The following is a 200,426-nucleotide window of genomic DNA, read 5'->3' as shown; positions in this document are numbered from 1 at the left end:
ACACCTTCCCGTCGGTGACAGCGCGCGCGATCGGCGCGTGCCAGGGAATCTGCGGCGCGGGGAGTTCGGGGTGCTCGCGCTGTAGGGTCTCGACCGCATCGGTCTCGGCGAGCATCTTGCCCACCTCCACGATCGACACCGCCCCACCCTTCGTGGTGCCGGTGACCACCTCCACCATCGCCTGCGGGGTGCGGTAGCCCTCCTCTTGCGCGAGGCCGGCGGAGCCGAGGTCGGTGCTGGAGCGGCGGTTCAGCTCGCCCGCGATCCAGGCGGAGAAGGTGTCGCAGGACTGGCGCAGGTCGGCGATAGCGTGCAGCGCGTTCAGAAGGTCCTGCTTGGGCAGGAGCGTGAATGCGGCGGCAGAGTCGCCCAGGCGCGCGACCGTGTGCGCCGTGCGGAGGAGCGTCGTCGCCGGGGTTGCCATAGCACACATTCTACCACATCGAAGGTTTCTTCGATGAAGAACTTTTGACCCTGTGGAGAACTTCGGCGGGCCCGATAGAGGGAAGCGTGCGTCCCTTGGACAAGCTCAGGGACCGTGGTCGACCTATTCCGCGGTGGGAGGCGTCCCTTCGACCGTGGAACGCGCTCCGGGCGCGCGTTTTCTCAACGGATGCGGCGAGGCGGGGCCGCGAGCCAGTTCTTCAGGCGGGCCGTGACGAACGGGAGGATCCAGTAGGTCATCAGCGGCGTCAGCGCGGTCGTGGTCAGCAGCACCTTGAGGGCCGTCGGCAGGTCGTTCCAGCCCGGCACGACGGTCGTGACCAGCAGCGTGAACGCGAGGTTGACCGGGAAGAAGCCCAGCCAGATGCTCACCGCCTGCTTCCAGCGCGGCGGGGCCGTCCGCGGCACCTCCGCCACCGCATCGCCGGCACCACCCGCACCGCCACCACCGCGGGCACCCGCACCCCCGGCACCCGCAACACCCGCACCATCGAGATCCTTCGTGCTCACCGGGGCGTCGAACCAGCCCTCGATCCCCGTCACTCGGTGCACGCGCCGCTCCTCGACGAGACCACGGCCGCCCTCGAGCCAGCGCGTGCGCTCCGGCGAGTTCTGCCACGCGTCGAGCGTGTCCGCGTCCGCGAAGCGGTACAGCATGTGCCAGTCGGTCGAGTCCGCGGCCGACCGAACCCAGCCCGAGCCGAGGAAGCCGGGCCAGGTGTTCGCGAGGTTCACCCCCGCCTGCACCCATCGGGTGACCTCGGGAAGGCGGGAGGGGTCGACGCTTCGAGTGATCGATACCGTGACGGGTTGCGGTGTCGATACGAAGCCTGCTTGTGGCGAGCTCATGCGTCCCAGTATCCGGGCCCGGCGATTCCGGATTGGACCGGGCACGTTTCGGCGCCGTAAATTCTCCCTTTCGCCCCCGCGACGGGGGCGCGCGCACAGGCCTAGTATCTGCACCACCTCTGCCACACTTCACGACGATCCGAATTCGGGGACCAGATCATGACGGAACTGCACAACCCTCCGGGGCACGAGGACCACGACCCGGGACAGGAGCTCGAGAACGAGAGGGAGCTGACCGGCGACGCCATGATGGCGGCGCAGGACTTCTCCCACGAGCAGGAGGGCTACCACAAGACCCTCAAGCCGAGACAGCTGCAGATGATCGCCATCGGCGGCGCCATCGGCACCGGCCTGTTCCTCGGCGCGGGCGGCCGGCTCGCGTCGGCCGGCCCGTCCCTCGTGTTCGTCTACGCCGTCTGCGGATTCTTCGCGTTCCTCATCCTGCGCGCCCTGGGCGAGCTCGTGCTGCACCGCCCGTCGTCCGGCTCCTTCGTCTCCTACGCCCGCGAGTTCTACGGCGAGAAGGCGGCATTCGTTGCCGGCTGGATGTACTTCCTCAACTGGGCCATGACCGCGATCGTCGACGTCACCGCCGTCGCCCTGTACGTGAAGTTCTGGGACGCCTTCACCGACGTGCCGCAGTGGATCCTCGCGCTCATCGCGCTCGCGGTCGTGCTCGCCCTGAACCTCGTCTCGGTGAAGGTGTTCGGCGAGATGGAGTTCTGGTTCGCGATCATCAAGGTGCTGGCCCTCGTGGCCTTCCTCATCATCGGTACCGTGTTCCTCGCCTTCTCGTTCCCGACCCAGTTCGGGGACGGCAACACCGGCATCTCGATCCTCGCCGACAACGGCGGCTTCTTCCCGAACGGCCTCATCCCCACCGTCCTGGTGGTGCAGGGCGTCGTGTTCGCCTACGCGGCGATCGAGCTCGTCGGCACCGCCGCGGGCGAGACCGCGGACCCGAAGCGCATCATGCCGCGCGCCGTGAACACAGTCATCATCCGCATCGCCGTGTTCTACGTCGGGTCGGTGCTGCTGCTCTCGCTGCTCCTGCCCTACACGGCCTACAAGGCGGGCGAGAGCCCGTTCGTCACGTTCTTCTCGAGCATCGGCTCCCCCGCGGTCGGCGCGATCGCCGGCAACATCATGAACCTCGTGGTGCTCACGGCGGCGCTGTCCAGCCTGAACGCGGGCCTGTACTCCACCGGGCGCATCCTGCGGTCCATGTCCGCCGCCGGCGGGGCCCCCGCCTTCACGGGCCGAATGAGCTCGCACGGCGTCCCCTACGGCGGCATCCTGCTGACGGCCGCCATCACGCTGCTGGGCGTCGCGCTCAACGCGGTGGTGCCGGAGCAGGCCTTCGAGATCGTGCTCAACGTGTCGGCGCTCGGCATCGTGGCCGGCTGGGGCACCATCATCCTCTGCCAGATGAAGCTGCTGCGGTGGGTCAAGGAGGGGAAGGCCGAGCGGCCGTCGTTCCGGCTGTTCGGGGCGCCCTTCACCTCGTACCTGACGCTCGCGTTCCTGGTCGTCGTGCTGCTGCTCATGGCCATCGACTACCCGGTCGGCACGCTGACCATCGGCTCGCTGGCCATCATCATCCCGCTGCTGATCCTCGGCTGGTTCGCGTCCCGCGACCGGATCGCGGCCATCGCCAAGGAGCGCGAGGGCTACACGGGGCCGTTCCCGGTCGTACCCGAGCGCCCCGGGCTCGACGGGCGCCGCGACACCCCGTCCCACTGACGGCAGCGGGTCCCGTTGACGGCAGCGGATCCCGTTGACGCTGCGGGTCCGCGCTACCCCGCGCGGACCCGCAGCCACCGGAAGGTGTGCGCGGGCAGGACGAGCCCGCCGGACAGGTCGACGGGCGTCCCGCCGGCCAGGATGTCCACGGCGCTGGCCGGCAGCCCGGACAGCGTGCGGGGCGCGACCGTCTGCGGGTCGTCGGCGAAGTTGGCGAATACGACGATCGCGGTGCCGGCGTCGCCCGGCCGCTGGTAGCCGAGCACGTGCCGGTTGTTCGTGGCGAACGGCACCAGCCGCCCGCCGGCGAACTCCGGGGTTGCGGCCCGCGCCGCGATGAGCGCTCGCAGCCCCTGGAAGACCGCTCCCGCATCCGTCGAGGGATCCTCGCGCTGGGCGTACCGGTCGGCGGGGTACGGGGGCCGGCCCACCCACCGGCTGTCCTCGGCGTGCCCGGGCACGTCGAGGTAGCCGTAGTCGTTGAGCTGCCCCACCTCGTCGCCGAGGTAGAGCAGCGGAACGCCTCCGGTGCTGAGCGCGATCGAGTGCGCGAGCAGGATGCGGCCGATGGCGCCGTCGTCGCCCGCCTCGAGCCCGGCGAGCGAGGCCGTCGTACCCGAGATGCGGCAGTCCCCCGTGCGCGGGTTGTCCTGGAACGGCACCCCGCGGGCGTAGCTCCCGGGGAAGCGGTTGACGAAGAAGCTGTTGAGGAAGCGTCGATGCGCGTGCCCGTCGAGGCCGAGCTCCGCCGCGTCCTCGTCCGCGAAGGTCCAGCCGATGTCGTCGTGGCTGCGCACGTAGTTCACCCAGGCGGTGCCCTCGGGCAGCGCGTGCCGCCGCTCGAGGGCCTGCGACAGCAGCCCGACGTCGCGGGTCGCGAGCGAGCTCCAGATCAGCGCCATCTGCAGCGGGTTGTAGCTCAGCTGGCACTCGTGCGGATCTATGTACTGGATCACCTCGTCCGGATGCACGATGGCCTCGGACTTGAACAGCAGGGACGGCGCCGCGATGCGGCACACCGCGTTGAACGCCTGCAGGAGCCAGTGCGCCTGGGGCAGGCTCTCGCAGGTCGTGCCGAGCTCCTTCCAGATGAATGCGACGGCGTCCATGCGCAGCACGTCGACGCCCTGGTTGGCGAGGAACAGCATCTCCCGCGCCATGGCGCGGAAGACGGCGGGGTTGCGGTAGTTGAGGTCCCACTGGAAGGAGTGGAACGTCGCCCAGACCCAGCGCCCGTCGTCGAGCTGCACGAAAGAGCCCGGGTGGTCGTCGGGGAAGATCTCGCGCACCGTGCGCTCGTACGCGTCCGGCCCCTCCCGGTCGGGGAAGATCCAGTAGAAGCCCTCGAACTCCGGGTCCCCCGCCCGCGCCCGTCGCGCCCACTCGTGCTCGTTCGAGGTGTGGTTGAAGATGAAGTCGACGACGAGGGAGATGCCGCTCTCCCGCAGCTCCCCGGCGAGCCGCCGCAGGTCGGCCATGGTGCCGAGGGCGGGATTCACGTCGCGGTAGCTCGACACCGCGTAGCCGCCGTCGGAGTTCTCCTCGGGCGCCAGGAACAGGGGCATGAGGTGCAGGTAGGTGAGCCCCAGCTCGCGGAAGTAGGGGATGCGCGCCCGCAGCCGCTCCAGGTCGCCCGCGTACAGGTCGACGTAGCAGACGCCGCCCAGCATGCGGTTCGACTGGAACCAGTCGGGCTGCTCCGCGCGGTCCGCGTCCAGGGCCCGCAGCTCGGCGGGACGGTCCTGCCAGGACACGGCCGCGTCGTCGAGCAGCAGCTCAAGCTCACGCCCCGCCTCCGGCCCGTCGCCGTAGATGTCCCGGAACAGACCCGTGAGCCGGGGCAGCTCGGCCTCCGCCCTGAGCAGGAAGCCCGCCCAGTCGTCCTCGCTGGTGTCCGGGCGCCGGAGCGCGTCGAGCCGGGTGCCGAGAGACATCGCGGGTCCCCTTCGTCGGTGACGGGATGGTGGTCGGCATCGGCGTCGACACCGCTGCCGCCAGTGTAGGAGCGCGGGACGCCCGGGAATGGGAGACTGACCCGATGTCCTCCCCCGTGATCAGCGAGAGCCGCTCGGCGCGGCTCGACCGACTGCCTTTCACCCGCCGGCATGGCACGCTCCTCACCGGATCCGGCATCGGCTGGGCGCTCGACGCCCTCGACGTCGGGCTCATCTCCTTCGTCATCGCTCAGCTCGCCGTCACCTGGAGCGCCGACGCCGCGGCGCTCTCCTGGGTCGCGTCGGCCGGTTTCGCCGGCATGGCCGTCGGCGCCGCGGTCGGCGGTCTGCTGGCCGACCGCATCGGCCGCCGCAACGTCTTCGCCCTTACCCTGCTCGTCTACGGGCTCGCCACCGGCCTGTCCGCGCTGTCCTGGTCGGTCGGCGTCCTGCTCGTGCTCCGCTTCGTCGTGGGTCTCGGCCTGGGAGCCGAGCTGCCCGTCGCCTCGACCCTCGTCAGCGAGTTCGCGCCCGCGCGCATCCGCGGCCGCATCGTCGTGCTCCTCGAGGCGTTCTGGGCGGTGGGCTGGATCGGCGCCGCGGTCATTGGCTACCTGGTGATCCCCGCGAGCCCGGACGGCTGGCGCTGGGCGCTCCTCATCGGGGCGGTCCCCGCCGTGTGGGCGGTGATCGTGCGGCTGCGCCTGCCGGAGTCGGTGCGGTTCCTCGAGTCGAAGGGCAGGCACGACGAGGCGGAGCGGGTCGTGCGCGTGTTCGAGGACGCCGCGCGGGCGAAGGATCCATCCGGCGCGGCCATCGCGCAGCGGGCCGCCGGGACGGGGCCTGCCGTGGCGGCGCCCGCCGCGGCACACGGGTCGGCGCTCCCCGTGCCCGCGGACCCCGCCGCCGACGCGGTGCGCACCCGTGTCGCCGACCTGTTCGCGCCGAGCCTCCGCCGCCGCACGCGCGCCATCTGGCTCGTCTGGTTCGCGGTCAACTTCTCCTACTACGGCGCGTTCATCTGGCTGCCGAGCCTGCTCGTGGCCGCGGGCTTCCCGCTCGTGCGCTCCTTCGAGTACACGCTGATCATCACGCTCGCCCAGCTGCCCGGCTACCTCGCCTCCGCCTACCTCGTGGAGAAGTGGGGGCGGCGGGTCACGCTCGCGACCTTCCTCGCCGGGTCCGCCGTGTCCGCCGCGCTTTTCGGCTTCGGGGCCGTGAGTGGCTCGGAGGCGCAGATCATCGCGTTCGGGATGTTGCTCTCCTTCTTCAACCTCGGCGCCTGGGGCGCGCTCTACGCCGTCACCCCGGAGCTGTACCCGACGGCCCTGCGCGGCACGGGCGCCGGCTGGGCGGCGGGCGTCGGCCGCATCGCCTCGATCGTCGCCCCGCTCGCCGTGCCACCGCTGCTGGCGTTCGGCGGCGCGCCTGTGCTGTTCGTCGTGTTCTCGGCGGTGTTCGTGGTCGCCGCGCTCGGCGCCCTCGCCCTGCCCGAGCTGAAAGGCGTGCCGCTGGACTGACCCCGGGCGGGAATAGCCCGAACCGTGCAGACATTGCATCTTTCTGTGGTCGGCGGCAGGGCGCCTCTCGTCGGCCGCAGGCATCCACCCCGACCCCGGCCGGCACACCGCACGTGAGGACATCAGTGAGCAGCGACACCCTGAACGTCGGCTTCCGCTCGGAGCGCGGCCCCATCCTCATCGCCCTGATGGTGACCACCGGGCTCGTGGCCATCGACGCCACGATCCTCGCGACCGCGGTGCCGTCCATCGTCAAGGACATCGGCGGCTTCTCCCAGTTCCCCTGGCTCTTCTCGATCTACCTCCTCGCCCAGGCCGTATCCGTGCCGATTTACGCGAAGCTCTCCGACGTGGTCGGGCGGAAACCGATCATCCTCATCGGGGTCGGCCTCTTCCTGCTGGGCTCCGTGCTGTGCGGCCTCGCCTGGAGCATGCCCGCCCTCATCGCCTTCCGCGTCGTGCAGGGCCTCGGCGCCGGCGCCGTGCAGCCCATGGCCATCACGATCGCCGGGGACATCTACACCGTCGCCGAGCGCGCGAAGACGCAGGGCTACCTGGCGAGCGTCTGGGCCATCTCGTCCGTGGTCGGCCCGACCCTCGGCGGACTGTTCTCCCAGTTCCTGTCCTGGCGCTGGATCTTCTTCGTGAACGTGCCGCTCTGCATCCTCGCCATGGTGCTGCTCGTGCGGGTGTTCCACGAGGACATCGAGCACCGCAGGCACCGGGTCGACTACCTCGGCGCCGCCCTGCTCACCGTCTCGCTGAGCCTGCTCATCCTCGCGGTGCTCGAGGGCGGCCAGGCGTGGGCCTGGGACTCCTGGCAGAGCATCGGGGCCTTCGCACTCGGCGCCGTGCTGCTCGTCGCGTTCCTGTTCGCGGAGCGCCGCGCCGAGGAGCCCGTGCTCCCCCTCTGGGTGTTCTCGCGCCGGCTCCTGCTCACCACCGCGTTCGTGTCGCTCGGCGTCGGTGCCGTGCTGATCGGGCTGACGTCCTACGTGCCCACCTACCTCGAGGGCTCGCTCGGCACGACCCCCCTCGTGGCCGGCCTCGCCCTCGCGATGCTCACGATCGGCTGGCCGATCTCGGCGTCCCTCTCCGGGCGCCTCTACCTGCGCATCGGGTTCCGCAGCACGGTGCTGATCGGCACCGCGCTCGTGGTGGCGGGCACGATCGTGCTCGCGACGTTCGCCTCGACGCCGGGCCTCGTCGTCGTGTCGCTCAGCTGCTTCCTGGTGGGCCTCGGCCTCGGGCTGGTCGCGACCCCGAGCCTCATCGCCGCCCAGGCCAGCGTCGAGTGGAACGAGCGCGGCGTCGTCACCGGCGCGAACCTGTTCTCCCGCTCCATCGGCAGCGCGGTCGGCGTGGCCATCTACGGCGCCATCGCGAACGCCATCTTCGCGGCGACGCCGTCCGGCGAGGACTCCCCCGCCGTCGTGGAGGCCGCGTCCGGCAGCGTGTTCCTCGCCGTCGCGATCACCGCCGTCATCGTCGTCGGCGCGGCGCTCGCGATGCCGAGGCGCCGGCACGCGACGGAGCCGTCGTCCGACGTCGCGCCGGAGCCCGCGGCCGGCTAGCCGCGCCCCGCGCTCCGCGCTCCGCGCTGCGACCTCACGGCAGGCTCCCGCCGCTCTACCCCTCGGGCGTCCGCCGCGCGACAATACCGGTACGCGAGACAAGCGAGCGCTTGCCCAATGGAGGGAGAAGCCGATCATGCACGCTGCCATCGGAGACCTGATCGTCGTCCGCAGTCCCCACGAGGGAGGCGCACGCGACGGGACCATCGTCGAGGTCCACGGCCCGGACGGCTCGCCGCCCTACATGGTGCGCTGGTCCGGGGACGAGCACACGTCGCTGGTCTTCCCGGGCCCCGACGCCACGGTCCACTCCGGGGCCGGGCACACCGCCACCAACGCGTGAGGTGCCCGATTCGGCTCTCCTTCGCGGGAAGGAAGAGCCGAACCGGGCACCTCAGGTGAGAAACGCGGGGGCGCGCGGGGGCGCTACGCCGTGAGGCGCGGGTAGTCCGTGTAGCCCTCGGCGCCCTCCGCGTAGAACGTCGCCGGGTTCGGCTCGTTCTCGGGGTGCTCGCCCTGCCAGCGCTCGACGAGGTCGGGGTTGGCGATGGCGGCACGGCCGACCGCGACCGCATCCGCGTGGGACTGCTCGATGAGCGTCACGGCCTCGTCCCGCGAGGTGACCCGGCCGAATCCACTGTTGATCACGAGCGGACCGCCGAAGCGGGTGCGCAGGTCCTGCACGAGCTCACCGGTGGGGTTGCTGTGCAGGATGCTCAGGTAGGCCAGGCCCAGCGGGGCGATGCCGTCGACGAGGGCGTCGTAGGTCGCCTTCACGTCGTCGATGTCGGTCTCGACCACGTCCTGGATGTTGTGCATGGGCGAGAGACGGATGCCCACGCGCCCGGCGCCGACGGCCTCCGCCACCGCGCGGGTCACCTCGACCACGAAGCGCGCGCGGTTCTCCGGCGATCCGCCGTACGCGTCCTCGCGCTGGTTCGACACGGGCGACAGGAACTCGTGCAGCAGGTAGCCGTTCGCGCCGTGCACCTCGACGCCGTCGAGGCCGGCCTCGTTGACGGCGCGCTTCGCGGCGACGACGAACTCGTCGCGCACCGTCGCCAGCTCCTCGGTCGTGAGGGCGTGCGGCACCGGGAAGGGCACCTTGCCGCTGGGGGTGTGCGCCTCGCCCTCGATGGCGATGGCGCTCGGCGCGACGATGCGGTCGGTGCCGGTGATCTCGGTGTGCGAGACCCGCCCGCCGTTCATGATCTGCATGACGATGCGGCCACCGCGCGCGTGCACGGCTTCGGCCACACGACGCCAGCCCTCGACCTGGGCGTCCGTGACGATGCCGGGCTGCCCGGGGTACGCGCGCGACTCCGCGCTCGGGAACGTGCCCTCGCTGATGATGAGCCCAAGGCTCGCGCGCTGCGCGTAGTGCTCGGCCACGAGGTCGCCCGGCACGCCGTCGGCGCTGGAGCGCAGGCGGGTGAGGGGCGCCATCACGACGCGGTTGGGCAGGTGCAGGTCCCCGAGGGAGACGGGTGAGAACAGATCCATGAAGGCAGCCTTTCAACATTCGCTTGTGCGCCACCTGCGTGGCGGCACCCCCTGGCCAACCCGCTCCCCCGAGGCGCTATTCCGGCTCCCGGAAATCTCCGGGCGGGTCCGGAGGCGTCCGGAGCCGGTCCACCGTTATCGTGAACGAGTGCCCCGCCTCGACGTCCCACCCGCGCTGGATGCTGAACGAGAAGGGGCCGCGCAGTGACCGACGTGACCGTCCGGCCTGTCTCGGACGATGACGTCGAGGAGTGGTCGGCTCTCTTCCGCGCGTACCGGGACTTCTACCGCCTCCCCCCCGACCCGCATGTGGTCGATCGCGTCTGGGGTTGGCTCGTCGACCAGGATCATGAGGTCAACGCATTCGTGGCAGAGGTGGAGGGAAGGGTGGTCGGCTTCGCCCACTACCGGCCGTTCTCCCGGCCCTCGACAGGAACGGTGGGGCTCTACCTCGACGACCTCTTCGCCTCCCCGGACGTGCGCGGCACCGGAGTGGGCAGGGCCCTCGTCGACGAGGTCACCGCGGTGGCACGGAGGGACGGCCGAAGCGTCGTCCGGTGGATCACCGCGGAGGACAACGTGCAGGCGCGTCGCCTGTACGACGGTCTCGCTCACGCCACTCACTGGGTCACCTACGACCGCATCCCGAACCCCGCCTAGCGCCCGAAGGACCGGTTCGCCACCGGGACCCGGCCACGCCGACTCACGCGCCGCGGGGCCTGCCTAGCATGGAGGGATGCGGTGCGTCAGCGCCGATGACGACGACGACAGGGAGCAGCCCATGGGCCACGACGACAGCATGAGTTCGGGAAGCCGCGGCGAGGGCAAGGTCAACGACCACCACGGCGAAGGCGTTCCCATCGACTCGATCGAGGCCGCGGCTCAGGGCGCGGTCGCCGACGACACCAGCCGCAACGGGGACGAGAACGAGGAGACCTCGGGCGACGCCCACACAATGGGCGGCCCGGTGACGGCGGGCGGGGACGACTACACGGCGGTCAACCCCGGGGGCGTCTCCCCGTAGTACTCCGCTAGCTAGGCCGTACTCCGCTAGCTAGGCCGCCATGGCGACGAGCGGGCGGCAGTCGGCGCAGAGCGGGTGGTCCGCGTCACGCTCGATGTCGAGGTCGCCGCTGCAGTCCGCGCACGTGGCGTGGTCCGCGCAGCGGCCGCACAGGCCGTCCCAGCTGTCGCCGTTCGTGTTCGTGTCGCCGCACTCGCGGCACAGGTCCTCGTTCATGCCCACAGGTTAGGTCCGCCCGCCGACATTCCCGGGGAGGCGCGGCCGAACGTCGTCGTTCGTCGTGCGCGAACGCCGTCGGCGCGAGCTGAGGATGACGAGCGCGGACAGCGAGGTGATGAGCGCGGAGATCGCGACGACGTAGAGGGACGTCGTGCCGTACCCGCCGGGCGAGGTGTCCGGGTTCAGGAACGGATAGGGGTACCAGTTCGTGTCCGTGCGGGTGTCGAGCGCGATCGGGCCGCGCGCGAACGTGTACGCGGCCCAGGCCAGCGGTATCGCCACGGCGATCCACAGCATGCGCCAGCCGAGCGGCCGGCGGTCGGGGGCGAGCACCCAATCGAGCACGAGGCAGATCGGCCCGTAGAGATGCAGCCATTCGTTGGACCACGGCACGACGGATCCGTCGTCGGTCTCGATGGGCCGCAGCAGCAGGTTGTAGGCGATCGCGGTCGTCGCCGTGTACACGACGATCAGCGCACGGGCGACGAGGAACCACGACGGAGGATCCGGCCGGGTCAGCAGGAACGCGGCCCCCGCGGCGAGCACGACCACCGCGGCGATGCCCGACTGCATGGTGAAGTAGCTGAAGAACCCCAGCACCAGGAACGGGATGTCCGCGCCCTCCTGGGTCTGCCAGAAGCCGATGCTGTGGGCGAGCTGCATCGCGACGGCGAGGGCGTACGTGGCGGCGAAGGCCACCCGCAGCAGCGCGAAGGAGCGGCGCGCGCTCCCCACGACGGCGAGACGAGGCACGAGGACAGGCTAATCCCGCTAGGCCAGGCGGACGAGCTCCGCGACGTCGTCGGCCGGGAGCTCGTCGACGACGCAGAGGACCTCCATCGACACGAGGGTCGCGAAGCCGCGGCGCGTGGTCAGGAACGCCGTGTCTGCGGCGTCGCGCCCGGTCGCGATGCGCATCATGCTCCTGCGGGGAGCGAGGCCGGTCGCGTCGACGATCTGCCAGGCGCCGTCGACGTAGGCCTCGGCCACGGCATGGAAGTCCATGGGGTAGAGCCCCGGGGCGTACACGGACACGAGGCGGGCCGGCACGTCGAGAGCGCGGAGCAGGGCGACCACGAGGTGGGCGTAGTCGCGGCAGACGCCGCTGCGCATCAGCAGCGTGCGCACGGCGCCGTCGGTGGGCGACGTGAACTGGGGCTGGTACGACAGCTCCCCCCGCACCCAGGTGCTCACGGCCGCGAGGAGGTCGGCCCCGGCGAGGCCCGAGAACTGCGAGCGGGCGGTGGGGCCGAGGGTGTCGGACTCGCAGTACCTGCTGGGCCGCAGGTAGCGGATCTCGTTCAGCTCGCTCCAGTCCGCGCCGGGCAGCGCTCCGTGCACCTCGACGCGGTAGTCGACGACGACGCGGCCGCCGGGGCTGTCGACCAGGTGCAGGCGGGTGCCGTGCTCGTCCAGGGTCTCGCGGATCTCGAGCTCGGTGCCGTCGCTGACGGCGGTGAGCGACTCCGACACGGTCGGTCCGTTGACCGCGACGGAAAGGATCAGCTGCACGCCGGGGTCGGTGTCCAGTTCGAGATGCGCGTAAGCCTGTCGTTCCACCGCCTGATGATCGCACGTCCGGGGTCCCCGGACGTCATCGCGAGTCCTCGCCGGGCGCGTCCACCCGGTGGGCGTCTCAGCGGGACGGCTCAGCCAGTGACGCCTCGAGCGCCGCGAGCATCGGCAGCTGTCCCGACACGATGGCCTCCCGCGCCTCGGCGAGCGGAAACCATCGGGCCTCGTCGATCTCCGGGTACTCCCGGATCACGCCCGATCCCCTCGGCCACTCCAGCGTGAAGGTGTTGCTGCGCACCTCGTCGACGGTGAAGTCGGTCATGCCCGCGAAGGCGACCACGACCTTGCCCGACGACTGCCGGAACTCTCCCAGCCGTCGGTAGTCCGCCGGGGGCGCCGGCGCGCCGATCTCCTCCGCGAACTCGCGGAGCGCCGCCTCGCGCTCGTCCTCACCGGGCTCCAGCAGCCCCTTCGGGATGCCCCAGGCCCGCGGGCGTCGCCGCCAGAAGGGCCCGCCCATGTGGCCGAGCCAGACCTGCACGTCCCCGTCCCCCGCCGCGTCCCCGTCCCCGTCCGTGCGGTACAGCAGAATCCCCGCGCTTCTCTCCGGCATGCCCGCTCCCGCCTCTGCGCCGGCCGAGAGGCGAGGCCGCCGCGCCGGGTGTCCATTCTGACCGGTGCCGCCGTGCGACGGGGACCGGGGGTCCGCCCCCTGGCATCGGCGGCTCAGGCCTCGCTACCATCGGGCCAGACATCGGATTCGAGGCACAGCATGACCGCATCGCCGCAGTTCCCGGAGCCGTCCCGCCGCCAGGGCGGAGGGCTGTCGACCGGCACGAAGCTCCTCCTGTTCGTGGGGCTCCCGCTCCTCGCCCTCGCGCTGCTCGTCGGGGGCCTCAGCGTTCTCGTCCCCGCGCTCCGCGCGACGCCCGTCGCCCTCGCGGAAAGCGCCGAGGCGGGGTCGTCGGTGCTCGTCGAGGTGCCCAGCGCGGCGCTCGACTTCCGCCCCGGCACGGGGAACGAGGTCCGTGCCGAGGCCGTCGGTCGCTACACGGGCCCGGCTCCGACGCTGACCGTGAGCACCGAGGGCGACGAGACCGTGATCCGCGGCGGCTGCGCCGAGCGCTGGCTCACCCTGTGCCGGGTGCGGATCACGGTGACGCTCCCCGCATCCGCGGACCTCCGGGTGGTGAGCCAGAACGGCAAGGTGACCGCGGAGGGCCTGAGCGGTGACGTCGCCGTCACCACATCGAACGGCGGGCTGGAGCTCACCCAACTCAGCGGCAGGCTCGACCTGAGCACGACCAACGGGGCGATCGAGGTCGAGGACGCGACCTCCTCCGAGGTGACGGCGCGGACGACGAACGGGGGCGTCGAGGTCGAGCTGCAGGACGCTCCGCGCTCGGTGGACGTCTCGACCACGAACGGCGGCATCACGGTGCGCGTCCCGCCGGACGAGGACTACTACGTCGACGCCCGCACCACGAACGGCAACGTGCGCACCGAGGGGGTGCCCATCGATCGCCGGGCCGACCGGGAGATCGTGGCGCGGACCGTGAACGGCGGCATCACCGTCGAGCCGAGCGACGACTAGCGAGCCGGCCGTGGCCACCCGGCCCAGCTCGACGGGGGAACGCCGGGGCGGAGCCGTTCGCCGGTTCCCGGGTGTGAAGGCTCACATCCGTCGTGAAGCGCCCGGGCGGTGGTTATCCGACCGTTACCAACCGCGCCCGGCGCGCTCTTGTGCCGCGCAAATTGTGAACGCTAACATCGCGCTCATGGTCAGAACGGACTGACCGCCCCGGCCTTCTCGCTCCACGCAGCGACGCCGCCGGGCAACTGAACGAGGAGGTTTGGTTCGCATGAGAAGAGTCAACGGGGCACGATCCGGCACGACACGGAAGCACGCGGCGCGGGTCGCCGGAATCGCGGCGGTCGCCGCGCTCGCGGTCACCCTCAGCGGTTGCGCGGGAGGCGGCGGCGACCAGGCCGCGAGCGGCCCGAAGGACGCGGGCGACATCGTCGTCGGCTTCGCCCAGGTCGGTGCGGAGAGCGGATGGCGCACCGCGAACACGAAGGACATCCAGCGGGCGTTCAAGGACGCCGGCATCGAGCTCAAGTTCTCCGACGCCCAGCAGAAGCAGGAGAACCAGATCAAGGCGATCCGCTCCTACATCACGCAGCAGGTCGACGTGATCGCCTTCTCCCCCGTCGTCGAGACGGGCTGGGACGCGGTGCTCAAGGAGGCGAAGGACGCCGGCATCCCCGTCGTGCTCACCGACCGCGCCGTCGACTCCGAGGACGAGACGCTGTACGAGAGCTTCCTCGGCTCCGACTTCATCGAGGAGGGCAAGAAGGCCGGCCAGTGGGTCGTCGAGGAGTACGCCGACCAGACCGAGCCGGTGGAGATCATCCAGCTCGAGGGCACAACGGGGGCGGCGCCGGCCATCGACCGCGCCGAAGGCTTCGCGGAGGTCATCGGCGCGGACGAGAAGTTCCAGGTCGTCGCGTCGCAGACCGGCGACTTCACCCGCGCGGGCGGCAAGCAGGTCGCCGAGGCGCTGCTCAAGTCGAACCCGGGCGTCGACCTGATCTACGCCCACAACGACGACATGGGACTCGGCGCGATCGAGGCCATCGAGGCCGCCGGAATGGTGCCGGGGCAGGACATCAAGATCGTCACGGTGGACGCGGTGAAGGACGGCATGACCGCCCTGGCCGAGGGCAAGATCAACTTCATCGTCGAGTGCTCCCCGCTGCTCGGCGACCAGCTGGTCGACATCGTGAAGAAGGTCGTCGCCGGTGAGGACGTGGAGAAGCGCATCATCACCGAGGAGACCACCTTCACGCAGGAGCAGGCCGTCGAGGCGCTGCCCGAGCGCCAGTACTGATCCGACGGGAGCGGGTGCGGGCCGGTCGACGGCCCGCACCCGCACCGGCACCCCCGGCGTCCGCACCGGCATCCCCGGCATCCGCACCCCCAGCCCGCACTCGCCCCACCCAGCCTCGATGAAGAGAGCACCATGACCGCGCAGAATCCCGTCGTCTCCATGACGGACATCTCGATCTCGTTCCCGGGCGTCAAAGCCCTCGATGGCGTCGACTTCCGGCTGTTCCCCGGTGAGGTGCACTCCCTCATGGGCGAGAACGGCGCGGGCAAGTCGACGCTCATCAAAGCGCTGACCGGGGTCTACTCCGTCGACAGCGGCAGGATGACGCTCGCCGGCGCCGACGTGGCCTTCTCGGGTCCCGCCGACGCGCTGCGCGCCGGCATCAGCACCGTGTACCAGGAGGTGAACCTCCTGCCCAACCTCACGGTGGCCGAGAACATCCTGCTCGGGCGCGAGCCCCGGCGGTTCGGCGGCATCGACTGGCGGGCCATGCGGAAGCGTGCGAAGGAGCTGCTCACCGGGCTTCACCTCGATGTCGATCCCGGCTCCCTGCTCGGCGACCACTCGCTCGCCGTGCAGCAGCTCGTCGCCATCGGCCGGGCCATCGACGTCGAGGCCAAGGTCGTCATCCTCGACGAGCCGACGTCGAGCCTCGACGCGGACGAGGTCGCCGAGTTGTTCCGGGTCATCCGGGACCTCAAGAGCTCCGGCGTCGCGATCCTGTTCGTGTCGCACTTCCTCGACCAGGTGTACGAGATCTCCGACCGGCTCACCGTCCTGCGCAACGGCAAGCTCGTCGGCGAGTACCGCCCCGAGGAGCTGCTGCGCATCGATCTGGTGCAGAAGATGATCGGCAAGGACATCGCGGTGCTCGACGATCTGGAGCGCCGCACGCACAGCGCGCAGTCCGGCGGCGACCTCGACGGCGAGCGCCCGATCGTGAGCGCGATCGGCCTAGGCCGCAAGGGCGCGATCGAGCCGCTGGACCTCGACGTGTACGAGGGCGAGGTGGTGGGCATCGCCGGGCTGCTCGGCTCCGGGCGCACGGAGCTCGCCCGCATCCTCTCCGGCGTGGACCGGCCGGACGCCGGCGAGCTGCGCGTCGACGGCGTCAGCCGAAGGTTCCGCACCCCGCGCGCCGCCCTCAGCGCCCGCATCGCCTACTCGTCCGAGAACCGGCGCGCAGAGGGCATCGTCGACGAGTTGAGCATCCGCGACAACATCGCGCTCGCGCTGCAGGCGGACAAGGGCTGGTTCCGGCGGATCCCGAAGAAGCGCCAGGACGAGCTCGCGGCCAGTTACATCTCCGCCCTCAACATCCGCCCGGCCAACCCGGATGCGCTCGTGCGCAATCTCTCCGGCGGCAATCAGCAGAAGGTGCTGCTCGCGCGCTGGCTCGCCGTCGCGCCGCGCCTGCTCATCCTCGACGAGCCGACGCGAGGGATCGACGTCGGCGCGAAGGCGGAGATCCAGAAGCTCGTGGCCAACCTCGCCGAGAACGGGATGTCCGTCGTGTTCATCTCCGCCGAGCTCGAGGAGGTGCTGCGGCTCAGCAACCGCATCGCGATCATGCGCGACCGCCGCCTCGTGGCGGACATCGACAACGACGACCTCTCGGTCGACAGCCTCCTCGCCGTCATCGCCGACGGCTCCGTCACGTCAGGAGCAACCTCATGAGCTCGATCCTCACCCACCGCCTGTTCTGGCCGGTCGTCATGCTGCTCGTGCTGTTCGCCATCAACCTCGTGGCGTTCCCCGGCTTCTTCGTGATCGAGGTCAAGGACGGGCACCTGTTCGGCAGCCTCGTCGACATCGTGCGCAACGGCGCCCCGACGCTGATCATCGCGGTCGGCATGACCCTCGTGATCGCGACGCGGGGCATCGACCTCTCCGTCGGCGCCATCTGCGCCATCTCGGGCGCTGTCGCCTGCTCCATCCTGCTCGGCTCGCCGAACCCCGGCAGCGTCGGGACGGTGGTCACGGCCGTGGTCGTGGCGGTCGTGATCTCGCTCGTGCTCGGCGTGTGGAACGGCTTCCTCGTCGCGGTCTTCGGGGTGCAGCCGATCATCGCGACCCTCATCCTCATGACCGCGGGCCGCGGCGTCGCGATGCTGATCACGGAGGGGCAGATCCTCACGGTCAACAGCCCGCCGTTCAAGGTCATCGGCTCGGGCTTCCTGTTCGGCATCCCGGTCGCCGTGCTGATCGCCGCGCTCATCTTCACCGCGGCGGCCGTGCTCACCCGGCGCACCGCCCTCGGCATGCTGATCGAGTCCGTCGGCATCAACCCCGAGGCCAGCAGGCAGGCGGGCGTGCGCTCTCGCGGGCTGCTCTTCACCGTCTACACGTTCTCCGCGCTCTGCGCCGCCATCGCCGGGCTCGTGCTCACCTCGAACCAGACCGCCGCGGACGCGAACAACACGGGCCTCTTCATCGAGCTCGACGCGATCCTCGCCGTCGTCATCGGCGGCACGTCGCTCGCCGGCGGCCGCTACTCGCTGGCCGGCACGCTGGTCGGCGCCCTCGTCATCCAGACCCTCGTCACCACCGTCTACACGGTCGGCATCCCGCCCATCGCGACCATGGTGTTCAAGGCCGCCGTCGTGACCGCGGTCTGCCTGCTGCAGTCGCCCACCACGAACGCGGTCATCGCGTCGTGGCGGAAACCCATCGCCGCTCGATTCCGGAAGGCGACCGTCTGATGGCCATCGCAACCGCCCCCGTCGTCAGCCCCACCCGTCGTGCCATCGACCGCACGCGCGGGGTGTTCACCAGCCCGAAGTACGGTCCGGTGCTCGTCACCCTGCTGCTGCTCGTCGCGATCTACGCGATCGGCGGCGCCCGGTACCGCGGGTTCCTGTCCGGCCCCGTGATCCTCAACCTGTTCGTGGACAACGCCTACCTCATCGTGCTCGCCGTGGGCATGACCTTCGTGATCCTCACCGGCGGCATCGACCTGTCCGTCGGCGCCGTCGTCGCCCTGTCCACGATGATCGCCGCGAGCCTGCTGCAGTCCGGCACGTCGCCCGGCGTCGTGATCCCGGTGATCCTCGCGCTCACGTCCGTGCTCGGCCTGCTCGTCGGCCTCATGATCCACGTGTTCGCGATCCAGCCGTTCATCGCGACGCTCGCCGCCATGTTCCTCGCCCGCGGCCTCTGCTACGTGATCAGCAGCAACTCCATCTCCATTACCGACCCGTTCTTCGTTGCGTTCGCGCAGACCCGCATTCCGCTGGGCGGCGGCATGAGCATCACGCCGAGCGTGATCATCGCCCTGCTCGTAGTGATCGTGGGCCTCGTCGTGCTGCAGTTCACCCGATTCGGCCGCACGGTCTACGCGATCGGCGGCAGCGAGCAGTCCGGGATGCTGATGGGTCTGCCCGTCGCGCGCACGAAGGTGCTCGTCTACGTCATCAGCGGGTTCTGCTCGGGGCTCGCCGGAGTGCTGTTCACCTTCTACACGCTGTCGGGCTACAGCCTCACGGCCATCGGCACCGAGCTGGACGCGATCGCCGCCGTCGTGATCGGCGGAACGCTGCTCACGGGCGGCTACGGCTTCGTGATCGGGTCGGTGCTCGGGGTGCTCGTGCTCGGCACGATTCAGACCATCATCACGTTCGAAGGTACGCTCAGTTCCTGGTGGACCAGGATCTTCATCGGAGTGCTGCTCCTCGTGTTCATCGTCCTGCAGAAGGTGCTCACGGCTCGGCGACGGTGATCGACCGGCCCGAGCTGCGCGGAACGGTGAGAGACGGATGACGACGGACGCCGCCCCGGCCTCGACCGGGACGACGGGTGGAACGGGCTCTGAGGGCGCTGTGGGCACTGCTGGCAAGGACGACGAGAGGGCGCGCGCCGCCAACATCTTCGACGTCGCACGGCTGGCCGGGGTGTCCCATCAGACCGTCTCCCGCGTACTCAACGACCTGCCCAATGTGCGTCCCGCCACGCGCCAGCGGGTCGAACAGGCCATCAAGCAGCTGCGCTACCGGCCGTCGCCCGCGGCGCGCGCCCTGGTGACCAGGCGCTCCCGCACCATCGGGTTGATCACCACCGGGAGCCCGGACTACGGGCCGTCCTCGACCGTGCTGCACTTCAACGAGGCCGCCCGCGATGCCCGGTACGCCGTCAGCATGGCGAGCATGCTCGACTCGGACCCGCCGTCCCTGCGGTCGGCCGCGGAGCTGCTGCTGCGGCAGAACGTCGAGGCGATCGTGCTCGCCTCCGCACACCGGGGCGCGTTCGAAGCCATCACGACGATGGAGCTCGGGGTGCCGCTCATCGTGGTGGAGGCCGGCGACCGGCCCGGGGTGCGCACGGTCGCCATCGACCAGTACCGCGGCGCGAGGCGGGCCGTGCGGCACCTGGTCGAGCTCGGCCACACGAGCATCCTGCATCTCGCGGGTCCGGCCGACTCCGCCGACGCGAACGAGCGCGAGCGCGGCTGGCGCGACGAGCTGGCCGACAACGGGCTCGTGGCACGGGAGCCGGGGACCGGCGACTGGTCCCCGGGGAGCGGGTACCGGTTCGGGCGGGCCCTCGGCACGTCCGTGCCGTTCACGGCCATCTTCGTGGCCAACGACCAGATGGCGCTCGGCGTCATCCATGCGCTGGGCCAGCGCGGCATCGACGTGCCGGGGGACGTAAGCCTCGTCGGATTCGACGACATCCCGGAGGCGGAGCACTTCGCCCCGCCGCTCACGACCATGCGGCAGGACTTCGACGGCCTCGGCCGCGACGTGATGGCCACCCTCCTGTCGGTGCTGAGCGACGACGACGCCGCCCCGCTTCCGCCCGCGGTGCCGGAGCTCGTGGTCCGCGAGTCGACGGCGCATCCGCCCTCCTGACCCGCCCTTCTGACCCGCCCTTCTGATCCGCCCTGCTGACCTGCCCACCTGTCCGCGGCCGGCGCTGCAGCACCGCTGGGCTCACGGTCTCCCCTGCCGGCTCAGCGCGGTCCGACCGTTCCCCCCGGGCTTCCTGTCGTGCCTCGGTTCCTGGGAGTTCGCCGTGCCGGGACATCCATCCAATCCCTTTCCCCGGTCCGCCGCGAAGAACCCTCGAACCCAAAGCGGGGTTCGAATCAATCCCCGGAGAAGGACTCATGAAGAAGACAACCCAGTTCCTGCTCGTTCCCACCCTCGCCCTCGGAGCGGCCGTCGCTCTCGCGGCACCCGCCTCCGCCGCGACCGCGGCCACCGAGGACGGCTCCTACCAGGCCACCCTCTCCGCCATCAACGGCAGCAACGCGAGCGGCACCCTCATGATCAGCGTCTCCGGCGACCAGGCCACCGTGACGCAGAAGGTGTCCGGCCTCGCTGCGACGTTCAACGGCGCCCCCTACCCGCACGTGCAGCACATTCACGTCGGCGCGGCGGGCACCTGCCCCACCTCGGCGGCCGACACCAACGGTGACGGCGTCATCAGCACCACCGAGGGCGCCCCGTCCTACGGCGGCATCGGCACGACGCTCTCCTCCAGCGGTGACACCAGCGCTGCGGCCGGGACCGACCTCACCGTCGCCGGAATGGGCGCCGAGTACAGCTACGACCGCACCTTCACGCTGAACGCGGAGACCGCCTCGGCCCTGAAGGCCGGCACCGCGGTCGTCGTCGTCCACGGTCTCGACCCGGCGACGCTCTCGCAGGCCGCTCAGGACGCCCCGAGCGACCTCGTGCCCTCGCTGCCCCTGGCCGCGACCTCGCCCGCGCTGTGCGGCACCCTGACGGCATCGCAGATGGACATGCCTGAGGGCGGCGCCCAGACCGGTGCCGGCGGCACCTCCACGGGCAACGACATCGGCATGCTCGCCCTCGGTGGCGGCCTCGTGCTCGCCGCGGGTGGCGTCGTCGTCGCTCGTCGTCGCGCAGCCGTAGCCGGCCGCTAGCGGACAGCGGCGTCGGGTCGGTGCGGAACATGACAGGAAAGAACCGTCGCGGGGGTCTCGCGACCGCCGCAGTGGCAGCCATCCTGGTCGCCGCCGGTGGCGTAGCCATCGGCGTCGGCGTGACCCGCCCCGGCCCGCCGCCGCAGCCGGCGGAGGTGGTGGCCTCGGCCACCGCCTCCCCCACCCCCTCCGAATCGGCAGCGTCGGACTCCGACGGGCCTCCCGTTCCGGCGGGAACCACTCCCCCCGCGCAGGCACAGCCGGCGGCCCCGGCCCAGGCCCAGCCCGCGTCGCTCACCCTTCCCGAGTCGCTGCCCACCCGGCTGACCGTGCCGTCCATCGGCGTGGACACCGACCTGATGCAGCTGGGCAAGAACCCGGACGGCACGGTCGAGGTCCCGCCCCTCGGCGTGGACTCCCCCGCCGGCTGGTACCGCAACTCCCCGACGCCCGGCGAGCTCGGCCCGTCCGTGCTGCTCGGCCACGTCGACGCGGCGGCCGGACCCTCCGTCTTCTATCGGCTCGGTGAGCTGACCGCCGGCGCCGAGGTCACCGTCACCCGCGAGGACGGCACGACCGCCGTCTTCGCCGTCGACCGGACCGAGCGCTACCCCAAGGCCGACTTCCCGACCCTCGAGGTCTACGGCAACACCGACGACTCGCAGCTCCGGCTCATCACCTGCGGCGGCGCGTTCGACCGGTCGATCGGGCACTACGTCGACAACATCGTCGTCTACGCGACGCTCGTCTCCAGCCGACCGGCCTGATCCCGCCGGGCAGCCGCACTCCACAGCTTCTCTTCCTCGCCTGTTCGCTTCCCCGAAAGGAAGACCATGCCTGCATCCCCTGCCTCCCGCGCCACCGCCGTGCGGACCGCGCTGACCGGCCTGCTCCTCGCGTCCGCGCTCGGCCTCACCGGCTGTGCCGGTGCCGGGGCGGCCGCGTCCCCGCCCGAGTCCTCCATGGACGCCGGGATGGACCACAGCGACATGAGCGACGGCGACATGAGCGGCGGCGACATGGCCCACGACATGAGCGACGGCGACGCGGCCCACGGCGACGCCGCCGCCGCGGGCACCCAGGGCGAGCCCTCCGAGGCGGCCGCGATGATCTGCAGCCCCGAGATCCGCGACGCCATCGCCTCCGTGCTCGCGCTTCCCGCACCCGTCGAGGGTGACGACTCCTACATGCACGGCCACTACGCCTGCGACTACGACCTCGACGGCGGGCCGCTCGAGCTGTCCGTGCACGAGGCCGCAGACGCGAACGAGGCTCAGGCCTACGCCGACTCCGTCCGTTCCGACTACGGCACCGCCGAGGACATCGAGGGACTCGCCAACCTCGGCTTCCCCGCCTACCGCACCGCCGAGGGCGCCGTGGTGTTCGTGAAGGACAGCATGGTGCTGGTCGTCGATGCCCGCGAGATCACCGTTCCCGAGGCCGGAGACGCGCCGACCCGCACCGATGCCGCGTACCAGATCGCGACGAACGTCCTCGCCTGCTGGAAGGCGCACCACTCGGAGTAGTTCACGCTCGGATCAGTCGCGCGCCCGCCCCACGTTCATCGTCGGGGCGGGCGCAGCTGCGTGTTCGAGGGACGCGCTGAACGCCAGCCGGTGCCGGCGCGCCTCAGGCCCGGCGGAGCTCCCGGCCGCCCACGTCGAGCTGGCCGTCGTCGATGAGCCACTGCAGGCCCTCGGCGATCGCCTCGAGCGAGGTGTAGTTCGGCGCGTAGCCGAGGTCGCGCTTCGCGCTCTCGATGCTCATGGACGGGCTGCGGGCGATGTGCTCCCAGGTCGCGTCCGCATGCTCGGCGGGGGTGGCGGCGCGGAACTCGTCGAAGGGCAGGAATGTGAGGTTGGCCTCCTGGCCGAACCAGCCGGCCGCCGCCTCTGCTATGCCGCGCAGCGTCACCGCGCGCTCCGAGACCACGTGGTACCCGTTGCCGACCGCGGCCTCGGGCTTCTCGAGCGCGAGCTGGAACGCCTGTGCCACGTCATCCGCGTGCACGTGGTGCACGGTCTCGAGGCCGAAGTTGGGGAGGACGAGCGGCTCACCGGCGGCCAGCGTCCGCCAGACGCCGAGGTCGAGGTTGCCTGCCGCGTTGATCATGTGCCAGCCCGGTCCGGTGATGTGTCCCGGGTGCAGCACGGACGTGGGCACCCCGCCGTCGCGGGACTGCGTGAGCAGGTACTCCTCGATCTCGGCCTTCTGTGTGCCGTAGTCACCGAAGGCGTTGCGCGCCTCGTGCTCCTCCACCGGCACGGCGGACGCCGGGCCGTGGATCCAGATGGTGCCGCAGCTGAGCAGCAGGTCGACCCGTCCACGGATTGCGTCCACGAGCTTCTCCGCGGAGTCGCGGGTGAAGCAGACCATGTCGATGACGACGTCCGGGTTCAGGTCGGCGATGGCGGCGCCGAACGTGCCGTCCGCATCCCCCGCCTCGCGGTCGAGGGCGATGCGCTCGACGTTCTCCCACGCCGGGTCGTCGCGGTAGGGGGTGCTCACCCCGCGGCTGATCGCGACGACCTCGTGGCCGGCGGCGACGAGGCGCGGCACCAGGTACCCGCCGACATGACCCGTTGCTCCAATGACGACGACTCGTGACACGGGTGGTCCCTTCGCTTGCGGCCCCCGGTCCCCATCGGCTCGGGCGTGCCCCTAGCAAGTATGTCGACGAGCACCGCCGCCTGCGGCGGAGCCGTCTGCGGCGGAGCCGTCTGCGGCGGAGCCGTCTGCGGGACCCGGAATCGCTCGCTGCCTTGCTTCGAAGCACGCGTTGCCGCGCCCCGAAGAGGGCGCTCCTGACGGTCCCTGAGCCCGTCGAAGGGACGGAACCAGCGCGCCTTGCGTCCCTTCGACAAGCTCAGGGACCGTGGTGGAGCTCAGGGACCGTGGTGGCTCACGCTAGTCGCGAGTGCGGTTCGGCTCTTCGTTGCCGGGCGCCATCGGCGGGTGTGATCCAACCATGGCGGTGCTTGTACCTCGGGCGCTCCAGCGCGCATGCGGATGGCCCATCCCGAGGTGTCGATGGTGCGGTGGTGAAACCAGCACAGCAGCACCCCGTTGTCCGGATGCGTGGGTCCGCCCTCGGCCGCGGGGATCACGTGGTGCACCTCGCACCAGCCCGCCGGGATGCTGCAGCCGGGGATCAGGCAGCCACCGTCCCTCGCGGTGATCGCCCTGCGCTGCGGAGCGGTGAAGCACCGCTCCGCCGACGCGAGTCTGAGGATGCGGCCGTTTCTGCCGATGAGCACCTTCTGGGTGCCCCCGCTGCACACCATCTGCTGAACCGTGGTGGGCGATAGCGGCGACTCGACGCCGTCCGCGTATCCCGCGCCGCCGGTGTCCAGGTCCTCCGCACGCACGGTGACCAGCACGGTCGGGGCGGCCCCGCCGACGGTCGGAGTGTTCCCGCTCCTGGCCATTGCGTCCAGAACCCCGATGAGGATGTCGTGGCGCTGCTGATCCTTCGTCCGCGGGTCCTTGACTGCGTTCTTGTCCGCGAGCTCCTCATCTTTGAGGAACGCCGGCGCCGTCGTCGGGGTCAGGTAGGCGTCGAACAGTCGCTTCACCCGGCCCGCCGCCTCCGGCAGCAACCCCCCGGACACGGGCACGAGCCCGTTGCGCTCCGGTCCGAAGCGAAAGCTCCGCTTGGCCATCGTGTGCGCCTCATCCGGCTCGAGACCGTCCGGGTCGAGGGTGGCCCGCCAGACGGAGGCCTGGATGCGGATCTCGTCTGCGGACGCCGGAACGCTGCTGTCGGGCGACGAACCGGTCGCCGCGGCCACGAGCTCCCGCTCCGCCGCGTCGAGCGCGTCCGGGTGCACCCCGTTCTGCAGGGGTGCGAGGTTCTTCGTCAGTGCGATCGCGGCGTCGACGCCGAGCTCGCCCGCTTCCAGGGCGGCGCGGACGTGGTCGAACTTCGCCGGCGTCGCCGCACCGGAGAGCGCCGTGTCCGGCCGCGTCAGTGCGGCGAGCCCCAGGCGCGCGGCTCCCGTCGCGCTCGACACCTGCGTCAGGCGCTGCAGGAGCTCGTTCGCGCTGCGGCAGCCCTTCCGAGCCGCCAGCCCGGCGGGACCGACCTCTGTGCGGGAGCGGGCGGCAATCTCCCCCGCGGTCGCGACGCGCAGTGCGTCGATCAAGCGGCCCAGGGCCTCGACCTGACGGCTGACGGCGCAAAGCGCGTCGTCGTTCAGCCCGCCCAGCGACGCCACCGGCAGTGCGGTCGGGACCGCCTCCGTGAGGTTCGCGAGGGTCAGGAAGTTCATGGAAACAGTATCCCACGCGCCACTGACAATGCGCCTTTGACCAGCATAATCTGTGGAGAACAAGTCGAATACTGAGCATGCGGAGGAAAAGAAGGGCGGGCACCGCAAGTCCCTTCGACAGGCTCAGGGACCGTAGGGACCGTCGCGCGCCACGTGTCCTTTCGACAGGCTCAGGGACCGTGGACCCCCACCTTCCCCGCATCCTCAGCCGGGGAACACCGAGAACACGACGAAGACCGAGAGCGGGTACGCGATCGCCCCCGCCACCACGCCTCCCACGACGCCGAGCACGCGCGCCATGCCCTCCAGGCGCCGCCATGCCCACGCCACGAGCGGCACCCCCACCGCGATCGGCGTGCCGAGGATGACCACGGCCGCCATCTCCTGGGTCAGCGGGTACTGCTGGAAGTTGAGAAAGCCGTCACGCACCGGCCGCACGACGTCCACCTGAGCGCCGATGCCGATCCAGATCCCCGCCCCCAGCGCCGCAAGCACGAAGACGAGCGGGGCCAGCACCAGGGCGCGGTGGTCGATCCCGGCGAGAAGCGACCCGCCCCGGCCGGCGCGTCGCCGACGGATCACCAGCGCGATCCACGCCACGAGGGCGGGGAGTAGAAGGCCGACCGGGACGGCGGCGAGCAGCCAGCCCAGCGACGATCCGAGTTCCATGATCGGACGCTATCGCAGCGCCGCATCGTGAGCCCAACGGAGGGGGAGCGACTCGCCGGTCGCTCCCCCTTCCCCTCACAGGGCGGCGGCGATCGCTCTCGCGTAGGCCCGGTGCCCTTCGGCGGTCGGATGGAAGGCGTCCGGGCCCGCTGCCACGAACCAGGGGTCGGAGCTGTCGAGCCCGTGACCCGCGAAGGCGGCCGTCACATCGACGTAGCGGATGCGCGCCCCGCCGGCGGCGGCTGCCTGCACAGCCTGCTGGATAACCGCGTTGAGGGCGATCGTTCCATCGAAGACCGGACCCGTGGACACGAGCGGCGGGTATCCGGTGACGATGATCGTCGCTTTCGGCGCTGCCGCGGCGATGGCTGCGTACGTGGTGACCAACGACGGCGCGAGGGCGGCCACGGCGCCCTGTCGCTGCACGAGCGCGGTGAGGCAGGCGACGGATTCTGCATCGGGGGCGCAGATAGCTGCGAGACCGACGACGTCCAGGTCGTTGCCGCCCGCCGTGACGGTGACGAGCCGCACCCCACGGTTCAGGGCGGGCACCTGCAGGTTCCGCACGTCCGTGGTCGTCGCTCCCGCACAGGTCAGATTCTTGACCAGCTTGATGCGGCGCTTCTCGTCGAGCTGTCTGGGGTAACCGGCCCTCGTCTGCTTGCAATCGTTCCGATATGTCCCGCCCCCCTGGCCGGCGGCGTACGAGTCACCGAGAGCGACGTAGGTACTGACAAACCTGTCGTTGTGAGCGGGATCGCCGTGCGTGGGGATGGGGGCACCGGCAGTGAGGCCTGTGGTGGCGAGCAGGGCCGTGATGATGACTGTCATCATCCGGGAGCGTTCACTTCGTTGGGTTCGCATCTCCGCAATCTAGCGCTCGGCATGCTCGGTTAGCCGCTCCGGTGGGAAGAAAGCTGATGAATCCTCGAAACGGCCATCCACGGCAACGGCCGGTGTACGGGCCGCGATGTGCGGCGCGGACACCGGCCGCGTCGTCGGTCGGTCGGTCGGTCGGTCGGTCGGTCGGTCGGACTCCCCTAGAGGATGCTCTTCGGCACCTTGTGAATCGTGACCGCACCCCTCGCCGACAGCGGGTGCAGGGGATCCGGGTCGCCGGACCCCGTCGGCCCGCCGAGTCGCGAGTGGCCGACGGCGCTGAGCACCGCGTAGGCGTCGCCGATGGTCCAGCCGTTGTCGTCGACGAGGAAGCGGAACGCGTCCTCGTAGCCGCGCTGGATGCTCTCCTGCACAGGGTCGCCGAGGCCGACGAAGACCCATTCGTCCTCGGTCTCAACGCGCGGGGCACGGAGAGCCAGGTCCTTCACGACCTCGACGGACACCACGGCGGTACCCTCCGCCTCGATCGCGACGAAGGAGGACTCGCCCTCGGCCATGATGGCGTGGATGTCACCGATGGCGAGGTACGCACCTTCGACCATCACGGGGAGGTAGACGACGGATCCGGGGCGGCACTCGGTCAGGTCCATGTTGCCGCCCTGCGGGTACGACGGCATGACGGTGGAGTTAACCCCTTCGGCCGGCGCCGTGCCGATGCAGCCGATCATGGGCTTCGCGTCGAAGACGTGGCGATCGGTCACGTGCACGCCGGCCTCGTCGATGGGCACCTGGCGGGTGAACATCTCCTCCCCCATCACGTCCTGCAGCGCGCCCGCTCCGGGCAGGCTCACGGACCAGCCGTAGTCCTTCAGCCGGATCTCGTGGATCGTCACCTTGAGGGCGTCGCCCGGCGTCGCGCCCTCGACGTAGACCGGACCCGTGATGGGGTTGATCTGTGCCGTGAGCTTCGCCATGTCGTGCGTCTCGTGCAGCTGCGCGTACACCTCGTCACTCGTCTCGAACGCGATCGTGTCGCCGGTCCCCGGCTGGATGCGCAGCACGGGCTCGTCGGCGGCGGAGAAGCCCGGCTTGCCGAGCTCCTTGCCAAGGAAGTGCTCTGTCATGCGGGTCAGGCGTCCTTTCCGGTGCGGTGCGTCGTGTGGTCGGTCGGATTCTCCGGCGTGGTGGCCGCGGCGCCCGACGTGCTGCGCAGCGCGGCCGCGGCCGCCGGATCCGTCGCCTGGTCGCCACCCTCGCCGAGCACGGCGCCCTCACCCGAGAGCTCGATCGTCCTTCCCGAGCGACGGTAGTAGAAGAAGACCGCAGCGCCGAGCACGAGCCAGACCAGGCCGCCGATCTTCGCCTCGGGCGCGGCGTTGAGCAGCACGTAGCCGATGATCAGGAAGCCGACCACGGGCACGATCGCGTGCAGCACGATGTTCCGCGACCTGTTCTTCACGAGGTAGTACCAGAACACGGACAGGTGCAGCAGCATGAAGCCGAAGAGGGCGCCGAAGTTCACGAGGGCGGAGATCAAATTGATCTGGCCGACGAAGAACAGCACGAGGATGGCCGACAGCACCGAGACCGAGATGATCGCGGCCTTCGGCACCTGGTGCACGCTGACCTTGCTGAGGAAGCGCGGCAGCTGGCGGTCGCGGCTCATCGAGTAGAGCAGGCGCGACGTGGCGGCCTGCGCGGCCATGGCGTTCGCGATGCCGACGGCCAGCACGTTGACCACGAAGAAGGCGTTCATCCAGCCGCTGTTCGACGCGGCCTCGACGAGGGTGAAGAAGGCGTTGCCCGCCTCGTCGTCGGAGAAGGCGTCACGGCCGCCGGCGAGGGCGCTGGCGAGCCAGGTCTGCAGGATGAAGAGGAACGCGACGATGAACAGGGCGATGATCATGGCCTTGCCCGCGCCGCCGCGCTTGCCCGTGGACTCCTCCGCCATCGTCGAGATGCCGTCGAAGCCGAGGAAGCTGAGCACCGCGATGGACAGGGCGGACGCGATGAGCGGACCGCTCACCTCGCTGGGCGTCCAGATCGGGTCGGTGGTGAACTCGGCGCCGGGGATCGTGCCGCCGTTCAGCGCGGTGACCGCGATGACGACGAAGATCACGACGAAGACCAGCTCGATGGCCAGGAAGACGCGGTTGGCGAGCTTGATCGAGGTGATGCCGAACAGGTTGATCGCCGTGTTGATGGCCACGAAGATCAGGGCCCACATCCAGCGGGCGCTGCCCGGGAAGAGGCCGACCATCGACTCCGCCGCGAACACGTAGAGCAGTGTGGGCACGAGCAGGTAGTCGAGCAGGATCGCCCAGCCGGCGAAAAAGCCGACCCAGGGCCGGATGCCGCGGCCGACGTACGAGAACACCGAGCCCGCCAGCGGAATGGCCTTCGCCATCTGCGCGTAGGCGAGGGCCGTGAAGACCATGGCGATGAGGCCGATGAGGTAGACCAGCGGCACCATGCCGGAGGCCGCGTTGTACACGGTGCCGAAGATGGCCCACGGAGCGATGGGCACCATGAAGATCAGGCCGTAGATGAGCAGGTCGGTGGTGGAGACGGAGCGCTTGAGCTCCTGCTTGTAGCCGAGGGCCTCGAGCTCCTGCTGCGGAGTGCGCTCGAGGTGACCCGGCGCGGCCGGATGCGCCGAGCCGTGGTGAGGTGCGGTCATGAGGGGGTTCTTCCTGTTGAGGGTGCTGGGGTCGGGGAAAGAGCGGGTTGGAGTGGCGGGTTCTAGGCGGCCGAGACGCCGTCGTGGTCGTCGAACTCCGCGAGCCAGACGCCGATCACGCGGCGGAACTCCTCCGGCTGCTCGAGGTGCGAGCAGTGGCTCGCCCCCTCGAACACGTGGGTGCGGGCGCCGGGGATGTTCTCCGCGAACGGAGCCCACGTCTTGGGCGTCGCCTCGTCGTGCTCGCCGGCGACGACGAGGGTCGGCACGGTGATGCCCCTGACCTCCTCGACGACGGACCACGGCTGGAGCGTGCCGATGACGAAGAACTCGTTCGGCCCGTTCATCGTGTGGTACACCGTCGGCTCGGCCTCCATCTGAGCCTCGCTCTCGTGGAAGTCCTCCGGCATCGGCACGACCCGGCACACGTGCCGCTCGTAGAACACGGCGACGGCTCGCAGGTACTCCGGGTCCGTGATCGTGCCCGCCGCCTCGTGCGTGTCGAGGGCCCGCTGCACGTCCTCGGGCAGCTCTGCGCGCAGGTCAGCCGCAGCCTCCATCCACAGGGCCATGGATGCGGGCGAGTTGCAGATGGCAAGTGAACGCAGTCCCTGGGGCTTGCGGATCGCGATCTCGGCGCCGAGCATCCCTCCCCAGGACTGACCGAGCAGGTGGTACTCCGACAGGTCCAGCGCCTCGACGAGGTTCAGGAACTCGTCGACGAACAGCTGCGGCGTCCAGAAGTCGGCGGGCGCATCCGGGCGGTGCCCGCTGTTGCCGCAGCCGTACTGGTCGTAGTGGATGACCGCGCGGCCAGTCTCGGCGGCGAGGTGCTCGAGGTTCTTCAGGTAGTTGTGCGCCATGCCGGGTCCGCCGTGCAGCACCACGAGCGGCAGTGCCCCCGGGCGCTTCTCCGCGGGCTCGGTGATGCGCACCCACGTGTGTGCGTCGAGGAACGGCACGTTCCGTTCGGTGACGGTGGAACCGGCCGCGGCACTCGCCGCGCCGTCCTCGGTGCTTCCTGTGCTCTCGGTGCCGACGACTTCGGTGCTCGACATTGCTCTCCCTGCGGTGATCCTGGGGTTCGGCGGCGGAAGGTTCGCGCCGGAGGTCATCCTTGCCCTCTGCCCACGACGCGCCTACCGCGACATCCGTGAGTTAACGCAGGTGTAACACTGCAACCAGGTTTCGACTACCCGAACAAGCCGTAACGGGACAAACAAGCGCCTCCACGGGGGCTCGTTCCGAGAACCGACACGACCTGTGCCTTACCGCTCGGAACATCGCGGTTGGGTGCTCGGGAGGCTGACCGACCGGGCAGGATCGACGAGCGGACCCACCCGGCCGGCCGTCCCTCTATCGTCCGGGCCTCGACTCCGTCCCTGTAATGGCGAACGACTCGTCGAGCTTGACGGTGAGCTGGGATCCGTCCGCGAGCACGATGTGCGCCTCGTAGGCCGACCCCTCCGCATCCGTCTCGACGCGCTGGACCGTCGCATCCGGATACTCCGCCTCGACGGCGGCGGTGACCTTCTCGGCCTCGTCGCCGGTGAGCAGCGTTTCGACCGTCCCGTTCTCACCGACGTGACCGCCCTGGGATGGATCGCGGTCGCCGCCGCCCCGGTGGCCGCCCGCGTCGTCGCACTTCCCGTCCGTGGCCTCCGTGCTGTCCGTGCCCTCGGGGGTCGGCTCCGCGGTGGCCGTGGGGCTCGGCGTTCCGGTCGCCGCCGAGGCGACTCCGGTCATCGCCGCGCCGAAGGCCCCACCGGCCAGCACGGACGCGAGGATCGTTCCTCCCATCAGCACTCTCTGCGTGTTCTTCACTGTTCCTCCCTCTCTTCGCGTCGCCGGGCGACGGCGCGTGCAGGAACAGTGGGGTGAGCCGGTATGAGGACCATTGGGAGGACCTTGCAACGAGATAAGAAGCCTGGGCCGGAGCAACGGGAAAGGACGGTTGAGGGGGAACCCTCAACCGTCCTCGTCGGCCGGTCGTCGCGCCTCTCGGCTATGTCGACGTCGTCGCCCAGACCGATGCTCCTTGCCAGTCGATCGCGACCACGGGTTCGTCTCCCAGCACCCAGGCGTCGTGGCCGGCCGGCAGGGACGTGATGGTGCCGGCCTCCGCCTCGAGTTCCTGGCCGTCCGCCATCTGGACGTGCAAGCGACCCGACAGGTGATACTGCTGATGCGGCGCCTCGCACAGGTCCGTGCCGGCGACGGGCTTGACGTCGGTGGTCCATCGCCACCCGGGTTGCAGGGTGATCCGTCCGATGACGGCCCCTCCGGCCAGGTTTCATGAGCTCGAGCCGCCAGTTGTCGCCCTCCCGGACCTCGTCTGGCGTGTCGAACGACACGTGTTGCAGTGGCTGATCCATCACTCCTCCTCATTGAGGCGCACTCGGATGAGCGCGTAGGCGCCATAAGCTACTCGGCGGCCGCGCCGGAGCGGGGGTTGCCGCTACTGCTTACTCAGCAACGCTGCCACCGAGATTCATGCACGGGCGGCGCGCATAGACCCACGGCCTCTCGCCAGGCGAGCCCCTACAGACCCATCTCCCGTACCAGGGCCGCCGCGCGCTCCGACCGCAGCACGTCCTCCAGGAGCACGGGCTTCTCGTCCGGGCCGGAGAGCGGGATGCGCCAGTTCGGGTACTCGTCCAGCGTTCCCGGCTGGTTCTGGGTGCGACGGTCGCCGACCGCATCGGTCAGCGCGACATTGAGGAGGCGGGCAGGGGACAGGGTCAGGTAACGGTGCAGGGCCGTGATCGTCTCCTCGACCGACGGGTCCTCGCCGAGCAGGTCCCGCCAGCGGAGCTCGTCGAGCCAGCTGCCCCGCTCCTCCTCGTCAGCGGCGGCCTCCTCCTCGACGGGACGGGTGAGCAGACCGAGCCGATCACGAAGCTTCACGTGCTCGCCCACGAGGTAGCCGGCGCTCGGCGGCAGGTCATGGGTGGTGACGGACGCGAGGCACAGCTCGCGCCACTTCTCCGCGGGCAGCGGGTCGCCGTCCTCGTCGCGCTCGAACCAGAGGATGGACGTGCCGAGCACCCCGCGCTCGAGCAGGTACTCGCGGGCGGACGCCTCGACGACGCCGAGGTCCTCCCCCACAACGACGGCGCCCGCGCGCTGCGCCTCGAGGGCGAGCACGCCGATCATCGCCTCGTGGTCGTAGCGCACGTAGGTGCCCTCGGCGGGTGTGCGGCCCTCCGGCACCCACCACAGCCGGAAGAGGCCGATGATGTGGTCGATCCGCACCCCGCCGGCGTGCCGCAGCACGTTGGCGATCAGGTCGCGGAACGGCGCGTACGCCAGCTCGGCCAGGCGGTCCGGGCGCCACGGCGGCTGCTGCCAGTCCTGCCCCATCTGGTTGAAGGCGTCCGGCGGCGCGCCAACGCGGATCCCCGTGGCGTAGGCGTCGCGCAGCCGCCAGGCGTCCGCACCGCCGGGGTGCACCCCCACGGCGAGGTCGTGCATGATGCCGAGCGTCATGCCCGCGTTCACGGCCCGACCCTGCGCCCGCTGCAGCTGCTCGTCGAGCACCCACTGCAGCCACATCTCGAAGTCGATCTCGCCCTCGTTCTCGGCGGCGAACGACGCGACCTCGTGCCCCGTCGCGTTCCGCAGCGGCTCGGGCCACTCGCGGGCGTCGTTGCCGTGGTGGATCGCGAGCACGTTCCAGGTGGCGAACTGGCGGAGCGCGGCGCCGTGTCGCTCGCGGTAGGCGCGGAACTCGAGGTCGCGTCCAGGGCGGCGCGGCGCGGCGTGCAGCAGTTGCAGGGCCTCCCGCTTCGCCGTCCAGGAGGTGTCGCGGTCGATGAGGTCGAGGTCGTCGACCCGCTCGTGCACGCCCTCACCGAGCGCGTCGATGCGGGAGCGGGTCTCCGCGTCGAGCCAGGCGTACTCCGGCACGTCCTCGACGCGCAGGTAGAGCGGATTGAAGAAGCGGCGCGAGGACGGCAGGTACGGCGACGGCTGCACGGGCGCGACCGGTTCCGCCGCGTGCAGCGGGTTCACGAGCACGTAGTCTGCGCCGAGGTCCGCGGCGGACCAGACGGCGAGGTCGGTCAGGTCGGAGAGGTCGCCGACTCCCCAGGACTGCCGTGACCGCACGCTGTAGAGCTGGGTGGCGAAGCCCCAGGACGCGCCCGCACCGAGCGACGCGGGCAGGCCGAGCCAGCGGGGCGTGACGATGAGGGTCGTCTCGGCGCCGTGATCCCCCGACGTGACCCGGGCGACGTGGTAGCCGAGCGGAAGGTCGCCGGGAAGCGGCACGGAGACGGAGTCCACCGCCTCGCCGTCGACCTCGCGCGACTGGCGGGCCGCGCCGCCCGCCGCGAGCTCGCGATCGGTGCCGGACTCGAGGTGCAGCACGACCTCGAGGTCGGCCCCGTGCGGCACGTGCACGACGAGGGCGGCGTCGTCGCCCTCGCGGACCACGACCGAGGGCGGCAGCATCCGGCGCCACGCGTCCAGCTCGCGCTTCTCGAGGGCAGTCGCGGGGTCGGAGGCGTCGACGCCCATGGCGGCGAGCACCTCGGCGATCGCGTCGTCGGGCACCTCCACCACCTCGTCCTGCCAGTTCTCGAAGGACGTGGACACGCCGTACGCGCCGGCGAGCTCGTGAAGCGGGGAGGGCGAATCGGTCATCCTTCGATCATTACCGGATCGATCGGGACGTGCGAGGAAAGCGCTGCCACGATGGGTCGATGATGCGGCACGGACGGAACGGGAGGCTCGCATGACGTGGGATGCCGTCCATACGGTGCGGCTCCCGTCCGGGGTGTCGCTGGCCTATCGCACGAGCGCCCCGTCGTCTGCTGATGCCCCGACTCGGGCACCGCTCCTGCTGCTGCACGCGTGGGCCGAATCCTCGCGGTCCTTCGGCCGGCTCCTGCCGCTCCTGCCCGCGGGCGCGCCGGTCCTGGCGCCTGACCTGCCCGGCCATGGGGCATCGGACAAGCCGCGGGCGGGGTACGCGCTCGCCCAGGTGTCCGACGACGTGGTCGCCCTCCTCGACGCACTCGACGTGCCGTCGGCTCTGCTCGTCGGATCATCGAGCGGGGGCTACGTCGCCCAGCAGGTCGCGGTGGATCATCCGGATCGCGTCGACGGGCTGGTGCTGGTCGGCGCGCCCCGCAGCCTGCACGGGCGGCCGCCTTTCGCCGACGACGTCGACGCGCTGCGCGATCCGGTCGACCCCGCCTGGGTGCGGGCGTCGCTCGACTGGTTCCCCCGGCACGTCCACGTGCCGGAGGAGTACATCGAGGACCGGGTCCGGGATGGCACCGCCATGCCTGCGGCGGTCTGGGCGGCGACCCTCGCCGGGCTGTCGGAAGCGCGACCGCCCACGGAGACGGGCGTCATCCGGGCCCCCGCCCTCATCATCCGGGGCTCCCGGGACCAGCTCGTCCTCCGGCAGGAGCACGACGCGCTCGCCGCGGCGATCCCCGGATCGCGCCTCGTCGCGTACGCGGACACGGGGCATCTTGTGCTCTGGGAGCGGCCGGAGAGGATTGCGGCCGACATCGCGCGGTTCCTCGCCGACCTCTCGTGACCGACGCGTGTCCCCTTTTTTGGGGGACCGCCCGTGTCCTCCCTTTTGCGGACACCGCCGCTACAGTGATGACAGCGCCGAGAACCCCGACTCGGCATCACAACCGGAGAAAGCCCGCGCATCCCCCGTGCCCCGGCTTCTCCGGTCGGAGCGCTCGACGACCCGTCCCTTTCGTCGCGCTCCGTCGGCCCGGCCACACGCTCCCCCCGTGCGGCCGGGCCGCCCTTCTTTCCGCCGCCATTCCGAGGCGGGCGCTCGCGTCGGCCGGCTCCGCCCCGTCCTCCGGCCACTCCGCTACAGCGGCCGCGGAGAAGATCGCTCTATCGCGGCGTCGAACCCTGCTGTTAGCCTTCGGCACACCTGTTTCCGCGATGACGAATCTCGGCACCGCGGCGTCGACAACTCTCTCAAGGGGAACCATGACGAAACGATCCACCGCCGGCGCCGTCGCGGTGATTGCCGCCCTGGCGATCACCGGCACCGCCCTTCCCGCATCCGCCGCGCCTCTGCCCACCGCCGGCGACGACATCATCACCCTCTCCGTGGGTGACGACCTCGCGGGCGGCAGCTACGAGCTCCAGTTCGAGAAGGTGTACGACCAGGCGGCGGATGCCGACACGGATGTTCTCCTGTACGCACCGGTGGGCTGGAACGTCAACGGCGGAGCCGGTGTCGTAGGCCTCGATCCCAGCGCCGATCCCAATCCGGACGACACCTTCGTCCCCTGCGGCGGGGATGCCGCAGTGCACTCCCTCACCCAGGAGAAGATCGACGCGCTGGGCGACGAGCTCGCGACCCATGTCGTTCCGGTGGACGAGGCCCACTTCGGCGAGATCGGGGACGCCGGCCAGAGCGGAGAGGATCTCGTCACCCTCCTCTACAACGTCTTCGACGACGCCTTCTACGACTGCGAGGCCGGTTCGTACACGGCGGGGTACTTCGCCCCCCAGTTCATCGACGAGTACCAGATGAACACCATCGTCATCGACACGAACGAGTTCACGACGATGACGGGCAACCCGGAGACGAGCACCGACCTCACCAACGAGGGCGTGATCGCGCACGAGCTCGAGCACCTCATCCACAGCTACAGCGACGCCGGCGAGATCTCGTGGGTGGACGAGGGCCTCGCGGACTTCGCCATCTTCCTCAACGGCTACCCCGTCGGAGGGTCCCACGTCACCTACTCGCAGGTGTTCCACCGCGAGACGTCGCTGACCCGCTGGGCCGGCGGACTGGAGAACTACGGCGCCGCATACACGTTCTTCCAGTACCTGTGGGAGCGCGCGGGCGGGAACGGCACGGCCGCGGGCGACCAGCAGTTCCGACCGGACGGCACCTACAGCGCCACCGCCGGCGATCTGCTGATCAAGACGATCTTCGCCGAGCAGGGCGACGGCATGGCCGGCGTAGCGAACGCGATCACGACCTACAACGCGACGAACGGCATCGCGGCCGACGTGCCCTCCGTCGAGCAGCTCTTCAAGGACTGGTCACTCGCCGTCTACCTCGACGACGAGACCGACAGCATCTACGACATCAAGTCCGTGGACATCGGCTCGATCGACTCCCAGGGCTGGACGATCGACATCGCGAACGACGAGTTCTACGGCAAGCGCGGTCAGTACACCGGCGCGACGCCCGAGGGCCGCTTCGCCCATTCGCCGAAGGTGCCCGCTCAGAATGCGCTGCCGTTCGGCGCCTCCTACGAGACCTTCCGCAACCCGGGCAAGACCTTCTCCGTGGACTTCACCGGCCCGGAGACCGTCCAGGTGGTTCCGCACACGGGTGACACCCACTGGTACGGCGGCGCCACGAGCCAGAGCGACAACATCCTCGACGTGAGCACTGCGGTGACCGGCGGCGAGACGCTCGACTTCTGGACCTGGTACTTCATCGAGGAGGGCTGGGACTACGGCTTCGTGGAGGCCCTCGTCGACGGCGTCTGGACGACGGTGCCGGTGACCGAGGTCGGCGGCGGGGAGATCACGACCGATGAGAACCCGCAGGGCGCGAACGACGAGGGCAACGGGATCACCGGCACGTCGGGTGGAGCGTACTTCGTGGACGAGCCCGAGTACATCCACGTGCAGTCGACGCTTCCGGTCGGCGCCACGGACGTGCGCTTCCGCTACTCCACGGACGCCGCGTACCTCGACACCGGGTGGTTCATCGACGACGTCCTGATCGACGGCACCGCGGCGGACGTCGCGAACGGGTCCGGCTGGAAGCTCTCCGACGGCGCCCAGTACAACGACTGGTCGGTCCAGGTCGTTTCGACCTGCGATCTCACGCCGGGCGCGACGATCGCGGGCGAGACGACCGAGCCCGGGCGCTGGGTCTACCAGCTCTCCGGCTCGTCGATCCACCAGCGGTTCACGCAGTGCTCGACCAAGGAGTCCTTCACCGTCGTGATCTCCAACCTCACCTCCGGCGACATCGACTCGCTCGACGCGCCCTACACGTTCCGCGTCAACAAGGTGAGGTAGCCCAAGCGGATACGGAAGAAGAGTGGCCGAGGCTTCGTCCTCGGCCACTCTTCGCTCATTTCCCCGCTGACACACCACTACAAATGTAGTATCGTGTGCAGCAGAAGCCCCACTCCTCTCGGGGGAACCGGTGCGGGACTCCTGGCCGGCGGCGTCGTCCGCCGACGAAGCCGGAGGAGGACACCATGACCGAAACGCTCATCGCTCCCGAACTTCCGCGAGTCGACGGCATGCGGCACCGCATGCTCGATCTGCCCGGCCTGCGGATGCACGTGGCCGAGGCGGGAACCGGGGAACCCGTTCTGCTGCTGCACGGCTTCCCGCAGCACTGGTGGGAGTGGCGCGACGTTGCTCCGCGCCTAGCCGAGCGGCATCGCGTGATCTGTCCCGACCTCCGGGGTGCCGGCTGGACGGACGCGCCCCGCCGTGGGTACTCGCGGCGGAACCTCACCTCCGACCTCGTGGCGCTGCTCGACGCCCTCGGCATCGACCGGGTGCGGCTGCTCAGTCACGACGTGGGGTCGATCCTCGCCTTCGCGCTGTGCATGGAGCATCCCGACCGGGTTGTGAGCCACGTCGCGCTCAGCGTGCCGCCGCCCGTCTCCACCGTAAGCGCGAGCATGATTCCGGCCATGCGGCACCTCTGGTTCCAGGAGGCGCTCGCCATGCCGGGGCTCGGCCCCCGCCTGCTCGGGTCGCGCAGGGCGCGGCTGCCGCGCTACCTCTTCTCGCACTTCACGGCGTCCCCGCTGGACCCCGCCGCGATAGAGGTGTTCATCCGGCCGCTGCGGCAGCGGGAAATCGCGCGAGCCGGTTCCGCGACGTGCCGGCATCTCGTGCTCCCCGAGCTCGGCCGCCTGATGACCGGACGCTACAGGCGGGTCGGGCTGCGGACGCCGACGCTCATCCTCTTCGGCACCGGCGAGACGGCGCTCACCCCGGACATCGTTCGGGCGTCGATGCGGAACGTCGACGCCTACGCCGACGACATCCGTCTCGAGTTCATCGACGGCCCGGGACACTTCCTCGCCGACGAGGCGCCGGACGAGGTGGCGCACGGCGCGCTTCGGTTCTTCGCCGAGCACTGATCCCGGCGCAGCGCGCACTCGAACCGACGCAACCTCCATCGTTCGCACCGTTCGCAATTCAGGTTCAGCTGCGACACGCCGCATCTCGGAGGCTCGAAACGCGGCGTGTCGCAGCACAGCCTGAATTCGGAACACGGGATCGCGTGCCCGGTAGGGGCTACTCCGTGTAGTCCTCCGGCGAGACCGGCAGCCGCAGGCCCTCTCCCATTCCCGCGGTGCCGCGGGAGCGGAGGAGGGCGTCGATCTCCCGGCCGCGCTCCACGGCCCGCGTGGCCAGGTCGCTCAGCGCGCGCAGGTGATCCGTGAAGATCTCGCCCCACGGGCCCGGCGGTGCGTACCGGGGCAGGGTGGCGAGGGTGAGGCCGGGAAGCACCACCCACTCGTCGGCCAGGGCGACGATCTCGATGTCCCGGCTCAGCACGACCGGGCGGAGCCGCCCGAGCGCCCCCTCGCGCGCCGCCAGCGCCGCATCGATGCGGCGTCGGTCCGACCCGCGCAGCGCATCGGCGAGCTCGTGCTGGCGCTCGAGCACCACCTCCAACGCCTCACGCTCGCGCCAAAGGAGCGCAGTGAGCTCGATCGCTCCCACGTTCCTCCAACCCGAGCGTCGCAGTCAGTGTCACTGCAAGCCACGCGCGACGCAACCGCGGCGCGACCTCCGCGCCCCGATCCTTCAGCCGTCGGCCGCCGCGAGCTGCCCGCAGACGAAACGGCTCCGGCCGGGATCGACGGGACGATCCCGGCCGGAGCCGTGAAGGAGGGCGAACCCGCTAGACGAGCGCGGGCTCCGCGGCCGAGACCGTGAGAACGCCGTCGGCGACGGCGACCCGGGCCGTCGCGCCCGGCTCGAGCTCGGAGCGCACCAGCAGCTCGGCGATCCGGTCCTCCAGCTCGCGCTGCACCAGGCGGCGCAGCGGTCGCGCGCCGTACTCGGGCTCGTACCCGTGCTCGCCGAGCCAGTCCACGGCCTCCTCGCTGACCTCGAGCGCGATGCCCTGAGCCTTAAGGCGGGCGCGCGTGGCGTCCAGCATCAGGTTCACGATCTGCCGCAGCTGACCGCGGTCGAGCCGGCGGAACAGCACGATCTCGTCGATGCGGTTCAGGAACTCCGGTCGCATGGCCTCACGCAGCTTGCCCATGACGCGGTCGCGGAGCTCCTTCTCGGAGCCGAACCCGCTCGCGTCCGACTGGGCGACGAAGCCCATCGCGCCGCCGCGGCTGGCCAGGAACTCGGATCCCAGGTTCGAGGTCATGATGACCACGGTGTTCCGGAAGTCGACGGTGCGGCCCTGGCCGTCGGTCAGGCGACCGTCGTCGAGCACCTGGAGAAGCAGGTTGAACACGTCGGGGTGCGCCTTCTCGATCTCGTCGAGCAGCACGATCGAGTACGGGTTGCGCCGCACGCGCTCGGTCAGCTGACCGGCCTCGTCGTACCCGACGTATCCGGGAGGGGCGCCGACGAGACGGCTCACGGTGTGACGCTCGCCGAACTCGCTCATGTCGAACCGCAGCACCGCCTTCTCGTCGCCGAACAGGGACGAGCCGAGGGCCTTGGCGAGCTCGGTCTTCCCGACGCCGGTGGGGCCGAGGAAGAGGAAGCTGCCGATCGGGCGGTTCGGGTCGGACATCCCGGTGCGGCTGCGGCGGACCGCCTTGGCGATCGCCGTGACCGCGTCGTCCTGTCCGATGACGCGCGTGTGCAGCGTCTCCTCGAGCTCGGCGAGCCGCACGCGGTCGTCTTGGCTGATCTGCGCGGCGGGGATGCCCGTCGCGCGGGCCAGGATCTCGGCGATGTCGGCGACCCCGATCACGGTGTCGGCGGACGGCACCGAGGCGGGCTCGGCGGACTCGGCCTGAGCGACGCGCTGGCGCAGGTCCTCGATCTCGTCGCGCAGGCGAGACGCCTCCTCGTAGCGCTCCTCGCTGACCGCGTGGTTCTTCGCCGACTCGAGATCGCCGAGGCGCGCGCGCAGGGCGGCGACACTCACGGACGAGCCGAGCGACAGACGGCGCCGGGCACCGGCCTGATCGATCAGGTCGATCGCCTTGTCCGGCAGCATGCGGTCTGAGACGTACCGGGCGGACAGCTCCACCGCGGCGCGGATCGCATCACCGGTGTAGGTCACGCCGTGGTGCTCCTCGTACCGCGCCTGCAGGCCCGCAAGGATCTGCACGGCGTCCTCGACGCTCGGCTCCGGCACGAGGACGGGCTGGAAGCGGCGCTCCAGGGCGGCGTCCTTCTCGATGCGGCGGTACTCCGCGAGGGTCGTCGCGCCGATGAGGTGCAGCTCGCCCCGGGCAAGGCGCGGCTTCAGGGTGTTGGCGGCGTCCATCCCGCCCTCACCTGCGCCCGCCCCGATCACGGTGTGCAGCTCGTCCAGGAAGACGATGAGCTCGTCGCTGTGCTCGGCGATCTCCGCCATCAGCTTGGTGAGCCGCTCCTCGAACTCGCCGCGGAACTTGGTGCCGGCGACCATGCCCGGAAGGTCGAGCGCGACCACCCGCTTGCCGCGCAGCAGCTCGGGAACGTCGCCGTCGGCGATGCGCTGGGCGAGCCCCTCGACGATGGCGGTCTTGCCGACGCCCGGCTCGCCGATCAGCACCGGATTGTTCTTGGTGCGGCGGAGCAGGATCTCGACGGTCTGCGCGATCTCGTCGGCGCGCCCGATGACCGGGTCGATGCCGCCCTCACGGGCGCGCGCCGTGAGGTCCGTGCCGTACTGGTCGAGCGTCGGGGTGTCGGACTCGGGAGCGGCCTGCGCCTGCGCGGCCTGGCCGCCCGAACGGGCGGCCCCGAAAGCGGCCTGCTGGAGCGACTGCGGGGAGACCCCGGCGCCCGCAAGCAGCTGGCCCGAGACGGCATCCTGATTGAGCGCGAACGCGAACAGCAGGTGCTCGGGATCGATGTAGGTGGAGCCGGACGCCCGCGCGACCTGTGCCGCGTCGAAGAGCGCCCGCTGGGCCGACGGCGTGAGCTCGCGCGGCGGCTCCTGCGGCTCGGTCGAGGAGGCGGGGAGCCGATCCTCGATAGCCGTCAGCAGCGCGGCGCGGTCAGCGCCCGCGCCCTCGACCAGATCGGCTGCCGGGGACTCGCTGAGCAGCACGTGCAGCAGGTGCAGCGCGTCGACGACCGAGTGGCCGAGCGAACCGGCGTACTCAATGGAACGACCGAGGATCTCATTGCTGCGGCGGCTGAGCAGCCTGCTGATGTCGACGGACCGCTGCTGGCCCGCCCGCTGGTTCTGCAGCAGCCGGGCAAGGAACGCGTCGAATGATCCGTCTTGGGCGACGGGACCGAAATACTGAGGCAACGTACCTCCTGTGGAAACTTGAGTGCCTTCGACTCAAGTCAACGCCACCGGGTCCGGTTCATTCCCGCCCCGGGATTCGCCCAGGGAGAACATCCGCCTCATCGAGGAACAGGTTCCGACACAAGGAATACGAGCCTGACCTGCGACGTTGCATCCGATGACGGACAGAGGAGGCACCGTGAAGGGTGATCGGGTCGAGGTCGTCGTCGATGCTGGCGACGCAACCCGTACGTATGAGATCGAGGCGACCCGGGCAGGACGACGGGTCGACATCACGCATGGCCGAGGCCTGGTCGCGGTCACCGAGGTGACCCGCGGCGGCACGGCGATGCGCACGGCGCGATTCATGGCCAACCGCGTGATCGCCGTGGTCGAGCACCCGGCGGCGCAGGAGAAGGGCGCGGGTGAGGTCGTGACGCTCCGTCGCTCGGCGTGAGCTCGAGGACCCTGCAGGCCGGTCGATCGGGGCGGGACCGGTAGAAGACGTCCCTTCGACAAGCTCAGCGACCGTGAGGGTCACCCCCCACGGTCGCTGAGTCTGTCGAAGCGACGCGCGTCGTCGTGCGTCGGGCTAGACGCCCGCGGGAACCCGCGGCGGCACGGCGTCAACGGGCTCGCCGGCCAGGCGGGCAAGGGCCGCCGACCGGAAGCCTTTTGCGATCAGGTACACCGCGAGGCAGATCTCCCAGGCGAAGATCGGGATCACGCAGAGGCCCGTCCAGGGCGACACCTGGTCGAAGACCCCGAACATCACGCCCGTGTTCGCGGCGAAGATGAGCGGTCCGCCCACCAGTCCCAGCACCGCGATGAAGCGGGGCACGAGCCCGGATCGGTACATGAGGTAGGCCGCGAGCACGGTGTTCGTGCCGCAGATCAGGCCGGGCCCGACCAGGAAGGTCCAGTTGTGCGCGGCAACGAGCGCGCCGGTCGCCGCGACGAGCGACGCGTCACCGGATGCCGCAGCCGTCTCCTGCAGTGACAGGACTCCGAGGATGGTGACGACGCCCACCAGGATGACGCCCGCCTCGAGAGTGCGCAGGGCGACGTAGCCGAGCGCGATGCCCTCGCTCTGCCTGCGGAGCACGGGGTACAGGGCGACGCTCGTGCCGACGACGGCGAGCGCGAGCACAACGTCGAGCAGTCCGCCGAGGAGGATGCCGCCGCCGCCCGCGTCGCCGAGGACGTACTCCGGATCCCCGAACACCGGGGCGTACAGGGCGACGGCCGCGATCGCCGTGACGTGGGTGAGGAGGAACAGCACGCCGATGACGATGGCGGTTCTTCGTGATTCCCGCATGTTCGGGTCCTTTCGGGAGGGATTGTAGGTGTACGACGTACACCTCGTAATCCACAAAGTAGGCGTACGCTGTACACGTGTCAAGGGTCAACGGGACGGGGTCGTCCGAGGAGTCCGGCGGTGCGCGGCGCCCTCGGCTGAGCCGCGAGCGCGTGATGCGCGCTGCCGTTGCGCTGGCGGACCGGGTCGGCATCGAGGCGCTGAGCATGCGCAAGCTCGCCGACGAGCTCGGCGTCGTGCCCATGGCCCTGTACAAGCACGTGGCCAACCGGGAGGAGCTGCTCGACGGCATGGTCGAGGCCATCGTGGGCGAGATCGACCCGCCGACGGCGGGGGCCGACTGGAAGAGCGCGGTGCGCGGGCGCGTGCTGTCGGCCCGTCGCGCGCTCCAGCGGCACCCCTGGGCCCGCCAGGCAATGGAGACGCGCACGACCAAGACGCCCGCGGTGCTCGACTACATGGACTCGTTCATCGGGATGTTCCGGGCCGGCGGGTTCTCGATCGACCTCACCCACCACGTGATGCACGCCATCGGCGGGCGGATGTGGGGCTTCACCCAGGAACTGTTCGACGATGCACCGAGGCCGGGCACAGCCCCGCGTGCCCCGATGCCCCCCGAGGCACAGGCGGCGATGATGCAGCAGATGGCCGCCCGGTATCCCAACATCCTCGCCGTCGCCATGGCGAGCGCGCACGAGGACTCTGCCGTCGGCCAGGGCTGCGACGACCAGTTCGAGTTCGAGTTCGCCCTCGACACGCTCCTCGACGGCTTCGAGCGCCTGCACCAGCAGGGGTGGACATCGGCGCGGGCGCGAGGGCAGGCGACCGGGAGCTAGCCCTTCGTCAGGCTCAGGAACCACCCTTCGTCGAGCTCAAGAACCTCCCGTATAGCGGGATCGCCCCTTCGACAGACCAGGAACCGTGCCGGGCAGGGACGCAGCCACCTCAGGGACCGCGCCGGTCAGACCCTGGTGGCGCGGAGGTCGAGCGCCTCGACCGCGCGGGTGACGGAGCGGCCGAGCCCCCAGCGGGTCTGCAGCTCAGCGATCGCCTCCCGCCCGGCCTCCGGGATGCCGATGCGCGCATTCACGTCGGGCAGGTCGAGGTCCCGCGCGACGTTCACGACGGCGGGCGCGCGGGTGAGGTAGTCGGCGGCGGCCCGGAGCTTCGTCTTGACGCCGACCGACAGGGGTGACCGCGACCCCTCGGCCGCGGCGGCGAGGATCCCGTCGAGGTCGCCGAACTGGCCGAGGAGGGTCGCCGCCGTCTTCTCCCCCACGCCGGCGACGCCGGGGAGGCCGTCCGAGGCGTCGCCCCGCATCACCGCGAAGTCGGCGTACTGGCGGGCCGAGATGCCGTACTTCGCGCGGAGCACCTCCTCGGTCACGATCTCGAGCTTGCTCATGCCGCGCGCGGTGTAGATGACGCGCACGGCGCGCTCGTCGTCGACCACCTGGAAGAGGTCGCGGTCCCCGGTCACGACGTCGACGGGCACCATCGCCGTTGCCGCGAGCGTGCCGATGATGTCGTCCGCCTCGTACTCCGCCTTCCCCACGATGGGGATGCCGAGCGCGGTGAGCGCGTCGACGATGATGGGCACCTGCGGGGTGAGCGTGTCCGGCACGACCTCGGTGTCCGGGCCCACCGGGACCGCCTCGGCCACCCGGTGCGCCTTGTACGTCGGCAGCAGGTCGACCCGCCACTGCGGGCGCCAGTCCTCGTCCCAGCAGGCGATCAGCTCGGTGGGGGTGAACTCCGTGACCAGTCGCCCGATCATGTCGAGCAGCCCGCGGATCGCATTGACGGGCACGCCGTCCGGCGATTTCACCGTGTCCGGCATGCCGTAATAGGCGCGGAAGTACAGGGCGGCCGTGTCCAGCAGCATCAACCGGCGGTCAGTCACCCGTTCAGTGTGGCCTACGGGCGGCGCGCGCCGCGAGGATGCGCCAAGACGCCGACCTAATCAGGCGCGACGGCCCTTGGCGAAGTAGACGATGGGGCCGACCCAGTTGATGGCGATGATCGCCGCCCAGGTGCGCTTGCTCCCGTTCACCTCGGCTGCGGAGCGCTTCGCCAGGTCGCGCCACGCCGCCACGGCGAGCCCGACCTGCACCACCCCGAGGATGGCGACCGCGATCCGCCGACCCGGGCTGAGCTCGCTCCATCGGACGTCCTTGCGCATCGCCGCCTCCTCGCCGCTCGTCGTGCGGCTCATGTTCGCCCGGTCGGCGGGGACTGTCAAGGCCGCTGCCAGGCCGGCCGGTTCTCGAAGACGAAGCGGTAGTAGTCGGTGAGGGTGAGCCGGGAGGCGGCCTCCTCGTCGAGGAGGATCGTGGCGTCGGGGTGCAGCTGCAGCACCGAACCCGGGCACATGCTGCTCAGCGGGCCCTCGACAGCCTGGGCCACGGCCCGCGCCTTGCCCTCGCCCTGCGCCACGAGGAGCACGCGGCGGGCGTCCATGATGGTGCCGAGCCCCTGGGTGACGCAGTGCAGCGGCACGTCGTCGAGCGAGGGGAAGAAGCGGGCGTTGTCGCGCCGCGTCTCCGGGGTCAGGGTCTTGATGCGCGTGCGTGAGCTCAGCGAGGAGGACGGCTCGTTGAAGCCGATGTGTCCCGTGCTGCCGATGCCGAGGATCTGCAGATCCACGCCTCCCGCCTCCGCGATCGCCCGCTCGTAGTCGACGCACGCCCTCTCCGGGTCCTCAGCGGCCCCGTTCGGCACGTGCACGCGAGCCGGGTCCAGGCGGAGCGGCCGGGTCACCTCGCGGTCGATGACCGAGTGGTAGCTCTCGGGGTGCTCGGGGGCGAGCCCGACGTATTCGTCGAGGGCGAACGCCGTCAGCTCGGCCACCTGCGGCACCCACCGGCTCTCGAGGGCACGGTAGACGGGCAACGGCGAGGAACCCGTGGCGACACCGAGTACCGAGATGGATCCGTCCGTCACCCCCGAGAGGATGATGTCCGCGGCATACTGCCCGATCTCGTCCGCGTTCTTGAGGATGATTACCTGCATCGCGTTCCTTCCCGGTGTCCGGTCGTTGCTGCGTCGATTCTGGGCCCCGGCTCGCCGGGGTCAGCGGTCCCCGGCGGGGACCATGTCGAGCTCCCGCGCGAGGCGGTCGATGCGGTGCGGGGCGAGCACCTCTTCGAGGATGAGCTGGCAGGCGCCGCGCACGCCGGCGTCGCTCGGCCTGCGGGCAGCACGCACCTCGAGATCCTCCGTGACGAGCGGCAGGCAGCGCTGGAACAGCTCCGCCCGGATCGCGGCGACCAGCGGCGACGACGCCGACATGGTGCCGCCGAGCACGACATCCCGGGGGTTGAAGAAGTTGACGATGGTTGCGAGCACCCCGCCGATGCGGGTGCCCGCCTTCCTCAGCTCCTCCACCACCTCCGGGTTCCCGGCGCGGCCGAGCTCCACGACGTCGGCCGCGGTGCGCACGTCGAAGCCGCGCGCGGCGAGGCGGGCGGCGATCGCTCCCCCGCTCGCCACGGACTCGAGGCAGTGCGGCGTGCCGCAGACGCAGGCGATCGTCGAGTCGCCGTCCACCGACGTGTGGCTGATCTCGCCCGCCGCGCCGCCGACGCCGCGGTGCAGCCGGCCGGCCGAGAGGATGCCGCAGCCGATGCGGGTGCCGAGCTTGACGGCGAGGAGCTGATCGAGCTCGGGACTGGTCTCCGAGCGCTCGGCAAGCGCGAGCAGGTTCGCGTCGTTCTCGATCAGCACGGGGATGTCGGTGTAGCGCGCGAAGAGGCCGGGCAGGTCGGCGTTGTGCCAGCTCGGCATGAAGGACGGGAGCACGACGCGCCCGGTCGGATACTCGATCGGGGCGGGGAGGCCGACCGCGAGCCCGAGCAGCAGCACGGGGTCGAGGTCGTTCCGCACCATCAGGTCGGTGAGGGCGCCCCACAGGTGCTCCGTCGCCGCATCCGGGCCCCGCTCGATGGCGACCGGGATGCTCTCGACGACCTGCAGCGCGCCGGTGAGGTCCGCGAGCGCCAGCTGCACGTGGTTCGCCCCGACGTCCATCCCGGCCACGAAACCCGCCGATCGCGCGACCTCGAGCAGGCGCGCCCGCCGGCCGCCCCGCGAGCGCTCGTCGCCGCCCTCGCTGACGAGGCCCAGCCGCACCAGGGCGTCGACGCGCAGGGAGATCGTGGACGGGGCAAGACCGGACACCCGTGCGAGACTCGAACGCGACGTGGCGACGCCGCCGCGGATCAGGCGGAACACATCGCCCACGGATCCGGGGGCGAAGTCGCCGTCGTTCCTGGCTGGTCGGGTCATGAGCGTCACTCTAACTGCAGCGATCGAACAAAGTTATTCGGAATGAAAAAAACTTCAGGCTGGAATCAAACGGTAATCACGGCGTAACATCCGAAATCTAGCGTGTCGGTCAGTGGAGTCCATGGTGCTGGTGGACCTCACGTGTCCCAGAGCAGCCATCGAGTCGCACCACTGAAGGAGTCGAACAATGAGCACGAAGAACCGGATCCGATCCGGCACCCTCGCGGCAACCGCCCTGATGGCGCTCACCCTGACCGCCTGCGCGCCGGGCGGGTCCGCCCCCGCCGAGTCGTCCTCGGAGCCGGTGTCCGACGACATCTCCGGCGCCGGCGAGGTGACCCTGAGCGTCTGGGACCAGAACACCGACGAGGGCATCAACGAGGCGCAGGAGTCGCTGAACGCCGCCTTCACGGAGAAGTACCCCAACGTCACGATCGAGCGCGAGGTCCAGTCCTTCGCGGACCTGAAGACGACCCTGCGCCTCGCCCTGTCGGGCGACAACCCACCGGACGTCATCCAGGCCAACCAGGGCTACCCGGACATGGGCGCCTTCGTCGAGGGCGGGCTCATCCGTTCGCTCAACGACTACGACGAGCTCTACGAGTGGAGCTCCTACTACCCGGAGTCGCTGCTCAAGATCAACTCCTTCAGCTCCGACGGCTCCGAATGGCAGGGCGACAATCTCTACGGCATCTCGCAGGCCGGCGAGGTCGTGGGCGTCTACTACAACCGCGACATCCTCGAGCAGCTCGGGATCGAGCCCCCGACGTCGCTCGACGAGCTGGAGGCCGCGATGGCGGCGGCCCAGGCGGCGGGCATCCAGCCCATGGCCTACGGCGACGTCGACAAGAGCCCCGGCATCCACCTGTACGGCGTCGTGCAGGCGGCGCTCGCCGGCGCGGACGTCGTCAACGAGCTCGCGACCGGACAGGGCGGCGCCTGGACCGACGAGACCAGTGTGCAGGCGGCGGAGGTCGTGCAGTCCTGGGCCGAGAAGAAGTACCTGACGGAGGGCGCGAACGGCATCTCCCGCGACGAGGCCATCGCCGACTTCGAGGCGGGCAGCGCGGCGTTCACCATCAGCGGTTCCTGGCTGCAGGCGCAGTTCACCGAGTCGATGGGCGACAGCGCCGGCTTCACGACGCTGATCCCCGAGGGCGAGGAGACGCCGGCCACGACGGGCGGCGAGAGCCTGGCCTGGGCCATCACCACCGGCTCCGAGAACCCGGACGTCGCCGCGGCGTACATCGACTTCATCAACGTCGACAACGCGGCGCAGGTCTTCCTCGAGCAGAACAGCCTCCCGGCCGTGCTGCCCGACGACTACAAGCCGGAGGAGGGCACCCTGACCGCGGACGTGGTCAACGCCTACCAGACGGTGAGCGAGTCCGGCGGCATGGTGCCGTACCTCGACTACTCGACCCCGACGTTCTACGACACCCTGTCGAGCGCCGTGCAGCAGCTCACAGACGGGCAGGTCACGCCGGAGCAGTTCGCCGAGATCCTGCAGGACGACTACTCCGCCTTCCTCGAGAGCAAGTAGAAGAGGCGTGAGCGCGGCTCCCCTGCTGACCACCGCGGCGGGTGCCCGGAAGGCGGGTGCGACCTCGGGTCGCACCCGCCGCCGGGCGGGCGGCTGGAAGGCGTACCTCTACATCCTTCCCGCGGTCCTCTTCTCGGTGACGTTCCTCATCGTGCCCACGCTGCAGACCGGCTGGTACTCGCTCTTCGAGTGGAACGGGCTCAGCGCGGCGACGTGGGTCGGCTTCGAGAACTACCTGGACGTCTTCCGCGACGAGGATCTGCGCGACTCATTCGGTCACGTGGGCACGCTCATCGTCTTCTACTCCTTCGTCCCCATCACGGTGGCCCTGCTGCTGACCATGGTCATCTCGCGGGCCAACGCGCTTCGCGGGATGTCGTTCTTCCGCACGGTCCTGTTCCTCCCCCAGGTCATCGCCTCGGTCGTCGTCGCCACGACCTGGCTGTCGATCTACTCCCCCAACGGTCTCCTGAACACGATCCTCCGCGCCGTGGGCCTGGACTCGCTCGCGCGCGTCTGGCTCGGCGACACCAGCTCCGCACTCATCGCGGTCGGCCTCATCGGCACCTGGCTGAACGTCGGCCTCTGCCTCGTCCTGTTCCTGAGCGGCGTCGGCAACGTGCAGCCCGAGCTGTTCGAGGCCGCGCGGCTCGACGGGGCGAACGGGCTGCAGGAGTTCTTCGGCATCACCCTGCCCGCCCTGCGCGGTCAGATCGTGGTTGCGCTCACGCTGAGCGTCGTGTCCGCGCTGAAGACCTTCGACCTCGTCTACGTCACAACGCGCGGCGGGCCGGGCAACGCCACGAGCGTGCCCGCCTACGAGGCCTACAGCCGTGCATTCGTCTCCGGGCAGGTCGGCTCCGCCGCGAGCGTCGCCGTCGTGCTCACCATCGTGATCCTGCTCGTCACGGCACTCATCTCCCGCATGCAGCCGAAGGAAGCAGAATGAGAATCTCCCTTCGCGAGAAGACGCTCAGCTACATCGTCCTCACCGCGTTCGCCGCGATCGCCCTCGTGCCGCTCCTCGGCGTGATCCTGCAGGCCGTCACCCCCTCCGGAAGCGGGTCCGGCTTCGTCATCCCGGACAGCGTCGCCCTGCAGAACTTCGCGGAGGCGTGGGAGCGCGGGCACTTCTCCCGCTACATGCTGTCGAGCATCCTGGTGACCGTCGCGGTCGTGGTGCTGTCGACCGTCCTCAGCGTGCTCGCCGGGTTCGCCTTCGCGCGGCTCAAATTCTTCGGCTCGAAGGTCATCTTCTTCGTGCTCCTGGCGGGGCTGCTCCTGCCGGCCGAGGCGTTCATCATCCCGCTCTACTTCAATCTGCGGTCGGCGCACGTCACCGACAGCTACTGGGCGCTGATCCTGCCGCAGACCGCCCAGTCGCTCGCGTTCGGCATCTTCTGGATGCGCAACCAGTTCCTCTCGTTCCCGGGCGAGGTGATCGAGGCCGCCAGGATCGACGGGGCCACCGACCTGCGGACCCTGTGGCAGGTGGTCGTGCCTCCCTCGGCGCCGTCGATCATGACGATGTGCCTGCTCGTGACGATGTGGACCTGGAACGAGTTCCTGATGCCGCTCGTCATGGTCACCCGCGACGAGCTCCGGACGGCGCCGCTCGGGCTCGCGTTCTTCCAGGGCCAGCACCTCACCGACTACTCGCTGCTCGCGGCGGCGGGCATCATCGTGGCCCTGCCCATCGTGGTGCTCTACTTCTTCCTTCAGCGTCAGTTCATCAGCGGGATGCTCAACGGCATCTCGTCGCGCTGACGCCGTGCACCCCCTCGAGAGGATCCCGTGAACACCGACGAGCTTCTGACCCTCCTCGCCATCGCCGAGGAGGACCGCGACGACTGCCTCGCCCTTCTGCGAGGCGACCGCGATCGCACCACCGTGAACGAGGTTCTCGACGCCCTCGCGCGGAGCTTCGGCACCTTCGACGAGGTGCCCCTGGACGAGCCGACGAAGGACGAGCTCACCTGGCTGCACGCCTTCCTGCTGTTCACGCCCACGCTGGTCGAGTGGCACCGCGCCCGCGGGATCCCGGAGGACGTGACCCGGGACACGCTCGCCGACGTCGGCAGGCACGTCGCGATCAGCCGCCGTGTCACCGGCGAGTTCGGCCTGCAGACGTGGCGCTGGCTTACCCACCACCTCACCGCGCGAATCTTCGCGCTCGGCCGGCTGCAGTTCGCGCTGCAGCGCACGAAGGTCGCGTACGCCGGGGCGTTCGAGGAGGGCGACTGGGTGCTCGCGCTGCACATCCCCGAGTCCGGTCCGCTGCGACCGGACCTCGTCGACGAGAGCCTCTCCCTCGCATCCGGCTTCTTCGCCGAGCACTTTCCCGACAAGCCGGTCACCGTGGCGACCTGCGACTCCTGGATGCTCGATCCCTACCTGGTCGAGCGGATGCCCGCCGAGACCAACGTCGGCTCCTTCATCCGTCGCTTCACGCCGCTCGGCGTCACGAAGGACGCGCCGGCCGAGGCGCTCTACTTCGTCTTCCGCACGCGCGACCTCAGCCGGGTGCCGGAGCTGCCCCGCGAGACGTCGCTGCAGCGCGCGGTGCTCGAGCGGGCTGACCGAGGTGAGACCTGGCAGCTCGCCTGGGGCTACCTCGACCTCCCCGCAGGGACCGCGGCGCCGTCACGCGAGGCGGTCTCCTCGCTCGCCTGAGCGCATCCCCCGGTCGACGGCGCCGGCCTCGGCAGCATTTGTGCCCGGCTCGGCGCGGCGCGCCCGGCGGCCGCGCGCGAGCTCGGTCTCCAGCGCGTCCAGCGGCTGAGCGAACGGGGCGAGCGGGTCCACGAAGCGCCCGAGCCACGTCCTGGCCGCGGCCAGGCCCTCCGGGTCCACCGCGTAGAGGCGCCGCGTCCCCTCCGCGCGCACCCGCACGAGGCCCGCCTCTCGCAGCACCCGGAGGTGCTGCGAGACGGCGGGCTGCGAGATGGGCGCGCGTGACCGGACGGCGTCGAGCACCCGCCCGGCGGGCTGCTCCCCGTCGGCGAGCGCCTCGAGGATCTGCCGGCGCACCGGGTCGCCGAGGGCCTCGAAGACGCCGTCCACTAGCTCCCGGCCGCGTCGTCGTGCCGGGACTGCGGCTCGGATACGGACTCGGGCTGGGACTCTGGCTCGCTCTCGGTCTCCGGTACGGCGGTGTAGGCGGCGACGGTGCGCTCCGCCGCCTCCCGGGCCTGTAGGGGGTCGTCGCCGTCCGCGGCGGCCGCGTCCGCCCAGCCCGAGGCGGACGCCCGCGCAAACGCGATGCCCTCGGGCCAGGTGAGGAAGTTGGCCGCGAGGTCGGGGTCGACGGACTCGCCGCTGGCCAGATGCATCCCGAGGCCCAGCAGACCGAGGTCCCAGCCGATGCCCACCGCCGACGGGCCGAACTGCCCCCACAGGTCGGGATCGACGAACGCCTCGTGCACGAGCTCGAGGGTGGTGCCCTCATCAGCCGGCGTCAGCGTCACCTCGAGCCACGACACCATGTCGCCCATCTCCCACGTCGCCGCGAAGGAGCTCGGGCGGTCGCACCGCTCGACGACGCCACCGGCGTTGCCGATCAGCTGGTAGCGCCCGCCCACCCGGAGGTCGCCCTCGACGGGGAGGAACCAGCGCGGGATGCGCTCGGGGTTCGTCAGAGCGTCCCACAGGTCCTGCCGGTCGGCGGGGTACGTGCGGCGCGCGACGGCGATCTTCGTCGATCGTCCGTCCCGTGATCCGGTACGCACCTCGCGCCCGATCAGGGCGGCCTCGGTGTTCGTGGTGTCGGTCATGTGCACTCCTTTTATAAGTTGCTGCTTATATTCCGGCACGCTACCGCCGCGGGGCGGCGGGCACAAGAGGCCCGCCTCATCCCGCCGTCGGGGCGCTCCTCGGCACCTCACAAGAAGCACGGCCAAGCTGAGGGTGACGCGATCGACGCGACGACCAGGAGGACGCCATGCCCACTCGCCCGGACCACTACGACGTCGCCGTGATCGGCGCCGGCCCCGCGGGCACCGCGGCGGCCCTCCGCGCGGCGGAACTCGGCGCATCCGTCGTGGTGCTCGAGGCCGGCCGCGTTGGGGGCACCTGCGTGAACACCGGGTGCGTGCCCACACGCGTGCTCGCGAAGACGGCTCGGCTCATCCGGGAGACCCGCGCGGCGGACGACTACGGCGTCACCGTCGGCGCGCCGGAGATCGATTGGTCCGCCATGGTGCGCCGCGTAGGCGAGCGGGTGGACGCCGTGCGGTCGATCAAGCGGGAGGCCGAGCGCTTCGAGGCGGCGGGCGTCGCCCTTGTGCAGGAGGGTCGGGCCCGCTTCGAGGACGACCGCACGCTCGTGCTCGACAGCGGCCGCCGCGTCACCGCGGAGTCGATCATCGTGTGCGTCGGCGGTCACTCCCGTCGCCTGCCGATTCCGGGCGCCGAGCTCGCGACGGTGCCGGAGGACGTGCTGTCCCTTCCCGAGCTGCCCCGCCGGGTCGCGGTGATCGGCGCCGGGAACACGGGAGCGCAGCTCGTGACCGTGTTCAGCTCGTTCGGCTCCGAGGTGACGCTGCTCGACGTGGCGCCCCGCGTGCTCATGGCCTCCGACGCCTCGATCTCGGAGCTCGTGGCGACCGCGTTCGGCGACCAGGGCATCCGCGTGCACACCGGCATCGAGACGGTCGAGGCGCTGGAGCGGAACGCGGACGGCTCGATCGCGCTGAGCTGGCGGGACGGCGGCGACCGGGAGTCCGCCGACGTGGACGCCGTCATCATGGCGACGGGGTGGCCCGCGGACGTGGAGGACCTCGGCCTGGAGCACGCGGGCGTCGAGGTGAAGCGCTCCGCCATCCCCGCCGACCAGTACTTCCGCACGGTCGTGCCGCACATCTTTGCGGTCGGCGACGCCAACGGCCGCGACATGCTGGTGCAGGCCGCCCAGTTCGAGGGCGAGGCGGCGGCCGAGAACGCCGTGCTCGGCGCGAACCGCCGCACGCCGCACCACCTCCTGCCCGCCGGCGGATTCACCGACCCGGACTACGCCGGCGTCGGCCTCACCGAGGAGCAGGCGCGCGAGCGGGACGAGCTCTGCGTCGTTGCGACGGTGCCCTACGACGGCCTCGACCGCGCCGTCATCGACGACCGGCAGCGGGGCTTCCTCAAGCTCATCGCGGACCGCCGCCGCGAGCTGATCCTGGGTGCCCATGGCGTGGGCGAGAACGCGGTGGAGGTCATCCAGTCCGTCACGACGGCGATGGCCGCCGGGGTGGATGTGGCGACGCTCGCGAACGTGCGGTTCGCCTATCCCACCTACAGCGCGGTGATCGGCCTGGCCGCACGCGCCCTGCTCGCGGAGCACTCCCGGGAGGCGGAGCTCCAGTAGCGCGAGGGGACGCCGGGACGCCGCCCGGGTGCTCCTTGCCCACAACTGGGGACGAGACGGCGCAGAGCGCCGCTGGCATGCTGACCCCGTGCAGAGCGTCGCCACTCCCGGACTCGCTACAGTCCCCGTCGTCTTCTCCCCCGGATCGGATGTCAGCGAGGTGTCCCTGGTTTTCGGCGTGGGTCACCGAGACGAGCCGCCGTACCTCGCCGGCATCACCCACCTCGCCGAACACCTCCTTATCCGGCTCGCCGGTGCCGATGCCCTCCTGAAGGACGGAACGACCGACGTCACCACCGTGACGTTCTCCGCGTGGGCGGATCAGGAGGGCGGCGTCGATTTCCTGAGCCGCCTCGCCGAGGCCATTCGACGGATCGACGAACTCGACGACCGGCAGGTCGCCCTGGAGTTGTCGATCATCGAGTCCGAGGATTCCGTCCGCTTCAACGAGAGCGTGCCGTCGGCGTCGACGCTCCGTTTCGGTCTCGGCGGTGTTGGTCTCGTCGGTGCCGGAACCCCCGCTCTCGCAAGTGTCAGCCGCGCCGAGGTGATCGCGTGGGTCCGGCGGTGGTTCACCGCGGACAACGCCGCGATCGTCCTGTCCGGTCCGTGGCCCGTCGATACGGACCCCGGACTCCTGTTGCCGGTGGGTGAGGCCCCCCGGGCACGTGCCAGTCACGCCCTGGCCACGCTGTCCTCACCGGTTGCCGCGCCCACTCCGCTCGGCGGTGTGGTTCTGTCGGTCACGGTGCCCGCGGTGATGGAGGCCGCTCTCCGGTCCGCGCTGTCGCACGAGTTCTTCGTCGCTCTGCGACACGACCGCGGTCTCTGCTACGTAGTGGAGGTCTCGGGGAACCGTCTGGACGCGGCGACCTCCGAGCTCGTGATCGAGATCGGTGCAGGACCGGCCGCGGCACGGGAAGCCGCGGTGGAGGCCGTCACACTCGCTCGGCGCATCGCCCGGGAGGGATTCTCGGAGTTGTCCCGGGCACGGGTGACGTCGGCTGCCGCGCTCACGATGGTGGACCGTGGCGCGGTGGCCGCCATGCAGGCGGCGAACACGGTGGCTGCGCTCCTTCTCGCCTACCCCGTCGAGGACGCGCAGGAAGAGCTGCGCACCTCGTCCGTCATCCCCGCGGAGGCTCTGCGCGAAGCCTGGTCGGCGTCGCTCGACTCGCTAGTGCTGCTGTTCGACGAGAACGCCGACATCGATGACGCAGCGTCGTTCTCCGCCGACCTCGGTCTGCCGATCGACGACAGGGCTCCGCTCGAAACGCTGACGCCGAGGGAGTTCGCCCGGCTCGCTCGAAGGGCGACGGTGTGGCGAGGGCGCTTCCGACCCGCGTCCATAGGTGACCGGGCAGCCGTCGTCGACGGAATGCTGCTGGTGCGATCCGGGCGCTTGGCCTGGTCGATCGACCTTTCGCGGACCGCCGTCGCCGTGGTGTCCCCCACGCTTCTCGTTCTGGCCTCCGACGACGGGCGCCGCTTCAACACCCCACCGTCGGAGTTCCGGCGCGGGCAGTCCCTGATCGATGCCATCGTCGCCGAAGTGGAGGTCATCGCCCCGGAGCGGGTCCGCAGGATCGCCGGCGCCTGACCGGATCGCGGTGCTCTCGGGAGATAAGGGCACCGGTACCGGTGTGGCGACCGGTACCTTGGGAACATGGCTTCACCTGATACTTCCGAGCACGACACCGCAGAATCCGAAGGGGCGGAGCAGACCTTCTCCGACCTCGGACTCGACGACCGGGTGCTCAAGGCCCTGAAGGACGTCGGCTACGAGACGCCGTCCGCCATCCAGAGCGCGACCATCCCCCTCCTCCTCTCCGGCCGTGACGTCGTCGGACTCGCGCAGACCGGAACGGGCAAGACCGCGGCGTTCGCGCTGCCCATCCTGTCCCGCCTCGACGTGACCCAGAAGACCCCGCAGGCCCTCGTGCTCGCCCCCACCCGCGAGCTCGCGCTGCAGGTGTGCGAGGCCTTCGAGTCGTACGCGGCGCACCTGCGCGGCGTACACGTGCTGCCCGTCTACGGCGGCCAGGCGTACGGCGTGCAACTCTCGGCCCTGCGCCGCGGCGTGCACATCGTGGTCGGCACGCCCGGCCGCATCATGGACCACCTCGAGAAGGGCACGCTCGACCTCACCCAGCTCAAGTACCTCGTGCTCGACGAGGCCGACGAGATGCTGAAGATGGGCTTCGCCGAGGACGTCGAGACGATCCTCGCCGACACCCCCAAGGAGAAGCAGGTCGCCCTGTTCTCCGCCACCATGCCCTCCTCTATCCGCCGGATCTCCGCGCAGTACCTGAACGACCCCGAAGAGATCACGGTCAAGAACAAGACCACGACGTCGGCGAACACGACCCAGCGCTACCTCATGGTGTCGTACCCGCAGAAGGTCGACGCGCTCACCCGCATCCTCGAGGTCGAGAACTTCGAGGCGATGATCGTGTTCGTCCGCACCAAGAACGAGACGGAGACGCTCGCCGAGAAGCTACGCGCACGGGGGTACTCCGCCGCGGCCATCAGCGGTGACGTCGCTCAGGCGCAGCGCGAGCGCACGGTGAACCAGCTGAAGTCGGGCAAGCTCGACATCCTGGTCGCCACCGACGTGGCCGCCCGCGGTCTCGACGTCGAGCGGATCACGCACGTGGTGAACTTCGACCTGCCCATCGACACCGAGTCCTACGTGCACCGCATCGGCCGCACCGGCCGCGCGGGCCGCTCGGGCGACGCGATCAGCTTCGTCACCCCGCGCGAGCGCCGCATGCTCACCTCGATCGAGCGCGCGACCCGTCAGCCGCTCATGCAGATGCAGCTGCCGACCGCGGAGGACGTGAACGCGACCCGCCTCACCCGCTTCGACGACGCCATCAGCGCCGCCCTCGCCCAGAGCGAGCGGATCGCCCGCTTCCGCGACATCATCGGCCACTACGTGGAGCACCACGACGTGCCCGAGGCCGACGTCGCCGCCGCGCTGGCGGTCGTGGCCCAGGGGGACGAGCCCCTGCTGCTCTCCCCCGAGGACGACCGCAGGCAGCGCTTCGATCGCGACGACCGCGGCGCGCGCGACGACGGCGACCGCGGGGATCGGGGCGACCGGCCGGAGCGCCGCGAGCGCCGCTCGAGCGGGTCCTTCGCGACCTACCGCATCGCCGTCGGCAAGCGGCACCGCGTGGAGCCCCGCCAGATCGTGGGCGCCCTCGCGAACGAGGGCGGGTTCAGCCGCGGCGACTTCGGCGCCATCGACATCCGGCCCGACTTCTCGCTCGTGGAGCTGCCCGCCAACCTGCCGGACGACGTGCTGCAGCGGCTCAGCGACACCCGGATCAGCGGCAAGCTCATCGAGCTGCGCCCCGACCGCGGTGGTCCGGGCGCGGCCCGCAGGCGCGAGGGCGGCGACGACCGCCCGCCGCGCAAGCCCCGCGCCCGCTAGGGCCGCGAGGGTCGGAGCGCCGGGGGACCGGCACCGGGGTAGCGACTCGGGTTCAGCGACCGCCCGTTCCACAATTCAGGTTCAGCTGCGACACGCCGTGTTTCGGGCATGCCGAACGCGGCGTGTCGCAGCACAGCCTGAATTCGGAACAGGGACCGATGTGCGGTGCGGGCGGTGCGCGTGCGGGACGCGCGTCAGCGCGGGACCTCGAGCCGCACCGAGACCTCGTCGCCGACCTCGAGGTCGTTGGCGGCCCGCACCGACCGCTTGACCGGGAGCACGTAGGACCCTCCGGTGTGCTGCGGGAAGATCGACGTCTGCCACCGGACCTCGCCGATCCGCGCCTCGACGCGCACGGCACCGAACCCGCGGGCCGAGCCGTCGGTCAGCGCGGCGATCTCGTCGGACGCGTCCTCCGGCAGCGTGACGAAGGTCCACAGGTCGCGCCGCGACTCCCACGGCCACAGCGGCGCGCGGAACTCGTACACGAGGGGAGCGTTCACGCGGACACCGTACCGCAGCGCGCCGGACCCCTCCTCCTCCTCCTCCGCCCCCCTGCTCTCCGCCCGGCCGCGGCCCCGGCCCCGGCCCCAGCCCCGGCCCCGGCGACGTTCACGATTCAGGCTGTGCTGCGACACGCCGCGTTTCGAGGGCTCCGGATGCGGCGTGTCGCAGCTGAGCCTGAATTCGGCACCTGGCGGACACGGCGGCGGCACGGCTAGGGTCAACGCGGACGTGGGGCGCACCCGTACCCGCGGGCGCGCCCGCACAGCACGACCGAGGCGGCGCACAGCACGACCGAGGCGGAACGGATCGGAATGAGTACGAGGCTGTACCGGGGCACCACCCCGTGAGCGTGGCGGTGCTCCCTCCCGCGGCCCGGCGCGTGCAGCGCTCGTATCTCGTCCTCATGCTCGGCAACACCCTGGCCGCGTCGTTCATCTGGGGCATCAACACCCTCTTCCTGCTCGACGCGGGCCTCAGCAACTTCGAGGCCTTCGCCGCCAACGCCTTCTACACCGTGGGGATGGTCGTCTTCGAGATCCCGACGGGCGTCATCGCCGACAGCGTGGGCCGCCGCGCCTCCTACCTCCTCGGCACGGTCACGCTCATGGCCACCACGGCCCTCTATTGGTTCCTCTGGATCTGGTCCGCCCCGTTCTGGGCGTGGGCCGCGGTGTCCGTGCTGCTCGGCCTCGGCTTCACCTTCTTCTCCGGCGCCGTCGAGGCGTGGCTCGTCGACGCGCTCCGCGCCTCGGGATACTCGGGCCAGCTGGAGCCCGTGTTCTCTCGCGGCCTCATCGTGTCCGGAACGGCCATGCTGTTCGGCTCCATCGCGGGCGGCGTCGTGGCCGAGGCGACGGATCTCGGCGTGCCCTTCCTGCTGCGCGCCGCCGTGCTCCTCGCGATGTTCCTTGTGGCGTTCCGGGTGATGCGCGACATCGGCTTCACGCCCGACCGCTCCGAGCGCCCGGCGGCCGCGGTGCGCACGCTGTTCCGCGCCTCCCTCACGCACGGCCTCGGCAACCCCCCGGTCCGGTACATGATGCTCGCGGCACCGTTCTCCGCCGGCATCGGCTTCTACGTCTTCTACGCCCTCCAGCCCTACCTGCTCGGGCTCTGGGGCGACGACGAGGCCTACTCGGTCGCCGGCCTGGCCGCGGCAATCGTCGCCGGCTCCCAGATCGTCGGCGCCCTCCTCGCCCCGCGCGTGCGCCGGCTGTTCCGCAAGCGCACGAGCACCATCCTCGTCGCCGTCGGGGCGGGAGCCGGGCTGCTGCTCTGCCTCGGCCTCACCCGCAACTTCTGGGTCGCCCTCGCACTCGTCACGGTGTGGGGCATCGCCTCGTCGCTGGGCGGGCCGGTGCGGCAGGCGTACCTCAACGACCTCATCCCCTCCCGTCAGCGCGCCACGGTGCTCTCGTTCGACTCGCTGATGGGCAACCTCGGCGGCGTCGTCGTGCAGCCCCCGCTCGGGCGGACCGCCGACGTCTCGGGGTATCCCTTTTCGCTCGTCGTCGCGGGCCTGATCAACGCCGTGGCGTTGCCGTTCCTGCTGCTCAGCCGGCGCCAGAACGCGGCCGCCGACGTCTCCCTCGCGGATGCGCCGGCCGCCGCCGACGAGATCCCCACCCCTCCGGGGCCCGCCGGCACCGCCACGACCGACCCGTGACCGCCTATCGCGGCACCGACCGCTCATCCCTGCACCGACCGCCTATCGCGGCTCGCCGCGGGCGCGCGGTACCCTGATGCGGTCACGCCGACCCCCGCCCGGCATCCCGCCCGCGTGGCCGCGCGCCGGCACAGGGAGCCTCATGGCTGTGCAGATGAGCGAGCTCCTCGCAATCCAGCGGGGCTCGCTGAGGTACGAACCGACTCGGAAGCGCGTGCGGGCACGGCTGGGGGATGCCACCGTCGTGGACTCGGATCGAGCCGTGCTGGTCTGGGAGCCGCGTCGTGTCGTCCCTGGCTACGCCGTGCCCGCCGAGCACATCACCGCGGACATCGTCGACCCGGCGCCGGGTGGCGCCGATGACGAGCATGACCACGGGACGGAGGCGCCCGACACGGCCGACTACGACCGCATCCCGTACTGGGACCCGCGCACCCCTTTCGCGGTGCGGAAGACGCCGGGCCGCACCGTGCTCCTGCGTGCTCAGGACCTGCGCCCGGTCGAGGCGTTCCTGCCCGACGACCCGGACCTCGCGGGGATGGTCATCCTCGACTTCCCGAGCTTCGACACCTGGCTCGAGGACGACGACGTGGTCGTGAGCCACCCGCACGACCCTTTCGCCCGGATCGACATCCGCCGCAGCGGCAAGCGCATCACCATCTCGCTCGACGGCGAGATCGTCGCGGACAGCACGAGCGTGCGCCTCCTGTACGAGACGGGCCTCCCCGAGCGCTACTACCTGCCGCTCGAGGACGTGCGGGTCGAGCTCCAGCCCTCGGCCACGCGGACGGTCTGCTCCTACAAGGGCACGGCGACGTACTTCTCCCCCGTCGTGCACGGCGTACCGGTTCCCGACTTCGCGTGGTCGTACCCGGAGCCGCTCGTCGACGCCCTCGGTGTGAGGGACCGCATCTGCTTCTTCCACGAGCGCATGGATCTGAGCATCGACGGGATCGAGCAGCCTCGGCCGTGGACGCCCTGGTCCTAGCCGCCCTGGTCCTCGCCGCCCTGGTCCTCGCCGCCCTAGTTCTAGCGGCCGGCGCTGGTCGGCCGGTGCTGGTCGGCCGGCGCGCGTACTCCCCCGGGAGTACGCGGCTGCAGCCCGGGAGCCGATGTCCCGGGTCTCGCGGGCGGGCTACCATGCGAGGATGCCGGCTCCCGAGTTCGGCGCCGACGGCGCCCCGTGGGACCGGCCCTGGTCCCACCCCGACCGGCATCCCCGCCCGGCATTGCGGCTCTGGGTCCCCGTTCTCCTCTCGCTATTCATTCAGGTGCCGGCGTCGATCTTCGCGGGGCAGGGCCCCCGCTTCCTCGGGCACGGTCCCGAGGTCCGCGCCGACGTGGGGCCCGCGCTCGCCTTCGCCCTGATCGGCCCGCTCGCCCTGATCGGCGCGCGGCGGTTCCCCGGCCCGGTCGTGGCCGTGGTCGCCGCCGCCGCCGTGGCCGACCTGATGCTCGCGAGCAGCGCTCCGGGCCCGCCGTACATCGCCCTCGCGTTCGCGATCGTCGGCGCCATCGTGCGCGGCGCCCGGCCCTGGGCCTGGGCATCCGTCGGCGTGGTGTGGCTCGGCACGCTGGCCGCGGTGCTGATCCGCGGATCCGACATCGCCCCCGGCCGCGCCGCCTTCACGACCTTCGGCGTGCTCGCCATGGTGGGAATCGGCGAGGCCGTGCGCGCCAGACGGGAGCGGATCGCAGAGTACCGGAGGGCGAACCTGCAGCGCCGCCAGAGCGCGGCCGAGGCCGAGCGCGTGCGCATCGCGCGGGAACTGCACGATGTGCTGGCGCACTCCCTCAGCTCGATCAACGTGCAGGCCGGCGTCGGGCTGCACCTCATGGATCGGGACCCGGCGCAGGCGGCGGCCGCACTCGCCGAGATCAAGGCGACGAGCAAGACTGCGCTCGACGAGGTGCGGTCTGTGCTCGGCGTACTGCGGTCCGACGACGGCGCCGGATCCCCGCTGGCCCCGGAGCCCGACCTGTCGCAGCTCGAGCGGCTCGCCGCCTCCATCACCGCGCGAGGCGTCGCCGTGCGGCTCGACGTCGCGCCGGATGTGCAGCCCGCGGAGGTGCCGAGGCCCCTCCAGCTGGCCCTGTACCGGATCGTGCAGGAGTCGCTCACCAACGTGCTCCGCCATGCGGACGCCGCGGGTGCCATCGTGAGCATCCGCAGGGACGGCGCGTTCTACGTCGCCGAGGTGCTCGACGACGGCCGCGGCACCAAGGGCACCAAGGGCTCCGACGGCGCCGACGATCGGACGGACACGTCAGCCGGTGGCCGCGGTGTCCTGGGGATGCGCGAGCGGGCGGAGCTGCTCGGCGGCACCCTCGAGGCGGGCCCGCGGCCCGGAGGAGGCTACCGAGTGCTCGCGCGCATCCCGGCGCCGAGGAGGGAGAGCGCATGATCACCGTCGCCATCGCCGACGACCAGCAGCTGATTCGCGCGGGCTTCCGGAGCCTGCTCGCGGCGGAGCCGGACCTCGAGGTCGTGGGCGAGGCCGCCACGGGCACGGAGGCCGTGGCGCTCGTCACCCGGACCGTGCCCGACGTGGTGCTCATGGACATCCGGATGCCGGACGGCGACGGGCTGTGGGCCACGGAGCGGATCATCTCCGACGCGAGGCTGGCCCGCACCCACGTCGTGATCCTGACCACGTTCGAGCTCGACGACTACGTCTCCCGCGCCATCCGCGCGGGGGCGAGCGGGTTCCTGGTGAAGGACACTGAGCCGGTCGAGCTGATCCGCGCGATCCGGGTGGTCGCGTCCGGCGACGCCCTGCTCAGCCCGAGCGTCACCCGCAGGCTCCTCGAGCGCGTCGCCGCCGACCTCCGCGATGCCCCGGACGAGAGCCCGCTGGAGGGCCTCACCGAGCGGGAGCGGGACGTGCTCGGCCTCGTCGGGCAGGGCAGGACCAACGCGGAGATCGCGCAGGCCCTGTTCCTGAGTCCGCTCACGGCGAAGACGCACGTCTCGCGCATCATGTCGAAGCTCGGCGCTCGGGATCGCGTGCAGCTGGTTGTCGTCGCCTACGAGACGGGGCTCGTGCGGCCTGGCTGGCGGGAGTAGCCGGGCCGGTCCCCCGCCTCCCCCGGGCGTACGCAACCGACACCCGCCGTCGGATTCGGCCGTGGTTCTGAAAGCCGATGCTGGTGCTCGACGGTTCGACCCCCGAACCGACGACGACGAAAAGGACCCACCCCGTGCTCACTCTCCTCACCACGGCCGCCGAGGCGGCCTCCCCCCTCACCTACTACGGACCCGGCCCGGGGCCCGGCGGCTTCGGCTGGCTGTGGCTGCTGGTGCCGCTGTTCTGGATCGCGTTCTTCGTGCTGCTGGTCGCCTTCGTCGGCCGGCGACTCCGCCGCGGCGGGGCGGCCTGGCAGATGCACGGCCCGTCTCCTGAGCAGACCCTCGGCGACCGCTACGCCCGTGGCGAGATCGATGAGCAGGAGTACCGGTCACGGCTCGAGGTGCTTCGCGCCAACCAGCCCCAGCGACGGCAGCCCCGCCCCTGATCCCGCTGACGGGCGGCGGGACGCGGGTGCACACTGGTGCCGTGACGAGAGGCATCGGGGCCGCGCGAGGGTCGGGCCGGGCCCCGAGCGCCGCCGCATGGCTCGCCCGGGTCCGGAAGCACCCGCTCGTCGTGGTCCTGGCGGCGATCGCCGCAGCCGGCACCGTGGTCGGGATCGTGTTCGGCGTCCTCTCCGGGGTCGCGAGGGCCGCCCGGGAGGACACGGATCCCTATCGCACGGAGTACGCGGCGCTCGCCCCGCTCCGGGTCGGCGTTCCGCCGGAGTACGTGGAGTCTCTCCTGGGCGATCCGGACTCCGTCGGCACCCTCTGCGCCGTGACGAGCTGCCCGGCGGAGACCGAGGCGCCCGCGGCGGTGGCGCTGGGGACTTACGCGCCCACGGCCCCCGCGACCCTGCACGTATACCTCGGCGACCACTCGATCGTGCGGACCGTCTTCCAGGGCCGGCGCCTCGCGGGCTACCTCGTGACGACGACCTCGCGGGACTTCGCCCCGGCGATCACCTGGCTGGGCGTCGACCTCGGGCGGCTCGGCCGAGTCACCTTTGCGGACGTGCTGCCCTCGAACGGCGCGCCGGAGCCGAGCGACGCGTCCGTTCTCATCGGCCGGCGGATGCCGAGCTACGCCGAGGTCCTGATGGGCGGCGGCGCGTCGCGGTACGAGGGCTTCCTGCTCGGCAGCGCTCCGGTCGGCTACACCGGTCCCGGTCTCGAGTGGGACGTCGAGGCGGCCCGAGAGTTCGAGTCGTGGCAGACCGGGAACCCGGACCGCGGTCTCGACTCGGACGTGGCGCGACCGTTCCGCGAGGGCTCCATGCCGAACACGTTCGGCGCGTTCCGCGACGAGGGCCCGCTCGGGGCGTACTTCCGCGACGCCGAGAACGTGCGGGCACTGCTCGACTCCGCCGTCGAGTTCTGAGCTCGGCGCCCCCTCCTGCGAACGCAGCGCACGCCCGCGCGGGGACGGAGTGGCGGCCCCACCCCGGCTCAGCCGCGCAGCAGGCCGCGGAGCGTCTGGATGGTGTCCGCCTCCTCCGGCGGCTTGTCCTCCCGGTAGCGCTTGACCCGTGCGAACCGCAGCGCGACGCCGCCGGGATACCGGCTGGACCGCTGCACCCCGTCGATGGCGATCTCCACGACGGTGGTCGGCGCGACGAAGACGGTGTTCGCCGTGCGGCGAACCTCGATCTCCTGGAACCGCTCCGTCTGCCAGGTCAGCAGCGCGTCGGTGAGCCCCTTGAACGTCTTGCCCACCATCACGTATCCGCCCGGCTCGCCGAACTCGCCCTCGGCGTCGAGCGCGCCCAGGTGCAGGTTCGAGAGCCAGCCCTGGCGACGGCCGGATCCCCACTCGCAGGCCAGCACGACGAGGTCGTAGGTGTGCACCGGCTTGACCTTCACCCAGCTCGATCCGCGTCGGCCCGCCGCGTACGCCGACCCGATCGCCTTCACGACCACGCCCTCCTGGCCCGCGGCCAGCGCGTCCCGGGACACCCGCTCGGCCGCCTCCGGGTCGTCCGTGATCTCCCCGGGGATGCGGTAGGCCGGCGCGATCCGCTCGAGCTCGGCGATGCGCGCGGACAGCGGCTCCTCGAGCAGGTCCCGCCCGTCGACGTGCAGCACGTCGAAGAACCACGGGTGCAGCTTCGTCTCGCGGGCGGCGTCGGCCCCGAACCGCGACATCGTCTCCTGGAACGGCCGGGGCACGCCCTCCTCGTCGAGCGACAGCGTCTCGCCGTCGAGGATGACGTCGCGCACCGGCATGCCGCGCACCACCTCGACGACCTCGGGCAGCCGGTGCGTCACGTCGGCGAGGGTGCGGGTGAAGATGCGCACGTCGTCGCCCGACCGGTGCACCTGGATGCGAGCACCGTCGAGCTTGTACTCGACCGATGCCTTCCCCGTGCCGGCGAGCGCGGCCGTCGGACTCGCGGCGGTGGCGGCGAGCATCGGCATCACCGGACGACCCACGACCAGCCCGACGCCGGCGAGGTCCTCCTCGCTGCCGGTCAGCGCCAGCAGCGCCGTCTCGCCCAGATCACCGGACAGCATGGCCGCCCGACGCACGACCTCACCGGGCCGGTCGGACGCGGCGGCGATCGCGTCGGTGAGCACGCCCTCCAGGGCGCCCGTCCGCACGTCGCCGAGCAGGACGCGCGCGAGGAAGTCCTGCTCGCGTTCCGTCGCGCGGGACATGAGCTCGCCGAGCGCACGCCCGCGCTCGGCCTCCGACCCGCTGCCCGACGTCCCGGCGAGCCGGTCGAGGAGCCGGTCGAACTCCGCGACCGTGAGGGTCGGCTCGTCGGCCGGGTCGCCCATGGCCCCGGAGATCCCGCGCCAGCCGACGCCGACCCTGCCCTGGCGCGGCCTGCCGATCAGGAAGCCCACGGCCGGCGGGATGTCGCCCGGCTCCAGGCGCCGCAGCAGCTGGGCGAGAGCCTCGACCTTCGCCAGCCGCGATCGCGTCGACGCGACGGTCTCCGCCGTCCTCACCAGCTCATCCAGCAGCACGGCCTCAGTCTGACACCGACCGGCGGAGACATTCCTTGACACGGTCGGCAGAGGTGAGGACGCTTAGGTCTACATTGCGGCGAGGGCGAGGCCGCGCGCATCTGCAAGTGCAGGACAGACGTGGGTCACCGCGTCGCGCATAGGTATGAACGAATCGCGGGATGATGGCGCATTCGAGCCGACGGGTGTCGATCGTGGGGGGACTGGGAGTCTTCCCTGCGGTTCGTCTATCCCTGCCGTCGCGTCGCCTGTTCGCCTTCCTCGCCCTGCAGGGTGAACCGGTGTCGCGTGCCCGGGCCGCCGGCTCGCTCTGGCCCGACATGCTCGAGAGCCACAGCCGGGCGAACCTGCGTCGGGCGACCTGGCAGTCCCCCTCGGATTGGATCGCGGCCGATGGGGACAGTCTCGAACTGCACGCCGAGGTCGACCTGACCGCGGCTCGAGCGAGCGCAACGCGCGCCATCGGTGGCGGCATCCTGAGTCTCGACGAGATCACCCGACTGTCACAGGACCTTCTTCCCGGCTGGAATGAGGAGTGGGTGCTTCCGCATCAGGACGCGTTCCGCCTTCTCCGCGTGCAGGCACTGGAGGCCGCGTGCCGCACCATGGCGGCCCGGGGCCTATTCGCGCTCGCGACCCAGGCAGGCACGGCCGCGCTGGCGGCGGAACCGCTGCGTGAATCGGCGGCCGCCGCGCTCATCTACGCGCACCTCGGCGAGGGCAACCGCTACGCCGCCGCGTGCCGGTTCCGAGACTTCTCCCGCACCCTGCACGACGAGCTGGGCGTACATCCCGACCCCGGCCTCACGGCCGCCGTCGTCGCCGCCGTCGGAGGGATCTCGGACACGGAACAGCTCCCGCCGTCATCGTTGCAGCGCCGTTTCCGCTGATCAGCGCCCTCCTCCGCGCCCTACCCCCTACCTAGGTGCTCGACACACCGGTCGGACGCTCGACGGACGCGCCGCGTACGCCGGCAGGACGGGACGAGTGCGCCACAGGTGCGGGTGACGACCGCCGAAGTGTTTCTCTGCGCCCGAGCGGCGAACGGACGCCGGCATTCGGCCCGCATGCACCATGCACGAGCGCCGCACCCTGCCTCAACTCCACGCCGCACGGCCAGGAACGCCTCTCCTGGTGCACTGGGGGGACAGTGCGAGATCGACGAGGACGGAGTTGAGGGATGACCATCATCCAGGGACAGGCGAACGACTACAGTCCGGATGCGCAGCCCTTCTGGGAGGCACCGTTCGCCGAGACGCCCATAGGCGAACAGATGGGCGAAGGCCCGATCGAGCCGCGGACGGAGGCCCTCGGCTTCCTGCCCTGGGCCGAAGACTTCAGCCCCTTCACGGAGGCGGGCAGCAGCGGCCCGGCGAGCGAGGCGGAGACGCTGCTCGACGAGGCGTTCGAGGCGGTGCGGGACGAAGCGTTCGATGAGGCGGTGGGCGAACTGCTCGCCGAGACCGAAGACGTCGTGTCGCAGCGTTTCTCCGACGAGGCTCCCACCCCCGGCGCTCAATTCGAGAAGGAGCGCCTCGCAGAGAACTACCTCGCCCCCGTCCTGCTCGCGTCCGAGCAGTACCTGGACCGGCTCACGGACTCGCTCGGCGGTCAGGACCTGGAATCCCTCGACGAACTGCAACTCGACGAGGTACTCGACCGCCTCGACCCCAGCGGCTCCGAGGTGTCACCCGCCGGTGAGGAGTTCATCCGCGGCATCGTGCGCAAGGCCAAGAAGGCCGTCAAGTTCGTGGTCAACACCGCGAAGAAGGTGGGCAAGGCCGCGGGCGGACTCCTCCTCACCGCGCTCAAGGGCTTGAAGAAGCTCATCAGCCCGCTCCTGAAGCGTGTGCTCTCCTTCGCGATCGGCCGGCTTCCCGCCCCCCTGCAGGCACCGGCGCGACTGCTGTCCCGCAAGCTCTTCGGGGAGAGCGAGTACGAGTACGAGACGTACGAGGAGGATGAGTACGAGGGTGATCGGGAGAACGAGGACTTCGCGTCATCGCCCGCCATCGCGACCGACACCGAAGCGCTCGTCGAGTCCTTCGACGCGGCACTCGCCGAGGCGCTCATCACCGATGAGAGCGTCACGGCGGAGTCGGAATCGTTCGATCTCGAGCAGGAGTACGAGGGTGTGCAGGGAAGCTTGGAGCTCGAGGCTCTCGCGGAGGCGCGCGGTCGGCTGATCGACGCGCTGCAGAACGCGCGCGACGGAGAGGATCTCACCCCGGCGGTCGAGCAGTTCGTGCCTGTGCTTCTCGCGGCCCTGCGAGTCGGGATCCGCATCGTCGGCCGTCCGCGCGTGGTCAACTTTCTCGCGAAGTACCTCGCCCAGCTGATCGGCAAGTGGGTCGGTCCGCAACTCGCGCGCCCGCTCTCGGTGGCGATCGTCGACACCGGGCTGCGGCTCGCGTCGTTCGAGCAGATGGAGCCGGAGAACGAGGCCGAGGCCGTTCCGGTGCTGCTGGCCAGCACCATCGAGGACACCATCCGCGGGCTCGCCGAGAGCGAGGAGTACCAGCTCGAGGACGAGGACCTCATGCAGTTCGCCACCGCGCAGGCGTTCGAGCGAGCGGTCGCGGCGAACTTCCCGGAGCAGTTGGTGCGGCCGGGCCTGCGCAGGGCCCCTGCGCTCGGTGGCCGCTTCGTCGCGCGCCGCCCTCGCAGTCCGCGCCCCTACCGGCGCTACAGCCGCACCCCGGAGATCGAGGTCACCGGCGCCGTCGCCGGCCGGGTGCGCAGCTTCGGCGGCGTGACTCTGGCGGCGAGCCTCAAGGCGGCGGGCGTGACGCTGCCGATGAAGGCACGCGTCCACATCTTCCAGGCGACCGTGGGCACGTCCCTCCGCCGCATCGCGGCGCAGGAGCGGAAGCGTCGCGGGGCGACCTTCTCGAGCCGCTCCCTGCATCCGCTCACTCCGAGCGCGGCGGCCCTGCTGTTGAAGGAACCCGGGCTCGGTGTTGCCGTGTCCCCCGTTTTCCTTCGCAGCCGCCAGCGGGTGGCGGCCGGTCAGCGCTTCTACTACCTCGAGCCCGTCTCCGCCGGGGCCGTCGCACCCACCGGTGGCGCTCGGCGCCGTCCCGCTGCCGGCCAGCCCACGCAGGGTTGGCTCGTTCTCGACACGATCGCGTCCCGCGTCACCGCCGCTCTCTACTTCTCCGAGCCGGACGCCCAGAAGATCGCGGAGGGAGTTCGCGCCGGCCGGGGAAGCGCTGCGGTGGTTCCTGCCGTCTCCGCGGCGATGGACGGCTTGGCGCAATCTTTCGCCACACCGAACGGCCGCGTGCGCATCGTCAAGGAGTACGAGGAGGGCGAGGAGTTCCTCGGGCCGATCCTCAAGCGCCTGATGCCGGTACTGATCTCCGCGCTCCGCAAGGCGATCAAGGCCTGGATCATGCGTGTCGTGGCCGAGTGGGTGCGCACGAAGGGCGCGGAATTCGTCCGAGCCGCAGCGGACCCCCGCAGCGGAGTGACCATTACCGTCAGCCTGGTCAACGTGCCGGGCATGCCGATCGTGCGGCAGGCACTCAACGGGACGCTGGGACGGGACACCATGAGGCTGATCGTGTCAGGGGCCGCCTTCCGCGGCATCCCGAACGGATCCGTCCTCGTGCGGGCAGGGCAGCACCGACCATGAGCACCGTTCTCGCGACGGCTCCCCGGAGCGGTCTCCAGGCAGTGGCCGACGATCTGGAGCGACAGATCGCGCACTGGCTGGCCGCGGCGACTACCTTCCTCGACGCGGAGGAGTTCGCGTCGGAGCAGGCCTGGCGTGCGGTGGAGGGTCAGGTCGGACTGCCGTTGCGCCGGCACCTGTCGGTCATTGTGCGGGAGCTGCTCGACATGGGCAGGGCGGCGCTGGCGCTGGCCCGGTCCGCGCAGCGCGATCCGTCCGAGTTGCCAGCGGCGGGTCACGCCATCCAGCAGTTCCGCCGCCGCTTCAGCCAGGTGGAGGCGACGCTCGACTTCTTCGGTGACGCCGTCAACTCACGCACCAGTCCTCCGCTGCGCGCCGCGTTGCAGTCCCTCGACATGCTCGCAATGCAGAGCATGGATCCCGTACTGGCCCGAGCCGGTCTGCCCTCCATCCCTGTGTTGACCTATCTCGACAAGGGCATGGGCGCCTCGATCATCCGGTCCGGCATCCGGCTGTGGGCGCCCGGCAGCATCAACCCTGTCGCTGCCATCAAGATCGTGCGCCACAATCTCTACCGTCCGACATCCCTGTTCCACGAGTCGGGGCATCAAGTCGCCCACGTCACCGGATGGGTCCCCTCACTGGACCGCTCCCTCGGCACGGCGCTGTCGTCGGATCGCGAGCTGCAGGATATGTGGCGCCCGTGGGCATCGGAGATCGCGGCGGATGTGTTCGCCTTCCTGCACACGGGGTACGCCTCGATCACCGCCCTCTACGACGTCGTGGGCGACGCACGCACGATCCTGCGCTGGCCCGTCGGTGATCCCCATCCCGTCGGCTATCTGCGCACCCTTCTCGGCTGCGCGTTCTGCCGGCTCTCCTTCGGCGCCGGGCCCTGGGACGACCTCGAGACGGCGATGCGCACGTCGTTCCCCACAGACCGAGCGGAGCCTACTGTCCGCCGCCTGCTCGAACGATCCGCTCGGACGCTGCCGGCGATCGCCGACGCGTGCCTCACCTCGCCTGTACCGGCACTCGCCGGTCGCCCGATGACGAGCGTGATCGACCCGTCGCGGGTCGCGCCGAGCGCGCTCGCCCAACTGGAGCGATCCGCCGGGCCTGGCCTGTGGGTGTCGTCGCACTGGCGGCGTACCGAGGGCATCCGCATTGTCGCGCTCGCGGGACTGCGGGAGAGCGAGCGCCCTGCGGACGCGACCTCGTGGATCGAGCGTGCCCGCACCTGGATGACCGCGGGCACCGCGGCCGCATGACGACAACAACGACCCCTTGCGAGATCGGAGAAGACGATGAGCGACACGACAGACGACAGCACTGACGGTGGTGGTGGCAGAAGAGGACCGTCCGGCCGCACCTCGGCAGCCCAGCAGCAGCAGCAGCTGCGCAGCCAGCTCCAGGCGGCCGAGCAGAGGATGGAGATCCTCGTGAGCGAGTTTGGACAGCAGCTCGAGCAGGCCTCGCACGCGATAAGGACCCTCGAGAGCGAGCTGCTGCAGTCCCGGGCCCGCGAGGAGGAATACCGCTCCCGGATGGAGCGGGTGGAGGCCCTCTACGACGCGGACCGGCAGAAGTACGAATCACTCATGCGTGAAGTCCTGCTGAGCAGCGCCCTCGACGGGCTCAGCACCAGCCTGCAGAACCTGGACACCACTCTCGGAGCGAAGCTCGCACCGCTCGCGGTCCTCACTACCCTCACGGACGCGGGAACGCCGGTCGGAGCAGCTGACGTCGGACGCTTCCAGGAGGTCCAGGGCGCGACCGCGCGCTTCGACTCGAACTCCTACGTCGTGCGGCGCGCGACCATCGTCGAGCCCGGCCCGCCGCCCGGGGTACCCGCGGGCACGCCGCACGTGCCGGCCGCCCCCGCCTCCGCATCCTGACCCGCGCCGCATCAGCACAGAAACGGAAAAAATCATGATCCCCCAACTCGCCAGGCGACTCCTCGATCCTGTGGTGGCCGGCGGCGCGCCGCTGCCCGGCTTCCCCGCGGCGCCGCAACCATCGGATGCCGCGACGGCGGTGCTGCAGGCCGACCAGCTCGACCTCGTCCTGTACATGGAACAGGCATGGGACAGCGCCAAGGCCTGGAACGCCTCCATCCCGCAGAGCGGAAAGGCCCGCACCGCGCTTTTCCAGATGGGTGCATTCGCCGGCTACGCCCCGGTCGCGGGCTTCGCCTGGGACCATCTCATGTACTCCTACATCCTCGAGAACACCCGGATGGTGCAGATCATGGGCAGGGTGGTTCGCGAGTTCCGACGCGGCGAGAGTCTCGGAATCCCCTCCATCGACACCCAGCGGTGGCTCGACGTCACCGAGACCCTGGTATACGGGGCGGACTACCCCATGTCGGCATGGCTCTCAACGAGCCGCCTGCGCCCCGACCCTGAAGCGGTGCGCCGCAACGCCTACTGGCGCATGTTCGGGATGGACCTCGCGTTCGGCACGGAGGACAACAAGCCCTACGGGTACGACAAGGCGGTCGCGGCGAACACCTCGTTCGTGCGGCTCTTCGAGGAGCTGCTGTACGAGGTGTGGCAGGCGATCATGAACGTGAAGAATTTCTCCGGCGTGAACTCCTCCGATCAGGACCGCATCTTCGCCATAACCGAGGAACTGAAGTTCATCCTCCGCTCGCGCCGGCAGTCGGCTCAGCTGGCGCGGGAAGAACTGGGAGCCGCGACGGCTCTCAGTTGGCTCTACTTCACCCTGGACACGAACTCGGCGATCGTCGAAGACCTCAGGGCGACGGCGACCAACGCGTCGGACCGGCTGAAGCTGATCGGCGCCAAGGTCGGCCTGCCCGCGCACTCCAAGACGTCGTCCCTCATTTCGATGGCTGATGACCTCTCTCTGCTCCTACGGACCATCGAGAGCAACCTCATCCCGTCGCCCGACTTCGCCTATGTGCTGTACAAGGACGGCTTCTTCCCCGGCAGCACGACGGTGAAGCTGCTCGGCTCCACTAGCCGCCGGGTCATCACGGAGTGGTCCGCGGCGACCGGGCGCGACCTGAAGTCGCGGAAGGCGCCGGCCGAGGTGCGTCCGCGTACCGGCCAGCCGTCTCTGACGCGATAGGACGGGGAGCAGCCGACATGCTGGATGGCGTGCGCTTCGAGTCGCCGTTCGCGGAGACGGCTAGCGCCGAGGAGGAGTCGGAAACCGAGTGGGGGCGGCTCGAGTCCGCCTCGGAGCAGGAAATTTTCACCGAATCCTTCCGGGACGAATCCTTCCGGGACGAATCCTTCCGCGAGGAATCCTTCCGAGACGAATCCTTCCGAGACGAATCCTTCCGAGACGAATCCTTCCGAGACGAATCCTTCCGAGACGAATCCTTCCGAGACGAATCCTTCCGAGACGAATCCTTCCGAGACGAATCGTTCCGGGACCAGGAAGGTCCGCCGCTCACCGAGGACGAGACGTTCCTCTCCGGACTCGTGCTACGCCCTGCCGCCGGAGCGACCGGACCCGGCGAGGAGCACTGGGACCCGACCGGCGCGAACCTCCCGCTCCTTGACACCGGCCCATCCGTTCGGTCGAAGAAGGTGTCCGCCAACTTCACCGTGGCCGAACTCGTGACGAGCGGAGGCAGGCCGGCCGACGTCGCCCGCATCTCCCCCGTGCTCGTGCGCCTGCTGCAGGCGATCCGAACGCGGGTCGGACGGCCGGTGACGATCACCTCCGGGTACCGCTCCTGGAAGCGCAACGGCGTCGTCTACATGGGCTATGGCAAGCCGCCGACGCTGAGCCAGCACTGCGCGGGCAAGGCGGCGGACATCAAGATCGCCGGAATGACCGGTATGGAGATCGCGAAGATCGCCATCGATGTGTGGGGCCCGAAGGTCGCGACCGGCATCGGTCCGGACTACGCCCACGTCGACGTCCGCGGACGTGGCGACACCTGGACGTACCTCGGCGCAGGCACACTGAAGAACTCGGCGGCGCTCGCCGAGCTCGCGCGCTACCGCAAGCAGCACAGGGGCGCGGTGACGCCATCCGTCGTTCCGCCGCCGCCTCCCGTGCCGCCGGCACCCCTCCCCCTGATTCCTGGTACCACTAAGGCGGGCAGCCTCGTCGTGCGCAGCATCCCGCTGCTCGCGAAACACCGCGGCACTCGACCGGATCTCCTGCTGGGCTGGAACGCCATGACGAATCCGTCGGCCATCGACGTCGTCGTGCATCTGCACGGTTTCAGCCCAAGCGCCTCGGGAATGCGCATCGATGCGGAGAAGAAGCCGATCAGCGGTTTGGATCTCGGCTCCCGCACGCGGCCGACTCTCACCGTGCTACCCCGCGGGGACTTTTACGGCGGCACGAGCGGCACGGGCTACGACTTCCCCGCCCTCACGCCTGCGGGCGCCCTCGACGCTCTGACGAAGGACGCGCTGGCCCGCTTCACGCGAGCCACCGGGCTGAACGCACCACGCGGACGACTCATCCTCACAGCGCACTCGGGCGGAGGTAGGGCAATGCTCGCCATCCTCACGAGGAGCGATCCCGATGAGGTCCACGTCTTCGACGCGCTTTACCAGCCGGCAACCGCCCTGGCTCAGTGGGCGGCGAAGCGGATCGCGGCAGGGACCGGAGGAGCGATGCGTGTGTTCTACCGGGCGGGCAGCGCGAAGCACCCCGGCACCCAGCCGGCCAGCGAGGCGCTCGGCCGCACCCTCTGCGCGCTGCTCGCCGCCGCTCCACCGTCCGTGCGGGCTCGTTTCCGCGTTGAACGCACGTCCGTGGCGCACGGCGCCGTGCCCGGACGCTACGGCGGTGCACTCCTGGCGGACGCAGGTTCCGACGTGGCCGACGCCCGACCCTTCGTCTGCCCGCCCGGCGGAGGAGGGAAGGAGAGCCTTGAGACCGAGGCGGCGTCGGGATGGACCGGCTGGACCGAGGCGCTCGCTGGTACCGGGGAGCAGCCGGAGATCGAGGAGCTACCGGCCGCCGAGGATGAGGACGGCGAGGTCGAATCGGCAGAGGTCGCCGCAAGCGAGGCCGAGGGGCGGGATGCCGCCGCGGGAATCACAGAGGACCTCCACACCCTCTCGTCCGAGGAGCTCGCGTGGGAGGCGTTCGATCCGGAGGCCGCGGACTCACGCGCATCCGGGACGGAGGCGTTCGACGCCGAGTCGTTCGCGTCGGAAGCGTCCGAGCCGGAAGCGTCCGAGCCGGAAACGTTCGAGCCGGAGGAGCTCGAGGCCGAGTACCTCACGATCGACGGGGAGGACGCGCGCCCCGAGGAGGTGTGGGCAGAGGAGGTGTGGGCCGAGGACCTCGGCTGGACCGAGCGGTCGGTCTCGGTGAAGGACCTGGCCGGGTCCGCCGATCGGACCGAGGCCACGTTCACCGGCCCCGGCGTCAGCACCGAGGCGGAGACGGAGTCCACCTTCGAGGACCTCGGGTCCTTTGAGTCGTTCGTCCCACCCTCCGGCGCCTCGGTGGTCTTCCCATCCGGCTTGGCGCTTCCGTACGCGTCACCCGGCGCGACCGCGGACCCCGCACATGCGGACCCGCACGGCACCGGCCTGCCTCTGCTCGCGGTTACCTCTGCATCGCTCGGACTGAGGCTCTCGAAGAACTTCACCGTCAAGGAACTCGTTCCGGCGGGCGGATCCTCGTCGACGGTCGCGCGCATCTCCCCCGAGCTGGTGCGCGTGCTCCAGGCCATCAGGGACGGGGCGGGCCGTGCGGTGCGCGTCGATGCGGGATACCGGCCCCGCGGATTCGCTTCGCCCGCGGCAGACACCGAGAGCCGGCACTCCTCGGGTCAGGCGGCGGACATCCGCATCTCGGGTATGAGCGGAGAACAGCTGGCGCGGCTCGCGATCGACGCCGCCGGGCCTGAACTCGCCATCGGTGTCGCGACCGACGGCATCCACCTCGACGTCCGCGGCCGGTGGAAGCTCTGGACGATCATCCCGGGACAGGCCGGTGCTGACGTCAGGAACCGGGTCGCCCTTCACCGCGCGACGTTCGCCCCACCCTCGCCGACGCCACCCGTCCTGGACGCGCGTTTCTCCAGGGTGAGGCGGGGCATCCTCGCCACCGCCGACCCGGCCGTGCGGCTCCGCCTGCTCGAGGCCGGCATCGCCTTCTCCCAGGGTCGCGCGCGCACCGAGCGGACCATCGCGGGCACACCCACAAGCATCACTGCGCGGACGCGGGCGACGATGATGAGCGAGACCGGCATCGGCACACCGGGCAGTCCGCACCCGACCCTCGATGCCAACGTCCTGTTCGGGCGCGTGAACGACGATCGGGTCGAGGACGCGTATCGCGCGTGGTTCGAGAACCCGGCTCAGGCGGCGCCACCCTGGGTTCTCCTCGGCGTCTGGGCGAAGGAGGGACTGACCACAGCACCGGTCGGCCCACGCGTGCGCGCGACCGACGTGGCGGACGCGCGCTCGATCTGGCGCTCCCTGTTCTTCTTCGTGAACATGGGCACCGACCACTTCGTGAAGACCATCGCCGTGCCGGGCAAGGACAACGACATCGCCCGGGGTCCCGGTTCCGGTGCCCAGCACGACGCCGTGTTCCGCTCGGCCGTCGCGGCCCAGGTCGCGGCCGGTCGTCTACCGCGGAACATCGCCGTGGAGATTGACGCCGAACTCTCCGTGAGCGCCGTTCCCGGAGCGCCGGGCGAGTTCAGCGTCGTCGCGTCCCGGCGCTTCGCGGTGCTCTCGCTGATGCTGGTGGACGCGTTCTGGCGGGAGACGCACGCGGCTGTGATGGCCGAGGTGACGCCGAAGCCGAACCCACTCGACCTCCTCTGCATGACCTACATGCGCTGGAACATGCGCGCCAGCAGTTGGCGCGAGCTGCTCCGACGCGACATGAGCCAGAACCGCGACCCCGATGGATCGGTGCCCTCGCTGCCCGTGTGGGCGTTCCACCGGCGCCTGATCACCGGCCAGTTCACTGTCCCCCGCGCCAACGCCCTTCGCGTCCGTCTCAACTTCGTCGTCTTCCGCTCGGTCTACGAGGGGAACTGAGGGGGCTCGCATATATGGACGACCACGGCCGCGAGCCGCAGGCCGCAACGACAACGCACCTTCTCAATGAGGAGGTGGACCAACAAAGGCTGAGCTACAGCACGCGGCAGAGCGGAGCACACGCGCGAGCGACAGTGCTCGTAGGCTCCGCTACCGTCGCATCTGGCCTCCAGGGAAGCGGTGAGGTGACCGATTGGGATGGTCTCGTGCTCTCGACGATCGTCATCGCAGCGCTGCTCGGCCTGCGTGCGCTCTGGCCCCGCACCGGCGAGGAGGTGGATGTACGTAACTTGTTCACCGAAGGCGCCGCTTCCAATGTTGACGCGTTCGAACGGAAGCTCCTCGAGGACAAGATCCGCGTCCTCTACTCGGAGGAAAGAGCACTCATGTATACATCTCGATTGATGAGCGTGGGGTTCTTCTCTCTGTTTCTTGCGATTCTCGCGTCCGCGCTAGAGACGCTCGTCGCAGTGTGAACCTGACGTGACGCGACCGGCCCAAACGGATCTCGCTTCCCTCTCGACCAACCCCAGAATTCGTCTGGCCGGTCGCCGAGAGTGTCGAAGCGACGCCACCCGCCCCCACTCAAACCCCACGTCCCTTCGACGAGCTCAGGAACCGTGTGGCTCGTCACCGCGCCCCCTGTGGTCCGCCGCTGCGCCCCTCCACGGTCGCTGAGCCTGTCGAAGCGACGCCACCCGCCCACGCAAACCTCACGTCCCTCCGACGAACTCAGGGACCGCACGGCGGGTCGGCTGGCACCAGTGCGCGCTAGCGTGGCGCTGTGTCGTCGATGCAGTGGGGCAGCCTGACCCTGGCCGCCGTTCGCCTCGACGCCCCCGCGCGTGAGGACACCCGGGGCGGCGTCACGGCTCTTCACCCCGTCGAGCTCGACAGGGCCGCGAGGATGCCGTCCGGGCGGGAGCGTGACCGATTCCTCGGCGGCAGGACCGCGCTCCGACGCTTCGCGGCAGGACTCCTCGGGACCGAGCCGCAGCATCTCCTCCTCGACTATGCCTGCGCCAACTGCGGGCTGTCCGGCACCGTCGATCACGGGCGCCCCGGATACCGATCGCCGGGTGGAGCCCGCCAGGTTCGGCTGAGCCTCAGTCGCTCGGGACCGTGGGCCCTTCTCGCGGGAACGACCGATCCCGCCATCGGGGCTGTCGGCGTCGACCTGGAGGACGCGGGCCGGGCGGGGTTCGCCGGGTTCGACGCCGTCCTGCTCACGCCGCCCGAGCGGGCAGCGCTCTCCCGTGCGGACACCGCCGACGAGGCCGGGGCGCTGCGGATGCGCGCTCGACTCTGGGCGCGGAAGGAGGCGTTCCTCAAGGCAACGGGCGCCGGGCTCTTCCGTGAGCCGTCCGACGTCGACGCGTCCGGCGACGCCTTCGAGGGCGTCGAGTTCGCGGACATCGACCCCGGGCAACTGGGGCTGCCCGCCGAACTCGTGCTGGCGGCGGCGGTGCGTCGCGTCCCCTGACCGGGCGCTTCGCCCCTCGCCCCCACTGATAGCCCCCGCCAAGCCCCCGCAAAGGAGCCCCCAATATTGGGGAGGGAGTTTCCCCAGGCAGGTCTATTCCTCGGACTGAATGCGAGAGAACATGAGTATTACTCGCAGCAGGAGGCAATGGTGACTACAGCAGCGCGTACGAACGCGGCACATGAGACGGCGCATCGGAGGGCGGCATGACGCCCGCGAAGCAGGGTCAGTGGGACCTCGACCTGCTGGGCCACTGGGAGCTGAGGCTGGGGGGCGAGCTCATCGAGGTGGCCCCACGCCAGCAGCGGATCATCGCCGCGCTCGCGCTGCTCGGAACCCGGCCGCGCGGCGTGCTCGCCGAACTACTCTGGCCCGCGACACCGGAGTCGAAAGCCGCCGGGAACCTGCGCACCGGGATGTGGAAGATCACGCACGACCTTCCCGGCCTGCTCTGCACCTCACACGACTCGCTCGCCCTCGCGCCGAGAGTGAGCGTGGACTGGCAGCGGATGCAGGAGCGGATCTGCTCCATCGAGGCGCCGACGACGGCGCCCGATCCCGCCGACATCGCGTTCCTCGAGAATGCCGTGCTGCTGCCCGGCTGGTACGACGACTGGGTGATCGCCGAGCAGGAGCGGTCGAACACGCGGCGCCTGCGTGCGCTGGAGTCGTTGGCGAGGAAGTTCCTGGCCTCGGGTGACGGCACGCGCTGCGCCGAAGCGGCCGGGGTGGCCGCCTCGATCGAGCCCCTCCGGGAGAGCCCGGTGCAGCTGATCGTGCAGGGGCACATCTCGACCGGGAACTACTACCCCGCACTGCGAGCGTTCGAGGACTTCCGGGCTCTGCTGACGGACGAGCTCGGGGTCGAGCCGTCACCCCGCCTGCAGCACCTGATCGCCGAGATCACGGTCGGTCGGTGAGGGCCGGCAGCGCTCGCCCCCGAAGACGGATCGGCAGGGCCTCGGTCGCCGCGGTGATCGCATTGCTCCTCACGGCATGCACGGCGCCCAGCGTCGACCACATGACCGGGCGGCCGAACTTCCCCGCCGTTCCGGAGGTCGCCGCAGAACCGGAGGTGCCCGGCTTCGAGGCCCGCACGGTGCGGGACGCGTTCGCGCAGCGGGACTTCCTCCGGCACCTGGAGGCGCTCCAGGACATCGCCGACGAGCACGACGGGAACCGCGCCGCGGGCACCGCCGGTTACGAGGCATCCGCCCGGTACGTCGAGAAGCAGCTGCGCGCCGCCGGCTACGAAACCGAGCGGCAGGAGTTCGACTACCGGGAGGATCGGCGCGGCAGCCGCATCGAGACCTTCAGCGTCCTCGCTGACACCGCGGGTGATCCCGACCACACCATCGTCGTTGGTGGCCACCTGGACTCCGTGCGCAGGGGACCGGGGATCAACGACAACGCCAGCGGCGTCGCCGCGATGCTCGAGACCGCCCTGTGGCTGGCCGAGTCGGGTGTCGCACCCGCCAACCGGGTGCGCTTCGCCTTCTGGGGCGGCGAGGAGGACGGCTTCTACGGATCCGACCACTACGTCGAGGAGCTGACCGACGAGGAGCTCGCGGCAACCGCCCTGAATCTCAACGTCGACATGGTGGGATCACCGAACGGCGTGCGCTCCGTGCACGACGGGGACGGGTCGGACTTCGGCAACGGCGGCCCGGACGGGTCCCTCGACATCGAAGAGGTCTTCTTCCGATTCTTCGAGGAGAACTCGCTCGCCGCCGAGACGACGCCTTTCGACGGCGGATCCGACTACGCCCCCTTCCTGGATGCGGGAATCGCCGCGGGCGGCCTTTTCACCGGGGACAGCGCAACCAAGAGCGCGGAGCAGGCGCGCGCCTATGGCGGAGTGGCCGGTCGCGACCTCGACCCCTGTTATCACGAATCCTGCGACACCATCGACAACGTCGACGAGGACCTGCTGGAGGACATGTCCGGCGCCCTTGCCTATGCCACCGCCGCATTCGCCATGACCAGCCAGGAGTGACCCGATCCAGTCGATAGCCGCGTGAGCGATCCCGAGGAAAGCGAGCCCGAGCCGTCCTGTGTCCGGTGATATCGGGCGGGATAGTCCGCGCCCGTTTCTGTGCGCGCACCAGGACGCGAGCGGGCACCCAGCACGCGGCCGCCCGCACGGTCGCGCCCGACAGCGACCCGCGATTCCCCTGATCAGCGACTGAGACGCGGCCGATGTGCGCGCCGCGGGACCGCCGATCCCGCTCGATGTCGACTCGGTGACGCAGCGGTAACGGAACGGTGACGGCGGCCTTCTTAGTGTCGTTATCGGGTGTTGTCCCGTCGAGCTGGTGGCCCGGTTCGATACAGGCATCGTCCCGGTCGACGGACTTCGACGGCACATAGGAGTGCTCGTCTCCCCCGAACGAGCGGGATCGGTATCCGGATGCCCTCGGCGGCGTATTCGTGCTCCGGGAAATCACTCGATCGCACAGTCAGGAAGGGGACCCGACGATGGACATCTTTGACTCTCTCGAATCCGAGGTCCGCAGCTACTCCCGCAATTGGGATGCGGTGTTCGATTCCGCCTCGGGAAGCACGATGCACAGCGAGGACGGGCGCACGTTCCTCGACTTCTTCGCCGGCGCTGGGGCCCTCAACTACGGCCACAACAATCCCGTTCTGCTGCGGCCGCTTCTCGACCACCTGCAGTCCGGAGCGGTCGTGCACTCCCTGGACATGAAGACCCCGGCGAAGCGGCGCTTCCTCGAGACCTTCGAGGAACTGATCCTGAAGCCCCGGGACCTGGACTACAAGGTCATGTTCCCGGGTCCCACGGGCACGAACACCGTCGAGGCCGCGCTGAAGCTCGCCCGGAAGGTCACCGGCCGCACCCAGATCCTCAGCTTCACGAACGCCTTCCACGGCATGACGCTGGGCTCGCTGTCGGTCACGGGCAACTCCATGAAGCGCCACGGCGCGGGCGTGCCGCTGACGAACACCACGAGCATGCCCTACGACGGCTACCTCGAGGGGCAGGTGCCGGACTTCCTGTGGCTGCGGCAGGCGCTCGAGGACTCGGGATCGGGGCTGGACAGGCCCGCGGCGGTCATCGTCGAGACCGTGCAGGGCGAGGGCGGCCTCCGCGCGGCCCGGGCGTCCTGGCTCCGCGGCCTCGCCGACCTCTGCCACCAGCACGGCGTCCTGCTCATCGTCGACGACGTCCAGGCGGGATGCGGGCGCACCGGCACCTTCTTCAGCTTCGAGGAGGCAGGCATCACCCCGGACATCGTCTGCCTGTCGAAGTCCATCTCCGGCTACGGGTTGCCCATGGCACTGACCCTCTTCAAGCCCGAGCACGACCTCTGGTCCCCCGGCGAGCACAACGGCACCTTCCGCGGTCACAACCCGGCATTCATCACGGCCACCGCGGCGCTCGAGCACTACTGGCGGGACGGCCGCTTCGCCGCCGACGTCGCCGGGCTCGCCGCCCAGCTGCGGGAGGGGCTGAGCCGCATCGCGGCCGCCACAGAGGGAAGCGTCGTGCGGGGACGTGGCCTCCTCACGGGCATCTACTACGCCGACCCGGAGGCCGCACGGAAGATCGCGGCCGAATCCTTCGCCCGCGGCCTGCTCGTCGAGACCTCCGGGCCGCGCAGCGAAGTCGTCAAGACCATGCCGGCGCTCACCACGACCGCCGGGGAGCTGCAGACCGGCCTCGACATCCTGGCCGACGCCGCCGAGTACGTGACGGGAGAGCCAGTGACCCTTACCTCCGTCGCCTGATCCATAGCACCACGAGCCCCCGAAGGCTCTGATTTGCACGGGCCCCCGAAGGCCCCGCACCACCCGAGATCAAGAGAAGGCAATGAGTACCGAATTCGCAACACCCGACAGCGATTACCCGATCGGTCCCCCACCAACGACACAGCACCCCCTTTCCGCCACTCCGCTGGCGACGCCCACCCAGGGCGGCGTCATCGTCCAGAAGTTCGGCGGGTCCTCCCTGGCCGACGCCGCGGGCATCATGCGCGCAGCGGAACGGATCGCCAGGACTCTCGACGCCGGCCACCGGGTCGTAGCCGTGGTGTCCGCCATGGGCGACACCACGGACGACCTGTGCGACCTCGCCACCGCCCTGTCCCCCAGGCCCCAGCCGTCCGGCCTCGACGCCCTGCTCAGCATCGGCGAACTGGTCTCGTCGGCCCTGCTCGCCATCGCCCTGTCCGAGCTGGGCCGGTCGCCCCGCACGTTCACAGGCAGCCAGGCGGGTCTGATCACCGACAGCGTGCACGGGAAGGCGCGGATCACCGACGTGCGCCCTCGCCGCGTACGGGCCTCCCTCGACCGGGGCGAGGTGCCCATCGTCGCGGGCTTCCAGGGCAGAACGAAGAAGGGGAAGGTCGTCACCACGCTCGGTCGCGGCGGCTCGGACCTCACGGCCGTCGCCCTGGCCGCGGCCCTCGACGCGCGCGCGTGCGAGATCTACACCGACGTGGACGGCGTCTTCACCGCCGACCCTCGCATCGTGCCGGCGGCGCGGAAGATCGACGTCCTGACGAGCGAGGAGATGCTCGAGCTCGCGGCATCCGGCTGCAAGGTCCTGCACGCCCGCTGCGTCGGCTATGCGCGCCGGTTCGGCGTGCCTATCCGCGTGCGGTCCTCCTTCAGCGAGGACCCCGGCACGCTGATCGTTCCCGACCTCGACCGCGGACGACTCGAGGAGTCCGCCCGGGAGCGGCCCGTCGTCACCGCCGTCGCGAGCGTCAACTCGGCCGTCCGCCTGACCGTCGTCGGCCTCCCCGACCGGCCGGACTGCGCCGCCGGGCTCTTGGAAGCCCTCTCCCGGTCGGGCGTCACGGTGGAGATCGTGCGTCGCACGTCGGGGTCCGGCTCCGGCCGGTCCGACGTCGCCCTCGTCGTTCCCGCCGCCCACTCCGCGGCGGCCCTCGCCGTGCTCCGCTCGGCGCGCAGCGTGCTCGGCTTTGAGAACCTCCGGCACGGCGGCTCCGTCGGCCGGGTGTCCATCTCCGGCGTCGGCATGCGGTCCTCCCCCGAGGTCCTGTGCACCTTCCTCACCGCGCTCTCCGCCGTGGGCATCGACTGCGACCTCGTGGAGATCTCGGAGACCGGCATCGGCGGCATCACGAGGGCGGACCGGCTGGCGGACGCCGAGCGTGCCGTCCGCCTGGCGTTCGCCGCGGCGGACGGGTCCGGGTCGGCCCGCGTCCCCCGCCCGCCTGCCGCGGTGCCCCGTCCGGCGACGGGTCCGGTCGCGGCCTCGGCGAGGCCCCCGGACGTGGCGACGGCGGCGGGCGGATGGCCCGGCGCCCCCGCCCGTGAGCTCCTCCCCACCCCCACCGCCCTTCGCGACCCCGTATCCGTCGCCGGCTCCTGACGCGCGGAGGCACGCGAGCAGCACGGCACCGCCGCCGTCCGCTCGCGCATCGACCGCAGACCGGCAGGTCGAGCCCGACGAACCGCGTGCAGCAGCACCGGGCGTTCCTCCACCGCCCGGGACCTGAACCGCCCGACCCCGAGCCGAACCGAACCGACACCCGAGACAGCCCGATCACTTCAACGAAGAAGGACACTATGAGCACAACGGTGGGTACCCACACCGGCCTCTCCCTCCCTCCCGAGCCACGCAGCCGGAGCATCAGCTACGGCGACCCGGTGCGCGGGACGATTCTGATCTCGGCCGAGGCGGACCAGGCAGTCCGCTGGAGCCCCGGCGAGCGGCTGGATCAACTGTTCGAGGACCGCTGCGACCGGTTGCGCGAGCAGGGGCTGAGCGGGCAGATCGCGGTGGATGCCGGTGAGGTCGTGCTCACCTACGCGCAGCTCGACGCGCGGGCCAACCAGCTGGCGCGCCACCTGCTGAAGCGGGGCGCCCGCCCGGGCGACCGCATCGCGCTGCTCTTCGACCAGCCCTGGCGCTCCTACGTCGCGATGCTCGCCGTCCTGAAGATCCGGGCGGCCTTCGTGCCCCTGGACGCGGGCTTCCCGTCCGACCGGCTCCGCTACATCATCGAGGACGCGGACGTGGAGATGGTCCTCTCGCTCGCGCACCTCGACTCCCTGCTGCCGGAGGTGGCGGCTCCGACCGTGTGCATCGACACCGACGAGCCGGCGGTCGACGCCGAAAGCCCGGCCCGCCTGCGCGGGGAGGCGACGGGCGGGACGATCGACGACCTGGCCTACATCATTTACACCTCGGGATCGACCGGGAGGCCGAAAGGCGTCGCCGTCGAGCACGCGAGCATCTGCAACTTCGTGCGGGTGGCCGCCGAGAGCTACGGCCTCGAGCCGACGGACCGCGTCTACCAGGGCATGACGATCGCCTTCGACTTCTCCGCCGAGGAGTACTGGGTGCCGTGGATGGTGGGGGCGACGGTGGTGCCCAAGCCCGGGCGGTCCGCCCTGCTCGGCGCCGAGCTCGCCCAGTACCTCACCGAGAAGCGCGTCACCGCCATGTGCTGCGTGCCGACCCTCCTGGCCACGATCGAGGAGGACCTGCCGGGCCTCCGCTTCCTCCTGGTCTCGGGCGAGGCGTGCCCCAAGGCGCTGATCACCCGCTGGCACCGCCCCTGGCGACGCTTCCTGAACGTCTACGGGCCGACCGAGGCGACGGTCACGGCGACCTGGGGCGTCGTCGACCCGGACCGCCCCGTGACGCTCGGCGTTCCGCTACCCACGTACTCCGTCGTGATCCTGGACCTCGCCGGGCACCGGGCCCTCGCGCCGGGCGAGGCGGGCGAGATCGGACTGGCGGGGATCGGCCTGGCGCGGGGCTACGTCAACCGCCCCGACCTCACCGAGCGCGCGTTCATCCCGGACTTCCTGGGCATCGAGAACAACCCGTCGGGGCGCATCTACCGCACCGGGGACCTGGGTCGGGTCGCGGAGGACGGCGAGGTCGAGTACCTCGGTCGGATCGACACGCAGGTGAAGATCCGCGGCTACCGCATCGAGCTGACCGAGATCGAGTCCTCGCTGCTGCAGGTCCCCGAGGTCGCGCAGGCGGTGGTGCAGAACTTCGAGCCCGAGGAGGGCAAGGTCGAGCTGGCCGCCTACTACACGCTGCACCAGGACGCGACGGGCATCGATGCCCACGACCTGCACCGGGCGCTCCGCACGCGGCTGCCCTCCTACATGGTGCCCACCTACTACGAGCAGGTGGACTCGATGCCCATGATGGCGAGCGACAAGGTGGACCGGAAGCGGCTGCCGCGACCGACCCACCGGTTGAGCGTCTCGGGCACCGGGCCCTACTCGGCGCCCGCCACCCCGACCGAGGAGGCGCTCGCGGTGCACCTCGCCGCCGTGCTCGGCCTCGAGAGGGTGTCCGCCGAGTCGCACTTCTTCAACGACCTCGGCGCCGACTCCCTGACGATGGCGCACTTCTGCGCCCGGGTCAGGAAGGGCACCGACCTGCCCTGGATGGCGATGCAGGACATCTACGAGCGGCCGACCATCCGGCAGCTCGCGGCGCGTCTCGCGGCCATGCAGAGCGAGCAGGCGCAGGAGGCGCCGGCGTTCGCGGAAGCCGGGTCGACAATCACGCCCGCGGGCACGGGGAAGTTCGTGCTCTGCGGGGTGCTCCAGGTGCTCATCGCCATCGTCTACTCCATGTACGTCATGGCTCTGCCGCTCCTGACGTTCGAGTGGATAGTCGAAGCCCCGAGCCTCGTCGAGTTCTGGGCGCGCGCCGCCGCAGTCGGCGCGGCCGAGTTCACCCTCCTCGCCGTGACGCCGATCCTTCTCAAGTGGGTGCTGGTCGGGCGCTTCAGGCCGGGCGAGATCCAGATCTGGAGCCTGGCGTACCTCCGTTTCTGGGCCGTGAAGTCCGCCGTGCGGGCGAATCCTCTCATGCTCTTCGCCGGCGCGCCGATCCACGTGCTGTACCTGCGGCTGCTCGGAGCGAAGATCGGCAAGGGGGTCGTCATCTTCTCCCGGAGGCTGCCCGCCTGCCCGGACCTCCTCACCATCGGTGATGGCACGGTCATCAACAAGGACTCCGCGTTCACCTGCTACCGAGCGAGGTCGGGCGTGATCGAGTTCGGGACCCTCACGCTGGGCAGGAACGTCTACGTGTCGGAGCGCACCACCCTCGACATCGGCGCGTCGATGGGGGACGACAGCCAGCTCGGGCACGCATCCTCACTGCAGACGGGTCAGGCGGTGCCCGCGGGTGAGGTGTGGCACGGCTCTCCCGCCGCACGCGCAACCACCCAGTACCGGCGCGTTCCCGCGGCGGCCTGCGGCACCGTCCGGAGGGTCGTCTACAGCCTGTTCCAGCTCGCGGGTCGCATCCTCGTCGTGGTCCCCCTCGGCTTCCTGGTGCTGGACATCCTGCTGCCCGCCGGCCTGGACACGGACCACCCGGAGGACCCGGCGTTCATCCTCACCGCGCTCTCGAGCACGTTCGTGTTCTTCGTCGTCGTGTTCGTGGGCGGGCTCATCCTGGTCGTCACCATCCCGCGTGTCCTCGAGAAGCTCGTCAAGCCGGACGTCGTCTACCCGCTGTACGGCTGGCACTACTCGATCCACCGGACGATCGCGTCGATCTCCAACATCCCCACGTACAAGAACTTCTTCGGCGACAGCTCGTACATCGTGTACTACCTGCAGGCGCTGGGCTACAAGCTGGGCACCATTGTGCAGACCGGGTCGAACTTCGGGCCGACGGTGGCTCACGAGTCACCGTTCCTCTGCACCGTGGGAACCGGGACGATGGTCTCGGACGGCCTCAACATGATGACGGCCCAGTTCTCGAGCACCTCGTTCCGTCTCCGCGAGGTCAGGATCGGAGCACGCAACTTCCTGGGGAACAACATCACGTTCCCGAGCGACGCGGCGGTGGGTGACAACGTCCTGCTGGCATCGAAGGTCATGATCCCGATCGATGGACCCGTGCGCACGGACACCGGCCTACTCGGCTCACCCGCGTTCGAGATCCCCCGGTCGGTCCTGCGCGACGCCGCGTTCGATGAGCTGAAGACCGACGAGGAGCGCAGGCGGGTCCTGCCCGCGAAGAACCGGTACAACATCGGGAGCATGGCGCTCTACCTCGTCGAGCAGTGGTTCATGCTCTTCCTCGGCGTCCTCGTGGTCGCCAACGCCGTCTCTGCGCACAGCGAGTTCGGCCTCATCACGGTGGTGCCGGCCCTGTTCGCGTTCTCGCTCTTCCAGTTCGCTTTCAAGGCGCTGGTCGAGTGGTCGGTTCTCGGCTTCCACCGTCTGCAGCCGCAGTACTTCTCAATCTACGACCGGCGCTTCTGGCGACACGAGCGCCTGTGGAAGCTGATGGGCGGGGCGCACTACGCCGGGACCCCGTTCCGGCCGATCGTGTGGCGGATCCTCGGGGTGCACGTCGGCAAGCGGCTCTACGACGCCGGCTGCAACATGCCCGAGAAGTCGCTCGTGACGTTCGGAGATGACTGCGCCCTGAACGAAGGGGTGCACATCCAGGGCCACTCGATGGAGGACGGGGCGTTCAAGACCGACTACATCGTGCTCGGGAACGGCTGCACGGTGGGGGTCGACGGCTGGCTGAACTACGGGGCGGTCATGGAGGACGGCTCGACGCTGGCCGCGGACGGGATGCTCATGAAGGGCGAGGACGTGCCCGAGGGCGCCACCTTCGTGGGCAACCCAGCCCGCGCCGCCGCCGCACCCCACCGGGAGGTCGCCTCGGCGTCGGCGCGGTCCGACGCGGCTCTCGGGCTCGCCCCGCGGGCCACCCGGAAGGCGGCACGGGAGACCGTGACCTTCCGGCGGTTCTCGAAGGCCCGCATCCCCCTGCAGTGACTCCGATCCGGCTCGCGCCGCCTGGATGCACCGGAAGGCCCCCTCCCGACGAATCGGGAGGGGGCCTTCGTTCTCCTACGCGGTGCCGATCAGCCGACCGGCCGGAAGGAGTGCGCGATCACCCAGTCGGACACGCTGTGCCCGAGCTGGTTGGCACCGGTCATCGAGCTCCGGAAGTGGAGCCCGAGCCAGATCCTCGCGTTCATCGCGTCGGTGTCGAGCGCCTCCGCCGAGTCGTACTCCCGGCTGGTGGCGGGATCCGTGAGGGACGGCAAAATCAGATTGAGTTGGCCATCCCCGAAGAGGTGATCGAACGTGTTCGACGCCGCCCCCGTGTAGCAGGCGTGCCCGCTGGAGTACTCGGGGTACGGCGGCGTCACGCCGAGCGGCGACCAGGTGGCGTCGGCCATCGTCGCGTCGTTGCCGTCCGTGTCGGCCTCGCGGATGGCGGTGACGGGCCGCCAGGTCGGATGCTCGTACTTCGCGCGCCAGCAGGAGATGAGGGTGTCGGCGACCGACGTGTTGAGGATCGCAAATGCCCGGGCGCTCTCGACGATGCCGAGGCCGCGCCGCGTCACCTGGTCGCGCATGCCCGCCTGGTACTGCGCACTCACGTTGACGCTGAAGAACATCGCCGTCGCAGTCTCCTCGACGGTGCGCTTGAGTCCCTCGGTACCGTCCGCGCCGCCGTAGGTCCGGGTCTCCTCGAACTCGGTGGCGTAGGCGGCGGAGCCGAGCGGATTCGGATCGGGCTGCGGGAACTGGGTCGCGGACTCGATGACGAGGGGACGAACGAAGCCGAGCCACGGCACGGCGAACGTCGTCTGCGGGGCGGTCGGGCGCCACACCCCCGGCACGGGTTCGGTGTCGAACAGGATGTCCGGATTCCCGATGCCGTCGTTCTGCCGGGCCCGGAGGATGCCGGACGCGGCGGCGGCACCGGCAGCGACGCCGCCCACGAGCGCTCTCCCCTTCCTCCTCTCACCGGACAGCGCCTTCAGGTAGTCCTCCTGCAGAGTCGGCGCCGAGGCGGGGAAGAAGTACGAGAGCACGAGGTAGGCGGCCGTGGCCGCGGCGACCCGCGACGAGGCCCGGCGGTGCGCCGGGGGTTGCGGCGTGTAGGTCGTGTAGCCGCCCTCGATCGCCACGACCGCGTCGTACATGGCGATGGAGACGAAGCCGAAGTACAGGCTCGACGACGGGATCGGGGTGGCGTTCTCGGCGTAGATCGTGCGTTCGGCGATCGTGTTCCACTCCGTGATGACGGATGCGTCCGATCGGGAGGAACGTGATTCCCCTGCCGGCTCGGCGAGCGCGGCTGGGGCGAGGAGACCGACCGTCGCGGCGAGCGCGAGGGCCGGTACAGCGGCGGATTTCGTGAGCATGGGATTGCCTCCAAGGGATAGGAGGGCTTGCACGTCAGTGTGCGCTCGACTCTCGACGGGTGCAGGCTTCTCGGGCAAGCTCTGCTGCCGCCGAGTATGGCCCCGCCGATCGGCGAGGCACAAGGCTCCCCGGGTCGTCCTCGGCCTGCCCTTCACCCCGCTGCTACTGGGATCCGATGGCACGCCCCTGGGTGCGGCACTGAGGAACGGCACCTAGCGGTGGCGCACGAAGGGGCGCCCCCGGCCGGAGCCGGGACACCCCTTCCCTGCCAGGGCGGATCAGCCCGCGAGCCACCCGATCACGAGCGCCCGCCAGGTCCGCGGACCCACGACGCCGTCGACGGCGAACGGCAGCTGAGCCGCCATCGCGGTCTGGAACCCGCGCACCCAGGTCTCCGTCCTCGGCCCGAACACCCCGTCGACCGCGAGGTAATCGGAGCCCTTGAGGTTGCGGTGGTTGATCTGGTCCTGCAGCGCGCGCACGGCCGGACCCGTGCTGCCCCGCTTCACCGTGACGATGACGGACGACCAGGTCGCCCCACCGACCACGCCGTCCACGACGAGGCCGTGGCTTCGCTGGTAGGCACGGACCGCCGCCTCCGTCGCGGGCCCGAAGACGCCGTCGACGGTGATGCGCGCCCCGTGGGCGTTCAGCATGTACTGCAGCGACCGAACCGTGACCGGGGGCCAGACGCTGTTGGGACCCCGGCGCAGCACGGGCCACGGACCGAGGGTGACAGCGGCCTCCTGAACGTCGACGGTGACGCTCGAAGATGCCGGAATGGGCGAGGGAGCCGCCTGCGCGGGCGTGGCGGCAACGAGGAAGACACCGAGAACCGGCACCATTGCCAGGGCTCGCGTTGTGGTCTTCATGGGAGAAGCTCCTTTCGTCGATGGCGCGCACACTAGTCCCCCTCGCCCGCCCCGCTCCAGGCCCCCCGGCGATCGCTCCCGAAACGTAAGACGCGGGCTCGGAAAGCGGGCAACGCGCGCTCCGGGAGAATGAGGCGACGACAACCGATCGGAGTCTGCATGCTCACCGGCCTGAGCGCCTTCCCCCTGACGCCGTTGCGCGACGACCGGGTCGACCTGCCCGCGTTCGAGCGGATCGTGACGCGACTCGTCGCGGCGAGGGTCGACTCCATCACTGTGCTCGGCTCCACGGGCTCCTACGCGTACCTCGATCTGGACGAGCGGCGGCGGGTCGCGCGCGCGGCGATCGAGCACGCCGCGGGCACGCCCGTGGTCGTCGGCATCGGTGCGTTGCGCACGTCGCACGTGCACGCTCTCGCCGACGACGCGCAGGCCGCGGGGGCCGGCGCGGTGCTGCTGGCGCCGGTGTCGTACCAGGCGCTGACCGAGGACGACGTCTTCGGCCTGTACGAGGACGTCGTCGCCCGCCTCTCGGTGCCCCTGATCGTTTACGACAACCCCGGCACGACCCACTTCACCTTCAGCGACGACCTCTATGCCCGGGTCGCGGCCCTGCCGGGCGTCGCGTCCATCAAGATCCCCGGCGTCCCCGCCGAGGCGGCGGCCGCCCGCACGCGGGTCGCACGGATCCGCGAGCTCGTGCCGCCCGGGGTGACGATCGGCATCTCCGGCGACGCGTCGGCGGCCGGGGGGCTCGGCGCCGGGTGCGAGGTCTGGTACTCCGTGATCGGCGGCACCCTGCCCGAACCGGCCCTGCGGATCACCCGCGCGGCGCGAGCCGGCCATGCCGGGGCGGCCGCCGCGGAGTCGCAGCGCCTGCAGCCGCTCTGGGATCTCTTCGCCGCGCACGGCAGCCTCCGCGTCACCGCCGCCATCGCGGAGCAGCTCGGGTTGGCGGAGCGGTCCTCGCTCCCCCTGCCGATCCGCGGGCTTGACGATCCGGCGCGCGAGCGCGTCGCGCGGGTCGTCGAGGAGCTGGAGCTCGCCTAGGCGCGACGGGTCAGCGGGGACAGACTCTCCGCGGTTCCGGCGCCATCACCGCCGCAGGTCGTAGGCCAAGGTGACGTGGCCGCTCGGGAACGCGTCGACGGAATCGAGCGCGAGCGGGGTGAAGGTCCGCAGCCCCGGTGCCAGGGCGAGTCCCGCCCCAATGAGCACGGGGACCACGCGGAGCCGCAGGGAATCGACGGCGTCCGCCGCCAGCAGTGCGGCGGCGAGCTGAAGGCTCCCCCAGACGATCACGTCCCCCTCGTACCGCCGGGCGAGCGCGCGCGCGATCTCGACGCCGTCCCCCCGCTCCACCTGCGCCGGGGGCCACGTCCCCCAGGGCGCTGATTCGAGTGTCGACGACACCACGTGCTTGGGCAGGGCGTTGATCGGCCCCGCCACCGGGTCGGCGCTCTCATCCGCGGTGGGCCAGTAGGCCGCGAACATCCGGTAGGTGTTCGCGCCGAGCAGGATCGCGTCCACGCGCTCCAGCATCGCCATCTGGCCGGGGTCCGTCGAGTCGAAGTCCCCCGGCAACTGGAAGAAGTCCAGGCTGCCGTCGGGCGCGGCGGCGAAGCCGTCGGCGCTGATGATCTGTTCGACGATGATCCGGCCCATGCGAACACTGTATGGAGCGTGATGCGAGCCTCGCCAGGCCCCGGCCCCGGCCAGTAGGAGCCCCGGTCCGAGCCGACCGGGTCCGTGCGACTCCGGCGGGGACGATCAGTCGCGGAGGAGGACCAGCTGGTCGAGGGGCAGCCGGGTGCGGGGGGCGCGCTCGCGCTCGGCGAGGGCCTCGCCCAGCTTGTCCGCCTCGTCCACGACACCGACGGCCGTGACCGTGATCGGCAGGAGGTCGTCGGCCAGGTCGAACGCGCCGACGATCCGGTCGACGTCGAAGCCGCCCATCTGGTGGGTGTGCAGGCCCTCGGCGTGCGCCTGCACCGTCAGGTGGGCGATCGCCTGGCCGAGGTCGTACTCGGCCCAGGAGCGCTCGCCGGCCCGGGCGCCCGAGACCTCGGCGATGGCGACGACGAGGGCCGAGGCGTTCGGCGCCCACGCCGCGTTGAAGCCCACGAGGCTGCTCGCGATCGTGTCGAAGGTCGCGGTGCCGCGACGCCCGACGATGAACCGGCGCAGCTGCTTGTTGGCCGCGGACGGGGCCCATCGGGCCGCCTCGAGAAGGGCGTCGAGCTGCCGGTCGCTGATCGTCGCCTCCGGGTCGAACGAGCGCGGGCTCCAGCGCTCGTCGAGCAGCGGAACGAGGGGGACGCTCGACTCGGCGGCGCGGCGGGTGGAGGGGGCGGAGAGCTCGGAGGTCAGCATGGTGGCACCGTTTCGGTCGAAGGACGGGAAAGCGGCACCCCGTCGAGCCACCGACACGATAACGCCGGACCGCTCCGCTCCTATTCCCGGTCGCGTAACGTCGCGTCACTCCGGATGCCCGGGGCTGCGCGCGCCGACGGGCGCCGCAGCCCCGTCCGCTCATCGCTGGCGCAGTGTGACCTCGTCCACCACCGAGTTGACCGGCGTGCTGTCGCCCGCCCGCTGGCTGCGCACGGTCTTCACCGTGATGGCGTCGTCCGTGACGTCGACCACGGAGTAGTTGCGCACGCGCTCCTGGTTGACGACCGAGGCGAACCAGGCGCTGGGCGTCTGAACGCTGTAGTACTTCGAGCCGCTCGACGAGTTGGCCGTGACGTAGAGCACCTCACCGGGGTCGGCGACCACCTCGCGCTGCCCCTTCTTCTCGGATCCGTCGGCGAGCCGACCGTCCTTCACGAGGAAGCTGCGGGTGTAGCTGTGGTCGTGACCCTGCAGCACGAGGTCGAAGCCCAGCTCGGAGATCATCGCGGGCATGTTCTCTCGACGGTCGAGGATGTCGGAGGCGGTGGTGTGCGCGGCCACGGAGTAGATGGAGTGGTGGAAGGCGAGCACCTTCCACCTGGCCTTCGGCCCCTGCTCGGCGACGACCCGCTGCATGAAGCTGTTGTGCGCGGCGTAGTCGCGGCTGTTCGAGTTGAGGTTCACGAACAGGACGTCCTTGTAGAGGAACCAGTAGTCCCCTCCCGAGCTCGAGCCGGAGCTCGCCGCGCCGGCGGCGGGGTCGTTGTCCGGCACGTTGAAGTGCTGCTCGTACGCCTTCGACCCGACGTCGTGGTTGCCGTTGGTGACCACGAGCGGAACAGAGCGCAGCTGCCGGGGGGCGAGGAACGAGTCGTAGTGGCTCTCGTTCGCGGCCTCCTCCACCTGGTCGCCCGCGGAGAAGATCATCTCGGTGGTGGGGTTGGCCGCCTGGGCCACGTTCAGGGTGTCGATCCAGCCCGCCTCGTCGCGCTTCCTGTCGCCGGAGCCGCCGATCTGCGGATCGCCGACGAAGAGGAAGGTGAAGTCCCCCTCGAACGACCGAGTGCGGAACCGCTGCACGGCGGACCAGCTGTCGCCACCGCCGACCCGGTAGACGTACTCGGTGTTCTCCCGCAGCCCCTGCAGGGTCGCCTTGCGGCTGAACTCCCCGCTCGTGGTTCTGGCCCCGCGGGCCTGGACCGTCGTGACCGAGGTCGGGAATCGGTCGCCGGTCATCGCGGACGCGGGAGCGAACTGCGCGACCTGGGCCGAGTCGGTGTCCGAGTACCAGTTGAGCGTGCGCTTGCTCTCGTCGGCTCCGACGCCGAGCACCAGATCCGTGATGGTGGACGAGGCGCCCTCGCCGCTCTCAGCCCCGGCCGGAACCAGCGAGGCGAGATCGAGGTAGACGTCGCTGCTGCTCGCCCGGTTCTGGTACAAAGCCACGGCGACGGTGTTCGTGCCGGCGACGAGCACCGAGGCCGGCACCTCGAACGTGGACGTCTCGGGGGCGTCACCGGAGCTGCCCGCATAGGTCACGTTCCTGCGGTCCTCCGCTGCCGACTCCACGCGCGCATCGTCCAGACCGGCGACCTTCGTGCCGTTCACGAAGATCTGCACCGCGTCGTCGTAGGTGACCGAGCCGGTCAGGGCGTCGATGTCGGCCAGCTCGGCCTCGGACAGGGACACCTCGGTGCGGAAGTGATAGGTCGGCACGTCGACCCTGGTCGCCGCATCCTCATCGAGCCAGAGCGGCAGGACCGTCTCGACCGGGAACGCCGCCCCGAGGTTGGGCGTCGCGGAGCCGTTCTTGGCGCCGAAGGCACCGGGGGCGCTGCGCCAGGCGGAGTCGTCGTAGTCCTCCGTCGTCCACACCAGCCGGTCGTCAGCCCCGCGCGCCGGGTCGCTGCCGTCGGCCGAGTACCTCCAGACGGTCTCCGAGGAGACCAGGGAGCCGTCGGCCGCGGACGCCACCGCGGGAATCGTGATCACCGCGAACGGCGTCGCGACGATCGCCGACATCATGGACGCGGCGACGATCCGCCGACGATGCCGCACAGGCGCTACAGACATGGTGACCTTCTGCCTTTCGGAAGGAGCGAGGCGACGGACGTCGCCCCACGAGTGTCCGGGGCCGGGGTGAACCGGTGGTGAGCGGGGGGCGAGCATCCGGTTGCGGTCAGGCGGCCGTCTCGACGGCGCCGGGATCGCTCCCGTTCACTCCTGTGCTGTTCACTGTGCTCTGGAGGTTCCCATGCAGGTGCGGAAATACGCAAGAGCGGTGGCGGTGCTGATCGCGGTGCTGCTGTCCTCGACGGCGTGCACCTCCGTCGGCGGTAAGGACACGGCCGCGCACTCCTCCGACCCCGAGGCGAGCGGATCCTTCTGGGAGGGCATCGATCCCGCCCCCGAGTCGACGGTCGCCCCACCGCCCGATGCCGCCGAGGGCGTGGCCGTGCCGGAGGGGTACGAGGTCGTCGTCGTCGCTCGCCGGGACGACCCCCAGGCCTCGGCGCTCGTCGAGGCGGCGCGCGCGTGGGCGGAGGCGCACGGTGTCACCGCGACCGTGCGGGAGGTCGCCGAGGACGAGATCGAGCGGATCCTGGTCGACGAGACCGGTGCCGCGGACGTCGTCGTGGGCGCCGGTCCCGGGGTCGTCGACGTGTTCTCCCTCGTGACCGCGCAGATGCTGGAGCGCCAGTTCCTGGTGCTGGGAGCGCAGCTGCCGGAGCCGACGAAGAACGTCACGGCGGTCGTGTGGCCGGGCGCCTCGTTCCGGGGCACGGGGATCAGCGAGACCGGCTCCGACACCGGCTCGGGGACGACCGCTGAGCGCGCGGAGTCCGGCGTCGCCACCGGAATCGCCGCGATTCTCTCCGGCCGCACCGGCATCGTGCTGCAGCTCGGCTGACCCGCGCCCTCCGCAGGCGGTCGCCCGATCGAGACGTCGCTCTCCGGGCCGTCGCTCCGGGCCGTCGCTCCGGGCCGTCGCTCCGGGCCGTCGCGCTTTCGGCCGTGCTCAGGTGCTGAGCGGGTCCGGCTCCCGGGTGCGGGCCTGCCCGACGACGGCGTCCTGGTGGGACCCCACCGGTTCGGCGGGGGCCACGGCGTCGGTCCGGGACGTCCGCTCGAGCTTGATCGCAATGATGCCGCCCACCACGAGCACGCCGCCGAGCGCCTGCATCAGCGTGGGGACCTCGCCGAGAAGCAGCCAGGACAGCAGGACCGCGAAGAGCACCTCGGTGAGCCCGACGAACGAGGCCACCCGGGAGCCGAGCCGGGACGCGCCGATGAGACCCGTCAGGTAGGCGAAGGAGGTCGAGACCAGCACGACCACCGCGAACGGCACGTACCAGGGAACCCCGTCGGCGCCCAGGAGGGTCACCGTGTCGAGCGTGAGGGTCAGCGGCAGGATGCCGACGGCACCGGCGAGCAGCAGTGCTCCCGAGCCGATGAAGAGCCCCGCGCAGATGAGGACGACCGGGGGCAGCCCCTCGGTGGGCGTCCCCGAGAGGAGGAAGTAACACGCGAGGCACACGGCCGCCCCCGCCGCGAAGACCACGCCGAGCGGATCGAGGTTGCCGACTCCGGTCGGGTCGATCACCAGCACCAGCCCGCCGATGCTCAGGAGCGAGCCCACGATGGCGGTGGCGGCGGGCGCGCGGCGAGTCCGGCCCCAGGCGAGCAGGACGAGCAGCACGGGCGCCGAGTACTCGATGAGGAGGGAGACGCCGACCGGCATCCGCTGGATCGCGGCGAAGTACAGCACCTGCGTGCCGAGCACGGCGATCAGGCCGTAGGCGACGATGAACGCGGCGTGCCTGGCCAGCACCCCATAGCGCCCGTGCAGCGCGATCAGCGCGGGGATCAGCAGCACGAGCCCCGCGATGCCGGCCCGCGCCGCCACGGCCGCCGCGGGCGACCAGCCGGACTCGAGGAGCGGCTTCATGAACGGACCGCTCGCGCCGAACGCCGCGGCCGAGAACAGCGCGATCAGGAGGCCCGAGGAGCGCGGGCCCGAGGAGCGCGGGGATGGGGAGCGTGGGGTCTGCGTTCTCGGTGTCACCGGTTCATCCGTTTCCGTCGGTCTCGGGCTGTCACAACCAAGAAGGCTTACACTAATGACACTAGAGCCGGGCGCTGTAAGGAGTCAACATGCAGTTCACCTATGACACGGAAGAGGTGCTGAGGGTGACCGCCGTCCTGGTGAACACCACGGCGGACTCGTCCCGGTCGCGCACCGACGAGCTCGCCACGGTCCAGGAGCTCCAGGCCCTGCTCGACGAGAACGGGTACACCGGACGGCGGGACCGCGACTCCGCCGAACTCGAGGAGATGCGGTCGCTGCGCCCGGAGCTGCGGCAGCTGTGGAGCGAGGGCCGCGACGAGGCGGTGCAGCACGTGAACCGCATCCTCCGTGAGGCGAGCGCGCTCCCGCAGCTCGTGCGCCACGGCGGCGGGGACTGGCACCTGCACGCGACGGACAGCGAGGCCCCCCTGGTCACCCGCATGCGGGTGGAGGTGGCCATGGCCTTCATCGACGTCATCCGGCTCGACGAGCTCGACCGCCTCCAGCTGTGCGGGGCCGACGACTGCAACGCCGTCTTCGTCGATCTGTCCCGCAACCGGTCGAAGCGCTACTGCGACGTCGGCAACTGCGGCAATCGCATGAACGTGAACGCCTACCGGGCGAGGAGTGCCGCGGCGGGGAAGGACGGGTGACCGCCGCCTAGGACCCGGCGAGCCGGCACAGGCACCGAGCCGGGGGATTACGCTCGGCCGGGTCGGCCCGACAAGCGCGCCGAGACCTCGAGGATGTCGGTGCTGACGTCCCGGATGACGGAGATGCTGTGGACGAGAACGCGGGAAGCGCGAGGAACGCCCTGGACCGGGAACTGGCGCAGGTGGGGCCGGAGACCTTCACGGCCCGCGACTACAGGCCCGGACGCGTTGTCCACATCGTCCTGTTCAAGTTCGCCCCCTCCACGGCCGACGCCGTGCGCACGGACGTGACCGAGCGGTTCCTCGCCCTGAAGGACTCCAGGCGCCAGGACGGCGAGCCCTACATCCTGTCGATCGACGCGGGACCGCAGGCCAGCGGCGAGGAAGCCGTGGGCGCGGACTACGACCTCGCGTTCGTCGTCGTGTTCGCCTCAAGCGGCGACCGCAACTACTACGTCGGGGAGCCCGTGGTGAGCGATCCCCGGTACTTCGACGGCGCGCACGCGGCGTTCAAGGAGTACGTCGGGCCCCTGCTCGACGGGGGCGACGTGCTCGTGTTCGACATCGTTCCCCCGGCGCAGGCCTAGCCTCGGCGGGCAGCGGCTCCGGCATCGCCCGGGGTCGCCGAACCACCGGCGCCCCTGGCGCGGCCGGCAGGTGCTCGAGATGTGGCGAGACCGAGTCCGATGCCGGGGACGCGCTGCCCCTAGGTGCGGGTGCGCGCGGCCAGGGCCTCGCGGAGGCTCGTCGCGGCCGCGGGCGAGCTGTCGAACCGCCAGTCCGTCTCCTTGTTCACGTTGAACCACACGACCGCGGTCACGTCAGGCTGCGACGACAGGTACGCGATGAGGTCGCGGGACCATGCGGCCTTGTCCCCGCCCGCCTCCGCCGAGCTGGTCTCCCCGATCATGATCGGCTTGCCCGGAGCGATGGCGCGCAGCTGCTGGAGGGGACCGCCGAACAGCGCGGACGGGGAGGTCCAGGAGCTCCACGACGTGGTCGTGCCCCAGTTGTAGCCGTCGAGCGCGACGACATCCACGTAGGACGATCCCGGATAGAGGGTCGAAAGAGCGGGCATCTGCGCGTCGGGCACGTTCGGCGACCACACCCACTGGACGTTGCTCGCGCCCGTCGCCGCGACGACGTCGTGGACGTGACGCCAGGCGGCGATGTAGTCACCCGTCCCGTTGCCGTTGACGCCATCGGACCACGGGTACCACGGGCCGTTCATCTCGTGGCCGTAGCGCAGCAGGACCGGCTTCCCCCAGGCGGCAAGGGCGCGACCCCAGGTCGCGATGTGCGCGTCGTAGTCGCCCGCCGTGATGCGGTCACTCGCGTACGCGGGCTGGACGGCGCCGCCTCCCCAGGCCCAGGGCTCCCACGTGACGAGCGGCGTCGCCCCGCGGGCGGCCGTCGCATCGAGCTCCGCGATCGGCGGCGCCTGCTGGAAGTCTGCGTACCACATGAGGATCGACGGGCTCTCGCCGAGCGTCACGGCGGCCGCATCGAGCTCGGCGGACGCGAGCGGCCCGCCCGGCGTCATCAGGCCGAAGCGCAGCGGAGCGGTGCTCGTGACCGGTGGCGTGGTCGGCGTGGGCAGCGGCTCGGTGGGGACCGGTTGTCCCTTGCCGGGTTTCTTGGCCGTGCCGGTCACCTTCATCTTCGTCGTCATGGTCGTGGTCGTGCTGGTCGCGGTCATCGTCGTGGTCGTGCTTGTCGTCGCCGGCCGCGCCTTCGTGGTCATGGCCGGTCCCCGCTCCGACGCGGAGACCGAAGACAGGATGCGCTTGGCGCCGGGCGGCGCGGACGGTGGAGCCGACGGCGCCGCGGCGGCCGGCACCGCCCCGAGCAGAGCCAGCACAACGGCGACAGCGGCGACACGAGCAGAAGTTGTGATCATTTGTTTCCCCCACTCGAAAGTGTGGGGGAACGGGTCCTTCGGCGCACGTCCCCGTCCGGGTGCCTCCCGGAGGGTGTAGGCCGCGGGGGCGGGCGGCCGATGCCACCCGCCCCCGCGGCTCCGCGCGCGCGCTGCCCCTACGGCAGGCGCACCTCGGCCTCGACGGGGCCCGCGGTCGCGAGCGGAAGCGGGGCAGAGCCACCGCGGCCGGTCACCTCGTAGTCACCGGTGAAACCGCTCACCGCGACCCGCCCCTCGGCGTCGGTCCTCAGGGTCGTCGGGCCCAGCCACCACTCCCCCTTGATGAGGTCGCGCATCGCGTCGTAGGACGGCTTGGGCGAGCCGTCGGCGCGGACGAGGCCGATCGGGGCGCCGAGCCATGACCCGCTGTCGGTGAGACCCCAGTAGTTGATCGCCTGCACCGCCGGGTGCGAGACCAGCGAGCGGTAGTGGCGCACGATCTCGTCCGCCTGGCGCTCCTCGCCCTCCGGGGTCGACGGCCACTCCGGGATGACGTAGTCGTTGAGGTCGGTGATCTCCGGCGGCATGATGTGCCCGGACACGAGGCTGGTCTCCGTCATGTGCAGGGGCAGCCCGTAGCGCGCGAACCGGTCGACGGCCGCGAGCACCGCGTCCTCGCCGCGGTAGCCCTTGTGCATGTGCGTCTGCAGGCCGATGGCATCGATGCGGATGCCCGCCTCGAGCACGCCCTCGATGAGGCACTCGTAGGCGGAGCTCAGGTCGAAGTCGTTGATGAGCAGCGTGGCTTTGGGGTTCGTGGCACGGGCCTCCTCGAAGGCGAGGCGGATCGTCGCGATGCGGCCCTTCTCGCGGGCCATGCGGGTGATGCCGTTGTCGCCGTTGGTGAACACCGGCATGATCACGGCCTCGTTGATCGCGTCCCAGGTGTCGATCAGCCCGGCGAAGTCGCCGACATCCCGGCGGATGCGCTCCCGCTGCACCTGCTCGATCTCCTCGACGGGAAGGTCGAGCAGCCACGGGGCGGTGACGGTGTGCCAGACCAGCGGGTGGCCCTTGACGGTGACCCCCTGGTCGGCGAACCACCGGGCCGTCTTCTGCAGCCGCTCCGTGTCGGGCTCACCGCGCCTCGGCTCGAAGCGGCCCCAGTAGAACGGCAGGGTCGCCGTGTTGAAGAGGTCGAGCCAGAGCGGGGCGAGCCGCTCGAGCTGCTCGATGTCGGCACCGCCGAAGGTCTCCACCTCGGTCGCGGAGCCGTGGACCTCGGTCTCCCCGTTCGCGAGCGGGATGAAGTCGAAGCCGATGTTGCCGAAGGAGAACGCGTGCCTGCGCTGCTCGACGGTCACGTCGGTGTCGGCGAGAGGGCTCCCGTCCGGGCCGAGCACGGTGACGGTCGCATCAGCGATCCGGTGTCTCATCGTCGGGTCAACGGGCGGTACTGATGCAGCCACTGGGGTCCTTACGTCGTCGTGGGGAGTGCTCCCACCATGCCATGCGGGAGCCGATTCTCGAAATCTACCGTCGAAAAGCCGTAAAGTTTCGAGGACCACCCCGCCGCATCCCGGTGGGACCCGGACGCCGTCAGAGAGGACCGCCATGCCCCGACCCGATCAGGTCACCGACCGATGCACGTTCCACGGCGAGGGGCCGTTCTGGGACAGCAGGAACTCGCGTCTCCGGTTCGTGGACATGCTCGCGGGCGACGTGGTCACGCTGCTCCCGACCGGCACCGTCACCCGCCGCCACGTCGACGACATCGCCGCGGTGATCCGCGCCCGCGAGCCGGGCGGCTATCTGGTGGCGATCGAGCACGGCTTCGCGCTGCTCGACGAGGACTGGGCCCGAACCGGTACCGTGCGGGCCTTCGACTCGCCGGCCGTGCGGATGAACGAGGGCAACTGCGACCCGCAGGGCCGCTTCTACTGCGGGTCCATGGCCTACGACGTCTCGCCGGGCGCTGGCTCGCTGTACCGGCTGGATCCCGACCTCACGGTCGACACCGTGCTCGAGAGCGTGACCGTCCCCAACGGGCTCCAATGGTCTGCGGACGGCGCGCGCGCGTTCCACGCGGACACCGGCACGGGCCGCATCGACGTCTACGACTTCGACGCCGCGACCGGCCGGCTGCACGACCCCCGGCCGTTCGTCACCATCGACGAGGAGCACGGCGCGCCCGACGGCACGGCGGTGGACGACGAGGGCGGACTGTGGGTGGCGCTCTGGGGCGGAGGGGCCGTGCGGCGCTACGACGCCGACGGGAGACTCACCGAGGTGGTCGACCTGCCCGTGACCAACGTGACCGCGTGCGCGTTCGCCGGTGCCGGCAGTGCCGACCTCTACATCACGACGTCCATGCAGGACGTCGACCCCGACGCCGAGCCGGCGGCCGGAGCGGTGTTCTCGGTCTCGACCGGCGCCCGCGGCGTCGAGCAGGCGATGTTCGCGGGCTGAGCCCGGCAGGTCCAGCACCGGGTGCCGGGGGTCTGGCGACGGATGCCGCCAGCCCCCGAAAACCCGGACCCGCTACTCCAGGCCCGCTTTCAGCTGCTCGAGCAGCGACTGGCGCACGGAGCAGTTCTCGAACGAGAACGAGTCGGCGAGGGCGTCGAGCTCGGAGTCGTCGAGCCCGCGGAACAGGTCCGCGTACTCGTAGGCGAGTGGCTCGGCCAGCGTGATGTTCAGCAGCAGGCGCGCGAGGAAGTGCGAGGTGCCGAAGGGGTAGGGGTCGAAGGCGGGGAACTCGCGGGCGAACAACTCCCGCAGGGGCTCGCTGACCTCGCGCGGACCGATCTCGTCACTCCCCCAGCCGTCCGCCGACAGCCGGAACTTCTTGGCCACGAAGGGGTCGAACCGGGTGCGGTAGGGCGTGTCGGGATTCACCCCGACGAGCCCCTGCCGGCCGAGGTCCTTGTACATCCAGGTGTTCCAGCTCACGCGGTGCCGCGAGTAGATCTCCAGCTGGTCGGCGAGGATCTGGCGCCGCTGCACGTCCTTCGCCTCGTCGTTGAAGTAGATCGGGGCGAACTCGCCGACGTAGATGGGCGTGCCCGTGCGGCGCGCGAACTCGCTGCGCTTCAGGAACTTCTCCTCCACCGCGTCCCGGTCGATGTACTGGCCGTCCGTCACGCCGGGATACGGCCCGCCGCGGCCGAAGCCCGAGGGCACGTAGTCGTGCAACGCGTAGACGATGCCCTCCTCCGGCTCGTCGAAGATCGACCAGTCGACGGAGTAGGTGTTGCCGTCGAGGAAGATGAGGTGATCCGGATCCACCGCTTTGACCGCGGCGACGATGCGGTCGTAGAACGCCGCCACGCGCGTGCCCTCCGCGTCGGCGGGCTCGTTCATCAGGTTGTACCCGCTCACCCACGGGTTGTCGCGATAGCGGTCGGCGATCGCCTCCCAGATGTTCACGGTGCGGTCCTGGAAGTGCGGATGGTCCCAGAAGCCGTCGACGTGCGTGCGGTTGTCCGAGTGCCAGTCCTGGTTCTGGTGTCCCGGGTGCGCGTGCAGGTCGATCATCGAGTAGATGCCGTTCGCGGCGCACAGCTCGATCGCCCGGTCGATGTGCCGGAAGCCGTCCTCGAGGATCTCGAAGGGCCGGGCATCGCTCTCGAGGTGCTTGTAGTTCACGTTGATGCGCACGGAGTTGAAGCCCTCGCGCCCGAGGAACTCGGCGTCCTCGCGACCGAAGAAGTTCGTGAGGAGTCGCTCGAAGAAGCGCTCCGCGCGGTCGTCCCCGATGGCCTCACGCACCGTCCTGCGCATAAAGGACTCGTTCGCGGCGTACCCCGTGATGAAGTTCTCCATCAAAAGCCAGCCGCCGATGTTCACCCCCCGCAGCCGGACGACCTCGCCGGAAGCGTCGATGAAGTCGCTTCCACGGAGGGATAGGGGTCTGGGGGTGTGAGCAGTCGCCATTGTCGTCCTTCGTCAGCGTCGTTGCGGGTGAGGATGGGCTGCAACCTCGAAAGATCAGGCCGAAGTTTCGGGAAATCTCAGTAAGGTTTCGCAGTGAGACCACACCATATCCCGGATGGAGACCCCATGACCGAAATCGACATGCGCGCCAGCCTGCTCCTCGAGCCCGGGGTGGTGAAGGTGCAGGCGAGGCCGATGCCCGAGCCCGAGCACGACGAGGTCGTGGTGCGGATCGCCGCGGTCGGGGTCTGCGGGTCCGACGTGCACTACTACCACGAGGGCCGGATCGGGGACTTCGTCGTGGAGGAACCGATGATCCTCGGCCACGAGGCCTCCGGCGTCATCACCGCCGTCGGCTCCGGCGTCCCCGCCGACCGGATCGGCGAGCGCGTGTCCATCGAACCGCAGCGGGCCTGCCGCGTCTGCGAGCAGTGCAAGCGCGGCGCCTACAACCTCTGCCCGGCCATGGAGTTCTACGCGACGCCACCGATCGACGGCGCATTCGCGGAGTACGCGGTCATCCAGGCGGACTACGCCTTCCCGATCCCCGACTCCATGAGCCTCGAGGCGGCGGCGCTGTGCGAGCCCCTGTCGGTCGGCATCTGGAGCAACCAGAAGGCCGGAACCCGCCCGGGCAGCCGGGTGCTGATCGCCGGCGCCGGCCCGATCGGCATCATCGTGATGCAGGTGGCGTTCGCGTTCGGGGCGTCCGAGGTGATCGTGTCGGACATCGCCCCGACGAGGCGCGAGGCCGCCGAGCGCTTCGGGGCCACCCGCACGCTCGACCCCGCCAATCCGGACGACGCCGACGGGGCTCTCGAGGTGGACATCTTCATCGACGCCTCGGGCGCCGCGCCGGCCGTCACGGCGGGCATCCTCGCACTGAAGCCCGGCGGCCGCGCCGTGCTCGTGGGAATGGGCAAAGACGTGGTCGCGCTGCCGGTGGGACGCATCCAGGCCCGGGAGATCGAGCTCACCGGCGTGTTCCGCTACGCCAACACCTGGCCGCTGGCGATCGAGCTCGCGAGCAGCGGCAGGGTCGACCTCGATTCGCTGGTGACCGCCCGGTTCCCGCTCGACCGCGTCGAGGAGGCGCTGCAGGCCTCGGTGGACCCGCAGGCGCTCAAGGTGATCGTCACGCCGAACGAGTGAGGCGGAGCGCCCGGAGGCGAAGCGTCCGGAGGTGGGCGCGGGCTGGCGGACTCCAGGGCCGAAACGTTTCGGCCCTGGACCGCAAGTTTGCGGCCGCGACGCCCGGGCGATTAGGCTCCCGACCATCACACCCCTGACCGACGATGCTGATGGGCCCTTCATGAACGATCTGCGCAGTTCGCAGTGGTACGGCGGCTCCGACCGCAACACCTACCTCCATCGGGCCTGGATGCGGCGGGGCTTCCCCTCGCACGCCTTCGACGGTCGCCCGCACATCGCGATCGCGAACACCGCCTCGGATCTGAGCCCCTGCAACTCGCACCTCGACGAGGTCGCCGAGAGCGTGAAGCAGGGCGTCTACGAGGCCGGCGGCATCCCGCTCAACCTGCCCGTCCCGTCCCTCGGCGAGACTCAGGTGCGGCCGACCGCGATGCTGTGGCGGAACATGGCCGCGATGGCCATCGAGGAACTGCTGCGGGCGAACCCGGTCGACGGGGTCGTGCTCCTCGGCGGCTGCGACAAGACGATCCCCGCGCTGCTCATGGGCGCCGCCTCCGTCGACATCCCGGCCATCGTCGTGCCGGGCGGCCCGATGCTGAACGGCTACTTCCGCGGCGAGGCGATGGGCTGCGGCACCGACGTGTGGAAGCTCAGCGAGGAGGTGCGGGCCGGGAGGCTCTCGGAGAAGCTCTTCCTCAAGTCGGAGGGGTCGATGATCCGCAGCCGCGGGCACTGCAACACGATGGGCACCGCATCCACCATGGCGTCGATGGCCGAGGCACTCGGCACCACGATCCCCGGGCTCGCGGGGACGCCGGCCCCGGACAGCCGGCTGCTCGAGACCGCCCACGAGACCGGCCGCCTCGCGGTCGAGATGGTGGCCGGCGGACGCAGGCTCAGCGACATCATCACGCGCGAGTCCTTCCACAACGCGATCGTCACCCTGGCCGCCATCGGCGGCTCGACCAACGCCGTCGTGCACCTGCTCGCGATCGCCGGGCGGCTCGGCATCGAGCTGACCCTCGACGACTTCGACCGCATCGGCGCGGGCGTGCCCCTGCTCGTGAACCTGCAGCCCGCCGGCAAGTACCTCATGGAGGACCTGTTCCGCGCGGGCGGCCTGCTGGCCGTGCTGCAGCAGGTGAAGGACCTGCTCGACCCGACCGCGATCACGGTCACGGGGAAGCCGTTCGTCAGCTACCTCGAGGACCAGGAGGTCTGGGACGCCGACGTGATCACGCCGCGGAACCGGCCCCTGCAGGAGGACGCGGGCATCGCCATCCTCCGCGGCAACCTCGCGCCCAACGGCGCGATCATCAAGCCCGCCGCGGCGTCGCCCGAGCTGATGCAGCACCGTGGGAAGGCCGTGGTGTTCGACTCCATCGAGGACTTCCACGCGCGCATCGACGACCCCGACCTCGACGTCGACGTGACCTCCGTGCTCGTGCTGCGCGGGTGCGGCCCGAAGGGCTATCCCGGCATGCCCGAGGTCTCGAACATGCCGCTGCCGAAGAAGATGCTGCAGGCAGGCGTGCGCGACATGGTCCGCGTCTGCGATGGGCGGATGAGCGGTACCGCTTACGGCACGGTCGTGCTGCACGTGAGCCCCGAGGCGGCCGCGGGCGGCCTGCTCGCGCTCGTCGAGAACGGGGACGAGATCGTCCTCGACGTCGAGGGACGGCGGCTCGAGCTGAACGTTCCCGACGAGGTGCTGCGCGAGCGCCACGTCAACGCGGCCACCGTCACGGGGTTCGCCGCGCCCGTCCGCGGCTGGGAGCGGCTCTACGTCGACCACGTGCTCGGGGCCGACACGGGCGCCGACCTCGACTTCCTGGTCGGTTCGAGCGGCCCGGACGTGGCCCGCGAGTCCCACTGACCGCCCGAACCGGCCTCACTGGATCCGACCGCCCCGAATCTCTAAGGATGCGCGCCGCGCCACCCGGCGGCCGCACCGAAGCCCTCACCGACGACAACGGAGAAACCATGTCCATGCGCGCCGCAGTGCTGCGTTCGCCCGGCACCCCCCTCACCATCGAGCAGGTCGACCTTGCTCCGCCGCGGTCGGGCGAGATCGTCGTGCGGATCGAGGCGTCGGGCATCTGCCACAGCGACTACCACTACATGACCGGCGACATCACCTGCCCGCTGCCGGTGGTGCTCGGCCATGAGGGCGCCGGGATCGTCGAGGAGCTCGGCCCGGACACCGCCGGCACGCTCGCGGTGGGCGACCGGGTCGCCCTGATGTGGCGCCCGCGCTGCGGCCGGTGCGTCCCCTGCATCACCGGCAATCCGGTGCTCTGCCAGTCCGGCCCGCGGCAGGCGGCGACCGGCGGCCTGCTCGACGGCACCTCGCGGCTCAGCCGGGAGGGCGAGCAGCTGCACCACTTCCTCGGCGTCTCCTGCTTCGCGGAGCGGGTCGTCGTGTCGGAGACGTCCGTCGTCCGGGTCCCGGACGGGGTCCGGCCCGAGATCGCGGCGATCGCCGGCTGCGCCGTGATCACCGGCGTCGGCGCCGTGCTCAACGCAATCGGCGAGTGCGCGGGCGAGTCGATCCTCGTGCTCGGCGCGGGCGGGGTCGGCCTCTCGAGCGTGATGGGGGCCCGCCTCGCCGGCGCGAACCCGATCGTCGTCGTCGACGTCGACCCGGAGAAGCTCGAGCTCGCGGAACGGCTCGGCGCGACGCACACCATCGACGCCAGCGCGGGGAACACGGTCGAGCAGGTGCTCGCACTGCTCCCGGACGGGGTGACGTGGGCCATCGAGGCCATCGGGCGGCCGGCCACCCTGCAGCAGGCGTTCGACTGCCTGGCGCCCGCGGGCACGCTCGTCGCCGTCGGCCTCGGCCGCGTCGGCGAGACCTTCGCCATCCCGGTCAACGCCCTGGTGCAGCGCCAGAAGCGCGTGATCGGCAGCCTCTACGGCTCGGCGAACCCCCTCGTCGACCTTCCCAAGATCTTCGGCCTCTACCTCGCCGGGCGGCTGCCGCTCGATGAGCTGATCGGCACGACCTACCCGCTCGAGCAGGTCAACGAGGCGTACGACGCGCTCGCCTCCGGGTCGGTCGGCCGGGCGGTGGTGATCCCGTGAGCAACGCGCAGGAAACCCGGTATGCCCGGTACCCGAGCCTCGAGGGCCAGATCGCGTTCGTGAGCGGTGGCGCCACCGGCCTCGGTCGCGAGTTCGTCGAACAGTTGGCCGCGCAGGGCGCGCGGGTCGCGTTCGTCGACATCGCGGTCGACGCGGGCGAGGCCCTCGCGGCCGAGATCGCCGAGCGCGGCCACCCGGCGCCCCTGTTCCTGCCGTGCGACGTGCGGGACGTGCCCGCCGTCCAGGAGGCCATCCGCCGCGCCGGCGAGGAGCTCGGGCCGATCACCGTGCTGGTGAACAACGCCGCGAACGACACCCGGCACGCCGTCGCGGAGATGGACCTCGCCCTGTGGGACGACGCCATGGCGGTCAACCTCCGGCACCACTTCTTCGCGGCGCAGGCCGTCGTGCCCATGATGCGGAGCGCGGGCCGCGGGTCGATCATCAACCTCGGCTCCATCAGCGCCCACATCGACCTCACCGACCTGCCCGGGTACATCACGGCGAAGGCGGGGATCGAGGGGCTGACCCGCACCCTCGCCCGCGAGCTCGGGCCCTTCGGCATCCGGGTGAACTGCATCATCCCCGGCTGGGTCATGACGGAGCGGCAGCTGACCCACTGGGTGACGCCGGAGGCCGAGGCCTCCATCGAGCGCAACCAGTGCCTGCCGCACAAGCTCTACCCGGAGGACGTGGCGCGGATGCTGCTCTGGCTCGCCGCGGACGACTCCCGGTCATGCACGGCCCAGCTCTGGGTCGTCGACGGCGGATGGATGTGAGGACCATGACCACTCTCGAAGAACTCTCCGCGATCACCGCGGCGGCCCGGGCGGCGGAGCACGCCGTCGCGAGCGCGAGCGACACCGTGCGCGCGGGATGGCTGCGGGCCGTCGCCGACTCCCTCGACGCGCACTCCGACGAGCTCGTGCGGATCGCGGACGAGGAGACCCACCTGGGCGCAACGCGGCTCCAGGGCGAGGTCGCGCGCACGACGGGCCAGCTCCGGTTGTTCGCGGACGTGATCACGGAGGGCTCGTACCTCGAGGCCGTGATCGACCACGCCGTTCCCACCGCCACCCCGCCGCGCCCCGACCTGCGCCGCATCCTGCACCCGATCGGGCCCGTCGCGGTCTTCTCCGCGTCGAACTTCCCGTTCGCGTTCTCGGTGGCAGGCGGCGACACCTCCTCCGCGCTCGCCGTGGGGTGCCCGGTGATCGTCAAGGCGCACTCCGGCCACTTGAAGCTCTCCGAGCGCACGGCGGAGCTGATGCTCGAGGCGCTCGAGCGGGCGGGCGCCCCGAAGGGCATCTTCGCCCTCGTCACGGGCCGCGAGGTCGGGCAGGCGCTCGTCGCCGACCCGGTCATCCAGGCCGTGGGGTTCACGGGCTCGGTGTCGGGCGGTCGCGCGCTGTTCGACCTCGCCGTGTCGCGCCCGGACCCGATCCCGTTCTACGGCGAGCTCGGCAGCATCAATCCCGTGGTCCTCACGGCGTCCGCGGTCGCCGCCCGCGGGGCGGAGCTGGCGACCGGGCTCACGGCGTCGTTCACGCTCGGCGCCGGCCAGTTCTGCACTAAGCCGGGCGTCGTGTTCGTGCCCGCGGGCGCGGGCTTCGAGGCCGCGGTCGCCGAGGCCGCATCCGGCGCAAGCGGCGGGAAGCTGCTGACCGACCGGATCGCCGAGGCGTTCCCCGCGGGCGTCGCGGCGATCGCGTCCGACCCCGCCGTCGAGGTGCTCGCCGGCGAGGTGCAGCAGGAGGACGTCACGGCCGGCGCCACCCCCGTCGTGCTCGGGACGACGGCGGCCGCGGTCGCCGAGCGCCCGGAGACGCTGCTCGAGGAGTGCTTCGGTCCCGCGACGCTTCTGGTCTCCTACGACTCGGAGGACGAGCTGCTCGACGCCCTGCGTGTGGTGCCAGGCAGCCTCACCGCGACGATCCACGGTCAGCCCGACGAGGACCTGTCGGCCCTCGTTGCGGTGCTGCGGGGGCGGGCCGGACGGGTGCTGTTCGACGGTTGGCCCACCGGAGTGGCCGTAAACTGGGCGCAACACCACGGCGGGCCATGGCCGGCCACGACCTCCCTGTTCACCTCGGTCGGCGCGACCGCTGCCCGTCGCTTCCAGCGCCCGGTGGCGTACCAGAGCGCCCCGGCGTCCGTGCTCCCCGAGGCGCTGCGCGACGAGAACCCGCTGCGGATCCCGCGCAGGGTCGACGGCCGCATCGAGCTCCCCTAGAACGAACCGCGGGAAGCGATCGCCCACGACGAAGCGCCCGAGCTCCTTCCCAGGAGCTCGGGCGCTTCGTCTCTGCGGCGGCCGGTGGCCTGCCGCGTCGGTTACTTGCCGAAGCCGGCCGTGAGGCCGCTGATCAGCTGCCGGCGCCCCACGACGTACAGCACGACGATCGGCAGCGCGGACAGGGTCACGGCCGCCAGCACGGCGGGGATGTTGACCTGGAACTCGCCCTGATAGGTCCACAGCGACAGCGGCAGCGTGCGGGTGTTCGCGCTCTGGGTGAGCACGAGCGGGAACAGGAAGCTGTTCCACACGTTGAGCGCGTCGTAGATCGCGACCGTGACGATCGCCGGCTTCGCCAGCGGCACTACGAGGCTCCGCAGCATCCGCCAGTCGCTCGCACCGTCCATGCGCATCGACTCGAACAGCTCGCCCGGGATGTCGCGGAGGAAGTTGACGAGGATGAGCACGGTGATGGGCACCGCGAACGCGATCGAGGGCAGGATCAGCGCGATCAGGGTGTCGTACAGCCGCAGCCTCGTGATCATGTAGTAGATCGGGATGATCGTCGCCTGCAGCGGGATCGCGAGGCCGAGCAGGATGAGCGAGAACGACCGCCCCGCCAGCCTGGTCCGGCTGCGCACGATGTAGTACGCCGCCATCACGCAGATCACCAGCACCACCGCGACGGTGGTCACCGACACGATCACGCTGTTCGTGAAGTAGAGCAGGAACTCGTTCTGGAGCACCGTGGCGTACGACTCGAGGGTCGGCTCCGAGGGCGGGAGGAGCGGGTTCTCCTGGTAGAAGGACGACTGCTTCCGCAGGCTCGTGAGCACCACGTAGTAGATCGGCAGGATGATGACGGCCAGCCACACCCAGCCGAAGAAGCCGCCCAGTATGTTGGGGCGCGTGCGTACGGCGGTCATGCGCCCTCCATCTGGCTCTCCATGCGGTTGGCCCCGCTCATCCGGTTCAGCGCGAGCGACAGCCCGAGCCCCACGGCCACCAGGATCACGGCGATGACGCTCGCCCGGCCCATGTCGAAGCTGCGGAAGCCGACCAGGTACATGTCCAGGGGCAGGATGCGCGTCGCCGTGCCGGGACCGCCCGCGGTGAGCACGTAGATCAGGTCGAAGTACGTGAGCGAGCCGACGAGCATGAGGGTCGACGACGTCACCATCGTGTAGCGCAGCTGCGGGATGGTGATCATCCAGAACTGCTTCCACCCGGAGGCGCCGTCGATCATCGCCGCCTCATAGAACATGCGCGGGATCTGCCGCACGCCCGCCTGATACAGCAGGCTGTGGAACGGCACGAAGGACCACGCGATCACGAACAGCACGACGGCGAACGCGAGGTTCGGGTTCCCGAGCCAGTCCTGGCTCAGGACGTCGACGCCGAGCGATGCCCCCATCCCGAAGTTCGGGTCGAGCAGCGACTTGAAGGCGATCGCCGTGGCCGCCGCCGACAGGACGAGCGGGAGGAAGTACAGCAGCGACAGGAACGAGCGATACCGCTGCTGACCCGCGATGAACACGCCGATCAGCAGGCTGAGGGGCGCCTGGATGGCCCAGGTCAGCACCATGAGCACCAGGCTCAGCCACGCGGCGCGCGCCGTGTCGGGCGCCGCGAGGGTCCGGGTCCAGTTGTCGAGGCCGGTCCACTGCGGGGTGCCGAGGCCGTCCCAGGACATGAAGCTCAGGATCACGACGCCGAACAGCGGGAGGATCGCGAACACCGCGAAGAATGCCAGCGCCGGCACCGCCATCCAGAAGGACGGCCCCCGGCTGAAGCCGCGGTTCCTGCCGGCGTCGCCGCGGGGCGAGACGACCCCTCGCGCGCCGAGTCCCGCCGACAGCGTGCGCGACGGCGCCGCGACCAGCGTTCCGGTGGTGCCGGTGCCGCGGTCGTCCGCGGCACCGGCACCCTTCGTGTCGATGGACATCCGGCTAGAGGGTCGCGTTCATGTTGGCGACGAACTCTTCCGGCGTGATCTCGAGCAGGAAGATCCGGTCGATGTTCGTCAGCAGCTCCTGCGCCTGAGCGGCGGGCAGCGCCTGGTCCCAGGAGAGCGTGAAGCTCGGCGCGTCCTCGACGAGGCTGTAGGCGAACGTCAGGAAGTCGCCGTGCTCGGTGTCGGCGAGCCGCTCCTCGATGCCGACCACCGGGGGCACGCCGCCGCCGTCGAGCAGGGTGGTGGTGTACTGCTCGTTGAACACGTACTCGTTCAGGTACGTGGTCATCTGCTCCTGGACCTCCTCGGAGGCGTTGGAGTTCAGCGACCAGTAGTTGGACGGGTTACCCACGACGTTCGCGGGGTCGCCCTTGCCGCCCTCCACCGCGGGGAACGGGAAGAAGCCGATGCGGTCGTTCTCGACCATCTCGGGGGCGTCCTGGGCAAAGCTCGAGAAGACCCAGCTGCCCTGCAGCAGCATGGCGGCCTTGCCGGTGTGCACGAGCGCCGCGTCGGCACGCGTGTCGGCGACGGTGCTGCCGAAGCCCTCCTGGAAGCCGCCCGCCTTCACGAGGTCCTGGATCTTGGTGAGCGCCTCGACGAACGCCGGGTCGGACCAGGAGTCGGGCTCCTGGGCCATGACCTTGCCGAACGCCTCCGGACCGCCGACGCGGTCGGTCATGTACTGCAGCCAGATCAGCTCGGGCCACTTCGACGCCCCGGCCACCGCGAACGGCGCGACCCCGGCCTCCTTGAACTTGGGGATGAGGTCCATCACCTCGCTCCAGGTCGTGGGCACCTCTGCGCCTACCTGGTCGAACAGGTCCTTGTTGTAGTAGACGAGCTCGGGCTGGGTCTGCGAGTTCGGCACCGCGTAGACCTTGCCGTCGACCATGCCGCCCTCCGCCACCGAGGGGAAGACACGGTCGACCAGGTCAGCCGCCCCCTCGGTGAGGTCGACGACCTTGTCGGAGTCGACGTAGTCGCGCAGCGGACCGCCGCCCCAGCTGAAGACGAGCGACGGGCCGGTGCCCGCGCCCATCGAGGTGCGGATCTTCTCCTTGTACGCGTCGTTCGCGAACCACTGGACGTCGACCTTCGCGTCGGCGTTCTCCTCGTTCCACGTCTTGAACGACTCGTCCCACATGACCTCGTGCACGCCGCCGGTGAGCGCCCAGGCCGAGGCGGTGTCGCTTCCGCCGCCTCCACCGCCCCCGCCGGCGGAACCGGGACCGCTCGAGCCGCACGCCGTGAGAACAAGCGCCGACACGGCGGCGAGCGTAAGGGGAATCGCCCGTCGTTTCTTGGTGAGCGTCATCGCCCACTCCTCTCTACGTTGAGATTGCTTCTTGATGCTACGGAACTTTTCAGGATCACCCAAAAACATTTCGGGGAAAGTGGGCCGCCGGGTCACGGTAACAGACGAAATGACGGCTCTCAACACACCGGGTGGGCTTCCTTGCGCGCCGAAACCGCGTGGAAGGAGGCGGGATCGGCCTGGATTCCCCTAGTGTGAGTGCTCCCGAAAGTTTCGAAAGGCGCCAGATGACCATCCCCAACACCTCCCGACCGACCCTGAAACAGGTGGCGCAGCGCGCCGGTGTCTCCCAGGCCACCGCGTCCAAGGTGCTGAACGGCCGGGCCGACGTCTCCACCGAGACCCGGGAACGGGTGCTCCGCGTGCTCGATCAGGAGGGCTACCAGGCCCGCGGAATCCGGCCGTCCGCCGCCGGGCACCGCCGGGTGACGGCACTGTTCGACTCGGTCACGTCGCAGTACGCGTCCCTGATCCTCGAGGGCATGATCGGCGCGGCCGCCGCCGCCGAGATCGACGTGAACGTGCAGCTGACGCCGCCGGGCTTCGCCGACCCCTCCCGCAAGGCCGCCCGCGCGTGGGTGCACGAGAACTCCACCTCCGTCGGGGTGATCGCGGTCACCTCGTCACTGCCGTCCGAGGTCATCCAGACGGCGACCCGGCTGAAGCTGCCCTTCCTGACCATCGACCCCGCCGACGACCACCAGGCCGACCTCGTGAGCATCAGCGTGACCGACTGGACCGGCGCCCGGTCCATGGCGGACCACCTCCTCCACCTGGGTCACCGCCGTATCGGCTGGGTCGGCGGACCGACGCAGTCCACCCCGACTATCGAGCGGTTCCGGGGGTACCGCTCCGCGCTCGAGAAGGCGGGGATCCCCGTCGAGCCGGAGATCTGCCGCAACGGCCCGTACAGTTTCGAGGCCGGGGTCGAGGCCGGCGCCGCACTGCTCGCGCTGCCCGACCGCCCGACCGCCATCATGGCGGCGAACGACGCCATCGCCTTCGGCGTCATGGAGGCCGCACGGCGGGCGGGGCTCTCCCTGCCAGCCGACCTCTCCGTCGGCGGCTTCGACGACATCCCCCAGGCGGAGTGGGTGACCCCGAAGCTCACCTCGGTGCGCGCGCCGCTCGTCGGCATCGGACGCCTGGCCCTCGAGACGATCCTCGCGCTGTCGGAGGGCAAGGAGCCGCCGTCGCACCACATCCAGCTCGCGACCCGGCTGATGCCGCGCGAGTCGACGGCGCCGCCGAGGGACGCGCACAGCTAGTCCAGGCCCTCCTTCGAAAATTTTCGGCATTCGGCCGAAAGGTTGACCGTCATCCGACCCGATGTTAACTTGGGCGCTACAGAGAGCCCCTGTTGCAGCGGACCTGGCTGGACGAGGACGTCGACCCATCGATATGGACAGCCACAGGTCTCCGGGCGTCGCAGACCCCGCGGCCGCAACGCAGTCATCGTCGTGCCTGCGTGGTGAGTCGCGCCTCCGTTCCCGGAGGTCGACGCCGCATCCCCGCCCCCGGCGAGGACGACCCCGCATGCGACACCGGCTCCTCAAACTCCAAGGAGCGACAATGCAGTCAGCACGATTCAGGGGAGCACAGCGCTCCATCGCCGCGGTTGCCATCACGGGCATGGCGGTCGCGGCACTCGCCGGGTGCACCGGCTCCGGCGGTGCGGGTGGCGGCGGGGGCGGCGAGGGCGGCTCGGCCACGTCGGGCACCGTCGACTGGTGGGGCTGGACGCCCGAGCAGGCGGTGGCCGAGGAGTACATCACGGCCTTCAACGAGGAATACCCCGACATCAAGGTCAACTTCCGCCAGCTCACCATCGACGGCTACGAGGCGGCGCTCCGCCCCGCCCTCGCCTCGAACACCGGTCCGGACCTCTTCGACATCGCGCCCGGCGCCCAGTTCGTGCAGTTCGGACCCAACGGCACCGACCTCACCGAGCAGGTGACGGAGGCGCTCGGCGACGACTGGGAGGACCAGCTCGCGCCGATCGGCGTGGCCGGCCTCACCGACGAGGACGGAGCGCTGCGCGGCATCCCCGTCGGCTCCACCTTCGCGGGCCCGGTCTGGATCAACCAGCAGATCTTCGACGAGCAGGGCCTCACCCCGCCGACGACCGTCGACGAGTGGGTGAGCGTCTGCGACAAGCTCGAGGCCGCCGACATCGGCTGCTTCGTGCAGGGCGCGTCCCAGGTCGCGTTCGACCAGGACACCATCCAGGCCATCGCGGACACCATCAATCCCGGCCTCTTCACCAAGGCCACGCGCGGCGAGGCGGAGTGGACGGACCCCGACCTGGTCGAGGCCTTCACCACCTGGCAGCGCCTGTTCGACGAGGGCATCATGCAGGAGGGCGCGCTCGGCGTGCAGCAGTACCCGGACGCCAACAACGCGTTCATGGCGCAGGACTACGCCATGGTCATGATGGGCACCTGGTACATGCAGTTCACCCGCCCCAACAACATGACGCTCGCCATCGAGGCGGCCGGTGTTGGCGGCGCGGAGCCGTTCAACATGACGCCGATCCCCTTCCCCGCCGCCACCGCGGAGGGCACGCCCGGCGCGATGTTCGGTGACGCCAACTACGGTCTCGTCGTGAACGCCAAGGCCGACGCCCGCAACGCCGCGACGACGTTCGCGGTGTGGCTCGGCACCTCCGAGAAGGGCCAGCAGATCGTGGCCAACGCGCTCAACGACATCCCGTCGCTCACCAGCGTGCAGCCCGACTGGGACAGCATCGAGCTGGTCAACCCCGAGGTGCAGCGCCCGAAGCTCGAGGAGCTCTACGAGCGCGCCGCGACGGTGACCGACAACCGCCTGCTGCCGAACAGCGACCTCGCGGACGCGATCGGCAACGCGGCGACCACCCTCGCCGCGGGTGACGTGACCCCGGAGGAGGCGACCGAGACACTGCAGTCGGCCGCCGAGGCCGCGGGCGTCACCTTCAAGTAGCAGCACCCCCATCCGGCGAGGCGGGCCCGCGGCGTTCGCGGGCCCGCCTCGACGGTGCGATTCAGCAGAAACGGATGGACGACGTGGTCATCAACGCACCTGTACTGACGAAGCCGGGCGACGCCTGGGAGCCGAAGTCCCAGCCGAAGCGGAGGCCGAGGCGACTCCGCTCCCCCGGCTACGTCTGGCTCATACCCGCCCTCGCGCTCTCCGTGGGCCTCATCTACTACAGCGTCGGCTACACGGGCTACATGTCGACGCTCGAGTGGGACGGAGTCAGCCCGGTCTCGCGTCCGGTCGGCGCCCAGAACTACGTCGACGCCTTCCAGGACCCGATCTTCTGGAAGGCCATCCGCAACACCGTCGTGTTCTTCGTCTTCTCGTTCGCGGTGCAGACGGCGCTCGGCATCCTGTTCGCGGCGATCATGCACTCGAAGGTCAAGCTGGCCGTGCTCTACAAGGTCGTGATCTTCCTGCCCGTCGTGCTCGCTCCGTCGATCATGGCGCCGGTCTTCCGGCAGATCTTCAGCGCGAACGGCCAGGTCAACCAGTTCCTCGAGGCGATCGGTCTCGGCTTCTTCGCCCACCCCTGGCTCGCCGACCAGGCCACCGCGCTACCGATCCTCATGGTCATCACGATCTGGCACAACACCGGGCTGACGTTCATCCTCTACTTCGCCGCCATGGGCCAGATCGAGCCCGAGGTGATGGAGGCGGCGCGCATCGACGGCGCCGGCAACTTCCGCGCCCTCTGGAGCATCGTGCTGCCGGGTGTGCAGGGCACGACCGTCGCGATCTTCATCCTCAGCATCATCGGCGCACTGAAGACCTTCGACATCCCCTACCTCGTCACCCTGGGCGGGCCGAACTACGCCACCGAGTTCCTCGGAACGCTCATCTACCGCGAGAGCATCCCGCTGGCCAACGCCGGCTACGGTGCCGCGATCTCCATCATCCTTCTCGTCCTCGCGCTCGGCCTCTCGATGATCGTCAACATCCGCTCGCAGCGGAAGGAGCAGTGATGTTCGAAACACGCAGCCGCAGGGCCAAGATCGGCCTGCAGATCCTCATCACCGTGCTGGTCCTGCCGTTCCTGTTCCCCCTCGTCGCCATGGTGCAGGGCTCCCTCGCCGGCATCGGCTGGGGGAACTACGAGGCCGTGCTCTCGCGGCCGGAGCTCCCGCTGTTCTTCCGCAACAGCATCCTCATCTCGGCGGGAACCATCGCCGTCGTCTACGTCTGCACGATGCTGGCGGCGTTCGCGTTCTCGAAGCTGCACCTCCGCGGCCGTGAGGTGTTCTTCTGGCTGATCCTGGCCGCCCTCACCCTCCCCGAGGTCGTGCTGCTCACGCCGCTGTTCTCCACGACGCTGCAGCTGGGCCTCTACAACACCTACTGGTCGGTGATCCTGCCGCTCGCGGCCCTGCAGATCCCGTTCACCGTGCTCATCACGCGCTCGTTCATGAACGGCATCCCCGACGGCCTGCTCGAGGCCGCGCGGATCGACGGCGCCAGCACGATGCGCGCGTTCTGGCACATCATCCTGCCGCTCACCCGCCCGATCGCCGCCGCCATCGTGGTGCTCACGTTCATCGGGGCCTGGAACAACTTCCTCCTGCCGCTGGTGTTCCTGCAGAGCCCGGACACGCAGACGATCACGCTGCTGCCCACCTTCTTCATCGGTCAGTTCAACAACGACCAGACGAAGGTGCTCGCCGCGGCGGTCATCACCGCCCTGCCCATCGTCCTCGCCTACCTGCTGCTCCAGCGGCTGTTCGAGCGCGGGCTGGCCGCGGGCGCGATCAAGTGACGACCGGCGCCACCGCGCTGATCCTCTCCGGAGGACCGGGGTACAGCGACCCGTGGCATCCGTTCGAGCGCACGTCGGAGGCGCTAGCCGGGGTGCTGCGCGGCGCCGGCCACCGGGTCTCGGTCTCGACCTCGGTGGCCGAACGCCTCGCCGACCTCGCCGGCGTGGATCTCCTGGTGGTCACCGCGCCGCTGCCCGACGATCCGCTTCCGCCCGAGGACCTCGACGCCGCCTCGCGTGGCCTGCGCGCATACCTGGACCGGGGCGGCGCGATCCTCGCCGTGCACGTCGGCGTGACGACGCTGCTCGGCCTGCCGGAGTGGGGATCGATCGTCGGGGCCCGCTGGGTCCCGGAGCGGAGCGGCCACCCGCCGCTCGCGCACGCCGAAGTGGCCCGGCTGGACGATCCCCGCACGGGACCGGCCGGCCGGTTCTCCCTCTTCGATGAGCGCTACAGCGACCTCGCCCTCGAGGAGGGGCTGTCCGTCGTGGTGCAGCACGAGCACGACGGGCGCACCCATCCCCTCGTCTGGACGAGGGCGGAGGGGCGCGCCCGGATCATCGCTGACGCGCTCGGCCACGGACCGGAGTCGTTCGACTCGGCCGAGCACCGCGACGTCGTCCTCCAGCTGGTGCAGTGGGCGCTCGCCTCCTGACCTCCGCGCCGTCGTCCCGAAAATTTTCGACTGATCCCCGTAATGTTGCGAGGCCGCCGAGGGCGCGCTTAGCTTGACCCGACGCGCGCCGCCCGGCCCGCGTCCGACAAAGGAGTTGACCTTGCCCCTCATCCAAGTGGACCTGAGCGCCGCGGTGTACGACGAGCTGCACGAGCAGATGAGCACCGAGATCCAGGCGGCGCAGGTGGAGGCGCTGGGCATCACCCCGGACGACCTCTTCCACGTCTTCCGCCCGCACCAGCCGGGCGAGCTGAAGTTCGACCCCGGCTACAACAACGTGGACCGCCGCGAGCTGGTCCTCATCCACATCACGATGGTGCACATGTACCCGGTGGGGAAGAAGCGCGACCTGTTCGAGGCGATCGTCCGTCGGCTCGGTGCGCTCGGCATCCGCTCCGAGGACATCCTCATCAGCGTCGTCGAGAACGGCTTCGAGGATTGGTACGCGGGCCGATGAGCGCACTCGACAGGGCACCCCTCGACGTCCTCTTCATCGGGGGCACCGGAACCATCAGCGCATCCTGCGTTCGGCTCGCCGCCGAGGTGGGCATGACCGTGCACGTGCTCAACCGCGGGCGGAACTCCGCCGGGCGCGAGCTGCCCGACACGGTCGACTGGCTCACGGGCGACGTGACCGACGACGAGAGCCTGCTCGCCGCGCTCGGCGACCTTCGGTTCGACGCCGTGGTCAACTTCCTCTCCTACGACGGACCGGACGCCGAGCGCATGGTGCGGCTGTTCGCGGACCGCACGAAGCACTACGTCCACATCAGCACCGCCTCCCTCTATGGCAAGCCCGTGCTGCAGACGCCGATCACCGAGTCGACCCAGCTGCACAACCGCTTCACCGAGTACTCGAGGAAGAAGCTCGACGCCGAGCACGTGCTGACCCGCGCGTTCGCGGAGCAGGCCTTCCCGGTGACGATCGTCCGCCCCTCCCACACGTACGACGACGCGAACCCGCCGCTCCCCGGCGGCTGGACCATCTTCGACCGCATCGCGCGGGGCGACGAGATCGTCGTGCACGGCGACGGCACGTCGCTCTGGACGCTGACGCACGCCGAGGACTTCGCGCAGGGCCTGATCGGGCTGCTGGGCAACCCGCGCGCGGTCGGCGAGGCATTCCACATCACCGGTGACGAGACCTACACCTGGGACCAGATCTACACGCTGGTGGCGGGCGCTCTCGGCGTCGAGGCGAAGCTCGTGCACATCCCCTCGGAGATGATCTCCGTCGCCGCCCCGGACTGGTTCTGGTCCGAGCTGCTGATCGGCGACCTCGCGCACAGCGCTGTCTTCGACAACTCCAAGCTGCGCCGCTACGTGCCGGGCTACTTCCCCTCGCTGACGTTCCACCGCGCCGTGCTGCGGATGGCCGAGTGGCGGAAGGCCAACCCCGACAGGACGCAGCCCGACGCGGCCACGGACGCGGTCTTCGACCGTCTGGTCGAGGGGTACCACCGCGCGGCGGAGGTCTACGCGTCGCTCGCACCGAAGGGCGAGTGAGCAGCGCGTGAGCACGACGGGTCAGGAGGACGACGAGGGTCGCGGGCGGACGCCGCTCGAGCGACGCCGCCTCGGCTCCACCCCGCTGGAGGTGACCCCGGTGTGCGTCGGCACGAGCCCGCTCGCCGACATGGCGTTCCTCTACGGCTACAGCGTGGACGAGGAGACCGCGGTGGCGACCGTGGAGGCGGCGCTGGACAGCCCGTTCAACTTCCTCGACACCTCGAACGGCTACGGCAGCAACGGCGAGAGCGAGCACCGCATCGGGCTCGCCCTCGCCCGGCGCGGCGGCCTGCCGGAGGGGTATGTGCTCGCGACGAAGGTGGACCCGGCCCCCGGGTCGAGCGACTTCTCTGGTGCGCGCGTGCGCGCGTCGCTCGAGGAGAGCATGACGCGCCTCGGCGTCGACCACATCCCGCTGCTGCACCTGCACGATCCGGAGCGCATCTCCTTCGAGGAGGGCGTCGCCCCCGGCGGACCGCTCGAGACCCTCGTGCGGCTGAAGGAGGAGGGCCTCGTCGACCACCTCGGCGTCGCGGGCGGCACCCTCGACGTGATGCACCGGTACGTGGACACGGGGGCCTTCGACGTCGTGCTGAACCACAACCGCTACACGCTTCTCGACCGTTCGGCCGAGGCGCTGTACGACAAGGCCGTGGCGCGCGGCATGGGCGTGCTCAACGCGGCCCCGTACGGCGGCGGGATGCTGGTGAAAGGACCCCAGGCCCAACCGAAGTACGCGTACGGGCAGCGCGACGACACCATCCCGCAGCGGGCGGCTCAGATGATGGCCGCGTGCGAGCGACACGGCGTGCCCCTCGCCGCGGCAGCGCTGCAGTTCTCGGTGCGGGATGCGCGCATCACCTCCACGGTGGTCGGCATGTCGTCGCCGAAGCGGATCGCGCAAACGCTCGAGCTGCTTGCCGTCGAGATCCCCGAGAGCCTTTGGGAGGAGCTCGACGCGCTCACTCCCCCGCGGGAGCTCTGGCTCGACTGACCCCGGCCCGGCCCGTGGAGCTCCACGGGACCGTGCCCTGCCCCCACCCGATGAGGAGACCGGTTCCATGGCGGAACGCCCACCGACAGCGCTGAGGGTGGATGGCGGACGGTTTGTCGACGGCTTCGGCCACGACATCCGGCTCCGCGGGGTCTGCGTCGGCGGCTGGCTCAACATGGAGAACTTCATCACCGGCTACGCCGGCACCGAGACGCGCATGCGGGCGCGCGTGCGGGCGGTGCTCGGCGACGACCTGTACGGGTACTTCTTCGAGCGCCTGCTCACCGCGTTCTTCGGGGATCGGGACGCCGAGTTCCTCGGCGAGAACGGCTTCACCCTCGTGCGGATCCCGGTGAACTACCACCACCTCGAGCGCGACGACGAGCCTTTCTCGATCAACTCCGACGGGTTCCGGCACCTCGACCGGGCGGTCGAGGCGTGCGGCAGGAACGGGGTCTACTCGATCCTCGACCTGCACGCGCTGCCCGGGTCGCAGAACCAGCACTGGCACTCCGACAACGCCGACGGCCACGCCGCCTTCTGGGACAACCGCCAGTACCAGGATCGGGTGGTGCGCATCTGGGAGGCGATTGCCGAGCGCTACCGCGGCAACACCTGGGTCGCCGGCTACAACCTGATGAACGAGCCGGCCGACGAGTCCCGCGCCGTGGTCGGGCCGTACTACCGACGCCTATTCGACGCGGTGCGCGCCGTCGACCCCGACCACATCGTCTTCCTCGACGGCAACACGTACTCCACCGAGTTCGACATCTTCGAGAGCGAGCCGTGGCCGAACACCGTCTACTCGCTGCACGACTACGTGCCGTCCGGGCTCGGTCGCGGCGGCCCCTATCCCGGCAGGACGATGGACGGAGTCTGGATCGACAGGGACGTCGTGCACGCCAAGTTCCTGACCCGGTCCGAGTACGCGAGGAGCACCGGCACGCCGCTCATGGTCGGCGAGTTCGCGCCCATCTATACCGGGGACCCCGCGACGGACGCCGATCGGCGCGCGATCCTCGCCGACCAGCTCGACATCTACCGGCGGTACGGGGCCAGCTGGACCTCGTGGATGTACAAGGACCTCGGCAGGCAGGGCCTCGTGCACGTCCGCCCCGACTCCGCCTATTTGCGGCGGTTCGGTGACTTCGTGACCAAGAAGAACCGCCTCTCCGCGGACCGCTGGGGCGGCGACGGCGTCGGCGTGCGCGAGGTCTCGCAGCCGCTGCAGGACCTGATCGCCGCGGAGTTCCCGGACTTCGACCCGTACCCGTGGGGCCGGGCGGACTGGGTGCGGCTGATGCTGCTGAACATCACCGTCTCCGAGCCCCTCGCCGCGGAATATGCGGAACTGTTCCGCGGATTGGGCAAGGATGAGCTTGCGGAGCTCGCCGACTCCTTCGCATTCGAGAACTGCGTCGTTCGCGAATCGCTGCTCGAGCAGCTGGCACACGGCTGACCCGCACCGCACCTCCGCACTGCTACACCTCCGCACCTCCGCATCGCTCATCTCTCCGGAAGGCACCCATGAGAACCGATCTCCCCGTCGTCCCCCTCGGACGCTCCGACCTCTCGATCACGCGCGTCGGCTTCGGCGCCTGGGCCATCGGCGGCCCCCGTCAGGGCGACTGGGCCTTCGGCTGGGGCCCGCAGGACGACGACGAGTCGCTGCGGGCGATCCGCCACGCGATCGAGAGCGGAGTGAACTGGATCGACACCGCCGCCATCTACGGACTCGGGCACTCGGAGGAGGTCGTCGGCCGTGCGGTCCGCGACTTCCCCGAGCAGGACCGGCCGTACATCTTCACCAAGGGCGGCGTCGTCTGGGACGACGAGGACCGAGGGAAGCCCTCGCGCCGCATCGCGAACCCCGAGTCCTTGAAGCGCGAGGTCGACGCGTCGCTGCGCCGGCTGGGCGTCGAGCGCATCGACCTGTACCAGGTGCACTGGCCCACCACCGACGGCACGCCGGTGGAGGAGTACTGGCAGGCGATGCTCGACATCCAGGCCTCGGGCAAGGCGCTCGCGGTCGGGCTGTCGAACCACTCGCCCGCCCAGCTGGAGGCCGCCGAGCGGCTCGGTCACGTCGACTCGCTGCAGCCCAAGTTCTCCGCGCTCGCGCCGCAGAGCGCCGAGGACGTGCTGCCCTGGTGCGCCGACCACGGCACCGGCACCATCGTCTACAGCCCGATGGGCTCCGGCCTGCTGAGCGGCGCCTTCACCGCGGAGCGGGTCGAGAGCCTGCCCGACGACGACTGGCGCAAGCACAGCGACGACTTCACGACGAACCTGGCGAAGAACCTGGCGATCGGTGAGGCCCTCGGCCGCGTCGCCGAGCGTCACAACGTGCCGCAGGCGGCCGCCGCGGTCGCCTGGACCCTCGGCTTCCGCGGGGTGACGGGTGCGATCGTGGGCGCCCGCCGCCCTGACCAGATCGACGGCTGGGTTCCCGCCGCGTCCCTGGAGCTCACCGCGGAGGACTACGCGGAGGTCCGCGCCGCGGGGGCGGAGGCCTCCCCCGAGTAGCGCCGCCTCCCGTCCCGCACCGTCGAGGTGCGGGACGGGAGAACGCGCCGCCGACGGGGGCGCGGTCGGTGCGCGCTCGGCCTGCGCCGCAGCGCGGCGTAGAATCCTCTGTGCCCTCCACGCCCCCGCAGACCTCCGAGTCGCGTCCCATCGACCCCACCGACCTCGCGACGACGCTGCGCGTGCTCGCCGAACTGTCCGAGTTCGACGCCGAGCATCCCGACTTCACGGCCGTGCGCCGGGCGACCGCGAAGTTCTTCAAGGAGCACAAGAGGGGGCGCCGCCTGGAGCGACGCGAACGGATCGCCTCGGCCGATCGCGTCGTCGTCGCCGCCACCGCGACGGGCGCGCCGGACCGCATCGACGACGAGACCCGCGGCATCCCGCTCACGAGCCGCTCAGCGGCGCCGACCGCCGGTGAGCTGCTGAAGCCGCGCAACTGCTACATCTGCAAGCAGCCCTACACGACGGTCGACGCCTTCTACCACCAGCTCTGCCCCGGCTGCGCGGCGAAGAGCCACGGCAAGCGCGAGGCGCGAACCGACCTCACCGGCAGGCGGGCGCTGCTCACCGGCGGCCGCGCGAAGATCGGCATGTACATCGCGCTCATGCTGCTGCGGGACGGCGCCCACACGACCATCACGACGCGCTTCCCGCGCGATGCCGTGCGACGCTTCTCGTCGCTGCCCGATTCCGGCGACTGGCTGCACCGCCTGGAGATCGTCGGCATCGACCTGCGGGACCCTGCTCAGGTGATCGCCCTGGCCGATCACGTCGCCGCGCAGGGGCCGCTCGACATCCTCATCAACAACGCCGCGCAGACCGTCCGCCGCTCGCCCGGCGCCTACCGGCCGCTCGTCGAGGCCGAGCTCGCACCGCTGCCCGACGGCCCTCTGCCGGCGCTCGTGACCTTCGGGCACACGAACGACGCGCACCCGCTCGCGCTCGCGCAGTCCGTGAACTCGCACCCCATCCTCGCGGCCGCCGCCCACACGGCCGACCGGTTGACGGCCGAGGCGATGGCGCCGGGATCGAGCTCGCTCGAGCGTCACCTCGCGGGCAGCGCCATCGACGCGGGCGGGCTCATCCCCGACGAGCTGACGGTCAACTCGTGGACGCAGCACGTCGACAAGGTCGAGCCGCTCGAGATGCTCGAGGTGCAGCTGGTGAACGCGACCGCGCCGTTCCTCCTCATCTCGCGGTTGCGCGGTTCTCTTGCCGCGTCGTCCGCCCGGCGCACTTACGTCGTGAACGTCTCGGCGATGGAGGGCGTGTTCTCGCGCGGCTACAAGGGGCCGGGGCATCCCCACACCAACATGGCGAAGGCGGCGCTGAACATGCTCACCCGCACGAGCTCGCGGGAGATGTTCGAGAGCGACCGGATCCTCATGACGGCTGTCGACACGGGCTGGATCACGGACGAGCGACCGCACTTCACGAAGGTGCGCCTGGCCGAGGAGGGCTTCCACGCGCCGCTCGATCTCGTCGACGGCGCCGCCCGCGTCTACGACCCCATCGTGCGAGGCGAGGCGGGCGAGGACCTGTTCGGCGTCTTCCTCAAGGACTTCGAGCCGTCCAACTGGTGACGTGATCGAGCCCGCCCCCCGCAGGACTCCGCCGTGCCGTCCGCTTCGGATGCCAGTATCGTTGCCGGGATGACAGCGACCGGTGCGGGTTCGAAGCACGCGCTCCGCGAGCGCATCCTCGCGGCCGGTGTGCACCTGTTCACGGCGTCCGGCGTGCTGCTCGCGCTCGCCATGGTGCACTTCTCCTACCGCCAGGATGTGCGCACCGTGCTGTGGCTCTTCCTGGCGGCGATGTTCATCGACGGCGTCGACGGGTTCCTCGCTCGCGGGGCCCGAGTGAAGACCGTGCTGCCGACCATCGACGGGGCGTTGCTCGACAACATCGTCGACTTCATCACCTACGCGTTCGCGCCGATGGTGCTGCTCTGGAGTACCGGTTACCTGCCCGACGGCATCGCCGGCGGTGCCGTCGCCGGGGCCGTACTCCTCGCATCCGCCTACCAGTTCTGCCGCACCGACGCGAAGACCGACGACCACTTCTTCCGGGGGTTCCCGAGCTACTGGAACATCGTGGCCTTCTACGCCGTCGTGCTCGGGCTCGGCCAGGTTGCGACCGTCGTGCTGCTCCTCGCGCTCGCGGTCGCCTCGTTCGTGCCGATCGACTACCTCTATCCGTCGCGCACGCGCCAGCTCTGGCGGACCACGATGATCCTCACCGCGCTCTGGTTCGTCGGCTACGCGGCGGCCGTGGCGACCATGCCGGACACGCCGGCCTGGATCATCGCGGCGACCCTCCTCTACGTCGTGTACTACACGGTCGCCTCGGTCGTGCTCACGATCCGCCGCCGCCGAGGAGCGGCGGTCGGGGCCAGGAGCGGAGCCACGAGCCGCGCGGCGGACGGAGCGACGCGGTAGTCCCTGCTGTACCTAACCGGCGGCCCGCGGACGCGGAGTTCCGGAAGCGATCCGCCTAGCCTCTACGGTTCTCTTGACACGTCGAGCCGTGGGGCGGGAGCGTGATCGTCATACCAAGCGGTGCTCGGCAGGCTGCGGAGGCAAGGAAGCCTCCACCCCCGCGTCGACACAGCGAACGCTTCTCCTCCGCGTCCCTTGCGCGAGAAGCGAGTCCCGCGGCGCGGACGCGCCGCACCATCGATCGAGATCCCCGGCCGCAGCGACAGGGCTGTCCTCACGAGGTCCGCTCGTCCCCGCCGGTGCCCGAGGGCATCTCGAGTGCGCCGAGCTATCCCAAGGAGTTCCTTCCATGAAGACCACATTCCGAGTCCTGGCGACGGCGCCGGTGCTCGGCCTCATCCTCGTCACCGCCACGCCCGCGCAGGCGGCTCAGCCGCTGTCCACGGCCGCCACAACCGCCACAACCGCCACCGCGGAGGTTCAGGCCTCCGCTTCAACACTCGGGCCGTGGCCCGTGCTGTGGAGAGGCTCACCCGACGCCTCGTTCCCGGTCACGGTTCGCTCGCTGCAGCACCTGCTCAACGCGCACGGCGCCCGTATCGCTGTAGACGGCATTTTCGGACCGGCAACGGATTCCGCCGTGAGGACCTATCAACGTGCGCGCGGCCTCGTCGTCGACGGCGTGGTGGGCGCCGCGACGTGGTCATCGCTCATCGTCACGGTCAGACGGGGCAGTACAGGCTCGGCGGTCCGGGCCGTTCAGGATCAGCTGACCGATCGGCGATGGGTCATCCTCACCGTCGACGGCGTGTTCGGCGGCAGAACGGACGCGGCCGTCCGTGAGTTCCAGAGATTGCTGTCGCGGCAGATGCCCTTCACTGTCGACGGCGTCGTTGGCCCCAGAACCTGGAAGGCGCTCATCCTGGGGTTGATCGTGGCCGACTGAAGCCACGGGTCGCGGCGGACGGGCCCGGCGGAGCCGCGGGCTCGTCCGCTACCCGGCGGTCCGGGTCAGGATGAGTCGCCAACGCCTCCGTTGCCTGCTCGCTGGCCCGGTGTACGCACAACTGCGTATTCCGGGCCTCCGTCCCCGCTCCTATCGTCCACCCAACCGGAAACAAGAAGGACGGGAGAGGGCTGTGTCAGTCGTGACGACGCGATCCATCATGCAGGGCTACTTCACGGCGATGGTCGAGCGGAGGGACTTCTCGCAGTTCTTCACCGCTGATGTCGTGTGGACCACCATGGAGTCGGGTGAACAGATACGCGGCCGGGGTGCCGTTCGCGACCATATCGGCGACGCTCAGACCCGGATCTTCGACGCCCATCCGGAGGTCATCAATCTCGTCGTCGACGACGGGGTGGTGGCACTCGAGGCGCTGTTCGTCGGCAGGCACATTGGGGAGGTCGCGGGTATGGAGCCGTCCGGCGTGGACATCCGGGTGCCGTACACGATGTTCTACCGGGTGACCGACGAGGGGATCACCGAGCTCCACTCCTACCTGTCCCCCAGCGTGGTGCTCGAAGAGTTGCACCAGGCAACGCTTCGAGCGACGGACGCTCCCACCTCCACTGTCCTGTGATCCCGCCTCGCCTCCTCTACCGAGCGGTGTAGGTCTGCGTCACGGACGAGGCGGAGAACCCGGCCTGCACCCCGCCGCCGGCCACGGTGATGCGGTTGCCCACGAGCACCGGGAAGATGCCGTGCCGGGCGGTGAGCATCGGGGTCCCGAGCCGCCAGGTGCCGGTCTGCGGGTTGTAGATGTCCACCCGGTCGTACACGCGCTGGCTCGTCGCGCCCGCGCCGGTCGCGGTCTCGCCGCCGAGGACGAACATCTCGCCCTTGGAGAACACCGCCTTGCCCATGCCGCCCCGTGCCTGGGGCAGAGGAGCGAGGCCGGAGCCGCTGGTGGCGCTCGAACGCCAGGTGTTCGTCGCGGGGTCGTAGACCTGCAGGGTGTCGAAGCCATTCGCCACGGAGTTGCCGTCCCCGCTGCCGGGTCCGCGGCCGCCAGCCACGTACATGCGGGTGCCGTCGGTGGCGGATGCGGCGTGGTTGCGACCCTGCGGCATCGGCGCGATCTCCGTCCACGTGTTCGCCACGGGGTCGAAGCGGGCCACGCGGGTCGTGGTGGTGCTGCCGACGATGCCGCCCGCCACGTACACCCTCCCGCCGATCAACGCGGACGAGCTGGAGCCCGCCGCGAACGGCATGTCCGCGCCGAGGGTCCAGCGGTTCGTCGCGGGGTCGAAGATCTGCACCTTGCCCGCACCAGAGCCGAGACCGCCGAAGAGGTACAGCTTCCCGCCGATCACCTCCGCGGTGTGGTGGTGGCCCACGAAGGGGCGCACCGGAAGGTCGCTGCGCCACGTGCCGGTGGACACGTTCAGGGCGAGGGTGGCGTTGCTGCTCTCCCCGACGAGGTACAGCGAGGATCCGATAACGCCCCCGGCCACCTCACCGAGGGCGACGGGCAAGGCGGGACCGTTCTCCCACCGCTGCTGGAACCGCCCGGTGTAGGTGCTGGTGGCGTGGCTCCCGCCGGTGAAGTAGACCGTGTCGCCCCACACTCCCGCGACAGCGGTCTTGCGGCCACCCGGGAGGGCCGGCAGCACCGACCAGACGTTGCTTGCGGGGTCGTATGCCGTGACGTCGCGGCTGGCGATGTTCCCGGTATTGGTGCCGCCCATCACGAGCAGCTGCCCGTCGCGCACGGCCGTGGCGATGTGACTGCGGGGCTGGGGCAGGCTGGCGACCTTGGTCCAGACGTTCGTCGCGGGGTCGTAGCGGTGCACGTCGGCCTGCAGCCCCGTGTTCTCGTTCTCGTTGTGCTGTCCGCCGATCGCGTAGATCTTGCCGTCGATGGCGGCGCCGCCCAGGTGGTTGCGCGGGTTGGGGAGGCCCGCCCTCGCCGCCCAGGTCGTGCCGCCGTCGAGGTTGAGCACCCAGTGGTCCGGCTGGTCCGGGTCGGCCGTGGACCCGGCCACGCGGTTCGTCCCGCCGTAGTAGTGCAGTTCCCGACCGACGATCGCGGCGGCGCCGGCCCCGCGCGGTGCGGGAAGCTGCGGTCCCGCGCTGTAGGTGCGGGTCACGGTGTCGAACTTCCAGACGCTGCGCGTCGCGGGGCCGGGGTGGTCGCCGACGTACCCGCCGATGAGCCAGATGGTGGTGCCGTCGACGACGACGGGTGAGTGCGTGAGTTCAACCGGGAAGTCGGGCAGACGGGACCAGCTGTTGCTCGCGATGTCGTACACGTCGCTGCGCGCGGTCGTCGTGGTGCCGACGTCGAAGCCGGAGAACACGTACAGCCGGCCGTTCACGACCGCGCCCTGCGCCTCGGACTTGCCGATCGGGGCATTCGTCTTCGTGTCCCAGCCGAAGGGGGTCGGGTCGCCCGCCGACGGCGTGGGCGTCGTGGTAGTGCCGGACGGGCCAACCACAGAGATGGCAGCGACGCTCGGCTGGTCCACCGTGGCGGTGAAGGCGATGTCCAGGCGGCCGTCGCTCACGGGAACGGTGAACGTCCTCGTCGTCGCGGTCATCGCGCCCACCGCGGCGAAGATGTCGAAGTTGACCAGCTCGGTCGTTCCGCCCTCGAGGTTCGCACTGAAGACCCGCTTGCCTGCGCCGCCGGGGCCGCCGCCGGTCGCTCCGTGGTAGAGCTCGGCGAAGTGCAGGGTCACCGCGTAGTTGCCGGTCGCGCTGACCGGTATCGCGTAGCTGAAGCCGCCGCGATCCACGGTGGCGCTCCGCTCGTTCAGGTACAGGGCGTCGTCCGTGGTGTTGGCGATGGCGGTGACCCTGCTGTTCGAGTAGGTCTTCCCGCCGCTGAAGTACGCGTCGGCGCCCCAGGTGGCGCCGCCCGTGCTGACGGATCCGCCGCCGGCATTCACCCGCACCGTCTGAGCGGGCGTTGGGGTGGGGGTCGGAGTCGGCGTGGGGCTGTCGGGCACGTTGTCCACCGTGAACGTCGTCGCCCCGTTCGCGACGTGGCCGTCGGAGTGCGTGATGCGGGTGCTGATGGTGTGCGACCCCTCACTGATGCCCCGGGTGTCGAACGCGTTGGCGGCGGAGGCGCTGCCGCCCGCGAAGTCGAAGGGGGCCTCCCGCTCGACCTGCCGGGGCGCTCCCGTCATCGCCTCGTTGTCGAGCCAGAACTCCACCATGCGGATCTCGGGCTGCGCGGGCACGAAGGGATAGATCGAGCTCTTCACGGAGGCGCCGCTGAGGAGGCCGGAGGGCGTCCGGCTGGCGGATGTGCTCACCTGCATCGGTGCTCCGTCGACGTCATGAGCGACCGCGGGGGTTGGCACCGCAACGGCGAGCAGCAGCCCCGCCGCCGCGACGGCGAGAGCTCGCAACCCTCTGCCGAAGGATCGACCACCCGTTCCCGCTTTGGAGGAAGAAGGAACCCGCGTGGACGCGCCTTCATGACGGGACGTGGGCGTGGGCAGGGGCATGGGCATGCGGGAGCTCCTCGGGAAGGGCACGGCCTGTCCGGCGTTCGGGGTGAGGTTCTCCGCCGTATTTCACGGGTCCGTAATTCGTGACATTAGTACCTGAGGTTGTCTCATGTCACGTGTTTCGCCAGCCGATTCTTTCGCGTCGGCCCCGGGCGGGCATCCGCGGCTCAAGAAATCCACAAGGCCCGTTCCTCACTCTGATCACGCGCGGCGACGGGGCCGCGCACAGACCAGAGGGAGGCCTGACCTCATGAACGAGCCGAACGTCCACGGTGGCTCGACCGAACACAGCGGCACCATCTCACGCCGCGGCGTGCTGATCGGACTGGCCGCGGGCTGGACCATGCTGTCCGCCTTCAGCAGCACGACGGTCGCGCATGCCGCGCCGGCCGTCCGGAAGGTCGTCAAGATCCTGTCCGGTGCGGCGGGAGCGGGACACGGCGCTGGCAACCCGCGCGGAGCCGACATCGCGGTCACGGTGGGCCGCAACGCCCAGGGCCGATTCGGTCTCATGTTCCCGAAGCTGCCGGCCTTCGCCCCCGATGACGCCCTCCTCGAGGAGCTCGCCAAGCAGATGATCGACCGGACGCCGCCGCTGTCCGACGTGAAGCTCAGCAACGACGGGTTCGACAACGCGAGCATCCCGGCCGGGTTCGTCTACCTGGGGCAGTTCATCGATCACGACATGACGATGGACAAGACGCCGCTCGGCTCGCAGCAGGCGGACAAGCACGGCACCCTCAACTACGACACCCCGTTCTTCGACCTCGGCTCGGTGTACGGCCGAGGGCCGATCCTCGATCCGCAGCTGTACGACCCCGCCGACCGGCGCCTGATGCGCATCGGCGTCACCGCCGAGGGTCACCCGGATCTCCCCCGGCAGGCGGACGGTAAGGCGATCATCGGCGACCCCCGCAACGACGAGAACCTCATCGTCGCTCAGCTGCACCTCGCCTTCCTGCAGCTGCACAACCGGTTCGTCGAGTCCGGGCAGTCGTTCGCCGAGGCGCAGCGGCTCACCCGGTGGCACTTCCAGTGGCTCATCGTGAACGACTTCCTGCCGCGCATCGTCGGGCAGGCGATGGTCGACAGCATCATCAAGAACACCCCCGGCAGGCCGTCGCAGGTGAACCTCCGCTTCTACAGGCCGGGCGACAAGAAGCGCCCGATGATGCCGGTGGAGTACTCGGGGGCCGCGTACCGCTTCGGGCACAGCATGATCCGCGCGGAGTACGAGATGTCGGACGGCATCACGGTGCCGTTCTTCGGGCGCGCGCCCCACGACCTGCGTGGATCCCGGCCCCTGCCGGAGTTCGCCTGGGCGGACTGGAACTACTTCTTCGACATCCCGGGGCTGGGAATGCCGGACGACCGCAATCTCAGCCGGCACATCGACACGAAGCTGGCGCTTCCCCTGGAGAAGCTGCCGCCTACGGTCGTGCAGCACATCGACAACGGGATCCTCTCCCTCGCGGAGCGGAACCTCCTGCGCGGCAAGCAGCTGGGCCTCCCGTCCGGCCAGGACGTGGCGAAGGCGATGGGTCTCGCGCCCCTGTCGAACGGCCAGCTCGGGCTCACGAACACGGCCTGGAACGGCAAGGCGCCCCTGTGGTTCTACATCCTCAAGGAGTCGGAGCTCGCCGGCGGCCTCAGCGTCGGGCCGGTCGGTGGCCGGATCATCGCCGAGGTGATCCTCGGCATCCTGTCGCTCGACCGCGACTCCTACCTCAACGCGGCGACCGGCTGGGCTCCCCCGACGCTGCCCTACGCCTGCGGCGACATGCTCCTGCAGGCCGGCGCCATCACCATCGAGGGTCACCCGGAGGCGGAGGGCGCCGAGGACGAGGGCGTGGAGGCCCCCGAGGAGCCGGAGGCGCCGGAGGACGCCGAGGTCGAGGAGCCGGAGGAGCCGGAGCTCGCGGAGGTGGGAGCGGCCTAGGCCGGCCACCGCCCTCTTCCGATCTCGCTGCTGCTGCTGGGTCGAGATAGGAACAATCGGCGACCCGATGAGCGGCTTAGACGAGCTCGGGTCGACGGATGCTCTCCGCTCCGCCGTCGATGAAGATCACCTGGCCGCCGCGGTCATCGGGGTGAGGATCACGCCCGGTGCGACGGCGTTGAGGGCGATGCCGGCCCCGGCCCAGCTCTCCGTGGGCGCGGTTCGTCGCACCCATCGGGCCACGGACAGCTTCGACGTCGTGTAGAGCACGCTCGAGCCGGTCGCGCTCGCGGTGGCGCCCCGGAGACTCGCAAGTTTCCGGGACTTTTCGATCAGACTGACAGAATTTGAACCTGCGACCCCTTGGAGAATTTAGTCTCCATCGGGTCTTCGCCTGATGTCTCGAGAACTCACCAAATCCCTTGTGATGACGGGGAACCGGGCGGTTCGCTGCCTCCGATCGTACCCGGTTTCTTCCGGTCGTCCGCGGTTGAAAGTGATGGGAAAACGATGGGCGAGGATTCAATTGAAGCAGTCGCGCACAACGGGTCACAGCACTGGCCCACTGGTCAAGGTTCCGCGCGGCCTCATCACACCGGTGGCCGCGGCCGCAGCAGCGCGGAACGGCCAGTCGCCCTGGCAGGCGCCCAAGGCGAGGTGTGGTCCCGAGAAGCGGCTCTGACACTCCTCCCCAGTGGCGCCGCTGATGACACCGGACGAATCGGGCCAGTGCTTCGGGGCTCACTTCGGAGCAACTGGAGGTCATCAGGCGACGCACCGCCGGCCACGAGTTCCACACCCTCAGCCCCCACCTCTTTCGTTACAACCGCGCCGACGTCACCCGTCGAGCGTTGCATCCCGGATGCTCGGTGGTCTTCTCAGCCGTGACTTCAGACAAGGCAACCCACCCGGGAAAAGACGCGCGAGCAGCGGGCAGAAGACATCCCCCTGGGGCGCTCACCGCTCTCGAGTGACATCGACAAGGGCCTCCGCAGCGCACGCGCCACTCCTGCGCAGGCGACATCGAGCAGCAACGACCGCCAAAACTCGCCGTCGCCCGCCGATAGCCCAAAAACAACGGCTACCAGGTCTCCGACCGTGGACGCGTCCCAACAAGCTCGCCGAGCTAAATCGTGCGGCAACTCGCTGACCGGTTCATCAGGCTGCGCCTCGAGCTCGGGCAGCGGTGTTGAACTCTGCGGCCGTCTTAGCGATGACCCCAGCGGTGTGTTCGCGGATTTCCTCAACCCAATCCGAGCAGAGTGATTGCTCAATCAGCGGAACAGAACTTCGGTTCGGAGTGCCATGAAGAGGCACCGTCGACGGTGACGACCAAATGGCCGGCCGCGCATCCTCAGTGATCGAGGACGGCCCGTTCGGCGTTGATCAGACCCTGCCCGTCGAGCGGCGTCCGGCCGGAACCTACCCGGCTGAGCATGGCACCCCAGTGCGAATGTTCGTTCACGGGCTCGACCGTTAACGCCATGCCGCGCGGGACCGGGACCCCCTGGAGCAGGAACGTCGCTCCTCGCTACTAGCCTGCTCCGGTGCCGTCCGCGTGACCTTCCAGCGATCAGGCCCGTGACGGCGGCCCCCGGGTAGGAGATGCCGTACGCGAAGGCGAGCCATCCCGCGCGGTCTTCGGTTGCTGCATGCGGGAGGGTGCGCATGCTACCGCTTGTCGCGATACTCCGGGCGATACCGGCGACGGCCCCGATCGCTATGGAGGCAACGGCCGAATGCACGGAGACCACGATCGCCAGGCGGCGAATGCCGAGCACGATCAAGACATCCTCACGCGCTGAGCGGTTAGAGGTGAGAGGCGAGCGGCAAGCGGTCCGCCGAGCTCGGCTAGCGCAAGCTGCGAGGAGAAAGCGGCTGCGGCCACGAACGCGCGAGCTGCGCACTTCTTTCCGCCTCATCGGCGGCCCAAACGAATGGTGGTAGCCGCCGAGTGCCCGGGTGGCGAGGAGCACGCTGCCCGCGAGGAAGACGGGTCTGCAGGCGGACCGGGAAGGATCAGTCGCGGCTCGAGGGCAGCAAGCACTCCCGCTGTGGCTTTCACCAGTTTCGGAAGCGGTTGCGATCAGGACGGCGGCGACGGGGAGTAGAAGCGGTGCGATCACGAAGAGTAGGACGCGCGGCACGGGTGAGAGGTCCACACTTTGCCCAGACCCGAGTGCACGGAAGTACCATCGGGAAACCGCCAAGCTCCGATTCGCGCTGGAGCGACCCTTCGAAACCGACGCTGGCCTGGAGGTAACTGAAAACGTTCCAGGCTATGTGGATTTATGTGCTTCGAGCCTAAGGTGTGACCATAGCGAAAAGTACGGAGGTCGCGTGACTGCTTTGCCAGAACCATTCATGGATGGAGAGCAACTCGGAAGAGGGGGCTTCGGCACCGTTTGGAAGGCACGAGCAGCCGGAGGCGAGCTTGTCGCTGTGAAGGTTCCGAATGACACGAACGTCGACACCCTGAAGAGATTCTCCAGAGAGGTGCGCTTGCAGGCCGCGCTCGAACATCCCCACATCGCAGGTCTCCTCGACTACGACCTGCAGTCCACCCTACCTTGGTGCGCGATGCCCCTCGCGGACCGGAATTTCGACGAGTTCGTACGAGATGTCAGCATTACGCCGCGTGAGATTCTGGACGCCCTCAAACAAATCATGAGCGGCATGGGGCACGCTCACCAGAAGCACACCCTACACCGCGATCTGAAGCCAACGAACGTCCTCGTGTACCGCGATAACGGCAAAATTCGCTGCGCTGTCGCAGATTTCGGGCTTAGTCGCCTCTTTACCCGGGAAGACATGACGTACCAAACCACGACGGGGCACGGCTTCTTCTCGGATTGGTACAGCGCTCCTGAGCAGCTTTCACAATTCAGCGAAGTAACCGTGACCGCAGACGTGTTCTCGCTCGGGCGGATCATCGAATTCTGCATGCTCGTGCGCACCGACTTCGCCGAGGAGTTTCCGGCGCTACTGGCCTGCGCACAAGTCGCCACTCGGACCGTCGCCGACGAGCGTTTCCCGTCGGTCACGCGGATGCTGGAGGCGGTCGAACTAGCTGGTGTGCCGCGCGCCGCTCTCGCCAGACCTATCGATCAGTTGAGGGCCGCCGCGGCAAGCGCCGTGGACGCGACTGCCGCAGATCGGCTTTCCGAGCTTGCCTTCGTCCTGGAGCAGGCAACGGACACCCCAAACCAGTTGCTCGGCATGTTCGCCACACTCCCGTATGCCCTAGCCGACCGGCTTGCGGCCGAGTTCCCCGGCAGGTGGCGCGCACTACTGCGCGCCTACATCGGGTGCTTCTCGGAGGCGCTCCAGGTGAATGCGGCAATCGGTGCGCGGGACTTCTTGAATCATTGCCTTGATGATCAGGTAGATTCCCGTACCAGGGGGCTTGCTCTCTTCGGCCTACTTGTCCTGGGCGCAATTTATGACATGCCTGAGTTCGAAGACTTGGCCTTGGGTTGGCTGTACGCACCGATGAATACACTGATGACGTCGGCTCTTACCTCGGAGTTGGCACGTAGTAGTGAGACTATCACGTGGCTAGCTTCCTCTGCAGACAGGACTAAGTTGCCCGCTTCGGTTAACGAATTGCTCGCGAATGGCTGACGTGTCGGTCGTGGGTGAGCAGATCGCTCGTCTATTCAGGGCCAGCGGCTGGGACGTCGTAGCGCGGCGCTCCATTCTTCGCGCCACTGAGCCAGCCTACGAGCCTGTGATTCACGACTGGATGGCCGGATCAGCTCGCTCGTTGAGCGACGCCGAGATTTATGTGCATAGCCCCTCCCGCGTGATTGTCGAAGATGGAGCGCCGGAACGTGAAGTCGATCGGATCCGGTCTGCGCTTGAAGCGCTCGGCACCAATGCGCGGGTATTGCCTCAGTCTCGCTTCGTCGATGATTATTGGGGGGCCGCCATTGCCGTTCAGAACGCGATAAGAGACGCCGAAACGTCCGACGTCGACGTTCTCTTCGGAGCGGACGAATTGAGCGTCGACGACCGTCATGTCGGTGCACAATTAAGACTGGGGGCTCTTTCCGTTCCTGATCACCGCGCGATCGAATCCGGACTTCCGCTTAGGGGCGCATGTATGGCGGTGATCGCCGACGCGGGCTTAGGGAAAAGTGAGCTACTTCGATGGCATGCGTGGCGGTCGGCGATGCTGTATCGGGGGTCGCTCGGAAGTCGCCGGTTGGTACCGCTTCCTCCCGTTTACCTTCGCGTACCGCTTCGCGATTTCAAGTCGTTATCGCTGGACTACGTCGCTCATCAGTTGTCACAGCCGGCGCAGTTGAACGGTTTGTTGCCCCTTCCGAGGATTCGCTCCGGAGCGGTGCTTCGCGAGTTACTCATTCAACAGCGACTGACTCTGTTTCTCGATGGACTCGACGAGATGTCGGCTGACTCGCAAACAGTTGATGGCGATATCGTAGAATGGCGCAAGGTCGTCAGGGATGGAGCTTCCTTCGTATTGAGTTGCCGGGAAGGACACGAATCTTCACGCGGGACAATCGCGCGTCGGTTCGATCCCGATGAAATCGCTCGCTTGACTCCGCTTGACCGGAATGTGGCCCATGAGCTCCTTCGCAAACGAGGGGCGACAGAGACGATCGCATCCCAGGTCACTGCCGCGCTGTCCGGACCTTCAGCCGGTATTCCACTCTTCCTCCTACTTGCTCACCGAGTCGGACTGCAGGAGGCGCCATCCGAGGCAGTAGGAGCTTCCCGCACGCTAATGCTCCTCGACCTGTTGAAACTGTTCTGCAAACGAGACGAAGCCCGCGTGGGAGTCACATCAGAAGATCAGATTGACACGCTGACCCAGATCGCGGAACATCTAATGATTGCCGGCCCCCTTCATCAGGAGGAACTCCTGCGGAACCTCGGAGTCGGAGACAGTGATCCGCTCGCTCGCATCGTTCGTAATCCTCACGCCTTGTTGGAGAACGGATCAGACGGCGTTCAATTCAAATTCCCAGAGTTTGAAGCACTGTTCCGCGCGCGCGCGATTTCTGAAGGCTGGCGCAACTATGGCTTCAACTCAATCGCGTCGATTCTCAAATCTGAAGAACTCAGCGAACTGGTCGTCGAGTATCTCGCGCGGTTGCTTCACCCAGCTGCAGTCTCAGGAGCGTGGGTTTCAACCGAGAATCAGGGGGATGCGGCACTGCTCAGGAGGAACCTCCTGGGAGTTGCGCTCGCGCGCGTCGACGACATAGCACATAACGAATCTCCGAATGCGCGAGCAACACAGCTCGCCGGCATTCTCGGAAATCGCAGGCTAATGAACGCAAGCCTTTCCGCTCTCTATCTCAATCGGTACGACTTCGCGGATTGGCAGTTCGCCCATGTTCAAGGGCACGATGGAACGTTAAGTTACTGCGAGAACTTGTGGCGATCTGATCACGACGAGTCGGTGAAAACGATAGCCACTGACGAATGCTCGTTCACACCTCCCGCTGCCTCTGTGATCAACGTTGCGAATGGGATCAACCGCCTTCGTCGAATCGTTCGTCCCATTCGTCGCAAGAACGGCGGTCCCGTGGTGTCGCTCATGGACCGAGACGAGGTGAGCGATATGGATGGCTGGGCATTGCTCACCAAGATGAAGCTCGCTAGCTTTGCGGGAAAGGCATCGAAGGCGCGATGGACTCTGAACTCTGATGGAATCCGAGTTCTGACGGCTTTCTGCATAGCCGACGCTGGTGGTGACGAGACCCTCGCAGCACTAGTCGATTCTGATCAAGATGTTCGTTCGGTGGTAACGGCGCTTGCCCGGAGCTAGGCGGAACGGTACCCAAACCCTGCGACTGCGCGCTCCCGATTGGCCGACCGTTGCCGACATTCATTCGCGGGGCAACAGGATGCGGCCGCCGTCGAAGCCGGGCGGACGAGTGATGTCGCTGTCTTGCCTGGCCGAGGAGCACCGTTTCGACGAATGACGTGGGGCACTCGCTGTACGCGGCCGACACGTGTGTTCCGTTCCTGCGCGTGACTTTGTCTGGACGATCTGCGGGACAATAGGGCGGACTGAACTTGAACCCGTGACCGACGGATTGAGGCACGGCGCCTCGCCGGCTCCGGGAGCCGCACTGACGTCTCGGGCGATCTCGTCTGGACCAGGCGTTTCTTGCGTCACAAGTCGTTCTTGTTCGCGAGCCACGCCCGCATCCGCCAGCCACACTTCCGCCGCGAGGACGACGGCACCTTCACCCCCCTCGAGCCCACCTTCCACGACCTCGTCGCCTACCGCGCCACCGCCGAACGGGCACTCGCCCACTCCGCCAAGGGCGACAACTTCGTGGCCGAGGGCTACGTCCACTCGTTCCATAAGGAGCGCCACGGCGAGCTCGTCGAAGGGAGGAGTTCGTCGCGACGAAGATCGGCCACAACCTCGTCCGGACCGACTACGAGGTGGACCGCTCACGTCCGCAGAGCCGGATCGCCGGGAGGGAACCGGTGGCCGAGCAGCGCAGCATGCCCCTCCGGGCGGCACCATCACGGGTCCGCTCTGCGGCGCTCGGCTTCTGAGCGCAGCATGACCGCGACATTCGTCGAGCCCGCACGAGTTCCAGCGACGACTCCCTCGGCGACGAATTTCTTGCTGAGCTCGACGGTCCGTTGATGGCAGAGCCGCCACACCCGATCAACTGGAACACGCTCACCGCTGAGGAGGCGGAGTACGAGTGGATCGAGCTCAACCGCTGGGTCAACTGGCTGCGACACACCTACGGGCTGCCGGCGTCCGTCGTGCCACCGTTCTGGCACCGCCACCCCGAACTCGTCTGGGAACTCTCCGCACTCCACCTGCACTGGCTCTGCGCCTACGACCCCGACCAACACGGCTCGGCACCCTTCGGCTGGCATCGCGACTTCGTCGATGAAACCGAGTCGGTCCTTCAATCGGCGAACCTTTGCACAACAGGCGGTCCCTAAGAGCACACGCTGCGATACGTCGGCCTGTCGCCGGGGGTCGTGCCTTGCTGATCAAGGTGAGGGGCGACCCCAAGACGGCGGCATGGTCTGCCGCACGGCTGCGGGACAACCCGCTGCCAGCGCCCCGAGGCGAGGGGGCTCGATAGCGTACTCCCCTGTCATCGGCGAGGCGAGGGCACTCGCGCTCGAACACCCGGAACCAAACAACCGCGCGCTGACAGAATCAAGCGCCGCGAAGAAGGAACAGACGCATGCAATCCGGGTTCTATCGGACGCGTTAGGTAGGACGCAGGCGCAGTCCGTCCACTGTTCAACGCGCACAGATTCGTTTTAGTGCGCCGGTGCGGGCAGGTAATGAGGCTGCGTCAGTCCGGGCTTGTACCCCGATAAGTACTCATCGAGGCCAACTATCACGTTATACCAATAGGCTCGTCCCCGGTCATCATATCGATTCAACAGGGCAGTAATTCGGTTCTCGTCCCAGCGCGACAAGAGCACGTCCAGAGCCGACATCCTTAGTTTCGCTTCGTCGTCGTACAAGGCGAACTCCAGATCGTCGTCCGGCGTCGACTCACGCGTCAACTCCCATTCGAGGGCCGCGACACGTAGTGCGGGTATTTCGCTCTCCCGCCAGACACCGGCGACGATCGGACCGATAGGACTAGCGAGCAGTTGCTCGGATAAATCGATTGCCCAGTAGGCGTCAAGCGAGGATAGGCTCTCGCGCAACTGAGCTGTTTCAGCGAACCAGCCGAGGTCCTTCAAACAACTTTCCATTCCGGTAGGCGCAAGAAGCCTTGAGCATATTTTGGATAATGCCGAAATCGCCGGTCCTCGCGTGATGTACGAGTCTCTCTGAAACTCTTCAAGCACCCGGCGTGCGTCCGCAAGGTCGACACTGTTGAGTCCAGCCAACACCGTGCAGGCTGCACGTTTAGCATGATCGACGAGATTTGTCGCCAGTATCTGGTATTGCCCAAGCAGCGGCTCCACTCGCTCGGACACGTGCTGTGACGTCCCGTCAAGAATCGCGCGGGCTGCTTCAGCCTCGAGTTCTGGGTTCTTGATTGCGCGGGCTTCCCAGAGCATCATCGTCATATAGCCAGTGTCGTCGAACGTCATCAACTGCTCCCGAGTTAGTACGGACGCAAGAAGTCGCGCAATCAAGCTTTCTTGGTTGTACTTATCTACCTCCCTGAGCAAGAGCATGAGTTCCATGCCCCATGACGGGTCGTCCTTCGCACGCGTCACCATCGACATTGTTACATCTACAGAGTCCAGCGCCAGGACGGCCTTCAATTCATCTCTAGTAAACTTGTCACGAAGTGCCAATTGGACGGCGGCCGCCGTCGCGATCCGACTGTGGCTTCCCACCACCAAGGCTCGCCAGACATCAGCGGTGCATGCAGGAATGGCCCCCATGACCAATTCAATAAGATACCCCACATCGGTCGCGGATGCATAACGCGACGGCGCGAGAGCCGCAGCCGAAGCAGCATCTCCCCTGCGAGCCGCAACGTATGCGAGTAGAGCCGTCCTCATAGCTTCACTTAGTTCAGCTTTCGCGGCAACAAGTTCCAGCGTTATTCCGTCTCCGTCGATGGCGACGCTGGCGATGTAGTTCAAGCCTGAACTTAACCCGTCGAAGCGGCTGAGTATCGATTGCCAATTAGTGACCAATAGGTCTCCGTCTCTATCCGCGTCCCCGATTACTTCAGCAGTGGCACTACGCGCGACCCAAAGCGATCGCAGTCGAATACGCTTCTCCGTGATGTATCGCAGGCTGCCACGCGCCGCCCGCTCGTCGTCTCCGAGTAGCAAAGTCGTTAGAACCTGATCGAAGGCGGCATCGTAACTACCAGCCTTGAGGGCTCCCCAAATTGGAATTGTTCTGGTGTCGCGATCCTGGTAGCCAAAGTCAGAGAAGTAGGTCCGATACCACAGATTCGCTTCCCCGACCGTGAGCGCTACTTGCTCCCTCTGTTTGTACAACCTGTTTACAAGGTGTGCCCCCAGAAGAACGGGCTCATTCGCGAAGGCAGATCCAACTAGTGCAACGCGATCGCGGTCGCAAACATCGGGGGGCGAACTAGCCGCTTGTTCAAACCAAGATGTGTAGGCGCGTAAAGCCGACGCAATCTGGACCTGAGCCTCGTCGGGCTCTCGCCGAGCGGCGATCTCGAGACTTGCAGTCTCCGAATCTGTGGTTGCCAATTCCTCACCGGATTCGAGTGATGGCATTTGCCCCTTTGTCGGCGTCCCTCCTGCGATTTCTAGAACACCGCTCCGTGCGATCGACTCCTGAAACTCAAGTTCGACAAGAGGAAGCATCTGCAGGGTAAGGAAATCTTGCACCTCGATAGCAAGATGGTCGACGTTCCGGAAGGTTTTGAAGAGCGCCATTCGCTCGGCCTTCACTTTGTTGCGAAATTCGATCACCTTTTCCAATTGGGGCCCAGGATCAGCCATCGCTTCGATGGGTATCTCCGCGAAAAAGATACCGATCGCAGGCACATCACCGACGTCGCGGCGCCGCATGGCGATATTGAACTCTTCTTCGAATCCCGAGGAGAACTCGCCGGTCTTCGATCCCCAGCGACGCCCCATGAGACCGACAAAAAGGTCGCACTCGTGCACGAGGGGATTTATCAGTTCTTGTGGCCGCCCAAGCGCTGGCGGAACATTCTCCCACCCGACAACTCTTACGCGCGCTTGCCTGTTCTCGAATATGGAGTTCAGACGTCGCTCGACCTCGCGCACTGCCGCGCGCTCCGTCTCGAGGTCACCGGGGGAGGCAAGGAAGACAACTAATTCTCGTACCGACTTGGGCATGCAGCGTTGAATCCTTCTTGTAGTAGGCAACTAAACGCGAGTCCATACTATGGGTCGAGCACCGCTCAATATCCCTTCCGGAGCGCGCGATCGAGCAGATCCGCAGTGAGCGGACGCACCATTTCATTACGCCGTATGTAGTGCTGGATGGGCACCTTCGGATCCGTATGACCGAGGAGTTCAGCGGCCAGTACGACGCCGGCATGCTCGTTCACGACGGTTGCCAAGGTGCGACGGAACGTGTGCGGGGTCACTCCGCTGATGTCCGCGAGGCCCGCGACGTGCCGTAACTGGCGGCGCACGTTGATGGTGGTCAACGGGGTGTCGTTACGGCTGCAGAACAGCAGGGCCTCGGGTAACGAGTCATCGCGTTGAGCAAGCCGTCGCCGCACCGCTTCCGCTGTGAAGGACGGGATGGCCCCTGTTCGCCGCGACTTGGCCGTCTTGGGGTGATCCTGCCGCATCGTCGGTTCACCTTGCCTGCTCACGATAGTTCCGGCCAACCGGATGGTTGGGGTCTGTCCAGTCATGTCGACGTCGCGGCGACGGATCGCTAAGACCTCGCCGATACGGGCTGACGTGCCCAGCATGACTTCGACGATCTTACCGAGCTGACCGTCGGGCTTCGGCTCCGACATGTGAAAGCTGCCCGACTCCCACAGTGCGATCGCCTGGCGGATCTCGTTCACCTCGACGTTGGAGAGCGCGTCGGGCACACGCGCCTCCCGGTAGATGCGGGATACGTGATCCATCGGATTCCGAGTCAGCACTTCGTGTCGCACTGCCAATTCGAGCGCAAGGCGCAGCACTACGCGTGACTGCTTTGGCGCGGTTGTACGAAATGTGCGCCTGATCTTTGATGAAGCGATCGCAGCGAGCGACGCCGATCTCGCGCAGGGCGAGGTGCTCGAACGCGGGCAATACGAGGGTGCGCACGTTCCGCTCGTACAGGAGCCGGGTGGTTCTAGATATTCGGCCCTCGAGGTCGAGTTGCTTCAGCCAGTAGGCCACCTTGTCGCCGAACAGGCTGTCTGGCGACAAGTGGGTGTAGGCGGACTGGGTTGGTGGGCGCTCGGTGAGCTTGGCTTTGAGTGCTTGCTCAGCCGCTTTCGCCGTGTCGCCTGTGGCCTGCACGATGCGGGAGCGACCGTCCCAGTCGCGGAACTGCGTGCGCGCCTCGATGCGTCCTGAGGGCATCGAGCGTACGGTGATGTCGCCGAACGTGCCGATCGTCAGTCGTGGCCGCGCCATGTCAATCCGCCCCCCTCGAGTCGCCGGAGTGGCTACGCCGGCTCTCGCTGGCCCGCAACCCAGTCCCGCACGTCCGAGACGGCGAACTTCAGATGCTTGCCGAAGCGGTAGGCCGTGGGTCCCTTGCCGTGGGTGCGCCAGTCGTAGATCGTCGACACCGGCACGCCCAGGTACTTGGCCAACTCGGCGACGTCGATGAGAGGCGGCAGCCCCAGGGCGTCGGCAGGCACGACCGCGGGTACGGATTCCAGGTCCTTGTGCGCATTCATGCCAATCAGGTGCGCACGAAGTTCCGACACAATCGGTGATGATCCAGATCGACGGCGGCCGGTCGGACGGGCGGTCCAACCCGTGGGGGCCAGAGGGGTCAGAGCATGGCGTTCTCACTGGGAGAGTTGGTCCCTTAAACCTTAAAAGTCCCGGGGAACTCGTAAGTTTCCGGGACTTTTCGGTCGGGCTGACAGGATTTGAACCTGCGACCCCTTGACCCCCAGTCAAGTGCGCTACCAAGCTGCGCCACAGCCCGCTACCCTCTCGGGCAACTTGTCCATAGTAGCGGATGCGCGCGGCCTCCGCGCACGCTCTGCCGGTCGGGCTACTCCCCTGGGTCGGCGTCGACGGTCGGTCGCTCCGCCGTGACCTCCTCGAGGAAGTCGACGAAACGGCGCCAGCTGCGCGCATCAGCCAGCGGGCGGTAGTGGTCGGCCTCGGGCAGCGTGAACGCATGCGGGGCGCCGCTGTAGGTGACGACCTCCCAGTCCACGTGGGCGGCCGCCCGCAGCTCGTTCTCGAACGCGACGACCGCTTCGTCGGGGACGACCGGGTCCGAGCCACCGGTGAGGATCAGCAATGACGCGCGGACGGCGTCCGCGTCGCTCGGGTCGTGAGCGATCAACCCGCCGTGGAAGGACACGACGCCGCGGACCTCGGCGCCCGTGCGGGCGAACTCGAGCGCGGCGGATCCGCCGAAGCAGTAGCCGATCACAACGATGCGGTCGGGATCGACGTCCGGGTTCGCCTGCAGCTCCCGGAAACCGGCAGCCACGCGCGCTCGGAGGAGCTCGAGGTTCGAGTAGTACTTGCCGGCCTCCTTGGGGGCGTCGTCGCCCTCGGGCCGGATGCCGGTGCCGTAGACGTCGGCGGCGAACGCCACATACCCGAGGCGAGCGAGCATCTGCGCGCGGACGCGGGTGTAGTCGGCGAGGCCGCCCCAGTCGTGCAGGATCAGGACGCCGGGTCGACGGCCCTCGTGCGTCTCGTCCACCGCGAGGTAGCCCTCCATGGGCTCACCGTCGTGCTCGTACGGCACCTCCAAGGTGACGATGCGGGATGCCGCGCGCAGCGGAACGGTGTTGAGGAGCTTGCGATGTGCCGGTGAGAACGTGTCGGTCATGCTTCCGACCGTACGGATCCACGCCCGGCCGTGCGCCCGAGCCTGTGGAGGAGAAGAGGGGGTGCCGTAGTGCGGGTCGGATCACGTCGCTTCGACGAACTCAGCGACCGTGGTCGTGCCCGTAGCGTTTTACGGTTTCATACGGTCCCTGAGCTTGTCGAAGGGACGCAATGCGCGCTGATCCGGGTGCCAACCATACGGTCCCTGAGCTTGTCGAAGGGACGCACGGGACGCTCGGCGCTATTTCTCCACATTGTCCACAGGAGCGGCTGGGTCGGTGTCGGTGGCCGGGTTTTCCCTGGACGCATGACCGAAGCAACCGCTCCACCCGACCCGATCCCACCCGACGGACTGCCACTGCAGCAGGTGGTAACCGAAACGTTCCTGGCGATGATCGACGCCGTCACGGCCGCCGAGCGCATCATCCGGCTCGGCCACTCCCTTAGAGCCGAGGCCATCGACCGCGCCCGGCTCTGGACGGAAACCACCGACCTCTCCGTCCCCACCACGGGCGGGCCGCGCTGGTCGCCGAAGGTCGCCAGACGCCGCGTGCTGACGACCGAGGTCGCCGCCGCCCTGCGCATCTCCGAACGCGCCGCGGAGCGCCTCATCGCCGAGAGCGAGGCCCTGCTGCACGACCTCCCCGCGACCCAGGAGGCGCTGCGCACCGGTCGGATCGGTTACCGGCACGCGCAGGTCCTCATCGACCACACCGCCACCCTCCCGCCGGCCGGAGTGGCCGCCGTGGAGGAGGCGGTGCTGCCCAAGGCGGAGCACCTCACCGTCCCCAAGCTCGACAAGGCGACCCGGGAGCTGCGCGAGCGTCTGCACCCGGAGTCGATCCAGGAGCGACACGTCGCGTCGGTGGCGGACCGGCACATCGAGACGTGCCCGGCGAAGGACGGTATGGCCTGGCTGAACGCCTACCTCCCGGCACCCGAGGTGCTGGGCATCGCCAACCGGCTGCGCGACATCGCGGAGGGACTGAAAACCGAGCCTGGGGAGGAGAGGACGCGGACGCAGCTCATGGCCGACGCGTTAACCGACCTCCTCGTCGACGGCACCACCACGGCCGCGGCTACCGACGGGGACCTTGTGGAGGAGAAGTCGACGCGGCGCATCGATGCACCGATCGGCGTGGGCATCCGGCCCCGCGTACTCGTGACGGTCCCGGTAATGACGCTCCTCGGCCGCTCGGAGGAGCCCGGCACTCTCGAGGGCTACGGGCCAATCGACACGGACACCGCGAGGAGGATCGCGGCGCGGGCGCCGAGCTTCACCCGCCTCCTCACCCACCCCGAGACCGGCGCCGTGCTCTCGGTTGGCCGCGACCGGTACGCGGTACCGAAGGATCTTCGGACCTGGCTTCAGGTACGAGACGAGACCTGCCGCTTTCCCGGCTGCAACCGCTCGGCAGGGCGGGCCGATGTCGACCACGTGACGGACTGGCAGTACGGCGGGGGAACCGACCACGGCAACCTCGTGCACCTGTGCCGGTCACATCACCGGGTGAAGCACCACACCGGCTGGTCCTCAACCTCCGCCAGTGGCGGCAGGGTGCGCTGGCTCTCCCCGAGCGGACACGAGTACGAGACCGAACCGGCGACGCATATCGCGACCCCGAAGCCGGAGCGACGAGCGGCCCGACCCAAGGCGGTGACCCCGGAGGAACCGCCGTTCTAGAGAGCCCCTGGCCGACCAAGGAACCTCACGTCGCTTCGACAGGCTCAGCGACCGAGATGCCGATCCCGCGAGCAACGTTGCGTCGCTTCGACGGGCTCAGCGACCGTGCGGTCGCTCCCGCGCGCTCGGCACCGCCATACGGTCCCTGAGCTTGTCGAAGGGACGTTCCGGTCAGGTCGGCCGGGCACGTCGCGTCGCTCCGACAAGCTCAGCGACCGTGAGCGCCCGGGCGTGCGCCCGCGGGACCCACGACCGTTTCCGCGAGCGCGCCCTTACCGGTGAAGCTGTCACCTGCATCCGGGTCGGCTTGAGGCGGATGACGCCTGGGGCGGGGGCATCCGGGGATCTGGGGGCGGCGGGGCACGCCGCAGTAGCATGCAGCGCATGGCCATCAAGCTGGAGAACGTCGGCATCGCCGTTCGCGACCTCGAGGCGACGATCGCCTTCTTCACCGACCTCGGACTCACCGTGATCGGCCGCGACACGGTCAGCGGCGAATGGACCGACACCGCCGTCGGCCTCGACGGCAATCACGCCCGGATCGCTATGCTCCAGACTCCCGACGGGCACGGTCGGATCGAGCTGTTCGAGTACATCCACCCGGAGGCGATCGAGACGGAGCCCACGCTCCCCAACGAGATCGGCATGCACCGCGTCGCCTTCTCAGTTGATGATATCGACGAGGCCCTCGCCGTCGCCGCCAAGCACGGCTGCCACCCGCTCCGCGGCGTCGCCACCTACGAGGATCTCTACAAGCTCACCTACGTGCGCGGGCCGAGCGGCATCATCCTGATGCTCGCGGAGTCTCTGAAGAAGGGCTGAGCACCAATTCCGAGCGCCGTCGAGCGCCACCGTCGGACTTCGCGGGTCGACGCACCTCGGCAGGCAGCCGCGACCCGTCAGGGGCCGACGTGCTCGTTGTGGGTCGTCGAGGCGCTGGACAGCGCGGTGAGGAAGGAGGGCCCGTGCGTGCGTGCGCCCAACGACTCAACGCGGGCACGCAACTCCCGATCGGACGTCACGACGCGGACATCCGCCGCCGGGTCCGCGTCCCGTAGGGCCGCCACCTCGTCGACGATCGTGTCGTCGCCCTCGCCGGGCGCGGACACCACGCGCAGAGCGTCGGGCGCGTCCGTCGGGAGGGCCGCGCCGCGGGCCTGCCCCTCGAGCACGACGGTATAGCGGGGCCACCACGCGTGATGCGGCAGGTCGAGCTCCTCCGCCGGGACCCCGGTGGTCGCAAGCTCGGCGAGGGACGCGAGGAGTCGCTCCGCAGCACCGCGGCGATCCTTCCACCAGCCGTCCGGACGGGAGCCGACCACGTTTGCCGCGTCCACCACCACGGTGATGTCGCGACGCAGGTCGGCACGCAGGGTGGGCCAGGCCGCACCGAAGCCCGGGTGCAGCGGCAGGTCGTCGACCTCCTCGACCGGCACCCACCGGAGCTCCAGGCTCTCGCGGTCGGAGATGATCGGCTCGAACGACTCGCGCGCCCTGGCGACCAGGGTCGTGTAGGTCCAGAAGTCGAGGTCGAGAACGTGCGAGAAGCGCGGCAGCACGACACCGTCCGGCAGGCCGGCTTCCTCGGTCGCCTCGCGCACGGCGCCGTCGATCGGCCGCTCGCCCTGCTGTATCGCGCCGCCCGGGATGCCCCAGGTGCCGCCGAAGTGGCTCCACTCGACGCGGTGCTGCAGCAGTATGCCGCGGGCAGGATCGTGCAGCACGAGGCCGGCCGCGCCGAAGCGCCCCCAGAAGCGGGCGCCGTCCGATCCCTCGACCCACGTGTCACCGGGATCGCGGGATGGGGCCATGGTTCGAGGGTACCGGGACGAGGTGAGCGAGTCGTGGGAGCGGCGCGAACCACGATTGCGCAATCCGTTCGGCGGGCGTGCAGGAGCGGCGCCGCCGGGCACGTAATGTGATCGGGTGGAATTGACGCAGAAGACGCTGAGTGGCTCCGGCTTTCGCGGTTTCGTCCGGTTCGCCGACCTCCCCCACGTGGAGGTCCCGAGCACACCCGGCGTGTACGTCGTGTACCGCCCCACCCTCTCCCTCCCCCGGTTCCTCGAGCGGAGCCCGGCCGGCTGGTTCAAGGGCAAGGACCCGTCCGCCGCGCTGTTGAAGCTCGAGGGCGCCTGGGTGCACGGATCCAACGTCCTCTACATCGGCAAGGCGGGAGCCGGCGCCGGCGGCAAGCGGGGCATCCGCAAGCGTCTTGACGAGTTCCGCCGGCATGGCAGGGGCGAGCCGGTGGCCCACTGGGGCGGACGATACCTGTGGCAGCTCGCCGACAGCGACGATCTCCTGGTCGCCTGGAAGGAGACGCCGGACGAGGACCCCGAAGACGTCGAGTCCGCGCTGATCGAGGACTTCTTTGCCACCTACGGCGCGCTCCCCTTCGGCAACCACAAGAAGGGCCGCGTGCTGGCGCTGAGGTGATACCCGAAGGTGCGGGGACTGGGAGTCGGGCTTCGCTGGCGATCGGTCACTACGGTCGCTGAGCCTGTCGAAGCGACGTAACATGCCTGCGGATCCTGGCGTGGTCAGGCCGGAGCGCCTGACACCTACGTCCCTTCGACAAGCTCAGCGACCGTAGGGTTCTCGTCCTGCGGAGAGGACACGGACCGCGGTGGACCTCGCTCGCGATCACGGCACCGTCGAGCGTCAGCGCGCGGGGTCGGCGGTGGAGGGCTCGGGGTTCGGCGGGCATCTTTGGGCGGAGCACTCCGCCGCCCTCCCCGCGCCCCCGCGACTGCAGCGCGATCCTGCTAGCCGAACAGTCACGCGGTCATGACCGTGACGTCCCCTCGACAAGGTCGGGGACCGTAGCGCGTTGCGTCCCTTCGACAGGCTCAAAGACCGTGGGGTACCGGGCCGACCGCGCCTAGCGCTTGCGCTTCTCGCGCACCCGCATGTTCACGTTGATCGGGGATCCCTCGAAGCCGTACGTCTCGCGCAGGCGACGCGTGATGAACCGGCGGTACTGCGGGTCGAGGAACTCGCTCGTGAAGAGCACGAATGTCGGCGGGCGCGTCGACGCTTGGGTACCGAACAGGATGCGCGGCTGCTTGCCGCTGCGCACGGGGTGCGGGTGCTCCGCCACGAGCTCGGCGAGGAACGCGTTGAACTTTCCGGTGGGGATGCGGGTGTCCCACGACTGCAGCGCGAGCTCCAGGGCGGGCACGAGCTTCTCCATGTGGCGTCCCGTGCGGGCCGAGATGTTCACGCGCGGCGCCCACGCCACGTGGGCGAGGTCCTGCTCGATCTCGCGCTCCAGGTAGCGGCGGCGCTCGTCGTCGAGCAGGTCCCACTTGTTGAAGGCGAGCACGAGGGCGCGACCGGACTCGAGCACGAGGTCGATGATGCGCACATCCTGCTCACTGATGACCTCGGACACGTCGATGAGCACGACGGCCACCTCGGCCTTCTCCAGCGCCGCGCTCGTGCGCAGCGAGGAGTAGAACTCGGCGCCGGATGCCTGCCGCACGCGGCGGCGGATGCCGGCGGTGTCGACGAATCGCCACACCTTCCCGGCGATCTCGACCTGCTCGTCGACCGGGTCGCGGGTGGTGCCGGCGAGGTCGTTCACGACCACGCGCTCCTCCCCCACGGCCTTGTTCAGGAGGCTCGACTTGCCGACGTTCGGGCGGCCGAGGATGGCGACGCGGCGGGGGCCGCCGACCTCCTCCTTGGCGACCGCGGAGATCTCGGGCAGCACGCGCAACACCTCGTCGAGGAGGTCGGCGACGCCGCGGCCGTGCAGGGCGGAGACGGGGCGGGGCTCACCGAGACCGAGCGACCACAGGTTGGCCGCGTTCGGCTCCTGGCGGGCGTCGTCGATCTTGTTGGCGGCCAGCAGCACGGGCTTCTTGGTCTTGCGAAGCATCCGCACGACGTGCTCGTCGGTCGAGGTGGCGCCGACGTTGGCGTCGACGACGAACAGCACGGCGTCCGCGAGTTCGACGGCGATCTCGGCCTGCTGGGCGACGGAGGCGTTGATGCCCTTCGCATCCGGCTCCCACCCGCCGGTGTCGACGAGCGTGAAGCGGCGGCCGTTCCACTCCGCCTTGTAGGAGACGCGGTCACGGGTGACGCCGGGGACGTCCTCGACCACGGCCTCGCGGCGGCCGAGGATGCGGTTCACGAGCGCGGACTTGCCGACGTTCGGCCGCCCCACGATCGCGAGCACGGGAAGCGCGGGAAGGTAGGTGATGCCCTCGGGTCCCTCGGCCGCGGCCTCGAGCAGGTCGAGGTCCTCGTCCTCCAGGTCGTAGTCGCGGAGCCCGCGGCGCAGCGTCTCGGCGCGCTGGACGTCGTCCTCGTCGTCCACGTCCGCGATGCGGCCCGCCGTCTGGAAGTCGCGGCCCTCTACGTCCGCCTCCGCCTGGTCCAAGCCGGCGGCGTCGGGCTCGCCGCCGTCCAGATCGGCGTCGAGATCACCGCCCCCGAATTGGAGGTCTTCGATCGCCGCGTCGTTCGACGCGGGGAAGTCGTTCTGCTGCCTGTCAGCCATGGGTTTATGCCGTTCGTAGCCTGACGAGTTCGACCACCGCAGAGACGGTCTGGTCGAAGTCGAGGTGGGTGGAGTCGATGGTGGTCACCCCTTCCGCGGCGTTCAAGAAGTCGACGACCCGCGAATCCTGCCGGTCACGGGAAGCGAGTTGCTCGCCCACCGCTTCGGCGGAGTGCCCGCTCAGTTCAGCCGAGCGTCTAGCCATCCTAACTTCTTCGTCCGCGGTGAGGAGAATGCGCACGGCGGCGTCGGGTGCGACGACGGTGGTGATGTCGCGTCCCTCCACCACGATGCCCGGGCGGTCGGTGTCCGCGATGATCGAGCGGAACAGTGCGACGAGGTAGTGCCGCACCTCGGGGACGCGCGCGATCGCGCTCACGGCGGCGGACACCCGCGGCTCGCGGATCGCGTCCGACACGTCCGTGTCGCCCACCCGGACGAAGTAGTCGTCGGGGTCGGTGCCGATGGCGTAGCCGAAGCCCTCGAGCAGGCCGACCACCATGGCGGAGTCGTGCGGGTCGACGCCGCTCGCGAGCGCGAACCAGGCGAGCGCGCGGTAGGCGGCGCCCGTGTCCTGGTAGTCGAAGCCGAGCTCGCGAGCGGATGCCTTGCTCACGCTCGACTTGCCGCTGCCGGCGGGGCCGTCGATCGCGACCACCACGAGGTTCGCGGCGGCCTGGGTGCTCTCCTCCGGATCCGGTACGGGCGTCAGGATTGGGCCTTCCGCGTCCACGTCATAGGCTGAGTCGGGCTGGCGCCCGACGTCGAGGTGCGCCCCTTCGACAGGCTCAGGGACCGTGCCGTCGGTGCGCATGGCGGGCTCAGGCACCGCGGAGAGCGTCGAGAGGCCCTCCTCCCGTGCGGGGTCGGTCGGGGTGTTCGCGGTCATCCGGCGATTCTCCATCCTCGTGTCGAGAGCTCGTCGGTGAGCCTGTTCTTGGCCTCGGGCACCACGGCGATCTCCGCGAGCCCGATCTGTGCGCCCGGGGAGTGCTCCAGGCGCATGTCCTCGAGGTTCACGCCGATCTCACCGATCTCGGTGAGCAGGCGTGCGAGCTGCCCCGGGGTGTCGTCCACCATGACGGTGACGGACGCGTAGCGGCGGTCCTGGCCATGTTTGCCGGGGATGCGGGCAACGCCCGTGTTGCCGGCGGCGAGGGCCTCGGCGAGGGCGCGCTTCGCGCCCGGCCGCTCCAGCCCGTCGAGCGCCTCGACCACACCGGCGAGATCCGCCTGCAGCTCGCGCAGGATCTCGGCGACGGCGGCCGAGTTCGCGCCCAGGATCTGCACCCACAGCTCCGGCTCGCTCGCGGCGATGCGGGTCACGTCGCGGAGGCCCTGCCCGGCGAGGCCGAGCGCGCGCTCCGGCGCGTCGACCAGGCGTGACGCGAGCAGCGTCGACACGAGCTGCGGCACGTGCGAGACCAGCGCGACGCTGCGGTCGTGCTGCTCCGGCGTCATCTCGATGGGCACGGCCCCGAGGTCGAGGGCGAGGTCGTCGACCTGCGCGCCGGCGCCGTAGCTGATGGCGTCGTGCCCGGCGATCACCCAGGGGCGGCCGAGGAACAGGTCGGCCCGGCCGGAGATCGCCCCGCCGCGCTCGCGACCGGCCATGGGGTGCGACCCCAGGTAGCGGGAGACGTCCGCGCCGAGGGTGACGAGCTCCTCGAGCGGCGCGACCTTGACGCTCGCGACGTCGGTCACGATGGCGTCGGGGTAGGCCTCGAGCTCGGCCGCGACCATGCGCGCGGTGACGTCGGGCGGCACGCACACCACGATGAGCGACGGGCGGTCCCCCGGCTCCGTGGCGCGGCCGGCCCCGTAGTCGATGGCGAGGCCGAGTTGCGCGGGGGACGCGTCCGCGAGCACGACGTCCACACCGCGCGCCCGCAGGCCGAGGCCGACGCTCGTGCCCAGAAGGCCCGTGCCGACCACGCGCACGGTGGTGCCGGCAAGGCGGCTGTCAGTCATGCTCAGCGATCCGATCCACCGCTCGACGGGCGGCCCGGGTTGCGGCGCTGACCGCCCTGGCGCGGTCCGGACGACGGGCCGCGGCGGGCGGCCTGGTCGCGCTCCGAGCGATTCGGCCTCGCATCCCGGCGGGCGTCACCCGCGTCACGGGAGGAGCGTGCGGCGGATCCGCGGGACGCGTCCCGGTCGTCACGGCGGTCGCGCGTGCCACGGCCCTGCGCATCCCGGTCCGGCGCGTTTCGGTCCTCGCGGCGCGGACGGTCGTATCCGCTCCGGTCGCGATCCTGGCCGCGGTCGGTGTTCTCGCGACGCGGACGGTCGTACCCGCCGCGCTCCCGATCTTGGCCGCGATCGGTGTTCTCGCGACGCGGACGGTCATACCCGCCGCGCTCCCGATCCTGGCCGCGGTCCTGGCCGCGGTTCTGGTCCCTGCCCTGATCCTCGCGACGCGGGCGATCGTGACCGCCGCGCTGGGGGCGCTCGTCGCGGTCCGGGCGGTCGGCCCTGGGCGGGCGCTCGGCGCGATCGGGCGTGGCCCGAGGCGGGCGCTCGGCGGCGCCGCCCGGGGCCGCGGACTGCGCGCCCTCGGCCTGCGCCTTCTGGGCCTTCCGGGCGATGGTCAGCAGCGCGCCGAGCTCGTCCTTCGTGAGGTGCCGGGTGCGCCCCGAGGGCAGCGAGCCGAGGTGCAGCGGGCCGAACTGACGACGCACGAGCTCCTGCACGGGGTGGCCGACGGCGTCCAGCATCCGGCGCACGATGCGGTTGCGGCCGGAGTGCAGGGTGATCTCGACCAGGGTCGAGTGGCTGCCGCCGGGCTCCCCGGCGAGGATGCGCGCGGCGTCCGCGGCGATGAAGCCGTCGTCGAGCTCGATGCCGCGGCGGAGCGTGGCGATGGTCTGGGGCGTGACCCGGCCGGCCACCTTTGCGATGTACGTCTTGTCCACGCCGAACGACGGATGCGCGAGCACGTGGGCCAGCTCGCCGTCGTTCGTGAGCAGCAGCAGGCCGGACGTCTCGGCGTCGAGGCGGCCGACGTTGAAGAGCCGGTCCTCGTACTCCTCGGTGAACTGGGTGAGGTCGGGGCGCCCGCGCCCGTCCTTCATGGAGCTGACGACGCCGACCGGCTTGTTCAGCATCACGTAGCGCTTCGTGGTGTCCAGCTGCACGGCGACGTTGTCAACCGCGATCTCGTCGGTCTCGGGATTCACCCGACGGCCGAGCTCGCGCACGACCTCGCCGTTCACGCGCACGCGGCCGGCGGTGATCAGGTCCTCGGAGACGCGACGCGAGCCGACGCCCGCCGCAGCCATCACCTTCTGGAGGCGCACTCCCTCTGTGGAGAGCTCATGCTCATCGGATGTCATCGAATCCTTCCGCCCCGTCGGCGAGCAACGGCGAGATGTGCGGCAACTCCTCGATCGAGTTGATGCCGAGCTGCGTGAGCAGCAGGTCTGTCGTGCCGTAGTGGATGGCCCCGGTCTCTGAGTCCGTGTAGACCTCGCTGATCAGGCCGCGGCCGAGCAGCGTGCGCACGACGGAGTCGACGTTGACCGCGCGGATCGCCGCGACCTGGCCGCGGCTGATCGGCTGCTTGTAGGCGATGACGGCGAGCGTCTCGAGCGCCGCCTGAGAGAGTCTGCTGGGGTTCTGGTTGAGCACGTAGTCGCGCACGACGTCGTCGTACTCGCCACGCACGTAGATGCGCCAGCCGGAGCCGACCTCGCGCAGCTCGAAGCCGCGGCGCACTCCCCCGCTCTCTCCGTCGAAGTCGGCGACCAGGCGGGCGATGGCCTGGCGCACGGCGGCGACCGGACGGCCGACGGCCGTCGCGAGGTTGACGAGGCTTTGCGGCTCGTCCGCCACCATGAGTACGGCCTCGAGCGCCCGGTCCATGTCCGCGGGCACGAGCGGCGCGGCGGTTTCGGTGCCAGTGCCGGTGTCACCGGGGGCGTCGGAATCGGCGACCGCCTCGGCATCGGTGGCGACCTCGGCACCGGTGGCGGCGACGGCACCGGCCTCGGTGCCCGCATCCTCTGCACTCGACGCGTCCGTGGCGTTCCCGGTTGCCGGAGCATAGGGCGCGTCCGGGAACAGGGCGACCGCCTCGGCGGTGCGGTCGGTGTCAGTTGTCATAGTCGGCTCCCAGATTAGCCAGACTCTCGTCGGTCCAGTTCGCCGCGCTCCAGCGCAGGGTGATCTCGCCGAGCGGTTCGAGCTGCTCGAAGGAGATGGCCGCGTGCCGGTACAGCTCGAGCACCGCGAGGAAGCGCGCGACGATGAGTCCCCTCTGGTCGGCACCCGCGACGAGCTCGCGGAACGTGACGAGGTCGCCGGTGCGCAGCCGCGCGACCACGAACGCTGCCTGCTCGCGGATGCTGACCAGCGGGGCATGCAGGTGGTCGAGGCCGACGGTCGGGATCTCGCGCGGCGTGAGCGCGAGCGTGGCGAGGGCGGCGAAGTCGTCGAGGCTCAGCGTCCAGACGAGCTCGGGCGTCGACTTCCGGAACTTCTCCTCGAGGCGCACGGCCCGCGGGTGCCGGCCGCCCTCCGCGTCGAAGTGCTCGCCGAACCATCCGGCCACCTGCTTGAAGGCCCGGTACTGCAGCAGGCGGGCGAAGAGGAGGTCCCGCGCCTCGAGCAGCGCGACGTCCTCGGCGTCCACGAGCTCGCCCTGCGGCAGGAGGCCGACCACCTTGAGGTCGAGCAGGGTCGCGGCGACGACGAGGAACTCGCTCGCCTGGTCGAGGTCCTTCTCGGACTCGATGCGCCGCAGGTAGGCGATGAACTCGTTCGTGACCAGGCTGAGGCTCACCTCGGTAATGTCGAGCTCGTGCTTGGAGATGAGCGACAGCAACAGGTCGAAGGGACCCTCGAAGTTTGCCAGGCTGACGGAGAAGCGGTCGGGCCGAGCGGACGCGGCAGGCTCGGGCTCATGCCCCGCCTCATGCCCGGACTCGTGCCGGGGCAGGTGCTCCAGGGACCCGGTAGGGGACGCGGGCGCGATGCGCGACGCGTCAGGCGACGGCGCCACGCGAGATCAGTTCCCGCGCCACGGTGCGGTACGCCTTCGAGGCGGGGTGCTCGGGCGCGAACTCGATGATGGGCTTGCCCGCCACGCTCGCATCCGGGAACTTCACCGTGCGGCCGATCACCGTCTCCAGCACGCGGTCGCCGAACGCCTCGACGACGCGCTGCAGCACCTCGCGCGAGTGCAAGGTGCGGGAGTCGAACATCGTCGCGAGGATCGCGTCCAGCTCGAGCGCGGGGTTCAGCCGGTCGCGCACCTTGTCGATCGTCTCCACGAGCAGGGCGACGCCGCGCAGGGCGAAGAACTCGCACTCGAGCGGGATGATCACGCCGTGGCTGGCGGTAAGCGCGTTGACGGTGAGGAGGCCGAGCGAGGGCTGGCAGTCGACCAGGATCACGTCGTACTCGCCGCTGACCTTGCGCAGCACGCTGGCCAGGATCTGCTCGCGCGCCACCTCGTTGACGAGGTGCACCTCGGCGGCGGAGAGGTCGATGTTCGCCGGAATGATGTCGAGGTTCTCGACCTCGGTCTTGATGATCGCCTCGTGCGGGTCCTTGACGACGCCGAGCAGGAGGTCGTAGATCGTGACGGCGTCGTGCGTCTGCACGCCGAGGCCGGCCGAGAGGGCGCCCTGCGGGTCGAAGTCGACGGCGAGCACGCGGCGGCCGTACTTCGCGAGGGCGGCACCGAGGTTGATGGTCGTCGTGGTCTTGCCCACGCCGCCCTTCTGGTTGCAGAGCGAGATGATGCGCGCGGGACCCACGCCCTTCAGCGGGGCGGGTTCCGCGAACTCGGTGAAGGGACGTCCCGTCGGGCCGAGGACCGGGGCCTCCAGCCCGGGGAGCTCGGCGACACTTTCACCGCTTCGAGATACACCGCTTCGAGTCACACCGACGCCTTCGCTTGCCTGGCCGACCGTGAGGGGGGGTTGATCGACTCGTTCGATTGTAACGGGGAGGTGACGCCGCACCGGTCTCCCGCGCGGGCGACGGTGATCATGCCGGCCTGAACCCGATCGGTGCCTCCGAAACCGACCCGAGTCCGCGAGCGCGTCACCCACGGTCCCTGAGCTCGTCGAAGGGACGTGGCGTTCCTCGTCCTGTTCCGAATTCAGGTTCAGTTGCGACACGCCGCGTCTCGAGGCGCTCAGATACGGCGTGTCGCAGCACAGCCTGAATTGCGAACGGTGGAAACAGGACAGAGCGAGCGGGCGGGGGCAGGGGCTAGACCCGCTCAGCCCCGGGCACGGGGGTGGGACGTCGTGTACATGTCGCGGAGGGTGTCCGCGGTGACGAGCGTGTAGATCTGCGTGGTCGCGACCGAGGAGTGCCCCAGCAACTCCTGGACGACACGCACGTCGGCCCCGCCGGCGAGCAGATGCGTCGCGAACGAGTGGCGGAACGTGTGCGGCGAGATCTCGACCTCCAGCCCGGCCCGCTCCGCGGCCGCCCGGATGATGAGCCACGCGTTCTGCCGCGACATCCTCGCCCCGCGCCGGCCGAGAAACAGCGCCGGCGTCGGCCTGCCCCTGCCCGAGAGCGCGGGGCGCACGCGCACGAGGTAGGCGTCGAGCGCCGTCCGGGCGAAGCGACCGACGGGTACGAGACGCTGCTTGTCGCCCTTCCCCGTCACGCGGATCATGTCGCCGGGCAGCGTGTCGACCGCATCGCCGTCCGCGCCGCCGTCGGCTCCGCTGTCCTCACCGAGGCTCATCACGTCATCGACGTTCAGCCCGACGACCTCGGAGATGCGCGCGCCGGTCGCGTAGAGCAGCTCGAGCAGGGCGTGGTCGCGGATGGCGAGCGGATCGTCCCCCTCGGTGGCGGCGAGCAGGCGCTCCATCTGCTCGATCGTGATCGCCTTCGGCAGCCTGCTCGCGAGCTTCGGCGGCTTCACCTCGCGGGCGACGTCCTCCCCCACGAGGCCCTCCTCGAGCAGGAAGCGGTGCAGGCTCCGCACGGAGGACAGCATCCGGGCCGTCGAGGACGCGGTGAGCGCCCCCTCCCCGCGGAGCGCGCCGGAGAACGCGGACACGTCCGTCGACCGGACCCCGGCGGGATCCGTGGTGCCGCGCTCCTCGAGGAAGAGCCGGTAGCGGTCGAGGTCGCGCCGGTACGCGGCGACGGTGTTCGCGGAGAGTCCCCGCTCCACGGTGACGTGGCGCAGGTACCGGTCGATGACGGCCGCGAGGGGCGACGCGGTCCCCCGGTCCGTCGCGGTCATGGAACTCCCGCCGGTCAGGATGCGGTGAGCTTGCGGTGCCGCGGCCACGGCTGGTCGGCCGCGCCGAGCGTCGACCAGTTGCGGGAGCGGGCGATCGACGCCTCGAGGATGGCGATGGTCGTCGACGGGTTGTGCAGCCGGCGCGCGAGCACGGCGTCCAGCGCCTCGTCGAGGGGGACCCAGCGCTTCTCCATGTCCGCCTCCTCCTCGGCGCGGTCGAAGACCTCGGTCGCGTCGGTGAGGCCACGGGCGAGGTAGATGCGGATGATCTCGTCGCTTCCGCCTGGCGAGGTGTGGAACTCGCTCAGCAGGTCCCACTCGCTCGCGACCAGGTCGGCCTCCTCGGCGAGCTCGCGCTTGGCGGCGTTCAGGGGATCCTCGCCCTCGACATCGAGCAGCCCCGCCGGGATCTCCCACATGCGGTGGCGCACCGGGTGCCGGTACTGCTTGATCATGAGCACCTCGCCCGCGTCGTTTAGGGCGAGGATGGCGACGGCACCGGTGTGGTCGACGAAGTCGCGGGTGAGGTCGCTGCCGTTGTACTCGAACACCTCGCGGCGCACGTCCCAGACCTTGCCCTCGAACACGGTCTCGCTGGAGGTGACGGTCGGGTCGAACGCCTCGTCTTCGATCATGCTGCAGTGCTCCTTCGTGTCGGCCGGATTCGACGCTAGCCCCTTTGCCTATCCGGCGGCGGACTCCGCCATGCCGAACAGGCGGCTCTCGCGGTAGCTGAGCCCGTCGAAGCGACGCCGTCGATGTGACGTCCCTTCGACAGGCTCAGCACCGCTGATCGCTATTCGGCGGCGGACTCCGCCACCTCGAAGAGGCGGCTCGCGTTCTGGCGGTCGAGGGCGGCGCCGACGAGCCCGCGGAACAGCGGGTGCGCGTGGTTCGGGCGCGACCGCAGCTCGGGGTGCGCCTGCGTCCCGATGTAGAACGGGTGCACCTCGCGGGGCAGCTCCACGTACTCCACGAGCTGGCCGTCGGGCGAGAGGCCGGAGAACCAGAGGCCGGCGTCGGCGATCTGCTGGCGGAAGTGGTTGTTCACCTCGTAGCGGTGGCGGTGACGCTCGGACGCCTTCGGGGCTCCGTAGAGCTCGGCGGCGATGGAGCCCTCCGCGAGCTCGGCCTCGTACAGGCCGAGGCGCATGGTGCCGCCCAGGTCGCCGCCGGCGAGGATGTCGACCTGCTCCGCCATCGTGGCGACGACGGGCTGGGGCGTTCCGGGGTCGAACTCGGAGGACGACGCCTCGAGGAGCCCGGCCTCGTTGCGCGCGTACTCGATGACCATGCACTGCAGGCCGAGGCACAGGCCGAGCGCCGGGATGCCGTTCTCGCGGGCGAAGCGCAGCGCGCCGAGCTTGCCCTCGATGCCGCGGACTCCGAAGCCGCCGGGCACGCAGATGCCGTCGAGGTCCGCGAGCTGCTTGCTCGCGCCGTCCGGGGTCTCGCACTCGTCCGACGGGACCCAGCGCAGCTTGACCTTCGTCTGGTGGGCGAACCCGCCTGCGCGCAGCGCCTCGGTGACCGAGAGGTAGGCGTCGGGCAGGTCGATGTACTTGCCGACCAGGCCGATGGTGACCTCGTGCTTCGGGTCGTGCACCGCCTCGAGGATGCGGCTCCAGCCCTCCCAGTTCACGTCGCTCGCGGTGAGGCCGAGCTGGTTCATGATGTAGGCGTCCAGGCCCTGCTCGTGCAGCATCGCGGGGATGTCGTAGATGCTCGGCACGTCGACGGCGTTGACCACGGCGGCCTCGTCCACGTCGCACATGAGCGCGATCTTGCGCTTGTTGCCCTCGGAGACGGGGCGGTCGCTGCGCAGCACGAGCGCGTCCGGCTGGATGCCGATGGAGCGCAGCGCGGCGACGGAGTGCTGCGTCGGCTTCGTCTTCTGCTCCCCCGACGCGTTCATGAACGGCACGAGGGAGACGTGCACGAAGAACGCGTTGCCGCGGCCGAGCTCGTGGCGCACCTGGCGCGCGGACTCGATGAACGGCTGGCTCTCGATGTCGCCGACCGTGCCGCCGATCTCGGTGATGATCACGTCGGGCTGCGGGTCGTCCGTCGCCTGCAGGCGCATGCGGCGCTTGATCTCGTCGGTGATGTGCGGGATGACCTGCACGGTGTCGCCGAGGTACTCGCCGCGGCGCTCCTTGGCGATGACCGTCGAGTAGATCTGACCCGTGGTCACGTTCGCGGCCTGGTTGAGGTTGATGTCGAGGAAGCGCTCGTAGTGCCCGATGTCGAGGTCGGTCTCGGCGCCGTCGTCGGTCACGAAGACCTCGCCGTGCTGGAACGGGTTCATCGTTCCCGGGTCGACGTTGAGGTACGGGTCGAGCTTCTGCATCACGACGCGCAGGCCGCGCGCGGTGAGAAGGTTGCCGAGGCTGGCCGCCGTCAGGCCCTTACCGAGGGAGGAGACGACACCGCCCGTCACGAAGATGTGCTTGGTGATCTTCTGGTTCGTCGTCGTGCTCGTCTGGTCCGCGCTCGTAATATCCGCCACGGGCTTCAATCCTAACCGGGAACCGGCGCTCCCCGGTGCCCTACCGAGCGCGAGTCCTCTCACAGCGGAAACCGCGACCCCCATCCCCACCCGTGAGGTGCCCGAATCGGACCTGTTTTGGCCGAAATCGGGTCCGAAGTGGGCACCTCACGAGGAAGGGATCGGGTCTTGAGGGAGCGGGGGCCGCACGGGAGACTGGCCGCGTGAGCGACGACGACACGACAGCGGCCACCCGTCCCCTTCTGCGCTTCCACGCGACGGTGCTCGACTCCCCCGACGCGGGCGAGCTCGCCGCCTTCTACCGGCGGCTGCTCGGCTGGGAGACCCGCAGCGAGGAGGAGGGCTGGGTCACGCTCAGCGCTCCGGACGGCGGGGCGGGCCTCTCGTTCCAGACCGAGGACCACTACGTGCGACCCGTCTGGCCCGCCGGCCCCGGCGACCCACAGATGTCGATGCATCTCGACATCCAGGTGGACGACCTGGATGCGGCCAGCGCGCACGCGGTCGCCGCCGGCGCGACGGTCGCGGAGTTCCAGCCCCAGGACGACGTGCGGGTGCACCTCGACCCGGCGGGCCACCCGTTCTGCCTCTTCCTTTAGCCTCGGGGCCCTTCACCCCAGCATGAGGTGCCCGAAACGGACCTGTTTTGGCCGAAATCGGGTCCGAAGTGGGCACCTCACGGGTGGGTGAGGTGTTATTGGGGCCAGGAGGCGGCGCGGAGCACCGCGGCGACCGCGTCGGCGACCGAGAGCGCCGTGACGTCGACAACGGAGTCCTCCACCGCCGCGGACTCGAGGATCGCCTGCAGCTCGCCCGAACGGTCCAGGTGCCAGGACAGGGACGAGCTCTCGAGCGCGTGCCGCCCGGCGAAGCGCTGCCGGACGACGGCGAGGTCGACGTCCAGCCGGCACACCTTCAGGTCCCCGCCGAGCACGTGCTCGTATCCCGCGCGGCCGTCGAGGGTCTCGATGACGCCGGCCAGCACGAGGTGGGTGACGCCGACCTGCCGGTAGTTCGCGACCACGGCCGCGAGGTTCCGCAGCTCCAGGGCCGAGTTGAACGGGTCGTCCGCGGGCGCCGGCCAGGCGTCGCGAAGGGCGTCGAGGTCGATGATCGCGTGCGGGATGCCCTGGTCGCGGAGCACCGCACCGATGGCGCCGGCCACCGTGGTCTTGCCCGCACCGACGGTGCCGTTCAGGAACAGCGTGCGCACAGGATCCCGCTACTCGACGAAGATGCCGGCGAGCGTCTTCTTGCCACGGCGCAGCACGGCGAAGCGATCCGCGAGCAGGGCGCCCTCGAGCGTGGCCTCGGCCGACGCGACCTTCTCGTTGTTCAGGTACACGCCGCCCTCGCTCACCGCGCGGCGTGCGGCGCTCAGGCTGGGCGTGAGCCCGGTCGAGACGAGGAGGTCCGCGACCGTCGTGTCGCTCGGCACCGTGGCGTTCGGCAGTTCCCTCAGCGCGGCCGACAGCGTGTCGGCGTCGAGCGCGGACAGGTCGCCCTGGCCGAACAGCGCCTGCGACGCCGCGATCGCGGCCTCGGTGGCCGGCACCCCGTGCACGAGCGCGGTGGCCTCCCAGGCCAGCGCGCGCTGCGCCTCCCGGCGGAAGGGCTCCGTCGCCACGGCCTCCGCCAGGCGCTCGATCTCGGTGCGCGGCAGGAAGGTGAAGATCTTGAGGCGGTCGATCACGTCGGCGTCGTCGGTGTTGAGCCAGAACTGGTACATCGCGTACGGGCTGGTCATGGCGGGGTCGAGCCAGACGGCGTTCCCCTCGCTCTTGCCGAACTTCGTGCCGTCGGAGTTCGTGATCAGCGGCGTGCCGATGGCCTGCACGCTCACGCCCTCCGCGCGGTGGATGAGGTCCGTGCCGCTCGTGAGGTTGCCCCACTGGTCGCTTCCGCCGGTCTGGAGCACGCAGTCGTAGTTGCGGTACAGCTCGAGGAAGTCCATTCCCTGCAAGATCTGGTAGCTGAACTCGGTGTAGCTGATGCCGTGCTCCGAGTTGAGGCGCGCGCTTACCGCATCCTTCTTGAGCATCGTGCCCACCCGGAAGTGCTTGCCGACCTCGCGCAGGAAGTCGATGGCCGACATCGGAGCCGTCCAGTCGAGGTTGTTCACGATGCGCGCCGCGTTGTCGCCCTCGAAGCTCAGGAACTTCTCGATCTGGCCCCGCAGGTAGCTGACCCACTCGGCGACGGTCTCGCGGGTGTTGAGGGTGCGCTCGGCGGTCGGCTTCGGGTCGCCGATGAGGCCGGTCGAGCCCCCGACGAGCCCCAGCGGCTTGTGCCCGGCGAGCTGCAGGCGGCGCAGCAGCAGGAGCTGCACGAGGTTGCCGAGGTGCAGGCTGGGCGCGGTCGGGTCGAAGCCGCAGTAGTACGTGACGGGCGGGCCGGCCAGCAGGGTGCGCAGGGCCTCCGCGTCCGTGGAGACGTGGACATAGCCACGCCAGACGATCTCCTCCCAGACATCGGCGAACGACGGGTCGTTCTGCTGGCGCGAGAGAACATCGGAGGCGGGTGTCGACACGACACAGCAGACTACCAGCGGCATCTCCACCGGCAGGGCGGCGCACTCCTCGGCGAAGGCGTGACGACCACGGGCGCTGTCGGTGGTGGGTGGCACCATGGATGCCATAAGGGGAACCGCACGGAAGTTGCGGACAGGGGCGTCACGTGATGTGGGCGATAGGGGATGCAGCGGATCAAGTCTGCGGCATTGATTCCAGCGAATCAATGCCATAGCCTTGATGTGCGCGCATCAAGCCTGCATCATTGACGCCGAGGGGAGGCAGCGTGTTCGTCGTCACCGCGGACCAGAAGGACAGCAGGTCCGACGTCGACCGCGCCCAGGGCGTGCTCGACGACCTGAATCGTCGCTTCGGCGCCGTGCTCGAACTGCCCGTCGACCGCACGGCCGGTGACGAGGTGCAGGCGCTGCTTCCCCGGGCATCAGACGCACTGGCGATGGTCCTCGACCTGACCCGGCGCGAGCACTGGAGCGTGGGACTCGGCATCGGCCGCGTCCGCACCCCCCTTCCCGCCGACACCCGCGCCGCCACCGGCGAGGCCTTCATCGCGGCGCGCGACGCCGTGGACGCCGCCAAAAGGTCGCCGACGCGGTTCGCGCTCGCGGTCGAGGGCGGCGAGGGCAGCGCGGGCGGCGAGGCCTCCCCCGGAGCCGCGCCCGACGCCGTCACCCCGGACGAGGTGGAGGCCATGATCACGCTCCTCCTGCTCGCCCGCGACCGCCGCACCGAGCAGGGCTGGGAGGTCGCGGACCGGATGGCCGCGGGCGTCACCCAGCGCGACGTCGCCGCCGAGCTCGGCATCACACCTCAGGCGGTCAGCACGCGCCTGCGGACCGCCGGCTGGCGGACGGAGCAGGCCGCGCTCCCCGGCCTCGCTAAACTCCTCGCACACCTCGACACCGCAGTCACCCGGAAGGACGACACCGCATGACCACCTTCCCGTTCGGCCTCATCGATGCCGTCCTCTGGCTGTTCCTGATCCTCGGCGCAAGCGCGTCGGTGGTGCTCGCGATCCTCGTGAACCGGAGGCCGCAGCAGCGGCCGCTCGTCTACGCGATGGCCGGCGCGCTGCTCGCGACGCTGCTGCTCGCGACCATGCTGCCGATCTCGCCGAACGCGGCCGCCGGCGGCATCCTCACGATCCTCATGATCTTCCTCGCCGTCGCGGGCGGCGGCGCGGTCGTGACCGCCGTGCTCGACATCGCGACCGGCGGCAGCGTGCTCGGCGGCACGCACGGCGGCATCCTGGTCGCGGCGAACGCCCACGGGGCCGGCGACCTCGAGGCCGCGCGGCAGCCGAAGCGCGAGGTCATGCGCGGCGGGGTGACCATCGGCATGCTCGAGCGCCTGTCGGTGGCCGCGGTCATCGTCGCGGGGTATCCGGAGGGGCTCGCGGTGATCATCGCCATCAAGGGCGTCGGACGCTTCAGCGAGCTCGGCGAGGCCGCCGAGGCGCGCGAGCGGTTCATCATCGGCACCCTGGTCAGCTGGCTCTGGGCGTCCACCTGCGCCGGGGTCGTGCTCCTCACGCGCTGACCCCCGGCACTCACTGACCCGCACTCGCCGCGCGTTCGCGATGTGCCCGCACTCGCAACTCGCTGCGCTGCGGGGCAAGCGTCAGTGCGAGTTCTTGTGGCGGCGGTACGGGGACACCGTGGGGTCGCCCGGGATCCAGAACCGCCACGCGTAGTCGGCGGAGCCGCCCGCGCCGGACACGCCGACGCGCGGGCCGGTCTCGTGGGCGACCGGATGCGCGGGCAGCTCGAGCGCGAACGGCGGCCGCTCCAGGCTCAAGCCGCCGTCGGCGAGCGTGATGCCGAGCGCGACGGTCAACCGGGCGGGACCCCGGGCGAGGTCGCGTTCGGGGACGGACCCGCCACGGCGAGCGCGCGCCGCCTCGATGCCGTCCACGACCTCCCCGGCGCGGATCAGCAGCCCGGAGGCCGTGCCCTCGGGCGAGCAGACGATGTTCGCGCAGGTGTGCATGCCGTAGGTGAAGTACGTGTACAGGTGGGCCGGCGGGCCGAACATGACAGCGTTGCGCTTGCCTCGGCCGCGGAAGGCGTGCGACCCCGGGTCCTTCTCGCCGAGGTACGCCTCGAGCTCCGTGATCCGCAGCGAGACGGGTCCCTCGGCCGTCTCATGCGTGAGGACGCCGCCCAGCACCAGCGGCGCCGCCTCGAGGGCGGGCCGCTCCAGCAGCTCCGACAGGCGCACGGACCGGGGCCTAGAAGAAGCGGCCGGCGGCGAGGCTGCTGATCACGACGTAGAGCAGCACGACCGTCGCGATGACGACGGCGGCCGTCACCAGCCAGGAGCGCTTGCCCCGGGGATCGCCCGCGCCACCGGATCCGCGGCGGTCGCCGGACAGCGTCATCCGCGCGTCTCGAGCTGGGCGGAACCGAACGCCGGAGCGGACCCCAGCACGCGCACCCGCTCGGTCAGCTCCGCGAGCTGCTCGGCGACGCGATTCGTCGCCGTGCCCCCGACGCCGTCGCGGCTGTCGACCGAACCGCGCACGTTCAGCACGGCGCGCACCTCGGGCGTCAGGTGGGGCGAGATGTCGAGGAGGTCGTCGTCGCTCACCTCGTCGAGCTCGATGCCGCGCTCCTCGGCGAACCGCACCAGCTCACCCGTGATCTCGTGGGCGTCGCGGAACGAGACGTGCTGCTTCACGAGCCACTCGGCCACGTCCGTGGCGAGCGAGTAGCCCTGCGGCGCGAGCTCCGCCATGCGCTCGGCGTTGAACTCGAGCGTCTCGATCATCCCGGTGAAAGCGGGTAGCAGCACCTCGAGGGTGAGCACGGAGTCGAAGACGGGCTCCTTGTCCTCCTGCAGGTCGCGGTTGTAGGCGAGCGGCAGTCCCTTGAGGGTCGCGAGGAGGCCGGTGAGGTTGCCGATCAGGCGTCCCGACTTGCCGCGCGCGAGCTCGGCGATGTCCGGGTTCTTCTTCTGGGGCATGATCGAGGATCCGGTGGAGAAGGAGTCGCTCAGGCGCACGAAGCCGAACTCCTTCGTGTTCCACAGCACGATCTCCTCCGCCAGGCGCGACATGTCGATGCCGATCTGCGCGGTGATGTAGGCGAACTCGGCGACGACGTCCCGGGCAGCCGTGCCGTCGATGCTGTTCTCGGAGCTGCGGGCGAAGCCGAGGTCACGGGCCACGGCAGAGGCGTCGAGGCCGAGCGTGCTGCCGGCGAGCGCGCCGGATCCGTAGGGCGAGACGTTGGCGCGCGCGTCCCAGTCGCGCAGGCGCTCGAGGTCGCGGACAAGGGGCCAGCAGTGCGCGAGCAGGTGGTGGGCGAGCAGGACGGGCTGAGCGTGCTGCAGGTGCGTGCGGCCGGGCAGGATGACGCCCTCGTTCGCGTCGGCCTGCGCCGCGAGCGCGTCGATCAGCTGGATAACGAGGCCGTAGATGGTCGCCGCGTGGTCGCGCAGGTAAATGCGGACGAGCGTGGCGATCTGGTCGTTGCGACTCCGGCCGGCGCGCAGCTTGCCCCCGAGCTCCGGCCCGGCGATGGCCATGAGCCCGCGCTCGAGCGCCGAGTGCACGTCCTCGTCGTCCGGCTCGGGCAGGAAGCTGCCGTCCTGCACGGCGGCCAGGAGGGTCTCGAGCGCGTCGATCATGCGGTCGCGGTCGCTGCGGCTGAGGTACCCGGCCTCGGCGAGCGCCCGGGCGTGCGCGATGGAGCCGGCGATGTCGTAGGGCGCCAGCTGGAAGTCGAACTGGGTGGACCGGCTGAGCTCGACCAGCTCCGGGGCGGGTCCGCCCGCGAAGCGTCCGCCCCACAGGGCTCCGGCCGCGCCGGCGCGGTTGCCCGCGGACGGCTCGTCGCCGTCCTCCACGGGGTCCGCGTCAAGATCCGCGTCGAGATCCGCACCGAGGTCCGCGTCCTGGAGCTCGTTCTCGGGGTCGAGCACGCCCTCGTCATACAGACCCGTGTCGGCCTCGATCTCGGTGCCCGCCTGGATGTCCAGGCGCGGTTCGCCCTCGTGCCCCTGCGCCCCCGCGCCAACCCCGGACTCGACGTCGTCGGTCATGCCGCTCCTACTCCTGCGCGCCGGCGAGCTCGCGCCGCGCCGGGGTCCTGCTCAGCACCGACGAGCTCGATGAAGCCCTCGATAGTGACTGGTCGAATGTGTGGGTGTCGTCGGTCGCGAGATCGCCGGGAACGAAGCGCCGAGTGTTCTCGATGAACGCGGTGCGTTCCGCCATGGTTCTCCTTCTGCTTCCTCTGCCTGAAGGATTCTATGCGCCCTCTCGCCGGGGCCCGTCGCCACGGTTCGCCGGAGAGCGCCGAGGTCGGCGGCGCCGGCCTTCGCCTCAGCTCACCAGCGAGCGGCGGGCAAAGCCCCCGGTTGCAGGAGAGGCGGCACCTCGGAATTCCTCCGACTTCCAAACCATCTTCCCCCTCTGCTCCGAACAGTCACCGCTGGCGCCGTCAGTGATGCCGTTGGGGGAAACGCATTTCTCGTGAATTCAGAGTCGATGGAGAACATCATGTTTGACCAGGCATTCATCCGTAACGCGATCGACCGGAGCGCCGAGACCAAACTCGACCGCCGCAACATGCTCATCGCCGCGGGAGTCGTGGGACTCGGCGCGGGAGCGTCCATCCTCGGACCCGTCTCGGCCGCATCCGCCACGACGTCGGGCTCGCCGGCGATCAGCGACGCGTCGATCCTCAACTTCGCGCTCAACCTCGAGTACCTCGAGGCCGAGTTCTACCTCCGCGCCGTGACCGGCTACGGCCTCTCCTCCGACCTCGTCTCCGGTACGGGAAAAGCCGGTGGTGTCTCCGGCGGGCGCAAGGTGGCCTTCCAGACGACGGCGATCCGCAAGTACGCGGAGGAGATCGCCGCGGACGAGAAGGCCCACGTTGCGTTCCTTCGCGCCGCCCTCGGGTCGGCCGCGGTTGCCCGCCCCGCGATCGACATCGACGCGAGCTTCACATCGGCCGCCGTGGCGGCCGGTCTGATCAAGCCTGGCGAGAGGTTCGACCCGTACGCGAACGAGCGTAACTTCCTGCTGGGCGCATTCGTCTTCGAGGATGTCGGGGTCACCGCGTACAAGGGCGCGGCGCCCTTCATCACGAACAAGACCTACCTCGAGGCTGCGGCCGGCATCCTCGCCGTTGAGGCATACCATGCCGCGACAGTACGCAGCAGTCTGTACGCGATGGGCCTCACCCAGCCCGCGCATGCGATCTCGATCGCGCGGGACAGTCTGGATGGCCCGATGGACCTCGACCAGGGGCTCACGCGTGACGGCGGCAACGCCAACATCGTGCCGACGGACCGCAACGGCATCGCGTTCAGCCGCTCGCCCGGCCAGGTGCTGAACATCGTCTATCTCAACCCGGACGCGGTGAAGTCCGGCGGATTCTTCCCCGCCGGTGTCAATGGCGAGTTGAACACCAGCGCCGACAACGCCTGACCCGGAGGACGCGGTGGCGGGATGCGCTGATCCTCACGCCGCCGGGGATCACGGAGGTCGGGCGCTGCACGCGGCGCCCGGCCTCTTCCGGGCTCAGGACTGGCGCAGCAGCCAGACGAGCAGCGCCTTCTGGGCGTGCAGGCGGTTCTCCGCCTCGTCCCAGATGACGGATCGCGGCCCGTCGATGACCTCGGACGCGACCTCGTAGTCCCGGTCGGCGGGGAGGCAGTGCAGGAAGATGGCGTCGTCCTTCGCCGCGGCCATGGTCTCGGTCGTCACCTGGTAGGAGCCGAGCGCCGCGATCCGCGCCGCCTTCTCCTCCTCGAAGCCCATGGAGACCCAGGTGTCCGTGACCACGACGTCCGCGCCGTGCACGGCCTCGGTCGGGTCGGTGAGCACGGCGACGGATCCACCGGTGCCGCTCGCGATCCGCTCCGCGTCGGCCACGACGTCCGCGGCCGGGGTGTAGCCCTCGGGTGCCGCCACGCGCACGTGCATGCCCGCGGTCGCCCCGGCGAGCAGGTAGGACTGCGCCATGTTGCTCGCCCCGTCGCCGAGGAAGGTGACTGTCTGCCCGGCGAGGTCGCCGCGGTGCTCGCGGATCGTGAGCAGGTCGGCGAGCAACTGGCAGGGGTGGAACTCGTCGGAGAGCGCGTTGACGACGGGCACGGTCGTACCGTGCGCCATCTCCTCCAGCCCGGACTGGCCGTAGGTGCGCCAGACGATGGCCGCCACCTGCCGCTCGAGCACGCGGGCCGTGTCGGCCGCGGTCTCCTTGCCGCCCAGCTGGCTGTTCGCGGTCGAGATGATGAGCGGGTTCCCCCCGAGGTCGGCGATGCCCACCGCGAAGGAGACGCGGGTGCGGGTGGAGGACTTGTCGAAGATCACCGCGACGGTCTGCGGCCCGGCGAGCGGCTTCTGCGCGAATCGGTCTCGCTTCAGCTCCGTGGCAAGGTCGAGGATCTCGGCCTGCTCGGCCGGGGTCAGGTCGTCATCACGGAGGAAGTGCCGAGTCATCTCATCGCTTTCGCTCGGGAACGGGAAACGACCAGCCTACGGGGTGCGCCCCGCCGCGGATTCGCCGCTGTCCCTGGTGCCGGCGGTGCTGGTGGTGCTGTCAGACCCGCCCGACATAATCGGGAGGCATGGGCTGGTTCGATCGGTGGCGCAGGCCGCGCACTCCCCCGCTGCACGTCGCCATCGATGAGGGCTCGGGCCCCGTGGTCGTGCTGGTGCACGGGATCGCGTCGTCGTCGGTGACCTTCGAGAACCTCGTGCCGCTGCTCACGGACCGGCACCGGGTCATCGCCATAGACTTGCTCGGATTCGGCGAGTCGGTGGCGCCGGAATCGGCGACGTTCACCATCGAGGAGCACGTCGACGCCCTGAGCGACACGCTCGACGCCCTGGCGCTGAGAAGTCCCTTCGTGCTGGTCGGTCACTCCATGGGCAGCCTGATCGCCAGTCGCTACGCGGCGACCCACTCGAAGCGGGTGCGCAAGCTCGTGCTCGTCGCGCCTCCCGTCTACGTCACCCCGTCCGCGCTCGGCGACCCGGTGGAGCGGGCCGCGATGGGCCTCTACCTCAAGGCGTACGAGTACCTGCGGACCAACAAGACCTTCACCATGCGCAACGCGGCGATGCTCGCGCGACTCTCCCCCATCAAGAACGTGCTCGAGGTGAGCGAGCGCAACTGGACCGCGTTCGTGCTGTCGCTCGAGAAGGCGATCGAGTCGCAGACGACGGTCAGCGACATCGCGTCGGTGAAGGTGCCGGTCGAGGTCGTCTACGGCACCCTCGACCCGTTCCTCATGCCCGGCGGCCTCCGCATCATCGAGCAGATGCGGCACGTGACGGTGCACAAGGTGGACGGCAACGACCACCTCGTGCGCAGGCGTCTCGCCCGGGTGATCGCGGTGGCCGTCGGCTGACCCGGCCGGCGCGTGCGGCGTTGCACACCGGTCGCTGGAAGACCCGGCCGCTAGGACCCGATGTCGACGAGGCCGAGCTGCTGGAGCATACCCAGCTGGTCTGTCGACCCCCAGCGCTCCACGAGCATGCCGTCCTCGAACCGCCCCACCTGGATGCCGCGGACCGACATCCGCTTGCCGGTCGGCGCGATGCCCATCAGCGGACCGGAGTGCGTGCCGGTCACCGTGAGGGTGACCACGACGGTGTCGTCGTCCGCCACGAGCGACTCCAGGTCGATCGAGAGGTCGGGGAACGCGGCGAGGAAGCCGCTCCAGAACTGCTTGATCCCGGCGACCCCGGGCTCCTGTCCCGGCGCGGGGTCGTGATCGACGACGTTCTCGTGGAACACCTCGTGCAGGCGGTCCACCTCCTTGGCCGCGATGATCTCGCCGAGTCGTGACTGCGCCTGGATGTTCCGTTCCCTGGACATGCGTTCCCTCCCACCGGTGCGGGCGCGGGGCGCGCCCCGCGTCCATGCCTACACCCGGGGGCTACTCGTCGTCATCGGTCCGGTACTGCCGATGCGCCGACAGCAGCTCGATCTCGGGTCGCGCCGCGACGAAGCGCTCGACCTCGTCGAGCACCTCCACGAGGTGCCGCCCGTCCGCGGCGACCACGGCGACACCGATGGCGCTCCGACGGTGCAGATCGAGGTGCCCGACCTCGGCGACGCTGATCGAGAACCTGCGCTTCACCTCGGCGATGATGGGCCGCACGAGCGAGCGCTTCTCCTTGAGCGAGTGCACGTCGCCCAGCAGGATGTCGAACTCGATCCAGCCGATCCACATGCCTCCAGGATGGCACCGGCGCGCCGGCGCACGCGCGGTCGAGGGGAACGGACGCCCCAGGCCGCGGTCAGACGAGCCGGGCGACCGCGGCGCGTGCGAGCTGGCAGGCGGGACCCCAGTGCAGGCCGGCCCAGGGCGGGAAGCTCGGCGGATCCGTGTCGAGCCCGCCGATGCGCGCGTGGCCGGCCCAGTTGAGTACGTCGACCGTGCGCGCGGCCTCGGCGAGGGTGTTGCGCGGGCGGTGATCCGGTTCGGGCGAGTTCAGCCGCAGGCGCGCGCCGACCGAGTCGATGGTGTCCCCGAAGCTGCGGTCGAGGGTCGCCCGTCCCGCCGCGGTGAGCAGCAGCACGAGCAGCGCCGCCTCCCGTCCGCCCGGCGTCCGCTCGAGGGGCAGACACCCGGCGACGTGGTCCCACAGAGCGGCCGGCGACTCCCGCAGCTCCGCCCCGCGGCGGGTCACGACGAGCGCGGGCCCCTCCGTGCGGACAAGGCCCATGGCGGTCGCCGCGGAGCGGACCCGGCGCACGGGGTGCTGCGGCGTGGCCGCGGCACCCTCGCCTTTCCACGTGCCGATGGGATCGATGTCGAGCATGATGAGCGCGACGGCGTACTCCGACAGCGGACCGGGTCCGGCGAGCGGCAGGCCGCGGTCGCCGAGGCGGGTGAGGAACGCGCGCAGAACGGTCGTGCCGTGCTCCATGTCGTCGAGGTCGAGGCTCTCGTCCTCATCGGCGAGCGCCGCGTCCCGGCACTCCGCGATGAGCCCGTGGTCGCGATCGTCCGCCCTCGCGACCAGGCCGTCGAGCGGGGACGTGCCCGGCCACACGTCGAGACCGACCTCGACCACGAGGCCGCCCACCCGCTCGCGCGGGGGTTCGTCGCGCGCCTCGTTCCGTTCCCGGCCGGTCACGTCGTCGGGCGCCGGAACCGGATCGGGACCGAAGAGCTCGCGCAGCTTGCGGTCTTCGGAGTGCCGCCGGAACGCGTCCAGATCGACGACGTTGCCGTCCCCCTGCTTCTGCTTCCCGGTCCCCGCCATCCACTCCAGCCTAGGGCGAGGGTCTTGCCGCCGTCGGGGATCATCCCCACGTCGGCGAGCGCGTTGTTGCACTATTGACCTGATAGTGCAACACTGCAGAACGTGCAGGCAGACGAGCAGGAGCGGACCGACGCCCGGTCGCGGCGGCGGGCGCAGAGCCGTCTCGCGGTCACGACGCTGGCCCGTCGCCTGACCGCGGAGCGCGGCCTCACCGGCTTCACCGTGGACGAACTGTGCGAGCAGGTCGGCATCTCACGCCGCACCTTCTTCAACTACTTCGACACCAAGGAGCAGGCCGTCATCGGCCAGCACGAGGACTGGCTCGACGAGCCCGCCGTCGCGGTGTTCCTCGCCGCGCGGCCGGACGGCCTGGTGGGGCTCTCCCCCACTCTCATGGCCGATCTCGCCGAGCTCGCGATCACCCACATGCACCTGGTCGGCGTCACCCCGGAGGAGGCGCGGGAGTTCATCGCCGCCGTGGACCGGGAGCCGCAGCTCCTCCGGGCTTTCATGAACGCTAACGCGGAGCAGGAACGCCGCCTCACCGAGCTCGTCGCCCGCCGCGAGGGGCTACCGGCCGACGATCCCCTGGCGCAGACCGCGGTCGTGCTGATCGGCGGCCTCGTTCGCCGCAGCGCCGAGACCTTCTTCACCCCCGGCAACGCCGAGCCCTTCGACGTGCTGCTCCGCCGCCACCTGGCCGCGGCACAGGCGATTTTCGCCGCCGCCCCCTGACCCACAAGACACGAGACACGAGACACGAAGGAAGACCGCACCCGATGGCATCCCCGACCCCGCGGACGGCAAACCCCGCCGCCGCGCCCATCCTGCTCACCCAGAAGCGCATCTGGATCATCTTCGCGGCGCTCATCGCCGGCATGCTGCTCTCGAGCCTCGACCAGACCATCGTGTCCACCGCCATGCCGACCATCGTGGGCGAACTGGGCGGCGTGGAGCACCAGGCGTGGATCACCACGGCCTACCTGCTCGCCACGACGATCGTCATGCCCGTGTACGGCAAGTTCGGCGACGTGCTCGGCCGGCGGCGGCTCTTCCTCGTCGCGATCGCCCTGTTCACGCTGGCCTCGGTCGGCTGCGCGTTTGCCACCGACTTCTGGGGGTTCGTCACGTTCCGCGCCCTGCAGGGCCTCGGCGGCGGCGGCCTGATGATCCTGTCGCAGGCGATCATCGCCGACATCGTGCCCGCCTCGGAGCGCGGCAAGTACATGGGACCCCTCGGCGGCATCTTCGGGCTGTCCGCCGTCGGCGGGCCCCTGCTCGGCGGCTTCTTCGTGGATCACCTCACCTGGCAGTGGGCCTTCTACATCAACATCCCGATCGGCATCGCCGCGTTCGCGATCGCCTGGGTCACCCTGACCCTGCCCAACAAGCGCGCGACACAGAGGATCGACATCGCCGGCGTCGTGCTGCTCTCGATCGCGACGACGTGCCTCATCTTCTTCACCGACTTCGGCGGCGACGCGGAGTTCGGCTGGGACGCCTGGCAGACCTGGGCCTTCGGCGCGGGGCTGCTCCTCTCCGCGGTCGGGTTCGTCTGGACCGAGTCCCGGGCCGCGGATCCGATCATCCCGCTCGCGCTCTTCCGCAACCCGATCTTCGTCAACGCGACCGCGATCGGCCTCACCCTCGGCCTCGGCATGTTCTCCGCGATCGCGTTCGTGCCGACGTTCCTGCAGATGTCGTCCGGCACGTCGGCGGCCGCATCCGGCCTGCTCATGCTGCCGATGATGGTCGGCCTGATGGGGACGTCCATCTGGTCCGGCATCGCGATCAGCCGCAGCGGCAAGTACAAGATGTACCCGCTGCTCGGCACGCTGATCACGGCGGTGGCCATGATCGCGATGACCACCCTCGCGGCGGACACGCCGATCTGGCTGATCTGCGTCTACCTGTTCTTCTTCGGCGCGGGCCTCGGCCTCATCATGCAGGTCGTGGTGCTCGTCGTGCAGAACGCGGTCAGCCCCGGGATGATCGGCACGGCGACCAGCACGAACAACTACTTCCGCGAGGTGGGCGCGTCGCTCGGCGTCGCCATTTTCGGCACGATCTTCACGAACTCCCTGTCCGAGAAGCTCACCGACGTGTTCGTGTCGGCCGGGGCTCCCGCGGCGGAGGCGGGCGACGCCACCGCGACGCTCGACCCGCAGACGCTGAACGAGCTGCCCGGGCCCATCCGCGACGGGGTCGTCGCCGCCTACGCCGACTCGCTCGCGCCCGTGTTCTGGTATCTCGTGCCGTTCATCCTGCTCGCGTTCCTGCTCGCCCTGTTCCTCAAGCAGATCCCGCTGTCCGACACCTCCGGCATGGTGGCGCGCGGGGAGGCCATCGGCGGCGAGGAGGCGGAGCGCCTCGAGGCCGAGCGCCTGGAAGCCGAGCGCGCCGGGCGTGCCGGGAGCGCTGGGCGTGCCGAGCGCGAGGTGCGCGACGAGCATGACCTGGAGGCCGAGCGCGCTGGGCGTGCCGAGAGCACTGAGCGGGCCGAGATCGATCGCACCGAGGAGACCGCCGGCCGGTAGTCCGACCTTTTCCTCGCGGCGAGCGCCGCCGCCCCTCCTACCGGGAGAGGGCGGCGGCGCTTCGCTGTTCCGGGACGCTCGCCGGCCCGAAAGCGTCGGTGTCACCCGCGGAGCCAGCGCGACCGGCGGCGACCGACGCGGGAGCCGGATCGATCGGGTCCGCCTCACCCACCAGCTCGAGAAAGGCGCTCAGCTGGGACAGGGCCATCGGGTTGCGGGGCAGGTAGTCGGTGAGGGCCGGCGAGTACAGCAGGTAGGCGGCGAACTGCGCGCGCGAGATCGCCACGTTCAGCCGGTTCTGCAGCAGCAGGAACTCGATCCCGCGCGGCACCTCGTCGGCTGACGAGGCCGCGAGGGACACGATCGCGACCGCTGCCTCCCTGCCCTGGAACCGGTCGACGGTGCCTACCGACACCTCGGGCAGACCCGCCGCGGCCAGCCGCTCGCGGATGAGCTCCACCTGCGCGTTGTACGGCGCGACCACGATGATGCCCTCCTGCGGCAGCGGCGCCGTTGCCCCGTCGATGCTCCAGGCCCGGCCGACGAGCGAACGCGCGATCTCCACGACCCGGTCCGCCTCCTCCGGCGACGAGGTCGCGTTCAGCTCGTGCGGCACGGGAAGGACGTGCAGCCCCGGCTCCACGCCCTCGAGGTGCCGGTAGCCCGCGACCGAGCGCAGCTGCCCCTCGTAGGACAGCCGCGAGACGGGCTCGCACACCGCCGGGTGCATGCGCCAGCTCGCCGCGAGGAAGTAGCCGAGCTCCGGCGGCAGCACGTCGTGCCCGTCGCTGAGCCAGCCGAGGGCGGACTCGTCGACCGGCTCGGGGTGGCTCGCCTGGCTCACCTGCGGCAGCTGCTGCGGGTCACCCAGCAGGAGCAGGCGCTGCGCGCCCATGGATGCCGCGATCGTGCTGGCGAGCGAGAACTGGCCGGCCTCGTCGATCACGAGCAGGTCGAGCGAGCGGCGGGGCACCTGGCCGGGGTTGCTGAAGTTCCACGCGGTGCCGCCGAGCACACGGCCGCCTGGCTCGGTGATCCAGTTGGCGACCGACGAGATGTCGAGGTTCGTCCACGGCACCTCCTGGTTGTCGCCCTCCTTCGGGCGCTTGCCGATGCGCGAGGGGTCGAGTCCGGCGTCCACGATGGCCTTCAGCATGTTCTTCACGGTCTCGTGCGACTGAGCCACGACGCCGACGCGCCAGCCGTGGTTCAGCACGAGGTCCGCGATGACGCGGGAGCCGGTGTAGGTCTTGCCGGTGCCGGGCGGGCCCTGCACCGCGATGTAGGACCGGTCGAGGCGCAGCAGGCTGTCCCGGATGGCCGCGATGACCTCGCCGCCCTCCTCGGCGACGGGAACGGGCACGACGGCGCCGGGAACCGCACGCGGCGGCAGGCGACGCAGGATGTCCATGGCCGGGTCCGGCATCATGCCGGGCAGTGCGTCGAGCACGCCTCGGCCCCACTGAGCGATGGCGCCGACCTGCGAGCCGGGGTTCGGCGGCGGCGACGGAGCCAGCGCTATGGGCAGCTGGTCGTAGGGCTCGCCCGAGCGCGAGAGCTTCTCCTCGATCAGGTATTCCGGGCCCTCGACCGCGACGATCCGGGCGCGGTTGTGCGCGTAGCGGCTGCCCGGTTCGCGGTTCTCGTCCCCGGGCGGGTACGGCTCGTCGTACAGCACGAAGGGGCGGTCGTCGGCCTTGAGCGAGCTGCCGGGCGCCACGGTGCCCGTGACGCGGAGCAGCCGCGAAGGGGCGCTGCGCTCGTTCTCGCGCTGCCAGTCGCGCTCGACGCGGGTCACCGATCCGTCGATCACCAGCACGTCGCGGACGTCGGCCCACTCGTCGACGGGGGCGCGCAGGCGGTCGAAGTGCTCCTGCCAGAACTTCTTGCCCTCACGTCGGTGGTAGTCGATGGCGGCGGACGCGAGCGCGAGCGCCGTGTCGTCCGTGGTCCTGTCGGCGTGCTGGATGGTCTTCACCCGCGCGTCCAGCTCGAGGTACACGTCGCTCGGGTCGCGCAGCGTCGGCATGAGCAGCTCGACATCCGGGGCGGATGCCGGCGGCACGTTGTTCTCCTCGGCGCGCGCGAGCAGCCAGTCCCGGAGCCGGAGCGTGGAGACGCAGTCGTACCGGTTGTAGCGGCCGATGTCGTCGAGCTTCGCCTGCGCCTCGGCGAGCGCGCCGTTGCGGAACAGCCGCCGGGACTCCGCGTACTCGGTGATGGAGTCCGCCGCGTTGTCCACGCCCTCGCGATGCTCGTCCCCCATGTAGAGCGGCTCGAGCTTCTTGAGCGAGTAGCTGTGCGAGCCGACCCGCATGCTCTTCTTGACGATCGGGTAGAGGTCGACGAGCAGGTGCGCACGCAGCAGCTCGTCGACCTCCTCCTCCGCGACGCCGTGCCGGGCGGCGATGGACAGCAGGTGGACGCGCTCGTAGGCCGCGTAGTGGTAGATGTGCATGCCCGGGTACTTCTGGCGGCGATCCCGCACGTAGGCGAGGAAGTCGAGCAGCGCCTGACGCTCCTCGGCGTAGTCATGCGCCCAGAACGCGCGGAACGTCTCGTCCCGCTCCACGAGACCGAACAGGTAGTCGAGGCCCCACTCCGGGCCGGTCTGCTCGCTGTAGAGGGGGTCCCCCTCGAAGTCGAAGAAGATGTCGCCCTCGTTGGGCTCGGGCAGCGCGCCCAGGGCGAGCGGGTTGAAGACCTCGTAGGGCAGGCCGTCCTGCGTCTGCAGCCGGGCCTGAGCCCGCAGGCCGGCGAGCGTCGTCTCCGCCATGCCGGCCACCGGCTCGGTGCTGCTTGCGAGCGCGTCGATCGTGGTGACCCCGGCGTCGGTCAGGTGCTTGCGCTGGCTCATCCGCATGCCGGCGACCTGGAGCACGTCGCGGTGCAGCTCGACCTGCTGCTTGCAGGCGGCGCAGCGCCCGCAGACGGTGTAACGCGGGTCGCCCCACTCGGTTGCGACGCCCTCGGCCAGCCGCTCGTCGAACTGATGCTGCAGTCGCGCACGGCGACGGCGGAACACCGGCAGGATGTCGCGGATGCGGTGCGTGCTGGTGCGCCCGTCGCCGAGCAGCAGGTGCACGTGCTCGCCGATGGGGATGCCCAGCCGCTCGAGCTGGTCGCTGTACGCGGCGAGCTGGAGGAGCGCCGTGATCTTCGCGCTGCGGGCGAGCTTCGTGTCGTACACCTCGTAGGCGCCGTCCTCACCGCGGAGGATGAAGTCCGCGTAGCCGAGGAACCGGCCGTCGAAGAAGGTCGCCTGGAACAGGGCGTCGGCCCCGGCGCGGAGGGCGCGCTCGCTCTCCGCCGCCGCCTGGGCGAGCTCGGTCTTCTCCGGACGCTCGAACTCCACGACCTCGCGGGTCTTCCGCAGCTCGTCGAGGGTGCGCCGCTCGTGCACGTCGCCCAGGACGGCTGCCCGCGCGAGCATCGGGTCGTCCTCCTCATCGACCGGGTCGACGCGGCCGAGCTTGGCGTCGAGGGCGCGCATGAGCGCCCACTCGCACTTGGCGGCGTTGGTGAGGTCCGTCGCGCTGTAGATGACGGTGTCGTGCAACAGGAACACGCGTACCTCCGGGTCTAGGGACCTTTCACGTTACCTGCGACCACCGACACCCACCCCACGGCGGCACCCCGGCCGCCCGGTACCGCCCTGTGGAGGAAGGGTCGGCCGGGTGACCAACGCAGGCTCCCGGTGCCCAGCACAGGCTTCACCATGCGGGCTGCCGCGCCATCGTCGACAGCCGGGGCGACCATCACACGGTCCCTGAGCCTGTCGAAGGGACGCACGGTTCCTGGTCGATCGAAGCACGTCACGTCGCTTCGACAAGCTCAGTGACCGTAGGGTCTCGGCGACCGTAGGGGCTCGGCGACCGTAGGGGCTCAGCGACTCGGTGCGTCCCTAGGGCGCCACCGTGCCGGCTGAGCCGACCGTGATCACCCCGGAGTCGCTGGCGTACTCGGCGCTGACGCCGTGCTCACCGCCGGAAATGCTGATTGTGTAGGCACGCAGATCCGCCGAGGGCGCGTAGTCCAGTCGGCTTCCGGGCGGCAGTGATCCCAGCAACTCTCCGGTGGGCAGGAGCACTGTCGTGCCGTCCGTCGTCACGGCGAGCGAGGGCGGCCACGTTCCCTGACGCGCCGCGTAGGAGTCCAGGGTCCCCGCGATCACCTGCATGGACTGGAGGAAACTGTCCCGCTCGGCCTGCTCCTCCGCGGACATGGTGGCGGGCTCCTGCTCCGGCACGCCGAGGGGCTGCAGGGCAACGGACTCGCCGCGCGCGCTCGCGTCCAGGGAGAAGGTCACCAGCCCGCCCAGCATCAGCACCGTCCCGACGAGACCGAGGGTGATGCCGAAGTACGGCGCGACCACGCTGCGCGACCGGCCCTCGTACTTCAGGCGCAGCGCGTGCCAGCCGTAGGCGATGGCCACGATTCCGACGAGGGAGAAGACGTAACGGCCACGCTCGTCCGCGTTGTCCAGCTGCGGAGCGAGGGCGAAGACCGCCGCCGCGACTCCCAGCACGAGTGAGACCCACGGGGCCAGCCGATCCCGCCAGGAACGCGGATAGGCGACGCGGGACGCCGAGCGCCGCGGCGACTCACCGGGGCAGTAGCTCCGATCGTCGTAGTAGTCGTTCGAGGGCGGCGGGGACCAGTCGCGCGGCCCCGATTGCTGACTGATCACCCTCGTATTCCCCCTGCTGATGCCGCGACCGCACCAGTCAACCCGAGTCCGCGACCACGACGGCAGTCCCCGTACGGGGAGGGGGGCGCCGGCGCACGCCCCTCCCAGGGTGGTGCCGGCGGATGCAATTGGCCTACGTCCCGCAACCGGTGGCGACCATCACGGACCCTGAACTTGTCGAAGGGACACACGTCTCCTGATCGGCCGGAGCGCGCCACGTCGCTTCCGCCGAACACCTCAAAGCCGCGATCTTGTACGGCGCCGCGCTCATGAACTGGCGCAAAGCACACGCCGAAGGCACCGAGGAAACGTTCAACGCCACCACCCGAGCGACCCTCATCCACCGCTTAAACGACTGGGCAACCCAAGCCCGATCACGGCTTGAGCAGTACGAAGACTTCAGGCGCACCGCCAGCGACGTCGCTCCGTGGCGGATACCCCTCGCGAAGTTCCGCGACTCCGGCCCGGCTCCCCGTCGTCGGAAATCACCGGCTAGCCAGTAGCGAGGGGCCATCCCCTCGCGCTCATCCGCACCGCTGAGTTCAAGCTGCAAACCGAACTCGCCCCAGAAACCGCTGGATCCGCGGTACGAAAGCAACGCTAAAACGTTTGGATGGTGGTTCGTTTTCTCGGGAGACAGCGTCCAGGCATGAGGACGCATCCGCGACTTGTTATTCCGATCCTTCTCGCAGCTTCACCCGAGGTGATCGACCGGCTGGCAATCAGCCTCGCCCCACTCCCCCACATCGTCGCCATCCTCCGCACCCTCTAACCGAACGGCCGGCTGGGCCTAACCACACCGGTCAGGCCCAGCTGTGAGGGGCACCCCTCACACTCCCCGCCAGGCACCACACAGAGATCCGGACGAGGCGTTGCCCGATCGTGACCGAGACCCGCCCGAAAATTCCTCGGGTGCGGATAACGTGCAGACCATGAAGACTCAGAAGCTTCTCGCGAAGCTCACAGCCGTTGCCGTGGCGACGATCCTGACCACGACTGGGCTGCCAGCACATGCTGCTGAAGGGTCGCCGTCCCACACCGCGGACGCCGGACCTGGCGACCGGGTCTTCTACAGCGTGCCGTTCTCCCCGGACCTGTATGTGGTCGTCGAGAACGCCGCCCCAGCTCCCGCACCGCCCGCTCGTATCGCCTCATACATCGATTGGAGCGCCGCCGGATTCCCTACACCGAAGCCAGCAGAGGTCGTGTACAAGGCATACGAATGGTCAGACCGGGTGTGGGGAGAGCTGCGGTTCGGCGGCATCACCTATGCCGATGACATGGACTTCGACGGATGGATCAAGGCCGGCGCTCCCACCCCCACTCGCAACACCCTGATCGCAGGCTCCGTCGTGCTGAGGTACGAAACCGGAGCCGACCTGTTCGTGCACAACTACCGCGACTCTCCCGACGCCCTCGACCACAAGCTCACCTTCGGACAGTGGCAACGGCTTGGGGAACCCAGCTACCTCATGGTGAACAACCAGGGGTACCAGAAGCTGAGCTGGTCACCCATTATCACCGCGATGATCGACGTGAAAGCGGCGGTAGGGGCGCCCCTCACATTCGAGGAGTGGGCGACGCTCGGGTTCCCTAGCCCGCAGATCATCACCAGGTACCCGGTCGAAAACTTCTGCGAAGTCATCGGCTCTGCGGACATCAGGTACCGCACACGTGCGTTCCACAATGTCTTCCCCGACGGATTGATCCTGACCCTGGAACAGTGGCGCGCCGCAGGGTCACCCCCACCGCAGAAGGGGTGCTAACAAGCATGAAGACCCGGTAGCTTCTCGCGAAGCTCGAAGCCGTTGCCATGGCAACCGTCCTAACCAGCATCGGCCTGCCGTCGCCCGCAGCGAACGCCGGACCCCTCAACGACGTGTACTACAGCGTCCCGTTCTCCTCGGACCTGTATGTCATCGTCGAAGGGGCATCGCCCGATCCCGCTCCGCCCGCCCGTATCGCGACCGACGTCGAGTGGGAGGTCGACGGGTTCCCGACACCAACGCCAGCACCTACCGTCTACAAGGCCTATGAGTGGTCGGACCGCGTGTGGGGAGTCATGCGTCTCGGTGACATCACCTACGCAGACGACATGGACTTCGACGGCTGGATCAAAGCCGGCGCCCCCACTCCGACCCGCGACACGCTGATACCAGGCTCGGTGGTCCTCAGGTACGAAACAGGATCAGACCTCTTCCTCTGGAACTACCGGGAACACCGCGACACCCCCAAGCACAAACTCACCTACGGGGAGTGGCAACGCCTCGGCTCGCCCGGCTTCACCGACGTCCTCAACCAGGGGTACCAAAAGCTCAGCTGGACCCCCGTCATCACGGCGATGGTGAACCTCAGAGAATCGGTAGGAGTACCGCTCACCTTCGAGGAATGGGCGGCCCTGGGCTACCCGAGCCCGCAGATCGTCACCAGATATGCCAAAGACCTGTTCTGCAGCGTCAAAGGCACCCCCAACATCCGAGACCTCGGACCCGGCCACTACACCGGGCTGATCATCACCCTGGAACAGTGGCGCGCCGCAGGATCACCCCCGCCCGAACGCTGCTAAACCCTGCGACGCCAGGACCGACGCAGCCCAGATCCGCGTTCGCGCCCACCAGCTCCCTGCCTACGCTCCACACACCGGCGACCAACACCTCCCGGTGACCGTTCAGCGCCCCCATCCATCCGTAGTTGGGGCGTTGCCATCCCCCGACCACTCCTCAAGGCTGCAAGAAGTGCACGGCGGGGGCCGCGATAGGAAAGGCAACGAGTAGTGGCTCCGACAGATACAACCGACGTGGAGTCGGAGCAGCGGTGGGCCGCCGCCCGAGGACTGGCCGAAGGCGTTCCCGATCGGCGCATGCCCCGTCGACGCTGGCAGCTGTTCGCCCTGCTACTCACCGTCATGGTCCTCGGCGGAATCGCCGGTGGTGTCCTGGCCCCTTCACTCAGCTCGGCAACTGGCGGCACCGAAAGTGACGCCTTCACCAGCAGCCAGCTGATCGGGTATCTGTTCTTCGCCGTCGGTTTGGTGACCGGAATAGTCGGCTTCATCTGGGCGAAACGGACCGGCCGGTACATCCCTAGGTGGCGTCAAGCAATCAGCGCCCTCAACCGGCGGGAGCGGAAGTGGGTGACCAAGCAGCTACGAGGCAAGATCCCGCCGGACCCTGCCAAGCTGGACATTCTGCTCACGATCGCCAAGCAGTCCTGTGCAGTCACGGAGGGTGTCATCCCGATCTGGGCAGCGCTGGCCCTGATGAATGTCGGACTCGCCATCGCCAGTGATGCCGACACGCGGTGGTTCCTTCTGCTTGCGGCGGGGCTATTGACGATGGGAGCGGCACTCATGGCGGTCGACTACCGCCGATGGGGACTCTTCATTGGCACGCACGAGGATGCTTCCCGGTCCGATCATCCCGGAGTCGCCGGATGACCGAGGGTCAGATCGGGGCGCTGATCTTCTCGCCTATCTGCATCATCTGGGGCATCTGCTTCATCATCTTCCGCGCCCGCATATCCGCTGCAACTCAGCGGCAACGGAACGAACGCGGACACTACCGATCCGCAGCCACGCAAACCCCCGGACTCATGGCCGCTGCCGGCACGTTCTGCATCATCGCAGGGATCGTCCTGCCGATCCTCGTTTTCTCCGGGGCGCTCTAGCGGCTCATCGCCCACACACTCGGCACCCCGCCGTCCTCTTCGGTAACGCGATCGCCCTCGGCTGCCACCCCAACCGGAGACAGCACCAGCCTCACCGACCACCAACTCCACCAGCTCACCGCCGCCGCCAGCAGCACACCCACACCCGACGTGATCGACCGGCTCGCGATCATCCTCGCCCCGCTCCCCCCACATCGTCGCCATCCTCCGCGCCCTCTAACCCGAGGGGCCGGCTGGGCCTGACCACACTGGTCAGGTCAAGTCGTGAGGGAAACACCCCCTCACACTCCCCCGCCGCTGCGGCGCGCCCCCGTCCTGCTCCCTACTGGGGCGTCTTTCGCCCGGGTCAACAGCTCGGTGGAGTGAGAGTGTTGTCGCCATGTACCTGAAGCCACGCCTCGCCGGCCTCCTCGGCATGGTCGTCGGACTGGCGATGGCCGGGACCGGGGGTTGGCTGATCGCCACTCCCCCACTGTCCCTCCTCGGCGTGGTCGTTCTCGTGGCGGCGTCCCTCCTGTGCGCCGTCGCCGCAACCTGGACAGTACGGAAGTCCTGGAGCGCCACCGACTGGCCCGACCTCACCATCTCGGAAGAGAAGGCTCTCCGTCGAGCTCGACGAGTCCTCGTGATGCAGTGCGTCCTCGCACCGCTGATGATCGGCGGCTCCGTCTGGATCATCTTCACCGACACGCGCGGCTTCATCGGCTGGTTCTACCTCGGGTGGAGCGCTCTCATCCTGGGGTCATCCGTCTTCTCACTCGGACGGTCGGCTCACCTTCACAAGCACCAATAGGCGCTCACGAAGCGGTGTCAGAGGTGGTGACCACACTCAGGTCTCATGGCGCACACCTGGACCCCGATCCGTGAACTGACCCCCAACCTCCGCGGCGGCTGGACCCTGCGCGTCCGCGGCCGCGGCGACCTCGGCCACATCACCCGCAATACCGGGCCCCACTTCACCACCTACCAGTGCACCGGCCGGCAGGACACCGACCTCGGCAGCACGGACACCCTCACCGACGCCGCCTGGCGGCTCTGGCGCCAACAGCCCTAACCCCGACCGAACGGTGCCACCCCGAGATCACAGATCGGGCACACCAGCACCACCGCCGGTCCCCGCCACAACCGCAGCAGCTGCACCACGAGCTCACTCCCACACCCCGGGCACTCCTGCAGCTCGTCACCGAACTCGTCATCGCGGCTCTGGAGGACTCGACCGCGGGGCCCGTAGGGCGCAGCTCTAGGGTGCCGCCGCTCCCACCAGGTCGGGCTGCTGCGCGACCGCAGGGGCGGGGTCGGCCAGGGGCCCCAGGGGCGCGACCGGGATCGCGGGGAGCTCGCGCGCGGCCGTGATCTCGCTGTGGCCCTGATCCGTCACGCGGATGTGGAGCTTTGCGTGGATCTGCTCCTTCATCGTGTCGACGTGGCTGATGAGCCCGATGGTCCGCCCACCCGCGCGCAGTCCGTCCAGGGTCGCCATGGCCGTCTCGAGTGTCTCGCTGTCGAGGGAGCCGAAGCCCTCGTCGATGAACAGGGTGTCGAGCGTGATGCCGCCGGCCTGGTTCTGCACGACCTCCGCGAGACCGAGCGCGAGCGCGAGGGAGGCGAGGAACGTCTCGCCGCCCGAGAGCGAGTGCGTCGCCCGGGACCGGCCCGTGTGCTGATCGAGGATGGCGAGCCCCAGCCCGCTGCGCGTGTTGCGGTACTGCACCGCGTCGTCGTGCTCCAGCGCGAACCGCCCGTGCGTCATCGCGCCGAGGCGCGCATTCGCCGCGGCGACGATCTCCTCGAGCTGCGCGGCGAGCACGTACGTCTCGAGGCGCATGCGCTTGGTGTTCGGCTCCAGCCCCTGCACCGCATTCGTCAGCTCGCGCAGCTGCGCGTACTCCTCCTGCAACCCAGCGGATGCCGCGTACTGCGCGCGAGCGGCCTCCACCGTCGACCGCAGCTGGGATGCCCGCTCCGCGAGCGAAGCGCGCGCGTCCCTCGCGTCGTCCCGGGCCGCGGCGGCGGTGGCGGCCGCCTCCCGTGCAGCGTCCGTTCCGATCGGTTCGTCGGGGAGGTCGGAGTCGGCCAGCTCACGGAGGGTGGCGGAGGCCGTCGCCACACCCTGCTCGTACGCCCGGATGCGTGCCTCGAGCACCTGGATCTCGACGCGGGACCGTCGCGCCTGATCCACCTCGTCCGCGGTCGCGAAGCCGTGTTCGGCGAACTGCGCCGCGAGCACCGCCTCGGCACCCTCCAGGGCGGCACGGCAGGCGTCCACCTGGCCAGCCGCCTCGATCACCGCCGTCGCGGCGGAGATGCGCTGTGCCAGCGCGGCGGCGCGCTCGGTCACCGAGCCGTAGTCGCCGCGCGCCTGCTGCACGCGGGCGTCGATGTCCGTGAGCGAGACCGTCAGCTCCGCCTGGCGCTTCTCCGCCGTGGCCCGCTCGTCGCGCAGCCGCTCGAGCGTCGCGTTCGCGCCCTCCAACTCGGCCCGGAGGGCGGTCAGCTTCCGCTGTCTCGCGGTCATCTCGGTGCGCGCCGCCTGGGCGGCGCCGAGGGCGGACTCCGCCTCGGCGAGCTCCCCCTCGAGTTGCGGAACTCCCTTCCCACCGGACGCAGCGCGCTCCTCGGCGAGGCGCAGGGCCACCGCGGCGGTCGCATCGGAGGCGAGTCTCAGCGTGGCGGAGGCCTCGGTGATCGCGGCGTTCGCGGCGTCGAGATCCGCGTCCGTGACGTGTGGCTGATCGTCTGTTGGAGACGCCGGGACAGGATGGTCGACCGACCCGCAGACGGCGCACGGCGCTCCATCGACGAGTTCGGATGCGAGCTCGGACGCGTATCCGGCGAGCCGCCGGCTCAGGAGGGCACCGTGCTCCGCCACGGCGGCGGTGAGTGCCGCGTTCGCGCTCCTCTCCCGCTCCAGAGCCGCCCGGTGCTCGCTCTCCAGCGGCACGGCTCGCGTTGCCGAGGTCAGCGACGCGACGACGCTCGCCACCCGTTCGGCCGCGCTCGGCTCGGCTGCAGCGCGCCCCTGCGCGTCCAGGAACAACTGCGTCTCGGACTCGATGCGCGTGGGAAGCTCAGCGGCACTCGCGACCGCGACCTCGATGGCGTCGACACAGGCGGCGACCTGCTCCGCAGCCGACGCCACGTCGCGCTGCAGGGAGGGCAGCCTGGCCTCGTCCGCCAGCACGGCCTGCAGTGCACCCTGCTCGGCCTTCGCGTCGTCGACGAGGCTCGTGAGCTCGGCGGATGCAGCGTCCGGGTCCCCCAGTTCCGCGTAGCGCTCGCGCGCCACAGCCTCACGGTCGGTCGCGGCCTCCAGGGACGCCGCCGCCTCGGCCCGGCGGGTGATCTGAGGCTGGACGATGGACGCCCGTGTCGCGGCGTCGAGCACCAGACGGTCCTGGGCTACGCCCTCGCGCTGAGCCTCCCAGTCCGCGAGCTGCCGGCGGGCCCCGTCCCGCCGGGCCTGCAGCGCCTTCGCCTCCTCCACCGCGTGGAGGTGAGCAACCGCGGCGAGCGCGGCGGCGTCGGCGAACTGTGCCGCGGTCTCCGCCGCGGCAATCAGGACCTCGTGGCCCGCGAGCGTCTCCTCGAACCACTCGAGGGTCGGATCGGCCGCCGGCGCCTCCATCTGCAGCACGCCCGCCACGTGCGCCGCGTGAGCGGCGAGGGCATCGCGCGACGATCCGAGGCGTGTCTCGAGGGCCTTGCGCCTCTCCACCAGCGCGGTCTCGACCTGCTCGAACCGCCGGGTGCCGAAGAGGGTGCGCAGCACGGCCTGGCGATCGTCGTTGCCGGAGCGCAGGAACTTCTGGAACCGGTTCTGCGCGAGCAGGATGACCTGCAGGAACTGGTCCTTGCTGAGACCGAGCACCCCGTCGAGCTCCATGGCGACATCGACCGCACGCGCGGCGAGCCCGCGCCAACCGTCCCCGTCCCGCACGAACAGCTCGGCGGAGGCGGCCTGCTTCGTGGTGCCGGAGCCGCGACGCTTCGGCCGCTCGAACTCCGGGGTGCGGCGCACGCGATAGTCCGTGCCGTTGATGCGGAAGTCGAGCTCGACGAAGGTGGGGTCGTCGATGTCGCAGTGGTCGCTCCGCAGCTGCTGCTGAGTGCCCTCGTAGCGGGGGACGCCGTTGTAGAGGGCGTAGCAGATGGCGTCGAGGATGCTCGACTTCCCGGCCCCGGTCTTGCCCGTGATGAGGAAGATGCCGTCGTCGTCGAACTGCTCGAAGTCGACGTGCTGCTCGTTCTTGTAGGGGCCGAAGCCCGCCATGGTCAGCGCCAGGATCTTCACGCGGCGACCTCCCCGGCGGCCTGTTCGGCCAGGACCTCCGCGAGGACGGACCGCTCGAACTCACTCGGCCCCACCCCGTTGCGGACGTGCTCGAGGAAGCCTGCGACGATCTCCGTGTCGCTCTTCGCCCGCACGCGCTCGGCGTAGGTCGCCGCGACCGGCTGGTCGGTCACGGCGGGACGGTGCTCGAGCGCGGCGCACCAGCCGAACCGCTCCTGTAGCCGGCGCATCCCGTCCAGCGGCCGCACGCGATCGGTGACCACGGCGGAGACCCAGTCCTGCTCGTGCACAGCGTGCACGGCGTTCGTCAGCAGGTCGTCGAGCTCCCCCGTGAGCACCGTGAGCCGTCGCGGAACGGGGAGGTCGAGCCACTCGACGGGGCCCAGCCCGTCGGCGGTCAACTCGACGAGCCAGCCGCCCCGGGGCTTCCCCGCCTCGCTGAAGGAGTAGTGCAGAGGCGCGCCGGAGTAACGGACGCGCTCGCTCAGTGCCGCCCGCCCGTGGATGTGCCCGAGCGCCACGTAATCGGGGCCGTCGAACACGCCGATCGGCACGTAGTCCAGACCACCCGCCGTGATGTCGCGCTCCACGTCGCTCGCCTCGATGCCCACTGCAAAGCAGTGCGAGACGACGACGGAACGCCCGCCGCGGGCGGCCAGGTCGGCCCGCACCCGGTCCATGGCGAAGCGCAGCGTCTGCTCGTGGCTGCGCAGCTCCGCGTCGGGATACGCGTGCCGCACGAGGGCCGGCTCGAGGTAGGGGATGCCGTAGATGTGCACGGGCCCGTGCTCGTCGTCGACCGTGACCGGCTGGTCGTGCTGATTGTGCTGGGTGATGACGTGGATGCCCGCGAGCTCGACGAACTCGGCGAGGAAGCCGAGGCGGGCGGACGAGTCGTGATTTCCGCTCGTGACGACGACCGTGGCGCCGGCGTCCCGGAGGCCTCGAAGGGCCGCGGTGAGGACGCCGTAGTTCTCCGCGGCGGGCGTCGCGGAGTCGAACACGTCGCCGGCCACGACCACGACGTCGATGTCCCGGGAGCGGACGGTCTCCACCATGGACTGCAGCACCTCGGTCAGCTGGCCCAGCGTCGAGTGCCCGTGAAAGGTGCGCCCGATGTGCCAGTCGGAGGTGTGCAGGATCTTCATGCGGATACGCTAACCCGCCCCACCGACACGACCGGTCAGGCGCGACGGGGCAGGACTGCCCGTGTTGAGCGGCGGGTGGGAGCGGGGCTTGGCAGCGCGGATGCCGAGGGCATCGGAGACGCGAGGGAGCGTCACGCGGTGTCCGCAGCTCTGGTGCGCGCGGTCGCGTAGTCGTCCGGCGCGGCCCAGCGCACGCCTCGGGCATGGGACAGCAGGATCCCGTGCAGGCTGAGGGGGCTGAGCGAGGCTGCGGACGTGAGCATCCTCGCCCAGGCCGAGTCGGCCGGCGTCAGGGCCATACCGCCGAAGCGTTCGATGATCGCGACGAAGCCCCGGGCGTCCGTCTGCTCCTGCACGTACGCGAGCAGCGATGCGAACTTGAGGTCGTCGTCCTCGGCGGGCTGCGGCGGCGGGTCCTGCACCGGGATGAGCAGCGGCAGCTGCCGGTCCTCGTCGTCGAGGAAGAACAACCAGATCTGGCGGCGGGCGGCGCGGCCGATGAGCAGCCGGGCGCGCTCCTCGATGGCGGCCTGCGAGGTGAGGGGCGCGAGGTGCTCTCGGTCGTAGGGTGGCGGGTTCATCCGGACACCCTGGCGGGACACGGGATGCTCCGGACCGCAGCGGCCGGATCCGTTCAGCCCGGTCGCCCCGAGCCGCCTGTGCAGGACAGGCGGCATGCATGCGCCGGTCCGGAAAGCACCCGCCGGCCGCCGATCCGCCGCTGCCCTCGCCACCCGGGCGCGCCCGTCAACCGGCAGAAGCCAGGTCGAACAGGACGGCCTCGACGTTGTCCACCGTGACGACGCGCGGGTCGGCTCTCTCCGGCGGCAGCTCGATCACCGTCGTCCACGCCACCAGGGGTTGTGCGCAGACGTCGTCCTCCGTCTCGCTCAGGATGGCGAGCGTGTCCGCGGGGGCCGACGCCACGAACGAGCCAGGAAGGGTGGCGCAGGCGCTCCCCCAGATGACGAGCGTGAGCTGCCCCTCCTCCGGCCCCCGGGCGGCGTAGGGCGGCGGCGAGCCCGGTCCCGGGAGGCCGTCGGCGTCCGGTAGCGCCGGGGTTTCCACGTCCGCCCGCACGATCGTGAGCGGCCGGAGGTCCCGCTCGTCGAAACGGACCTCGAGCAACACACTCGGCAGGATGCAGTCGAGGTTCCCGGTGCTCCCGCAGTACCCGGTGTCCTGCGGCTCGATCTGGAGTACCGCCCGGCCGACCGGCATGATCCGGGGCACGGTGACGCTCGTGGTGAAGGACCCGTCGTCGGCAACCGTCACGGTGACCTTCTCGGAGTGCAGGGTCTCCGGAGTATAGATGAGGGGTTGCAGCCACAGGGTGTGCGTCGAGCCGGGGAGCAGGGACAGGCACTCAGGCGCCGGCGCCCGGTCGATGAGCAGGGTGTCGCCCAGCACGGGGGCGGTGCTGCTCACGCCGATCCCGCACGCGAACGGGTCCTCGGGCGTCGCCACGGCCGTCGGCTCGGCAGCCGGTTCACCGGCGGGTCCCCCGATCCCCGCCCCCGTGCCGGTTGAGCCGGCGCAGCCCGTGAGCAGGACTACCGCGGCGGCCACGATCGCCGGCACGAGGTGCCGGCGGGGCCGGGTCATCGATGTCATGGCGCCAGCATCGCGGGGAAACCCGTCAAGCGGTAGCCCAACGAAACGCGCACCTCGCCGTGCGGCGACGAAGACGATGCAGCAGTGCGCCGCGGATCAGAAGGGGGTTGGCACGGATCAGAACCAGATGCTCAGCCAGGGCGTGACGGGCGAGCGGAAGGAGCCGTCGAGCACGTCGGCGGATCCCGGCCTGAGCTCGGTCACGCGTCCGGCCCGCACGAGGGTGCCTGCCGAGACGCCGCCGAGGTACAGGGCACCGAGGTCCGCGGCGGACAGCGCAAGCTCGGCGACGCCGTCCGGGGCCTCGCCCTTCAGCGGCGAGACGGAGGCGGCCCCGTCCGCGCCGATCTCGACGAGGACATCCCCTTCCACGAACCCGAGCGGATCCGTCACCCGGAGCCCGATCCGACCCGGGGCGCGGTAGCGCCGCCCCTCGAGCGCGGCCTTCGCATCGAGGATGCGGACCCACAGGTGGTCCCCCTCGTTCGACTTCCGAGCGGCGCGCTGGTCGGTGATCTGCCAGGCGACGGGCTCGTCGACCGACCGCAGCGGCGCGTGCACCTGTCGCACCAGGTCCATCTCGAGGAGATAGCGCCAGAGACCCGCGTACGCGTCGTCCGTGACCGCGAGCAGGTAGTGCAGGTCGAGCACGTGCGACGCGAACTCCTGGTCCTGCTCGGTGAAGCGGTAGAGCGCGAAGCCCTGCGCGACCCCGTCCGCGTCGTCGTAGCGGACGGCGTGCAGGTCCTTTCCGTTGTCCTTGCCCTCGTGGGCGGCGCCGAGCATCCGGTGCCAGAGGTAGTCCCAGTGCTCGATCTCGCCCGGCACCGAGAGCCGCGCGCGCTCGAGAAGCTCGGCGCGCTGCTCACTCAGCTGGTCGAGGGACAGGAACCGCACGCGTCCGTCGGGCCTCGGCCCGCTCCACCCGGCGCGGCGGGTGTCGATCTTCCAGGTGGCCGCCATCGCCGCCGGGGCGAAGCCGAATCGTCCGTAGATCGTGGCTTCGGAAACCGTGAGCATGGCGAGCGGCAGCCCGAGGTCGTGCGCGGTGCGCAGCTCCCCCTCGAGCAGCGCACGCGCCACGCCCTTGCGGCGGTGCGTCGGCGCCACCGTGACCGAGCTGATCGCCCACCCCGTGACGCTCGTCTCGCCGGGAACGGTGAGCTGCGCGGGCCAGGACGCGACGGTGGCGACGGGAACGACCGGGTCCGGCGACGCGTCGTCCCAGACGCCCAGAGCCCGCCGGTACTCCAGTCCCTTCTGCTGCGCGTCGACCGCCTGCTGCGTCGGGCGCGAGTCGTGGAAGCCGCGGGAGTCCGCGTGCAGCCAGCCCCGGAAGGCCTCCGCGTCCCCGTTGTCGAGGATGCCGTAGCGGAGATCCTGGGCGGTCAGGCGCTCTTCGGACTCGGCGTCGACGGGATGGGTGCGGTACTCACTGCTCATGCCCCGAGGCTATCGGGGCGGGGCGGCGTTCCTCCAGGATCGCTCCTCCGTCCCGACCGGCATCGCAGCGGGCGCACACCCCGGAACCGGCCGCCGGTAGCCGGTGTTTGAATGGAGCGATGAGCGACACCGTGCAGACCACCCCCGCCCGCGCCCACCTCGACGATCTCGCCGCCTTCGTCTCGGCGTCGCCGTCGTCGTTCCACGCGGTGCAGGAGGCGGCGCGGCGGCTGACCGAGTCCGGCTTCACCGAGCTGAGCGAGCGCGACGAGTGGCCGACGGGGGCAGGCAAGCGGTTCGTGCTGCGCGATGGCGCGATCGTCGCCTGGATCCAGCCGGCGAGCGCACGCCCGACCACGCCGTTTCGCATCCTCGGCGCGCACACCGACTCCCCTGGCTTCAAGCTCAAGCCGAAGCCCACGACGGCGTCGCACGGGTGGCTGCAGGCCGGCGTCGAGGTCTACGGCGGACCGCTCTACAACTCCTGGCTCGACCGCGAGCTCGAGTTCGCCGGGCGGCTCGCCTTCGCCGACGGCACCGTCGCCCTCGTGCGCACCGGTCCCTTCCTGCGCTTCCCGCAGCTCGCCGTGCACCTCGACCGCGGCGTGAACAGCGACGGCCTGCGGCTCGACCCGCAGAAGCACCTGAACCCCATCATCGGCGTCCGGGATGCGGCGTCCGCCGACGTGCTCGCCCACCTCGCCGCGCTCGCGGGACGGGACGGCGACGAGGTGGCCGGCTACGACATCAGCGTCGCCGCCACCACCGCCCCCGCCGTGTTCGGCATGAACGAGGAGTTCTTCGCCTCGGGTCGGCTCGACAACCTCTCCTCCGTGCACGCCGGGCTCGCTGCGATGGTCGACCTGCCGGACGAGTGGGACGCCATCGTGGTGTTCGCCGCCTTCGACCACGAGGAGGTGGGATCCGAGTCCCGCTCCGGTGCGAGCGGCCCCCTCCTCGCGGACATCCTGGCCCGCATCGGCGCCGGGCTCGGCGCGACCGTGTCGGACTCCGCCCGCGCATTCGCCGGCTCCTGGTGCCTGTCCGCCGACGCCGGGCACGCGGTGCACCCCAACTATCCCGAGCGTCACGACCCCGTGAACCGCCCCATCGTCAACGGCGGACCGCTGCTCAAGATCAACGCCAACCAGCGCTACACGACTGACGCGCTCGGCGCGGCCGAGTGGGCGCGCGCCTGCGCTCAGGCCGGAGTCGACTACCAGGAGTTCGTCTCGAACAACGCCGTCCCCTGCGGCTCGACCATCGGGCCGCTGACCGCCACCCGCCTGGGCATCCGCACGCTCGACGTCGGCCTCCCCCTCCTCTCGATGCACTCCGCCCGCGAGATGTGCGGCGCTGAGGACCCGGCCGCGTTCACCGCCGCGATCGCCGCCTTCCTGCACCCGACCGCGTAGCGGGGCAAGGAAGGGACGTAGGTCGAGGTAGACACACGCGCTCTGATCAAGCGACGTCACATCGGACTCAAACCTCCAGTCGGCTCACCGAGCGGAGCCGCCGCCGGCGTTGTCGTGTAGCTCGCTCCCTGAGAAGTCCCGGCCCTGATACGGTCTGCATGTGGAATGGTGGGAAGCTCTCGAAGTTGACTGGCGACTACGCCCTAGTTTCTTCGACTATTTCGCCCTCGCTCTCACACTCGGCGGGTTGCTCCTCGCGTGGCTTCAATTCCGTAAAGCCCGTACGGCACTTCAGGCAGAGCGCGACACTAAGTCTTCACTTGAATACAATCAACTCCTTGCTCTGTTGCCTGAGTTCCACCCGATTCTTTCTGACATCGACAGCGCTGTTCATCGAGGCAATACATACGCGGCACAGCGCGAACTAGTGCGGTTTGCGCGAATATGCGGCGATGCCGCCACACTCGCGGGAAAGATGAATCCGCCCAGGGATTCATTCATCACCGAACTTACGTCCTGTGCGGTTGCTGCTTCGGAAGCGAAGGAGCAACTTGCACTCGATGCAACTGCTGACCTAATCGACACCGTCCGGGTCGGCTACAGATCCATGACGGAGATAAGCAACCAGGCTGCGCAATATGCGACAGAGTTGCGATTCGACACACCGCTACCTACCAGGAGGAAACGTGTTATTCGAGCCTGAAGATTGGGAGGGAGTGATTCATACCCTCACGAGCAAGACGCAACAAGGCAAGGTCGCGTGGGAGCGCGTTACGGAGCCCGCCCGCTCCTCACTGCTATCAACTGCTCGTCTTACGATGGGCATTGGAGATATGACCGCGCAAGTGGGTCATAATCATTTTCGACTCGGCGCAGTAGATGCAGACGGTAGAGCTCCATTCTTTCTGGAAGTCACTCGCAACGACCGAGATGAGGAGGTCTCCGACACTCTTCGGTCAGACGCATACAGAAGTGACCCGAACTTCCATTTCTCACAGGTTGCTCTGCACCGGCTCTTTGAGGCGGCTAGTAGACATGCCAGGCGCCGAGCACAGGTAGCGAAGACCATCATCCGTGAGCTCGACGGGCTTTAACCTCGCGAGCTTCACGCGGTAGTCCTGGAGATTCGTAGATGCTGTGTGGATCAACCAGTCCAGTCGAAGTCGCTCATCCCACATCTATACAGTTGTTTGGTGAGCTGCAGCGCCGCGATCGCCGCCTTCCTGCACCCGACCCCGTAGCGGGGCAAGGAATAACGCGCGCCTCGCGGACGCTGGGTCCCGTATGAAGCGGATCGGTTTCCTGTCCTTCGGGCACTACCAGGCGGTGCAGGGGTCTCTCGTGCGCACCGCTCGCGACGCGCTGCTGCAGAGCATCGAGCTCGCGGTCGCGGCGGAGGAGCTCGGCGTCGACGGCGCCTACGTGCGCGTGCACCACTTCGCACGCCAGCTCGCGTCGCCGTTCCCGCTGCTCGCCGCCATGGGCGCGCGCACCAGCCGCATCGAGCTCGGCACCGCGGTCATCGACATGCGGTATGAGAATCCCCTCTACATGGCCGAGGACGCTGCGGCGGCCGACCTCATCAGCGGCGGCCGGCTGCAGCTCGGCCTGAGCCGCGGGTCGCCCGAGCCGGCGCTGAACGGGCCCGAGGCCTTCGGCTACGTGCCCGGCGAGGGCAGCACCGACGCGGAGGACGCCCGCATCAAGACGGCCATCTTCCGCGCCGCCATCGACGGGGCCGGTGTCGCTCAGGCCGATCCGAGGATGACCGGTCAGAACGGGCTCCTCGCGATCGAGCCGCAGGCACCCGGGCTCGCCGACCGCATCTGGTGGGGCTCCGGCACCCGGGCCACCGCGAAGTGGGCGGGTGAGCAGGGCATGAACCTGATGAGCTCGACCCTCCTGACCGAGGACACCGGCGTGCCGTTCGACGAGCTGCAGGCGGAGCAGATCGCCATCTACCGCGAAGCCTGGCGCGAGGCCGGATGGGAGCGGACGCCACGGGTGTCCGTGAGCCGCAGCATCATCCCGCTCACGTCCGACGCCGACCGGCACTACTTCGGCGTGCGCGCCCAGGTGGAAGGCAGGGACCAGATCGGTCACCTCGACGGCGGGCTCGCCCGCTTCGGCCGCAGCTTCATCGGCGAACCGGACGTCATCGCCGAGGAGCTCGCCCGTGACGCCGCGATCCAGGCCGCCGACACCCTGCTTGTCACGGTGCCCAACCAGCTGGGGGTCGACTACAACGCCCACCTGCTCGAGTCGATCGTGCGGCACGTCGCTCCCGCCGCCGGGTGGCGCGGCGCCGACGTGAACGCGCCGGACCTCGTGCCTGCCGACCTCCTCGACTGACGGACGCACGGAAGGCACGTAGGGTTTCAGAGTGATCGACGAATGCATCCACGGACTCGAGCGCGGCCGCTGCGACGTCTGTAGCCCGAAGGTCGCTCCGAAACGCGACACCCCCGCCCCCGCGAAAGTGCGGGCCACGACGGCGCCCCGACGCTCGGCTCCCCCGACCCTGCGCGGCACCGCCTCCACCGCCCCGCGCAAGCCCGCCCTCCGGCCGCTCAACGTCGGCGAGCAGCGGATCTACCACGTGACCCACGTCGGCAACCTGCCCGGCATCCTCGCCACCGGTGCGCTCCTCGCGGATGCGAGCGCCGACTGGCAGACCCGGCCAGTGACCGACATCTCCTCCCCCGAGAACCGGGAGGCGCGGCGCCGCACGCCGGTCGCGGGGGACGACAGCGCCGCGGTAGCGGAGTACGTGCCCTTCTTCCTCTCCCCCACCGCGACGGTGTGGGACATCCTCCGCGCCGGCACGCCGGACCCGCGCCTCTCCTCCGCAACCAGGGACATCCCGGCCGCGGAGTTCGTGATCCTCGTGAGCACCATCCGTCAGGTGTCGGGCATCCACTCGGGCGACGCCAGCCCTGCTCAGCCCGCGATCGTCGTCGCGGACGGCGACGCCGCCCTGCCGCTCACGCGCTTCGCGGCCAGCACCGACACCCACGAGCGGATGCTCCGCCGCATCCTGCTGGGCGATGACGACGACGCGTCCTCGCGAGCGGAGTTCCTCGTGCGGAACGCCGTTCCCCTGAATGCCGTCTCCCTCATCGGCGTCGCACACAACAACGCCCGCGAGTCCGTGCGCGGGATCCTCTCGTCGTCCGACTTCGCACCCCGCGTCGCCGTGCACCCACCGTGGTTCGCCGCGCCGTCCGAGTGACCTGACGGACGAGAGCGGGCCGCCACGTCTTCCGACGCGGCGGCCCGCTCTGGTTTCCCGTGCCGCGCTAGGCGGAGCGCCGACGCAGGCGGATCAGCACGAGCGCCGCGCCGCCGAGCATCAGCAGCGCCGCCGCTGCCGCCGCACCCGCCGCGAGACGAGAGTCGGTGCCCGTGTAGGCCAGCTCGTCCTCGTCGCGGGACTCCTCGTCTGCTGCGCCGGTCGAGCCGGTGCCGGTCGACGGACGGGGCGCGCTGGGCGCGGCCGGGGCGGGGGTCGTAGGGTCAGGAGCGACCGGAGCCGGAGCGACCGGCGCGGGCGAGATCGGGGCCGGGGTGACCGGTGCGGGCGTGCCCGGGTTCGGCGCCGGGGTGACCGGTGCGGGCGTGCCCGGGTTCGGCGCCGGGGGCACCGGGGCCGGGTCGAGTTCCGTCGGGGCGACCGAGAAGAGCGTGGTGGTGCCGGAGACCTCGTTGCCGACGGCCAGCAGGGCGCCGCCGGTGGGTGACTCCTCCGCCGGAATGAAGGTGAGGCCCTCCGGTCCCAGGTCCCCCGCGCCAGCGGGTCCGTCGTCCTCCGCCGACACCGCGAAGTTGCGGTTGTTGAGGTAGGTGACGAAAGTCGCATCGGTCGGCTCGGTCACGTCGAACACGGCGACACCGCCGACCCGCTCGAAGCCGACGAACGCGTAGGTGCGACCGTCCACGACTCCGATGGTCAGGCCCTCGGGCTCGGGGCCCTTGTCGTCGCTCCTGCCGTCGAAGCCGGACTCGGAGTGGTTCGAGTTGAAGAACTCGGGCACGGCCTCGGCGATGATGCGCTCGAACGCGTCACCCGAGTCCCACACCTGCTCGCCGGATGCGTCCCAGATGCTCATCGAGCGGGAGCCGAAGGTGTAGAGCTGCGTGAAGCAGCCGCGCTCCTCGTCGAATCCGTCGGCCGTCGTGATGGTGAGCCGGCCGAGAGCGCCGTCCTCCAGCAGTGCGGCAGCGTCGGTGGGAACGCCGTTCAGGCCGAGGGCGGCATCGAAGGCGTCGGCGCAGACCGGGCCCGGGCCCTCCTCCGCCAGATCCTTCACCCGGGCGACCTCGCTGTAGCCCTCCCAGTCGCGGGAGTCGCCCTCGTTCGCGGTCACGAGATACGTCGCACCGTCGACCTCGTAGGAGTCGATCGAGTCGGGCATCGGAAAGCCGAGCACGGGCCAGGAACGGATCGCGATCGCACCGTCCTCGTCGGACGCGTCGAAGGGCACCGTCATCCGGTCGACGACTCCGAGGTCACGGATGGCCGTCACGGTCGCCGTTGCGAGGTCCACCTCCGCGATCGCGTTCGCCTCCTGCAGGGTCACCCACGCGGTGGTGGAGTCGGCGGACACCGTCGCGTACTCCGGCTCGAGGTTCTCCGACACCGGGCGGTCTGGAACGCCGGTGCCCGCGTCCTCCCTGCCGCCGAAGATCCGCACGCCCGCGGGGAGGTGGGCGGTGCCGCCGGCCTCGAACGCATGGAAGTCCGCCGTTGACACGGCGGACTGATCGGCCGGGGCGATGCCCGACGGCACGCCGATCACCGTGACGGATCCCTCGGGGTCGACGCTGTAGTCCTCGGCCGGTTCGCCCTCGTTCGCCACGACGATGCGCGACCCGTCCGGGGTGAAGGTCAGCATGTCGGGAAGCGCCCCGACGCGAACCGCGCCGAGCGCGGTGCCGTTCCCGGCCGCGTCGAAGAAGACGACCCAGCCCGCATCGGTCTTGACGTCGGACTCCACCGCGATGGCGCCCAGCCCGTCCGGGCGCACGGCGACCGAGTTGGCGACGGCTCCCATGGGGACGACGGAGCCGTCCGAGGCGGTCACGCCCGTCGTCTGCAGGTCGAACAGCTTCTCGGGTGCCGAGGGGTCGGCGATGGACAGCACCTCCACCTTCGCCTGGGCCGCGTTGACGACGAGGAGCCGCTGCTTCGCGGCGAAGTAGGTCACGATCTCGGCGGCGCTCTCGTCGAAGATGCCGGTCTCGTAGGTGCCGATGGCGGCGAGTTCGAGCGCGGCGTCCGGCGCGGACAGGCCGACCGGCGCACTCACGATGTCGGCCGTGGCTGGAGCGACGAAACCGAACGAGACGGAGGCGACGACGATCGAACAGGCAACCACCAGGGCGGGGCGGCGGAAAGAAGAGGGCTTCACGGTGTCCTTGGGCTCGGGGGCGGGTCGCCCGAACGATAAGGAGCACAGGTGACGTGTCGGTGTCCAGAGGGTGAACCGTGCCCGCACCGGGTATGCCGTCAGGGCCAGGATGGAGGGGTCGGCACCGCCGAACGAAATGGACTCAGTGGGGAGATCAATGCCGGGATTCGACACCGAAGCGCATCGCAACGCCCTCGACGGGGTGACGGCCGGCGTGGAACAGGGGCCGTTCGCTCCCTCCTGGGATTCGCTGCGGGGAACGACCATCCCTCGCTGGTATGAGGACGGTAAGTTCGGCATCTTCATCCACTGGGGCGTGTACTCGGTGCCGGCTTTCGACAACGAGTGGTATCCGCGCAACATGTACATCGAGGGAAGCCGGGCGTTCCAGCATCACCTCGAGACGTACGGTCCGCACACCGAGTTCGGTTACAAGGACTTCATCCCGCAGTTCACGGCGGAGCGGTTCGATGCCCGCGAATGGGCGCTTCTCTTCCGCAGAGCCGGCGCGCAGTTCGTCGTGCCCGTTGCCGAGCACCACGACGGGTTCGCGATGTACGAGTCCTCGTTCACCCGATGGAAGGCGACCGAGATGGGGCCGCAGCGGGACGTGATCGGGGAGCTTGCGGAGGCCGTGCGCGAGCAGTCGATGGTCTTCGGGTTGTCCTCCCACCGAGCGGAGCACTGGTGGTTCTTCAACGGCGGCGCAGGCTTCCCCTCCGACGTGCTCGGGCCCGACTACGTCGACCTGTACGGTCCCGCCATGCGGCAGGAGACGCAGCCCTCTGAGGCGTTCCTCGAGGACTGGCTGGTGCGCACGGCGGAACTCGTGGACCGCTACCGTCCGCAGCTCCTCTACTTCGACTGGTGGATCGAGCAGCCCGCGTTCGCGCCCTACCTGCAGAGGCTCGCCGCCTACTACTACAACCGCGCGGCGGAGTGGGGGCGCCCGGTCGCCATCGACTACAAGCACTCGGCCTTCCCGGAGGGCGCCGCCGTCTTCGACGTCGAGCGCGGGCAGCTCTCCGGCATCCGGCACCCCTTCTGGCAGACCGACACCTCGGTGTCCCGCAACTCGTGGTGCCACATCGAGGGCCAGGACTACAAGGACGCGGCAGAGCTCATCGCCGACCTCGTCGACGTGGTCAGCAAGAACGGGGCCCTCCTGCTCAACATCGGGCCCAGGGCGGACGGCTCCATCCCGGACGAGGACGCGGCGCTGCTGCTGGGAATCGGCCGGTGGCTGTCCCGCAACGGCGAGGCGATCTACGGCACGCGCCCCTGGACCGTGTTCGGGGAGGGGCCGACGCGGCCGGCGGAGGGGGAGTTCACCGACGGCACGCGTACCGAGTACACGCGGGAGGACATCCGGTTCACGACGACGAAGGACGCGCTGTACGCCACTCTCCTGGTGGAGGACGCCGGGAACGAGGTGCGTATCCGGTCCCTCGGGTCCTCGTCGACGCTGTACCCGCGCGAGGTAGCATCGGTGCGCCTGCTGGGCACCGGGGCCGAGCTCGAGTGGCGCCGCGATGCGGACGCCCTCGTCGTCCAGCTACCCGCTGACGCCGGTCCCCTGCCGGCGCTGCGGATCCAGGGCGCGTAGCGTCCCTCTCCCGGCGCGGGGACCGTGAGGGAGTTAACGAGGAATGGCCATCCCGCGTGGGACGGCCATTCCTCGTTGCCTGGTTGTGGGTTAAACAGCAATGGCCACCCCGGTGTCGGGGTGGCCATAGCCTTTGTGCAAGTTAAGTCCGGCGGTGTCCTACTCTCCCACAAGGTCACCCTTGCAGTACCATCGGCGC

General features: G+C 69.9%; 170 protein-coding genes, 1 tRNA gene and 2 pseudogenes. 96 read left to right on the top strand and 77 right to left on the bottom strand.

Annotation, left to right across the window (positions count from 1 at the left end):
* Both DAI20_RS16735 and DAI20_RS16730 read right to left on the bottom strand, forming a co-directional pair.
* On the bottom strand, positions 1–424 hold a 424-nt coding region (locus tag DAI20_RS16735; RefSeq protein WP_159085118.1), incomplete at its 3' end, for a hypothetical protein.
* A 182-nt stretch (positions 425–606) separates the two neighbouring features.
* Positions 607–1,293, bottom strand: a complete 687-nt coding sequence (locus DAI20_RS16730; protein ID WP_108252852.1) for an antibiotic biosynthesis monooxygenase — start codon at positions 1,291–1,293, stop codon at positions 607–609.
* Positions 1,294–1,539: 246 nt separating this feature from the next.
* On the opposite strand from DAI20_RS16730, the gene DAI20_RS16725 reads away from it, so the two are divergent.
* A complete protein-coding gene (locus DAI20_RS16725; RefSeq protein ID WP_240606139.1) occupies positions 1,540–3,036 on the top strand; it encodes an amino acid permease in 1,497 nt (498 codons plus the stop codon).
* A 53-nt stretch (positions 3,037–3,089) separates the two neighbouring features.
* On the opposite strand, the gene DAI20_RS16720 is transcribed toward DAI20_RS16725, so the two are convergent.
* Entirely contained in the window at positions 3,090–4,970 is a 1,881-nt protein-coding gene (locus DAI20_RS16720) for an amylosucrase (protein WP_108252850.1), read from the bottom strand.
* Positions 4,971–5,074: 104 nt separating this feature from the next.
* Between DAI20_RS16720 and DAI20_RS16715 the strand changes: the two genes are divergently transcribed.
* The 3 genes from DAI20_RS16715 to DAI20_RS16705 all read left to right on the top strand — a co-directional run bounded on the left by DAI20_RS16715 (position 5,075) and on the right by DAI20_RS16705 (position 8,407).
* Positions 5,075–6,490 carry an MFS transporter gene (locus tag DAI20_RS16715; RefSeq protein WP_108252849.1) on the top strand — a complete coding sequence of 472 codons (1,416 nt, stop codon included), beginning with the start codon at positions 5,075–5,077 and terminating at the stop codon, positions 6,488–6,490.
* A gap of 188 nt (positions 6,491–6,678) precedes the next feature.
* On the top strand, positions 6,679–8,064 hold the full coding sequence (locus DAI20_RS16710; protein WP_108252869.1) for an MDR family MFS transporter: 1,386 nt from the start codon (positions 6,679–6,681) through the stop codon (positions 8,062–8,064).
* A 136-nt stretch (positions 8,065–8,200) separates the two neighbouring features.
* Positions 8,201–8,407, top strand: coding sequence for a DUF1918 domain-containing protein (locus DAI20_RS16705; protein WP_108252848.1), 207 nt, complete (start codon positions 8,201–8,203; stop codon positions 8,405–8,407).
* Positions 8,408–8,490: 83 nt separating this feature from the next.
* Here DAI20_RS16705 and DAI20_RS16700 read toward each other — a convergent pair whose 3' ends face one another.
* Complete coding sequence (locus DAI20_RS16700; RefSeq protein WP_108252847.1) at positions 8,491–9,567, bottom strand: alkene reductase; 1,077 nt, start codon at positions 9,565–9,567, stop codon at positions 8,491–8,493.
* A 204-nt stretch (positions 9,568–9,771) separates the two neighbouring features.
* On the opposite strand from DAI20_RS16700, the gene DAI20_RS16695 reads away from it, so the two are divergent.
* Both DAI20_RS16695 and DAI20_RS16690 read left to right on the top strand, forming a co-directional pair.
* Entirely contained in the window at positions 9,772–10,227 is a 456-nt protein-coding gene (locus tag DAI20_RS16695) for a GNAT family N-acetyltransferase (protein ID WP_108252846.1), read from the top strand.
* Positions 10,228–10,303: 76 nt separating this feature from the next.
* The gene (locus DAI20_RS16690) at positions 10,304–10,591 is read left to right on the top strand and encodes a hypothetical protein (RefSeq protein WP_108252845.1); all 288 of its coding nucleotides are present in this window, start codon (positions 10,304–10,306) and stop codon (positions 10,589–10,591) included.
* Positions 10,592–10,621: 30 nt separating this feature from the next.
* Here the strand turns inward: DAI20_RS16690 and DAI20_RS16685 are convergent, their stop codons facing one another.
* The 4 genes from DAI20_RS16685 to DAI20_RS16670 form a co-directional block, all read right to left on the bottom strand.
* Complete coding sequence (locus DAI20_RS16685; protein WP_159085117.1) at positions 10,622–10,807, bottom strand: hypothetical protein; 186 nt, start codon at positions 10,805–10,807, stop codon at positions 10,622–10,624.
* A 9-nt stretch (positions 10,808–10,816) separates the two neighbouring features.
* On the bottom strand, positions 10,817–11,563 hold the full coding sequence (locus tag DAI20_RS16680) for a Pr6Pr family membrane protein (RefSeq protein ID WP_240606134.1): 747 nt from the start codon (positions 11,561–11,563) through the stop codon (positions 10,817–10,819).
* An 18-nt stretch (positions 11,564–11,581) separates the two neighbouring features.
* Positions 11,582–12,370: a transglutaminase-like domain-containing protein gene (locus DAI20_RS16675; RefSeq protein ID WP_108252842.1), complete on the bottom strand. Its 789-nt coding sequence runs from the start codon at positions 12,368–12,370 to the stop codon at positions 11,582–11,584.
* A 76-nt stretch (positions 12,371–12,446) separates the two neighbouring features.
* Positions 12,447–12,938, bottom strand: coding sequence for an NUDIX hydrolase (locus tag DAI20_RS16670; protein ID WP_108252841.1), 492 nt, complete (start codon positions 12,936–12,938; stop codon positions 12,447–12,449).
* A gap of 159 nt (positions 12,939–13,097) precedes the next feature.
* On the opposite strand from DAI20_RS16670, the gene DAI20_RS16665 reads away from it, so the two are divergent.
* The 9 genes from DAI20_RS16665 to DAI20_RS16625 all read left to right on the top strand — a co-directional run bounded on the left by DAI20_RS16665 (position 13,098) and on the right by DAI20_RS16625 (position 22,629).
* Positions 13,098–13,919 carry a DUF4097 family beta strand repeat-containing protein gene (locus tag DAI20_RS16665; protein WP_108252840.1) on the top strand — a complete coding sequence of 274 codons (822 nt, stop codon included), beginning with the start codon at positions 13,098–13,100 and terminating at the stop codon, positions 13,917–13,919.
* Between the two features lie 268 nt (positions 13,920–14,187).
* Positions 14,188–15,216 carry an ABC transporter substrate-binding protein gene (locus DAI20_RS16660; RefSeq protein WP_108252839.1) on the top strand — a complete coding sequence of 343 codons (1,029 nt, stop codon included), beginning with the start codon at positions 14,188–14,190 and terminating at the stop codon, positions 15,214–15,216.
* A gap of 132 nt (positions 15,217–15,348) precedes the next feature.
* Entirely contained in the window at positions 15,349–16,893 is a 1,545-nt protein-coding gene (locus tag DAI20_RS16655; RefSeq protein ID WP_108252838.1) for a sugar ABC transporter ATP-binding protein, read from the top strand.
* Positions 16,890–17,918 (top strand): ABC transporter permease, encoded by a 1,029-nt coding sequence (locus DAI20_RS16650; RefSeq protein ID WP_108252837.1) that lies wholly within the window; start codon positions 16,890–16,892, stop codon positions 17,916–17,918. The genes DAI20_RS16655 and DAI20_RS16650 overlap by 4 nt, the downstream gene beginning before the upstream one ends.
* On the top strand, positions 17,918–18,934 hold the full coding sequence (gene yjfF / locus DAI20_RS16645; protein ID WP_108252836.1) for a galactofuranose ABC transporter, permease protein YjfF: 1,017 nt from the start codon (positions 17,918–17,920) through the stop codon (positions 18,932–18,934). The genes DAI20_RS16650 and yjfF overlap by 1 nt, the downstream gene beginning before the upstream one ends.
* 100 nt (positions 18,935–19,034) lie before the next feature.
* The gene (locus DAI20_RS16640; protein WP_240606133.1) at positions 19,035–20,063 is read left to right on the top strand and encodes a LacI family DNA-binding transcriptional regulator; all 1,029 of its coding nucleotides are present in this window, start codon (positions 19,035–19,037) and stop codon (positions 20,061–20,063) included.
* A 257-nt stretch (positions 20,064–20,320) separates the two neighbouring features.
* Positions 20,321–21,103 (top strand): GVDTG sorting domain-containing protein, encoded by a 783-nt coding sequence (locus DAI20_RS16635; protein WP_108252834.1) that lies wholly within the window; start codon positions 20,321–20,323, stop codon positions 21,101–21,103.
* A 29-nt stretch (positions 21,104–21,132) separates the two neighbouring features.
* The gene (locus tag DAI20_RS16630) at positions 21,133–21,870 is read left to right on the top strand and encodes a class F sortase (protein ID WP_108252833.1); all 738 of its coding nucleotides are present in this window, start codon (positions 21,133–21,135) and stop codon (positions 21,868–21,870) included.
* A 66-nt stretch (positions 21,871–21,936) separates the two neighbouring features.
* Positions 21,937–22,629, top strand: coding sequence for a hypothetical protein (locus tag DAI20_RS16625; RefSeq protein ID WP_108252832.1), 693 nt, complete (start codon positions 21,937–21,939; stop codon positions 22,627–22,629).
* 103 nt (positions 22,630–22,732) lie between these two features.
* Here the strand turns inward: DAI20_RS16625 and DAI20_RS16620 are convergent, their stop codons facing one another.
* From DAI20_RS16620 to malQ, 10 genes are all read right to left on the bottom strand, one after another.
* The gene (locus DAI20_RS16620) at positions 22,733–23,713 is read right to left on the bottom strand and encodes an NAD-dependent epimerase/dehydratase family protein (RefSeq protein WP_108252831.1); all 981 of its coding nucleotides are present in this window, start codon (positions 23,711–23,713) and stop codon (positions 22,733–22,735) included.
* A gap of 275 nt (positions 23,714–23,988) precedes the next feature.
* Complete coding sequence (locus DAI20_RS16615; RefSeq protein ID WP_108252830.1) at positions 23,989–25,374, bottom strand: HNH endonuclease signature motif containing protein; 1,386 nt, start codon at positions 25,372–25,374, stop codon at positions 23,989–23,991.
* A 204-nt stretch (positions 25,375–25,578) separates the two neighbouring features.
* Positions 25,579–26,043 (bottom strand): hypothetical protein, encoded by a 465-nt coding sequence (locus tag DAI20_RS16610; RefSeq protein ID WP_108252829.1) that lies wholly within the window; start codon positions 26,041–26,043, stop codon positions 25,579–25,581.
* Between the two features lie 75 nt (positions 26,044–26,118).
* A complete protein-coding gene (locus tag DAI20_RS16605) occupies positions 26,119–26,877 on the bottom strand; it encodes a GDSL-type esterase/lipase family protein (RefSeq protein ID WP_159085116.1) in 759 nt (252 codons plus the stop codon).
* A 206-nt stretch (positions 26,878–27,083) separates the two neighbouring features.
* Positions 27,084–28,007 carry an acetamidase/formamidase family protein gene (locus tag DAI20_RS16600; RefSeq protein WP_108252827.1) on the bottom strand — a complete coding sequence of 308 codons (924 nt, stop codon included), beginning with the start codon at positions 28,005–28,007 and terminating at the stop codon, positions 27,084–27,086.
* A 5-nt stretch (positions 28,008–28,012) separates the two neighbouring features.
* Entirely contained in the window at positions 28,013–29,563 is a 1,551-nt protein-coding gene (locus DAI20_RS16595) for an APC family permease (protein WP_108252826.1), read from the bottom strand.
* A 62-nt stretch (positions 29,564–29,625) separates the two neighbouring features.
* Positions 29,626–30,621: a proline iminopeptidase-family hydrolase gene (locus tag DAI20_RS16590; RefSeq protein WP_108252825.1), complete on the bottom strand. Its 996-nt coding sequence runs from the start codon at positions 30,619–30,621 to the stop codon at positions 29,626–29,628.
* A 298-nt stretch (positions 30,622–30,919) separates the two neighbouring features.
* A complete protein-coding gene (locus DAI20_RS16585) occupies positions 30,920–31,387 on the bottom strand; it encodes a hypothetical protein (protein WP_159085115.1) in 468 nt (155 codons plus the stop codon).
* A gap of 181 nt (positions 31,388–31,568) precedes the next feature.
* Complete coding sequence (locus tag DAI20_RS18830) at positions 31,569–31,712, bottom strand: cupin domain-containing protein (RefSeq protein ID WP_205781484.1); 144 nt, start codon at positions 31,710–31,712, stop codon at positions 31,569–31,571.
* Positions 31,713–32,104: 392 nt separating this feature from the next.
* A complete protein-coding gene (gene malQ / locus DAI20_RS16575; RefSeq protein ID WP_108252823.1) occupies positions 32,105–34,210 on the bottom strand; it encodes a 4-alpha-glucanotransferase in 2,106 nt (701 codons plus the stop codon).
* A 91-nt stretch (positions 34,211–34,301) separates the two neighbouring features.
* Between malQ and DAI20_RS16570 the strand changes: the two genes are divergently transcribed.
* From DAI20_RS16570 to DAI20_RS16560, 3 genes are all read left to right on the top strand, one after another.
* On the top strand, positions 34,302–35,117 hold the full coding sequence (locus DAI20_RS16570) for an alpha/beta fold hydrolase (RefSeq protein ID WP_108252822.1): 816 nt from the start codon (positions 34,302–34,304) through the stop codon (positions 35,115–35,117).
* Between the two features lie 419 nt (positions 35,118–35,536).
* The gene (locus DAI20_RS16565) at positions 35,537–37,606 is read left to right on the top strand and encodes a M6 family metallopeptidase (RefSeq protein ID WP_108252821.1); all 2,070 of its coding nucleotides are present in this window, start codon (positions 35,537–35,539) and stop codon (positions 37,604–37,606) included.
* A 185-nt stretch (positions 37,607–37,791) separates the two neighbouring features.
* Positions 37,792–38,694, top strand: a complete 903-nt coding sequence (locus tag DAI20_RS16560) for an alpha/beta fold hydrolase (protein WP_108252820.1) — start codon at positions 37,792–37,794, stop codon at positions 38,692–38,694.
* 157 nt (positions 38,695–38,851) lie between these two features.
* Here DAI20_RS16560 and DAI20_RS16555 read toward each other — a convergent pair whose 3' ends face one another.
* Together DAI20_RS16555 and DAI20_RS16550 are read right to left on the bottom strand one after the other, a co-directional pair.
* Positions 38,852–39,283: a flagellar biosynthesis protein FlgN gene (locus tag DAI20_RS16555; protein WP_108252819.1), complete on the bottom strand. Its 432-nt coding sequence runs from the start codon at positions 39,281–39,283 to the stop codon at positions 38,852–38,854.
* 181 nt (positions 39,284–39,464) lie between these two features.
* Complete coding sequence (locus DAI20_RS16550; RefSeq protein WP_108252818.1) at positions 39,465–42,005, bottom strand: ATP-dependent Clp protease ATP-binding subunit; 2,541 nt, start codon at positions 42,003–42,005, stop codon at positions 39,465–39,467.
* Between the two features lie 157 nt (positions 42,006–42,162).
* Here DAI20_RS16550 and DAI20_RS16545 point away from each other — a divergent pair, with 157 nt between their 5' ends.
* Positions 42,163–42,441: a DUF8836 family protein gene (locus tag DAI20_RS16545; protein WP_240606132.1), complete on the top strand. Its 279-nt coding sequence runs from the start codon at positions 42,163–42,165 to the stop codon at positions 42,439–42,441.
* 135 nt (positions 42,442–42,576) lie between these two features.
* Here the strand turns inward: DAI20_RS16545 and DAI20_RS16540 are convergent, their stop codons facing one another.
* The gene (locus tag DAI20_RS16540; RefSeq protein ID WP_108252817.1) at positions 42,577–43,302 is read right to left on the bottom strand and encodes a DUF4386 domain-containing protein; all 726 of its coding nucleotides are present in this window, start codon (positions 43,300–43,302) and stop codon (positions 42,577–42,579) included.
* Positions 43,303–43,457: 155 nt separating this feature from the next.
* On the opposite strand from DAI20_RS16540, the gene DAI20_RS16535 reads away from it, so the two are divergent.
* Positions 43,458–44,138 carry a TetR/AcrR family transcriptional regulator C-terminal domain-containing protein gene (locus DAI20_RS16535; RefSeq protein ID WP_108252816.1) on the top strand — a complete coding sequence of 227 codons (681 nt, stop codon included), beginning with the start codon at positions 43,458–43,460 and terminating at the stop codon, positions 44,136–44,138.
* Positions 44,139–44,263: 125 nt separating this feature from the next.
* Here DAI20_RS16535 and DAI20_RS16530 read toward each other — a convergent pair whose 3' ends face one another.
* The 4 genes from DAI20_RS16530 to DAI20_RS16515 form a co-directional block, all read right to left on the bottom strand.
* Positions 44,264–45,187, bottom strand: coding sequence for a 5'-3' exonuclease (locus DAI20_RS16530; protein WP_108252815.1), 924 nt, complete (start codon positions 45,185–45,187; stop codon positions 44,264–44,266).
* A gap of 78 nt (positions 45,188–45,265) precedes the next feature.
* The gene (locus DAI20_RS16525; protein ID WP_240606131.1) at positions 45,266–45,517 is read right to left on the bottom strand and encodes a PLDc N-terminal domain-containing protein; all 252 of its coding nucleotides are present in this window, start codon (positions 45,515–45,517) and stop codon (positions 45,266–45,268) included.
* A gap of 23 nt (positions 45,518–45,540) precedes the next feature.
* On the bottom strand, positions 45,541–46,314 hold the full coding sequence (gene nagB / locus DAI20_RS16520) for a glucosamine-6-phosphate deaminase (protein ID WP_108252814.1): 774 nt from the start codon (positions 46,312–46,314) through the stop codon (positions 45,541–45,543).
* Positions 46,315–46,374: 60 nt separating this feature from the next.
* Positions 46,375–47,589 carry an ROK family protein gene (locus DAI20_RS16515; RefSeq protein WP_159085114.1) on the bottom strand — a complete coding sequence of 405 codons (1,215 nt, stop codon included), beginning with the start codon at positions 47,587–47,589 and terminating at the stop codon, positions 46,375–46,377.
* Positions 47,590–47,776: 187 nt separating this feature from the next.
* Here DAI20_RS16515 and DAI20_RS16510 point away from each other — a divergent pair, with 187 nt between their 5' ends.
* The 4 genes from DAI20_RS16510 to DAI20_RS16495 are packed head-to-tail and all read left to right on the top strand — an operon-like array spanning position 47,777 to position 51,805.
* Positions 47,777–49,132: an extracellular solute-binding protein gene (locus tag DAI20_RS16510; protein ID WP_108252812.1), complete on the top strand. Its 1,356-nt coding sequence runs from the start codon at positions 47,777–47,779 to the stop codon at positions 49,130–49,132.
* A 7-nt stretch (positions 49,133–49,139) separates the two neighbouring features.
* Positions 49,140–50,081 carry a carbohydrate ABC transporter permease gene (locus tag DAI20_RS16505; RefSeq protein WP_240606130.1) on the top strand — a complete coding sequence of 314 codons (942 nt, stop codon included), beginning with the start codon at positions 49,140–49,142 and terminating at the stop codon, positions 50,079–50,081.
* Entirely contained in the window at positions 50,078–50,899 is an 822-nt protein-coding gene (locus DAI20_RS16500) for a carbohydrate ABC transporter permease (RefSeq protein ID WP_108252811.1), read from the top strand. Before DAI20_RS16505 ends, DAI20_RS16500 begins: the two co-directional genes overlap by 4 nt.
* Positions 50,900–50,926: 27 nt before the next feature.
* Positions 50,927–51,805, top strand: coding sequence for an acyltransferase domain-containing protein (locus DAI20_RS16495; RefSeq protein ID WP_108252810.1), 879 nt, complete (start codon positions 50,927–50,929; stop codon positions 51,803–51,805).
* On the opposite strand, the gene DAI20_RS16490 is transcribed toward DAI20_RS16495, so the two are convergent.
* Positions 51,776–52,195 carry an ArsR/SmtB family transcription factor gene (locus DAI20_RS16490; protein WP_108252809.1) on the bottom strand — a complete coding sequence of 140 codons (420 nt, stop codon included), beginning with the start codon at positions 52,193–52,195 and terminating at the stop codon, positions 51,776–51,778. The genes DAI20_RS16495 and DAI20_RS16490 overlap by 30 nt on opposite strands.
* Complete coding sequence (locus DAI20_RS16485; RefSeq protein WP_108252808.1) at positions 52,195–52,905, bottom strand: SRPBCC domain-containing protein; 711 nt, start codon at positions 52,903–52,905, stop codon at positions 52,195–52,197. Before DAI20_RS16485 ends, DAI20_RS16490 begins: the two co-directional genes overlap by 1 nt.
* Positions 52,906–53,072: 167 nt before the next feature.
* Here DAI20_RS16485 and DAI20_RS16480 point away from each other — a divergent pair, with 167 nt between their 5' ends.
* The 3 genes from DAI20_RS16480 (at position 53,073) to DAI20_RS16470 (ending at position 57,924) form a co-directional block, all read left to right on the top strand.
* Entirely contained in the window at positions 53,073–54,485 is a 1,413-nt protein-coding gene (locus DAI20_RS16480) for a dihydrolipoyl dehydrogenase family protein (RefSeq protein ID WP_108252807.1), read from the top strand.
* 88 nt (positions 54,486–54,573) lie between these two features.
* Complete coding sequence (locus DAI20_RS16475; protein WP_159085113.1) at positions 54,574–56,085, top strand: insulinase family protein; 1,512 nt, start codon at positions 54,574–54,576, stop codon at positions 56,083–56,085.
* A gap of 66 nt (positions 56,086–56,151) precedes the next feature.
* Positions 56,152–57,924, top strand: coding sequence for a DEAD/DEAH box helicase (locus DAI20_RS16470; RefSeq protein WP_108252805.1), 1,773 nt, complete (start codon positions 56,152–56,154; stop codon positions 57,922–57,924).
* Between the two features lie 194 nt (positions 57,925–58,118).
* Here DAI20_RS16470 and DAI20_RS16465 read toward each other — a convergent pair whose 3' ends face one another.
* Positions 58,119–58,427: a DUF1905 domain-containing protein gene (locus DAI20_RS16465; protein WP_108252804.1), complete on the bottom strand. Its 309-nt coding sequence runs from the start codon at positions 58,425–58,427 to the stop codon at positions 58,119–58,121.
* A 407-nt stretch (positions 58,428–58,834) separates the two neighbouring features.
* Between DAI20_RS16465 and DAI20_RS16455 the strand changes: the two genes are divergently transcribed.
* The 6 genes from DAI20_RS16455 (at position 58,835) to DAI20_RS16430 (ending at position 64,551) form a co-directional block, all read left to right on the top strand.
* Positions 58,835–60,097, top strand: a complete 1,263-nt coding sequence (locus DAI20_RS16455; RefSeq protein WP_108252865.1) for an MFS transporter — start codon at positions 58,835–58,837, stop codon at positions 60,095–60,097.
* A gap of 154 nt (positions 60,098–60,251) precedes the next feature.
* A complete protein-coding gene (locus tag DAI20_RS16450; RefSeq protein WP_205781483.1) occupies positions 60,252–61,085 on the top strand; it encodes a DUF427 domain-containing protein in 834 nt (277 codons plus the stop codon).
* A 160-nt stretch (positions 61,086–61,245) separates the two neighbouring features.
* Positions 61,246–62,502: a sensor histidine kinase gene (locus DAI20_RS16445; protein WP_108252802.1), complete on the top strand. Its 1,257-nt coding sequence runs from the start codon at positions 61,246–61,248 to the stop codon at positions 62,500–62,502.
* The gene (locus DAI20_RS16440; protein WP_108252801.1) at positions 62,499–63,164 is read left to right on the top strand and encodes a response regulator; all 666 of its coding nucleotides are present in this window, start codon (positions 62,499–62,501) and stop codon (positions 63,162–63,164) included. The genes DAI20_RS16445 and DAI20_RS16440 overlap by 4 nt, the downstream gene beginning before the upstream one ends.
* Positions 63,165–63,298: 134 nt before the next feature.
* Positions 63,299–63,613: an SHOCT domain-containing protein gene (locus DAI20_RS16435; protein ID WP_240606129.1), complete on the top strand. Its 315-nt coding sequence runs from the start codon at positions 63,299–63,301 to the stop codon at positions 63,611–63,613.
* A 41-nt stretch (positions 63,614–63,654) separates the two neighbouring features.
* Entirely contained in the window at positions 63,655–64,551 is an 897-nt protein-coding gene (locus DAI20_RS16430; protein ID WP_159085112.1) for an ETEC_3214 domain-containing protein, read from the top strand.
* Between the two features lie 68 nt (positions 64,552–64,619).
* Here the strand turns inward: DAI20_RS16430 and DAI20_RS16425 are convergent, their stop codons facing one another.
* A complete protein-coding gene (locus DAI20_RS16425; protein WP_108252798.1) occupies positions 64,620–66,143 on the bottom strand; it encodes an ATP-dependent DNA ligase in 1,524 nt (507 codons plus the stop codon).
* A 161-nt stretch (positions 66,144–66,304) separates the two neighbouring features.
* On the opposite strand from DAI20_RS16425, the gene DAI20_RS16420 reads away from it, so the two are divergent.
* The 13 genes from DAI20_RS16420 to DAI20_RS16360 all read left to right on the top strand — a co-directional run bounded on the left by DAI20_RS16420 (position 66,305) and on the right by DAI20_RS16360 (position 88,047).
* A complete protein-coding gene (locus tag DAI20_RS16420; protein ID WP_240606128.1) occupies positions 66,305–67,033 on the top strand; it encodes an AfsR/SARP family transcriptional regulator in 729 nt (242 codons plus the stop codon).
* 290 nt (positions 67,034–67,323) lie between these two features.
* A complete protein-coding gene (locus DAI20_RS16415) occupies positions 67,324–69,780 on the top strand; it encodes a hypothetical protein (RefSeq protein WP_108252797.1) in 2,457 nt (818 codons plus the stop codon).
* Positions 69,777–71,051 carry a hypothetical protein gene (locus DAI20_RS16410; RefSeq protein WP_108252796.1) on the top strand — a complete coding sequence of 425 codons (1,275 nt, stop codon included), beginning with the start codon at positions 69,777–69,779 and terminating at the stop codon, positions 71,049–71,051. Before DAI20_RS16415 ends, DAI20_RS16410 begins: the two co-directional genes overlap by 4 nt.
* Positions 71,052–71,087: 36 nt before the next feature.
* Positions 71,088–71,678 carry a hypothetical protein gene (locus DAI20_RS16405; RefSeq protein WP_108252795.1) on the top strand — a complete coding sequence of 197 codons (591 nt, stop codon included), beginning with the start codon at positions 71,088–71,090 and terminating at the stop codon, positions 71,676–71,678.
* Between the two features lie 34 nt (positions 71,679–71,712).
* Positions 71,713–72,876, top strand: a complete 1,164-nt coding sequence (locus DAI20_RS16400) for a hypothetical protein (protein WP_108252794.1) — start codon at positions 71,713–71,715, stop codon at positions 72,874–72,876.
* 17 nt (positions 72,877–72,893) lie between these two features.
* Positions 72,894–76,787 (top strand): D-Ala-D-Ala carboxypeptidase family metallohydrolase, encoded by a 3,894-nt coding sequence (locus DAI20_RS16395; protein WP_108252793.1) that lies wholly within the window; start codon positions 72,894–72,896, stop codon positions 76,785–76,787.
* Positions 76,788–76,801: 14 nt separating this feature from the next.
* A complete protein-coding gene (locus tag DAI20_RS16390) occupies positions 76,802–77,263 on the top strand; it encodes a hypothetical protein (protein WP_108252792.1) in 462 nt (153 codons plus the stop codon).
* A 317-nt stretch (positions 77,264–77,580) separates the two neighbouring features.
* On the top strand, positions 77,581–78,270 hold the full coding sequence (locus DAI20_RS16385) for a 4'-phosphopantetheinyl transferase family protein (RefSeq protein WP_108252791.1): 690 nt from the start codon (positions 77,581–77,583) through the stop codon (positions 78,268–78,270).
* A gap of 206 nt (positions 78,271–78,476) precedes the next feature.
* On the top strand, positions 78,477–79,190 hold the full coding sequence (locus DAI20_RS16380; protein ID WP_108252790.1) for an AfsR/SARP family transcriptional regulator: 714 nt from the start codon (positions 78,477–78,479) through the stop codon (positions 79,188–79,190).
* 53 nt (positions 79,191–79,243) lie between these two features.
* Complete coding sequence (locus DAI20_RS16375) at positions 79,244–80,266, top strand: M20/M25/M40 family metallo-hydrolase (RefSeq protein WP_240606127.1); 1,023 nt, start codon at positions 79,244–79,246, stop codon at positions 80,264–80,266.
* Between the two features lie 482 nt (positions 80,267–80,748).
* Entirely contained in the window at positions 80,749–82,020 is a 1,272-nt protein-coding gene (gene ectB / locus DAI20_RS16370) for a diaminobutyrate--2-oxoglutarate transaminase (protein WP_108252788.1), read from the top strand.
* Positions 82,021–82,102: 82 nt separating this feature from the next.
* Positions 82,103–83,632 carry an aspartate kinase gene (locus tag DAI20_RS16365; protein WP_159085110.1) on the top strand — a complete coding sequence of 510 codons (1,530 nt, stop codon included), beginning with the start codon at positions 82,103–82,105 and terminating at the stop codon, positions 83,630–83,632.
* Between the two features lie 197 nt (positions 83,633–83,829).
* Entirely contained in the window at positions 83,830–88,047 is a 4,218-nt protein-coding gene (locus tag DAI20_RS16360; RefSeq protein WP_108252787.1) for a Pls/PosA family non-ribosomal peptide synthetase, read from the top strand.
* A gap of 89 nt (positions 88,048–88,136) precedes the next feature.
* Here the strand turns inward: DAI20_RS16360 and DAI20_RS16355 are convergent, their stop codons facing one another.
* Positions 88,137–89,432 carry a vanadium-dependent haloperoxidase gene (locus tag DAI20_RS16355; protein WP_108252786.1) on the bottom strand — a complete coding sequence of 432 codons (1,296 nt, stop codon included), beginning with the start codon at positions 89,430–89,432 and terminating at the stop codon, positions 88,137–88,139.
* Between the two features lie 279 nt (positions 89,433–89,711).
* Positions 89,712–90,305, bottom strand: a complete 594-nt coding sequence (locus DAI20_RS16350; protein ID WP_205781482.1) for a peptidoglycan-binding domain-containing protein — start codon at positions 90,303–90,305, stop codon at positions 89,712–89,714.
* A 159-nt stretch (positions 90,306–90,464) separates the two neighbouring features.
* Here DAI20_RS16350 and DAI20_RS16345 point away from each other — a divergent pair, with 159 nt between their 5' ends.
* A complete protein-coding gene (locus DAI20_RS16345; RefSeq protein ID WP_108252784.1) occupies positions 90,465–91,355 on the top strand; it encodes a dihydrodipicolinate synthase family protein in 891 nt (296 codons plus the stop codon).
* 45 nt (positions 91,356–91,400) lie between these two features.
* Here DAI20_RS16345 and DAI20_RS16340 read toward each other — a convergent pair whose 3' ends face one another.
* The 3 genes from DAI20_RS16340 to DAI20_RS16330 form a co-directional block, all read right to left on the bottom strand.
* Entirely contained in the window at positions 91,401–91,970 is a 570-nt protein-coding gene (locus DAI20_RS16340; protein WP_108252783.1) for a dihydrofolate reductase family protein, read from the bottom strand.
* Between the two features lie 105 nt (positions 91,971–92,075).
* A complete protein-coding gene (locus DAI20_RS16335) occupies positions 92,076–92,678 on the bottom strand; it encodes a nitroreductase family protein (protein ID WP_108252782.1) in 603 nt (200 codons plus the stop codon).
* A gap of 159 nt (positions 92,679–92,837) precedes the next feature.
* Complete coding sequence (locus DAI20_RS16330; RefSeq protein ID WP_159085109.1) at positions 92,838–94,772, bottom strand: purple acid phosphatase family protein; 1,935 nt, start codon at positions 94,770–94,772, stop codon at positions 92,838–92,840.
* Positions 94,773–94,980: 208 nt separating this feature from the next.
* Between DAI20_RS16330 and DAI20_RS16325 the strand changes: the two genes are divergently transcribed.
* Positions 94,981–95,610, top strand: coding sequence for a BMP family ABC transporter substrate-binding protein (locus tag DAI20_RS16325; protein WP_108252780.1), 630 nt, complete (start codon positions 94,981–94,983; stop codon positions 95,608–95,610).
* 108 nt (positions 95,611–95,718) lie between these two features.
* On the opposite strand, the gene DAI20_RS16320 is transcribed toward DAI20_RS16325, so the two are convergent.
* On the bottom strand, positions 95,719–96,765 hold the full coding sequence (locus tag DAI20_RS16320) for an EamA family transporter (RefSeq protein ID WP_205781481.1): 1,047 nt from the start codon (positions 96,763–96,765) through the stop codon (positions 95,719–95,721).
* An 89-nt stretch (positions 96,766–96,854) separates the two neighbouring features.
* On the opposite strand from DAI20_RS16320, the gene DAI20_RS16315 reads away from it, so the two are divergent.
* Together DAI20_RS16315 and DAI20_RS16310 are read left to right on the top strand one after the other, a co-directional pair.
* Entirely contained in the window at positions 96,855–97,421 is a 567-nt protein-coding gene (locus tag DAI20_RS16315; protein ID WP_108252779.1) for a CGNR zinc finger domain-containing protein, read from the top strand.
* Positions 97,422–97,549: 128 nt separating this feature from the next.
* The gene (locus DAI20_RS16310; RefSeq protein ID WP_108252778.1) at positions 97,550–98,008 is read left to right on the top strand and encodes a Dabb family protein; all 459 of its coding nucleotides are present in this window, start codon (positions 97,550–97,552) and stop codon (positions 98,006–98,008) included.
* A gap of 119 nt (positions 98,009–98,127) precedes the next feature.
* On the opposite strand, the gene DAI20_RS16305 is transcribed toward DAI20_RS16310, so the two are convergent.
* Together DAI20_RS16305 and DAI20_RS16300 are read right to left on the bottom strand one after the other, a co-directional pair.
* Positions 98,128–99,321: a glycoside hydrolase family 26 protein gene (locus tag DAI20_RS16305; protein WP_108252777.1), complete on the bottom strand. Its 1,194-nt coding sequence runs from the start codon at positions 99,319–99,321 to the stop codon at positions 98,128–98,130.
* A 137-nt stretch (positions 99,322–99,458) separates the two neighbouring features.
* The gene (locus DAI20_RS16300; RefSeq protein ID WP_108252776.1) at positions 99,459–100,718 is read right to left on the bottom strand and encodes an endo-1,4-beta-xylanase; all 1,260 of its coding nucleotides are present in this window, start codon (positions 100,716–100,718) and stop codon (positions 99,459–99,461) included.
* Positions 100,719–100,896: 178 nt separating this feature from the next.
* On the opposite strand from DAI20_RS16300, the gene DAI20_RS16295 reads away from it, so the two are divergent.
* Positions 100,897–101,751 carry an SMP-30/gluconolactonase/LRE family protein gene (locus DAI20_RS16295; protein ID WP_108252775.1) on the top strand — a complete coding sequence of 285 codons (855 nt, stop codon included), beginning with the start codon at positions 100,897–100,899 and terminating at the stop codon, positions 101,749–101,751.
* A gap of 72 nt (positions 101,752–101,823) precedes the next feature.
* On the opposite strand, the gene DAI20_RS16290 is transcribed toward DAI20_RS16295, so the two are convergent.
* Positions 101,824–103,218 (bottom strand): glycoside hydrolase family 5 protein, encoded by a 1,395-nt coding sequence (locus DAI20_RS16290; RefSeq protein WP_108252774.1) that lies wholly within the window; start codon positions 103,216–103,218, stop codon positions 101,824–101,826.
* 126 nt (positions 103,219–103,344) lie between these two features.
* Here DAI20_RS16290 and DAI20_RS16285 point away from each other — a divergent pair, with 126 nt between their 5' ends.
* From DAI20_RS16285 to DAI20_RS16265, 5 genes are all read left to right on the top strand, one after another.
* The gene (locus tag DAI20_RS16285) at positions 103,345–104,370 is read left to right on the top strand and encodes an NAD(P)-dependent alcohol dehydrogenase (RefSeq protein WP_205781480.1); all 1,026 of its coding nucleotides are present in this window, start codon (positions 103,345–103,347) and stop codon (positions 104,368–104,370) included.
* A gap of 160 nt (positions 104,371–104,530) precedes the next feature.
* On the top strand, positions 104,531–106,246 hold the full coding sequence (locus DAI20_RS16280) for an IlvD/Edd family dehydratase (RefSeq protein WP_108252773.1): 1,716 nt from the start codon (positions 104,531–104,533) through the stop codon (positions 106,244–106,246).
* Between the two features lie 47 nt (positions 106,247–106,293).
* Entirely contained in the window at positions 106,294–107,457 is a 1,164-nt protein-coding gene (locus DAI20_RS16275; protein ID WP_205781479.1) for a zinc-binding dehydrogenase, read from the top strand.
* Positions 107,454–108,236, top strand: a complete 783-nt coding sequence (locus DAI20_RS16270; protein ID WP_108252772.1) for an SDR family NAD(P)-dependent oxidoreductase — start codon at positions 107,454–107,456, stop codon at positions 108,234–108,236. Before DAI20_RS16275 ends, DAI20_RS16270 begins: the two co-directional genes overlap by 4 nt.
* 5 nt (positions 108,237–108,241) lie before the next feature.
* Positions 108,242–109,690 (top strand): aldehyde dehydrogenase (NADP(+)), encoded by a 1,449-nt coding sequence (locus tag DAI20_RS16265; protein ID WP_108252771.1) that lies wholly within the window; start codon positions 108,242–108,244, stop codon positions 109,688–109,690.
* Positions 109,691–109,791: 101 nt separating this feature from the next.
* Here the strand turns inward: DAI20_RS16265 and DAI20_RS16260 are convergent, their stop codons facing one another.
* The 3 genes from DAI20_RS16260 to DAI20_RS16250 form a co-directional block, all read right to left on the bottom strand.
* Positions 109,792–110,619 carry a carbohydrate ABC transporter permease gene (locus DAI20_RS16260; RefSeq protein WP_108252770.1) on the bottom strand — a complete coding sequence of 276 codons (828 nt, stop codon included), beginning with the start codon at positions 110,617–110,619 and terminating at the stop codon, positions 109,792–109,794.
* Positions 110,616–111,461, bottom strand: coding sequence for a carbohydrate ABC transporter permease (locus tag DAI20_RS16255; protein WP_159085120.1), 846 nt, complete (start codon positions 111,459–111,461; stop codon positions 110,616–110,618). Before DAI20_RS16255 ends, DAI20_RS16260 begins: the two co-directional genes overlap by 4 nt.
* Positions 111,462–111,642: 181 nt before the next feature.
* Positions 111,643–112,965 carry an extracellular solute-binding protein gene (locus DAI20_RS16250; protein ID WP_108252768.1) on the bottom strand — a complete coding sequence of 441 codons (1,323 nt, stop codon included), beginning with the start codon at positions 112,963–112,965 and terminating at the stop codon, positions 111,643–111,645.
* 227 nt (positions 112,966–113,192) lie between these two features.
* On the opposite strand from DAI20_RS16250, the gene DAI20_RS16245 reads away from it, so the two are divergent.
* From DAI20_RS16245 to DAI20_RS16180, 14 genes are all read left to right on the top strand, one after another.
* Positions 113,193–114,233, top strand: a complete 1,041-nt coding sequence (locus tag DAI20_RS16245) for a LacI family DNA-binding transcriptional regulator (RefSeq protein ID WP_108252767.1) — start codon at positions 113,193–113,195, stop codon at positions 114,231–114,233.
* 304 nt (positions 114,234–114,537) lie between these two features.
* Positions 114,538–115,926: an ABC transporter substrate-binding protein gene (locus DAI20_RS16240; RefSeq protein ID WP_159085108.1), complete on the top strand. Its 1,389-nt coding sequence runs from the start codon at positions 114,538–114,540 to the stop codon at positions 115,924–115,926.
* Positions 115,927–116,000: 74 nt separating this feature from the next.
* Entirely contained in the window at positions 116,001–116,948 is a 948-nt protein-coding gene (locus tag DAI20_RS16235; protein WP_108252765.1) for a carbohydrate ABC transporter permease, read from the top strand.
* Positions 116,948–117,736, top strand: coding sequence for a carbohydrate ABC transporter permease (locus DAI20_RS16230; protein WP_108252764.1), 789 nt, complete (start codon positions 116,948–116,950; stop codon positions 117,734–117,736). Before DAI20_RS16235 ends, DAI20_RS16230 begins: the two co-directional genes overlap by 1 nt.
* On the top strand, positions 117,733–118,392 hold the full coding sequence (locus DAI20_RS16225; RefSeq protein ID WP_108252763.1) for a ThuA domain-containing protein: 660 nt from the start codon (positions 117,733–117,735) through the stop codon (positions 118,390–118,392). Before DAI20_RS16230 ends, DAI20_RS16225 begins: the two co-directional genes overlap by 4 nt.
* A 121-nt stretch (positions 118,393–118,513) precedes the next feature.
* Positions 118,514–118,870, top strand: a complete 357-nt coding sequence (locus tag DAI20_RS16220) for a tautomerase family protein (RefSeq protein ID WP_159085107.1) — start codon at positions 118,514–118,516, stop codon at positions 118,868–118,870.
* Positions 118,867–119,919, top strand: a complete 1,053-nt coding sequence (locus DAI20_RS16215) for an NAD-dependent epimerase/dehydratase family protein (protein ID WP_108252761.1) — start codon at positions 118,867–118,869, stop codon at positions 119,917–119,919. The genes DAI20_RS16220 and DAI20_RS16215 overlap by 4 nt, the downstream gene beginning before the upstream one ends.
* A gap of 7 nt (positions 119,920–119,926) precedes the next feature.
* Positions 119,927–120,916: an aldo/keto reductase gene (locus DAI20_RS16210; RefSeq protein WP_240606126.1), complete on the top strand. Its 990-nt coding sequence runs from the start codon at positions 119,927–119,929 to the stop codon at positions 120,914–120,916.
* A gap of 67 nt (positions 120,917–120,983) precedes the next feature.
* The gene (locus DAI20_RS16205) at positions 120,984–122,375 is read left to right on the top strand and encodes a glycoside hydrolase family 5 protein (protein ID WP_108252760.1); all 1,392 of its coding nucleotides are present in this window, start codon (positions 120,984–120,986) and stop codon (positions 122,373–122,375) included.
* Between the two features lie 68 nt (positions 122,376–122,443).
* Positions 122,444–123,442 carry an aldo/keto reductase gene (locus tag DAI20_RS16200; RefSeq protein ID WP_108252759.1) on the top strand — a complete coding sequence of 333 codons (999 nt, stop codon included), beginning with the start codon at positions 122,444–122,446 and terminating at the stop codon, positions 123,440–123,442.
* 110 nt (positions 123,443–123,552) lie between these two features.
* A complete protein-coding gene (locus DAI20_RS16195) occupies positions 123,553–125,028 on the top strand; it encodes an SDR family NAD(P)-dependent oxidoreductase (RefSeq protein WP_108252758.1) in 1,476 nt (491 codons plus the stop codon).
* A 69-nt stretch (positions 125,029–125,097) separates the two neighbouring features.
* Positions 125,098–125,883, top strand: a complete 786-nt coding sequence (locus DAI20_RS16190; RefSeq protein ID WP_108252757.1) for a CDP-alcohol phosphatidyltransferase family protein — start codon at positions 125,098–125,100, stop codon at positions 125,881–125,883.
* 385 nt (positions 125,884–126,268) lie between these two features.
* Positions 126,269–126,829, top strand: coding sequence for a peptidoglycan-binding domain-containing protein (locus DAI20_RS16185; protein ID WP_240606125.1), 561 nt, complete (start codon positions 126,269–126,271; stop codon positions 126,827–126,829).
* A 202-nt stretch (positions 126,830–127,031) separates the two neighbouring features.
* Positions 127,032–127,466 carry an ester cyclase gene (locus tag DAI20_RS16180; RefSeq protein ID WP_159085106.1) on the top strand — a complete coding sequence of 145 codons (435 nt, stop codon included), beginning with the start codon at positions 127,032–127,034 and terminating at the stop codon, positions 127,464–127,466.
* A 16-nt stretch (positions 127,467–127,482) separates the two neighbouring features.
* On the opposite strand, the gene DAI20_RS16175 is transcribed toward DAI20_RS16180, so the two are convergent.
* Entirely contained in the window at positions 127,483–130,155 is a 2,673-nt protein-coding gene (locus tag DAI20_RS16175; RefSeq protein ID WP_159085105.1) for a Kelch repeat-containing protein, read from the bottom strand.
* A 442-nt stretch (positions 130,156–130,597) separates the two neighbouring features.
* On the opposite strand from DAI20_RS16175, the gene DAI20_RS16170 reads away from it, so the two are divergent.
* Complete coding sequence (locus DAI20_RS16170; RefSeq protein ID WP_159085104.1) at positions 130,598–132,286, top strand: peroxidase family protein; 1,689 nt, start codon at positions 130,598–130,600, stop codon at positions 132,284–132,286.
* 126 nt (positions 132,287–132,412) lie between these two features.
* On the opposite strand, the gene DAI20_RS16165 is transcribed toward DAI20_RS16170, so the two are convergent.
* Positions 132,413–132,556, bottom strand: a complete 144-nt coding sequence (locus tag DAI20_RS16165; RefSeq protein WP_205781478.1) for a hypothetical protein — start codon at positions 132,554–132,556, stop codon at positions 132,413–132,415.
* A gap of 2,094 nt (positions 132,557–134,650) precedes the next feature.
* Here DAI20_RS16165 and DAI20_RS16160 point away from each other — a divergent pair.
* The 3 genes and pseudogenes from DAI20_RS16160 to DAI20_RS16155 all read left to right on the top strand — a co-directional run.
* Positions 134,651–135,910 carry a serine/threonine-protein kinase gene (locus tag DAI20_RS16160; RefSeq protein WP_108252752.1) on the top strand — a complete coding sequence of 420 codons (1,260 nt, stop codon included), beginning with the start codon at positions 134,651–134,653 and terminating at the stop codon, positions 135,908–135,910.
* Positions 135,903–138,086, top strand: a complete 2,184-nt coding sequence (locus tag DAI20_RS18635; protein WP_159085102.1) for an NACHT domain-containing protein — start codon at positions 135,903–135,905, stop codon at positions 138,084–138,086. The genes DAI20_RS16160 and DAI20_RS18635 overlap by 8 nt, the downstream gene beginning before the upstream one ends.
* Positions 138,087–138,925: 839 nt before the next feature.
* Positions 138,926–139,183 (top strand): annotated as a pseudogene (locus DAI20_RS16155) (hypothetical protein); the annotation flags it as partial.
* 384 nt (positions 139,184–139,567) lie between these two features.
* Here DAI20_RS16155 and DAI20_RS16150 read toward each other — a convergent pair.
* Together DAI20_RS16150 and DAI20_RS19005 are read right to left on the bottom strand one after the other, a co-directional pair.
* Positions 139,568–142,069 (bottom strand): DUF4062 domain-containing protein, encoded by a 2,502-nt coding sequence (locus DAI20_RS16150; protein WP_108252751.1) that lies wholly within the window; start codon positions 142,067–142,069, stop codon positions 139,568–139,570.
* 65 nt (positions 142,070–142,134) lie between these two features.
* Entirely contained in the window at positions 142,135–142,878 is a 744-nt protein-coding gene (locus tag DAI20_RS19005) for a tyrosine-type recombinase/integrase (RefSeq protein WP_240606124.1), read from the bottom strand.
* A 34-nt stretch (positions 142,879–142,912) separates the two neighbouring features.
* Between DAI20_RS19005 and DAI20_RS19000 the strand changes: the two genes are divergently transcribed.
* Complete coding sequence (locus DAI20_RS19000) at positions 142,913–143,260, top strand: hypothetical protein (protein WP_240606123.1); 348 nt, start codon at positions 142,913–142,915, stop codon at positions 143,258–143,260.
* A 92-nt stretch (positions 143,261–143,352) separates the two neighbouring features.
* Here DAI20_RS19000 and DAI20_RS16140 read toward each other — a convergent pair whose 3' ends face one another.
* From DAI20_RS16140 to DAI20_RS16130, 3 genes are all read right to left on the bottom strand, one after another.
* Positions 143,353–143,589: a helix-turn-helix transcriptional regulator gene (locus tag DAI20_RS16140; protein ID WP_108252750.1), complete on the bottom strand. Its 237-nt coding sequence runs from the start codon at positions 143,587–143,589 to the stop codon at positions 143,353–143,355.
* Between the two features lie 183 nt (positions 143,590–143,772).
* Positions 143,773–143,846 (bottom strand) — tRNA-Pro (locus DAI20_RS16135).
* A gap of 69 nt (positions 143,847–143,915) precedes the next feature.
* Positions 143,916–144,713: a dienelactone hydrolase family protein gene (locus DAI20_RS16130; protein WP_108252748.1), complete on the bottom strand. Its 798-nt coding sequence runs from the start codon at positions 144,711–144,713 to the stop codon at positions 143,916–143,918.
* 306 nt (positions 144,714–145,019) lie between these two features.
* On the opposite strand from DAI20_RS16130, the gene DAI20_RS16125 reads away from it, so the two are divergent.
* Both DAI20_RS16125 and DAI20_RS16120 read left to right on the top strand, forming a co-directional pair.
* Positions 145,020–146,396, top strand: coding sequence for an HNH endonuclease signature motif containing protein (locus DAI20_RS16125; protein WP_108252746.1), 1,377 nt, complete (start codon positions 145,020–145,022; stop codon positions 146,394–146,396).
* Positions 146,397–146,780: 384 nt separating this feature from the next.
* On the top strand, positions 146,781–147,218 hold the full coding sequence (locus DAI20_RS16120) for a VOC family protein (protein ID WP_108252860.1): 438 nt from the start codon (positions 146,781–146,783) through the stop codon (positions 147,216–147,218).
* A gap of 77 nt (positions 147,219–147,295) precedes the next feature.
* On the opposite strand, the gene DAI20_RS16115 is transcribed toward DAI20_RS16120, so the two are convergent.
* The gene (locus tag DAI20_RS16115; protein ID WP_108252744.1) at positions 147,296–148,207 is read right to left on the bottom strand and encodes an NUDIX hydrolase; all 912 of its coding nucleotides are present in this window, start codon (positions 148,205–148,207) and stop codon (positions 147,296–147,298) included.
* Positions 148,208–148,322: 115 nt separating this feature from the next.
* Between DAI20_RS16115 and DAI20_RS16110 the strand changes: the two genes are divergently transcribed.
* Positions 148,323–148,835, top strand: coding sequence for a hypothetical protein (locus DAI20_RS16110; protein ID WP_205781477.1), 513 nt, complete (start codon positions 148,323–148,325; stop codon positions 148,833–148,835).
* A 445-nt stretch (positions 148,836–149,280) separates the two neighbouring features.
* Here the strand turns inward: DAI20_RS16110 and der are convergent, their stop codons facing one another.
* The 10 genes and pseudogenes from der to pyrG form a co-directional block, all read right to left on the bottom strand.
* Complete coding sequence (gene der, locus DAI20_RS16105) at positions 149,281–150,909, bottom strand: ribosome biogenesis GTPase Der (protein WP_108252739.1); 1,629 nt, start codon at positions 150,907–150,909, stop codon at positions 149,281–149,283.
* Between the two features lie 4 nt (positions 150,910–150,913).
* A complete protein-coding gene (gene cmk, locus DAI20_RS16100) occupies positions 150,914–151,567 on the bottom strand; it encodes a (d)CMP kinase (RefSeq protein ID WP_240606138.1) in 654 nt (217 codons plus the stop codon).
* A 227-nt stretch (positions 151,568–151,794) separates the two neighbouring features.
* A complete protein-coding gene (locus DAI20_RS16095) occupies positions 151,795–152,880 on the bottom strand; it encodes a prephenate dehydrogenase (RefSeq protein WP_108252737.1) in 1,086 nt (361 codons plus the stop codon).
* A 575-nt stretch (positions 152,881–153,455) separates the two neighbouring features.
* Positions 153,456–154,244: pseudogene (locus tag DAI20_RS18995) on the bottom strand (pseudouridine synthase); the annotation flags it as partial.
* Entirely contained in the window at positions 154,231–154,773 is a 543-nt protein-coding gene (gene scpB, locus DAI20_RS16085) for an SMC-Scp complex subunit ScpB (protein WP_108252858.1), read from the bottom strand. The gene scpB and the pseudogene DAI20_RS18995, both read right to left, overlap by 14 nt.
* A 229-nt stretch (positions 154,774–155,002) precedes the next feature.
* On the bottom strand, positions 155,003–155,764 hold the full coding sequence (locus tag DAI20_RS16080) for a segregation and condensation protein A (protein WP_240606137.1): 762 nt from the start codon (positions 155,762–155,764) through the stop codon (positions 155,003–155,005).
* Positions 155,765–155,894: 130 nt separating this feature from the next.
* On the bottom strand, positions 155,895–156,743 hold the full coding sequence (locus DAI20_RS16075) for a ParA family protein (RefSeq protein WP_240606136.1): 849 nt from the start codon (positions 156,741–156,743) through the stop codon (positions 155,895–155,897).
* Between the two features lie 398 nt (positions 156,744–157,141).
* Complete coding sequence (xerD, locus tag DAI20_RS16070; protein ID WP_108252731.1) at positions 157,142–158,131, bottom strand: site-specific tyrosine recombinase XerD; 990 nt, start codon at positions 158,129–158,131, stop codon at positions 157,142–157,144.
* Between the two features lie 14 nt (positions 158,132–158,145).
* Positions 158,146–158,766, bottom strand: a complete 621-nt coding sequence (locus tag DAI20_RS16065) for an NUDIX domain-containing protein (RefSeq protein ID WP_108252729.1) — start codon at positions 158,764–158,766, stop codon at positions 158,146–158,148.
* Between the two features lie 161 nt (positions 158,767–158,927).
* The gene (pyrG, locus tag DAI20_RS16060) at positions 158,928–160,640 is read right to left on the bottom strand and encodes a CTP synthase (RefSeq protein ID WP_438501991.1); all 1,713 of its coding nucleotides are present in this window, start codon (positions 160,638–160,640) and stop codon (positions 158,928–158,930) included.
* Between the two features lie 203 nt (positions 160,641–160,843).
* Here pyrG and DAI20_RS16055 point away from each other — a divergent pair, with 203 nt between their 5' ends.
* On the top strand, positions 160,844–161,239 hold the full coding sequence (locus DAI20_RS16055; protein ID WP_108252725.1) for a VOC family protein: 396 nt from the start codon (positions 160,844–160,846) through the stop codon (positions 161,237–161,239).
* 95 nt (positions 161,240–161,334) lie between these two features.
* Here DAI20_RS16055 and DAI20_RS16050 read toward each other — a convergent pair whose 3' ends face one another.
* Both DAI20_RS16050 and tyrS read right to left on the bottom strand, forming a co-directional pair.
* A complete protein-coding gene (locus DAI20_RS16050) occupies positions 161,335–161,853 on the bottom strand; it encodes an adenylyl-sulfate kinase (RefSeq protein ID WP_108252723.1) in 519 nt (172 codons plus the stop codon).
* 9 nt (positions 161,854–161,862) lie between these two features.
* Positions 161,863–163,194, bottom strand: coding sequence for a tyrosine--tRNA ligase (tyrS, locus tag DAI20_RS16045; RefSeq protein WP_108252856.1), 1,332 nt, complete (start codon positions 163,192–163,194; stop codon positions 161,863–161,865).
* Between the two features lie 242 nt (positions 163,195–163,436).
* Between tyrS and DAI20_RS16040 the strand changes: the two genes are divergently transcribed.
* Both DAI20_RS16040 and DAI20_RS16035 read left to right on the top strand, forming a co-directional pair.
* A complete protein-coding gene (locus DAI20_RS16040; protein ID WP_108252721.1) occupies positions 163,437–164,102 on the top strand; it encodes a DNA-binding protein in 666 nt (221 codons plus the stop codon).
* Positions 164,099–164,707 (top strand): hypothetical protein, encoded by a 609-nt coding sequence (locus tag DAI20_RS16035; protein WP_108252719.1) that lies wholly within the window; start codon positions 164,099–164,101, stop codon positions 164,705–164,707. The genes DAI20_RS16040 and DAI20_RS16035 overlap by 4 nt, the downstream gene beginning before the upstream one ends.
* Positions 164,708–164,788: 81 nt before the next feature.
* Here DAI20_RS16035 and DAI20_RS16030 read toward each other — a convergent pair whose 3' ends face one another.
* The 4 genes from DAI20_RS16030 to DAI20_RS18625 are packed head-to-tail and all read right to left on the bottom strand — an operon-like array spanning position 164,789 to position 167,387.
* Positions 164,789–165,388 carry a DNA-3-methyladenine glycosylase gene (locus tag DAI20_RS16030; protein ID WP_438501990.1) on the bottom strand — a complete coding sequence of 200 codons (600 nt, stop codon included), beginning with the start codon at positions 165,386–165,388 and terminating at the stop codon, positions 164,789–164,791.
* 10 nt (positions 165,389–165,398) lie between these two features.
* On the bottom strand, positions 165,399–165,548 hold the full coding sequence (locus DAI20_RS18630) for a hypothetical protein (RefSeq protein WP_159085101.1): 150 nt from the start codon (positions 165,546–165,548) through the stop codon (positions 165,399–165,401).
* A complete protein-coding gene (argH, locus tag DAI20_RS16025) occupies positions 165,545–167,212 on the bottom strand; it encodes an argininosuccinate lyase (protein ID WP_108252717.1) in 1,668 nt (555 codons plus the stop codon). Before argH ends, DAI20_RS18630 begins: the two co-directional genes overlap by 4 nt.
* A 7-nt stretch (positions 167,213–167,219) precedes the next feature.
* Positions 167,220–167,387 (bottom strand): hypothetical protein, encoded by a 168-nt coding sequence (locus DAI20_RS18625; protein ID WP_159085100.1) that lies wholly within the window; start codon positions 167,385–167,387, stop codon positions 167,220–167,222.
* A 285-nt stretch (positions 167,388–167,672) separates the two neighbouring features.
* On the opposite strand from DAI20_RS18625, the gene DAI20_RS16020 reads away from it, so the two are divergent.
* A complete protein-coding gene (locus tag DAI20_RS16020) occupies positions 167,673–168,608 on the top strand; it encodes a ferritin-like domain-containing protein (protein WP_108252854.1) in 936 nt (311 codons plus the stop codon).
* A gap of 93 nt (positions 168,609–168,701) precedes the next feature.
* On the opposite strand, the gene argF is transcribed toward DAI20_RS16020, so the two are convergent.
* A complete protein-coding gene (argF, locus tag DAI20_RS16015) occupies positions 168,702–169,625 on the bottom strand; it encodes an ornithine carbamoyltransferase (RefSeq protein ID WP_108252716.1) in 924 nt (307 codons plus the stop codon).
* Positions 169,626–169,753: 128 nt separating this feature from the next.
* Here argF and DAI20_RS16010 point away from each other — a divergent pair, with 128 nt between their 5' ends.
* Positions 169,754–170,539, top strand: coding sequence for an alpha/beta fold hydrolase (locus tag DAI20_RS16010; protein ID WP_108252714.1), 786 nt, complete (start codon positions 169,754–169,756; stop codon positions 170,537–170,539).
* 50 nt (positions 170,540–170,589) lie between these two features.
* Here DAI20_RS16010 and DAI20_RS16005 read toward each other — a convergent pair whose 3' ends face one another.
* From DAI20_RS16005 to DAI20_RS15995, 3 genes are all read right to left on the bottom strand, one after another.
* Complete coding sequence (locus tag DAI20_RS16005; RefSeq protein ID WP_108252713.1) at positions 170,590–171,009, bottom strand: ester cyclase; 420 nt, start codon at positions 171,007–171,009, stop codon at positions 170,590–170,592.
* Positions 171,010–171,070: 61 nt separating this feature from the next.
* Positions 171,071–171,367 carry a DUF503 domain-containing protein gene (locus tag DAI20_RS16000; RefSeq protein ID WP_108252711.1) on the bottom strand — a complete coding sequence of 99 codons (297 nt, stop codon included), beginning with the start codon at positions 171,365–171,367 and terminating at the stop codon, positions 171,071–171,073.
* A gap of 67 nt (positions 171,368–171,434) precedes the next feature.
* Entirely contained in the window at positions 171,435–172,406 is a 972-nt protein-coding gene (locus DAI20_RS15995; RefSeq protein WP_108252709.1) for a hypothetical protein, read from the bottom strand.
* A 102-nt stretch (positions 172,407–172,508) separates the two neighbouring features.
* Between DAI20_RS15995 and DAI20_RS15990 the strand changes: the two genes are divergently transcribed.
* Both DAI20_RS15990 and DAI20_RS15985 read left to right on the top strand, forming a co-directional pair.
* Positions 172,509–173,141 (top strand): TetR/AcrR family transcriptional regulator, encoded by a 633-nt coding sequence (locus DAI20_RS15990; RefSeq protein WP_159085099.1) that lies wholly within the window; start codon positions 172,509–172,511, stop codon positions 173,139–173,141.
* A 44-nt stretch (positions 173,142–173,185) separates the two neighbouring features.
* Entirely contained in the window at positions 173,186–174,943 is a 1,758-nt protein-coding gene (locus DAI20_RS15985) for an MDR family MFS transporter (RefSeq protein WP_108252705.1), read from the top strand.
* A gap of 37 nt (positions 174,944–174,980) precedes the next feature.
* Here DAI20_RS15985 and DAI20_RS15980 read toward each other — a convergent pair whose 3' ends face one another.
* The gene (locus DAI20_RS15980; protein WP_108252703.1) at positions 174,981–178,511 is read right to left on the bottom strand and encodes a TM0106 family RecB-like putative nuclease; all 3,531 of its coding nucleotides are present in this window, start codon (positions 178,509–178,511) and stop codon (positions 174,981–174,983) included.
* Positions 178,512–178,847: 336 nt separating this feature from the next.
* Complete coding sequence (locus DAI20_RS15975) at positions 178,848–179,633, bottom strand: hypothetical protein (protein ID WP_108252701.1); 786 nt, start codon at positions 179,631–179,633, stop codon at positions 178,848–178,850.
* Between the two features lie 932 nt (positions 179,634–180,565).
* Here DAI20_RS15975 and DAI20_RS18620 point away from each other — a divergent pair.
* The 6 genes from DAI20_RS18620 (at position 180,566) to DAI20_RS15945 (ending at position 184,353) form a co-directional block, all read left to right on the top strand.
* Positions 180,566–181,399 carry a hypothetical protein gene (locus DAI20_RS18620; protein ID WP_159085098.1) on the top strand — a complete coding sequence of 278 codons (834 nt, stop codon included), beginning with the start codon at positions 180,566–180,568 and terminating at the stop codon, positions 181,397–181,399.
* A gap of 47 nt (positions 181,400–181,446) precedes the next feature.
* A complete protein-coding gene (locus tag DAI20_RS15965; protein ID WP_108252697.1) occupies positions 181,447–182,199 on the top strand; it encodes a hypothetical protein in 753 nt (250 codons plus the stop codon).
* Between the two features lie 231 nt (positions 182,200–182,430).
* On the top strand, positions 182,431–183,069 hold the full coding sequence (locus DAI20_RS15960) for a hypothetical protein (protein ID WP_108252695.1): 639 nt from the start codon (positions 182,431–182,433) through the stop codon (positions 183,067–183,069).
* Positions 183,066–183,299, top strand: coding sequence for a hypothetical protein (locus DAI20_RS15955; protein ID WP_108252693.1), 234 nt, complete (start codon positions 183,066–183,068; stop codon positions 183,297–183,299). The genes DAI20_RS15960 and DAI20_RS15955 overlap by 4 nt, the downstream gene beginning before the upstream one ends.
* Positions 183,300–183,678: 379 nt before the next feature.
* The gene (locus DAI20_RS15950; RefSeq protein ID WP_108252691.1) at positions 183,679–184,092 is read left to right on the top strand and encodes a hypothetical protein; all 414 of its coding nucleotides are present in this window, start codon (positions 183,679–183,681) and stop codon (positions 184,090–184,092) included.
* Between the two features lie 45 nt (positions 184,093–184,137).
* Positions 184,138–184,353 (top strand): hypothetical protein, encoded by a 216-nt coding sequence (locus DAI20_RS15945; RefSeq protein WP_108252689.1) that lies wholly within the window; start codon positions 184,138–184,140, stop codon positions 184,351–184,353.
* Positions 184,354–184,539: 186 nt separating this feature from the next.
* On the opposite strand, the gene DAI20_RS15940 is transcribed toward DAI20_RS15945, so the two are convergent.
* The 5 genes from DAI20_RS15940 to DAI20_RS15920 all read right to left on the bottom strand — a co-directional run bounded on the left by DAI20_RS15940 (position 184,540) and on the right by DAI20_RS15920 (position 191,795).
* A complete protein-coding gene (locus DAI20_RS15940) occupies positions 184,540–187,590 on the bottom strand; it encodes an AAA family ATPase (RefSeq protein WP_108252687.1) in 3,051 nt (1,016 codons plus the stop codon).
* Positions 187,587–188,738, bottom strand: a complete 1,152-nt coding sequence (locus DAI20_RS15935) for an exonuclease SbcCD subunit D (RefSeq protein WP_108252685.1) — start codon at positions 188,736–188,738, stop codon at positions 187,587–187,589. Before DAI20_RS15935 ends, DAI20_RS15940 begins: the two co-directional genes overlap by 4 nt.
* A gap of 131 nt (positions 188,739–188,869) precedes the next feature.
* Complete coding sequence (locus DAI20_RS15930; RefSeq protein ID WP_108252683.1) at positions 188,870–189,319, bottom strand: hypothetical protein; 450 nt, start codon at positions 189,317–189,319, stop codon at positions 188,870–188,872.
* A 166-nt stretch (positions 189,320–189,485) separates the two neighbouring features.
* On the bottom strand, positions 189,486–190,352 hold the full coding sequence (locus DAI20_RS15925) for a hypothetical protein (RefSeq protein WP_108252681.1): 867 nt from the start codon (positions 190,350–190,352) through the stop codon (positions 189,486–189,488).
* 117 nt (positions 190,353–190,469) lie between these two features.
* Positions 190,470–191,795, bottom strand: a complete 1,326-nt coding sequence (locus tag DAI20_RS15920) for a GNAT family N-acetyltransferase (protein ID WP_108252679.1) — start codon at positions 191,793–191,795, stop codon at positions 190,470–190,472.
* Positions 191,796–191,914: 119 nt separating this feature from the next.
* Here DAI20_RS15920 and DAI20_RS15915 point away from each other — a divergent pair, with 119 nt between their 5' ends.
* The 4 genes from DAI20_RS15915 (at position 191,915) to DAI20_RS15905 (ending at position 196,442) form a co-directional block, all read left to right on the top strand.
* Complete coding sequence (locus DAI20_RS15915; RefSeq protein WP_108252677.1) at positions 191,915–193,210, top strand: M18 family aminopeptidase; 1,296 nt, start codon at positions 191,915–191,917, stop codon at positions 193,208–193,210.
* A 160-nt stretch (positions 193,211–193,370) separates the two neighbouring features.
* Positions 193,371–193,913, top strand: a complete 543-nt coding sequence (locus DAI20_RS18615; protein ID WP_159085097.1) for a hypothetical protein — start codon at positions 193,371–193,373, stop codon at positions 193,911–193,913.
* A 581-nt stretch (positions 193,914–194,494) separates the two neighbouring features.
* Positions 194,495–195,562: an LLM class flavin-dependent oxidoreductase gene (locus DAI20_RS15910; RefSeq protein WP_108252675.1), complete on the top strand. Its 1,068-nt coding sequence runs from the start codon at positions 194,495–194,497 to the stop codon at positions 195,560–195,562.
* A gap of 31 nt (positions 195,563–195,593) precedes the next feature.
* Complete coding sequence (locus DAI20_RS15905; RefSeq protein WP_108252673.1) at positions 195,594–196,442, top strand: DUF4433 domain-containing protein; 849 nt, start codon at positions 195,594–195,596, stop codon at positions 196,440–196,442.
* Positions 196,443–196,509: 67 nt separating this feature from the next.
* On the opposite strand, the gene DAI20_RS15900 is transcribed toward DAI20_RS15905, so the two are convergent.
* Complete coding sequence (locus tag DAI20_RS15900) at positions 196,510–198,621, bottom strand: choice-of-anchor I family protein (RefSeq protein WP_240606122.1); 2,112 nt, start codon at positions 198,619–198,621, stop codon at positions 196,510–196,512.
* A 157-nt stretch (positions 198,622–198,778) separates the two neighbouring features.
* Here DAI20_RS15900 and DAI20_RS15895 point away from each other — a divergent pair, with 157 nt between their 5' ends.
* Entirely contained in the window at positions 198,779–200,227 is a 1,449-nt protein-coding gene (locus DAI20_RS15895) for an alpha-L-fucosidase (RefSeq protein ID WP_108252671.1), read from the top strand.
* Positions 200,228–200,426 lie beyond the last annotated feature (199 nt).

Source organism: Planctomonas deserti, from assembly GCF_003067705.1.
GTDB classification, from domain to species: domain Bacteria; phylum Actinomycetota; class Actinomycetes; order Actinomycetales; family Microbacteriaceae; genus Planctomonas; species Planctomonas deserti.
The sequence above is the reverse complement of the archived record's forward strand: the minus strand, read 5'-3'. Positions and strand labels throughout refer to the sequence as shown.

Excerpts from the sequence above, each read along its gene's own strand:
- DAI20_RS16730 (WP_108252852.1), bottom strand. The coding sequence starts at position 1,293 with ATGAGCTCGCCACAAGCAGGCTTCGTATCGACACCGCAACCCGTCACG.
- DAI20_RS16725 (WP_240606139.1), top strand. The coding sequence starts at position 1,540 with ATGATGGCGGCGCAGGACTTCTCCCACGAGCAGGAGGGCTACCACAAG.
- DAI20_RS16720 (WP_108252850.1), bottom strand. The coding sequence starts at position 4,970 with ATGTCTCTCGGCACCCGGCTCGACGCGCTCCGGCGCCCGGACACCAGC.
- DAI20_RS16715 (WP_108252849.1), top strand. The coding sequence starts at position 5,075 with ATGTCCTCCCCCGTGATCAGCGAGAGCCGCTCGGCGCGGCTCGACCGA.
- DAI20_RS16710 (WP_108252869.1), top strand. The coding sequence starts at position 6,679 with ATGGTGACCACCGGGCTCGTGGCCATCGACGCCACGATCCTCGCGACC.
- DAI20_RS16705 (WP_108252848.1), top strand. The coding sequence starts at position 8,201 with ATGCACGCTGCCATCGGAGACCTGATCGTCGTCCGCAGTCCCCACGAG.
- DAI20_RS16700 (WP_108252847.1), bottom strand. The coding sequence starts at position 9,567 with ATGGATCTGTTCTCACCCGTCTCCCTCGGGGACCTGCACCTGCCCAAC.
- DAI20_RS16690 (WP_108252845.1), top strand. The coding sequence starts at position 10,304 with ATGCGGTGCGTCAGCGCCGATGACGACGACGACAGGGAGCAGCCCATG.
- DAI20_RS16685 (WP_159085117.1), bottom strand. The coding sequence starts at position 10,807 with ATGAACGAGGACCTGTGCCGCGAGTGCGGCGACACGAACACGAACGGC.
- DAI20_RS16670 (WP_108252841.1), bottom strand. The coding sequence starts at position 12,938 with ATGCCGGAGAGAAGCGCGGGGATTCTGCTGTACCGCACGGACGGGGAC.
- DAI20_RS16665 (WP_108252840.1), top strand. The coding sequence starts at position 13,098 with ATGACCGCATCGCCGCAGTTCCCGGAGCCGTCCCGCCGCCAGGGCGGA.
- DAI20_RS16660 (WP_108252839.1), top strand. The coding sequence starts at position 14,188 with ATGAGAAGAGTCAACGGGGCACGATCCGGCACGACACGGAAGCACGCG.
- DAI20_RS16655 (WP_108252838.1), top strand. The coding sequence starts at position 15,349 with ATGACCGCGCAGAATCCCGTCGTCTCCATGACGGACATCTCGATCTCG.
- DAI20_RS16650 (WP_108252837.1), top strand. The coding sequence starts at position 16,890 with ATGAGCTCGATCCTCACCCACCGCCTGTTCTGGCCGGTCGTCATGCTG.
- yjfF (WP_108252836.1), top strand. The coding sequence starts at position 17,918 with ATGGCCATCGCAACCGCCCCCGTCGTCAGCCCCACCCGTCGTGCCATC.
- DAI20_RS16635 (WP_108252834.1), top strand. The coding sequence starts at position 20,321 with ATGAAGAAGACAACCCAGTTCCTGCTCGTTCCCACCCTCGCCCTCGGA.
- DAI20_RS16630 (WP_108252833.1), top strand. The coding sequence starts at position 21,133 with ATGACAGGAAAGAACCGTCGCGGGGGTCTCGCGACCGCCGCAGTGGCA.
- DAI20_RS16625 (WP_108252832.1), top strand. The coding sequence starts at position 21,937 with ATGCCTGCATCCCCTGCCTCCCGCGCCACCGCCGTGCGGACCGCGCTG.
- DAI20_RS16615 (WP_108252830.1), bottom strand. The coding sequence starts at position 25,374 with ATGAACTTCCTGACCCTCGCGAACCTCACGGAGGCGGTCCCGACCGCA.
- DAI20_RS16610 (WP_108252829.1), bottom strand. The coding sequence starts at position 26,043 with ATGGAACTCGGATCGTCGCTGGGCTGGCTGCTCGCCGCCGTCCCGGTC.
- DAI20_RS16605 (WP_159085116.1), bottom strand. The coding sequence starts at position 26,877 with ATGATGACAGTCATCATCACGGCCCTGCTCGCCACCACAGGCCTCACT.
- DAI20_RS16600 (WP_108252827.1), bottom strand. The coding sequence starts at position 28,007 with ATGACAGAGCACTTCCTTGGCAAGGAGCTCGGCAAGCCGGGCTTCTCC.
- DAI20_RS16595 (WP_108252826.1), bottom strand. The coding sequence starts at position 29,563 with ATGACCGCACCTCACCACGGCTCGGCGCATCCGGCCGCGCCGGGTCAC.
- DAI20_RS16590 (WP_108252825.1), bottom strand. The coding sequence starts at position 30,621 with ATGTCGAGCACCGAAGTCGTCGGCACCGAGAGCACAGGAAGCACCGAG.
- DAI20_RS18830 (WP_205781484.1), bottom strand. The coding sequence starts at position 31,712 with ATGGCGGACGGCCAGGAACTCGAGGCGGAGGCCGGCACCATCACGTCC.
- malQ (WP_108252823.1), bottom strand. The coding sequence starts at position 34,210 with ATGACCGATTCGCCCTCCCCGCTTCACGAGCTCGCCGGCGCGTACGGC.
- DAI20_RS16570 (WP_108252822.1), top strand. The coding sequence starts at position 34,302 with ATGACGTGGGATGCCGTCCATACGGTGCGGCTCCCGTCCGGGGTGTCG.
- DAI20_RS16565 (WP_108252821.1), top strand. The coding sequence starts at position 35,537 with ATGACGAAACGATCCACCGCCGGCGCCGTCGCGGTGATTGCCGCCCTG.
- DAI20_RS16560 (WP_108252820.1), top strand. The coding sequence starts at position 37,792 with ATGACCGAAACGCTCATCGCTCCCGAACTTCCGCGAGTCGACGGCATG.
- DAI20_RS16545 (WP_240606132.1), top strand. The coding sequence starts at position 42,163 with ATGACGGACAGAGGAGGCACCGTGAAGGGTGATCGGGTCGAGGTCGTC.
- DAI20_RS16540 (WP_108252817.1), bottom strand. The coding sequence starts at position 43,302 with ATGCGGGAATCACGAAGAACCGCCATCGTCATCGGCGTGCTGTTCCTC.
- DAI20_RS16535 (WP_108252816.1), top strand. The coding sequence starts at position 43,458 with ATGCGCGCTGCCGTTGCGCTGGCGGACCGGGTCGGCATCGAGGCGCTG.
- DAI20_RS16530 (WP_108252815.1), bottom strand. The coding sequence starts at position 45,187 with ATGCTGCTGGACACGGCCGCCCTGTACTTCCGCGCCTATTACGGCATG.
- DAI20_RS16525 (WP_240606131.1), bottom strand. The coding sequence starts at position 45,517 with ATGAGCCGCACGACGAGCGGCGAGGAGGCGGCGATGCGCAAGGACGTC.
- nagB (WP_108252814.1), bottom strand. The coding sequence starts at position 46,314 with ATGCAGGTAATCATCCTCAAGAACGCGGACGAGATCGGGCAGTATGCC.
- DAI20_RS16515 (WP_159085114.1), bottom strand. The coding sequence starts at position 47,589 with ATGACCCGACCAGCCAGGAACGACGGCGACTTCGCCCCCGGATCCGTG.
- DAI20_RS16510 (WP_108252812.1), top strand. The coding sequence starts at position 47,777 with ATGAGCACGAAGAACCGGATCCGATCCGGCACCCTCGCGGCAACCGCC.
- DAI20_RS16500 (WP_108252811.1), top strand. The coding sequence starts at position 50,078 with ATGAGAATCTCCCTTCGCGAGAAGACGCTCAGCTACATCGTCCTCACC.
- DAI20_RS16485 (WP_108252808.1), bottom strand. The coding sequence starts at position 52,905 with ATGACCGACACCACGAACACCGAGGCCGCCCTGATCGGGCGCGAGGTG.
- DAI20_RS16480 (WP_108252807.1), top strand. The coding sequence starts at position 53,073 with ATGCCCACTCGCCCGGACCACTACGACGTCGCCGTGATCGGCGCCGGC.
- DAI20_RS16470 (WP_108252805.1), top strand. The coding sequence starts at position 56,152 with ATGGCTTCACCTGATACTTCCGAGCACGACACCGCAGAATCCGAAGGG.
- DAI20_RS16455 (WP_108252865.1), top strand. The coding sequence starts at position 58,835 with ATGCTCGGCAACACCCTGGCCGCGTCGTTCATCTGGGGCATCAACACC.
- DAI20_RS16450 (WP_205781483.1), top strand. The coding sequence starts at position 60,252 with ATGAGCGAGCTCCTCGCAATCCAGCGGGGCTCGCTGAGGTACGAACCG.
- DAI20_RS16445 (WP_108252802.1), top strand. The coding sequence starts at position 61,246 with ATGCCGGCTCCCGAGTTCGGCGCCGACGGCGCCCCGTGGGACCGGCCC.
- DAI20_RS16440 (WP_108252801.1), top strand. The coding sequence starts at position 62,499 with ATGATCACCGTCGCCATCGCCGACGACCAGCAGCTGATTCGCGCGGGC.
- DAI20_RS16420 (WP_240606128.1), top strand. The coding sequence starts at position 66,305 with ATGATGGCGCATTCGAGCCGACGGGTGTCGATCGTGGGGGGACTGGGA.
- DAI20_RS16415 (WP_108252797.1), top strand. The coding sequence starts at position 67,324 with ATGACCATCATCCAGGGACAGGCGAACGACTACAGTCCGGATGCGCAG.
- DAI20_RS16410 (WP_108252796.1), top strand. The coding sequence starts at position 69,777 with ATGAGCACCGTTCTCGCGACGGCTCCCCGGAGCGGTCTCCAGGCAGTG.
- DAI20_RS16405 (WP_108252795.1), top strand. The coding sequence starts at position 71,088 with ATGAGCGACACGACAGACGACAGCACTGACGGTGGTGGTGGCAGAAGA.
- DAI20_RS16400 (WP_108252794.1), top strand. The coding sequence starts at position 71,713 with ATGATCCCCCAACTCGCCAGGCGACTCCTCGATCCTGTGGTGGCCGGC.
- DAI20_RS16395 (WP_108252793.1), top strand. The coding sequence starts at position 72,894 with ATGCTGGATGGCGTGCGCTTCGAGTCGCCGTTCGCGGAGACGGCTAGC.
- DAI20_RS16390 (WP_108252792.1), top strand. The coding sequence starts at position 76,802 with ATGGACGACCACGGCCGCGAGCCGCAGGCCGCAACGACAACGCACCTT.
- DAI20_RS16385 (WP_108252791.1), top strand. The coding sequence starts at position 77,581 with ATGCAGTGGGGCAGCCTGACCCTGGCCGCCGTTCGCCTCGACGCCCCC.
- DAI20_RS16380 (WP_108252790.1), top strand. The coding sequence starts at position 78,477 with ATGACGCCCGCGAAGCAGGGTCAGTGGGACCTCGACCTGCTGGGCCAC.
- ectB (WP_108252788.1), top strand. The coding sequence starts at position 80,749 with ATGGACATCTTTGACTCTCTCGAATCCGAGGTCCGCAGCTACTCCCGC.
- DAI20_RS16365 (WP_159085110.1), top strand. The coding sequence starts at position 82,103 with ATGAGTACCGAATTCGCAACACCCGACAGCGATTACCCGATCGGTCCC.
- DAI20_RS16360 (WP_108252787.1), top strand. The coding sequence starts at position 83,830 with ATGAGCACAACGGTGGGTACCCACACCGGCCTCTCCCTCCCTCCCGAG.
- DAI20_RS16355 (WP_108252786.1), bottom strand. The coding sequence starts at position 89,432 with ATGCTCACGAAATCCGCCGCTGTACCGGCCCTCGCGCTCGCCGCGACG.
- DAI20_RS16350 (WP_205781482.1), bottom strand. The coding sequence starts at position 90,305 with ATGAAGACCACAACGCGAGCCCTGGCAATGGTGCCGGTTCTCGGTGTC.
- DAI20_RS16345 (WP_108252784.1), top strand. The coding sequence starts at position 90,465 with ATGCTCACCGGCCTGAGCGCCTTCCCCCTGACGCCGTTGCGCGACGAC.
- DAI20_RS16340 (WP_108252783.1), bottom strand. The coding sequence starts at position 91,970 with ATGGGCCGGATCATCGTCGAACAGATCATCAGCGCCGACGGCTTCGCC.
- DAI20_RS16335 (WP_108252782.1), bottom strand. The coding sequence starts at position 92,678 with ATGCTGACCTCCGAGCTCTCCGCCCCCTCCACCCGCCGCGCCGCCGAG.
- DAI20_RS16330 (WP_159085109.1), bottom strand. The coding sequence starts at position 94,772 with ATGTCTGTAGCGCCTGTGCGGCATCGTCGGCGGATCGTCGCCGCGTCC.
- DAI20_RS16315 (WP_108252779.1), top strand. The coding sequence starts at position 96,855 with ATGCAGTTCACCTATGACACGGAAGAGGTGCTGAGGGTGACCGCCGTC.
- DAI20_RS16305 (WP_108252777.1), bottom strand. The coding sequence starts at position 99,321 with ATGATCACAACTTCTGCTCGTGTCGCCGCTGTCGCCGTTGTGCTGGCT.
- DAI20_RS16300 (WP_108252776.1), bottom strand. The coding sequence starts at position 100,718 with ATGAGACACCGGATCGCTGATGCGACCGTCACCGTGCTCGGCCCGGAC.
- DAI20_RS16295 (WP_108252775.1), top strand. The coding sequence starts at position 100,897 with ATGCCCCGACCCGATCAGGTCACCGACCGATGCACGTTCCACGGCGAG.
- DAI20_RS16290 (WP_108252774.1), bottom strand. The coding sequence starts at position 103,218 with ATGGCGACTGCTCACACCCCCAGACCCCTATCCCTCCGTGGAAGCGAC.
- DAI20_RS16285 (WP_205781480.1), top strand. The coding sequence starts at position 103,345 with ATGACCGAAATCGACATGCGCGCCAGCCTGCTCCTCGAGCCCGGGGTG.
- DAI20_RS16280 (WP_108252773.1), top strand. The coding sequence starts at position 104,531 with ATGAACGATCTGCGCAGTTCGCAGTGGTACGGCGGCTCCGACCGCAAC.
- DAI20_RS16275 (WP_205781479.1), top strand. The coding sequence starts at position 106,294 with ATGCGCGCCGCGCCACCCGGCGGCCGCACCGAAGCCCTCACCGACGAC.
- DAI20_RS16265 (WP_108252771.1), top strand. The coding sequence starts at position 108,242 with ATGACCACTCTCGAAGAACTCTCCGCGATCACCGCGGCGGCCCGGGCG.
- DAI20_RS16260 (WP_108252770.1), bottom strand. The coding sequence starts at position 110,619 with ATGACCGCCGTACGCACGCGCCCCAACATACTGGGCGGCTTCTTCGGC.
- DAI20_RS16255 (WP_159085120.1), bottom strand. The coding sequence starts at position 111,461 with ATGGCGGTGCCGGCGCTGGCATTCTTCGCGGTGTTCGCGATCCTCCCG.
- DAI20_RS16250 (WP_108252768.1), bottom strand. The coding sequence starts at position 112,965 with ATGACGCTCACCAAGAAACGACGGGCGATTCCCCTTACGCTCGCCGCC.
- DAI20_RS16245 (WP_108252767.1), top strand. The coding sequence starts at position 113,193 with ATGACCATCCCCAACACCTCCCGACCGACCCTGAAACAGGTGGCGCAG.
- DAI20_RS16240 (WP_159085108.1), top strand. The coding sequence starts at position 114,538 with ATGCAGTCAGCACGATTCAGGGGAGCACAGCGCTCCATCGCCGCGGTT.
- DAI20_RS16235 (WP_108252765.1), top strand. The coding sequence starts at position 116,001 with ATGGACGACGTGGTCATCAACGCACCTGTACTGACGAAGCCGGGCGAC.
- DAI20_RS16230 (WP_108252764.1), top strand. The coding sequence starts at position 116,948 with ATGTTCGAAACACGCAGCCGCAGGGCCAAGATCGGCCTGCAGATCCTC.
- DAI20_RS16215 (WP_108252761.1), top strand. The coding sequence starts at position 118,867 with ATGAGCGCACTCGACAGGGCACCCCTCGACGTCCTCTTCATCGGGGGC.
- DAI20_RS16205 (WP_108252760.1), top strand. The coding sequence starts at position 120,984 with ATGGCGGAACGCCCACCGACAGCGCTGAGGGTGGATGGCGGACGGTTT.
- DAI20_RS16200 (WP_108252759.1), top strand. The coding sequence starts at position 122,444 with ATGAGAACCGATCTCCCCGTCGTCCCCCTCGGACGCTCCGACCTCTCG.
- DAI20_RS16190 (WP_108252757.1), top strand. The coding sequence starts at position 125,098 with ATGACAGCGACCGGTGCGGGTTCGAAGCACGCGCTCCGCGAGCGCATC.
- DAI20_RS16175 (WP_159085105.1), bottom strand. The coding sequence starts at position 130,155 with ATGCAGGTGAGCACATCCGCCAGCCGGACGCCCTCCGGCCTCCTCAGC.
- DAI20_RS16170 (WP_159085104.1), top strand. The coding sequence starts at position 130,598 with ATGAACGAGCCGAACGTCCACGGTGGCTCGACCGAACACAGCGGCACC.
- DAI20_RS16160 (WP_108252752.1), top strand. The coding sequence starts at position 134,651 with ATGGATGGAGAGCAACTCGGAAGAGGGGGCTTCGGCACCGTTTGGAAG.
- DAI20_RS18635 (WP_159085102.1), top strand. The coding sequence starts at position 135,903 with ATGGCTGACGTGTCGGTCGTGGGTGAGCAGATCGCTCGTCTATTCAGG.
- DAI20_RS16150 (WP_108252751.1), bottom strand. The coding sequence starts at position 142,069 with ATGCCCAAGTCGGTACGAGAATTAGTTGTCTTCCTTGCCTCCCCCGGT.
- DAI20_RS16140 (WP_108252750.1), bottom strand. The coding sequence starts at position 143,589 with ATGAATGCGCACAAGGACCTGGAATCCGTACCCGCGGTCGTGCCTGCC.
- DAI20_RS16130 (WP_108252748.1), bottom strand. The coding sequence starts at position 144,713 with ATGACCGACACGTTCTCACCGGCACATCGCAAGCTCCTCAACACCGTT.
- DAI20_RS16125 (WP_108252746.1), top strand. The coding sequence starts at position 145,020 with ATGACCGAAGCAACCGCTCCACCCGACCCGATCCCACCCGACGGACTG.
- DAI20_RS16120 (WP_108252860.1), top strand. The coding sequence starts at position 146,781 with ATGGCCATCAAGCTGGAGAACGTCGGCATCGCCGTTCGCGACCTCGAG.
- DAI20_RS16115 (WP_108252744.1), bottom strand. The coding sequence starts at position 148,207 with ATGGCCCCATCCCGCGATCCCGGTGACACGTGGGTCGAGGGATCGGAC.
- der (WP_108252739.1), bottom strand. The coding sequence starts at position 150,909 with ATGGCTGACAGGCAGCAGAACGACTTCCCCGCGTCGAACGACGCGGCG.
- DAI20_RS16095 (WP_108252737.1), bottom strand. The coding sequence starts at position 152,880 with ATGACTGACAGCCGCCTTGCCGGCACCACCGTGCGCGTGGTCGGCACG.
- scpB (WP_108252858.1), bottom strand. The coding sequence starts at position 154,773 with ATGGACCGGGCGCTCGAGGCCGTACTCATGGTGGCGGACGAGCCGCAA.
- xerD (WP_108252731.1), bottom strand. The coding sequence starts at position 158,131 with ATGACCGCGACGGACCGGGGGACCGCGTCGCCCCTCGCGGCCGTCATC.
- DAI20_RS16065 (WP_108252729.1), bottom strand. The coding sequence starts at position 158,766 with ATGATCGAAGACGAGGCGTTCGACCCGACCGTCACCTCCAGCGAGACC.
- tyrS (WP_108252856.1), bottom strand. The coding sequence starts at position 163,194 with ATGCCGCTGGTAGTCTGCTGTGTCGTGTCGACACCCGCCTCCGATGTT.
- DAI20_RS16035 (WP_108252719.1), top strand. The coding sequence starts at position 164,099 with ATGACCACCTTCCCGTTCGGCCTCATCGATGCCGTCCTCTGGCTGTTC.
- DAI20_RS18630 (WP_159085101.1), bottom strand. The coding sequence starts at position 165,548 with ATGACGCTGTCCGGCGACCGCCGCGGATCCGGTGGCGCGGGCGATCCC.
- argH (WP_108252717.1), bottom strand. The coding sequence starts at position 167,212 with ATGACCGACGACGTCGAGTCCGGGGTTGGCGCGGGGGCGCAGGGGCAC.
- DAI20_RS18625 (WP_159085100.1), bottom strand. The coding sequence starts at position 167,387 with ATGGCGGAACGCACCGCGTTCATCGAGAACACTCGGCGCTTCGTTCCC.
- DAI20_RS16020 (WP_108252854.1), top strand. The coding sequence starts at position 167,673 with ATGTTTGACCAGGCATTCATCCGTAACGCGATCGACCGGAGCGCCGAG.
- argF (WP_108252716.1), bottom strand. The coding sequence starts at position 169,625 with ATGACTCGGCACTTCCTCCGTGATGACGACCTGACCCCGGCCGAGCAG.
- DAI20_RS16010 (WP_108252714.1), top strand. The coding sequence starts at position 169,754 with ATGGGCTGGTTCGATCGGTGGCGCAGGCCGCGCACTCCCCCGCTGCAC.
- DAI20_RS16005 (WP_108252713.1), bottom strand. The coding sequence starts at position 171,009 with ATGTCCAGGGAACGGAACATCCAGGCGCAGTCACGACTCGGCGAGATC.
- DAI20_RS16000 (WP_108252711.1), bottom strand. The coding sequence starts at position 171,367 with ATGTGGATCGGCTGGATCGAGTTCGACATCCTGCTGGGCGACGTGCAC.
- DAI20_RS15995 (WP_108252709.1), bottom strand. The coding sequence starts at position 172,406 with ATGGCGGGGACCGGGAAGCAGAAGCAGGGGGACGGCAACGTCGTCGAT.
- DAI20_RS15985 (WP_108252705.1), top strand. The coding sequence starts at position 173,186 with ATGGCATCCCCGACCCCGCGGACGGCAAACCCCGCCGCCGCGCCCATC.
- DAI20_RS18620 (WP_159085098.1), top strand. The coding sequence starts at position 180,566 with ATGAAGACTCAGAAGCTTCTCGCGAAGCTCACAGCCGTTGCCGTGGCG.
- DAI20_RS15965 (WP_108252697.1), top strand. The coding sequence starts at position 181,447 with ATGGCAACCGTCCTAACCAGCATCGGCCTGCCGTCGCCCGCAGCGAAC.
- DAI20_RS15955 (WP_108252693.1), top strand. The coding sequence starts at position 183,066 with ATGACCGAGGGTCAGATCGGGGCGCTGATCTTCTCGCCTATCTGCATC.
- DAI20_RS15950 (WP_108252691.1), top strand. The coding sequence starts at position 183,679 with ATGTACCTGAAGCCACGCCTCGCCGGCCTCCTCGGCATGGTCGTCGGA.
- DAI20_RS15945 (WP_108252689.1), top strand. The coding sequence starts at position 184,138 with ATGGCGCACACCTGGACCCCGATCCGTGAACTGACCCCCAACCTCCGC.
- DAI20_RS15935 (WP_108252685.1), bottom strand. The coding sequence starts at position 188,738 with ATGAAGATCCTGCACACCTCCGACTGGCACATCGGGCGCACCTTTCAC.
- DAI20_RS15930 (WP_108252683.1), bottom strand. The coding sequence starts at position 189,319 with ATGAACCCGCCACCCTACGACCGAGAGCACCTCGCGCCCCTCACCTCG.
- DAI20_RS15925 (WP_108252681.1), bottom strand. The coding sequence starts at position 190,352 with ATGACATCGATGACCCGGCCCCGCCGGCACCTCGTGCCGGCGATCGTG.
- DAI20_RS15920 (WP_108252679.1), bottom strand. The coding sequence starts at position 191,795 with ATGAGCAGTGAGTACCGCACCCATCCCGTCGACGCCGAGTCCGAAGAG.
- DAI20_RS15915 (WP_108252677.1), top strand. The coding sequence starts at position 191,915 with ATGAGCGACACCGTGCAGACCACCCCCGCCCGCGCCCACCTCGACGAT.
- DAI20_RS15910 (WP_108252675.1), top strand. The coding sequence starts at position 194,495 with ATGAAGCGGATCGGTTTCCTGTCCTTCGGGCACTACCAGGCGGTGCAG.
- DAI20_RS15895 (WP_108252671.1), top strand. The coding sequence starts at position 198,779 with ATGCCGGGATTCGACACCGAAGCGCATCGCAACGCCCTCGACGGGGTG.